The following is a 230,686-nucleotide window of genomic DNA, read 5'->3' on the forward strand; positions in this document are numbered from 1 at the left end:
AATTCCTGTTCCTTGGCGATGTTGACGCCGGCGTACAGGAACTCGTCGTACTTGGCGTCCAGCCAGGCCAGGTTGCCGGAGATCAACCAGTTCTGGTTCGGCAGCCACTGGTACTCGACTTCCAGGCCGTCGACCGTGCCCGAGCCAGCGTTGGTGAAGTCGCCGAAGAAGGCATCGTTGCTGCCGTCGCCGTTGCTGTCGTAAGCGGTGAACACCGACAGCTGGATGTCCTTGTACTTGTTATGGAAGTAGGCCAGGTTCAGGAACATGGTCTGGTCCAGGAACGACATCTTGCTGCCGATCTCGTAGCTGTCGACGACCTCGTCGTCGAACGGCTCGGCCGAGCGCGGCACCGCGGTGGCCTGGGCGCGGATGTTGTAGCCGCCGGACTTGAAGCCGCGCGTGGCCAGGCCGTAGAGCAGGATGTCGGGCGTGAGCTGGTAGTCCAGCGAGACCTTGGGCGAGGTGTTCTTGAAACCGATGCGCTTGTCGAAACTGGCTGCGACCAGGCCGTTGGGCGTGGTGAAGGTCGCATCGCGGTAGCCGCGGTTGAGCACCTTGGCGCGCTTGTCCTCGTCGGTGTAGCGCACGCCCACGTCGAGCTTGAGGCGGTCGGTCAGATCGAAGGTCCAGTCGGCGTAGGCGGCGATGCTCTTGGTGTAGACCACGCCCTGGGTGTCGCCGAAGGACAGATTGAAGAAATTGTTGAGGACCTGGCCGCCGGCCTCGCCGTCGAAGGCATAGATGCCCATCACGCCGCGCGCGCGGCCGCCGCCGTCGTAGTTGGCCTGCAGCTCGTGGCTGACCTGCTGATCGCTGTAGAACGCCTTCACGTCGGCGATCTTGTTCTGCAGGGTGTCGAAGTCGATGTTGGTCTCGGTGTCGGACTCGCGCTTGGCCAGCACGTACTTGAACGCCCAGTTTTCGTTGGCGTTCCAGTTCACCGTCGCCGAGGCGCCCTTGATGGTGGTGTCGTTGACGTTGGGCATGCCGTTGCGCACGTCGTAGCGGCTGTCCAGCGGCTGCGTGCCCGGGGCGAAGCGGTTCGCGGCCAGCATCTTGGCGCCGCGCACGCCGGACTGGTCGTCCATCCAGTCGAACGCGAACTGGATGTTGAGGTCGTCGTTGACGTAGGCGCCGAGCTGGCCGCGCAGGGCCAGGATTTCCTTGTCGCTGACTTCGGCGCCGGTCACCACGTTCTTGCCGAAGCCGTCGCGGTTGAGGCTAGCCACCGCGATGCGGCCGCGCAGGGCGTCGTCGCCGCCGATCGGGCCGCCGATCGCGGCCTTGACGTCGAGCTGGTTGTAGTTGCCCACCGTCACCGAGGCGAAGCCGTCGAACGAGGTCGGCAGGCCGCGCGAGATGTACTTGATCGCGCCGCCGATGGTGTTCTTGCCGTACAGCGTGCCCTGCGGACCGCGCAGCACTTCGATGCGGTCGACATCGAGCACATCCAGCAGAGCGCCCTGCGGCCGGGCGATGTAGACGTCGTCCATGTAGATGCCCACGCCCGGATCCACGCCCCACAGCGGATCGGACTGGCCGACGCCGCGGATGTAGGCGGTGATGGTGCTGCTGGAGCCGCGCGCGGCGTAGATGGTCAGGTTCGGCACCTGCGCGTCGAGATCGCTGAGGTCCTCGACGTTGAGGCGGTCCAGCGAATCGGCGGTGAACGCGGTGACCGCGACCGGCACCTCCTGCAGCGTCTCCTCGCGCTTGCGCGCGGTGACGGTGACCGAGCCCAGGGTCTTGGCCTGGTCGCCTTCGGCGGCGGGCGCGGCGTCCTGGGCCCAGGCCGTCGGCGCCAACAGGGCGCAGGCGATGGCCAGACTCAGACTGCGACGGCTCATGGTGGTGCGTGCGATCACGATGTTCTCCTCCCCAAGGTGACGCCGGCGGCGGTACGACCCGACAGGCGGCGGACGGGCATTCCCGTCATGCGGCACAGACTAGGAGGCGGCCGCCGCGGGCGGCAGCTGTACCTTCGGACAATGCCCCTGCGCCGCCGCGATGCGGACACTGCGCCCTTACGCGTGGGCCTCCGCCCGCGGACGGGATTGGGGCTGTTCAATGGATTTTCTGATCGTGCTGGCCGCGTTGTGCTTCCTGATGTTCGTGGCCTACCGCGGCTACAGCGTGATCCTGTTCGCGCCGGTGGCGGCCCTGGGCGCGGTGCTGCTGACCGATCCGGCCCTGGTCGCGCCGATGTTCACCGGCCTGTTCATGGACAAGATGGTCGGCTTCCTCAAACTGTACTTCCCGGTGTTCCTGCTAGGCGCGATCTTCGGCAAATTGATCGAGCTGTCCGGCTTCTCCAAGGCCATCGTGGCCGCGACCATCCGCCTGCTCGGGCGCGAGCGCGCGATGCTGTCGATCGTGGTGGTGTGCGCGCTGCTGACCTACGGCGGCGTGTCGCTGTTCGTGGTGGTGTTCGCGGTGTATCCGTTCGCGGCCGAGCTGTTCCGCCAGAGCGACATCCCCAAGCGTCTGATCCCCGGCACCATCGCCCTGGGCGCATTCACCTTCACCATGGACGCGCTGCCGGGCACGCCGCAGATCCAGAACATCATTCCGGCTTCGTTCTTCGGCACCAACGCCTGGGCCGCGCCCTGGCTGGGCACCTTGGGCGGCGTGTTCATCCTGATCCTGGGCCTGAGCTATTTGAACTGGCGCCGGCGCAGCGCGCTCAAGGCCGGCGAAGGCTACGGCGAGCAATTGCTCAACGAGCCCGCGCCCTTCGTCGGCGGCAAGCTCGCCAATCCCGCGCTGGCGATCCTGCCGCTGCTGCTGGTGGGCGTGTCCAACAAGCTGCTGACCGCATGGATCCCGGCCTACTACGGCGCCAGCCACAGCTTCGACCCGGCAGTGATCGGCAACACCGCACCGGTGGTGCAGGACGTGGCCAAGGTCGCGGCGATCTGGGCCGTCGAAGGCGCCCTGCTGATCGGCATTCTCAGCGTGCTCGCCTTCGCCTGGAAGCCGGTGATGGCCAGCTTCGCCGAGGGCACCAAGTCGGCGATCGGCGGCGCCCTGCTCGCGGCCATGAACACCGCGTCGGAGTACGGCTTCGGCGCGGTGATCGCGGCGCTGCCGGGCTTCTTGATCGTCGCCAATGCGCTGGGTTCGATCCCGAACCCGCTGGTCAACGAAGCCGTGACCGTGACCGCGCTGGCCGGCATCACCGGCTCGGCCTCGGGCGGCATGAGCATCGCCCTGGCCGCGATGTCGGAGACCTTCATCGCCAACGCCAACGCGGCCGGCATCCCGATGGAAGTGCTGCACCGGGTCGCGGCCATGGCCTCCGGCGGCATGGATACCCTGCCCCACAACGGCGCGGTGATCACCCTGCTGGCGGTGACCGGACTCAGCCATCGCCAGGCCTACAAGGACATCTTCGCGATCACCCTAGTCAAGACCCTGGCGGTGTTCGTGGTGATCGCCCTGTACTACTCGACCGGGCTGGTCTGAGGCGCTCGCGTCTGTTGTAGGCTGGCCCCATCCGTCCCGACCGCAGGCCGCCATGCCGCCCACCACCTCCGCGCCCGATCGCCGGCGCGCGCGTAACGGCCACGATCTGCGCGGCATGCAGCGCCTGACCATCGACGCGATCACCGGCGTTACCGACCTGGTCGAGGCCATGCACGCCAACATCAGCGCCTTGCCGGGCGTGCTCGGCAAGCCCGCGGCGGGCCCGGCGCCCGGCATCGCAGGCCTGGTCTACCGCAGCGTGCGCGGAGTGACCCGTTTCGTCGGCGACGGACTCGATCTGGCCTTCGCCAAGCTCGCGCCGTTGCTGGACGTGGTGCGCCCGCCGCCGCAGCGCGAGGCCGTGGTCGCCGCGCTCAACGGTGTGCTCGGCGACCATCTCGACGCCACTGGCAACCCGCTCGCGATCGAGATGCGCCTGCGCCACGACGGCCATGCGCTGACGCTGCGTCGCGACGCCCTCGCCGACGCCGTGCCGGAGGCCGGCGGCAAGCTACTGGTGCTGGTGCACGGCCTGTGCATGAACGATCTGCAGTGGCGCTACAACGGCCACGATCATGGCGTCGCACTCGCGCATGACCTGGGCTATACGCCGCTGTACCTGCACTACAACAGCGGCCGCCGCATCTCCAGCAACGGGCGCGAGTTCGCCGCGCTGATGGAGCAGTTGCTGATGCAGTGGCCGGTGCCGGTCGAACGCCTGAGCATCCTCTGCCACAGCATGGGCGGGCTGGTCGCGCGCAGCGCCTGCGTCGCCGCGCAGGAGCAGCGGCAAACCTGGCTGGCGCGCCTGGACCGGCTGGTCTTCCTGGGCACGCCGCACCAGGGCGCGCCATTGGAGCGCGCGGGCAGTTGGGTCGACGCGCTGATCGCGCTGAGCCCCTACACCGCGCCGTTCGCGCGCCTGGGCAAGGTGCGCAGCGCCGGCATCCAGGACCTGCGCCACGGCAACGTGCGCGACGAGGATTGGCGCGACCGCGATGGCGACGGGCGCGCGGACGGCCGGCTACCGTCGCCGCTGCCCAAGGGCCCGCTTTGTTATGCGATCGCTGCTAGCACCACCGCCCAGCCCAGCGACGGGGACGAACTGCCCAAGGGCGACGGCCTGGTGCCGGTCGCAAGCGCGCTGGGCTGGCACGAGGATCGCGCCTTCGATCTGCGTATTCCGAAGACGCGCCAGCGCATCGCCTACGGCGTGCATCACCTGGAGCTGCTCGGCGACGCCGGCGTCTACCCTCAGCTGCTGCGCTGGCTGGCCTGAGCGGCGCGCTCAGTCGGCGCGCGGCACCGCGTCCCAGGCCAGGCCCAGGGTGAATCCGCGGCCCGCACCGGGCTCGAAGTAGCGCGCGTTGCCCTCGTTGACGATCACCGAGCCCACGTAGTCGCGATCGAACAAATTGTCCACGCGCGCGAAGCCGCGCCAACCGCGCGCGTTGCGCGGACGCCAGTCCAGGCGCAGTCCGTAGCGCGCGTTGCCGGCGACGCTGTCGGTATTGCGGTCGTCGACCGCGATGCGGTCGCTGAAACGGCCTTCCAAGGCGGCATCGAAGACGCCGTCGCGCGAACGCCAGGCGATCTCTGCGTACCCATCCGCGCGCGGCACGCCCGGCACGCGATTGCCGGCGGCGACCGTGCGCGTGGCGCCCTGCACGCGATAGCTGTAACTCTGCTCGAAGCGCGCATCGATCCAGTTCGCGGCCAGCGCGTAACGCCACTGCGCGCCCCACGCGCCCTCCAGCCCCAGCTCGAGGCCGTCGCGACGGGTGCGCCCGGCGTTGGCGAAACTGGCGCGGCCGCCGCGGCTGTCGGCGGGCACGATCTCGTGCTCGCCCTCGACCCGATACGCGGCCACGCTGACGCGGCCGCCGGCGTAGCGCCAGCGCAGACCGAGTTCGGCGCTGTCGTAGCGCGCCGGGCGCAATTCGCGATTGAAGCCGGCACTGCCGTCGGCGCGATAGGCCAGTTCGGTCGCGGTCGGCGTCTCGAAGCCGCGACCGACGCTGGCGAAGGCCTCGCCGCGGCCGAACGCGCGCGCCACGCCCAGCGCGGCCGAGGTTTCCCGATAGTCGGCGCCACCGCTGTCGTCGCCGTTGCCCGGCGCCAGGTAGCGGTCGTTGGAACGGAATGCCAGGCGGGCATGCCGCAGCGCCGCCAGCACGGTCCAATCCTGCGCCGGCGCGTAGTCGCCGATCGCGTACAGCTCGCGGTCGGAGATGCGGTTGCGCTCGTCGCGGCGCAAGCGGCCGCGCACGCCCAGGCGGTCGCCGACGAAGTTCTCGTAGCCGCGCCGGTCTTCGTCCAGGCGCGCCCACTCGGCCCCAAACGCGAACGCGCCGCGCGCGCCGCGCCAGCGGTGCCCGGCGTCCAGGCCCAGCGACCCGCGGCCCAGATCGATCACGCCGCCGGCGCTGCCCGGCGCGGCCTGCGCCGCCACCGGCAGGGCGAGGTATTGCAGCACGTCGCGCTCGATGCGGTAGCCGCCGATCCAGACCTCACGCCCCGGCGCGTAATCGCGCTGCCAACGCAGGCCAGCCTGACGGTTCTCGATGCGCTTGCGGGTATCGAACAACGACGCGACCGCATCGGTGCCATGCGCGTCGGCGCGCAGGCCGGCGCGGTCCAGGCCCAGCGGGTCCTGGGTGTCGGGCTGCGACAGCGAGTTCAGCACCAGGCGGACGCGTTCGCCCTCGCGCGGCGCCCACTCGGCCACGGCATCGAACTGCGAGCGCTGCGCGGCCGCGTGGGCGCGCTCGCCGTCGGTCTGGAAATAACTGGCGCCGACCCGGCCGCGCCAGCGCCCGTCGTCGCTGACCGCGTCGGCGACGGCGCTCGCACGCGCGCTGCCGTGGTCGCCACCCCAGGCCTGCAGGCTGGCGCCGCGCAGGCGCTCCAAGTCGGTCGCGGCCACGATCGCGCCGCCGGCGGCGTTGCCGTACTGCAGGGCCAGGGGGCCGCGCAGCACTTCGATCCGGTCCAAGGCGTCCAGCGGAAAGTTCGCCGCCTGCCCCTGCCCGTCCGCGGCCGAGGCCGGAATGCCGTCGACAACCAGGCGGATGCCGCGGATGCCGAAGGTCGAACGCGCGCCGAAGCCGCGGCTTTGTATCTGCAGGTCCTGGGCGTAGTTCTGGCGATCCAGCACGCTGATGCCGGGCACGCGTGCCAAGGCCTCGGACAGATTCACCTGGCGCTGGCCCGCACGCAGGGTCTCGCCGTCGATCGCGGTGACCGCGCCTGGGAAGCTCGCTAAAGGACGCCGTGGCACGACCACCTCGACCGTGTCCAGCGTATGCGCGTCGGTGTCGGCCTGCTGCGCGGGAGCCGCCGCGGAGGTCGCGCTCAAGGCCAAGGCGCATGCGATGGCCAGGCGCCTCCGCTGCGGTCGCGCGTTTGGAAAGGACGAGGCCAAGGCCGATACAGGGAGCGGCATGCGATTGCGATCCGAACGGGTGCGGGCATGATGCCATCCCGCCCGGATCGCGCCTGTCGACAAAGTCACGGCCGCGTCAGCGCCCCGCGGGCTTACTCCTTATCGCCCTTCAGATCGAAGCAGTGCTTGCCCTCTGGATGCGGCCACTCGCGTCCGTACCAATTGCCGTTGCCGTCGACCGCGGTGTCCGTGTCGAAGCTGGCGCACAAGCGATAGGCATGGCCCGCGCCCGGTTCATAGAGATAGGGCGCGCCACTGACGGGATCGGCGTAATCCAGGCGTACGCCTGGCTGATCGGTCAGGGTCTTGAGATCCGCCGGCAAACGTTCGTGTTTGGCGACGTAGCCGGCGACCGCGGTGCTGATCCGGTCCAAATCCTGCACGCGACGCTGATCCAGACGGATCAGGCGCTGCGTGCCCGGCCCGCCGGTGATCCACAGCGCCGTCGTCACCGCCGCGACCATCACCGTAGCGGTCAGGAACAGCAGCCCGCGTCCCACCGCGCGCCCGCCAGGGCCCTCGGTCTCCTCACGCCGCAGATCGCGCAGGTAATAGCCGAACACCGTGCCCGCGATCGCCGCGACCACCAGCACCTTGAGCACGAAGCGCAGGCTGAGTTCGCCGTCGAGCAGGTTGTAGACCAGCGCGGTCATATCGCCGATCAGCACGGAGGCGGCGACGAATAGGGTCAGGTACGTCAGCCAACGTCGCACCGGCGACAGCCGCTTGATCGGATAGCGCACGACTTCACGCGCCAGATAAGCGCTCACGAAGGCGAACACCGGGAAGGCGATGATGACCGCCGCCACCGACCAGTGAAGCTCCGGCCCCACCCGCATCTGCATCAGTTGGCGGGCCGGATCCACGGGGTCCGCCAGCCAATGATCGATCAGATCGAACAGCAGGCTGCCCAGATTGAAGGCGACGAAGTACAGCGTCGCGAACAGCACCAGATAGAGGAAGGCCTCGCGCGCGGACAGCGAGGCGCGCGGCTTCGGCACCGGCACCACGAAGCCCACGTCGGCATAGGCGTCGAGCACGCCGCGCGTCTGCTCGGCGGTCCAACCGGCCTGGCCCAGGGCTTGCGCGATCGCTTCCTTGGATTGGCCGCGCATCAGCGCTTCGCGTACGAACAGCTCCAGTTCCTGGGTTCCCGCCGCCATGCCCCGCTCTCCCGATATGGACGAGGCGAATCTAGCAGCTTCGCCGCGGCACCCGGCGACCATCGTCGGGGTCGAGCATTACGCTACCGGCGGGCACCGACGGCGCTACGCTGCGTCGCTGGCCCCGGCCTCCACCCGATTCTGGGCGCAGGCCATCCACCGCCCTTGCCCAGAGACGAAGACAGCGCGAAATCGCGCCAACTCGGTCCGCGTTGAGTCCGTACGAATCGCAGGCCCATAATCGGGAGCGACTCGACGGTTTAAGGTTTCGCTAGCGCGCAATTCCCTGGTAGTGGAGGAAGACCGGCATGAGTCTCTCGCATATCGCCCCCCTGGCCGTCTTGCTGGCGCTGGCGAGCGGCGCCACGGCGGCGCCCGATGCCGGCGCGCGCGAGGCTCGCAAGCCGGCTTGCGAGCTCGATGCGTATTCCAAGGACACCGATCCCAAGGGTCTCAATGTCCGCTCCGGCCCCTCGATCGACGCCCCCATTCTCGCGACCTTGCCGGGCTGGAAGCCACCCGGGCCCGATGACGAGTTGGAAGGACATCTCCCGGTAGGATTCACCATCGTCGAGGCGCGCGACGGCTGGGTGCGCATCGCGAACGTGTCGATACCGGACCCCGACAGCGGTGCCCATCGGGCCTCCCCGATCAGCGGCTGGGTCAGCGGCAAGAAGGTCGGTTATGCCCTACAGACCGAGGTCGGCTTCGAACGGCCCGATCCGACCAGCCCGGTGGCGATTCGCAGCGACGACTGGATCCGCCTCGACGACGCGATCGGCATCAGCGACTGCTCGGGAGAGTGGGCGCAGATCGCTTACGGCGACCGCAAGTCGCCGCAGCGCGCCTGGTTCCGCGGCCTGTGCGGCCTGATCGAGACCACCTGCGATGGCCGCCTCGGCGACGACAGCGAGGATCATGCGTCGGCCGATGCGAACGAACCGGACGACGCTCCCAGGCCTTGAGCGAACACGACACAGCGAACGCGCAAAAGAAAAGCGGGCCGTAGCCCGCTTTTCTCTAGTCCAGCATGGTGCGCGGCGATTACTCGGCCACGACGCCCTCGCCTTCCTCGACGGCCTTCATCGACAGGCGGATGCGGCCCTGCTTGTCGACTTCCAGCACCTTGACCTTGACCACGTCGCCTTCCTTGAGCTTGTCGCTGACCTTCTCGACGCGCTCGTTGGAGATCTGCGACACGTGGACCAGACCGTCCTTGCCCGGCAGGATCGTCACGAAGGCGCCGAAGTCCATGATCTTGGCGACCTTGCCTTCGTAGATGCGGCCCGGCTCGACGTCGGACACGATCTGGTCGATGCGCGCCTTGGCGGCCTGCGCGGCGGCGGCGTTGACCGAAGCGATGACGATGGTGCCGTCGTCCTGGATGTCGATCTGGGTGCCGGTTTCCTTGGTGATCGCCTGGATGGTCGAGCCGCCCTTGCCGATCACTTCGCGGATCTTGTCCGGGTGGATCTTCATGGTCAGCAGACGCGGCGCGTACTCGGACAGCTCCGAACGCGAGGTCGTGATGGCGTTGGCCATCTCGCCCAGGATGTGCAGACGACCGGCCTTGGCCTGGCCCAGCGCGACCTGCATGATCTCTTCGGTAATGCCCTGGATCTTGATGTCCATCTGCAGGGCGGAAATGCCCGCGCTGGTACCGGCCACCTTGAAGTCCATGTCGCCGAGGTGATCCTCGTCGCCCAGGATGTCGGACAGGACGACGAAGTTGTCGCCTTCCTTGACCAGGCCCATCGCGATGCCCGCGACCGGCGCCTTGATCGGCACGCCGGCATCCATCAGCGCCAGCGAGCTGCCGCAGACCGAAGCCATCGAGGACGAGCCGTTCGACTCGGTGATTTCCGACACGATGCGAATCGTGTACGGGAACTCTTCCATGGTCGGCATCACGGCGAGCACGCCGCGCTTGGCCAGGCGGCCGTGGCCGATTTCGCGGCGCTTCGGGCCCATCATGCGGCCGGCTTCACCGACCGAGTAAGGCGGGAAGTTGTAATGGAACAGGAAGTGTTCCTTGTACTCACCGGAGACGGCGTCGATGATCTGACCGTCGCGCGCGGTGCCCAGGGTGGCGACCACGATGGCCTGGGTTTCGCCGCGGGTGAACAGCGAGGAGCCGTGGGTACGCGGCAGCACGCCGACGCGCGAGGCGATCGGACGCACGGTGTCGAGGGCGCGGCCGTCGATGCGGACCTTGGTGCTGAGCACCGAGTTGCGCATGGTCTGGTACTCGAGCTCGCCGAATTCCTTCGACAGTTCCGAGCTGCTCCAGCCGTCGGCTTCGGCGCGGCCGGCCAGACGCTGCATCACGTCCTTCTTGATCGCGCCGATGGCGTCGCGGCGCTGCAGCTTGTCGCGGACCTGGAACGCGGAAGCGAGCTGGTCGCCCACGGCTTCCTTGAGCGCGCCGATCAGGGCGTCGTTCTTCACCGGAGCTTCCCACGAGGACGGCTTGGTGCCGGCTTCGACGACGAGCTCGTTGATGACGTTGATGACCTTCTGCATCTCGCGATGACCGAACATCACCGCGCCCAGCATGACGTCCTCGGACAGCATCTTGGCTTCGGATTCGACCATCAGCACCGCGTTGGAGGTGCCGGCGACGACCAGCTCGAGCTCGGACTCGGCCAGCTCGGAAGCGGTCGGGTTGAGCAGGTACTGACCGTTCTTGTAACCGACCTTGGCGGCGCCGATCGGGCCCTGGAACGGGGTGCCGGCCAGCGCGAGCGCGGCCGAGGCACCGATCAGGGCCGGGATGTCGCCGTCGATTTCCGGATTCATCGACATGACCGTGGCGATGATCTGGACTTCGTTACGGTAGTCCTCCGGGAACAGCGGACGGATCGGACGGTCGATCAGACGCGAGATCAGCGTCTCCTTCTCGGTCGCACGGCCTTCGCGCTTGAAGAAGCCGCCCGGGATGCGACCGCCGGCGTAGAACTTCTCCTGGTAATCCACGGTGAGCGGGAAGAAGTCCTGGCCCTCGCGCGCGCTCTTGGCGGCGACGGCGGTCACCAGCAGCACGGTGTCCTCCATCTTGACGATGACGGCGCCGCCGGCCTGACGGGCGATTTCGCCGGTCTCCAGGGTCACCTGATGGTTGCCGTACTGGAAGGTCTTGGTAATTTTTGCCACGTTGGGTTCCTTCGGTTCGATACGTTCCGGTCGGGGCCCTTGCCCCACCCGGTCGGCCGGCTAACGGCCTGCGGTTTGGTGTGCATCCTGGCCAGGGCATCCGCCCCGACCGGTCACGCGGTCCGGCGGCGCCGGACCTGGGCCGAAGCGGACTGGACCGTAGCGGTCCTGGGCCGATCGGCTGGCGCTGCATCCTGCATCGCCGCGGGCGCGGTTCCGGAGATTCCGATCCCGCAAAAGAAACCGCGGCGCATTACTGCGCCGCGGTCGGTATGTTTAGCGGCGCAGACCGAGCTTCTCGATCAGGGCCTTGTAACGCTCGTTGTCTTTCCGCTTCAGGTAGTCGAGCAGGCTGCGACGGCGGTTGACCATCTGCAGCAGGCCGCGCCGGCTGTGGTGGTCTTGCTTGTGCAGCTTGAAGTGACCGGTGAGCTGTTCGATGCGAGCGGTGAGCAGGGCGACCTGGACTTCCGGCGAGCCGGTGTCGTTGGCGCCGCGCTTGTTATCTTCGATGACTTTGCTGGTGTCGATGGACATTGATGTTCTCTTCGATGCGTGGCCTGCAGAAGCGAATCGGTCGCGGACTTGCCGCTCCGACGCACCGCCTGGCTCGCCGTTTGCTATTGGATAGGGATGCCGTTCAAGCCCAAGTGCTTGGGAAGTGCTTGAAAAGCGGCGGAATTGTACCAGCCCGCGGCGGCGAATGCGACCTGAATCGCGGGCGGCCGCGCAAGGGGCCTGAGGCCCGGCAGGCGACGGCGGACCGCTCGCGCCGACGCCTCGGCCTCGGTTGCGCTTGCAGGCAGTCAGTCGCCTGCCTCGCGTTCAGCTTCGGTCTTCACCTCGGCCTCGCGCAGTAGGTCTACGGCCTGTTGCGCCGCCTCCAGGGTGGCCGCTTCCGGAGATTCCGCCTGGCCCGCCTTGAGCCGCTGCTGCCAAATATCTTCGAGCTGTACTTCGGCCGCCCGCGTGCGCCGCAGCCCTTCGACCATGGCCCGTATGTCGCCCAGTTGCAAACGCCAATGACCGTCGATGCGACGCAGGCTGGTGACGCTCACCACGGTCACGGGCGTACCGCCCAGCTTGGAGCGCATGACGGTACGGGTGACCGCGTGGTATTGGTCCTCGCCCTCGGAAATGCCGCCGATCACCTGCACGTTGTCGATACGGATCCCCCCGCTTCGCGCGTCGCGCCGGCCGTGAATGCCGAGAAGAACTCGGCATCGTTCAGGCGCTCAAGCTGCTCCGGAGTCCTGCCATTGAACGTGCCCGTCGAGCGCCGATGGGAAGTGGCGCCCACGACCATCTCGCCCATCAGGTCGCGCAGGTCCTTGAGCTCGGCGGGGTCCATCAGCCGGGCCAGACACAGCCAGTCCTGACGGCGGCTGCACTCGGCCGAGGCCGCGATCACCGCCTGCGGGTGGGTGGTGTCGACGGGCGCCTTAGCCGGCGCGGGCTCCACCGCCCAGGCGGGCAGCGCGGCGGCAAGCAGTACCGTCGTCAGCATCGGGTTCAAGCGCTTCATGATCGATCCCCTACCCCATCCCTGAACACGCCGACGCCGGCCGCGCCTCACGCGTCCGTGCCGGGCGCCTGCTCCTGGGCAACGGTAGCCGCGCCCGGGCTGCCGCTCAAGACCGCCCAGCGGAACAGCCGCTGCGGTTGCAGGCGGCCGGCGTCGCGCTGGCCCAGGCCCAGGCAGCGACCGTCCTCGCCGAACACCGCGACCAAGCCCGGCTCGCCTTCGGCGCAGTCCACCGACTGGCCGTAGCCGATCCGGCGCTGGGCCTGTGCGTCCAGCTGCACCCGCTCGAACCCGACCAGACCGGCCTCGATCGGCAGCAGGCAGGCATCGAGCGCGGCCTCGCCCTGCTCGGCCAGGGCGCGCAGTTCGTCCAGGGTGTACATGCGCGGCTGGGCGAAGGGTTCGACCCAGAGCCGGCGCAGCGTGGCCACGTGCGCGCCACAGCCCAGGGTTTCGCCGAGGTCGCGGACCAGGCTGCGCACGTAGGTGCCGGAACCGCATTCGACGTGCAGGCGCAGGCGCGCGCCGTCGCGCTCGATCACGCGCAGCGCATGCACGCTGACGTCGCGTTCGGGGGCCTCGATGGCTTCGCCACGGCGGGCCTTGGCGTACAGCGGTTCGCCGCCCTGCTTGAGCGCGGAATAAATCGGCGCGCGCTGGCGGATCTCGCCGCGCAGGGGCGCCAGCGCCGCTTCGATCGTGGCCTCGTCCAGTTCCGGCACCGGCCGCTCGAGCAGAAGCGCGCCGTCGGCGTCGTCGGTGTCGGTGACCGCGCCCAACACGGCTTCGGTTTCGTAGGCCTTGCGCGCGCCCAGCAGCAGGCCGGCGATCTTGGTGGCTTCGCCGAAGCACAGCGGCAGCAAGCCGGTCGCGAGCGGATCCAGGCTGCCGGTGTGGCCGCCCTTGTCGGCGCGGAACAGATGGCGCACCTGCTGCAGGGCCTGGTTCGAGCTCAGGCCCGGCGGCTTGTCGAGCAGCAGCAGCCCGTCTAGGGCCCGGAACACGGTGCGAGGCTTCTTGCTCATGCGGGCATTGTAGGAGCGATGGCGGCCGGCACCAGCCCGGCTGGCGGGTACCGGGGCGCGACGGAATGGGGAGGGATCGCCTACCGCCCCGCTGTGGGAGCGGCGTGAGCCGCGATCGCGAATCCGCGACCGCATAGCCAGTGGGTAACCGATTGAGCACCGATCGCGGCTCACGCCGCTCCCACGGGAAGCGGGCGCGGCGCGAGGTCGTTCGAGAGGAACTCAGTCCTGTCCGGACTCCGGCTCCTGCGGCGGCAGATCGCGCAGCAGGTTGTCGATGCGTTCGCCGCGATCGACCGAGTCGTCATAGTGGAAATGCAGCTCCGGCACATGCCGCAGCTTCATCGCCTTGCCGAGCTGGAAACGCAGCTGCGGCGAAAGCAGCTTCAGCGCCTTGACCGCTTCCTTGGAGCGCTCGGCCTGCAGAGCGGTCACGAACACCTTGGCGTGAGCCAGGTCGCGCGTGACCTCGACATCGGACACGCTGACCGACGGCAGGGCGTGCTCGCGCACGGCCTCGTGGACGATCCGGCCCAGCTCGCGACGGAGCTGGGCGGAAACGCGATCGCTGCGATAGAACGTCTTCTGCGCCATTTCGATTACAGCGTGCGCTGCACTTCGATACGCTCGAAGCACTCGATCTGGTCGCCCGGCTTGACGTCGTTGTACGCCTTCACGCCGATGCCGCACTCGGTGCCGTTACGCACTTCGTCGACGTTCTCCTTGAAGCGGCGCAGGGATTCCAGCTCGCCCTCGAAGACCACAGCGTTATCGCGCAGCACACGGATCGGCTTGGAGCGCTTGACCACGCCCTCGACCACCATGCAGCCGGCGACCGCGCCAAACTTGGAGCTGCGGAACACGTCGCGCACTTCGGCGATGCCGATGATCTCTTCGCGGATCTCGACGCCGAGGATGCCCGAAGCCACCTGCTTCACCTGGTCGATCACGTCGTAGATGATCGAGAAGTAACGCAGGTCGACGCCGTTGCCCTCGATGATGCGGCGCGCTGAGGCGTCGGCACGGACGTTGAAGCCGATCACGGTGGCCTTGGCGGTGGCCGCGGCGTTGGCGTCGGACTCGGTGATGCCGCCCACGCCGGAGCTGATCACGTTGATGCGGATCTGATCGTTGGACAGCGCCATCAGCGACTGGCGCAGCGCCTCGACCGAACCCTGCACGTCGGCCTTGATGACCAGGTTGAGGCTCAGCTGGCCCTCGCCCTTGCCCATCTGGGCCATGATGTCTTCCATGCGGTTGCCGGCGGCGGCGACCAGGCGCGATTCGCGGCGCTTGGTGTCGCGCTGCTGGGCGACGTCCTTGGCCAGGCGCTCGTCCTCGACCACCACGAAATCGTCGCCGGCGTCGGGCACGCCCGACAAGCCCAGCACCTGCACCGGAATCGACGGTCCGGCGAACTCGACCTGCTTGCCGTTCTCGTCGAACAGCGCGCGCACGCGGCCGTACTGCACGCCGCAGACCAGGTAGTCGCCCTTCTTGAGCTGGCCCTGTTGGACCAGCACGGTGGCGACCGGGCCACGGCCCTTGTCGAGCGAGGATTCGATGACCGTACCGGTGGCGCGACCGACCGGCACCGCAAGCAGCTCCAGCACTTCGGCCTGCAGCGAGATCGCATCGAGCAGATCGTCGACGCCGTCGCCGGTCTTGGCCGACAGCTCGACCATCTGGGTGTCGCCGCCGAACTCTTCGGCGACCACCTGCTCGGTCAGCAGTTCGTTCTTGACCCGCAGCGGATCCGCGCCGGACTTGTCGATCTTGTTGATCGCCACGATCAGCGGCACACCGGCCGCCCGCGCATGCTGCACGGCTTCCTTGGTCTGCGGCATGACGCCGTCGTCGGCGGCCACCACCAACACGACGATGTCTGTCAGCTTGGCGCCGCGCGCGCGCATCGAGGTGAAGGCCGAGTGGCCGGGCGTGTCGAGGAAGCTGATCACGCCGCGAGCGGTTTCGACGTGGTACGCGCCGATGTGCTGGGTGATGCCGCCGGCTTCGCCCGAGGCGACCTTGGTGCGGCGGATGTAGTCCAGCAGCGAGGTCTTGCCATGGTCGACGTGACCCATGATCGTGACCACCGGCGGACGCGCGACGCGGTCGCCCTGCACTTCCTCGGCGTGCGCGATCAGCGCGTCCTCGGCGGCATTGACGTTGGTGCGGACGACGGTGTGGCCGAGTTCTTCGGTCACCAGTGCGGCGGTGTCGTAATCGATGCCCTGATTGATGGTCGCCATGACGCCCATCTTGAACAGCGCCTTGACCACGTCGCCGCCCTTGAGGGCGAGCTTCTGGGCCAGGTCGGCGACCGTGATGGTCTCGCCGATCGCGACTTCGCGCACGATCGGCGCGGTCGGACGGGAGAAGCCGTGGGCGCCGCCGCCGGAGCGGCTCTGCTCGGCCTGACGACGCGGCTTGGACTTGCCGCGCGTGCTGCTGGTGCGGCGGGCGCGGTCGGAGGCGCTCAGGTGCAGCTGACCGGCGAAGCGGTTGGCGGCATCGTCGTCCTCGACGCCGGCGACCATCGCGTGCGAGCCGCGGGTCTTGTGGCGCGGGTTGTTGCGGTCGTCCACGCGGGCCGGTTCCGGACGCGCGGGCGCCGGCTTCGGATGGCCGTGGCCGTGGGTGGTCGGCGGCTTGCGCACCGGCGCTTCGTCGTCCTCGGCCGGCACGACCGCGCTGACGTCGGCGAGCTTGGCCTTCTGCTCTTCCTCGGCCTTGGCGCGCGCAGCCTCTTCGGCTTCGCGGCGGGCGGCATCGGCGGCTTCGGCGCGACGCTTGTCGACCTCGGCCAGCTTCTGCTGCTCGGCGAGGTTGCGCTGCTTGGACTCTTCGAGCTTGCGCAGGATCTCGGCGCGCTCGTCGGTCGGGTCGCCCTGGGCCTCGTTCGGCTTGACCAGGGTGACCTTCTTGCGCACGACCACGTCGACGGTGGTGCGGTTCTTGCCGCCACCGACGGTGAGTTCCTGCTTGCGGCTGCGGTTGAGCGTGATCTTCTTCGCCGCTTCGCTCTCTTCGGCGGGCTTGTCGACCTTGCCGTGCGAGCGCTTCAGGAAGCCGAGCAGCTTTACTTTCTCGATGCTGGTCACGACCTGGTCGGGGCCGCTGAAGCTCATGCCGGCCTCGGCCAGCTGCTCCAGCAACTTCTCGACCGGCGTGTTCACCAGTTCGGCCAGCTTGCGGATGGTGGTTTGCTGCGACATTCGGTGTCCGTTTCCTTCGTGGCGCGGGACGCATCCCGCGCGTGATGGCGCCATTCTAGCCCCGCGCAGCGCCCAACACCTCGGCGCCGCGCAGACCCGGATGGCCTGCCCGCGGACCGGGCCCATGCCCGGTCCAGCGAAGCCGGATCAGGGCGCTAGCCGCGATCCGGGGTGCCGGAAGACGCCCGCCAGGGACCTCTTCCGACCTGAAGCTAAATCCTCACTCGAACCAGTGCTTGCGCGCTTCCATGATCAGGGCCGCAGCGCGGGCTTCGTCCATACCTTCGATATCGGTCAGTTCGTCGGTCGCCAGGTCCGCCAGATCGTCGCGCGTGACCACGCCGCGGCCGGCCAGGACATAGGCGAGCTCGTCGTCCATGCCTTCCAGCGACAGCAGATCCTCGGCCGGCTGGTGCTCGTCGAGCTCTTCCTCGGCGGCCAGGGCCTCGTTCAGCAGGGCGTCGCGGGCGCGGGCGCGCAGTTCCTCGACGATGTCCTCGTCGAAGCCTTCGACCGCCAGCAGCTCGCCGACCGGCACGTAGGCGATTTCCTCGACCGTGCTGAAGCCTTCCGAGACCAGGATGCCGGCGATTTCCTCGTCGACCTCCAGCTTGTCCTGGAACAGCTGGCGGGCCGAATTCTGCTCGGCCTCCGACTTGGCGGTGACCTGGTCCTGGGTCATGACGTTGAGCTGCCAGCCCGACAGGCGGCTGGCCAGACGCACGTTCTGGCCGCCCTTGCCGATCGCCTGGGCCAGACGGTCCTCGGCCACGGCCAGGTCCATCGAATGCTTTTCCTCGTCGACGATGATCGACTGCACTTCCGCCGGCGCCATCGCGTTGATGACGAACTGGGCCGGGTTGTCCGACCACAGCACGATGTCGACGCGCTCGCCGTTGAGCTCGTTGGACACCGCCTGCACGCGCGAACCGCGCATGCCGATGCAGGCGCCGATCGGATCGGTGCGGTTATCGTGCGCGAGCACGGCGATCTTGGCGCGGTCGCCCGGATCGCGCGCGCAGGCCTTGATCGAGACCAGGCCCTGGCCGACTTCCGGCACTTCCAGCTTGAACAGCTCCATCATGAATTCCGGAGCGGCGCGGCTGATGAACAGCTGCGGGCCGCGCGGCTCGGTGCGCACGTCGAACAGGTAGCCGCGCACGCGGTCGCCGGCGCGCAGCACGTCGCGCGGGATGCCCTTGTCCTTCGGAATGATCGCCTCGGCGTTGCCGCCTAGGTCGACATAGATGTTGCCGCGCTCAACGCGCTTGACGATGCCGGTGACCAGCTCGCCGACGCGATCCTTCCACGCGTCCACGACCTGGGCGCGCTCGGCCTCGCGCACGCGCTGCACGATGACCTGCTTGGCGGCCTGGGCGGCGATGCGGCCGAAGTCCGGGTTCTCGATCTGCTCTTCGATGTAGTCGCCGACCTCGACGCCCTCGACCTCGTCGACCGCATCCATCAGGCGCACCTGGCGGTCGGGCGACTCCATCACCACGTCGTCGGCCACGACCTCCATGCGGCGGAACGTTTCGTAGCTGCCGTCCTTCTGATCGATGGAGACGCGCACCAGCACGTCCTCGTCGTGATAGCGCTTCTTGGCGGCGGACGCCAGCGCAGCCTCGATGGCTTCGAAGATGACCTCGCGCGGCACGCCCTTTTCGTTGGCGACTGCGTCAACTACCAGCAACAGTTCCTTGCTCATCTCGTCACTCCGCACGGGTCGGCTCGCGGGCCGCCGGCTCTAGGGTTGGTTAATGCTCGTTGGATAGCGGTCGTTACGAAGCTTTGGGCTTCGTCGGTTTGTTCTTGCCGTCTTTCGGCTTGGGCTTGCCCGGCTTGGTCGGCGCCAGGCCCAGCGCGGCCCAGTCCGGCACCAGCCGCGCCTTGTCGATATTCGAGAACGGCACGCTGAAACGCACGCCATCGATCGCGAACACCACCTGCGCGCCCTCCACGCCGACGATCTCGCCCTGCAGCCTGCGCCGGCCTTCGTGCGGCAGCTTCAGGCCGACCTTGGCGGTCTGACCGGCGAAGCGCGCGTAATGGTCCAGCGCGAACAGCGGGCGGTCGATGCCCGGCGACGACACTTCGAGGGTGTAGTTGCCGCTGATCGGGTCTTCGACATCGAGCTGCGCCGACACTTCGCGGCTGACCGCTTCGCAGTCTTCGATGGTGACCAGACGCGGCTCGCCGTCGGCGCCGCTGGCGTCGTCGGCGGGCACGTCGATGTACAGGCGCAGCACCGCGCTGCCGGGCGACGGCAGGTATTCGGCGCCGAGCAGCTCCACGCCCAGCGAACGAATCGTCGGGGCGAGCATCGCGGCGATTTGGACTGCTTTATCCGACACGCGCATGACTCCTGCGGCTTCGGTCGATCGACGGCGCTTGCGGGATCGACCGCTGGTTGAACGTTGTTTGCGAAATCCGAACGCGAAAAACAACAAGGGGCCCGGTGGGCCCCTTGTCCGTACAACTGGATTTCGGTGTGTTGGCGCGAGCAGAGCGCCATCACAAAGCCCGACCTGGTTCGAAAAGAAAGCCCCGGTGAAGAGGCTTCTTGCGACCGCCGTTGAACCGGCGGCTTCGAACCGAAGCTGGTAGCGGGGGCAGGATTTGAACCTGCGACCTTCGGGTTATGAGCCCGACGAGCTGCCAGACTGCTCCACCCCGCATCAGGCCGACCATCATAACGGCCGGCTAACCTTCCTGCAAGCCCGCATTCACTTTTATTTTCAACATCCAGTGATTGGGGTTTGCCGCGACACACAACATATAGGCATTCGGCCGGGTTTCAAGCGCCGAACACGAATTAATTTTTCAGCCCGCGAAAGCCTTCTGACACCAGGCCATGATCGGGTTCCAGGCCAGGCCCAACGCCAACAGCGCCAGCGCATTGACGCCGAAGACCACGTTCAAGGGACGGTCCTCGCGCAGCGGCGGCAGCTCGCCGTCGGGCTCGTCGAAGTACATCGCCTTGATCACGCGCAGGTAGTAGAAAGCGCCGACCACCGCGAACACGATGCCGACGATCGCCAGCCACATCATCCCGCCCTGCAGCGCGGCGCGCAGCACCGCCAGCTTGGCCCAGAAGCCCAGGAACGGCGGCAGGCCGGCCAGCGAGGCCATCACGCACAGGACCAGACCGGCCATCCACGGGCTGCGCGCGTTGAGACCCTTGTAGTCGTCGATCCGGTCGGCTTCGAAGCCGCGGCTGGACAGCACCACGATCGCGCCGAAGGCCGCGGCCGACATCAGCGAGTAGCTGATCGCGTAGAACATCGCCGCCGCCATGCCCTGCTCGCCGCCACCGGCGATGCCCAGGAACAGGAAGCCCACGTGCGACACCGTCGAATAAGCCAGCAGGCGCTTGAGGTTGGTCTGGACCAGCGCGCTTAGGTTGCCGATCGCCAGCGACATCACCGCCAGCCAGGCCAGGGCCAGGCGCCAGTGGTCGTCGAGCGGGCCGGCGCCCACCTCGAGCAGACGGTAGGTCATGCCGAACGCGGCCAGCTTGGGCGCGGAGCCGATGAACAGCGTGATCGGGGTCGGGGCGCCCTGGTAGACGTCCGGCAGCCACATATGGAACGGCGCGGCGCCGAACTTGAAGGCGATGCCGGCGACCACGAACACCACGCCGGTGATCAGCATCAGCGACGACGGGTTGCCGTAGGCGCTGGCGCCGATCTGGCCCAGGTCCAGCGAGCCAGTGGCGCCGTAGATCAGCGACAGGCCGTACAGCAGCAGGCCCGAGGCCAGCGCGCCCAGCACGAAGTACTTGATCGCCGCTTCCGAGGCCAACGGGCTGTCGCGGTCGATCGCGACCAGCGCGTACGAGCACAGCGCCAGCATTTCCAGACCCAGATAGACCATCACCAGGCTGCCGGCCGAGACCAGCAGCATCATGCCGGCGGTGGCGAACAGCATCAGCACCGCGACCTCGCCCTTGTAGAGCTCGCGCTCGCGCAGGTAGGACCAGGTGTAGAGCATCGACAGCACGCTGACCACGCCGATCGCGAGCTTGAGCACGTCGGCGGTGGTGTCGCGCACGAACATGCCACTGAGCACCGTGCCCTGCCCGCCCACGCCGAAGGCCACCAGCGCGGTCGCGACGATCAACACCGCGATCGCGAAGGCGTGGCTGACGATGCGATGCCGCTCGGACACGAACAGGTCGATCATCAGCAGCGCGAACGCGCCGACGATCACCACCAGCTCGGGCAGCAAGGGCATCAGGTCGGCGAGTCCTCGTACAGGCATGTTCATGTGTTACGGCCCCATCTGCAGCTTGGAGGTGGCGATCTGCGTCGCCAGGTTGGCGATCGCCGGTTCCATCAGGTCGGTGAGCGGCTTGGGCCAGATGCCCAGCAGCAGCACGCCAGCGGCGAACACGCCCAGCACCAGGGCCTCGCGCGGGTTGATGTCTTCGAGCTCGGCGACGTGGGCGTTGCCGACCTCGCCCCAGATCGTGCGCTTGACCAGCCACAGGGTGTAGGCGGCGCCGATGATGAGGGTGGTGGCGGCGGCGAAGCCGATCAGCGGGTGCTTCTGGAACGCGGCCAGGATCACCATGAATTCGCCGACGAAACCGGAGGTGCCCGGCAGGCCGGAATTGGCCATCGCGAACAGCACCACGAACGCCGCGAACCAGGGCATCACGTTGGCGACGCCGCCGTAGTCCTTGATCATGCGGCTGTGCATGCGGTCGTAGAGCACGCCGACGCAGGTGAACATCGCGCCCGACACGAAGCCATGGCTGATCATCTGCACCATCGCGCCCTGCAGGCCCAGGCGGGCGGCGTCGACGTTGCCGTAGTCGCGCACCAGGGCGAAGGAGATGAAGGTACCCAGGGTGACGAAGCCCATGTGCGAGACCGACGAGTACGCGATCAGCTTCTTCATGTCCTCCTGGACCAGGGCGACCAGGCCGACGTAGATCACCGCGATCAGACTCAGCGCGATCACCAGCCAGGCCCACTCCTGCCCCGCGTCCGGCACCACCGGCAGGGTGAAGCGCAGGAAGCCGTAGCCGCCGATCTTCAGCATGATCGCGGCCAGGATCACCGAACCGGCGGTTGGCGCCTCGACGTGCGCGTCCGGCAACCAGGTGTGGACCGGGAACATCGGCACCTTCACCGCGAACGCGATCAGGAACCCGAAGAACAACCACATCTGCTCGGTCGCGGTCAGCGACAGCGGGTACCAGTCGGCCAGCTGCCAGCTGCCGCTCTTGAGGTACAGGTAGATCAGCCCGATCAGCATGAACACCGAGCCGAGGAACGTGTACAGGAAGAACTTCACCGCGGCGTAGACGCGGCGCGGGCCGCCCCAGACGCCGATGATGATGAACATCGGGATCAGCATGCCCTCGAAGAACACGTAGAACAGCATCGCGTCCATGGCCGAGAACACACCGACCATCAGGCCTTCCAGGACCAGGAAGGCCGCGTAGTACTGGCTCACGCGCTTGTCGACCGAGCCCCAGGCGCTGATCAGCACCAGCACGGTGACCAGGGTGGTCAGGCCGATCAGGGCCACCGAGATGCCGTCCGCGCCGAGGTGGTAGCGGATGTCGTAGGCCGGGATCCAGGCCCGGTCCTCGATGAACTGCATGCCGGCGTTGGTCGGATCGAAGCCGGTGAACAACAGCACGCTCAGAACCAGAGTCACCAGGCCGATGGCCAGCGCGAACCAGCGCGCGGAACCGGCGCGCTGGTTGCCGAAGGCCAAGGTGGCCAGGCCGCCGAGGATGGGCAGCCAGATGATCGCGGAGAGCAAAGAGGTGCTCAGCAAGGGGGGCGTGCTCAGTGAAATCACGCTCAGCAAGGGCTCGGGGCTCACGTCTCGGTCCTTGTCCTGTTAGCGCCAGTAACGAATCAGCACGGCCAGCAGTGCAATCAGGCCGAGGATCATCGCGAAGGCATAGTGATAGAGATAACCGGATTGCGCGCGGCGCACGATCCCGGCGACGAAGTCGACCACGCGCGCGCTGCCTTCGACGATGCCGCCGTCGATGACGCGGCTGTCGACCTCGCGCGAGGCCTTGCCCAGGCGCACACCGCCGCCGGCGAAGCCTTCGATCCAGAGCTTGTCGAAGTAGAACTTGTCTTCGAGCACGCGCACCGGCCAGGCGAACAGCTTGCGGGCCTTGGCGGGCAGATCGGTCCAGATCAGGTACATCGCAGTCGCGAGCGCGAAACCGGTAAACGCGAACCAGAACGCAGGGGCGAAGAAGCCATGCCATGCGAATCCCGCAGGGCCATGCTCCCAGGCCTCCTTACCCACCAGCGCCACGGTGTCGCGCATGGGCTCCAGGTCGATCGCGCCCAGGAAGTACGGCAACTGCGGCACATGCCCCGTCCAGTCGGTACCGAACAGCATCGGACCGGCGGTGAAGTAGCCGATCAGCACCGACGGAATCGCCAGCAGGATCAGCGGCAGGGTCACCACCCACGGCGACTCGTGCGGCTCGTGCGCGCCATGGTGGCCGTGGTCGTCGTGCGCATGCTCGTCATGGGCGTGCGCATCGTGGTGCGCGTCGTGACCGTGCTCGGCGTGGGCGTCGCGGAAACGCTCCTTGCCGTGGAAGGTCATGTAGAGCAGACGGAAGCTGTAGAACGCGGTCACGAAGGCGCCCGCCAGTACCGCCAGATAGGCGTACTGCGAGACCCAGGTCGCATGCGCGCCGTTGGCGGCGTGGTGCGCGGCCTCGATGATGGTGTCCTTCGAGTAGAAGCCCGAGAAGAACGGCGTGCCGACCAGGGCCAGCGTGCCCAGCAGGCTGGTCCAGTAGGTGATCGGCATGTACTTGCGCAGGCCGCCCATCTTGCGCATGTCCTGCTCGTGGTGCATGCCGATGATCACCGAGCCCGCGGCCAGGAACAGCAGCGCCTTGAAGAAGGCGTGGGTCATCAGGTGGTACACCGCCGACGAGTAGGCCGACACGCCCAGCGCCACGGTCATGTAGCCCAGCTGCGACAGGGTCGAATACGCGACCACGCGCTTGATGTCGTTCTGGACGATGCCCATCAGGCCGGTCCAGAACGCGGTGGTGGCGCCGATGAACAGCACGAAGTTGAGCGCGGTGTGCGACAGCTCGAACAGCGGCGACATGCGCGCGACCATGAAGATGCCCGCGGTCACCATCGTCGCGGCGTGGATCAGCGCCGAGATCGGGGTCGGGCCTTCCATCGAGTCCGGCAGCCACACGTGCAGCGGCACCTGCGCCGACTTGCCCATGGCGCCGATGAACAGGCAGATGCAGATCGCGGTCGCGGCCGACCAGACCACCGGCGCGGCGGTGACCTGCCAGCTGTGGCCGAACAGGCCAAGGCTGCCGCCCCAGATGCCGATGGTGCGGTTGGCGATCTCGCCGGCCTTGGCGAACACCACGCCGTAGTCCAGCGAACCGGTCGCCCACAGCACACCGGCGATGCCCAGCAGGAAGCCGAAGTCGCCGACGCGGTTGACCAGGAAGGCCTTGAGGTTGGCGAACACCGCGGTCGGGCGCTTGAACCAGAAGCCGATCAGCAGGTAAGACACCAGGCCCACCGCTTCCCAGCCGAAGAACAGCTGCAGGAAGTTGTTGCTCATCACCAGCATGAGCATCGAGAAGGTGAACAGCGAGATGTAGCTGAAGAAGCGCTGGTAACCCGGGTCCTCGGCCATGTAGCCGATGGTGTAGATGTGCACCAGCAGCGAGACGAAGGTGACCACCACCATCATCATCGCGGTCAGCTTGTCGATCATGAAGCCGACGTTGGCCTCGATCCCGCCGACCTGGAACCAGGTGTAGAGGTTTTCGTTGAACGGCAGCGCGGCCTGCGCGACCAGCTGCCACAGCACGTAGCACGACAGCGCGCAGCTGACCGCGACGCCAAGGATGGTGACGGTGTGCGCACCGGCGCGGCCGACCTGGCGCCGGAACAGGCCGGCGACGATCGCGCCCAGCAGCGGCGCGAGCACGATGGCGAGCAGGACGGACTTGGAGAGTACGACGGGTTGCATGCCGGTCAGCCCTTCATCGTGTCGATTTCAGCGACGTTGATCGTGCGCCGGTTGCGGAACAGCGTGACCAGGATCGCCAGGCCGATGGCGGCCTCGGCGGCGGCGACGGTCAGGATGAAGAACACGAACACCTGACCGGCCGGGTCGGCCAGCTGGCGCGAGAACGCGACGAAGTTGATGTTGACGGCGAGCAGCATCAGCTCGATCGACATCAGCAGCACGATCACGTTCTTGCGGTTGAGGAAGATGCCGGCGACGCTGATGCAGAACAGCACCGCGCCCAGCGCGAGATAGTGGCCCAGGGCCAGACCGGCTCCGAAGAATTCGCTCACGGCTTGGCCTCCTCGACGGGCGCTTCGGGTTCGGGCGGCAGCGGCTTGACCGCGTCCATCTTGACCATGCGCAGACGGTCGCCGGCGCGCACGCGCGCCTGCTCCGACGGGTTCTGGTGCTTGGCGCCCGGACGGCGGCGCAGGGTCAACATCACCGCGGCGATCACCGCCACGGTCAGGATCACCGCGGCGACCTCGAACGGCAGCAGGAAATCGGTGAACAGCGCGCGCGCCAGCCACTTGGTGTTCTCGCCGCCGGACGGATCGGCGGTCAGCGGCGTGGCGACATTGGCCTTGACGCCGATCAGGGTCAGCATCTCGACCAGCATCACCACCGCGACCAGCAGGCCGACCGGCAGATAGCGCACATAACCTTCGCGCAGGGGCGCGACGTCGATGTCGAGCATCATCACCACGAACAGGAACAGCACCATCACCGCGCCGACGTAGACCAGGATCAGGGCCACGCCGAGGAACTCGGCGCCGGCGATGATCCACACGCAGGCGACCGAGAAGAAGGTCAGCACCAGGCTGAGCGCGGCGTGCACCGGGTTCTTGACGCTGATCACCGCCACCGCGGCTGCGGTGGCCGCGAAGGCGAAGACATAGAAAGCGATCTGGGCGAGATCCATATCAGGCACTCAGCGGAAGGCGGCGTCGGCGGCGCGGCGCTCGGCGATCTCGGGCTCGAGACGGTCGCCGATCGCCAGCAGCTGCTGTTTGGTGACGATGTTCTGTCCGCGCTGGTCGAAGTGGTATTCGTGGATGTGGGTCTCGACGATGGAGTCGACCGGGCAGGACTCCTCGCAGAATCCGCAGAAGATGCACTTGAACAGGTCGATGTCGTAACGCGTGGTGCGGCGGGTGCCGTCCTCGCGCTTGGTCGAGTCGATGGTGATCGCCAGCGCCGGGCACACGGCCTCGCACAGCTTGCAGGCGATGCAGCGCTCTTCCCCGTTGGGGTAGCGGCGCAGCGCGTGCACGCCGCGGAAGCGCGGCGATTGCGGCGTCTTCTCCATCGGGTACATCAGCGTGTACTTGGGCTTGAACAAGTACTTGAGCGTCAGCCCAAGGCCCTGCGCGAGCTCGATCAGGAGCAGGCTCTTGAAGTAGGAAACGATGCGATTCATGTCTTGAGCCTGTCCTTACACGCCCGGCAGGAACACTTTGTAGTACGCCATGACGGCGACCACGCAGATCCAGGCGATCGTGAGCGGAATGAACACCTTCCAGCCCAGACGCATGATTTGGTCGTAGCGGTAGCGCGGGAACGAAGCGCGGAACCAGATGAAGCAGCTGGCGAAGAAGAACACCTTCGCGAACAGCCACCACCAGCCATCGACCGAGAGGAACGGAATGCCCAGGCCCTGGAACGGGCTCAGCCAGCCGCCGAGGAAGAAGATCGAGGTCAGGAAGCTGATCAGGATCATGTTCGCGTATTCGGCCAGGAAGAACAGCGCGAACGCCGAACCCGAATACTCGACCATGTGGCCGGCGACGATTTCCGACTCGCCTTCGACCACGTCGAACGGCGCGCGGTTGGTCTCGGCCACGCCGGAGATGAAATACACCACGAACAGCGGCAGCATCGGCACCACGAACCATTCCAGCGCGCCGGCGTTGCCGGACTGCGCCATCACGATTTCGGTGAGGTTGAGGCTGCCGGCGCCGACCATCACGCCGACCATGGCGAAGCCCATCGCGATCTCGTAGGACACCACCTGGGCCGCGGCGCGCATCGCGCCGAGGAAGGCGTACTTCGAGTTCGAAGCCCAGCCGGCCAGGATGATGCCGTACACGCCCAGCGAGGTCATCGCCAGCAGGTACAGCAGGCCGGCGTTGGCGTTGGACAACACCAACCGGGTGTCGAACGGCACCACCGCCCAGGCCGCGAACGCGGGCGCCAGGGTCAGCAGCGGCGCGAGCTTGTACAGGAAGGGCTCGGCGCGGGCCGGCTGGATCACTTCCTTGAACAGCAGCTTGAACACGTCGGCGAAGGCCTGAAGGATGCCCATGCCGACGTACATCGGACCGCGGCGCACGTGCATCCAGCCGATCAGCTTGCGTTCCCAGACCACGTAGAACGCGACCGTGATGATCACCGGCATCGCGATCAGCAGGATCTTCAGCACGATCCAGGCCACCGCGCCGGCGTTGCCGAACGACAGGAACCATTCGCGGGTCGGGTCGACCAGTTGGCTAGTGAACATACCGTCCGTCATGGCTTATGCCCTCCCCGCCTGGACGCGACCGGCGCCGAGCGGCGCGGTGGCGCCGTGGCCGCTTTCGATCCAGACCGTGCCGCGCGCAACCTTGTCGCTGGTCGCGACCGGCAGGGTCGCGGTGCCGGCGGCGGCGGTGAACTTGCCGACCGTGCCGTCGGCCAGGCCGGCGACCTGCGCGTCGAGCGGATGCAACACGGCGCGCGGTTCAAGGTTGAGCGGATGCGACTGCAGCGCGGCAGCGCGGCGCACGGTGGCGTCGCTGCGGTAGATCGCGATGCTGGCCGCTACCTCGAAGCCCTCGCCCGCCGTGTTCGTGGCCTTGCCGGCAGCCGGCTGGACCGAGACCGGTTGGATGCCGGCGCGCAGACCGGCCAGGTCGGTGAAGTCGAAACCGGCCGCGCCGAGCTCGCCGCCCAGTGCGCGCAGCACGCGCCAACCCGCGCGCGCCTCGCCCGGCAGCTTGCCGCCGGCGCTCGCGCTCTGGTCGCGACCGTCGAGGTTGGTCAGGGTGGCGTCGATCTCGGGCAGCAAACCGATCGGCAGGATCACGTCGGCGACGGCGCGGGTCGAGCGGCAGGCGTAGTGGCTGAAGGCCACGACCTGGGCCTGGCCCAAGGCTTTCAACGCGGTGGCGGTGTCGGCGAAATCCAGACCCGGCTCGATGCCGTAGATCAGGTAGGCGCCGCGCGCGTCGGCGAGCATGCCCTGGGCGTCGCGCGCGCTGGGCAGCACGCCGTGGCGGCTCAGGCCCAGCGCATTGGCGCCCTGCGGGATGCGGCACAGCGCGGCGCCGGTGGCGGCGGCGAAATCGGCCGCCGCGGCGCGGATCGCGGCCGCATGCGGGCCGTTCTCGGCCAGCGCGCCGAGCACGATCGCGCAACGGGTGCCGGCCTTGGCGGCCTCGCGCAGGCCGGCATCGGCGAGCGTCGCGGCCAGCTGCGACGGCGCGACGATGTGCTTGCCGGCCAGGTCGAAGGTGAAGTCGAAATCGACCGGATTGACCGCGAGCACCTTGGCGCCGCGGGTCCAGGCCTTGCGCACGCGCTGGTGCGCGAGCGGCAGTTCGTGGCGCAGGTTGCTGCCCACGATCACGATCACGTCGGCCTGCGAGAGGTCGGCGACCGGCATCGCGAAGGCTTCGGCGACGGCGGCGTCGGACAAGTCGTGTTGAGCGATGCGGTGATCGAGGTTGCCGGTGCCCAAGGCGCCGGCCAGGCGCGCCAGCAGCGCGCCCTCTTCGTTCGAGGTCGCCGGATGGGCGAGCACGCCCAGCGCGTCGGCGCCGTTGTCGCGCAGGATCTTGGCGGCGCGCGAGATCGCGTCTTCCCACGTCGTCTCACGCCATTCGCCGCCGTCCTTGACCATCGGCGCGGTGGCGCGGTCTTCGGCGTACAGCCCCTGGTGCGAGTAACGGTCGCGGTCCGACAGCCAGCACTCGTTGACGGCTTCGTTGTCGCGCGGGACGCTGCGCAGCACGTCGCCGCGGCGCACGTGCAGGAACAGGTTGCTGCCCAGGGCGTCGTGGTAGCCCAGCGACTCGCGCGCGGTCAGCTCCCAGGGACGGGCCTGGAACTGGAACACCTTGTTGGTCAGCGCGCCGACCGGACAGACGTCGATCACGTTGCCGGACAGCTCGGTGGTCAGCGGCTTGCCGTCGTAGGTGCCGATCTGCAGGTTCTCGCCGCGGTACATGCCGCCGAGCTCGTAAGTACCGGCGACTTCCGCGGTGAAGCGCACGCAGCGCGTGCACTGGATGCAGCGGGTCATCTCGGTGGCGACCAGCGGGCCCATGTCTTCGTCGGGCACCACGCGCTTGCGCTCGGCGAAACGGCTGACCGAGCGGCCGTAGCCCATCGACAGGTCCTGCAACTCGCATTCGCCGCCCTGATCGCAGATCGGGCAGTCCAGCGGGTGATTGACCAGCAGGAACTCCATCACGTTGCGCTGCGACTTCAGCGCCTTCTCGCTGCGCGTGACCACCTTCATGCCGTCCATCACCGGCGTAGCGCAGGCCGGCGCGGGCTTGGGCATCTTCTCGACTTCGACCAGGCACATGCGGCAGTTGGCCGCGATGCTGAGCTTGTCGTGGTAGCAGAAACGCGGAATCGCAATGCCGGCCTTGTCGGCGGCCTGGATGATCATCGACCCCTTGGGCGCGGCCATCTCGACGCCGTCGATGAAGACGGTGACGTGATCCGGCGGCAGGTTCGGGTTTACCGGCTGGGCGCTCATGCGGCCACCTTCTCGACCGTGCCGGCGGCCTGATCGTCGACGAGGAACCGCTTGTTCACGATCGCGTACTCGAACTCGTTCCAGTAGTGGCGCAGGAAGCCCTGCACCGGCCACGCCGCGGCTTCGCCGAACGCGCAGATGGTGTGGCCTTCGATCTGGCCGGCGGCGGCGCGCAGCATCTGCAGGTCTTCCAGCGTGGCCTGCTTCTCGACGATGCGGGTCAGCATGCGGTACATCCAGCCGGTGCCTTCGCGGCAGGGCGTGCACTGGCCGCAGCTTTCCTTGAAATAGAAACGCGCGATGCGCTGGCAGGCGCGGACCATGCAGGTGGTCTCGTCCATCACGATCACGGCGCCGGACCCCAGGCCGGAACCGGCCTTCTGGATCGCGTCGTAATCCATGGTCAGACCCATCATGGTCTCGCCCGGCAACACCGGCATCGAGGAACCGCCCGGAATCACCGCCTTGAGCTTGCGGCCGTCGCGCATGCCACCGGCCATTTCCAGCAGGTCGGCGAACGGCGTGCCCAGACGGATTTCGAAGTTGCCCGGGTTGGCGACGTGGCCGGACACCGAGAAGATCTTGGGACCGCCGTTGTTGGGCTTGCCGAGGTTGAGAAACCACTCGGCGCCGTTGCGGATGATCGCCGGCACCGAGGCGTAGGTCTCGGTGTTGTTGATCGTGGTCGGCTTGCCGAACAGGCCGAAATTGGCCGGGAACGGCGGCTTGTAGCGCGGCTGGCCCTTCTTGCCCTCCAGCGACTCCATCAGCGCGGTTTCTTCGCCGCAGATGTAGGCGCCAGCGCCGAGCGCGCCGTAGATGTCGATGTCGATGCCGCTGCCCAGCACGTTCTTGCCCAGCCAGCCGTGCTCGTAGGCTTCCTTCAGCGCCTGCTCGAAATGCTCGAACGGCTCGTGATGGAATTCGCCGCGCAGGTAGTTGTAGGCCACGGTGGAACCGGTGGCGTAGCAGGCGATCGCCATGCCCTCCACCACCGCATGCGGGTTGTAGCGCAGGATGTCGCGGTCCTTGGCGGTGCCCGGCTCGGATTCGTCCGAGTTGCACAGGATGTATTTCTGGGTGCCGCTGCCCTTGGGCATGAAGCTCCACTTCAGACCGGTCGGGAAGCCCGCGCCGCCGCGGCCGCGCAGGCCCGAACCCTTGACCATGTCGACCACCGCGGCCGGATCCATCTTCTCGCTCAGGATCTTGCGCAGCGCCGCGTAGCCGCCGGTCTTGAGGTAGTTCTCGTACGACCAGGGAGTGTCGAAGTGCAGGGTCGTGTAGACGACCTGGTGCTCTTGCGGCGCCGGGCCGACCGGACCGTAGCCCTGGGAATAGTCGTGGTGATCGTGATGCGCCATCTGGCCCTGCCTCACTTCAAACCGTCGAGAATCTCGTCCACCTTGGCGGTGTCGAGCTTCTCGCGGTAATGACCGTTGACGACGACCACCGGCGCGCCGCAGCACGCGGCCAGGCACTCTTCCTCGCGCTTGAGGAAGATGCGGCCGTCGGCGGTGGACTCGCCGAGCTTGCAGCCCAGCCTCTTCTCGGCGTGACGGACCAGGTCCTCGGCGCCGTTGAGCCAGCAGCTGATGTTGGTGCAGAAGGCGACGTTGTGGCGGCCGACCTTCTCGGTCTCGAACATCGAATAGAAGCTCGCGACCTCGTAGGCCCACACCGGCGGGAGGCCCAGGTATTTGGCGACCGCGGCGATCAGCTCGTCGGTCAGCCAGCCGCCGTTCTGCTCCTGCGCGGCGTGCAGGCCCTGCAGCACGGCCGAACGCTTGCGATCCGGCGGAAACTTGCTCAGCCAGTGATCGATATGCGCGCGCGTCTTGTCCGACAGCGCCGCCATCGGATCGACATGCTGCGCGGTTTCGAAATTGCCAGTCGCTTTCATAGGGGTGAAGCCGGGAATCGGGAATAGGGAATAGGGAATCGCGAGAAGCGGAAAGACAGGGGAACGAGGCAAGCCATCCGGTTATGCCCGGCGCCGATTCCGGCAGCCAGAGCTTCGCCGATTCCCCATTCCCTATTCCCGATTCCCGGATTCATCGGTCGATCTCGCCGAACACGACGTCGTAGGTGCCGATCATGGCCACCACGTCTGCCAGCATGTGACCCTTCACGATCTCGTCCATCGAAGACAGGTGCGCGAAACCCGGCGCACGCAGCTTGCAGCGGAACGGCTTGTTGGCGCCGTCGGAGACCAGGTAGCAGCCGAACTCGCCCTTGGGCGCCTCGACCGCGGCGTAGGTTTCGCCGGCGGGCACGCAATAGCCTTCGGAGAACAGCTTGAAGTGGTGGATCAGGGCTTCCATATCGTCCTTCATTTCCTCGCGCTTGGGCGGCGCGACCTTGAAGTTGTCGACGATGACGGGGCCCGGGTTGGCCTTCAGCCACTTCACGCACTGCTTGATGATGCGGTTGGACTCGCGCATTTCCGCGATCCGGACCAGGTAGCGGTCGTAGCAGTCGCCGTTCACGCCGACCGGGATGTCGAAATCGACCTCCGCGTACTTGGCGTAGGGCCGCTTCTTGCGCAGGTCCCAGGCGATGCCGGAGCCGCGGATCATCGGCCCGGTCATGCCCAAGGCCAGCGCCTGTTCCGGCGAGACCACGCCCACGCCGACGGTGCGCTGCTTCCAGATGCGGTTGTCGGTGAGCAGGGTCTCGTACTCGTCGACGCGCTTGGGGAAGTCGTCGGTGAACGCGTCGAGGTAGTCCAGCAGCGAACCTTCGCGCCATTCGTTGAAGCGCTTGAGGCTGCCGCCCTTCTTCCACGGCGATTCGCGGTACTTGGGCATGCGGTCCGGCAGGTCGCGGTAGACGCCGCCCGGACGGTAATAGGCCGCGTGCATGCGCGCGCCGCTGACCGCTTCGTAGCAGTCCATCAGCTCTTCGCGCTCGCGGAACGCGTACAGGAACACCGCCATCGCGCCCAGGTCGAGCGCGTTCGAACCCACCCACATCAGGTGGTTCAGGATGCGGGTGATCTCGTCGAACATGGTGCGGATGTACTGCGCGCGCTCCGGCGCCTCGATCCCCAGCAGGGTCTCGATCGCGCGCACGTAAGCGTGCTCGTTGCACATCATCGACACGTAGTCCAAGCGATCCATGTAGCCGATCGACTGGTTGAAGGGCTTGGACTCGGCCAGCTTCTCGGTGCCGCGGTGGAGCAGACCGATATGCGGGTCGGCGCGCTGCACGACCTCGCCGTCCATTTCCAGGATCAGGCGCAGCACGCCGTGCGCGGCCGGATGCTGGGGACCGAAGTTGAGGGTGTAGTTGCGGATCTCGGCGTTGTTCAGGCCCGAGGTCGCGCTGGCCTTGCCCGGCAGTTGAGCGCTCACTTCTTCACCTCCGAGCGCTGCGCAGCTTCGCCGACGGCGGTCTGGTAGCGGGCGTCGTCGCGGATCACGCGCGGCACGCCGACGCGCGGCTCGATCGACACCGGTTCGTAGACCACGCGGCGCTTGTCGGGGTCGTAACGCACTTCGACGTTGCCGATCAGCGGGAAGTCCTTGCGGAACGGATGACCGACGAAACCGTAGTCGGTGAGGATGCGGCGCAGGTCCGGGTGGCCTTCGAAGATGATGCCGAACAGGTCGAAGGCTTCGCGTTCGAACCAGTTCACGCCCGGCCAGATCGAGGTCAGCGAGGCCACGGTCGGCAGATCGTCGTTGTCGGCGAACGCGCGCAGGCGCAGGCGGCGGTTGTGCTGGTACGACAGCAGGTGCGCGACCGCGGCATAGCGGCGCGCAGGCAGGGTCGGCACGCCGTTGGGCGACTCGCCCCAGACGAAACGACCGGCGCTCTTGCCTTCCACGCCGCGCGAGAAGCCTTCCGAGGACACGTCGGTGTCCCACTCGTCGCTGCCGTAGCTGAGGTAGTCGACGCCGCTGACGTCGACGCATTGTTCGAAGCCGAACTCGTCGCGCAGCGCGCGCGCGGCGTCCAGCCAATCGGCGGCGCTGGTTTCCAGCGTCACTTCGCCGCGCGGCTGGGCGACCACGACGGCGGCGCCCGGGAAACGGGCGCGCAGGCGATCGGCGAAAGCGTTCACGGTTTCGGTCATGTCAGCGCATGCCCTGCTTGTGCTCGCCGAAGTTGGTGCCGCGGCGGATCTTGCGCTGCAGTTGCAGGATGCCGTAGACCAGCGCTTCGGCGGTCGGCGGGCAGCCCGGCACGTACACGTCGACCGGCACCACGCGGTCGCAACCGCGCACCACCGCGTAGGAATAGTGGTAGTAGCCGCCGCCGTTGGCGCAGCTGCCCATCGAGATCACCCACTTGGGGTCGGGCATCTGGTCGTAGACCTTGCGCAGCGCCGGGGCCATCTTGTTGACCAGGGTGCCGGCCACGATCATCACGTCGGACTGGCGCGGCGACGGGCGGAACACCACGCCGTAGCGGTCCAGGTCCAGGCGCGAGGCGCCGGCGTGCATCATTTCGACCGCGCAGCAGGCCAGGCCGAAGGTCATCGGCCACATCGAGCCGGTGCGCGCCCAGTTCCAGAGCGTGTCCAGATTGGTGGTGACGAACCCCTGCTGCAACAGCGGGTTCTCGCCTTCCGGGCGCAGGATGTCGTCGAGGCGGCCTTCCGGGATCGGGTTGTGCATCAGACCCGAGACGGTGTCGCTGACGGTTTGGATCACTCCCATTCGAGCGCTCCCTTCTTCCAGACGTAGACGAAGCCGAGCAGGAGCATGCTGGCGAAGATGCCCATCTCGATCAGGCCGATCGGACCGAGTTCGCGGAACACGGTGGCCCAGGGCACGATGAAGATGATTTCCAGATCGAAAATGATGAACTGGATGGCGATGAGGTAGTAGCGCACGTCGAATTGCATGCGCGCGGCCTCGAAGGCCTCGAAGCCGCATTCGTAGGGAGATAGCTTCTCCACAGTCGGGCGCTTGGGCCCGAGCGTGTTGCCTACCACCAACAGGGCGACGCCAATGACGCTGGCGACGATCAGGAACAGCAGGGTCGGCAGGTATTCGGCCAGCACTCGGTGTTCTCTCGGCTACTTGGCCGCGTTTCCGCAGCCTTGGCTCGGCGGTATGGTCCTGTTCGGAATGCCGATCAGGCCAGTGGCGCGGCCCGCCGTGCGTGCCGCACCTCGGGTAGTTGGTGCGTGGTGTAGCTGATTCGGTGTGGTGCCCAAAGGGGGACTCGAACCCCCACGACTTACGTCGCTACCACCTCAAGGTAGTGCGTCTACCAATTCCGCCATCTGGGCAATCAAACCTGGCCATCCTGGCCCTGACTCCGTCAGTACCGCGCGAAGCCGTTCGGTCATCGCTGACCGCGCCCCGGTCGTCCGTTCCGGGCCGCTTGAATCACAAGCTCTATATTACCGCGCTTTGTCAGCCGCCCGAAGCCGGTTGCGACTGCGGCGGGGCCTGCTGCGGGGCCGGAGCGGCCGGGACCGTGGTCCCGCTGGCGGCCGGCGCCTGCGGCGCGGTGGTCGCCGGCGCGCTGGGCACGGTCGAAGCCGGAGCCGCCGGAGCCGTCTGCGCCGGAGCGCTCGGAACCGTGCTGCCGGGGGCCGGGGTAGCGGGCTTGGCCGGGGTGTTGGCGATGTCCGCGGCCAAGCCGACGTCCTGCGAGGCCGGAGCAGCGCCGCCAGCGGCGCCGCGCGAGGCCTGCCAGGCCATGAACAGGCTGATCGCGAAGAACGCGATGGCCAGCCACTTGGTGGCCTTGGACAGGAAGTTGGAGGAACCGCGGGCGCCGAACACGGTCGCCGAAGCGCCGCCGCCGAAGCCCGAGCCCGCCTGCGCGCCTGCGCCGCGTTGCATCAGGATCAGCGCGACCATGGCGATCGCGATCAACACATAGATGACGTTGAGGAACAACAGCATCGTCGAATTCTTTTCTTTGGCTACGTTGTGACGACCGCCGGGCGGGCCCGAAAGTTCGTCAGGGTGCCGCCGCGGCTGCGATGGCGTTGAAATCGGCGGCGACCAGGGAGGCCCCACCGATCAGGCCGCCGTCGACGTCCGGCTGGGAAAACAGCGCGGCGGCGTTGTCGGCCTTCACGCTACCGCCGTACAGAATGGGTAGCGAGCCAGCAATTCTAGCATCGTGTCCGGCGATTTCGCTACGAATGAATGCGTGCACGGCCTGCGCCTGCTCCGGGCTGGCGGTCTTGCCGGTGCCGATGGCCCAGACCGGCTCGTAGGCCAGGATCGCGCCCTCCAGCGCCGCCACGCCCAGCAGTTCCAGCACCGGGCTCAGCTGCTCCTGCAGGCGATACTCGGTCTGGCCGTCCTCGCGCTCGCTCAGGGTCTCGCCCACGCACAGGATCGGCACCAGGCCGGCGGCCTTGGCGGCGGCGAACTTGCGCGCGACCAGCTCGCTGCTCTCGGCGTGGTACTGGCGGCGCTCGGAATGGCCGACCAGGCCATAGCCCGCGCCCACGTCCTTGAGCATCGCCGCCGAGACTTCGCCGGTGTAGGCGCCCTTCTCGTTGCTGCTCACGTCCTGCGCGCCGAAGTCCAGACCGCGGCCGAGGTAGTGCTCGATCAGCTCGCCCAGGTAGGGCAGCGGCGGCAGGATGATGCGCTCGACCCCGGCCGGCGCCTGCGCGGCGACCTGATCCAGCAACCCGAAGGCGAACTCGCGGCTGCCATGCAGCTTCCAGTTTCCGGCGACGATCCTGCGGCGCATGGCCACTCCGTGGTACGAAAGGACGCAAGTTTACCGCAGCCCCGCCCGCGCACGGACCGCGCGCGGCGAGGAACCCCGACACGACCGGCAACGAAGGCCTCCATGCCCGAAACCGCAAACACCCCCTACGCCCTGATCACGGGCGCCTCGGCCGGCATCGGCGCCGCCCTCGCCCGCGAGTACGCGCGCCGCGGCGTGCCGCTGGTGCTGACCGCGCGCCGCGAGGACCGCCTGCAGGCCCTGGCCGCCGAGCTGCGCGACCGCGTCGCGGTGGAAGTGATCGCCGCCGACCTCGCCGACCCGGCCGCGCCCGCGCGGCTGCAGGCCGAAACCCGCCGCCGCGGCCTGGCGATCGGCCATCTGGTCAACAACGCCGGCTACGGCGTGCCTGGGCGCTACCTGGCCGACGACTGGAAGGTCCATGCCGACTTCCTGCAGGTGATGGTGACCGCGGTCGCCGAACTCAGCCACCGCTACCTGCCCGAGATGGAGCAGCGCGGCCACGGCCGCATCCTCAACATCGCCTCGCTGGCCGGGCTGGCGCCGCCCTCGGCCGGGCACACCCTGTACGGCGCGGCCAAGAGCTTCGTGATTCGCTTCAGCCAATCGCTGGCGCTGGAAAGCCGGCCGCGCGGCGTGCATGTGACCGCGCTATGCCCGGGTTTCACCTATACCGAGTTCCACGACGTCAACGGCATGCGCGAGCGCATCTCGCGCCTGCCGAAATGGCTGTGGCTGGACGCCGACACGGTCGCGCGCCTGGGCGTGGACGCGGTCGAGCGCGGCGACGCGCGCTGCATCACCGGCACCGCCAACAAGGTCGTCGCCGGCCTGGCCAAGTACCTGCCCGACCGCGTCGCCACCGCTCTGGTCGCGCGCCGGGCCAGCGATTTCCGCGACGCCGAATGAGCGGCGGCGCAAGGCTCAGCAGCTTCGCACCGGTGGCGACCGCCGACGCGCGCGTGCTGGTGCTGGGCAGCATGCCCGGCGAGGCCTCGCTGGCGGCCACGCGCTATTACGCGCATCCGCAGAATCGGTTCTGGCCGATCATGGGCGCGCTGGTCGGCGCCACGCCTGCCCTGCCCTACGAGCAGCGCCTGCAGCGGCTGCTCGACGCGGGGATCGCGCTGTGGGACGTACTGGCCAGCTGCGAGCGCGTCGGCAGCCTGGACACGGCGATCCGGGCGCCGCAGGCCAACGACTTCGCGGGCTTCTTCGCCGCGCATCCGCGGGTGGCGACGGTGCTGTTCAACGGGGCACAGGCGGAAACGAGCTTTCGACGCCTGGTGCTGCCGGGGCTGGCGGGGCCGGCGCCGCTGCTGCGACGGCTGCCCTCGACGAGCCCGGCGAATGCGGGGCAGCGGCCGGAAGTGAAGCTGGCGGCTTGGCGGGAGGCCTTGTCCGACGCGGGCATTGCCCTGACCCCCGCCTGACATCGTGTCGCGAGGCCCTAATCCCGCTGGCGGCGAGCGTAGGAAGGGCTGAGTAGGTGGCGCGTAGCGCCGGATAGGGCGCGCGAAATGGGAGCGGCGGCGCGGGCTTGATGCTGCGCGGGCCCTCACCCCAACCCCTCTCCCGCGAGCGGGAGAGGGGCTCATGAGCCAGGGCGTAACGAACCTTACTTCAGCTTGATTTCGCGCAAGCGCTCTTCCAGATAGCCCTGCGCGGTGATCGGCTCCGGATAGCGCTTGGGATTGTCCGCGGTGATCGTCGAGGGCAGCACGTCGATCAGGAAATCCGGATTCGGGTGCAGGAAGAACGGGGTCGAGTAGCGCGGCTGGCGCGCCTTTTCGCCCGGCGGATTGACCACGCGATGGGTGGTCGAGGGATACACGTGGTTGGTCAGGCGCTGCAGCATGTCGCCGATGTTGACCACGATGGTGTCGGCATCGGCGGTGAACGGCACCCACTCGCCCTTGCGCGACTTCACTTCCAGGCCTTCCGAACTCGCGCCGACCAGCAGGGTGATCAGGTTGATGTCCTCGTGCGCGCCGGCGCGCTCGTTGGGAATGTTGTCGGCGGTGATCGGCGGGTAGTGGATCGGGCGCAGGATCGAATTGCCCGAGTCGGTCTTGTCGGCGAAGTAGTTCTCCGGCAGGCCGATGTGCAGGGCCAGCGCGCTGAGCACGCGCGAACCCAGATGGTCGAGCGCCTGGTACAGGCCGTAGGCCTGGTCGCGGAACTCGGGGATCTCGTCCGGCCACAGGTTGGCCGGCATCGCCTCGGCGTATTGGGAGTCGCGCGGAATCTCGCGGCCGACGTGCCAGAACTCCTTGAGGTCGAAGTGCTTGGAGTCCTTGGCGGTCTCCACGCCGAACGGGGTGTAGCCGCGCGCGCCGCCGCTGCCGGGCACGTGGTACTTGCGCTTGGTTTCCTCAGGCAGGGCGAAGAACCGCTTGAACAAGTCGTAGGACTGGTCGATTTGCTCTGCCGGGATGCCGTGGCCGCGGATGCCGGCGAAGCCCCATTCGCGGTAGGCCGCGCCGAGCTCGGCCACGAAAGCGTCGCGGTCGGTGTCGTAGCGGCGGATGTCCAGGGTCGGAATCTGAGAAGTCATGTCTGGGTCTCGTGGGTTCATTGCGCCGCCGCGCGCACGGCATCGGCCAGGCGCTGCAGCGTGTCCAACATCAGTTGCCGATCATCCGCCTCGACGGTCACGCGCACCACCGGCTCGGTGCCGGACGGACGCAGGAAGGCGCGGCCGCGGCCGGCCACGGCGGTCTGCGCCTGCGCCAGCGCGGCCTGCACCGCTGGCGCTTCGGCCGGCTTGGCGCTGCCTTCGTAACGCACGTTGACGGTTTTCTGCGGCACTTTGACGAAGCCCTGCAGGGCCTGGGACAGGCTGACGCCGCGGCGGCGCAGCACCTCCAGCACCTGCAGCGCGCTGACGATGCCGTCGCCGGTGCTGGCGCGGTCCAGACACAGCAAGTGACCGGAGGCCTCGCCGCCGAGCACCGCGTCGTGGGCGATCAGCTGCTGGTGCACGTAGCGGTCGCCGACCTTGGCGCGCAGGAAGCCGATGCCGCGCTGTTGAAACGCACGTTCCAGGGCGTAGTTGGTCATCAGGGTGCCGACCACCGGGCCCCGCAGGCGGCCGCTGTCCTGCCAGTCGCAGGCCAGCACGTACAGCAGGTCGTCGCCGTCGCGCACCGTGCCGTCGCCGTCGACGAACAGCACGCGGTCGCCGTCGCCGTCGAAGGCGATGCCCAGATCGGCGCCGCTGGCCCTGACGCGTTCGGCCAGGGTCTCCGGGTGGGTCGAGCCGACGCCGTCGTTGATGTTGAGGCCGTTGGGGTCGATGCCGATCGCATCCACGCGCGCGCCCAGCTCGCGCAGCACCAGCGGGCCGAGCTGATAGGTCGCGCCGTTGGCGCAGTCCATGGCGATGCGCATGCCACCCAGGTCGAAGCCCTTGGGCACCGAGCCCTTGCAGGCCTCGATGTAACGGCCCAGCGCATCGCGCGTGCGCACCGCCTTGCCCAGCTCTTCGGAGGGCACGGTGCGGAACGGCTGTTCCAGCGCGGCCTCGATCGCCAATTCGGTGGCGTCGTCGAGCTTCTCGCCCTCGGCCGAGAAGAACTTGATGCCGTTGTCGTAATGCGGATTGTGCGAGGCCGAGATCACGATGCCGCCGTCGGCGCGCATCGAGTGGGTCAGGTGCGCGACCGCCGGGGTCGGCATCGGCCCCATCAGCTGCACGTCGACGCCAGCGGCGACCAAGCCTGCCTCGAGCGCGGCCTCGAACATGTAGTTCGAAATGCGGGTGTCCTTGCCGATGATCACCACCGGCTTGCGCCAGTCGCGGCGCGCCAGGGCGTGGCCGTAGGCGTTGCCCAGGCGGAGCACGAAATCGGCCGAGATGGCGCCCTCGCCCACCCGACCGCGGATGCCGTCGGTGCCGAAATACTTGCGGCTCAAGCGGCGGCCTCCGCGTCGTCTTCCGGCTGCGGCTGCTTCATCAGCAGGGCCAGCAGATGGGCCAAGCGTTCGCGCAGTTCGCGGCGGTCGCAGATCTGGTCGATGGCGCCGTGGGCGACCAGGAACTCGCTGCGCTGGAAGCCTTCGGGCAGCTTCTCGCGCACGGTCTGCTCGATCACGCGCGGGCCGGCGAAGCCGATCAGGGCCTCGGGTTCGGCCATATTGATGTCGCCCAGCATCGCGAACGAAGCCGAGACGCCGCCCGTGGTCGGATGGGTCATCACCGAGATGTACGGCAGACCGGCCTCGCGCAGGCGGCCGAGCGCGGCCGAGGTCTTGGCCATCTGCATCAGCGAGAACAGGCTTTCCTGCATGCGCGCGCCGCCGCTGGCGGAGAAGCACACGAAGGGGCAGCCGATCTCCAGCGCGGCCTCGGCCGCGCGCGCGAAGCGCTCGCCGACCACCGAACCCATCGAACCGCCCATATAGGCGAAGTCGAACGAGCACGCGACCAGCGGGCGCTGCTTGAGGGTGCCGCGCATCGCGATCAGGGCGTCGCGCTCGCCGGTGGCTTTCTGCGCGGCCTTGATGCGGTCGGAGTACTTCTTCTGGTCCTTGAACTTGAGCACGTCGGTCGGGCCCAGTTCGGCGCCGATCTCGGTGGTGCTGCCGGGGTCGAACAGCGCGTTCAGGCGGACCCGGCCGCGGATCGGCATGTGGAAGCTGCACTTGGGGCAGACCTCGAGGTTTTCCTCGAGCTCGGGCCGGTAGAGCACGGCGCCGCAGCGGTCGCACTTCTCCCACAGCCCCTCGGGCACGCTGCGGCGCTTGGCGCCGGCGGAGTCGGTGCGGATGCCGGTGCGGCTGCCGGGCATGAGTTTTTTGAGCCAGGACATGCGGTGCGTTTTTCCCGTTCAGGCTGCTAAGGGTGCCGGTCCACGGTCCGTGGCGGAACCCGGCCTAGCGGGTCAGTTTAGCGCAGCCAGGTTTGGGCCAGGCAGGGGCGCCTGCAACCGCCGGAACTTAGGTCGGGGCGTCCAGCGCTTGCCGCAGCGGCGTCAGGAACGCGGTGGCGGCCGCGACCGCAGCGGCGGCGTCGGTCTCGGCGCTCGCCGCGACGGCAGGCTGGGCTTGGGTCTCGGCTAGCGCCGCGACCAAGGCGCTGCCCACCACCACGCCCTCGGCCTCGCGCGCCATCGCGCTGGCGCTGGCGGCGTCCTTGATGCCGAAACCGGCCACCACCGGCACCCGGCTGCGCAGGCGGATTTCGCGCAGGCGCTCGTTGGCGGCGACCGCGTCGAGGCGGTCGGCGCCGGTCACACCGGCAAAACTCACGTAGTAGAGGTAGCCCTGGGCGTCGTCGCAGAGCAGCGCCAGACGCGCGTCGGTGGTGGTCGGCGACGCCAGCAGGATCAGCTGCAGGCCCGCGGCCGCGAAATCCGCGCGCAGTTCGGCGGCTTCCTCGGGCGGCAGGTCGACCAGCAGCACGCCGTCGACGCCGGCCGCGACCGCTTCGGCGGCGAAGCGCGCCGAGCCGCGGATCTCGATCGGATTGAGGTAGCCCATCAGCACCACCGGCGTATCGGCGTCGCGCTGCCGAAACTCCGCCACGCAGCGCAGCGCGTACGACAGGCCCGCGCCCCGCGCGATCGCGCGCTCGGAGCTGCGCTGGATGGTCGGGCCATCGGCCATCGGATCGGAGAATGGCACCCCGAGCTCGATCACGTCGGCGCCGGCGGCGGCCAGCGCATGCATCACCGGCACGGTCGCCTCCAGCGACGGATCGCCGGCGGTGATAAAGGGGACCAGGGCCTTGCGGCTGTGCGCCTTGAGCGCGGCGAAGCGGGTGTCGATGCGGTTCATGAGGGCAGGAGTGGGCTTAGAGGAGTGAGGAGTGAGTTAGAGCGAGAGCGCAAGGGTGGAGAAACAGCGGGGGAGCAGGCTGGCGGATTGATCGCGCGCTCCTCGCTCCCTTCTCGCTCCTCTGCGCTCAATCCTGTTTCAAAACACGATCCCCTCGCGCCCAGCGATCGTATGCACATCCTTATCGCCGCGCCCCGACAGATTGCACAGCACGATCTGGTCCTTGGGCATGGTGCGCGCCAACTTCACCGCCTGGGCGATGGCATGGCTGGATTCCAAGGCGGCCAGGATGCCCTCGGTGCGTGCGAGCTGATGGAAGGCGGCCAGGGCCTCGTCGTCGCTCACGCCCACGTACTCGGCGCGGCCGGCGTCCTTAAGGAAGGCGTGCTCGGGGCCGACGCCGGGGTAATCCAGGCCGGCGGAGACCGAATGGGTCTCGATGATCTGACCCTCGTCGTCGCACAGCACATAAGTGCGGTTGCCGTGCAGCACGCCGGGGCGGCCGGCGGCCAGCGAGGCGGCGTGGTGGCCGCTGGCGATGCCCTCGCCCGCCGCCTCGGCGCCGACGATGCGCACCGAAGCGTCGTTGAGAAAGGCGTGGAACAGGCCGATCGCGTTGCTGCCGCCGCCGACGCAGGCGGTGATCGCATCCGGCAGGCGGCCGTACTCGGCCAGCATCTGCGCGCGCGCCTCGCGCCCGACGATGGCGTTGAAGTCGCGCACCATGCGCGGATACGGGTCCGGGCCGGCGACGGTGCCGATGATGTAGAAGGTGTCGCGCACGTTGGTGACCCAGTCGCGCATGGCCTCGTTGAGCGCGTCCTTGAGCGTGGCCGAACCGCTGGTCACCGGCACCACGGTCGCCCCCAGCAGCTTCATGCGGTAGACGTTGATCTTCTGGCGCTCGATGTCGGTCGCGCCCATGTAGACCACGCATTCCAGGCCCAGGCGCGCGGCCACGGTGGCGCTGGCGACGCCGTGCTGGCCGGCGCCGGTCTCGGCGATGATCCGGGTCTTGCCCATGCGGCTGGCCAGCAGGGCCTGGCCGATGGTGTTGTTGATCTTGTGCGCGCCGGTGTGGTTCAGGTCCTCGCGCTTGAGCAGGATGCGCGCGCCGCCGACCTCGTCGCTCAGGCGCTGGGCGTGATAGATCGGGCTGGGCCGGCCTACGTAGTGCGCCAGGTCGCGGTCGAAAGCCTCGATGAAGGCCGGATCGACGCGCGCGGCGTCGTAAGCCGCGGCCAGTTCCTCCAGCGGGCCGATCAGGGTCTCGGCGACGAAGCGACCGCCGTAGCGACCGAAATGGCCGGAGGCGTCCGGGTAGGCGTGGTAATCGGTAATGGCGGTCACGGCGCGGCTGACGAGTAGAGTCCCGCCACTTTATCGCAAGCAAGACCCGACGATAACGCATAAAATAGGCCTGACCTGTCAGTAAAACTCACTTATCCCATGAGCCGTGCCCTGCCCCCGCTCAACGCCCTGCGCGCCTTCGAGGCGGTGGCGCGGCTGGACGGCGTCGGCCGCGCCGCGGCCGAACTGCACGTGACTCATGGCGCGGTCAGCCGCCAGCTGCGCTTGCTGGAAGAGGCACTGGGCAGCGCTTTGTTCCAGCGCGAGGGGCGCGGACTGGCGCTGACGCCGGCCGGACAGCGTCTGTACGAGGCCGCCAGCGACGGCTTCGCGCCGCTGCGCGCGGCCTGGGCCGAACTGCAGCGACGGCCGGAACAGACCCCGCTGGTGCTGGGCTGCCCCGGCAGCGTGCTGGCGCGCTGGATGATTCCGCGCCTGGACCGGCTGGCGCGCGAGCGCCCGGCGCTACGCCTGCATCTGGCCGCCAACGACACCGCACCCGACGCGGCGCTGGCCGGTCTGGACGCGGCGCTGCTGATCGCGGCGCCGCCCTGGCCGTCGGATTGGACGGTGCGCGAGCTGGCGGTGGAGCGCATCGGCCCGGTGCTGAGCCCGCGTTGGCCGGGCGCGGCCGCATTGATCGGGGCGCCGCCGGACGCGCTATGCGGGCTGGAATTGCTGCACACCGCCTCGCGCCCGCAGGCCTGGCGCGACTGGGCCGCGCGGGTCGGCTTGGACCCGGCCGCGCTGCGTCCGGGCACCGCCTTCGCTCATCTGTATTACTTGTTGGAAGCGGCCAACGCAGGGCTGGGCGTGGCGATCGCGCCGCAGCCGTTGGTGGCCGAGGATCTGGCCGCCGGCCGCCTGCTCGCGCCCTGGGGGTTCGTCGACACCGACGCGCGCTGGGTGTTGTGCGCGCCGAAGCGCCGCGAGGATGCGCGGGTGGCGGAATTGGCGACGTGGTTGCGCGAGGCCTTGGCGCGGGATTGAGCGTGGCTGTTCGCCCTTGAGAGCGCGCGTGCGCTTCGCGGTTCGATCAGAACCGGCCCCACCCGCCTTCTGTGGGAGCGACGTCAGTCGCGATCGGAGCATCCAGCTCTCCAACTCCGCCGTCCTCTGCCGCCACGCATCGCGACTCACGTCGCTCCCACAGACAGCGAACCGTAGGCTGCGGTGGCAACCGCACCGTCGCGGGCATGCGGTGTCTGGCGATGGTGCGGTTCGCCTTTGGCTCACCACACCCCACGCCTTAGGTCGTCGGCCGCAGGTCGCTTACGCCGTTCCTACCCGAAAGCAGGCCGCGCTTTGCGGCTCAATCGGCGTGGCAATCCGCGCGTCTTACTTCTTCGACGAAGCGTCGCATCAAATCGCCGTCCTTACGGCCTGGCGCGCTCTCGATACCGCTGGACACGTCCACACCCCAGGGCCGGGTGGCCTGGATGGCGTCGAACACGTTATCGGGCACCAACCCGCCGGCGAGCAGGAAGGGCTTGTGCATGGCGGCCGGTATGCGCGACCAGTCGAAGGTCTTGCCGCTGCCGCCGCTGCCGCCGGCGACGTGGCTGTCGAGCAGGAAACCGGCCGCGGCCGGGTAGCGCGCGTGCAGAGCCAGGCCCTGCGGCACCGCCGGATCGACGCCCTCGCCCATCGCCACCGCTTTCAGATACGGCACGCCGAAGGAGCGACAGAAGGTGTCGTTCTCGTCGCCATGGAATTGCAGCAGGCTGGGACGGACCTGGCGCACCACTTCGCGCACCTGTTCGGCCGGGTTGTCCATGAACAAGGCCACCGCATCCACCAGCGGCGCCAACGCCTGACGCATCGCGCGCGCCTCTTCGGCCTCGACGCGGCGCTTGCTGGATTCGGCGAACACGAAACCGATCGCATCGGCGCCGAGTTCGCAGGCCAGGCGCACGTCGCCGGGGCGGGTGAAGCCGCAGAACTTGATGCGGGTACGGAACAGGGTCTTGGGCGCGTGGGTCACAGCAATACCTCCGCCGGCAGTGGCCAGTCCGCAGGGTAGCGCGGACCGACGAACACCAGCCCGGCCGAGGGCGCGGTCGGCCCGGCTTTGGCGCGGTCGCGTCCGGCCAGCAGCTGCGCGATCCATGCTTCGGGTTGTTCGCCGCGCCCCACCGGCAGCAGGCTGCCGACGATGTTGCGGACCATGTGATGCAGGAAGGCGTTGGCCTGCACTTCCATCTCGACGATGTCGCCGTCGCGGCGCACGGCGATGTATTGCAGGTCGCGGCGCGCGTGCGGCGCCTGGCAATGCACGGTCCGGAAGGCCGAGAAGTCGTTCTCGCCCAGCAGCGCCTGGGCCGCGCGATGCATGGCGTCGGCATCGAGCGGACGCCGCTCCCAACTCAGGTACTGGCGCTGCAGGGCCGGACGCACCGGCCGGTTGAGAATGCGATAGCGGTAGCGGCGCGCGCGCGCCGAGAAACGGGCATGGAAGTCGTCGGCGACCGGCACGCACCAGCGCACGCACACCGACGGCGGCAGGCGCGAGGTGGTGCCCAGCACCCAGCCGCGCGGCTCGCGCATCGCCGGGCCGTCGAAATGCACCACCTGGCAGGACGCATGCACGCCGGCATCGGTGCGACCGGCGCAGGTCACGTCGATCTGACGGCCAGCGACGAAGGACAGCGCCGCCTCGACCGCGCCTTGCACGGTGGGTTCGCCGCGCAGGTCGGGTTCGCCCGGCCGGCTCAGACGCTGCCAGCCGGAGAACTCGCCGCCGTCGTATTCGATGCCCAGGGCGTAGCGTCGCGTCGCGGCCGACTCCGCCGCGGCGGACGCCGCCGGAACCTCAGACGCCACGCATTACTCCAGTTCGCGCAACATCCGCGCGGCCTGCTGGCGCGCGGCCAGATCGCCGTTGACCGCGACTTCGCCCAATAGCTGACGCGCGCTTTCGTGATCGCCCAGGTCCATGTAGGCGCGCGCCAGTTCCAGGCGCTCCTGGCCCGGTTGCGCGGCCAGCAAGGGCTCCTGCACCGGCTGCTCGCCGTTGCCGACCGCGGCCACGTGCCACGCCGGCACTTTGCGCTCGGTACCGGGCGCCGACTGCGGCGTGGTCCAGAACGGCGCGGCCTGCGCGGCGGCGGCGGGCGTCGCGACCGGCGCTTCGACCTCCACCGGCTCGACCGCGGGTTCGGCGAAGGCGTCGGCGATCGACGGGCCGGCGGCGCCGGCCGCGACCGGCGCGCGGAACACCGGCTTGGACGGACGCCGACGCAGGAACCACGCGCCGAACGCGGCCAGCAGCAGGACCGCGCCGGTGATCGCCCACGGCAGCATCGCGCCGCCCTGCTCGGCGGCCTGTTTCTGGTTGGACTCGGCCAGGCGCTGCTGCGCCGCGGCCAGTTCGGTGTCCTTGAGCTGGATCAGCTGTTGCTGCTGCTTCTGCAGTTGCTCCAACTCGGCGACGCGGCCCTTGAGGTCGCTGAGTTCGGCCTCGCGTGCGGCCAGCGATTCCTTGGATTCTTGCAGTTCCTGTCGCAGCATCTGGCCCTCGCCTCCGGCATTGATGCCGGACTGTGTACCCGCCCGCGCGGCGCGACTGGCGCCGGGCGGGACGATTTCCAGACGCGCGCCGGCCGAGGCCGTCGCGTCCGTCGCAGCGCCGGCGCTGTTGCCGGCCGCGCGCGGCGCCGTCGCCAGCGGCACCGGCTCCACCGCCGGCTGCGGCGCCGGGCGGCGCGCCTGGCGCCACTGTTGGATCTGCCCGCGCACCAGCGCGCTGGCTTCGCCTGCGTCGATGCTGGCCACTTCGTTGCCGCTGGGCACGCGCAGCACCGCACCCTGCTTGAGGCGATTGACGTCGCCGCCGATGAAGGCGTCGGGGTTGGCGCGCAGCAGCGCGACCATGGTCTGGTCCAGGCTGGCGCCCTCGCCCAGTTCCAGCCCGCTGGCGATGCGCGACAAGGCGTCGCCGCGTTTGACTTCGATCGCCGCGTCGCCCGGATTCACCGGCGCGGCGTTCAGCGGCGGCGCCGGAGTTGGCGCCGGCGGCGCGATCGCGATCGCGGTGGGTTGTTCGGGGAAGGCGTTGGCGGGCGCGGCCGGCACCGCGTCGACGGAGGCCGGGTCCGGCACCACTGCGGCCGGATCGGTCGGCGTGTCGCTGGCGATCACCGCGGCCGGATCGATCGGGCGTTCGATCAGATTGGACGGCGCCGACACCGGCGCCTCGATCGGCGGCTGCAGCGGCGCCGATACGGTCTTGGGGGTGTCGATCAGCGCCGAGTACTCGCGCACCAGACGGCCCTGGCCCCAGTCCACTTCCAGCAGGAAGGTCACCAGCGGCTGGTTCACCGGCTGCTCGCTGGTGACCCGGATCACCGGGTTACCGCGCGCGTCCAGGGCGACCTGGAATTGCAGATCGGAGACGATGCCCTGCGGTGGCATCAGGCCGATGCGGGCGAAGGTCTCCGGCGACGCCAGGCGTGCCTGCAGTTGTTCCAACTCGGCCGGATCGCTGGAGACGATCGGGATCTCCGCCAGCAGCGGCTGGTCGGAACGCGACTTGACCTCGATCTGACCCAGACCGAGCGCGCAGGCGCCGCCGCTGGCCAAGGCCAGCGCCAATGCCAACACGGTACGCGCGAAACGATGCTTCACTCTGGTCCCACTCCCTGTCCCCTGGCGGCGACTCTAGCCGCCGCCACGGTTAATACGCAATGCGGCCGCAATACGGTCACATTACGCCCTGCGCCGCGTTTTAGGCGGCCCAATGCGGCCCGGCCGACTTAAGCGCCGCGCTCAAGCGGCGTGCTGCGCGCGCTGCTCGGCCCAGACCAACTCGGCCAGCTGCACCGCGTTGAGCGCCGCGCCCTTGCGGATGTTGTCGGCCACCACCCACATCGACAGGCCGCGCGGATGCGAGATGTCGTCGCGGATGCGGCCGACGTAGACCGCGTCGTGGCCGGAAGCATGGGTGACCGGGGTCGGATAGCCGCCGCCGACCGCCTCGTCCACCACTTCCAGGCCCGGCGCGTCTTCCAGCAGCTTGCGCGCATCGGCTGCGCTGAGCTTCTCGCGGGTCTCGATGTGCACCGCCTCGGAGTGGGCGTAGAACACCGGCACCCGCACCACGGTGGCGTTCACACCGATCGAGTCGTCGCCGAGGATCTTGCGGGTCTCCCAGACCAGCTTCATCTCTTCGCTGGTGTAGCCGTTGTCGAGGAAGTCGCCGCCGTGCGGGATCACGTTGAACGCGATCTGCACCGGATACACCTCGGCCTTGGTCTCCTGGAAATTCAGCAGGCCCGCGGTCTGCCGACCCAATTCCTCCAGCGCGCGCCGGCCGGTGCCGGACACCGACTGGTAGGTGGCGACGTTGATGCGCTCGATGCCGACCTTGCGATGGATCGGCGCCAGCGCGACCAGCATCTGCATGGTCGAGCAGTTCGGGTTGGCGATGATGCCGCGCGGACGGTTAGCGATCTGCTCCGGATTGACCTCGCTGATCACCAGCGGGATGTCGTCGTCGTAGCGGAAGGCCGAGGAGTTGTCGATCACCACCGCGCCGGCGGCGGCGAACTTGGGCGCGTATTCCTTGGACACCGAACCGCCGGCCGAGAACAGGGCGATGTCGACGCCGGACGGGTCGAATGTGGCCAGGTCCTCGATCACCAGGGTTTTGCCTTCGAACTGAAGTTTCTCGCCCGCCGAGCGTTCGCTCGCCAACACATGCAGTTTGCCGATCGGGAATTTCCGCTCGGCGAGGACTTTCAGCATGGTTTCACCGACCGCTCCGGTAGCACCGACCACGGCGACATTGCAGGACGTCTTGGCGTTCATCAGTCTCGATTTACCTGGCTTGTTAAAAAGCGGAGATTGGGGATTCGGGATTCGGGATTCGTCAAAGCGGCCCAGACGCGGCCCCGCCTCTACCAATCCCGAATCCCCAATCTCGAATCCCGGCTCCTCGATTATCGGCTAAGCGCGGCGCCAATGCGCGAATCGGCGTTCCATTCGCGCGCAACGCGCGCGCGGGGTTCAGGCGCTGCGTTTTCCGCCGCCGGCCAGGGCCTCGGCATTGAGCGGCGACGGCGGACGCCCGGCGTCGGGGCCGCGGTCCAGCGCGGCGATCAGATTGGCCACCGCCAGCGCGACCATGGCGCGGCGCGTGGCCAGGCTGGCGCTGGCGATATGCGGGGTCAGGACCACGTTGCGCAGCGCCAGCAGGCGCGGATTGACCGCCGGCTCGCCCTCGAACACGTCCAGGCCGGCCGCGGCCAGGCGCCCGGCCGCCAGCGCATCGGCCAGCGCCGCTTCGTCGATCAGACCGCCGCGCGCGATGTTGGTGAGGGTAGCGTGCGGGCGTAGCCGCGCCAGCGCGGCCGCGTCGACCAGATGATGATTGGCCGGCGAATACGGCAGCACCAGGACCAGGTGATCGGCGCGCTCGAACAGCGCTTCGAAGCCGACGTACTCGGCGGCGTGTTCGCGTTCCACCGCGTCGGGCAGGCGGCTGCGGTTGTGGTACAGCACGCGCATGCCGAAGCCGGACGCGCGCCGGGCGATGCCGCGGCCGATCCGGCCCATGCCGAGGATGCCCAGGGTGGCGCCGTGGATGTCGCCGCCCAGCAGCGATTCGAAACTCCACTGACGCCAGTGGCCATCACGCAGCCAGCGCTCGGCCTCGGTGATTCGCCGTGCGGTCGCCATCATCAGGGCGAAACCGAAGTCGGCGGTGGTCTCGGTCAGCACGTCCGGGGTGTTGGTGGCCAGGATTCCGGCCGCGCTCAGCGCCGCCAGGTCGAGGTTGTTGTAGCCCACGCCGACATTGGCGATCGCGCGCAGGCGCGAGGCGCCGCCCACCTGGGCCGCGCCGATCGCGTCGTTGAGGGTGACCAGGGCGCCGTCGGCCTCGCGCAGGGCCGCGGCGATCGCGTCCGGGCTGTGCTGGGTGACCGCGGCGGTGCCGACCACGTCGAAGTGCTCGTCCAGCCGCCCGATGACGTCGGCGAACAGCGGTTGCGAGACCCAGACGCGTGGACGCTCAGCCATCGGCGTCGCCGGCCGGAATGCGCGGCGTCACTTCGCCCACGTCGCCGCACTGGGCGCGGTGGCGCAGGGCCTGGTCCATCAGCACCAGCGCGACCATGGCCTCGCAGATCGGGGTGGCGCGGATGCCGACGCAGGGATCGTGGCGACCGGTGGTGATCACTTCGACCTCGTTGCCGTGCACGTCCAGGCCGCGCCCGGGCAGGCGCAGACTGGAGGTCGGCTTGAACGCGGTCGAGCAATGCAGCTGCTGGCCGGTGCTGATGCCGCCGAGGATGCCGCCGGCGTGGTTGGAGGCGAAACCGGTACGCGACATCTCGTCGCGATGCTCGCTGCCGCGCGCGGCCACCGCGGCGAAACCGTCGCCGATCTCCACGCCCTTGACCGCGTTGATGCTCATCAGCGCCGCCGCCAGTTCGCCGTCGAGCTTGCCGTAGATCGGCTCGCCCCAGCCCGGCGGCACGTTGTCGGCGATCACGTCCACGCGCGCGCCGACCGAGTCGCCGGACTTGCGCAGCGCGTCCATGAAGGCCTCCAGCTCGGCGACCTGGGCCGCGTCGGGCCAGAAGAAGGGATTGTCCTCGACCACGCCGAGGTCGTAGCCGTTGGGGAAGATCTCGCCGATCTGCGACATGAAGCCGCGCACCCGCACCCCATGACGCTCGGCCAGCCACTTCTTGGCGATCACGCCCGCGGCCACGCGCATGGTGGTCTCGCGCGCCGAGGAGCGCCCGCCGCCGCGCGGATCGCGCAGGCCGTACTTCTGCCAATAGCTGTAGTCGGCGTGGCCGGGACGGAACTGCTCGGCGATCGAGCCATAGTCCTTGCTGCGCGCATCGGTGTTGCGGATCAGCAGCGCGATCGGGGTACCGGTGGTGCGGCCCTCGTACACGCCACTGAGAATCTCGATCTCGTCGGCCTCGCGCCGCGCCGAGGTGTGGCGGGTCTTGCCGGTGGCGCGGCGGTCGAGGTCGTGGCGGAACTCCTCCGGCGCGATCGCCAGCCCCGGCGGGCAGCCGTCGACCACGCAGCCGATCGCCGGGCCGTGGCTCTCGCCGAAGGTGGTGACCCGCAACAGGCGGCCGAAGGTGTTGTTCGACATGCGTCTCTCTCGTCAGCCGCGGCGCGCGCGTTTCACAGCGCGCATGCCGCCATTTCGGTTTCGGCCTCGCGCATCGGCGCCAGGCGGTCGCGGTCCGGGCCTGCGCCGTCGCGGGACAGCGCGATGTAGAACTCGTGGCCCTGGGTGGCGCTGAACGACCGCTCGCTCAACGCCACCAGGCCCAACCGGTTCAGATCGTCCAGCAGCAGGCGGAACCAGCTCGGGGTGAAGCACCAGGCGTGGATATCCAGATAGGCATCGTGCTGCGCACCGCGTCCATGCCCGTATTCGCGTCCTGGACAGTGTGCACGAACTCGACCGAACTCAGCGAGCGCCCCGCCGCCAAGGCCGCGTCCCAGGCGATCCGCCCGTCCAGCTTGACCACGTTGAGGAAGTAGTCGGCGACCTGGCCCGGGCTGTGATTGCGCCGGCCTTGCAGGTGCGCGTCGATCAGCAGCGATAGCCCGGTCAGGACGCGCAGGCGGTCGAAGCAGTAACGCTGGTCGGGCACCGCCAACGACAGCACCCCGCCCTCGCGCAACAGCGTGTCGCAGTCGTGGAGGAATCCGACCAGATCGGGCACGTGCTCGATCACATGCGAGGCGATGACCCCATCGCAGTGCGCGCTCCGCGCCGGTCAGTTCGGCATAGCGGCCGCCCGTCCAGACGAAGTCGACCTCTTCGATCGCGTCCAGGTCGACGCCGCGATCGCGGTACTGGTGCACCAACGCCGCGCGATCGGCGTGGTCCAGCACCTCGACGTCGTAGCCCTCGCGCCTGGGCGCGACCGGGTTGTGCGAGGGGCCGATCTCCAGACCACGGCCGCGCGCATCGAGCGGAGCCAGTATGCGCGCCTTCCTGTCCATGCCGGCCCGGATCAGCCGCCGCGCTGGCTCGCGAGCTCGGCGATGCGGGCGTGGTGCTCGACCAGATCGCCGCGCTCGGCGACGAAGATGCCCATCTGCCCGACCTTGAACTCGACCCAGGCCAGCGGCAGCTCGGGCAGCAACTCGACCAGGGCGCGCTCGGCCTCGCCGACTTCGCAGATCAGCAGGCCGTGCTCGCTCAGATGGTCCGGGGCGTCGCGCAGGATGCGCAGGGCCAGGTCCAGGCCGTCGTCGCCGGCGCGCAGGCCCAGCTCGGGCTCATAGGAGTATTCCTTGGGCAGCGCGTCGGTTTCGTCGTTGGTGACGTAGGGCGGATTGGTCACGATCAGGTCGTAAACCTCGCCCTGCAGGCCGTCGAACAGGTCCGACTTGCGCAGCTCGACGTTGTCGGCGTGCAGGCGGGCCTTGTTCTCGGCCGCCAACGCCAACGCGTCGTCGTTGATGTCGGCGCCGTGCACCAGCCAATCGGGGTGGTAGTGCGCGGTCGCGATCGCGATGCAGCCCGAACCGGTGCACAGGTCCAGCGCGCGCTCGACCTGACGGCCGCCCAGCCAGGGCTCGAAACCCGACTCGATCAGCTCGGCGATCGGCGAACGCGGCACCAGGGCGCGGCGGTCGCTCTTGAAGCTCAGGCCCGCGAACCAGGCCTCGCCGGTCAGATAGGCGGCCGGGATGCGCTCGCCGATGCGGCGCTCGAACAGCGCCAGCACCGCGTCCTTCTCGTCCGTGGTGACCTTGGCCGCGCCGTAGACCGGGCTCAGATCGTGCGGCAGGTGCAGCGCATGCAGGACCAACTGGGTGGCCTCGTCCAGGGCGTTGTCGTAGCTGTGACCGAAGGTCAGCCCGGCCCCATTGAAGCGACTGGCGCCGTAGCGGATCAGGTCGATGACAGTCAGTTGCTCGAAGGTGGCGGAGGGCACGGCGGATCCGGAAACGTAACAGGGCCGCGCATTATAGCGGCCCGCCGCCCGGCCACGGCTGCCGCGCTCCAGGCGCGGCGGGACTCGCGGACCGGATCACCCGGCCAGCCGCACCCCGCCGGCGGCGCTTAAAGACTCAATTCGTAGGCTGCAGCATCCGCCTGCGCGGCCACCGCCGACACCAGCGACCGGTAGACCATGGCCCCGACCGCGACCTGCGCGGCCCCCGCCAGCAACAGCAGGCCGAACACCAGCCCGGTCTCGGGCACATGCAGGGGCAGTTCCATCATCAGCGGCAGACTGACCATGGCCAGTCCCAGCAACCAGGCGATCGCGACCAGCTTCCTGGCCGCCCGCAAGGACCGCGCCCCACCCGCCGCCGCCCCCTGCCCCGAGCCATCCAGCAGGCGCCGGCCCGCCAGCGCCACCAGACAGGTCGCCAGCACGGAGGCCCGAATCTGCAGCATCCCGGCCGTGATCGCGCCCCACTTGGACAACTCGACGACGTTCAGGTTGGTCCCACTGATCCCCAGCACCGCCACCGCGACCGCCAGCAACAGGACCGCGAAGCCGGCCAACACGCCGCCTTCGACCATGCGCACGGAGGCGGACCAGTCGAAGTCCGGGTTGGTACTGCCGGCGGAGTCTTTTTCGGTCATGGCCTGCCTACTACCCTGCGTCCCTGCTAAGACACCTGACGGTTCACTTTAACTCCAGAACCGCATTCCCTTACAAGCATCCAATCTACTGAATCTGTTCGGGCAAGCTGCAGGCCTTGTAGTAGACCTGACAATCGTTGAAACCCGCTTCCTCGCACATCTTCATGCCCCGCTCGGCCGTGATTTCGACCGTGGGCCCAGCATGCGAACGCGAGTAACCGACTGCTGCGATCACGACAGCGCACTGATTGTCGTATACAAGGTTGACCTTGCAACCCTTCCCGCCTTTCGCTCGACACTCTGCCAAGGCCTCGCTCTTCGCTCTGCGCTTGCTGGTGGCAGCAACCGAAGCCCCGACCCCGACATTGCTAGCCCCATAATCAAACGAGATCGCGCCCCATCGGCTTTGCCACCTGGGACCGCTCACATCGTTTCCAGGGTCGTTCGCCGCAGGTAATGGAACGCAATTTATAACGCCTGTCATGGGGCCGGGAGCTTGCGTAAATCCGTCAGGACATTGCCCATCGCTTGCTGCGTTGAAGCTCAGAGCCAACAGAGCAACACCCAGGCATACCTGCCGTTTTGTACTCATGGCCTGATCCATCTCTCCGATGCTGCATCCGATGATCTGACTATGCCCTGACAACAGGCCTGGCAGGCCTTCCGTGCCCCATCCACCGCGCCATGCGCCCGCACTCACAGCCGCCGTTTTTTCACTGCTTGAGCGCGCTTCTCGATGCTCCCTACGCCGAGCAGATGAAGCAGAGAAGAGTCGCCAGACGGCAAAACCATGCTCAATTAACGCACACGCTCAGCATAACTACAGTCGCTGTAGAACACCCTGCAGCCTTCGCTAACCCCTTCACAGTCGCGGGCACCCAAAGCAACCGCTGCCTCCGCAGTAGCAGCGCGCGCCACGCTGAATTTCGCCTTCCCAACAACCAAAGCTGCGCATTGGTTGTAGTACGCGATATCAACTAGACACTTAACTCCCCCCTTCGCCCGACAGTCCGACAGAGCGGCCCTCTCCGCGGCCCTTTTGCTCGCGAAACCGGTCGAGAAACCCAAGCTGGGTGCGTTAGGGTCCGCCGCGATTGCTCCCCAACGCTTTGCCCAGCGTACGCTCTGTCCGCCTGCCTCATCACCGTAGTAGCCCGGCGGGATGGGTCCGCAAGAATTGGTGGAAGTTCCCGTATGCGGAATCATGCCTGCGGGGCAGCCGCCCTCTGCACGAACGGAAACACCACTCATTGATACATACAACACGACCGCGAGGCCGCGTCGTCGGTATCGGTGCATTCTTCTCTCGGCAGATTGAGCAGAACACTTCATCTGATTCGAACTGGAAGGCTACAACCGGAATAGTAGACTCGGCAGCCCGCGTCGAGCTCGCCGCACCGCTTCATTCCAACTTCTGTCGCGACCCGAACGGACTCCGCGCCTTGCGACAAATACTTTGAATCACCTGTGATCATCACTGCGCACTGATTGTAGTAGACCAGATCCACCTTGCAGGCCTTGCCACCCTGCGTCTTGCATTGAGCGAGCGCTTCCTTTTGTGCCGCCCGCTTTCTCGGTATGTCGGAAGCCGCGCCGAAAGCGGCATTGGCGCCATCGGTTGCAATCGCTCCCCAACGCGTAGCCCACTTGGGACCGGACCCACCCGACCCCGCCCCCCCATCAGGAATTGGAGCGCAGCCCAGTACGCCGGGACCGTTCTGAGGATAAAAGCCTGGCGGGCAGGTACCACCTTCCGCCCGAACCATCCCTACCGGCCCAACGACTAGCAGCAAGAGGACAATGAGTGGAATCTTCATCGGCGATTTCCTCTTGAATTGATGACTTCATCCCGTCCTGGCTGGCTGCTCGCAACACCGTAGGGAGTATTTGCTGGATTGTTGAATGCCCCGGTTTTCGCTGTCTCTATCCGCTTCAAAACGTCGAGTTGCGGCTGCGCGGGAAATTTACCGTATCTGCTGAGGCAGACTACAGGCCTTGTAATAGACTTGGCATTGACTAGTCCCAGCCTCATTACACATCTTCAAACCTCGTGCTGCTGCAATCTCTACAGTTGCTCCACCGTGTGACCTCGAGTAGCCGACGCCAGCAATGACGACGGCACATTGATTGTCGTATATCAGGCTGATCTCACACTTCTGCCCGCCTTTCCCTCGGCACTCCGCCAACGCCGCTTGTTTTGCCTTGCGCTTGCTGCTCATTGCCGCAGCCGCCCCTACGCCGACATTGCTTTTGCCCTCATCGATCGCGATAGCGCCCCATCGACTGGCCCAGCGCGGACCATTCGCCTCGGCTTCAGAGGTGTTGTCGCCGGGAACAGGGCCGCAGTTGATGACTCCCTGAGTCGGGCCCGGCAACTGATAGTAACCGGGGGGGCAGTTCCCCTCAGCCTCAACTTTGGTTGAGACGGCGCTGCAAGCAATCGCCAAAGCAAAGATCGCCTTTAACTTCATATGCATCTCCTTGAAGCTCAATCACGGCCGTGCGCCTATGGAGTTCTGGGTCCTAAACCAGGCAGGGTTTGCCCACCTGTGCGACCAGAGTCTGGATTTGACGCTGCGGGCATGGGCGGTTGATAGGCGGCCTTCGCTTGCGACGTGGCATCAGATTTAGCTTGAAAACCAGAGAAGTGATTGAACCCTCCGAGCGTTCCCTGAAAAAACATCGCAGCCGCCGGCGGCACCGTGATGATCAGCACCGTCAACAGCAGCCCTATCCCGCCTTGCTGCATCGCCTGGGTCGTCAGGCCTTCTACGTCGGTGCCGAGGATGCCGTTGATCGCTTTGGCCATCCACAGCGCCACCGCCACGCGCGAGGCCAGTTCCAAGGCGATCGCGGTCACTGCGCTGAGCATGGCCATCGAGAACAAGGTACCGAGACCGTACATCAGCCATTTCCGGAACAGGTCCTTGGTCTGATCGAAGATCAGGCACAGGATGAACAAAGGTCCCAGGCCGACGAACAGCGCCAAGGTGAACTTGTAGAGCAGCAGCATCGCGCCGGCCGTCATCGGTGGGCTGGCGGTGCCGAAGCCGGCGAACAGCAACGCGCGGGCTTTTTCGTCGTACATCTGTTGGTCGCCGTCGACGATCTGGACCGCGTCGATCGCGCTAAGGGCCACCTGCATGTAGGCCAGGTTCTCGTCGATCGCGTCGGCCGAACTACGGTCGCTATTGCCGGTGAACATCCCGTGCACTTCGCGATCCAGATCTTGGGTGAACGTTCGATGCAAATCACCGCCGAACACCGACATGGTGGTGGCCACGCCGACGATCACCGCGATCCGGGTCATGCTGGTGACCAGCGCGATCATCGGCTCGCGCGACTGGCCGGTGACGATGCGGTAGCCGGCGATCAGGATCCACAGCGTCACCAGGGTCAGGGCGATGCCGGTAGCCCAGGTCATGAAGCGTCCCATGAGTTCCAAGCCGAACTCGTCGACCTTGACGCTGAGGTAGTCGTTGACCAGTTTGAAGAAGGCGAACTCGCCGATGCCGGCCGCGCGCGGCGACCAGGCCTCCCACGCGGCCACAAAGCCGCTGCCCCATTGCAACCCTGCTGGCATCGTTAGCTTCCTGCTGGGGCCAAGCCCCGTTCGATGAAATGCGATTCGCCCGCGCTACCGGCGACTCAGGGCTTCAGAGCGGCCTTGAGCGCAGCGGCCTGGACGACCTGACCGACGATGCCACCCATGCCCTGCCCCTTCTTGCCACGCATCGCACGCTTGGCCAGCCGCGCCTGATCCCACTTCAAGGACTCGATGTAGCTGTGGTAGGCGGTCATGCGGGCCTGCCAGTAGTCGAGGTCCATCGAGGTGCGCGCCACGAATCGCTGGACCTCGTTGTCGTTGGCCGCCAACGCGCCTTGCTCATCCCCGACGTTGTCGCGCTGCCGCTGCACGTCCTGGAACTCTCGATTGCGCTTCATCAGCGTCTTGAGCATGCGCACGGACTCGTTGTATTTGGCGTTCTCCGCCTGAACCAGGCGCTCGCAGATCTTCTGCTGCTCGTCCAGTACTTTGCCGTCCATCTTCGGCTGCGCCGCCGTGAACACCCGGGTCAGCAAGCTGCTCGCGCCGCCTTCGCCGTTGCCCTTGGCGGGGCAGCTGTCCGCCATCCCGTAGTTCAGATCGCGCTCGGGAAAGGTGTCCTCCATCTCCGGATCGCCCATGTTCAGGCGCTGCAGACGTATCAACTGCTGCTGATAGTGCTTGTAAGTGTCGTTGTAGGACTTGTAGGTCTCGCCCCAGCGCTGCGCCTGGAGCGCGAACTCTTGCGAGTCGGCGAAGGTCTGCCTGATCTGCCCCATGATCAGGCTGGGATCCTGGACGATCCATTGCGCGGCCGCCGGCCCGGACGCCAAGCCGCAAACGGCCAGTAGCGCGATGGTGCAGCGGCGCTTGCGCGACAAAGACGGGAAGCTCCATTTCATCGTATTCATCCTCTCGCGATTCATTTCGCGACCGAGCTGGCACAGAAAATAATGTGGAATTAATACACAGTTATTGACCCACTAAGATCGCGACTTAAACCAACAACAACGCGACCTTGATCACATTAGCGCCAGTTTGCGACGCCAGCACAAGAGGGGTTTTCCACTAGGTCGAGGCACTATTCAGCGACCCGATGATAATCAACTGATAATTCGTGCCATATCACACAAATAATCACCAAATTCCGCCGAATAAATACCCACAACAAAACTCACAATCGAAGCAAGGGCGGACACGGCGAGTTTTGTCTTCATGGCGAACGGAACGGCGCGTACGAGCCGTTCCATCGGCGCCCAAGCGCCAACCTCCTTGCTCGCAGGCTTGCGACGACGGGCCGATCCCCCGCCCGCTGCGGCGCTATGCCGCACCCGCCCTGCGCGGCCGGCCCGGTATCATGCGGGGGATACCCCTGTCGGACCGGCCATGTTCAATCGCACCACCGTCATCGTCCTCGTCGCCGCGCTGGCCGCTGCGCTCGGCCTGTGGGCCGCGCAACGCTACTTCGGTGCGGCCGCGCCCTCGCAGTGGCCGCAGACTCAGGCCGTGCGCCTGTTCTCGCCGCCGCGCGAGCTGCCGGCCTACTCGCTGCGCCAGTCCGATGGCACCGCCTTGGTGCCAGGCGAGCTCAAGGGCCACTGGACCCTGGTGTTCCTGGGCTTCACTCATTGCCCCGACATCTGCCCGACCACCCTGGGCGAGATGGCGCAAGCGCAGAAGCAGTGGGCCTCGATCCCGGAAGCGCTGCGCCCGCGCGTGCTGTTCGTGTCGGTCGATCCGGAACGCGACACGCCCGACCGTATCGGCGAGTACGCGCATGCCTTCCACAAGGACACCCTGGCCGCGACCGCGGATCTGCCGGCGCTGGAGCGCTTCGCCAAATCGCTGAGCATGGTGTTCGCCAAGGTGCCGCCGCCGGAGGGCGTGCCGGCCAATCAGTACTCGGTCGATCACAGCGCCTCGATGGCGGTACTGGACCCGCAAGGCCGCATGGCCGGTTTGATCCAGCCGCCGCTGGATCCCAAGGCCATCGCCGCGGACATGGCCGCCCTGACCGAGGCCATGCCGTGAGCCTGCTGACCACCTTCACCTACATCCTGCCGCACCGCGCGCTGTCGTCGATCGCGCGCGCCCTGGCCTACTCCAGCCGCCCGGCGGTCAAGCAGTGGCTGATCGACACGGTCACGCGCAAGTTCGGCGTCGACCTGTCCGAGGCCGCCGAATCCGATCAGCGCGCCTACCCGACCTTCAACGCCTTTTTCACCCGCGCGCTCAAGCCGGGGGCGCGCGTGGCCGATCCCGATCCGCGCAGCCTGCTGATGCCGGCCGACGGCCGCATCAGCCAGTGCGGGCCGATCGTGCACGGCGACATTTTCCAGGCCAAGGGCCAGTCCTTCACCGCAGCCGAGCTGCTGGGCGACGAAGCGGCGGCCGAGCCGTTCGAGAACGGCGTGTACGCGACCGTGTACCTGTCGCCGAAGGACTATCACCGCGTGCACATGCCCTGGGCCGGCACCCTGCGCGAAACCGTGCACGTGCCGGGGCGTTTGTTCTCGGTCGGTCCGGACGCGGTGCGCAACGTGCCGCGCCTGTTCGCGCGCAACGAACGCCTGGTCTGCCACTTCGATACCGACTTCGGCCCGATGGCGGTGGTAATGGTAGGCGCGCTGCTGGTCTCGGGCGTGGAAACGGTGTGGAGCGGCGTCGAGATTCCGCGTTACGCCGATACCGTCACGGTCAAGGACTATCGCGGCGCCAACATCGCGCTGGACCGTTTCGCCGAGATGGCGCGCTTCAATTACGGCTCCACCGTGATCGTGTTGCTGCCGCCGGGCGTGGCCGCGCTGTCGCCGGCGCTGGCCGCGGAGACGGCGGTGCGGCTCGGGCAGGCGCTGGCCACTCTGACCGACTGAAGACGCCGGCGCGCCAACCCCTCTCCACTGCGGAGAGGGGTTGGGCAAACACCAAGTAGCTCAGTAGATCGGCGTAGCCACATAGGCCATGCCGGCGCCGGTCTGCGGATTGATCGCCTGTCCGCTGATGCGGCCGAAATCGTCGATGTCGGTCGCGGTGGTCAGGCGCGGACCGTCGGCGGGGAAATCCGCGATCAGATCGCGCAGGCGATGCACGCCGCCGTCGCGCCACAGCACCGCATCGCAGGCCGCCATGCTGGCATCCGTGCAGGAACGCCCCACCGCGTGCCGCCACAGGTTCAAGCCGTTGGCCTGCGCATTGAGGTGGCCAGCAAGCTTCGGCAGCGCGCGCATGCCGCCATGGCGCGTCCACAGGAAGGCGCCCCAGTCCGGCGCTCCCTCCTCGGTGAGCGACTGATTGCCGAAGCCGACCACGTCGCCTTGCGGGTTGATCGCCATCGGCGTATTCCAGGCCGCGCCGCCGATATCGCCCAACACCGTCGGCTTGCCGCGCTCCCACAAGACTGCGCGGATCGCGCTGAACTTGCCGACCGCGTCGTCGCAGATGCCGGAAATGCCGACTACCTGGCCGCGGTCGTTGATCGCGGTGGCGGCGCTCACCGTATCGCCGGCCGCCACCACCGGCGGCAGCTCCTGGATGCGGTTGCGGCGCGGCTCCCACAGCGCGGCGCGGAACTGGAACTTCTGCGGCAGCGTGCAGCCGACCGGGTCGCGCACCGCGGTCTCGGCCCAGCCCACGACCTGGCCGAAATTATTGGCGCCGGTGGCGAAACCGTGGGTGCCGCCGAAGGTCGGCAGGGCCTGCATGCGTCCGTCCTCCCAGACGAAGCCCAGGCACTGATAGCGCGGCGTACCGGCCGGCCGCGCGAGCAGGAACGACGAGCAGCTCCAGTCCTCGTTCTCGCTGTCGATCACATTGGTTTCGGCGATGCCGGCGACGATGCCGCGCACGTTCTTCACCGGCCAGACGACGGCGCTCTGTCGCTCCGGGCTACCCAATGTGCCCAGGTCGGTGATCTGCTGGTTGCGCCAGAGCACGGCGTGGCGATGCGACGGCGCGGGCGCGGTCAGCGTCGATCGGCCGGCGACCCAGCCCAGGTCGTTGATGCTGGTGGCGGTGCTGGAACCGCCCAGCGACGGCAGGTAATCGATGCGATAGCGCGGTGGCGCGGCCTGTGCGGCGCCGATGGCGAACAGATTAAGACTCAACAGCGAAACGGGCAGCGAGAGCTTCATGGCGGGGCTCCTTTAGGCCGAGCGCGGTCGTCGCGATGCGCGAGCGCGATCAGCGTGGATGTATCGACAGTGATGCGATTGCGCGCCGGCGGCGCAGCGTCTGTATGCGCTGGGCTAAGGCCGATTACTCGCCGTTTTCGGACGACTTCCTACCGCGTGACGCATGCGAATTTTCGCGCGCAGTCCGGAAGCGGAAAGATGTGCGCAGGCTGCGGATTGACGCTGCGTAGAACGTCGATTGGAGCGACCACATCGAATCGAATCGAATCGAATCGAATCGAATCGAATCGAATCGAATCGAATCGAATCGAATCGTTATCCAATGTAGCGACCGACCTGGCTCACGGATCGGCGCTCGCTACGATGAATCGGCCTGCGCGCACGCCAGTGCCACGGCAAAAGCCGGACACTGGCGGAAACGCCGTGAGCGCCGGCCGCGGCGCGCAGGCGATCGCGAATCGGCGGCCGATCGTTAGCGGCGATGCCGGCGACGCTCGCCGGCGGGCGCTACATCGAGCGCGCGGCCCGTTGGCTTTGCTGCTGCTCCTGCTGCTCGCTCTGCGGCGAGGGCGCGGCGCTCAGGCGCTGTTGCAGTTCTTCGCTGCGACCGCGCAACGCGTCGGCCAGGGGCATCGATGCGATCCGGCGACCGGGATCGCCCAGGTCGCCCTGCACTACCAGCACATTGGGCTCCTGCCCGGGCGGCGAGCGTCCCAGCATCACGTGGTCGATGCGGTCGAAACGGTGCTGCGCGGCCAGGCAAGCCACGTTGAGATCCAGGCATGCGCGCGCATCGCCGCTCACCGCGCCCAGCTGAGCGTCCAGGCCGCGGCCCTGATCGCGCGCCTGCCGCAACAGCGGATGGTCCGCGCGCTCGGGCGCCACCGGCGCATCCACGTCCAGGCTTGCGCGCAGTCCGGGCGCGCGCGGGTCCACGTGCAGCAGTTGGCTGACGTTGCCGTCGCGGGCCAGGTTGAGGTCGGTGGTGCCGTCGCGGTTGCGCACGCGGCTGAGGTCGTTGCGCGCGACCTCCGACCACTGCCCGTCCAGGTAGGCGCGGCCGGGTCCGTCGCGGTTCCAAAGCACGAAGTCGTCGCCCTGAGCGTACAGCCCGCCGGTGGCGCGGTTGCGGCCCTCGGCTTGCGGGCGGCCGTAGGCATAGCCCGCGCCGCGGTCCAGGGCATCGATGAACGCCGGCGCTTGCTCCTTCTGCAGGAACAGCTCCTTGATGGTGGTGTACTCGGCGCGCTGGTTGGGACGGGTGGCGTCCTGGCCCAATTGCGAAGGATTGGCCAGCGGATCGGCGAGCACGCCCTGCCACGCGGTATGCAGGGGGCTGCGCGCATCGGCATTGCGTAGTGCGACCACCACCTCGGCCCCGGCCAGAGTGGCGTCGCGGCCGGACTCCATGTAATCGCCGTTGGCGCGCAGCATGCGGCCGATGGCCTGATTGACGTCCGCGACGCTGTCGTGGGTGCCGTTGTTCATGTCGCGCAACAGGCCCGGCGCCCAGCGATCGCCGCTCTGGTTCTCGACCTTGGCGACCATGGCCGCCAGGCGGATCTGATCGTCCGGTGTGGAATTGCGGAACAGCGCGGTCTGACGTACCTGCGCCAGGGTACCGGTCATCAACTCCTCGACCTGGGCCGCATCGCGATCGTGGATGTAGGTGACGCCGGCATCGGAGCGCAGGAAGGTATTGAGGTTGCGTTCGATGCGCGCGTCCATCGGCCGGCCGTTCTGCGCGTCGATGGTGTCGCCGTTGCGAGCCAGGTCGGCGGCGGTCTGGCGACGCTCCGCCGCGCTGAGCGCGGTGCCGGCCGGCTGGGTGGCGGCCCAGGCCTGGTAGGCATTCAGCAGGGACGGAATCACTTCCGGGTGCTGCCCCAGATCGGTCTGCAGGGTGCCGATGGAATAACCGCTGTTGCCGACCGGGGACATGCGTCCGGTATCGGCGTCGCGGTTGCCGGCGAAGGACAGGCGCGTGGATACGTCGCGCCCGCCGATGCTGCCTTCGGAGCCCACGCCGATGGCGAAATACGCCACCGCGCGCAGTTCGGCATCGGTCAGCGGGCGCGGCGCGGCGGCGGCGGGCGCTACTTGGTCTGCGGGTACGTTCATCGCGTCGCCTCCTTGGCTTGGTCGCGCTCAGTCTTGCTCGGCGTCTTCTTCGCAGCCGCTGCTGTCGTCGGGCACGGCTTGGCCGGCCCCGGCCGGGTGCAGTTTCAGGTAAGGCCGGTAGCCGTCGCCGGACTTGCGGTACCAGCCCAGCACGGCGCCTTCGCGCGCCAGGTAGGCCGATGCTTCGCCGTAGTTCGGGCAGGCGGGAATTTTGCCATCGGCTTCGCCTTCGCTGCACAGGCGCAGATACAGACGTCCATCGCGCAGCTCGCCCTGCAACTGGCCGCTGTCGCCACGCGCGCGGGTGCCGTCGTCCCAACGACCGCTAACGCCACTGCCGGACTCGGCCAACTCCAGGTGGGCGCTGTGCTGCCAGCCGCAGGACTGGCGATAAGCCCATTGACCCGAGAATTCTTGCTTCGGCGCCGCCGCGACGGGTGCGACCGCGGGTGCGGGCGCTGGTGCAGCGGCGGGCGCGGGCGCGGCGGCGGTCCGATCGGGGGTCGCCGCCTCGGCCGGCTCGACGGCGGCGCTGTCGGGGCTGGGCGACTTGGCGGCGCAGGCCGGCAACGCCAACAAGGCGGCTAAGGCGAAAGCGCTGAAACAACGTCCTGTAAGCATGGGGCCACCGAGGCTCCTGTCGGTGGCTCAGTAGTAGCACGAGGCTCGGACCGACGACAAGACAGATCGGAGACGTACAAAGCATGCCCCTGACGGCCGCTCACCCGAGTGAGGCGATACCTGCGCGACTGCGTGCGTTCGGCGCCTGCGCGACCCGCGCGGCCGCCAGCATGGATCGAGCTACCGTCGTGGCGATCGTGGCGCCGGCCATGCGAGCAGGCGCAGCTATCGGCGCTGCTCCAACTCGCCTAATTCGCGCTCGAACCTCACGACCAGGGCCGGGTCGGCGTCCTTGCGGTGCTGGTCGAGAAAGCGCCGCAGTTCGCTGCGGTACTCCTCGACGAACTCGGGGTTGTCCGGGCTCGCCGCCAGTTGCGCGGCGGCTCTGTCCACCGGCCCGCGCGCCTGCGCGACCACCCAACGGCGCCCGTAGTCCGACTCGTCGCTCATGATCGCGACGTTGCGCTCGAAGCCGCGCACGTACTTGACCACGAACCGCTGGCCTTGCGGCGGCAGCAGGATCTCGTTGCGGATCGGGTAGATGCTGGCCGACATGGTGTCGAACTCGATCTTGACGTCGCGCCCGTCGGCGGTGCGCAACACCGCCCAGTAGTCGGAAATGTATTGGTCGTTGAGGGTGGAGTTGGTCAGCTCGGAGTGCACGATCACCGCCGTGCCGCGGCTGCCGTAGGCATTTAGGAACCAGGCGTTGAGAATATGACCGGTGAAGATGTTGAGCTGGCCGCCGATGAAGGCCGCCAGCAACAGCAGCATCCAGCGCGCCTTTCCGGTCCACCGCACCATCAACAGACTCGCCGCCAGCGCCAGCAGGACCAGCGCCAACCACGACCAGAACGGATGGTGCGCGAGCGCGTAGAAGAAGCCGGAAAGTACGATCATGAGGCGAGAGCGATCCGTGGCGGGTCGTACTCATATTCGCATCGTTGTACGCCCTGTTGCACCAGATCCGGAATCGGCGCTGGGCAAAGACGGCATCGCCGCAGAGAACGGCGATGCCGCTGCCTAGACGCCTGCGATCAAGGCGGATCGCAACAGGCGATGCACGAACCACCCGAGCCGATGCCGCCGTAGCCGTTGGGACAGGTCCAGCAGGTATCGCAACCCGGCGGCGCGTTCGGGGTCGATGCGGTGACCTGCATGAACGCCGACATACCCAGCAGCAGCGATGACGCAGCGATGGCGATCCATTTCGTCTTGCCTTTCCTTGATTCGAACACGGTCCTCTCCTTGTCCTCGATGGCGCCGAACTGCAGCCGAACCGGCGGCGGCGCCGAAGTCCGCCGGTCGATAGGCGGCGGCCGCTAAGGCAGCGTGGCCTGATGCGGCAGCGCGACGGCGCCGGGCGGATCCCGCGGCACGTCCTTCTCGGTGAGCACGCCGTACTTCACGTAACGGATGCGGCCGTTGCGGTCGACGCTGAGCAGCGCCGGCACGGTGCGCACGCGCATCAGGGCGCGGGTGCGCGCGTCGGTCAGGGCGACGGTCGGAATCTTGGAACCGTGCTTCTTGAGAAAGGCGTCGGTCGCCGTGGCGTCGCGCAGGGAAACGCCGTAGAACTCGCTGCCGCTCGCGGCGGCGCGACTATAGATGCGCTCGATGTGGGGCGCTGAAGCCGCGCAGAACCGGCAGTCGGGCGAAAACACGTACAGGAACTGCATGCCGGACGCCGGCGCGCCCAGGCGCACGACGCGCTCGGGATTCTGCACCAGCGGCCGCACGATCACCGGCAGGTAGTCGCCGCTTTGCGCGCGCCCGAGCTGGGTCCGGGTTTCCTGCAGCTGCTGCTGCAACTGACGCTGGCCGTATGCGGACCAGAGCGAAAAACCCGCGGCGCCGATCAGCAGCACGTACAACAACATGTCCGCGATCGATCCTTGCATGCTCCGTTTCGACATGGCGCTCCCTGCCCTGGACGACGACGCTTCGATGCAGCGGACGATTGCCGCTGTGTCGCTCGTTTATAGGGCGAGGCCGCAGGCCGTACAAGACGAATGGCCCGTGTTTGCGCCGAGTCGAATAGGCAGCGGTGCCAATCGCAAGCACTGCTTATAGACAAAAGGCACAGATTGCGTGCTGACGTGCTTCAGCGCTCGCGCACCGACAGGCCGATCCAGGTCTGCGCCAGCCAGTAGGTCGCCAGCACCACCACGCTCGCGGTCGCGAACGGCGCGGCGAAGCGGTCGATCGCCAGGCTGGCATCGGAGATCACGAAACTCAGGCCACCCAAGGCCGCCAGCGCGGTCGCGCGCGTGCGCTGCCGCCACCACACCGCCGCGGCCTGCGCAGCCATCGCCGCCAGCACCGCCACGTAGATCACGACCGGTACGCGCAGCTCGCCCGGCAGATGCGACCACAACACCGCCAGCACGGCGGCGGCGAGCGCAGCGTAGGCCAGGAACGGCCACAGCGTCGCGAATGCGCGCGCCCTGCGCGTGAACGCGATCAGATAGGCCAGATGCGCGCACAGGAAGCTGCCCAGCCCGAACACGAACCAGTCGCCGGGCAGCATCAGGAACACGTCGCCCAAGGTCGATAGCGCGAGGCCGACCAGGATCGCGGGCCGATACTTCGTGCGACCCACCGGCATGCGCCAGACCATTGCCAGCACCAGCAAGGTCGCGGTGGGTTTGGTCAGGTAGTGCAGCCAGGGCAGCGGCGCCATCGCACCGACGATCGCGAGCACCGACGCCAGCGCGATCGCGGGCAGCCAGTAGCGCGCGCCGCCGTCGCCGGAGTTCGCGCTGTCGATGTCATCGGTCCGTCCCACGCCCTGCCCCTCCATTTACGACGCGGCCCGTCGCTGTTCGATGATCGCCCGCATGTAGCCGCGCAGTCGCGCTTCGCAGCGTCGGGTTGCGACGTCTATCGAAGTTTCGGCGCCGACGCACGATCGCTCCATCGCCGCCGCCGAGCGCTCGACGTCGCCGCGCAGCCCCGAGGCCAGGGCCTGCAGACGCGGCATCAGATAGGGTACGTCGCGCCGCAGCGCGGGCGTGAGGCCGACGGCTTCGACGTGGCCGGCGTCGCCGCTGGCCATGCTCCGGCAGAACGCGATCTCGGCGCGCATCAGCAGCAGGACGCTGCTCATCGAAGCCAGCGAGGCTTCGTCCAGCGCCGCCACGCTACGGTTCAAGGCGCGCTCCACCTCGTCGACCCGTCGCCAGTCCCCGCGGTTCTGCAGCGCCTTGAGCTGGAACCATTCGTCCTGCAAGGGCAGCGCATCGGCGCGCTCGGCCAGCACGCGCATCTCGTGCTCGGGCAATTCGTCGGCGGTGACGCCGCGCAAGGAACGGCCCATCAAGCGCATCCACACCAGCCAGGGATCGGTATGCATGTCGGAAGGCCAGTGCCGCAGCCGCAGCAACTGCAATCCGTCGGTGGCCAGGGACTTGGTCTGATAAGGCAGGAGATTGCAGGCGAAGCCGGCGAAGTTGAGCAGCGCGAGCGCGATGCACAGCAACTGCCAGTGCGAGGCCTCCATCGTCGCCAGCAACGCCGCCAGCGACAGGGTGAGGACCAGATTCGCCAGCGGCCCGCCCAGCAGCATCACCGCGAAATCGCCGCGCGGCGGCCGATCGGGATCGGGGAACGCGACCACGTAGCCTCCGACTTCGCGCACATGCCGACGCTCACGTGGTCGCGGGCGCCAGCCGCCGACCACCGGGTAGAACTCGACCGGTCCGATCGCCACGGCAAGCACGATCATGCGGCGCAGGCGCGCGCCCAGGTAGTGGCCAAACTCGTGCACCGCCAGCGCCAGGTAGGTCAGCGCCATGAACAACAGGACGCCGGCCGACAGCGCCCAGAATCCGGAGAGCGGCTCGACGATGGAACTGCAGGCCAGCGCGGCTCCGAGGACGCTCAGCGCCGCCAGAGCAGCGGCCAGCGCCTCCATCACCCGGTTCAGCCGCGGCGACCAAGACCAGGGCGCCGTCGCGCCCTGGTCCGCATGCTTTTCGTCAGCGGCGTCCATGCCGACGGCGCTTACTTACAGCCGTCGACCTTCAAGGTCTGGCCCGGGCGGATCGAATAACGAGGCGCCTTCAGGCCGTTACGCTTGGCCAGCTTGCCGGTGTCGCACTGGAACTTCTGCGCGATCGAGGTCAGGGTTTCGCCGCGCTGCACGCGATAGCTCTTGGGCTTTTCTTTTTCCTTGGCCTTGGGCGGGTCCTGCGGTGCCGGCGCGATCGCGACGGTACCGTCCTCGCCCCTCTCGGTGGAGGTCACCATCGTCACCGGACCGGTGCGCACGATCGCCGTAGTCGGATCGCTGAGCATCAGAGTGCGGGCCAGATCGGCGCGCGCGCCCTGCACGCACCAGCGGTTGTACAGGCCGACGATCTTGGTGGTGGCGTTGAGACTGGTGCCGGTCGGCAGGTAGCTGTCGGCCTGGTAGCGCGGATTGAGATTGCGCAGGACGCGCATGTAGCCGTCGCGGGTGCCGCCGTTGCCCAGGCAGATGGTGAGCTGGTAGATCGAGCTGGGCTGGCTCAGGCGCAGGCTGGCCGGCTTGGGATCGACCTTGGGGAAGCTCAGGCCGTATTCCTTCGGGTGCAGGAACAGCCAGGCCGCGGCGATCACCATCGGCACGTAGTCGCGGGTTTCGGGCGGGAACTGGTTGTAGACCGACTCGTCCCAGAAATTGCGGCCGCCGCTGGCGTTGAACACGCGCTGGGCGCGGCCCTCGCCGCCGTTGTAGGCGGCCAACGACATCTCGATGCTGTTGTTGAGCGCGGCCATGCGTTCGTTGAGGTACTCGGCGCTGGCCTGGGCCGAGGCGCGCGCGTCGTAGCGGGTGTCGAAGCCGGTGCCGTCGTCGCCCAGGCCGAAACGCTTGCCGGTCGCGTACATGAACTGCATCGGGCCGGCCGCGCCGGCGCGCGAGGTCGAGTGCACGCGGCCGTTGGATTCCTTGGCCATGATGCCGAACAGCAGCGCCTCGGGCAGGCCGGCGCGCTCGTACTGCGGCCACATCATCTGGCGCATGTACTGGTAGTTCTCGTGGCTCTGGATCAGCGAGCCGCGCATGTCGGTCAGCCAGCGGCGGATGCCCGCCTGCACGGCCGGGTTGTACTGCACCATCTTCACGAAGCGCTGGCCGTCGGCGTTGAGCAGGGCGGCGGCGCGCGCGGCCTGCGGCACGTCGGCGGCCAGCGAGCCGTCGGTGTCCAGCAGGGTCTCGTCCTCGTCGTCGCCGGCGTCGGCGCGCGATTCGGCATCGGCATTGGCCTTGAGCAGGCGCTTGTAGCTGGTCAGCATGGTGGTCAGCTGGCAGCCCTTCTGCTTATTGCAGGCGGCGATCACGTCCTCCATGTCCTCCAGCGCCGAGTCGCTGAGCTTCTGGCCCTCCGGATCGGCGTTGCGGATCTGCACCAGGGCGGCGCGGTACTTGGCCTCGGCGGCCTGCATGCGCTGGTTCAGGGCGTCGACGGCGGCCTGGTCGCGCTTGGACAGGGCCGAGGCATCGAAGGACAGCGCGGCCAGCGCGAGGACGGCGACGGGCGCGAAGGCGCCGGAAAGACGGGCAAATGGGGGCATGGACGACAAGGGCAGCGAAGGGTCCTGGCAGGGTAGCCGCGGGGTCCATGCGGGGCAAGGAAGCGTGAGCGCGCGCACCTTGCCGGTTCATCTGGCGCGGGCCGACACCGACACGCCGATGCGACGCTGCCGCTAGAATCGACCGATCTTCCAACGGACGCGGACATGGACTCGACGCAGAACGCCATCCTCCTGGGCAAGGCGGTGACCACGCCCGAGAGCGGCCAGGTCTACCTGCAGGCCAAGCTGGGCAACCGCCACGGCCTGGTCGCCGGCGCCACCGGCACCGGCAAGACCGTGACCCTGATGACGATCGCGGAAGGCTTTTCGCGCCTGGGCGTGCCGGTGTTCCTGGCCGATGTGAAGGGCGATGTCGCCGGCCTGGCCGTGGCCGGTACCGCCAACGACAAGCTGCTGGCGCGCGTGGCCGAGCTGGGCGTGCCCGATTGGACGCCCGAAGCCAGCCCCACCGTGTTCTGGGACTTGTTCGGCAAGCTCGGCCATCCGGTGCGCACCACCGCCAGCGAAATGGGCCCGACCCTGTTGGCGCGCATCCTGGAGCTCAACGACACCCAGTCGGGCGTGCTCGACATCGTGTTCAAGCTCGCCGACGACCGCGGCCTGCTGCTGCTCGACCTCAAGGACCTGCGCGCGCTGCTGGCGCTGGTGGCGGAGGAGCGCAAGGACATCTCGACCTCCTACGGCCTGGTCAGCACCCAGTCGGTGGGCGCGATCCAGCGCGCCCTGCTGCGCCTGGAACAGGAAGGCGGCGACGCCTTCTTCGGCGAGCCGGCGCTGGAGCTGACCGACCTGATGCGCACCGCGCCCAACGGCCGCGGCCTGATCAACATCCTCGCCTCCGACCAGCTGATCATGAAGCCGCGCCTGTATTCGAGCTTCCTGCTGTGGCTGCTGTCGGAGCTGTTCGAGAACCTGCCCGAGGTCGGCGACCTCGACAAGCCCAAGCTGGTGTTCGTGTTCGACGAGGCGCATCTGCTGTTCGACGACGCCCCGCCGGCCCTGCAGCAGCGGGTGGAACAGGTGGTACGCATCATCCGCTCCAAGGGCGTGGGCGTGTATTTCTGCTCGCAGTTCCCCGACGACGTGCCCGACGACATCCTCGGCCAGCTCGGCAACCGCGTGCAGCACGCGCTGCGCGCGTTCACCCCGCGCGATCAGAAGGCGGTCAAGACCGCGGCCGAAACCTTCGTGCCGAACCCCGCGCTGAACGTCGCCGAGGCGATCTCCAAGCTCGGCACCGGCGAGGCACTGGTTTCGACCCTGCAGGACAAGGGCGTACCGATGCCGGTGGAGCGCACCCTGATCGCGCCGCCGCGCTGCCGCATGGGCGCGATCACCGAGGCCGAACGCGCGCAAGTGCGCGCCGGCAGCCCGGTGGGGCATAAGTACGACACCGCGATCGATCGCGAATCGGCCTCGGAAATGCTGGCCAAGCGCGCCGAAACCGCGGCCACCCAGGCCGAGGCGCCGCCGGCCAAGACCCGCGAACAGGACGAGGCCGAGCAAGGCGGTTTCGGCCAGGCGGTCAAGGACGCGGTGTTCGGCACCAAGCGTCGCCAGGGCATGGTCGAGACCATGGCCAAGCAAACCGCGCGCACCGTCGGCAACCAGATCGGCCGGCAGATCCTGCGCGGCCTGCTGGGCGGCATCTTCGGCGGGCGCAAGTAAGGCTTAGCCGGTTTCGTCCGACGCGAAGCCGGCCCCACACCGGCAGCGCCCACTTTCCACCCGTTCGCATCGCGAATATCCGTTTCGACCATCAACCAGGAGCGTGTCCGTATGAACCCGAAGTTGCTCGTGCTCGCCAGCGTCGCCCTGATCGCCCTCGCCGGCTGCGAACCGCAGAAGCCGGCCGAACCCGCCGCCGATGCGCCCAAGGCCGAAGCCGCGGCCGCCCCCGCCGCCGCGCCGGAACCGGCGCCGCCGGTCGCGCCCGCGCTGGACCCCAAGGCCTTCGCCGGCACCTTCAGCGGCACCCTGCCCTGCGCCGACTGCCCGGGCATCAACACCACGCTCGAGCTGAAGGCCGACGGCACTTACGCCGTCGCCACCAGCTACCAGGATCGTAAGAACAGCGAGACCAAGGGCGACGGCACCTGGACCGCCGAGGAAGCCGGCCAGCGCATTCGCCTGGATCCCAACAGCAAGACCGTGGAAGACAGCCTGTACCAGGTGGTGTCGGCCGACGAGATCCGCGCGCTGGACAAGGAAGGCAAGGCGATCGACAGCCAGGCCAACCTCAGCCTCAAGCGCCAGGCCGCGGCGCTGTAACGACGCATGGGCCGATGGCGACCTCCCGCGGAGCACAGCACCGCCCTGATCACGCGGGAGGGCCACGCCCGGCTCAAGCAGGAGCTGGACGAGCTATGGCGCGTCCGCCGTCCTGAAGTGGTGAAAGCCCTGGCCGCCGCGGCGGCCGAGGGCGACCGCTCGGAAAACGCCGAGTACATCTATCGCAAGAAGCAGTTGGGCGAGATCGACCGTCGCGTGCGCTATCTGAGCAAGCGCGTGCCCGCGCTGCGCGTGGTCGAAACCGCGCCCACGGACCCGGACGCGGTGTATTTCGGGGCCTGGGTCGAAGTCGAGAACGTCGCCGACGGCGAATTGCAGCGCTATCGCATTGTCGGCCCGGACGAGACCGATGCGCGCCTGGGCCACATCAGCATCGATTCGCCGCTGGCGCGGGCGATGCTGAAGAAGCGCGTCGACGACGAGTTCGAGGCGGCGCTGCCCGGCGGCGCGACGCGCTACGCGATCGTGGCGGTGGAGTACGAAGGCTAAGCCCGCAGCGCGCCGGCCCGCAGTCTCAGCTCCCCGCCTCCAGCTGCGCGTCGATCAAGGCGTCCGGGCTGGGCGTCTCGTCCATGTACACCGGCGCCGACTTGCTCGAGAGCTTGCGCTCCGGGTCGTAGCGGTAGGCCTCGTCGCCCTTGCCGCTGTCGTTGACGCGGCCGCGTTGGACGATGCGCGCGCCGGTCAGCAGGTTCCAGCTCAGCTTCAGGGTGTCGTGGCTGTTGGTGCGGCTGTAACGCTCGGCGTCCAGACCGATCAAGCGCATGCGCTTGGTCTGAGGGTCGTAGCGATAGCGGTAGGTGGTGGCGGTGGCGGTGGTGCCGCCGGTGAGGTCCTCGACGATCAGCACGCCCTTCTTGAACGACAGCGAGGCCGAGCCCAGCGGCGCTACCTCGAGCGCGGCCTCGCCTGTGGGCGTATGGCCCAGTTCGAACTCGTCCTTGTAGCCCAGCATCACTTTCAGCAGGCGCTTGTCGTCGTTGCCGCCGACGTAGGCGGTATCGGCAAGGCCGTCGCCGTTGAAATCGCCATCCAGACGGGTCTCGACGCGCGAGTCGTCGGGCAGATAGTCCACCAGCATGCTTTCGGTCATCGGCTCCAGCTTGGGCTCCTGCGCCCACGCCGTGCCGACGAACGCCAGCGCCAATCCGATCCCGACCCACATCGTCCTGCTGCGTTTCATCGTCCGTCCCCTGTGTCGATCCCTGGCGCGCATCCTACCCCCGCGCCGCTTCCCAGGTTCACGCGAAAACGCCGCCGGCCAGGACAGGCTGCCGGGATGACCGCTGCCGGCTAGCGCGCCTAAGATGGCCGCAGGCGCAGACCACGGCGGGAGACGGAATTTGGAATTCGACGCCCAACTGCGCGGCCTGCTCAGCGCGATCGCGATCGGCCTGCTGGTCGGGGTGGTGCGCGAGCGCGCCCACCTCGGCGAGCGCACCGCGGTGGCGGGCGTGCGCACCCATGCGGTGGTCGCGATCGCGGCCGCGGCGGCAGCCCTGCTCGGCACCGCCGTGCTGGCGGCGCTGGTGATCGTGGTGGGCGCGCTGTCGCTGGCCAGCTATCTGCAAACCCGCAACGACGACCCGGGCCTGACCGGCGAGGTCGCCCTGCCCGCCACCGCACTGTTGGCGGCCTTCGCCCAGCGCGAACCGGCCCTGGCCGCCGGCCTGGGGGTGATCGTCGCCGGCTTGTTGTTCGCCAAACAGCCCCTGCAGGCCTTCGCGCGGCGGGTGGTGTCCGAGCGCGAACTGCAGGACGCCCTGCTGCTGGCCGCGGCGGCCTTGATCGTGCTGCCGTTGCTGCCCGATACCGCGGTCGACCCCTGGGGCGTGCTGGTGCCCTCGGCCTTGTGGCGCCTGGTCGTGCTGGTGATGGCGGTGGGCATGCTCGGCCATATCGCCCTGCGCAGCGTGGGCGCGCGCTGGGGCCTGCCGGTGGCCGGCTTTTTCTCCGGCTTCGCCTCGTCGACCGCGGCGGTGGCCGGCTTCGGCGAACGCAGCCGCAGCGAGCCCGGCCTGACCTCGGTGTCCGCGGCCGCGGCCCTGCTCGCCAACCTGGCTTCGTTGGCCTTGTTCGCCGGCGTGATCGGCACCGCCGCCCCCAGTCTGCTGCGCGCCTGCGCCTGGCCGCTGGCGGCCGCGGCCGCGGCGCTCACGGTCGCCGCGGCGCTGGGTCTGCATCGCAGCGGCGGCAGCGACGCCTTGCCGAAGGCGCCGGCCGCGCGCGCGTTCCGCTTGAGCCAGGCCTTGGTGCTGGCGGCGGTGATCGCAGCGGTGCTGCTGTTGTCGGCGTGGATGCGTCACCTGTTCGGCGACACCGGCGCGCTGGTCACCGCGGTGCTGGTGGCCTTGGCCGAACTGCACGCGGCCGCGGCCAGCGTCGCCCAGCTCACCCAGTCCGGCGACCTGAGCCTGGAACACGCGCGTTGGGGTGTGGTCGGCCTACTCGCGGCCAGCGCGGCGGCCAAGACCGTGCTGGCCTTCGCCAGCGGCAATCGCCGCTACGCCCTGCATGTCGCGGCCGGCCTGATCGGCATGGCCGCGGCCAGCGCCGCGGCGACCTGGGCGACGTCCTGAGCTAACTCAATCCTCGAACGCGACTTCGCCGTAGAGGTCGTGTTCGTCGCTGCCCAGGATCTGCACGTCGACGAACTCGCCCGGCTGCAGGCCGGCCTCGAAGCCGTTCTGGATCTGGACCAGGCCGTCGATGTCCGGCGCGTCGCCCATGCTGCGCGCGATCGCGAGCTCGCCGTCCAGCGCGTCGACGATGCAACGCTGCACGCTGCCGACCTTGGCTTCGAGCTTGGCCGCCGAGATCTCGGCCTGGCGCTCCATGAAACGCGCCAGACGCTCCTGCTTGACCTCTTCGGGCAGCGGATCGGGCAGCGCGTTGGCCTGGGCGCCGTCGACCGGCGAATAGGCGAACGCGCCGACGCGGTCGAGCTGGGCCTCGTCGAGGAAATCCAGCAACTCCTCGAACTCGGCCTCGGTCTCGCCCGGGAAGCCGACGATGAAGGTGCTGCGGATGGTGATGTCCGGCGCGATGCCGCGCCAGCGCTGGATGCGCTCCAAGGTCTTGTCGACCGCACCGGGACGCTTCATCAGCTTGAGCACGCGCGGGCTGGCGTGCTGGAACGGAATGTCCAGGTACGGCAGCAGGATCGGCATGCCGTTGGCGCCGGTCTGCGCCATCAGCGGAATGATGTCGTCCACGTGCGGATAGGGATAGACGTAGTGCAGGCGCGTCCACAAGCCGAGCTCGCCCAGTCCTTCGCACAACGCCTTCATGCGGGTCTGGTAGGTCTTGCCGCGCCATTCGCGCTCGGCGTACTTCACGTCCACGCCGTAGGCCGAGGTGTCCTGCGAGATCACCAGCAGTTCGCGCACGCCGCCCCTGGCCAGCTTCTCGGCTTCGCGCAGCACTTGATCGACCGGGCGCGAGACCAGATCGCCGCGCATGGACGGGATGATGCAGAAGCTGCAGCGGTGATTGCAGCCTTCGGAAATCTTCAGATAGGCGTAGTGCTTGGGCGTGAGCTTGACCCCGATACCCTCCTCGGCCTCGAACGCGCGGCGCGGCACCAGGTCGATGAAGGGATCGTGCTTGGGCGGCAGCGCGGCGTGCACCGCGGTCATCACGCTGGCGTAGTCCTGCGGGCCGCTGATCGACAGCACATCGGGGTGGGTCTCGCGGATCAGCTCCGAGCGCTTGCCCAGGCAGCCGGTAACGATGACCTTGCCGTTCTCGGCGATGGCCTCGCCGATCGCATCCAGCGATTCGGTCACCGCCGAATCGATGAAGCCGCAGGTGTTGACCACCACCACGTCGGCGGCGTCGTAGCTCTGGACGATGTCGTAGCCCTCCACGCGCAGCTGGGTGAGGATGCGTTCGGAATCGACCAGGGCCTTGGGACAACCGAGGCTGACGAAACCGACTTTGGGATTGGCTAGGGACATGCGTGCGGGGGCCTGGCGGGACGCTCGGCCACGCATGCGCGCGGAACCGGGGCGTACTGGCTGAGTAAGGGGTGCGAATGCCGGTGGGCAGGCGCGGAACGGAGGCGGAGCCGGCGCGGACCGTCGCCGGGGTCGCGAATTATAGCCCCGGCGCTAAACTGGACTCGATTCCCGCAGCTGAACGGAGGCCGCCATGGGCCAGTGGACCGATCTGGACACCCCGCACGGGCCGGTTGCGGCCTGGCGCGCCGAGCCTACCGGGCCCTCGCGCGGCGCGCTGGTACTGCTGCAGGAGATCTTCGGGGTCAACGAGCACATCCGCAGCGTCGCCGACCGTTTCGGCCAGGCGGGCTACACCACTCTGGCGCCGGACCTGTTCGCCCCGGTCCAACCGCATATCGAGCTGGGCTACGGCAGCGAGGACGCCGCGCGCGGCGGCGAGCTGCGCAACGCGGTCGGCTTCGACCGCGCGGTCGAGATCGCCGGCGCCGCCGCGCACCGCCTGCAAGGCGAAGGCCTGCGCACCGGCGCGGTCGGCTACTGCTGGGGCGGTAGCCTGGCCTTCCTGTGCAATACCCGCCTGGGTCTGCCGGCGGTGAGCTATTACGGCGCACGCACCGTGCCGTTCCTGGGCGAGCCGACGCGCGCACCCATTGTGTTCCACTTCGGCGAACGCGACGCCAGCATCCCGCCCGAGGCCATCGACGCCCACCGCGCGGCCCTGCCGAACGCGCCGATCTACCTCTACAACGCCGGCCACGGCTTCAACTGCGAGTTGCGCCCGGATTACCACGCCGACAGCGCGGACTTGGCCTGGAGGCGTACCCTGGACTTCTTTGCGGACGCGCTGAAATGAACCCCTGGCACCTGCATCCGCAACTGGCGGACGACACCCACCCGGTGGCGCAGTTCAAGCTGTGCGAATTGCGCCTGATGGACGACGCCAATCATCCCTGGTTGATCCTGGTGCCGCGGATCGAGGACGCGGTCGAGCTGATCGACCTGGACGAGGCCCAGCAGACCGAACTGATGCGCGAAGTCGCGGTCGCCAGCCGGGCCCTGCAAAAGGCGTTTTCGCCGCACAAGCTCAATGTCGCCGCGCTGGGCAACCTGGTGCCGCAATTGCACGTGCACGTGATCGCGCGCTTCCGCGAGGACATCGCCTGGCCCCGTCCGGTCTGGGGCATGGCGACCGCGCAGCCGTATTCGCCCGAAGCGCTGATCGGCCGCATCCGGCGCCTGCAGGACGCGCTGGCGGCGTGAGCGCGCGCGCGCCGCAGGCGCTGGCGCTGGCCGACGACGCCTGGTTGCTGCGCTACGCCGAGGGCGATGGCGCCGGCATCGACGATGCGATCAACGCGCGCGTGCATGCCGACGCGGCGCGCCTGCGCCAGCACGCGCCGGCATGGTTGCGCGATCTGGTGCCGGCCTACGCCAGCCTGGCGGTGTTCTTCGACACCGGCGCCATCGACGCCGAGCGCGTGCGCGCATGGCTGCACGACCGTTTGGGCGCCGACGATACGACGATGCGGATCGCCGCCGCGCGCACGATCGAAATCCCGGTCGTCTACGGCGGCGAGGAAGGGCCCGACCTGGAAGCGGCCGCGGCCGAGCTGGGTCTGACGCCGCAGCGCTTGATCGAACGCCATGCCGCGGGCGAGTACGCCGTGGCGATGATCGGCTTCGCGCCCGGCTTCCCGTATCTGTCGGGCTTGGACCCCGCACTGGCGCTGCCGCGCCTGGCCACGCCGCGCACGCGCGTGGCCGCCGGCAGCGTCGCCATCGGCGGCGCCCAGACCGGCATCTACCCGCGCGACAGCCCCGGCGGCTGGCGCATCCTCGGGCGCACGCCGCTGCGCCTGTTCGACCCCGCGCGCGAGCCGCCGACCGCCCTGCTGCCGGGCGACCGCGTGCGCTTTCGCGCCATAGACGCCGCCGCCGCGGCGGCGATCCGGGACCAGCCGGCATGACGCGCGTCGTCGAGGTCGTAGCGCCCGGCTTGCTGAGCACGCTGCAGGATCTGGGCCGCGACGGCTGGCGCCATCTCGGCGTGGCGCGCGCCGGCGCGCTGGATCCGGATGCCGCGCGCCTGGGCAACCGGTTGGTCGGCAACGCGCCTGATGCGGCGGTGCTGGAACTCACTCTGCACGGCCCGACCCTGCGCTTCGACGCGCCGGTGCGGATCGCCTTGACCGGCCGCTGCGTGGTGGCGCGTTTCGACGGCATCGCCTTGCCGATGGGGCGGCCTATCGATCTGCCCGCCGGCACCTTAAGCCTGGGTGCGATACGCGATGGCGCGCGCGCCTGGCTCGCCGTCGACGGCGGCTTCGCGACAGCGCCCGTGCTCGGCAGCCGCAGCACCGACCTGCGCGGCGGCTTCGGCGGCCACGAGGGCCGCGCCTTGCGCACGGGCGACCGCCTCGCATTGGTTCCCGGCTCGATGTTCGTGACTCAAATGCCGCGCATTCCCGGCTGGTGGGCCGAGCCGGAATTCGGCGAGCATCCCGACGCGCCCGTGCGCTACTTGCCTTCCAACGATGCGGCGGCGACCGCCTTGGCCAGCCAGGCCTGGCAGGTCAGCGCTGCCAGCAATCGCCAGGGGCTGCGCCTGCACGGCAACCCGTTGACCAGCCAACGCGCGGGCGGCCTGTCCGAACCGGTCGCGCCCGGCACGCTGCAACTGCCGCCCGACGGCCAACCTATCGTCTTGCTGGCCGACGCCCAGACCGTCGGCGGTTATCCGCGCCTGGGCCACGTCATCGCCGCCGACCTGCCGCGACTGGCGCAACTGCCTCCGCATGCGACGCTGCGCTTCCAAGCCTGCACCGCCGCCCAGGCACAAGCCGCCGCGGCCGAAGCGCGGGTGCGGCTGCAGCGCTTGTATTTGGCGCTAGAACGCCCGCTGGCACGATTTCTGTCCGCCTCCACGTGACCGGCCAAGCCACGAGGCTCGCTCTGGGTGGGAGCGGCGTAAGCCGCGAATGCGTCATTTCAAGCTGCGGTGTCAATGATTCGCTTCGCGTCCATCGAGCCGCGACGCAAGCGTTGTAGCGCGGTCGCGGCTTGCGCCGCTCCTACAGTAGCTGACGTGGCGATCCAACAGCACCGCACCGCGACCACGCTCTCACCGCACACGACTTCGGGCACTGGCTGCTGCTGGCGCTACGTGCTTAGCATGCCCGTTCGACCCCGCTCCGGAGAGTTCGCATGCGTCCCGTCCGTCTGCTGTCTCTGTCCGCCTGCATCGTGCTCGCGCTGGTCGCGTGCAAAGCGCAGACGCCCGCCGCCCCCGACGCCGCTACGCCGGCCGCCGCGGCCACCGCCGCCGCCAACACCGACTGGCAGCCCGCGATCGATGCCTTCATCGAAGGCTACTTCAATCACTACCCGACCGCCGCTGCCAGCGCCGGCAAGCACGAATTCGACGGCAAGCTGCCCGATTGGTCGCCCGAAGCCCTGGCCACCACCGGCGCCTGGCTGGAGCAGCAACGCGCCAAGCTGGCCGCGTTCGGCGACGACAAGCTCGCCCCCGATCAGCGCTTCCAGCGCGAGTACGCGCTGTCGGTGATCGACGGCCAGCTGTTCTATCTGAAGGATTCCGGTTTCCCCAACAAGAACCCCGCCTTCTACGCCGGCGACCTCTCGCCGAGCATGTACCTCACCCGCCCCTACGCGCCGCTGCCGCAGCGCATGGCCGCGTTCGCCAGCTACCAGGAAGCCCTGCCCAAGGCCGCCGAACAGATCCGCGCCAACCTCAAGGGCCCGCTGCCGGCCAGCTACATCGAGTTCGGCAACATCGTGTTCGGCGGACTGGCCGAGTTCTTCAAGAACGACGCGCCCAAGGCCTTCGCCGAAGTGCCCGACGCCGCGCTGCAGGCGCGCTTCAAGGCCTCCAACGCCAAGGCCATCGAAGCCATGCAGGGCCTGTCGGACTGGCTGACGGCGCAGAAACCGCAGGCCACCCAGGACTATGCGATCGGCGCCGAGCGCTTCGCCAAGATGCTCAAGGCCACCGAGCGCGTCGACTTGCCGCTGGACCAGCTCAAGGCGATCGGCGAGGCCGACCTGGCGCGCAACCTGGCCGCGCTCAAAGCCGCCTGCGACCAATACGCCGCCGGCCAGACCATCAACGCCTGCATCGAGAAGGTCAACGCCGACAAGCCGCAGGGCGGCGCGGTCGAAGGCGCGCGCGCGCAACTGGTCGACCTGCGCAAGTTCCTGGTCGACAAGGACCTGGTGACCATCCCCGGCACCGAGGAGGCGCGCGTCGAGGAAGCGCCGCCGTTCAACCGCACCAACTTCGCCTACATCGAGATTCCGGGCCCGTACGAGAAGAACCTGCCCTCGGTCTACTACATCGCGCCGCCGGACCCGAAGTGGCCCAAGGCCGAGCAGGACGCCTACGTGCCGGGCAAGGCCGACCTGCTGTTCACGTCCGCGCACGAAGTCTGGCCGGGCCACTTCCTGCAGTTCCTGCACGCGAATCGCTCGCAGTGGAAGTTCGCCCAGTTGTTCGTGGGCTACGCCTACGCCGAGGGTTGGGCGCACTACACCGAGGAAATGATGTACGACGCCGGCGTCGGCGGCGCCACGCCGGAAATCCACATCGGCCAGCTCAGCAACGCCCTGCTGCGCGACGTGCGTTTCATCTCCGCGATCGGTCTGCACACCGGCGGCATGACCGTCGCCCAGTCCGAGCAGATGTTCAAGGACAAGGCGTTCCAGGATCCCGGCAACGCGCGCCAGCAGGCCGCGCGCGGCACCTACGACCCGGGCTATCTGAACTACACCATGGGCAAGCTGATGATCATGCAGCTGCGCGAGGACTGGACCGCCAGCCGCGGCGGCCGCAGCGCCTGGAAGGCCTTCCACGACCAGTTCCTGAGCTACGGCGGCCCGCCGGTGCCGCTGGTGCGCGCGCAGATGATGGGCGGCCCGGCCGAGGCCAAGCTGTGGCAGGCACCGGCGGCGGCATCCGCTCCTGCGGCCGCGCCGGCTGGCGCCGACAAGCCGCAGACCGCGCCCGGCACCTGAATCCACGCGCCGGGCTGCTACGGCGGCCCGGCGCAGGCGGTCGCGACACCCGACTTGGTGGCGCCCTGGGCCCTCACTCGGGGGGGCGATCCATGAGACCGAATATCGTCGCAGCGATCGTGCTGATCGCGATCGGCACCGTGTTCCTGCTCGACAATCTGGGCCTGGCCGACATCAGCCTGGGGCGCCTGATCCGGACTGGGTGGCCGGCGATCCTGATCGTGGTCGGCCTGGGCATGCTGTTCAGGCCCCATCGCAAACGCCAGGACGACTGAGGTCCGCTGCGACGCCGCTTTGAGGCAGAATCGCGGCGTGACCGTTCCGAACCGCAAACGCATCGATTTCAACTGCGACCTCGGCGAAGGTTGCGGCGACGACGCCGCGATCCTGCCCTACGTCAGCTCGGCCAACATCGCCTGCGGCGGCCATGCCGGCGACGACGCCACCATGCGCGCGACCCTGCGCCTGTGCCGCGAGCACGGCGTCGCGATCGGTGCCCACCCCGGCTACGAAGACCGCGAACATTTCGGCCGCCGCGTGCTGCCGCTGGACCGCGACGAGATCGGCATGCTGATCCTCAGCCAGCTCGCGCGCCTGGCCGCGATCGCCGACGACGAAGGCCTGCGCCTGAGCCACGTCAAACCGCATGGCGCGCTCTACAACCTGGCCGCCGACGACCGCATCGTCGCCGACGCCATCGTCGGTTCGGTCGCGGCCTTCGATCCGAAACTCGCGGTGTTCGGCCTGTCGGGCTCCGAACTCACCGCCGCCGCCGAAGCCGCCGGCCTGCGCGCCGTGCACGAAGTGTTCGCCGAGCGCGGCTACGGCCGCAACGGCCGCCTGCTGCCACGCGGCACGCCGGGCGCGGTGCTGGAGACCTTGGAGCAGGCGATCGCGCAGGTGCACAGCCTGGCCACGCGCGGCGAAGTCGTGTGCGCCGACGGCCACCGCCTGCCGTTGCGCGCCGACACCCTGTGCCTGCACGGCGATCGCGCCGACGCGCCCGAGTTCGCGCGCGCGGTACGCGCCGCGCTCGAGGCCGACGGCATCCGCATCCTCGCGATCGACGCCGCATGACCGTAGCGGCCGCCCCATCCCGCACCGTTTCCTCATCGCATCCATCGCGTCGCGACACCCAGCCCGCCTCTCCCGACACGGACGTCCCCACCGCCGGTAGCCCCGCTGCCGACAGGATCCGCTCATGAATTACTGGCCCTTGCTGGGCGTGGCCGCCGTCGTGCTCGGCTTCGCCTTGCGTCTGAATCCCGCCCTGGTCGTGGTGGTCGCCGGTTTCGTCACCGGCCTGGCCGCGAAACTCTCGCCGATGGACGTGCTCGAGGTATTGGGCAAGGCCTTCACCGACAAGCGCTTCCTGCTGCTGTTCCTGCTGACTCTGCCGGTGATCGGCCTGCTCGAACGCCACGGTCTCAAGGAACACGCCCAAGCCTGGATCGCGAAACTGCGCGGCGCGACGATGGGCCGCTTGTTGATCGCCTATTTGTTGATGCGCCAGTTGTTCTCGGCGATGGGCCTGACCAGCCTGGGCGGCCACCCGCAAACCGTGCGCCCGCTGCTGGCGCCGATGGCCGAAGGCGCGGCCCAGGTGCGCCACGGCGAGCTGCCCGAAGACGAGCGCCAGCGCATCCGCGCGATGTCCGCCGGCACCGACAACGTCGGTCTGTTCTTCGGCGAAGACATCTTCATCGCCTTCGGCGCGGTGCTGCTGATCCAGAGCTTCTACGCCGAACACGGCATCCAACTGGACGCGTTGCAGATCGCGTTCTGGGGCATCCCCACCGCGATCTGCGCATTCGCTATCCACACCGTGCGCATCCTGCGTTTCGAGCGCCGCCTGGCCAAACGCCTGTCCGCGGCCAAACCCGAGGCGCCGCCGGCATGATCACCCTCACCCACGCGTATTGGCTGCTTGGCGCCTACTTCGCCGCCCTGGCCTGGCGCGGCTGGCGCGACCGCGACAACCCGCGCCGCCACACCACCGCCCTGTTCTGGGGGCTACTGGCGTTCCTGCTGTTCGCCGCCGAGCACTTGCCGCCCAAACTGGTCGGCGTGTTTGTAGTGGTGCTGGCCGTGCTGGCCGGCTTCGGCGGCGTGCGCATGGGCGGCTACCAGCAGAGCAGCGCCGAAGAGAAACACCGCGAAGCGCAACGCCTGGGCAATCGATTGTTCTGGCCCGCGCTGCTGATTCCGGCGGTCACCCTGATCGGCGCGCTCGGCCTCAAGCGCATCCAGTTCGGCGGCACGCCATTGCTGGAAACCGCCAACGTCACCCTGGTCTCGCTAACGATCGCTTGCACGATCGCGCTGGCCGCCGCATGCCGTCTGACTCGGCAGACGCCGTGGAGCGGCGTGGAGCAATCGCGGCGCCTGGTCGATTCGATCGGCTGGGCCGCCCTGTTGCCGTTGCTGCTGGCCTCGCTGGGCAGCGTGTTCGAGGCCGGCGGCGTCGGCCAGGCCACCGCCGCGGTGGTGCGCTCGGTGATTCCGGTCGATAACCCCTTCGTGGTGGTCGTCGCCTACGCGCTGGGCATGGCTTTGTTCACCATCATCATGGGCAACGCCTTCGCCGCGTTCCCGGTGATGACCGCCGGCATCGCCCTGCCGCTGCTGGTGCAGCAGCACGGCGCCGAGGCCGCCTCGCTGGCCGCGATCGGCATGCTCTCGGGCTATTGCGGCACCCTGATGACGCCGATGGCGGCCAACTTCAATCTGGTGCCGGCGGCATTGCTGGAACTCAAGGATCCTTACGGCGTGATTCGCGCGCAGTGGCCCACCGGCGCCGTGCTGCTGGCCTGCAACGTGCTGCTGATGTACTGGATCGCGTTCCGATGAGCGCGCGCAAACCGACTGTGCTGTTGACCGGCTTCGCGCCCTTCGGCGGCGAAAGCAGCAACCCCAGTTGGGACGCGGTGCAGCGCCTGGCCGGCAAGTCCGTGCGCGGCCACCGCATCGTCGCGCGCTGCCTGCCCTGCGTATTCGGCGCCTCGCTGCGCGAGCTGCGCGCGGCCATACGCGACACCCGGCCTGCGCTGGTGCTGTGCGTCGGCCAGGCCGGCGGCCGCAGCCAGCTGTCGTTGGAGCGGATCGCGATCAACGTCGACGACGCCCGCATCCCCGACAACGATGGCGCGTGCCCCATCGACGAACCCGTGGTGGCCGAGGGCCCGGCGGCCTACTTCAGCGACCTGCCGATCAAGGCCATGCTCGCGGCCCTGCGCGCCGCCGGCATCCCCGCCGAGGTCTCGCAAAGCGCCGGCACCTATGTCTGCAACCACGTCTTCTATGGCCTGATGCACGCGCTACGGCGCAGCCCCGGCGTGCGCGGCGGCTTCGTGCATATCCCGTATTCGCCGGCCCAGGCCGCGCAGCACCCGGGCGCGCCCAGCCTGTCGATCGAGCTCGTCTCCGAAGGTCTGCGCATCGCGCTGGCCACCGCGCTCACGACCGTTGCGGACAGCAGAATCGCCGCCGGCGCCGAGCACTGACGCGTCTGTTTGCCTCCCCTTGCTTGTCCTCCCCCTTTGAAAAAGGGGGATCGAGGGGGATTTGTTCTTGATCCGCAGCTAAAAGCAAATCCCCCCTAGCCCCCCTTTTTCAAAGGGGGGAATCAGGACAGCGGCGAATTCGCCCGCATCACGACGTTCGGCTCCCATTCGCCCACCACCAGCGAAGATGCCGCATCGCGTGACACAACGCCTCACCCCGGAGAACGCCATGCACCGTCGCCTGTCCGCCGCCCTGCTCTGCACCCTGGCCGTGCTCGCCGCGCCCGTCGCCCAAGCCGGTCTGTTCGACAAGAACCCCGACCAGGTCGCGCAGGAAGCCGTCGCCAAGAACCTGCGTGCGGTCACTTTGTGGGTCGAAGCCAGTTGGGGCTTCCGAAATCAGGGCGCCGCCAACAACCTCAGCCGCGCCCACCAGTCGTTCACCACGCGCGGTTACAACGTGGTCAGCGTGGAGCCGTATATCGAGAACGGCGATTTGCAGGGCTTTTTCGTGACCTACCAGAAGCCGTAAGCCCAGTCCTGCGGCTTAACTCGACTTGATCACCCGCGTACCGGCGATCAAGTCGTGCAAGCAGCGCTTGTCGCGGCGGAAGATCATCAGCACATCGACGATGCCGAACACATTGCCGAGTATCGGCACGACGCTGGCCAGATTGATCGGCAGGTAGCGCCGCAACAACAGACGGCCCAGGCTGGGCTTGGCGCCGTCCATGTCCACGATCCTGATCTTGCAGATCCGCTTGCCCCAGGTTTGACCGTAGGCATGCAAGGGGTAGGCCTGAATCAGCGCGAACGCCGTGAAACCGATCGCCGTCCAGAAGGCCAGCGTGCCGATCGGCATGAACATCCTTCCGGCTGCGCTGTTGGCGCGTACCTGCTCGAAATAACCGCCGAAGTAGGCCATCGGGCCGGTGATCGCGAACACGATGATCGTGTCCAGCACGATCGCCACCAAACGGCTGAACCGACTCGCAAGCTCGCCATCCACAGGCGTGCTCTCGACCAGTTGCGCCCGCGGGCTGCGGTACGGGTTCTCTTCTTCCACGGTTCGTCCTTGCAGTGGTTGCCGATACGGCTCAGGTACGCGGCAGCGTCACGCCGGTCTGTCCCTGATACTTGCCGCCGCGGTCCTTGTACGAGGTCTCGCAGACTTCGTCGGACTGGAAGAACAGCATCTGCGCCACGCCTTCGTTGGCGTAGATGCGCGCGGGCAGCGGCGTGGTGTTGCTGAATTCCAGGGTCACGTGGCCTTCCCACTCCGGCTCCAGCGGGGTCACGTTGACGATGATGCCGCAGCGCGCGTAGGTGCTCTTGCCCAGGCAGACCACCAGGGTGTCGCGCGGAATGCGGAAGTACTCGACCGTGCGCGCCAGCGCGAAGGAATTCGGCGGGATGATGCAGACGTCGTTCTCGATGTCGACGAAGCTGCCCGGGTCGAAATGCTTGGGGTCGACGATGGTCGAGTTGATGTTGGTGAACACCTTGAACTCGCGCGAGCAGCGCACGTCGTAGCCGTAGCTCGAGGTGCCGTAGCTGACGATGCGCTGGCCGTCGGCGGCGTGCTTGACCTGACCGGGCTCGAACGGCTCGATCATGCCGTGCTGCTCGGACATGCGACGGATCCAACGGTCGGACTTGATGCTCATGCGGGGGTCTCGGGGGCGTGCTGGGGCGAAAGCGCCGTGACCGCCGATTGTAAGCGAGCAGGGCCGGGCGTCGCCCGGCCCTAGGCCGCCCGCCGGGCCAGCGCCGGGCTCAGCCCAGCAGCGAGGCCGAAATCGAGGGCGCGACGCGCGGCCGCAGCGCCAGCCGCACCGCCAAATTGCGCGCCGCCGCGCGGTAGGCGCGGGCCGCGGCGGAGTCCGGCGCGGCCGCCACCACCGGCACGCCGGCGTCGCCCTGCTCGCGGATCGCGATCTCCAGCGGCAGGCTGCCCAGCAAAGGCACCCCGTACTGCGCCGCCATGCGCGCGCCGCCGCCCTCGCCGAACACGTGCTCGGCATGCCCGCAGTTCGAGCACACGTGCACGGCCATGTTTTCGATCAGGCCCAGCACCGGTACATGCACCTTTTCGAACATCTTCAAGGCCTTGCGCGCGTCCAGAGTGGCCACGTCCTGCGGCGTGGTCACGATTACCGCGCCCGCCACCGGAATCTTCTGCGCCAGGGTCAGCTGGATATCGCCGGTGCCTGGCGGCAGATCGACGATCAGATAATCCAGCTCGCCCCAACGCGTCTCGTTGAGCAACTGGGTCAGCGCCGAGGTCGCCATCGGCCCGCGCCAGATCATCGGCGTGTCCTGCTCCACCAGCAGCCCGATCGACATCGCCGCGATCCCGTGCGCGTGCATGGGCTCGATGGTCTTGCCGTCCGGACTGTCCGGCTTGCCGCTCAGCCCCAACATGGTCGGCACGCTGGGCCCGTAGATGTCGGCGTCCAACACCCCCACCCGCGCCCCGTCGGCCGCCAGCGCCAGCGCCAGATTGACCGCCGTGGTCGACTTGCCCACCCCGCCCTTGCCCGACCCGACCGCGATCAGGTTTCGCACGTTTTCCAGCGGGGACAGGTTGGGTTGGACGGCATGCGAGGTGATGCGCGCGTTGAGCTCCAGACTGGCCAGGGTCTTGCCCTCGCCCGCGAGCAGGCTAGAGATCGCCTCACTCAGGGCCGCCTCGATGCCGCGCACCGGGAAACCGCAGGTCAGCGCCACCGCCACCCGGCCGTCGGCATCCACCGCGCGCACTTTGGCGCCGGCCTCGGCGAGGGTGAAGTGGGTGTCGGGCAGCAAAAGGGCCGAAATCTGGCTTTGCAATGATTCGCTCAAACGGGTCACCTGATAAAGAGTCGCTGCGCAGCGCCCGAGATCATCGCAGGGCCGCAGCAGTCACATGATACCGCGGCCGTCGCTGCGGCCCAGCGCAGCGCGGCTTGCAAACGCGCTAAACGGTGATACGGGCGAAATAATCATCGAATAACACGCGTTTCTACCCGTTGGTATATCGAACTTAATCCCCGATAGCGCGGATATTGTCGCCAAGGAATCGCCGGGGACATTTATCGGCACTGGGTGCCGCACATAAATGACGCCTAGTTCTCCCAAAAGGGCGCTTTTCTACGAGTCGATCAGTACGGTCCATTTCGAGATCGCAACGTCGACCAGCACCCACCCCCCTACCTGTCCTGCGCCGAACCGGTTCGGCGCACTTTGCATAATCTGTCCACTCGATAAGCACATGCAAAGCGCGTTAAGGGCATGTTACGGTCGGTTCGTCGGGGGATTGACGACATAGAAATTGCCACGGATAGGCACACCATCCAAAAAGTTAGGGGATAACTCATGGAAGTAACCGAGAAGCGGCTGCCGCGCAGCCGTCTGACTGCTGCACTTTTGGCGGCTTTGATCGCGCCCGCCGCCGGCGGTGCGTTCGCCCAGGACGCCGCGCCTGCTCAACCGCAGCCCGCTAGCGATACGCCGACCGACATCGACAGCGTTACCGTGGTTGGCTCACGCATCAAGCGCGCCCAGATCGAAGGCCCGGCACCGGTCACCGTCATCAGCCGCGACGACATCGACAAACAAGGCTTCCAGACGGTCTCCGACATGCTGTCGTCGCTGACCCAGAACACCACCAACTCGTTCACCGGCGATCTGGCCGTCAACGGGTTCACGCCCAACGCCCAGGTGGTCAACCTGCGCAACCTCGGCCCGGGCTACACCCTGGTCCTGGTCAACGGCCGTCGCATCGCCGACTACCCGCAGCCCTACAACAGCGACCGCTCCTCCGTGAACGTCGGCGCCATTCCGTCCTCGATCATCGAGCGCGTGGAAGTGCTGGCGGGCGGCGCGTCCGCCATTTACGGTTCGGACGCGGTCGCGGGCGTGGTCAACATCGTTACCCGCACCAACTTCGACGGCAACCTGCTGCGCGGCACGGTCGGCACGACCGGCGCGGGCGGCGGCGACAGCGTCAACCTGGAGTACTCGGGCGGCCGCGTCGGCGACAACTGGAGCCTGACCTACGCCCTGCAGTACAACTACAACGAGCCGATCTTCGCGGCGCAGCGCGACTTCATGGACGACCTCCGTGACGGTCCGCGCGGCAACCGCGTCGGCCCCAGCCTGTCGCTGGTCGCGATCGACCTGCTCAACCGCAACCGCGCCGCGTACTACCCGGGCGACGCAGTCTGCGATCGCTTCGGTTTCTCGCCCTACCTGTCCGCCACCCGCGGCCAGATCTGCGGTTCTTACGATTCCGTGGCATCGCAGTCGATCTCGAACAAGCGCGAAGCGACCTCCGGTTACGCCTACGGCACCTACGACTTCAGCAACGGCATCCAGGGCTGGGCCAGCCTGATGCTGAACAACTCCGAATCGACCTCAAGCAGCGGCACCGAGTTCTGGGGCACCGGCGGCGATCCGTTCCTGCCCGCCAGCTTCTACTTCGACGAAGGCCTGGGCACCTACGTCCAGCTGCAGCGCGTGCTGACGCCGAAGGAAGTCGGTGGCAACACCGCGGTGGTCACCAAGTACAAGGAAAAGAGCTACGACTTCGCCACCGGCCTGCGCGGCGACTTCGGCGATCGTTTCGATTGGGATCTGTCTGCCTCGTACGGCCGCTACGACTACAAGTCCGACTCACCGCGCCTGCTCGCTCAGAGCGTGCACGACTACTTCCTCGGTCCGCAGACCATCGACGACTACGGCTATGCGCACCACACCCTGAACCTGGATCGCTGGCACACGCCGCTGACCCCGGAACAGTACCGGGCCATGTCCACGCGCGTCATCAACAAGGGCTATACGTCCTCGGCGCAAGCGAACTTCGTCGTCAGCGGCGACCTGTTCGAGTTGCCGGCTGGCCCGATCGGTTTCGCGGGCACCATGGAGTTCGGCCGTCAGACCATCGACCTGAAGAGCGATCCGCGCACCGACCCCTCGCGCACGCCGGATGCAAGTACGCCGTATAACCTGGTCAGCTCGGGCAACATCAAGGGCGAGCGCGATCGTTACGCGATCGGCGCCGAGTTCCGCGTGCCCCTGCTGGACACCCTGAGCGCACAGCTGGCCGGTCGTTACGATAAGTACGACGACATCACCGAAGTGGACGGCGCCTTCACCTACGGTCTGGGTCTGGAGTTCCGTCCGATCGAGCGCCTGCTGCTGCGTGCGAACTACTCCACCAGCTTCCGCGCGCCGGACATGCCGCTGGTGTTCGCGCAGGGTGTGGCTTCGTTCGCCGGCATCGTCGACTACTACGGCTGCCGCGCCGGCGGCGACACCGTCACCGAATGCCGTGCCAACAACCACCCGAGCCAGTACCAGACCCTGAACCAGACCGTCGGCAACCCCGACCTGCAGGAAGAAAAGGGCAAGTCGCTCACCGCCGGCTTCGTGCTCGACCTGATCGAAGGTATGTCGATGTCCGTCGACTACTACAAGATCACGCTGGACGACCAGGCCACGCGTCTGAGCCTGGACTACATCCTGCAGAACGAAGCCAACTGCCGCATCGGCACGCTGCCCGACGGCTCGCCGATTCCGCAGGGCCAGAGCTCGGCGTTCTGTCAGGACATCCTGTCGCGCGTGACTCGCCAGGTCGCCCCGGGCAACCCGAACGGTCGCGTCGTCAATGTCCGCGCCGGCTACATCAATGCGTCGCGTTCCGAGAACACCGGCATCGACGCGACCTGGCGCTACCGCTTCGATACGGATCGCTGGGGCAACTTCGATTTCAATCTGGCCTACAGCCTGAGCCTGGGTGAGAAGTACAAGCAGTTCGAGGAAGACGATCTGATCGACTACCGCGACCGCCTGGACAACGACAACCAGCGCAGCCGCGTTCGCGGCAGCGTGACCTGGGAGAAGGGCGACTGGACCACGACCGTGTTCGGTCAGCGTCTGGGCTCGGCGCCGAACGAGGCCGAAGCAGCGGGTCGGGATGCGGTGACCGGTGTTTACTACGGCGCGCGTCTGCAGCCCTACATGCTCTACAACCTCTCGGTCGAGAAGAAGTTCGGCGAAAACATGGAGGCCGCGTTCATCGTCAACAACGTGCTCGACAACACCCACCGCAAGGATCCGAGCAACACGGCGTACCCATTCTTCAACCCGTTCATCGGTGCCGACCCGTACGGCCGCGCGTTCTTCCTGCGTCTGTCGTACAAGTTCTGATCCACTGCACTCCGCTACAAGAAAGGCCCGGCGCAAGCCGGGCCTTTTTCTTTGCGCGCTATCAGGAGTGCCAGATGCGGCATCACTCGGAATTGTTCGCGCAACTCGCCGACGCAAGCGCAGCACGAGACGAAGCGAGAAAGGCACAATTAAAGTGTCATAAATCGCCAATGCCGCTCCGACTGCATATCGACCAGCAGAATTAACGGGCACTTCGAGTGCCACGTACGGCCGACTACACACATCTTAGGCGCACTGCATGCGCAATATCGCGATATCAGACGCATGCATCCCATGCCACACGCGCAAGCCATGCAACCTGATTTCGCCGTCGAATCAGTCAAGTAGCACTCTCTCGCGCCCTTTAAATGCTTCGCGCCGCTAGCGCGCTCACCGCTGCCTGCGCCAGTGAGCGTGTCCACCTGGCACACAAATTCGACTGCACTTTTCGGCCGATCGCGGGGTGAATCGCTCGTTCGTTAACCAACGATGACAGCGTCGTTAATCGTGTGTACGTTCGGCCATAAGGGGACGGCATCACGCCAAGGTCGGCGTACATAACGCAATGCGAAGACTACATTTCTAGGGGACAACCAATGGCAACTCGTAACGCATACGGCCTGCAGCGCAGCAGGCTGACGGCGGCGCTGATCAGCGCCTTGATCCTTTCGGCCGCCGGCACCGCTGGCGCGCAGGACACCAGCACTCCGCCGCCTCCCGCCTCGAAGTCCGATGCGACCGACGTGCAAGGTGTCGTCGTTACCGGTTCGCGCATCAAGCGAGCGGAGATCGAGGGCCCGGCACCAGTCACCGTAATTTCGGCCGCCGACATCGAGCGCCAAGGCTTCACCACGGTCTATGAAGCGCTCAATACGCTTACGCAGTTTTCCGGCAGCGTCCAGAACGAACTGAATCAGAGCGGCTTCACGCCCAACGCCAGCGTGCTGAACTTGCGCGGCCTCGGCCCGGAGCATGTGCTCACGCTGATCAATGGACATCGCGTGGCGGATTATCCGCGCCCCTACAATAGTCAGAGCAATGTGGTGAACCTCAATGCGATCCCGGCCGCGGCCATCGAGCGCATCGAAGTGCTGACCAGCGGCGCCTCGGCGATCTATGGCTCGGACGCGATCTCCGGCGTCGTCAACGTTATTCTGAAGAGCAACTACGAAGGCAATGAAGTTCAGGTGCGCGTCGGCACCACAACCCGCGGTGGCGGCGACACCGGCGATGTGCAATGGATCGGCGGCCGAGTCGGCGACAACTGGAGCCTGACCTACGCATTCGAGTACCTCACCCGCGAGCCGATCTTCGCTTCGCAGCGCGAGTTCATGGATTCCTATCGCGACGATCCTTCGACCGACAACCCCTCCCCCGTCATCGGTTTGCGTATCCGCAACCGCAGCCGCGTCATCTCCGGCACCAGCCAGTACGTCCTGCCCGGCGGCCTGGCCGTATGCGACCAGTTCAAGGATTTTGAGCGTTATCCGGTAAACGCCGCGCTGAATCCCTCGGTCGTGGTCGGCAACTCCTGTGGCTACTGGTCCTTCCCCGCGACGCAGCAGATCCGAAATTCGCGCAGCGACCTGTCCGGCTACGTGCGCGGCACCTGGGATTTCGCCAACGGCATGCAGATGTACGGCAGCCTGACCGCCTGGTCCAGCGAGGCCAAAGCCGCGTCGTCGACGCAGTTCTGGCAGAGCCCGCTCTTCGTCGATCCGGTGTTCAATGTAGCCAACGGTCTGCCGGCCGCCAGCATCCTGGACATGCAGCGCATCATCACCCCGAGCGAGATCGGCGGCCGCGATGTCCAGCAAACCAAGTTCAAGGAAAACAGCTACAACTTCGACATCGGCCTGTCCGGCACGGCTCTCGGCGACAAGTTCGATTGGGATGTCTACTACAGCCGATCCGAATACACCAGCAAATCCGACCAGCCACGCTTGAAGGCCAAGGCGATCAACGATTGGTTCCTTGGGCCACGCATCGGCACCACGCCCGGCAATCGCGCCATCTATAACTTCAACCAAGCGCGCTACCTGCGTCCGCTGACGCCGGAAGAGTTTGCTAGCCTGAGCACGGTCGCAAAGGCCAAGGCGAAGTCGCAAGCCGATACCGTGAACCTCACGTTCGCGGGCGATCTGTTCGAACTGCCGGCCGGCCCGCTGGGATTCGCGACCGTGCTGGAAGCGGCGCGCCAGGAATACTCGCTTAACCCCGACCGGCGGACCCTCCCGGGTGCCGATCCGAACGAGGCGATCTACAACCTCACCGACACCATTGGCGGTGGCAAGCGCAGTCGTTATGCGGCGGGCGTCGAGTTCAGCGTGCCGATCGTCGATACGCTGAAGGCGCAATTGGCCGGTCGCTACGATAAGTACGACGATCGCACGGACACTGGTGGCGCATTCACCTACAACCTGGGTTTGGAATACCGGCCGGTCTCGAATCTGTTGCTGCGCGGCTCTTACGGCACGACCTTCCGTGCTCCCGACATGCATTACCTGTATGCGGGCACCAGCGGCTTCTTCACCACCTACTTCGATGAGTTCGCGTGCCGTCGTGACGGTTTTCAGGTCGCGGATTGCAACAACAACGCCACCTACAACTACTCTGCTGCGGGCGTGCGCTCGGGCAATCTCGAATTGGAAGAGGAAACCGGCAAGTCCTGGACCGCCGGCGTGGTGTGGGACATCATCGATAACCTTTCTGTCTCCGCCGACTACTACAGCGTCGAACTCGAGAACATCATCGGTGACGACGTCGAACGCCTGCTCAACGACGAAGCCAGCTGCCGCTTGGGCGTGGATCGCAGCGGCGCAACGGTTAACCCGGGGTCCGCAATCTGCGTCGACGCGCTCTCACGCATCACACGCGGTGCTCCCATCGTCGGCCCTGGCCTTGGCAACATCGCCACCCTGACGACCGCTCCGCGTAATCTGCAGCTGCTCGAAACCAACGGCATCGACGCCAGGGTCCGTTATCGCATCGACACCGATCGTTTGGGTGACTTCCGTTTCGAGCTGGGCTGGACGCACGTGCTGAGCCAGAAGCGTCAGGACTTCGCCGCCGACCCGGTCGAGGAATATCGCGACGACCGTAAGAACCACGACTTCCGCAGCCGCGCCAACTTCACCACCTCGTGGTCGAAGCAGGATTGGAGCGCGAATATCTATGGAACCCGTTGGGGCTCCTTGCCCGACTGGGAGGAATCGGGCCGTCGCATCGCGCCCTACTTCCTCTGGAACGTCAACGTCAGCAAGAAGATCACCAATAAGGCTACGCTGGGGTTCTTCGTCAACAACGTGTTCGACAAGCTGCACCCGCGCGACGACTCGCACTTCAGCTATCCATACTTCTGGAGTGCGTATAGCCCTATCGGCCGCGAAGTGTTCCTCCAGTTCGACTATAAGTTCCAGTAAGTTTCGACTGCTGCTCCCGTATCAAAGAAGCCCGGCGCAAGCCGGGCTTTTTTTGGGGCCTGGCCCGAGCGATCGCTCTTCCACAGACGCGCCCCCTCCGTTACCGAACTCCCTCTAAACCTCTCCACACGAGGTGTGGAGCGGCCGCTCTCGCACGCGCGAAGAGCCTGCCCCGGCCAGTGCTAGCTTGGCGATCGCCCGCGACGAGTCGCCATCTCACACATTCGCGCCATTTCGCATCAGTAGAAGAATTCGTGCAGGCACCCATGCACCACATCTCACTACGTAGTGACAGTACGCTTTGAGCACGCAACAGAACACTTCAAAGAGCATAAAATGGCAATTATTGGGTGTAATTAAGTCATTTTTCAAATAAAAACAATAACTTATACGGAACAAAATTACTGCCTAAAAAGTGTGATCTTGTGATGACATAGGCGTTAACACCATGTTAAGTTCGCCTTTAAGGGGACAGCAATACGCCAAGGTCGGCACACAAGAAACACATCTAGTTCATTTGGGGGACAACCAATGGCAGTTCGCAACGCATCCGGCCTGCAGCGCAGCAGGCTGACGGCGGCGCTCATCAGCGCTCTGGTCCTTTCGGTCGCCGGCACGGCGAGCGCTCAGGACACCAACACGCAACAGGCTCCTGCTTCGAACACCAAGGCGACCGACATCGACGGCGTCGTGGTCACCGGCTCGCGCATCAAGCGCACCGAGATCGAAGGTCCGTCGCCGGTCACGGTGATCACCTCGGCCCAGATCGAACGCGAAGGTTTCAACACCGTTTACGACGCGCTCAACACCCTGACCCAGGCCTCGGGCGCGACCCAGAACGAGGTCTTCCAGGGCGGCTTCACCCCGAACGCCAGCGTGATCAACCTGCGCGGTCTCGGCCCGGGTCGTACCCTGCTGCTGATCAACGGTCGTCGCGCCGCGGACTATCCGCTGCCCTACAACGGCCAGAGCAACTTCGCCAACTTCGGCAACATCCCGGCCGCCGCCGTGGACCGTATCGAAATCCTGGCCGGCGGCGCTTCGGCGATCTACGGTTCGGACGCGGTCGCGGGCGTGGTCAACGTCATCCTCAAGACCAACTTCGAAGGCGACCAGCTCAAGGTCCGCGCCAGCACCACCAGCCAGGGCGGCCGCGATATCGGCGACATCCAGTGGATCGGCGGCAAGACCGGCGACAACTGGAGCGTCACTTACGCCCTCGAATACTTCAACAGCGAGCCGCTGTACGGCTATCAGCGCGACTTCATGGATTCCGCGCTCGATAACCCGCTGCCGCCGGCCTTCGTCGGCATCCAGCCGACCGGCACCATGCGCGTGCGTCGCCGCACCGGCTCCACCGCAGGCTCGTACTTCGCGCCGCCGGCCGGCGCCTGCGAACAGCTCGGCGACGAGTGGGCGCGTTGGAACTTCCGTTCGGCAAACGCAGCCGGCGTGATCACCAACCTCGGCCAGGCCTGCGGCAGCTTCAAGGACGTCGGCTACCAGACCATCAGCAATGGCAATAGCGATCTGTCGGGCTACGCTTACGGTACCTATCAGTTCGACAACGGCATCCAAGGCTGGGCCAGCCTGCAGGCGTGGAAGTCCACGGCGAAGTACGGTGCGGGCACCCAGTTCTGGGCGGGACGCACCACTGGCGGTCTGTGGTTCGATCAGACCTTCAACAATGTCGTCGATGCCCAGCGCGTGTTCACTCCCCAGGAGGCGGGCGGCATCGAGAAGCTGCTGGCCAAGAACGACGAACGCTCCTACGACTTCGCGTTCGGCTTCCGCGGCACCTTCGGCGAGAAGTGGGACTGGGATCTGACCCTGTCGCGCGCCGAGTACAACATCAAGGTCGACCGTCCGCGCCTGCAGTCCAACTTGGTCAACGACTGGTTCCTGGGCCCGCAGTTGGGCACCCGTGTCGTCGGTGGCGTGGCCTACCCGATCTACAACCTCAATCAGTCGCGCTACTACCGCGCGCTGACGCCGGAACAGTTCGCGGCTCTGAGCACCACGGTCCGCACCGACGCCGAGTCCTACGTCAACCAGGGCAACTTCGTAGTGTCCGGCGACCTGTTCAACCTGCCGGCCGGCCCGCTGGGCTTCGCTGCGGTGTTGGAAGCCTCGCAGCAGGAATACGACCTGACCGCGGACCCGCGCATCCTGCCCGACTACACCGGCCTCGATCGTCCGTACAACCTGACCGGCACCGGCGGCGGCGGCGAGCGTAGCCGCTACGCTTTGGGCGTCGAGTTCTCGGTGCCGATTCTCGACTCGTTGAAGGCCAGCTTCGCCGGTCGCTTCGACAAGTACGACGACGTCACCTCGGTGGACGATGCCAAGACCTGGAACGCCGGCCTCGAATGGCGTCCGCTGGACAACCTGATGTTCCGCGGTTCGTACTCGACCAGCTTCCGCGCCCCCGATATGCACTTCGTGTTCGCCGAGCGCAGCGGTTCGTTCAGCACCATCTTCGATACCCGTCGCTGCTTGCAGGACGGCGGTAGCTCGAGCAGCGGCTGCACCGCGGCGGCCTACAACTACACCGCCTTCGGCGTCCGTCAGGGTACCCGCGACCTCGAAGAGGAAACCGGCAAGTCCTGGACCGCCGGCATGGTGTGGGACATCATGGAAGGCATGTCGTTCACCGCCGACTACTACAACATCGAGATCGAAAACGGCGTTTCCGACATCACCTCGGCCTACATCCTCGACGGCGAAGCCGGCTGCACCACGGGCCTGACCCGTAACCGCACGCCGTTCACCCTGGGCGCTCCGGGTTCCGCGTTCTGCAACGACATGCTCTCGCGCGTGTCGCGTCTGAGCGCGCCGGGCACCCCGAACGACGGCCAGATCACGGAAATCCGCCGTGGCCCGATCAATCGCGCGGTTCAGAGCGTGACCGGCATCGACGCCACCCTGGACTACCGCTTCGACACCGACCGCCTCGGCGACTACCGCTTCCAACTGGCCTACTCGCACACGCTGGAGCAGAAGACCGCCCAGTTCAAGGGCGACCCGGTGCTGGATTACCGCGACGACCTGACCAACTTCGACTTCCGCAGCCGCATCCGTGCGACCGCGACCTGGGAGCGCGACGATTGGCAGGCCGCGGTGTTCATGCTGCGCTACGGCAGCCTGCCGAACTGGCAGGAAACCGGCCGTATCGCGCCTTACTTCATCTGGAACACCAGCGTGGGTAAGAACATCACCGAGAACGCCAAGCTGGTCCTGTACGTGAACAACGTCTTCGACAAGACCCATCCGCGCGACGACGGCTTCAACAGCTATCCCTACTTCTGGCGTGCGTACAGCCCGATCGGCCGCGAAGTGGCCTTCGAGTTCCAGTACAGCTTCAAGTAAGCGACTGCTGCTTAGTCCCCAGAAGCCCGGCGCAAGCCGGGCTTCTTTTTTGTCCGGTCGCGGCCGTGGGGCCCCGCTTCCATACGCCGACGGATGCGGTATAAAGAAGGTCAGCCGCGGGGCTGTCGCGCGGCCAGAACCATGCCTATCCCTGGGAGGGGAACATGCGTACCAAACTGCTTGCATTGCTACTGCTGGCGCTGCCGATGGCGGCGTTCGCGCAGAACACGCCGGTCGGACACTGGGTCACGATCGACGACAAGACCCAGAAGCCCAAGTCCGTAGTCGAGATCTACGAAGCGAAGGACGGCAGCCTGGCCGGACGCGTCACCAAGGTGCTGCAGTCCGAGCGCGGCCCGAATCCGGTCTGCGACAAGTGCTCGGGCGAGCGCAAGAACAAGCCGGTCGAGGGCATGGTCATCCTGTGGAGCGTGCGCAAGCACGGCGACACTTGGGAAGACGGCAAGATCCTCGACCCGGCCAGCGGCAAGATCTATTCGGTCAAGGTCACCCCGATGGAGGGCGGCAAGAAGCTGGATGTGCGCGGCTTCATGGGCTTCTCGCTGCTGGGCCGTACCCAGACCTGGGTCCGCCAGTAAGCCTTGCACCGCCGTTGCGGCATCGACGACCCGGCCTAGGCCGGGTCGTTTCGTTTGGGGGCTGGGATTCGACCGCGAATCGGCCTGCTCGCCGGGAAGCGAGGTCCATCGCGGCTTATGACCGGAGGAAATGCCCGTGGGACGCCGCGCCCACAGAGTGCAGGAAACGGGGGCACGCCTGCGGAGGCGAGCCACACGAGCCCTGCGGCGGGCGCGTGCCATAATTCCCGCCCTCCCACCGCAACGCCGCCCATGTCCCGCGAGTTCGTCGTTACCTGCGCCCTGCCCTACGCCAACGGGCACCTGCACCTAGGCCACCTGGTCGGTTACACCCAGGCCGATATCTGGTGCCGCGCCCAACGCATGTCCGGCCATCGGGCCTGGTACGTGTGCGCCGACGACACCCACGGCACGCCGATCATGCTCGCGGCCGAAAAGGCCGGGGTCACGCCGGAATCCTTCATCGCCGGCATCCAGGCCAGCCACGAGCGCGATTTCGCCGATTTCGGGGTCGCGTTCGACCACTACGATTCGACCAACTCGCCGCGCAACCGCGCGCTGACCGAGGCCTTCTACGCCAAGCTCGACAACAACGGCCACATCTCGCGGCGCTCGGTCGCGCAACTGTACGACCCGGTCAAGGGCATGTTCCTGCCCGACCGCTACGTCAAGGGCATCTGTCCGAACTGCGGCACGCCCGACCAATACGGCGACAACTGCGAGAACTGCGGCGCGACCTATGCGCCGACCGAACTCAAGGAACCGCGCTCGGTGGTCAGCGGCGCGACGCCGGAGCTGCGCGAGTCGGAGCATTTCTTCTTCGAGGTCGGCGGTTTCGAGGCGTTCCTGCGCGAGTGGCTCAGCGGCGACGTCGCGATCCCGGGCGTCAAGGCCAAGCTGCTGGAATGGCTGGACGCCGACGGCGGCCTGCGCGCCTGGGATATCTCGCGCGACGCGCCTTACTTCGGTTTCGAGATTCCCGGCCATCCGGGCAAGTACCTGTACGTGTGGCTGGACGCGCCGATCGGCTACCTGAGCAGCTTCGAAGCCCTGTGCGAGCGCGAGGGTCTGGACTTCTTCTCCTACCTCACCCGCGACAGCCAGGCCGAGCTGCACCACTTCATCGGCAAGGACATCGTGACCTTCCACGGCCTGTTCTGGCCGGCGGTACTGCACGGCTCGGGGTTCCGCGCGCCGACCCGTCTGCACGTCAACGGCTATCTGATGGTCAACGGCGAGAAGATGTCGAAGTCGCGCGGCACCTTCATTCAAGCCCGTACCTATCTGGACGTCGGCCTGGACCCCGAAGCGCTGCGCTATTACTTCGCGACCAAGACCGGCGGCGGCGTCGACGACGTCGACCTCAACCTGGCCGATTTCGTCGCGCGCGTGAACTCGGACCTGGTCGGCAAGTTCGTCAACCTGGCCAGCCGTTGCGCCGGTTTCATCGAGAAGCGCTTCGACGGCCGACTCGCCGACACCCTGCCCGAGCACGCGACCTATGCGCGCTTCGTCGAGCAACTGCAGCCGATCGCACAGGCCTACGCACGCAACGAGGCCGCGACCGCGCTGCGCCTGACCATGGCGCTGGCCGACGAAGCCAACAAGTACATCGACGAGCACAAGCCCTGGGTGCTGGCCAAGCAGGAAGGCGCCGACGCCGAGCTGCAGGCCGTGTGTACGCAGGGCCTCAACCTGTTCCGCGTACTGGCCGCCGCGCTCAAGCCGGTGTTGCCGCGCGTAGCGGCCCAGGCCGAAGCCTTCCTGGGCGCGCCGGTCGCGCTGTGGAGCGATCTGCACGCACCGCTGCTGGCGCATCGCATCCAGGCCTACACGCCCTTGTTCACCCGTATCGACCCCAAGCATATCGAGACCATGATCGAAGCCTCCAAGGAATCGCTGAAGCCCACCGAGACCGAAGCCGTCGCCGCTCCCGCCGTCAAAGCGGCCGCGGCCGCGCCCGCCGCGACCCCGGCCAACGCCGCGGCGACCATCGGCATCGACGACTTCGCCAAACTCGACCTGCGCGTGGGCAAGGTGCTGGCCTGCGAGTTCGTCGAGGGTTCCGACAAGCTGCTGCGCTTCGAACTGGACGCCGGCGAACTCGGCACGCGCCAGATCTTCTCCGGCATCCGCGGCTCCTACGCCGAGCCGGAAAAGCTGGTTGGCCGCAGCGTGGTGTTCATCGCCAACCTGGCGCCGCGCAAGATGCGCTTCGGTCTCAGCGAGGGCATGATCCTGTCGGCCGGTTTCGACGGCGGTGGCCTGCACCTGCTCGACGCCGACGGCGGCGCGCAGCCGGGCATGCCGGTGCGGTGAAGCGAGTACAGAGTGGAGAGCAGTGAGGAACGAGTAAAAGCACTCTCTCACTCCTCACTCCTCTCAGCTCACTTCTGCCTCATGGATTTGACCGAACGCCTAGACCGCCTCCTGCCGCAGACCCAATGCGGCCAATGCGGCTACGCGGGCTGCCGCCCCTATGCCGAAGCGATGGCGCGCGGCGAGGCGGGCGTCGACCATTGCCCGCCCGGCGGCGACGCCGGCGCGCGCGCACTGGCGCGGTTGCTGGGCGTGCCCGCGCGCCCCTACGACCGCGCGCGCGGCACCCACAAGCCGGCGCCGGTGGCGGTGATCGTCGAAGCCGACTGCATCGGCTGCACCAAGTGCATCCAGGCCTGTCCGGTCGACGCCATCATCGGCGCGGCCAAGCACATGCATACCGTGATCGAACCGCTGTGCACCGGCTGCGAGCTGTGCGTGCCGGCCTGCCCGGTGGATTGCATCGTGTTGGAGCCGGCGCGGCCGGCGGCTTAGCGCTAGGCCCACCGTAGGATGCGGTGAGCGCAAGCGAACCGCATCGTCCGCGAACCATCCTTCACATCGAAATTGCGCCGACGCGGCGCGGTGCGATTCGCTTGCGCTCACCGCACCCTAGGAATGCGCTTTGGCGTCAGCGCTTACCGGCCGCTTCCTTGACCGGAGCTGCCGCGCCAGTGGCCGGCGGCGCCAGGTCGGCGGTGCCGGCCGCGCAAGCCGAGCACACGCGTTCGATCTTGTAGCCCTTGGCGCGCAGCTTCTCGACCACGCCGTCCTCGCCCAGCAGATGCAGCGCGCCCACCACCACCAGCGCGTCGTCCTTCTTGGACTCGTCCAGCATCTTCTGGATCTGCGGCACCCAGGCGTCGTTGCGCTCGATGTTGACGACGCGATAGGTCTGCGGCGTCTTTTCCTTCATCTCGGTGCGGGTGAGGTCGTCGAGCTTGGCCAAGTCGCCGGCGCGCCAGGCGTCGTGCATGTCGGCGAGCATGCCCGGCATTTCGGTTGGGCGATCGAGGAAATCGCGCAGGCCTTCGATCTGCTCGGGCATCGGCGAGGAGTCCATCACCTTCAATTGATCCTCCATCGACTCCAGGCCGCCAGTGGGCTTCTTGGCCGTGCTCGCCTGCTTCATCAGGTGCATATCCAACCCGAGCTGGGGGCTGAAGCCCATGGCCTGCGATACGCCCAGCAACAGCGACAGATTCACGAACCAGGGTTCGTAACCGTCGAGCGCCGCCACCGGCACGCCCTGCTTGCCCATCAAGCGGGTCAGCTTCTCGTGCAAGTCGGCGGGCAGCACCTGGCTCAGGGTGCGACCATCGGTGTAGCCGGCGGCGACCATGAACTTGGCGGCCGCGCCCGGGTCGGTCATCTGCTCCGGCGGGATCTCGAACAGCACCTTGTCGGCGGCCGCGAACGCCGCATCGACGTCGGGCGACAGCGGATAGTCGTCGCTCTTGAGCAGGTGGAACGAGCCCAGCAGGTAGACCGCGTTGTCGGCGTCGGACACCTTCCACAGCAGCGGCACCGGCGGCGCCTTGGCCGGCGCGGCGGCGACCGGCGCCTTGGCCGTCGCTGCCGGCGCGGCGTCTTGCGCGGAGGCGATCGCCGAACTCAGCGCGGCGAGGATCAGGGCGCAGGGCAGCAGGCGCTTGAGGTGCGGATTACGGAGCATGGGTTATCGTCCTTGGAGTCGGTCAGTGCGCGCCGGCATAAGCCTTCTCGCCGGCGGTGATCGCCAGGTCGAGACGGTTTTCCTGCGGCGGCAGCGGGCAGGTCGCGAACGCGGTGAACGCGCACGGCGGGTTGTAGCTCTTGTTGAAGTCCAGCATCACGCGGCCGCCGATGCCCGGCTTGGGCGCGTCGAGGAAGCGTCCGGCGCCGTAGCTGCCGTGGCCGTTGGTGCGGTCGGCGAACACCAGGAACAGCTCGTCGCCGCCCTCGTCCAGGGCTTCGATGCGGTAGCTCTTGCCGTCGCGCTCGAATTCGACGTAACCCGGGTTGGGCACTTGCTCGGTGGTGCCGACGATGTTGGCGATCGCGATGGTCTTGCCCGGCGGATGAGCGACGAACTTGCTGTCCACCACCCAGCCGGCGTCGGCCTGCCAGTACGGAATGTCCTTGAAACCGCTGCGCGTGGGCGCGTCGGCGTGTTTGACGCGCAAGGCGTAGCGATCGCCGCGCTTGATCACGGTCAGGATGCCCTTGCCTTCGTCGAAGCCGAGCTTGCTGGGGCCGGCCGGGTCGGTGTCGATGCGCAAGGCGGTCGCGCCCTTGAGCGGCTGATCGTCCAGGGTGAACGCGGTACCGCGTTCGGGAACGAAGCGCACGCTGCCGTCCTTCTTCAGATCGATCATGCCGAAGTGGCCGGGGCCCATCGCCAGGCGGATGCCGTTGTCGGGCTCGCTGCCGAAGTAATGCGGGCCCGGGTCCAACCAATGCAGGCCGACCAGGCTGGTCCAACCGTCGGGCTTGGTCAGGTTGGTTTTGCGCTCTTCGCGCCAGACCTGTTGCTCGCCGACGAAGGCGGCGCTGGTGGGCTTGGAGGGCGCTTGCGGCTCGGCGGCGGCGCCGGTCGCGGCGGCGGCGGCGCCCGGCGCGTCGAGGTCGCTCTCGGAACGTTCGCCGCCGCCGCACGCGGCCAGGGCAAGGCAGAACACGATCGGGGACAGCACCATCGGGAGCAGCCGCAGTGGCGGCATAGTCGGCAATCGCATTCTCAACGTCCTCGCAGGAACCAGCGGTCGATTTCGGACAGGCTGAAACGGGCCCAGGTCGGCCGGCCGTGATTGCATTGGCCGGAACGCTCGGTCGCTTCCATTTCGCGCAGCAGCGCGTTCATTTCGGGCAGGCTCAGGCGCCGGTTGGCGCGCACCGCGCCATGGCAGGCCATGGTCGCCAACAATTCGTCGCGCGCCGCGGCCACGCGCCGCGATTCGCCGTGCTCGCGCAGGTCGGCCAGCACGTCGCGCAACAGCGCTTCGACGTCGCCGTGCGCCAGCAGGGCCGGCACGCTGCGCAAGGTCAGCGATTGCGGGCCGCTGCGGGTCACGTCGAAGCCCAGCGCTGCCAGGGTGTCGGTTTCGCGCTCGGCGACTTCGGCCTCGCGCTCGGACACGGCCAGCGAGGCCGGCACCAGCAAGGGCTGGGTGCGCAGGCCTTCGCCGTCGTGGGCGTGCTTGAGTTTTTCGTAGCCGATGCGCTCATGAGCGGCATGCATGTCGACCACGATCAGGCCTTCGGCGCTCTCGGCCAGCACGTAGATGCCGTGCAACTGGGCGATGGCGTAGCCCAGCGGCGGCAGGCTGGCGTCGTCGCTGTGCGGCAGAGCCGGGCGCGGCGCGGCGGGATCGAAGGCCGGCGGCGATGGATAGGTCGGATGGGCCTGCGTCGCCGCCGCATCGCCCGGCGCGCCGTAGAGCGCGGCGTAGCCGTTGCGGGTTTCCTCGACCTGGAAGCCGAGCGGGCGCGTGGGCGCGCTCCAGTTGTAGCTGGGTTGCGCGCTCTGCATCGGCGCGCCGGCGCCCGGCGCTTGCGCATAAGGCTCGTGCGCGCCCGGCTGCGGGGCGATGCCGGCGCGGGTCTCGGCCAACGCGTCGTGCAGGGTGCGGTAAACGAAATCGTGGATCAGACGCGAATCGCGGAAGCGCACCTCGTGCTTGGCCGGATGCACGTTGACATCGACCCGGCGCGGGTCCAGCTCCAGGAACAGCACATACGCCGGCTGGCGGCCGTGGAACAGCACATCGGCATAGGCCTGCTTGACCGCGTGGGCGACGCTGCGATCGCGCACCGCGCGGCCGTTGACGTAGAGGTACTGCTGGTCGGCGCTGGCGCGGTTGTAGGCCGGTTGGGCGATCCAGCCGTGCAGGCGCAGGCCGGCGCCGGCGTGGTCGACGCGCAGCGCGTTGCGCGCGAATTCCTCGCCCAGGGTTTCGTTGATGCGCACATCCGAAAGCAGATCGCCCTCGCCCTTCCAGCGTCGCGAGGGCTTGCCGTTGTGCGACACGCGCAGTTCCACGTCCGGTCGCGCCAGAGCGAGCTGACGCAGCCATTCCTCGATGTGGCCCAACTCGGTGCGCTCGGCCTTGAGGAATTTGCGCCGCGCCGGGACGTTGAAGAACAGGTCGCGCACTTCGACCGTGGTGCCCTGCGGATGCGGCTTGGGCGTGACCTGCCCGACCCGGCCGCCGTCGACTTCGAGGGTGGCGCCGTGCTCGGCTTCGATCCGGCGCGAGACCATCGCGAACCGGCTGACCGAGGCGATCGAGGGCAAGGCCTCGCCGCGGAAACCGAGCGTGGCCACCCCTTCCAGATCGTCCAGGGACGCGATCTTGCTGGTGGCGTGGCGCGAGATCGCCAGCGGCAGTTCCTCGGCGGCGATGCCGGCGCCGTCGTCGCGGATCCGGATCAGGCGCACACCGCCCTCTTCCAGGTCGATGTCGATGCGGGTCGCGCCGGCGTCGAGCGCGTTTTCGACCAGCTCCTTGACCACCGAAGCCGGACGTTCCACGACCTCGCCGGCCGCGATCTGATTGATGAGGGTATCGGGGAGTTGACGAATAGCCACTGAGCGACCGGGCGCCGCGGCGGCGCCGTGAGAATACGGCTTCGATGATAGCCGCTCACCGCCGGCTTCCGCGATCCGTTTAGCGCTTTCGCGACGCAAGCCCGTTCCAGCGCGCAACCGCGCAGGCCTTGCAGGGGTCGGATCGGATCAGGCGGCGCGCATGCCGCCCCAGCGGCTCAGGGGCTGCCGCCGCCCCCGCCCATCGCCACCGGCTGAGCGTCGGCGCGCGCGGCGTAGAGCGTGCCCGGCGGCGGCTGACGGGTGAAGTAGGTATTGACGCCATCGAGCACGGCGCGCGCGAGCGCGCGCTGGTGCGCGGGATCGGTCAGGCGGCGCTCTTCGTCCGGGTTGGAGATGAAGGCGGTCTCGACCAGCATCGCCGGCATGTCCGAGGTCCGCAGCACGGCGAAGTTGGCGCGCTCGATATGCGGCTTGTGGTTATTGCCGACGCGCTTGAGCCCGTCGAGCACATGCGCGGCCGCGTCCTCGGACGCCTTCATGTGACCGCTCTGGGTGAGGTCCAGCAACACCGAGGTCAGGGTGTTGTCGGCTTCCTGCAGGCGCACGCCGCCGACCAGGTCGGCCGAGTTTTCCTTGTCCGCCAGCCAGCGCGCGCGCTGCGAGGACGCGCCCTTCAGCGACAGCACGTAGACCGAGGAGCCTTTGGCGGCGCGGTTCTCGGCGGCGTCGGCGTGGATCGACACGAACATGTCGGCCTTGGCCTGGCGCGCGAGCTGCGCGCGCCGCGGCAGCGGGATGAACACGTCGCTGTCGCGGGTGAGGTAGGCCTTGAGCCCGGGCGTGGCGTTGATCTGGCGCGCGAGTTCGCGCGCGATCGCCAGGGTCACGTCTTTCTCGCGCTTGCCGGCTTGGCCGACCGCGCCGGGGTCCTGGCCGCCATGGCCGGGGTCGATGGCGATGATGAGCGGGCGCATGCCGCGGCCGCGCATCACATCCTTCATGGTCTTGACCGCGCCGGGCGTGGCCAGGTCGTCGGCCGGCGGCGCGCTCACGGCGGCGCCCGGCATCGGCGTGGGCACGCCCGAGGCGATGCGGGTGGGCACGCCGGTGGCGATGGTGGTCTGCACCGGCGGCGGTGCGACGGTCGCGACCGGCGTGGCGGCCACCGGCGCTGCGGTAGCCGGCGCGCTGGAGGCGTTGCGCGCAGCCAGCTCGGAGATCAGGCGCGTGGTCGCGGCCGCGGACGAGGCGGCCTGGTCGACGCCGCGATGCTCGGACACGACCGCGGTCGCGGCCGGCGGCGGCGCCGATTGCGGCACGGTCGCGGACGGCACGGCTGAGGTGTGCGCGGCGGCGACGGAAGCGGCCGGCGGCGTGGCGACGGGCTGCGGCTCGACGCCATCGCCCGGCCACTCCAGCACCAGGCGCGCGCCGTTGGCGGCCGGCTCGATGCGCGGCTTGAGCGCGGCGACCGGCTGGGCCAGATCGAACACGATGCGCACGGTGCCCGGCGCGGGCTGACCGGTGCGCACGGATTTGACGATGCCCGCGCCGGTCGGCAGGCGCAGGCCCTTGGCCAGCGAGGAGGCCGGCAGGTCGACCGCGAGGCGGTCGGGGCCCTTGAGCGAGATCAGCTTGAATTCGGTGCCGCGGTCCAGGGCGATCTCGGCACGGGTGCCGGTGGCGCCGCTGCCGACGTCCAAGCCCTTGATTTCACTGGCGTGCGCAAGATTCCAGGCCAGCGCCGCGAGCAGCGCCATGCCGAGCAGGAATTTCTGAACGGTGGCCCCTTTTACGCGCATGGGTGCTAGTCAAGCACCAGCGCCTTGGAAATGCAAGCATTTTTCCCTTACGAATCCGGCACCTGCCACCACTTCCTGTGGAAACGTTCAGGAGTCGGCCGCAAGCTCCGGGGTGGCGGCCAGGGCCTGGACCCAGCCCCTGCCGGTCTCGGACTCCGGGATCAGGCGGGCCGAACGCCCCACCCCCTCGACCGCCAGTTCGACCCGCAGGTCGGCCGGGGGTAGCCCGCCGCGACCGCGGTCGGGCCATTCGATCAACCACAGCGTGGCCTCGTCGCCGTCCAAGCCGAGAAACTCGAGCTCGCCGACATCGCCGATGCGATACAGATCCAAATGCCAGGCTTCGCCGCCGCTGGCGAGCGGATAGCGTTCGACCAAGGTGTAGGTGGGACTGCGAATCGCGCCTTGCACGCCCAGCGCGCGCAGCAAGGCGCGTGCGAGCGTGGATTTGCCGGCGCCGAGATCGCCGCTGAGATGCACCACCGCGCGCTGCGGACGCGTACGCGCTAGTGCGGCACCCAAGGCATCGGTGGCGTCGGCATCGCGCAACGACAATGCGATCGCTGCTGGTTCGTGCGCGGATGCGCTGGAGTGAGACGAGATCAACGCGAACTCTCCGGATTGGCCAAGCGCCGCAACCACGGCATCAAGTCGGTAGGCAGCAAACCGCGCTCGCCACCGTCGCGCGCCGCGGCGTCCGCAGCAGCCGAATGGAGCAGCGCGCCGCACACGGCGGCATCGAACGCGTTCAAACCCTGCGCGCGCAGCGCGGCGATGGTACCGCTGAGCACGTCGCCCATGCCGCCGACGGACATGCCAGGATTGCCCGCCGCGATCACGCGAGGTTCCGCATCCGGCGCGGTCACGATGGTGCCCGCGCCTTTCAACACGATGGCGCAGGCGTAGCGATCGCGCAACGCGCGCGCGGCGCTCAAGCGATCGGCTTGCACCTGCGCGGTATCGATGCCGAGCAAACGCGCCGCTTCGCCCGGATGGGGCGTGAGCACGCAATCCGCATGCAAGGTGCGCGGCCGCTCCGCCAACAGATTCAAGGCATCCGCATCCAGCAGCAAGGGGCGCTGGCTCTCAAGCACGCAAGCCTGCAAATCGCGCGCCCAGGCGCCCTGCCCCAGGCCCGGTCCCAAGGCGATCACGCTCGCGCGTTCGAGTGCATCACGCAGTTGCGCTGCATCGCGGACCTCGCGCGGCATCGCTTCCGGTATGCGCGCCAAAACGGCTTGTACATGCTCGCCGCGCGTGGCGATCTCGACCAGGCCGGCGCCGCTGCGCAAGGCCGCTTGCGCGCACAACACGATCGCGCCGCCGCTGCCGTGGTCGCCGCCCACGCACAGCACCCGGCCGTTGCGTCCCTTGTGGCTATCGCGGTTGCGCGGCGACAACCAGCGCCGCAGATCCTCCGCGCGCACCGAACGCGCGACCGGCGCACGATCGAAAGCTTCGACGGAGATCTGCAGATCGGACCACGCCAACGAGCCCACGCAGTCCAAGGCCGAACCGGTACTCAAACCGAACTTGTGCGCGATGAACTCGATCGTGGCATCGGCGATCACGGCGGGCGCATAGGCGACGCCGCGCTCGGCGTCGACGCCGCTGGGCACGTCCAGCGCGAATACGGGCGCGGATTGGGCGTTGATGGTCTCGATCAACGCCGACGCCTCCGCATCCGGTGCGCGCGACAAGCCGATGCCGAACAAGGCATCGACGATCAGATCCGCATCCAGCGCGCCGCCCGCATATACCTCGCTGCGGCCTCCCGCCTCCGTGTATGCGTCCGCGGCGCGCCGGGCCAGCTCGCCGCGCGGCGCGTGCGTGGCCAGGTGCGACACCCGCACCTCGCGCCCGCTGGCATGCGCGTGCGTCGCCAGCACATAGCCGTCGCCGCCGTTGTTGCCCGGCCCGCACACCACCACGATGCGCTGCGCCGCGGGCCAGCGCCGCAGCAGTTCGCGCCAGCCCGCCGCGCCCGCACGGCGCATCAGCTCGTAGGCGTCGCCCAGGTGCGCGCTCGCGCGCGCCTCGACGGCACGCAACGCGGCGGTGTCGTAAAGCCCGGAATCGAAGGAGAAATCGGCCGTAGGCATCGCACGATTCTATACTTGCCGCATCGTGAGCCCGCACCATGCCAGCCCCGACCCGACGCCCGCCGCGCCCGACTACGCGGCGCTGACCCTGCGCATCCGCGAATTGGCGCGCGAACTGGGTTTCCAGCGTTGCGGCATTGCCGGCATCGAGCTGGGCCCCGACGAGGACTATCTGCGCGACTGGCTGGCGCAGGGCCTGTACGGGTCGATGGACTGGATGGCGCGCCACGGCGAGCTGCGTTCGCGGCCGCAGGCGCTGATCCCGGGGACTCTGCGGGTGATCTCGGTCGGGCTGGACTACGGCCGCAACGACGACGAGGACGCCTGGGCCACCCTGGCCGACCGCGAGCGCGCCTACGTCGCCCGCTATGCCCTGGGGCGCGACTACCACAAGCTGATGCGCCAGCGCCTGCAGCGCCTGGCCGACCGCATCGGCGAAACAGTAGGACCGTTCGGGCACCGGGTGTTCGTGGATTCGGCGCCGGTACTGGAACGGGCGCTTGCGCGCAACGCCGGCCTGGGCTGGATCGGCAAGCACACCTGTCTGATCGACAAGGACGGCGGCTCCTGGTTTTTCCTGGGCGAGATCTACGTCGATCTGCCGCTACCGATCGACGCGCCGGCGAGCGCGCACTGCGGCACCTGCGTGCGCTGCATCGAGGTCTGCCCTACCCAGGCCATCGTCGCCCCGCATCGCCTGGATGCGCGCCGCTGCATCGCCTACCTGACCATCGAACACGAAGGCGCCATCCCGGAGGAGCTGCGCCCCGCGATCGGCAACCGCATCTTCGGCTGCGACGACTGTCAGTTGGTCTGTCCCTGGAACAAGTTCGCCAAGCGCACCGACGAGCCGGATTTCCGCGCTCGCAACGACCTGGATCGCGCCAGCCTGACGCAACTGTTCGCCTGGAGCGAAGCCGAATTCCTGCAGCGCACCGAGGGCTCGGCGATCCGTCGCAGCGGCCATGAACGTTGGCTGCGCAATATCGCGGTCGCGCTGGGCAATGCGCCGAGCACGCCCGAGGTGATCGCCGCATTGAACTCGCGCCGCGAGGCCGACAGCGCGGTGGTGCGAGAGCATGTGGAGTGGGCCCTGGCGCGCCACGGCGCGGCCTGAGGTCGCCTTACGCGTCGCCTTGGGGTAGGAGCGGCGTAAGCCGCGACCGCGACACTCACAAGGCATCGAAACCGCCGGCAACGCGAAACGGTGCGGTGCGCCTACGGCTCACCGCACCCGACGAAGTCGAATCAGCCTCGCAGTTGCGCGATCAGCTCCCGCGTCACCGGATCCTCGGCTTCGGCCTCGCCGGCCAGCGCGGGTAGCAAACGGCTGGCGACCTGCTTGCCCAGTTCGACGCCGAACTGGTCGAAGGCGTTGATGTCCCAGAACACCGACTGCAGATAGACGCTGTGCTCGTACAGCGCGAGCAGTGCGCCCAGCGAGCGCGGGGTCAGCGCGTCCAGCAGGATTGTGGTGCTGGGCCGGCTGCCGGCGTAGGCGCGATGCGGGTCCTCGTTGGCCTGGCCGTTGGCGAAGGCCTCGGTCTGGGCGAGCAGATTGGCGTGCAGCGCGCGGTGATTCTCGGCGTAGGGCGTGTCGGCGCGGATCACGCCGATGAAATCGCCGGGCACGATCGAACTGCCCTGGTGCAGGGCCTGGAAGAAGCTGTGCTGGGTATCGGTGCCCACCCCGCCCCACCACACCGGCACGGTGTCGCCGACGATGGCGCGGCCGTCCAGGCGGGTCGACTTGCCCAGGCTCTCCATCACCAACTGCTGCAGATAGTTCGACAGCAGCTTGAGGCGGTCGTCGTAGGCCAGCACCGCCTGCGTCGCATAACCCAGGCCGTTGCGGTTCCAGATCGCGGTCAGGGCATGCCAGGCGGCCAGATTGCGCGGCGCCGGCGTCTCCAGCACGTGCGCGTCCATCTCGGCGGCGCCGTCCAGGAACGCCTCGAACGCGTCCATGCCGATCGCCAACGCGATCGGCAGACCGACCGCGGACCACAGCGAATAGCGCCCGCCGACCCAGTCCCACATCGGCAGGATGCGCTCGGGCGGGATTCCGAACGCGGCCGCCGGGCGTTCGACGTTGGCGCTGATCGCGTACAGGCGCTCGCCCGCGTGCGCGCCCAGCCAGTCGCGTACCAGCGCGCCGTTGAGCAGGGTTTCCTGGGTGCCGAAGGTCTTGGAGATCAGCAGCGCGGCGGTGCGCGCCGGGTCCAGCCCGGCCAGGGTGCGTTGGGCGGCATGGCCATCGACGTTGGACAGGAAATGCACGCGGAAACGACCGGGCGCGGCGCCGCTGAGGGCGTCGGCGGCCAGACGCGGACCGAGGTCGGAACCGCCGATGCCGATGCTGACGATGTCGGTGACGTCGCTGGCGGCCAACGCGTCGACGATCGCGCGCATGCGTCGCCGCGCCTGCAACGCCTGGGCGTGCGCATCGCGCGCGACCTGGGCTTGCGAGAAGTCGCCGCGCAGCGCGGTATGCAGGGCCGGGCGGCGTTCGGTGATGTTGACCGTCTCGCCGTCGAACAGCGCGCGCAGGCGCGCAGCGAAACCGGCCTGTTCGGCCGCCGCGAACAGCGCGGCCAGGGCCTCGCGGTCGTAATGCTGGCGGGCGAAGCTGGCGTAGATCGGGCCGACCCGCAGCGCGAAATCCTGCGCGCGTGCCGGGTCGGCGGCGATCAGCTGCGGCAGCGTGGTGTTTGCGACGCGCCCCGCCTGGGCGCTCAGTAGGCTCAGTCGGGATGCGTCGCTCATGCGTTCTCTCAGGCCGCCTGGGCCGGCATCGAAGTGTTGGTATGGGTCAGCTGGTTGTGGCGGTCCACGTAGACCAGGGTCGGCTTGAACTTCGCCGCCTCGGCCTCGTCGCACACGCCATAGGCGCAGATGATCACCAGGTCGCCCGGCTGGGCCTTGTGCGCGGCCGCGCCGTTGACCGAGATCACGCCGCTGCCCTCTTCGCCGCGGATCGCGTAGGTAACGAAGCGCTGGCCGTTGTTGACGTTGTAGATGTGGACCTGTTCGTACTCACGGATGCCGGAGATGTCGAGCAGGCGGCCGTCGATCGCGCAGGACCCTTCGTAGTGGAGCTCGGCATGGGTGACGGTGGCGCGGTGGATCTTGGCCTTGAGCAGATTGAGTTGCATGTTCTCACTCCGTCCGCGGACGCGCGGGCGCGAAAAACCGAAGTCTAGCAGCGCATGGCGCAGTGCAACATACTCGCCCCACCCCGCCCCTGGAACGGTGCATGTGCGTTCAGGCGGCGAATTCGAGGTTGTCGATCAGGCGGGTCTTGCCCAGTCGGGCCGCGATCAGGGCGACCCGCGCGGCGTCGCCGGGACCGGTGTCCGGCAGGCCAAGGTCGGGCCGGCGGATCGCGGCATAGTCGACGACGAAGCCGGCGGTTTGCAGGCGTTGGCTGGCTTCGGCCTCGACCGCCTCGCGCGTGCTGCCGGCCTGCACGGCCTGGCGCATCCACTGCAGGCAGCGGTGGATCTCGGCCGCGCGCGGGCGCTCCTGCTCGGACAGGTACTGGTTGCGCGAACTCATCGCCAGGCCGTCGGCCTCGCGCAGGGTGTCGGCGGCGACGATCTCGATCGGGAAAGCCAGGTCGCGCACCAGGTAACGGATCACCGCCAGCTGCTGGTAGTCCTTGCGCCCGAACACTGCCAGGTCCGGCCGGACCTGGTTGAACAGACGCGCGACCACGGTGGCGACGCCGTCGAAATGGCCGGGACGGTGCGCGCCCTCCAGGCCCTCGGTCACGTGCGGCACGCGCACCTCGACCGTGGCCTGCGGACCGTAGGGGTACATGGTCTCGACCGTGGGCAGCCACATCAGGTCGGCGCCCGCGGCCGACAAGCCGGCGGCGTCGGCCTCCGGCGTGCGCGGGTAGCGCCCGAAGTCCTCGTTCGGCCCGAACTGGGTCGGGTTCACGAACACGCTGACCACGACCCGGTCGGCGCGCGCGCGCGCCAGTTCGACCAGCGAATGGTGGCCGGCATGCAGATTGCCCATGGTCGGCACGAACGCGACGCGCAAACCGTCGCGACGCCAGGCGTCGATGGTGGAACGCAGTACGGCCAGATCGTCGACGGTCAGCATGCCTTGCTCGGTGGAGTGTCGAAGGAAACGTGCGGCGCCGACGGCGCCGACGCCATAGGCTGCGAATTACACGCGCTAACGCCGCCGATCACAACGTCTGCGCCGCAACGCTGGGTTCAACCGGCGTAGGAATGCGCCTCGTCGGGGAAGCGGCGTTCGCGCACGGCATCGGCGTAGGCGCGGAACGCGCCCTCGATCGAACCGCCCTCGGCCAGGAAATCCTTGACGAACTTAGGCCGGCGATGGCCGGAGTTCACGCCCAGCAGATCGTGCAGCACCAGCACCTGACCGTCGCATTGCACGCCCGCGCCGATGCCGATGGTCGGAATGGCGAGGTCGGCGGTGATGGCGGCGGCGACCGGGTTGGGCACGCACTCCAGCACCAGCAGCGAGGCGCCGGCGTCCTGGACCGCGCGCGCGTCCTCGCGCAGGCGCGCGGCGGCGGCCTCGTCGCGGCCCTGGACCTTGTAGCCGCCCAGGCGCAGCACCGATTGCGGGGTCAGGCCCAGGTGCGCGCAGACCGGGATCTCGCGCTCGACCAGGAAGCGGATCACGTCCAGCTTGTGGCCCGCGCCTTCCAGCTTGACCATCGCCGCGCCCGCCTGCAGCAAGGCGGTCGAGGCCTCGAGCGCGCGCTCGGGGGTGGCGTCGGACTGGAACGGCAGGTCGGCGATCAGCAGCGCCTTGGACAGGCCGCGCGCGACGCAGGCGGTGTGGTAGGCGATGTCGTCCACGCGCACCGGCAAAGTGCTGTTGTGCCCCTGCACCACCATGCCCAGCGAATCGCCGATCAACACCAGATCGATCCCGACCGCGTCCATGGTGCGCGCGAAGCCGGCGTCGTAGCAGGTCAGCATGACCAGCGGCCGGCCGTCGCGCTTGGCGTCGGCGAGCATGGGCACGGTCCAGGCGGTCTTGCGCGGGGTGTCGGTGGGGGCCGAGGTGTACATGGGGTCTGGGTCTCGCCCGGCCGATCGCCGGACGCTCGCGGGGGTAGCCCTATAACTTACCGCCTAAGCCAGGGTTTGTATGTCGCCGATCTCGAGCTGGGCCAAGGCGTCGCGCGCCGGCCCTATTCCCGGAATCTGCGCATCGGGCGCGATTTCCAGCAGCGGCAGCAGCGCGAACGCGCGCTGGTGCAGGTGCGGATGCGGCAGACGCAGGCCGGGGTCGTCGAGGCAGTGCTGGCCGTACAACAGCAGATCCAGGTCCAGCGTGCGCGGGCCCCAGCGGTCGCTGCCGTCCTCGCGGCGATCGCGACCGGCCTCGCGCTCGATCGCCAGCATCGCGCGCAACAGCGCCTGCGGCGCCAGCGTGGTTTCCAGCATGGCCGCGGCGTTGACGAAGTCCGGTTGCGCGGTCACACCCCAGGCCGGGGTGCGATACAGCGACGACGCGCGCAGCAGGCGTGTGCCCGGCAGCGCGGCCAGGGCTTCGAAGGCGCCGCGCAGGATCGCGGCGCTGTCGCCCAGGTTGCTGCCCAGGCCGACGAACGCGACCTCGGCCACGCTCATTCGCCGTCGTGGTGGTTCGTATCGATAGCGGCAGCGCCGGCCTCGGCTCCGCCGCCGTTACGGCGACGGCGGCGACGCTTGCGCGGCGCGCTGCCGGCCTCGGCGTCGGACGCCGGCTGCGCGTCCAACTGCGCGGCCAGCTCGTCGCCGGGTTTGCCCTGGGCTTCGCTCCAGAACGCGACATCGGCCGCGTGCTCGTTGGAGGCGGCCAGGCGTAGGTTGAGGAAGTCGTAGGCGGCACGGAAACGCGGATGCGACAGCAAACGGAACACGCGCTTGCGCTGGCGCTGCGAGAAGCGCGTCTGCAGCAGCCAGATCTCCTGCATCGGCAGCGAGAACCGGCGCGGCAGCGCGATCATCTCCAGCTGATGCACGGTGACCCGGTCGGCGGCGCGGCGCTGGGCCTCGACCGCATGCATGCCCTGCGCCTGCAGCGCCATCAGCGCGCGGCAATAGGCCGGCCACAGCAGCATCGCGAACAGGAACGCCGGCGACACCGGTTCGTCGTTGGCGACGCGGGTATCGGTGCCCTGCAGGCCTTCCAGCAGCATGCGGCGGAGCGCGCCGCTGCGATTGGATTTGAGCGCGGCCGCGGTCTCCGGCAGCAGCGCCGGCAGCAGACCGTAGCGCTCCAGGCCGAGGAAGCTCTGCACCGCGTGGCCGGACAGGAACAGCTTCAGGCATTCCTCGAACAGGCGCGCCGGCGCGGCGTCGCTGAGCAGCGAGGCCAGGGCCGGAATCGGCGCGGCGGTCGCGGCCTCGATCTCGAAGCCGAGCTTGGCCGCCAGACGCACCGCGCGCAGCATGCGCACCGGGTCTTCGCGATAGCGCGTTTCCGGATCGCCGATCAGCCGCATCAGGCGGTTCTGGACGTCCTCGAAACCGCCGGTGTAGTCGCGCACCGAGAAGTCCTCGACCGCGTAATACAGCGCGTTAGCGGTGAAGTCGCGGCGCACCGCGTCGTCCTCGATGCTGCCGTAGACGTTGTCGCGGACCAGGCGGCCGCCGTTGTCGGTTTCGCGGTCGCCGCTGCCGTCGTCGCTGTTGGCGCGGAAGGTCGCGACCTCGATGATCTCGCGGCCGTAGACCACGTGCGCCAGGCGAAAGCGGCGGCCGATCAGGCGGCAGTTGCGGAACAGGCCCTTGACCTGCTCCGGCGTGGCGTCGGTGGCGACGTCGAAGTCTTTGGGGTGGCCGCCGACGAGGATGTCGCGCACCGCGCCGCCCACCAGGTAGCCGCCGAAGCCGGCATCGCGCAGCCGATACAGCACGCGCAGCGCGTTCGGGCTGATTTCCTTGCGCGAGACGTTGTGCTGCTCGCGCGGGATCACCCGCAACATGGGATGGACGTAGTCGTGACCGGTAGGATTTTCGGGCTGCATCGAGCGGTCGTCGCCGCGTTTGGGATCGCTGCTGCGGGGCAGTGGATCGCTGTGGGAAGGTGAACGGCAACCGGTCGAGACCGGTTGCCGAGCGCTATTCAGCCCCCTATACTAGCAGGCCGCATACGATTGAGAGTCGGATGCGGGTTTAACCTGCTCCCTTCGTCTAGAGGCCTAGGACGTGGCCCTCTCAAGGCTAAAACACGAGTTCGAATCTCGTAGGGAGCGCCAAATTCGGAATGCGAGCCGCTCGCGGCCTTCCACCGTCGCCGGTGAGAACGTTCCTACAGACCGAGCCCGCGCAGCGATGCGCGGGCTTTTTCTTTGCCCGAGCGGTCAACCAGCGCGCCTCGATGAGAGTCGCTCGCAACAACCCGCCAGGCGGCGCGATCGGCTAGGTTTGCGCCCCCGCCTGTCGCTAAACTAGTCGCGACCGCTCACCCACGGAAGACCGTTCCATGCCCTTCGTCGTCACCGAGAACTGCATCAAGTGCAAGTACACCGACTGCGTCGAGGTGTGCCCGGTCGACTGTTTCCACGAAGGCCCGAACTTCCTGGTGATCGATCCGGACGAGTGCATCGACTGCACCCTGTGCGAGCCGGAATGCCCGATCAACGCGATCTATCCGGAAGACGACGTGCCGGCCGGACAGGAAGCGTTCGTGGCGCTCAACGCCGAACTCGCCAAGGCCTGGCCGGTGATCACCACCCGCAAGGACGCGCTGGCCGACGCCAAGGATTGGGAAGGCAAGACCGACAAGCTCGGCTTGCTGGAGCGCTGAGGGATTCGGGATTCGGGATTCGGGATTCGGGATTCGGGATTCGGGATTCGGGATTCGGGATTCGGGATTCGGGATTCGGGATTCGGGATTCGGGCAGAGCTTAAGCCGCGACGTAACTCCCGATTCGTCATACCCGCGAAGGCGGGTATCCAGTGACTTAAGCGCCTTGCAGCGACATAGGCACGCGTCCATTCAAGCGACGCAAGTCCGCCGCCCCTGCTTTGTCTAGCGCACACGCACAACCCGGCAAGAACACGCCCACGAATCGCGGCATCCGGCTACCTCCATAGCCAACAAGCCCGAGTCTCCCCACCCCATCCAAACAAAAACGGGCGCCTCTCGGCGCCCGTTCTGGTCGTGCCGCTTAGGCCGCGATCACTTGCTGCCCAGCGCTTCCTTCAGCGCCGCGATCAGCTTGATCGGCGGCTGGCCGGTGGCCGGCAGGCCGCGCGGATCGACCGCGGACACGTAAGCGCCGGCCTCGACCGCGCTCACGCGGACCAGGAAGTTGGCGCCTTCGTAGTTGACGTCGTAAGCGCCCAGCAACTGGGCGCGGCTGGCGACGGTCAGACCTTCGACCTTGGCCAACGCCTCGCCGACCTTGGCGTAAGCCTCGTCGCGGCTGCCGGCGGTGGTGAAGCCGATCGGCGAGGCGGCGCTGGCGACCGTGGTGGGCGCGCGCTCGGAGGCGGACACCGAACCGTTCGGGATCGCCATGGCGCCGTCGGTGCGCGGACGGTCGAGGTCCGGCGGCACTTCCAGCGGACGCTGCTCGGCGTTCTCGGCGTACAGCGGATTGCTGCCCTTGCGGAACCAGCTGCAACCGGCGGTGGCGACCAGGCCGATCAGCAGTGCGCCGACTGCGACGCGGGACAGGGAAACATTGGAACGCATGGGCAAATCTCCTGCGGGGTTCAGGCTGCGAGCGTAGCGCGGCAGTCGTGTTCTAGTTCGCGTACCAGCGCATGGGCGCTGGCGGCGGCGTCTTGGTGGGCGGCCGACAAGGCCGTCAGCGGCAGGCGCAGGCCGTGGCCGACGCCCTGGCGGGCGAGCACGGCCTTGACCGGGATCGGATTGGATTCGACGCCGAGGAAGTCGTAGAGCGGCGCCAGGCGCGCGTCCCAGGCCAGGGCCTCGTCGCGGCGGCCGGCGCGGGCCAGATCGGCCAGACGGCGAAACGAGGCCGGCACCAGGTTGGACGCGACCGAGACGATGCCGTCGGCGCCGGCCAGCATGGCCCGGCAGGCGGTCGGGTCGTCGCCGCTGAGCACGGCGAAGCCGGCGTCCTGCAAGGCCAGCAGCGCGCTCATGCGCTCGGGCTCGCTGCGCGCTTCCTTGATGCCGACGATGCGCGGATGCCCGGCGAGCTGGGCCACCGTTTCCGGCAGCAGATCGCAGCCGGTGCGGCCGGGCACGTTGTACAGCACCAACGGCAGGGCGCCGTCGTCGGCGATCGCGCGGTAATGCGCGACCAGGCCGGCCTGGGTCGGGCGCACGTAGGGCGGCGTCACCACCAGGGCGGCGTCGGCGCCCAGCGCGGCCACGCGGCGGGTCAGTTCGATGGTTTTGGCGGTGTTGGACAGGCCGGTGCCGGCCAACACCGGGACGCGCCCGGCGATCTGCTCCACCGCGGTGCGCAGCAGGGTGTCGTACTCGGGATCGTGCAGGGCCGCGGCCTCGCCGGTGGAACCGGCGACCACGACGGCCTGGGTACCGCCGTCGAGCTGCGCCGCCAGCAAGGCGCGCCAGGCATCGAGGTCGAGTTCGCCGGCCGCGTCGAACGGCGTGGCCAGCGCGGTGATGCTGCCGGAGAGTCGCAAGTGAGGGCCTTCGCGCGGAGCGCTGTGTGAGCGGCGGCACGGAATGCCGCCAAGTGCCGATGTTACTGCCTTGCGATGTTACTTGCGGGCCGAAAGCGCGGGCAAGTATGCTGGCTTCAGGCCGCAGCCCGTGCGCGGGCCGCCGTTCAGTATCCGAGCCACTCGCTCCCCTTGCAGGCGCCGCCTTGACCGATTCCGCTGCCCGGCCGTCGCCGAACGAAAATCACCTCCTGATCAACGCCTATACGACGCATCCGGAGTCGCCGCTGTTGTCGGTGACGCGCCGGATCGCCGATTCCGGCTGCAACCTGGTGGACGCGCGCCTGTCCACAGTGGGCCGGGACGTCTCCGTCACCGCGCTCGCGGTCGGCTCCTGGGACGCGGTCGCCAAGCTCGAAGCCATGCTCACGCGCCTGGAACGCGAGGAAGGCCTGAAGCTGGTCTGGTACCGGACCGGGCCCAAGCAGGTGCAATCCAATCTGTTGCCCTACATCGTCGAAGTGGTGGCCGCCGACAAGCCGGGGATCCTGTTCCAGCTCGCCGACTTCTTCGATCGCCAGGGCATCACCATCGAGAGCCTGCACTGTTCGCGCTACCGCGCCATGCAGACCGGCGCCGACATGTTCTCGGCCCAGGTGACCATCGGCGTGCCCTCCAGCATGCACATCGCCGCCCTGCGCGACGATTTCCTGGAGTTCTGCGATCACTTGAATCTCGATGCCATCATGGACCCGATGAAGTTCTGAGGATCTGACAGCACGCATGCTCGACACCGGTAACCGCCTCGACAAGACCGTTTCCTCCCTGCTCCTGGTGCTGTCCAGCGGCGAGACCGCGCAGCTGAAGGACTACGCCGGCCACTGGCTGGTGCTGTACTTCTATCCCAAGGACAGCACGCCGGGCTGCACCACCGAAGGCCTGGACTTCAACGCCCTGCTGCCCAAGTTCAAGAAGCTGGGCGCGACGGTGCTGGGCGTGTCGCGCGACTCGCTCAAGTCGCACCAGAACTTCTGCGCCAAGCAGGGCTTCAAGTTCGATCTGATCAGCGACAAGGACGAGGCCCTGTGCCAGGCCTTCGGCGTGATCAAGGAGAAAAGCCTGTACGGCCGCAAGTACATCGGCATCGAGCGCAGCACCTTCCTGATCGACCCCAAGGGCGTCATCGCCCAGTCATGGCGCCCGGTGAAAGTCTCCGGCCATGCCCAGGCCGTCCTGGACGCACTAAAGGCTGCGCAGACCCAGTGACCGCCCCTTTGTTCTCCGCTATCCGCCGTCCCGCCCCGCGGGCCACGGCGGCGCTGCCGTGCGCGCACGGCAGCGCCATCGCGTTCCACCCGTCGTATCCGCACCGCGCCGTACCCACCTGCCATGAGGCATCGGAATGACCCGAAGCAAGCGCATCTACGTCCTCGACACCAACGTGCTGATGCACGACCCGACCGCGCTATTCAAGTTCCAGGAACACGACGTGTACCTGCCGATGCAGGTCATCGAAGAGCTCGACAACGGCAAGAAAGGCACCTCCGAAGCCAGTCGCAACGCGCGTCAGGTCAGCCGCTTCCTCAACGAGCTGATCGAAGTCGAGGGCACCGACAAGATCGCCGTCGGCATCACCCTCAAGCGCCCGCAGGGCCTGCAGCTGCGCGGACAGGAGAGCATCGGCAAGCTGCGCTTCCAGACCGACTCCTTCGACAGCGGCAAGCGCTTCGGCGCGGTCATCCCGGACAACCACATCCTGGGCGCCATCCTCGCCCTCAAGGAGAGCGAGCCCGGCGTACCGGTGGTGTTCGTGTCCAAGGACATCAACCTGCGGATCAAGGCGGCGATCGCCGGAATCGCGTCGGAAGACTACGAGAACGACCGCGCGCTGGACGATTTCAGCCTGCTCTACACCGGCGCCACCGCACTGCCGGAGGATTTCTGGCAGCGCCACGGCAAGGACCTCAAGTCCTGGACCGAGAAGGGCCGCACCTATTACGAAATCGCGCGCACCCAGGACGACGACTGGTATCCGAACCAGTTCCTGTTCCTGCCCGGCGACGAGGAGTCCGAGCTCAAGGTCAGCAAGGTCGGCGACGATCGCGTGACCCTGCAGATCGTCGACGACTACCGCCATAACCAGCATGCGGTGTGGGGCATCATCGCGCGCAACCGCGAACAGAACTTCGCGCTCAACGCGCTGATGGATCCGGAGATCGACTTCGTCACCCTGCTGGGCACCGCCGGCACCGGCAAGACCCTGCTGGCCTTGGCCGCGGGCCTGGCCCAGACCATGGACCAGCAGCGCTATCGCGAGATCATCATGACCCGCGCCACGGTCAGCGTCGGCGAGGACATCGGCTTCCTGCCCGGCACCGAAGAGGAAAAGATGACGCCGTGGATGGGCGCGCTGACCGACAACCTGGAAGTGCTGACCCACAACCAGGAAGGCGGCGCCTGGGGCCGCGCGGCCACCAACGATCTGCTCGCCTCGCGCATCAAGATCCGCTCGATGAACTTCATGCGCGGGCGCACCTTCCTCAGCCGCTGGTTGATCCTGGACGAGGCCCAGAACCTCACGCCGAAGCAGATGAAGACCCTGATCACGCGTGCCGGCCCCGGCACCAAGATCGTCTGCCTGGGCAATGTCGAACAGATCGACACGCCCTACCTCACCGAGACCACCTCCGGCCTGACCTATGCGGTCGACCGCTTCAAGGGCTGGGCGCACAGCGCGCACGTGACCCTGCGCCGCGGCGAGCGTTCGCGCCTGGCGGACTACGCCTCGGAAGTGCTGTAAGCCATGCGCAAAAAGGGAAGCCGGCCTCGCGGCCGGCTTCCCGATACTCGTACCCTTGCGTTCGCCGGTACCGTCAGCGTCCGGGCACGCGACAACAAGTTGCGTTGATCTGGTAGCCGAGCACGCTCAACAGCGAACCGACCAGATCGCACTTCCAGCCCACCGGCTGGCCTCCGACCACGTTGGGTTCGGAGTTGCTGATCGCGATGCCGAGCACGCCGCCGCAACCGCCGCCGGTGACCGTATAGCCGGCCGGGCACGCGATGGTCTTGGTCTGCAGGCCGCTCAACAGCGCCAGCGAGCCGCTGGCTTGCGCCACGGTGCAGTCCAGCGCGGTGGCTTCCGGTTCCATGAAGTAGCCGGTCACGTCGATCACCAGCTCCGACTGCGCGTAGCTGTAGACGTTGAACTGGCTGGTGCAAGCCGGTCGGCACAAGGTGATCGACGACTCGTTCGACATGATGAAGCCGTTGGTGTAGTTCAACGACGATGCCAACGGCTTGGCTTCGTTGAACGGATACGCGGTGAAGTAGCCGTTGCCGCCCGGATACACCGACGTGATCTTGACCTGCAGCGAGGCTGCATTGGTCGGAATGCCGCAGTTCGACGGCGCGCCGCCCTGACTGGTGAAGTCGCTCGCGGTGTAGCCCTTGAAGCTGCGTTCGCCGTCGGCCAGGATCGGGCCGCCGACCACGCGGGTGTCGACAATCCGGCAGGGACTCAGCGGCGTGAAGACCAGATCGCTGCCGCTCGAGCCCAGCGCGGTGGGTTGCAGGTTGGGCTGGCCTTGCGCGGCCACGGCGGCGCTGGCGCCCGCGCCGCCCAGCAAAGCGGCGTTCATCTGCTCGAAGCTGCCCGCGCTGGCGGCCAGTTCGAGGTTGCCGAGGTCCGCCGTTTGCAGGGTGCCCTCCATCCGCTCGCTCCAGCCGGCCCCCATCGCCCCGTAATTGCGTTCCACATAAGGCGACCATCGCGCCACGATGTCCTGTGCCAGTTCTCCCCGCATCCCTTCCGGCGCCAAACCGGTCGTGTTGGTGCCGAACAGACCGACACCCACGGCCGCCGCCGGCAGTACCACAGCCAGCAGGGCGATCAGTATTTTGCCTTTCTTACGCATATAACCCCCGTATCCGTAATTTTGAGAGGGCGCCAGATTGCGTTTGACCAGCAGGAAATAATCACCAGAAACACCGGATGCGGGCGCATGCATCGGTGACGATAATGCTTATCCGCCGTCTGATAATGCTGCAACGTCTGATTTCACTAACGTGAATAGCTGCGGAGGTGACGAAATAGGGCATATCCCGCCGATACGCGGTTCCGCGTGTGACGCGTTACTCAATCCACACCAATCGTGCCTCGTAGCGCTATCGCGTTAGCGAAATACTGAGGCATGATCCCGGACAGTCTTAGGGGAGATCACCCATGGCGGCTTTACCGGAGCGCATACGGCGCGCCCGTAGTTTGTCCCGGATTTCCCAACTCGCCCTAGCCAACATGGTCGGCGTACAACGCAGCGCGGTCGCGCAGTGGGAGCGCAAGGACGGCAGCCATCCCTCGATGCATCATTTGATCGCGATAGCCTTGGCCACCGGGGTTTGTCTGGAATGGCTGGGCACCGGACGCGGCCCGGTCAAACCCGGCGAGGACGCCTGGACCCCGGCCATGCGCACCGACGATTACGCCCAGGACGATATTGAATCGGAGTGCTTGGATGCTCTGAGGAAAATCCCTTTCCAGATTAGAAAGCAAATCGTCGGATTGATTTCGTTGGTATCGCGAAATTATTAATCCCCCGATCTGGGTATAAACCACCACGAGCGCGCCGAAAATGTAGGCCGCGAAAACGGCGCATTATCGACCGTCCCCGCGAGGGGGCCGCGGTGTCCGCAATTCCCGGTTTTGCGCGAACGACCGTGACGGCTGCGCGGCCGGGGGATGCGATATCGTCTGCGGACCCCACCCCACGCCGCGCCAGCCCTAGATGACCCCTGCCCCGATTTCCGCCCTCACCATCGCCGGGTCCGACTCCGGCGGCGGCGCCGGCATCCAGGCCGACCTCAAGACCTTCGCCGCCCACCGGGTGCACGGGCTCAGCGCGATCGCCGCCCTGACCGCCCAGCACACCCGTGGGGTAAGCGCGGTGCATGTCCCGGACCTGGGCTTCCTGCGCGCCCAGATCGACGCCTGCTTCGAAGACTTCGACATCCGCGCGGTCAAGCTGGGCATGCTCGCCAATGCCGCGGTCATCGAAACCGTGGCGGCGGCGCTGGAACGTTATAGGCCGCCGCGGCTGGTGCTGGACCCGGTCATGGTCGCGACCTCGGGCGCGCGCCTGCTCGAACCCGAAGCCCTGGCCGCGCTGCGCACCCGCCTGCTGCCGCTGGCAACCGTGATCACCCCCAACCTGCCCGAAGCCGAGCTGCTGCTGGGCACGACGATTGCCGACCAAGCCGCGATGCGCGCCGCGATCGGCGCGCTGCGCGCGCTGGGCGCGAACGCGGTGCTGCTCAAGGGCGGCCATCTGGCCGGAGACGGCGACGTGGTCGACTACCTGGGCGACGAACACGGCCTGCATGCGATCGCGCACCCGCGCTTGCGCCTGCAAGCGCACGGCACCGGCTGCACGCTGGCCTCAGCCGTTGCGGCGCAGCTGGCCCTGGGCCGCGACCTGCGCGCGGCCTGCGACGCCGGCGCCGACTACGTGCACGCCGCGTTGCGCGGCGGCTATCGCCCCGGTCGCAGCGATATCGTGGTGCTGGACCACTACGGCGCCGCCGCATGAGCGATCCGATCCAAGCCCTGGAATTGCCGCTGCAATCGGACGACGGCCATCGCTGGCAAGTGCTCGCGCGCGTGCCGCGCGCGCCGCAGGCGAGCCTGTTGTGGCTGCCCGCGCTGGGCGTGGCCGCCAAGCACTACCTGCCCTACGCGCAGGCCCTGGCCGAGCGCGGCGTCGCCGTGTTCGTGCACGAATGGCGCGGCAACGGCGGCAGCAGCTTGCGCGCCGATCGCGCCCACGACTGGGGCTACCGCGAATTGCTGTTGCACGATCTGCCGCGCAGCGAAACGGCGGTGGCGACGCAACTGCCGGACCTGCCGCGCATCCTCGGCGGCCACAGCCTGGGCGGGCAGCTTGCCTGCTGCCGGCTGGGCCTGCTTGCGCGCGACGCCGCGGCCGAGCGCCCCACGCGCTTGTGGCTGGTCGCCAGTGGCGCGCCGTACTGGCGCGCGTTTCCGCCGCGCTCGCGCTGGTGGCTGCCGTTCGCCTATCGCTTCCTGTCCTGGCTGGCGGACCGCCGTGGCGCCCTGCCAGGCCGCAAGGTCGGCTTCGGCGGCGACGAGGCGCGCGGGCTGATCCGCGACTGGTCGCGCAGCGCGCTCAGCGGGCGCTACGCCGCGGCCGGCGTCGATATCGACCTGGAGGCGGCGATGGCTCAAGTCGAGGTCGACACCCACGCGCTGGTGCTGGACAGCGACTGGCTGGCACCGGAATCCTCGCTGCGCTTCCTGTTGTCCAAGCTGCCGCGCACGCAGGCGCGGGTCGAGACCCTGGACGGCCGCACGCTGGGTACGCGCGCCGACCATTTCGCCTGGATGAAGCAGCCCGGCGCGATCGCCGCGCTGCTCGCGCGCTGAACGCCACGCTTGCGCTAAGCGCTTGCAGGCGGGTTTTACGCTGAATTTACGCCCGCCGCCGCGGGCGGAATGGAGGTTTTACGGCTCGGGTTTCGAGAATGGCGATGTGGCCGATCCGGCTTCGTTCGCAACTCGGAACCCGAAATGTCGATGCAACCGCTGCGCCTGCGCGAGGCGTCCACTCCCCTGATTTTCGCCGTCTGCAGCGGCATCGGCCTGCTCGCCCTGGGCGCACGCGCCGATGCCGGCACGCTGACCGGCAATGCCGCGCTGACCACCGACTACGTCTGGCGCGGTACCACCCAGACCCAAGGCGACCCGGCCGCGCAGGCCGGTTTCAAGTTCGCCGGCGACTCCGGCTTCTACGGGTCGGTGTGGGGATCGAACGTCGAGTTCGCGCCCAGCACCCACGCCAGCAGCGAGTTGGACTTCACCCTCGGTTGGGCCGGCAAGCTTTCCAAGGACTGGGCGCTGGACGTCAACGTCCTGCACTACCGCTACCCCTCGACCACGGTCGACCTCAACTGGACCGAGCTCAACGGTACTTTGACCTACGCCGACAACTACTGGCTGTCGCTGGGCTATTCGAACGAAGCGCTGGGCAGCCGCGACAGCGGCGTCTACACCCAACTCGGCGCCAAGTTTCCGATCAACGACAAGTTCCGCCTCGAAGCCGCCGCCGGCTACTACTACCTCGACGACGTCTACAACGAGAGCTATGCGCACGGCCAGCTGAGCGCGGTGTGGGCGATCAAGGCCCCGCTGGAGCTGCGCCTGACCGCGCACGCCACCGATTCCGGCGCCAAGAAGATCTTCGGCGACGACTACGCAGGCGACCGCATCGAAGCGGCGCTGCAAGCATCCTTCTAAGGGAGTCACCTCATGCCTGCCTGGCTCGCTCTGGTTTGCGCGGTATCGGCGCTCGTCGCCGGCGCCTACCTGCTCTACGTCGTCCTGCGCCCGGAAGACTTCTAAGCGCGCTGGACGGCACGCGGCGCCTGGATGGCGACGCGGCGACATCGATGACGCGGGCCCGGCGATGCCAGGCCCGCGCGCCATCCGCGGCAGCCCTGGAGGGTTCGTCGCGGATCACTTTCTGTCTGGTTGACGACGATGATCGACATTCTTCTAGTATTCGCGCTCGCGATCGCCCTGGGCTGGCCCTTGGGCCTGTACCTCGCTCGCGTGATGCGCGGCGCGCCCTCCAAGCTGGACCGTGTGTTCGGACCGTTCGAGCGCGCGATCTATCGCGCACTCGGCACCGACCCGACGCGCGGTATGAGCTGGCGCGGTTACGCCAAGGCCTTCGCGCTGAGCAATCTGGTCTTGGCCGTGTTGGTGTGGCTGCAGTTCATGACCCAGGCCTGGCTGCCGTTGAATCCCGACGACATCCCGAACCTGCGTTGGGACACCGCGCTGCACACGATGGTGTCGTTCCTGACCAACACCAATCAGCAGCACTACTCCGGCCAGGCGCAGCTGAGCTACCTCTCGCAGATGGTCGGCATCGTCGGCCTGCAGGTGGTGACGCCGATGATGGGCCTGGCGATGGTGGTAGCGACCTTGCGCGGCTTGTTTGGCGGCCGTCAGGCGATGGAGGCGCGCCAGGATGCCTGCGAAAACGCCGACGCTAGCGCCACGCAGCGCGAATCGACCTCGGGACCGGTGTACGGCGCGCGTCAGCCGGTCAAGGCCGCTGCGCCCGCGGAAGGCGAGGCCCGCGACCTGGGCAACTACTGGGCCGACGTGACCCGCGCCACCCTGCGCTTCATGCTGCCGCTGTGCCTGTTGTGGGCGCTGATGCTGACCGCGCAGGGCGTGCCCTCGACGCTGAGCGCCGGCCCCAGCGTGCGGCCGATCGACGCCTCGGTGGAGATGAAGGAGCAGAAGATCCCGCTGGGCCCGGTCGCGCCCATGGTCGCGGCCAAGCAACTGGGCACCAACGGCGGCGGCTGGTACGGCCCCAACAGCGCGGTGCCGCTGGAGAATCCGACGCCGTTCTCCAACCTGCTCGAAATCCTCGCGATCGTGCTGATCCCGATCTCGGTGACCTTCATGATCGGTCCCTTCACCGGTCGCCGCCGGCTCACCGCGATGGTGTTCGGCAGCATGCTGCTGATGTCGGCCGTCTCCACCGGCGCCACGGTGTGGTCGGAGGCGTACTCGCCGACCAGCACCGACAGTGCGCTGATGGAAGGCAAGGAAGTGCGTTTCGGCGCCACCACCTCGGCGCTGTGGACGGCGGTCACCACCCAGACCAGCAACGGCTCGGTCAACGCAATGCACGATTCGCTGGCGCCGCTGACCGGCGGCGTGGCCCTGGTCAACATGCTGGTGAACGCCATCTGGGGCGGCATCGGCTGCGGCCTGCAGCAGTTCCTGGTCTATCTGCTGCTGGCGGTGTTCCTGGCCGGGCTGATGACCGGGCGCACGCCCGAGCTGTTCGGACGCAAGATCGAAGCGCCCGAGGTGCGCCTGCTGGCGCTGCTGATCCTGTTGCAGCCGCTGGTGGTGCTGGGCTTCACCGCGCTGACGCTGGCGCTGCCCTCGATCACCGGCAACTCCAATCCGGGTTTCCACGGCATCAGCCAGGTGTTCTACGAGTACACCTCGGCCTTCGCCAACAACGGTTCGGGTTTCGAAGGCCTGGGCGACGCGACCTACTGGTGGAACCTGAGCTGTTCGGCGGTGCTGGCGCTGGGCCGCTATCCGGCCCTGATCGTGCCCCTGGCCGTGGCCGGCCTGCTCGCGCGCAAACGCGTCGCCCCGGAAGGCAGCGGCACCCTGCACGTCGAAACGCCGACCTTCGCCCTGACCCTGATCGCGGTGATCGCGATCCTGACCGTCCTGCAATTCATGCCTGCGCTGGTGCTGGGCCCGGTGGCCGATCACCTGTCGCTGGCCGCCGCGTCGACCGCCAACTCGCCGTCGCCGGCTCTCTGAGGTAATGACCGTGAGCGAACAAACACATTTGGGTACCCAACGCCGCCACGCCGCGGCCGGGCTGGACGGCGCGGCCTTGCGCATCGCCCTGCTCGAATCCTTCCGCAAACTGTCGCCGCGCCAGGCCCTGCGCAGCCCGGTGATGGCGATCGTGCTGCTGGGCACGATCTTGTCGGCGCTGATCACCTTCACCACGCCCGGCCGCCTCGGCTTCGGTATCGCGGTCACGCTGGTGCTGTTCGTCACCGTGCTGTTCGCGAACTTCGCCGAGGCCGTGGCCGAAGCGCGCGGGCGCGGCCAGGCCGCGTCCCTGCGCGCCGCGCGCCGCGACCTGGTCGCGCGCCGGCTCGACGACCGCCGCGCCGAGACGCGCGTGGCCGCCACCCAGCTCAAACCCGGCGATCTGGTGATCGTGTCGGAGAACGAGTTGGTTCCGGCCGACGGCGAGATCGTCGAAGGCGTGGCCAGCATCAACGAGTCGGCGGTCACCGGCGAATCCGCGCCGGTGCTGCGCGAGGCCGGCACCGACCGCTCCGGCGTGATCGGCGGCACCAAGGTGCTGTCGGACTGGATCGTGGTGCGGGTCAGCGCCGAGCCGGGCGGCAGCTTCCTCGACCGCATGATCGCGCTGGTCGAAGGCGCCAACCGCCAGAAGACCCCGAACGAGATCGCCCTGACCATGCTGTTGGCGGCGATGACGCTGACCTTCCTGATCGTGGTCGCGACCCTGCCGCTGCTGGCCGGCTTCGTCGGCGCCAAGCTCGATCCGCTGCTGCTGATCGCGCTGCTGGTGTGCCTGATCCCGACCACCATCGGCGGCCTGCTGCCCGCGATCGGCATCGCCGGCATGAACCGCGCGCTGTCGGCCAACGTGCTGGCGAAATCCGGCAAGGCGGTGGAAGTGGCCGGCGACGTCGACGTACTGCTGCTGGACAAGACCGGCACCATCACCCACGGCGACCGCCAGGCCACCGCCTTCCATCCGCTGGCCGGCGTCGACCGCAGCCAACTGCGCGATGCCGCCCTGCTGTCGTCGCTGGCCGACCCGACCCCGGAAGGCAAGTCGATCGTGCGCCTGGCGCGCGAGCAGCACAGCGCCGTGGCCGAGCCCGAGCGCGCGCACTACCTGCAGTTCACCGCGCAGACGCGCATGTCCGGCGTCGATCTGGAAGACGGCCGCGCGATCCGCAAGGGCGCCGGCGATGCGATCGGCCAGTACGTGCGCTCGCTGGGCGGCCAGGTCGTGCCCGAACTCGCCGCGCGCATCGAACAGGTCGCGCGCGGCGGCGCCACCCCGCTGGTGGTGTCCGAAGGCCGCCACGTCCTGGGCGTGGTCGAACTGTCCGACGTGGTCAAGCACGGCGTCAAGGAACGCTTCGCCCGGCTGCGCGCGATGGGCGTGCGCACGGTGATGATCACCGGCGACAACCCGCTGACCGCCGCCGCGATCGCCGCCGAGGCCGGTGTCGACGACTACATCGCCGAGGCGCGGCCGGAGGATAAGCTCGCGCGCATCCGCGCCGAGCAGGCCGGCGGCCGTCTGGTCGCGATGGTCGGCGACGGCACCAACGACGCTCCGGCGCTGGCCCAGGCCGACGTCGGCCTGGCCATGAACTCGGGCACCCAGGCCGCCAAGGAGGCCGGCAACATGGTCGATCTGGACTCGGACCCGGCCAAGCTGCTGGCGGTGGTCGAGGTCGGCAAACAACAGCTGATCACGCGCGGCGCGCTGACCACGTTCTCGCTCGCCAACGACGTCTCCAAGTACTTCGCGATCCTGCCGGCGCTGTTCGCCGCGGCGATCCCGCAGATGGCGGCCTTGAACGTGATGCGGCTGTCGAGCCCGAGCAACGCCGTGCTGGCCGCGCTGATCTTCAACGCGATCATCATCCCGGCGCTGATTCCGCTGGCCCTGGCCGGCGTGCGCTTCAAGCCCGCCAGCGCGGTCGTGCTGCTGCGCCGGAACATGCTGATCTACGGCGTCGGCGGCGTGCTGCTGCCGTTCGTGGGCATCAAGCTGATCGACATGGCCTTGGCCGCGCTCTCCTGACGCCGGCGCCCTCCTCCATAGGACTTCCGATGAACACCGCTACCCACAACCCTCAGGCCGTCGCGATCGACGATCGCATCGGCGCGCGCGCGCCGCTGCTGTTCGCCTTGGTCGCCCTGCTCGGCTTCGGCCTGCTGTACTCCCTGGTCGGCGCCGCCTTGGGCCGACTGGCCTTTCCCTGGCAGGCCACCGGCAGCCTGGCGATGCTGGACGGCCAGGCGCGCGGCTCGATCCTGGTGGCGCAGCCGTTCGACGACGCGCGCTACTTCCAGCCGCGTCCTTCGGCCGCCAACTACGACCCGATGGCCGCCGCCGGCAGCAACCTGGCGCGCACCAATCCGGACCTGCGCAAGCGCATGGCCGAGACCGCGCTGGCGGTCGCCGAACGCGACGGCATCGCGTTGTCCGACGTACCGGCCGAGCTGACTACCCAGTCCGGCGGCGGCCTGGACCCGCATTTGTCGCCGCGGGCGGCGCAGGTGCAGGTCGCGCGCGTCGCCAAGGCGCGCGGCCTGTCGGCCGCCGAGGTCGATGCGCTGGTGGTCGCGCACACGCAGCCGCGCCAGTTCGGCGTGCTGGGCGAACCGCGCGTCAACGTGCTGGAACTCAATCTGGCGCTGGACGCGCGGCGCTAGCCCGGCGCGCGCGTTGCGCCCTTCGCGGCGGCGAGGGCGCAACGCGACGCAAGCCGTCCCCGCGTCGCAAGCACCAACGAGGCGCCGCCCACGTCTTCACTACGCCGCCGATAATTCGGAGCGCACAATGCCGCCCATGACCGATGCCCGCAGCGCCCAGGCCGACGCCCTGATCGGCGAACTCCAACGCCAGGGCGCCGGCCGCCTGACCGTTTTCCTCGGCGCCGCGCCCGGCGTGGGCAAGACCTACGCCATGCTCAGCCGCGCGCGCGAGTTGCAGCGCCGCGGCAGCGAGGTCGTGGTCGGCATCGTCGAGACCCACGGCCGCGCCGAGACCGGCGCCCTGGTCGAGGGCCTGGAACTGCTGCCGCGCAAGCGCATCGACTACCAGGGCCGCACGATCGAGGAAATGGACCTCGATGCCCTGCTCGCACGCCGACCCAAACTGGCCCTGGTCGATGAGCTCGCGCACCGCAATGCGCCCGGCAGCCGCCACGAACGACGCTGGCAGGACGTGGTGGAACTGCTGGACGCCGGCATCGACGTCTACAGCACCGTCAACATCCAACACCTGGAAAGCCTCAACGATGTCGTCCACCGCATCACCGGCGTGCGCGTGGCCGAGACCGTGCCCGATGCGCTGTTCGACCGCCTGCGCGACATTGTCCTGGTCGATCTGCCGCCGCGCGAACTGATCGAGCGCCTGCAGCAGGGCAAGGTCTACGTGCCCGAGCAGGCCGCGCATGCGCTGCAGGCCTTCTTCTCGCCCAGCAACCTCACCGCCTTGCGCGAGCTGGCGATGCAGACCGCCGCCGATCGCGTCGACAGCGACCTGCGCGAGGCCCAGACCGCGCGCGGCCTGCCCGGCGTGCCGCTGCGGCGCGGCGTGCTGGTCGCGATCGACGGCCGCGGCCAATCCGAATACCTGGTGCGGATCGCGCGCCGCCTGGCCGAACGCCGCGACGCCCCCTGGACGGTGGTGACGGTGCAGACCGGCGCCGCGCCGCAGGACGCCCAGCAACTCGAACTCGACCGCGCCTTCGCCCTCGCGCGCCGCCTCGGCGGCGATGCGGTGGTGCTGCACGGCCCCAGCATCGTCGACGCCCTGCTCGACCACGCCGCGCGCGCCGGCGTCAGCGCGATCGTGCTCGGGCGCACGCGCGAGCGCCCGTTCGCGCGCATGTTCAATCGCACGCTCACCCAGCAGTTGATCCAGCGCGGCGCCCATTACGAACTGACCATCGTCAGCACGCCGGAAGCGCGCGCCAAGGCGCGCCGCGCGCTGCGCCCGCTGCGCGGCCTGCTGACCCGCTCCGACGCCGGCCTGGCAGTGATCGCGGCGGCCATGGCCACCGCGCTGGCGTGGATCGCCGAACGCTGGATCGGCCTGGACGATCTGTCGCTGATCTTCATCGTCGCGGTGGTGGTGGTGGCCGCGCGCACGCGCATGACCGCGGCGGTGATCGCGGCGGTGCTGTGCTTCTTCGCCTACAACTTCTTCTTCATCGATCCGCGCTACACCCTGCTGATCGGCGCCAGCCAGGGCGTGACCACGGTGGTGCTGTTCCTGGTCGCGGCCCTGGTCGCCGGGCGCCTGGCCTCGAAACTGCGCACCCAGGTGCTGGCGCTGCGCGCGGCCAACGCGCACGCGATCGCGCTGCAGGCCCTGGGCCGCCAGCTCGCCGCGGCCGCCGATCTGGGCCAGGTGACCCAGGCCGGCCGCGATGCGCTGCGGCGCTCGCTGGGCGCGGACGCGATCGTGCGCGTCGGCGATGCGAGCGCGCACGGCGCCGACTTGCCCGAGCTGAGCGACAAGGACCGCGCGGCCGCCGACTGGAGCCTGCGCCACCGCCAGCCGGCCGGACGCTACACCGACACCCTGGCCGGCTCGGACTGGTGGTTCCTGCCGCTGGCCAGCGGCGGCGACGGCGGCGTGATCGGCCTGCGCTTTGCGCAAGGCATGGGCCGGCTTGGGCCGGAGCAGCAGCGCCTGGCCGAGGCCATGGCCGAGGACATCGCCCAGGCGGCGGTGCGCACGCGCCTGGTCGCCGACCTGGAGAACGCGCGCGTCAGCGGCGAAACCGAGCGCCTGCGCTCGGCGCTGCTGTCGTCGGTGTCGCACGACCTGCGCTCGCCGCTGGCGGCGATCATCGGCGCGGCCAGCAGCCTGGACAACTACGCCGAGGCGATGAGCCGCGAGGACCGCCACAGCCTGCTGGAGACGGTGCGCATCGAAGGCGAGCGCCTGGACCGCTACATCCAGAACCTGCTGGACATGACCCGGCTCGGCCACGGCGGGCTCACCCTCAATCGCGATTGGATCGGCGTCGACGAGCTGATCGGCTCGGCGGTCACGCGTTTGCAACGCTACGAGCCGAACGCACGCTTCGAACTGCGCCTGGAACCCGGGCTGGGACCGATCTGGGTGCACCCGGCCCTGGTCGAGCAGGCCTTGTTCAACGTGCTGGAGAACGCGGCCAAATTCTCCCCGCCGGGCGAGGTGGTCACGGTCGAGGCGCGCCGTGTCGACGAGCAACTGCGCATCGACGTGCGCGACCGCGGCCCCGGCATTCCCGAGGACGAGCGCAAGCGCATCTTCGACATGTTCTATAGCGTCGAGCGCGGCGATCGCGGCCGCCAGGGCACCGGCCTGGGCCTGGCGATCTGCCAGGGCATGATCGGCGCCCACGGCGGCAGCGTCGAAGCCCTGCCCGGTGCGGATGGCCGCGGCACCACGATCCGCATTACCCTGCCCCCCATCGAACCCGCCGCGCCCGCCACCGCATGACCGAGGACTCCGCCGCCAGTGCCGCCACCCAGACCGCACGCGTGCTGGTGGTCGACGACGAGCCGCAGATCCGCAAGTTCCTCGACATCAGCCTGCGCGCGCAGGGTTACGCGGTGGAAACCGCCGACACCGGCGCCGGCGGCCTGGAGGCGCTTGCCACCCACGGCGCCGACCTGGTGATCCTCGACCTGGGCCTGCCCGATCGCGACGGCCATGAGGTGTTGCGCGAGCTGCGCCAGTGGTCCTCGGTGCCGGTGATCCTGCTCACCGTGCGCGCCGGCGAAGCCGAGAAGGTCGCCGCGCTCGATGCCGGCGCCAACGACTACGTGACCAAGCCCTTCGGCGTACAGGAACTGATGGCGCGCGTGCGCGCCCTGCTGCGCTCGCACGCGACCCAGGGCGAAGCGCTGCCGGTGTTCGACGACGGCCGCCTGCGCGTCGATCTGGCGCGGCGCGAGGTCCGCCTGGACGGTGAGAGCGTCGCCTTGGCGCGCAAGGAGTACGCCTTGCTCGCCCTGCTGGTCCAGCACGCCGGCCGCGTGGTCACCCAGCCGCAGCTGCTGCGCGAGCTGTGGGGGCCGACCCATCAGCACGACACCCACTACCTGCGCATCCTGGTCGGCAAACTGCGCCACAAGCTGGGCGACGACGCGGCGGCGCCGCGCTACATCGTTACCGAGCCGGGCGTGGGTTTGCGCTTTATCGAGCGGCGCTAGCGAGGGGCTATACGGCGCGGGACGATGCCGCGAATTCGTGCGTGTCGCTTTATGCGGGAGCGGCGCAAGCCGCGATCTGCGCGGCAACCGGAAGGTCGCGATCGCGGCTTACGCCGCTCTCACAGGGGCGGTAGGTCCATGCGCGAAGCCAGGCTGCATGGTGACTGGGAGGCGTGGGAGGTGCTGTTCGCTTGGACGCATGCCTTCCAACGCGGCACGCGCGCAAAGCAAAAAGGCCGACAAGGTTCGCTTGTCGGCCTTTTGCTTTTTATATGGTGCGCCCGGAGAGATTCGAACTCCCGACCCCCAAGTTCGTAGCCTGGTGCTCTATCCAGCTGAGCTACGGGCGCGCAGTCGAAGAATTATGACGGAACCGCTCTAAATCGTCAAACATTTCGATGCTTTTTCTACGTCCGATTTCGTTCGCATTTAACGCTTACGAACGAAACCTTCCGCAGACAAAAGCCGCCCCAAGGCGGCCTTCGTGACAACTGGCGGAGACTGAGGGATTCGAACCCTCGATGGAGCTTTTGACCCCATACTCCCTTAGCAGGGGAGCCCCTTCGGCCTCTCGGGCAAGTCTCCGCGGAAACACGTACAGCGTTTGCGGGCGGGAAGCATAACGGCTCATCCCGCGCGCGGCAAACTTTTTTATCAGCCTGCCGCGTTTTTGCCGGAGTCGTCGGCCGGTTCTTCGCCGCGCTGGATGCGCTGGTAGATCTCTTCGCGATGCACAGCGACATCTTTCGGTGCGGTAATACCGATACGCACCTGGTTGCCCTTGACGCCGAGCACGGTGACGGTCACCGAGTCGCCGATCATCAGGGTCTCACCGACGCGACGCGTCAGGATCAGCATTGGAAAACCTCCTCGTGCCGGCAATTCGTTTGCCGGCGTTGGCGACATTCCGCATAGCAGCATCACGGAAAGCGCTTACAGTTTTGTACACAAACGTGAACCATCTTAGCCAGCGGCCAAAATCGGCCGCAAGCGATAGAAGTCACTGTTCGCCGTTCAGATTAACCTACTCTCGACCCAGCCTGCGACACCAGCCAGGGCCTGAGACAAGGCCGGACCGTCATCTCCGCCGCCCTGCGCCATGTCGGCGCGGCCGCCGCCCTTGCCGTTGATCTGACCGGCAACGTGGGCGAGCAGTTCCCCCGCCTTGACCTTGCCGGTCGCGCTTCCATTCACTCCTGCGACCAAAGCCGCCTTCCCCTCGCTGGCGCCCGCCAGCAGGATCACCGCGTCGCCCAGCTGCTGCTTGAGGCGGTCGACCGCCTCGCGCAGGGCCTTGGCGTCGAAGCCCTCCAGGCGGGTCGCGATGATCTTGACCCCCTGGATGTCGGCCGCCGAGGCGGCCAGGTCGGAGGTGGCCCCGGAGGCCGCCTTCGCCTTGATGGCTTCGAGTTCGCGTTCGAGTTTCTTCTGCCGGTCCAACAGCGACCGCAGTTTGTCGGACAAGTCCGACGGGTTGCCGCCGAGCAGGCGAGCGGCCTCTTCCAGGCGCTGCTCCTCCTCGGTGACGTGGTCCAGAGCGCCCTGCCCGGTCACCGCCTCGATCCGGCGCACGCCGGCCGACACGCCGCCCTCGGCGAGGATCTTGAACAGACCGATGTCGCCGGTACGCGACACGTGGGTGCCGCCGCACAGCTCGGTCGAGGTCTCGCCCATGCGAAGCACGCGCACACGGTCGCCGTACTTCTCGCCGAACAGCGCCAGGGCGCCGAAATCCAGGGCTTCCTGCATGCCCATCTGGTGGACTTCAGCGGCATGGTTGCCGCGCACTTCCGCATTGACGCGGCGCTCGATCTGCGCCAGTTCGGCGTCGGTGAGCGGCTGGAAGTGGGCGAAGTCGAAACGCAGGCGGTCGGGCGCGACCAGCGAACCCTTCTGCACCACGTGGTCGCCCAGCACCTGGCGCAGCGCGGCGTGCAGCAGGTGGGTGGCGGAATGGTTGAGCACGGTGGCGGCGCGGCGCGGGGCGTCGACGGCGCCGAGCACGCGGTCGCCGCGGCGCAGGGTGCCGGCGCTCATGCGGCCGAGGTGGCCGTGGAACTGGCCGGCGAACTTCTGGGTGTCGCGGACCAGGAAACGGGTGCCGGCCTCGTCCAGCTCGCCGGCGTCGCCGACCTGGCCGCCGCTTTCGGCATAGAACGGGGTGCGGTCGAGGATGACCACGGCCTCGTCGCCGGCCTCGATCAGGTCGACCGGGCGGCCGTCCTTGAGCAGGGCCACGACTTCCAGGCCGCCTTCGGTCAGGCGCTCGTAGCCCAGGAACTGGGTCGGCGCCAGCTGCGCGGCCAGCTCGGCCGGCATGGTGGTGGCGTTGCCGAACTTGCCGGCCTCGCGCGCACGGCGCTTCTGTTCTTCCATGGCGGCGTCGAAGCCGGCCATGTCCACCGACAGGCCGCGCTCGCGCGCGATGTCGGCGGTCAGGTCGACCGGGAAGCCGTAGGTGTCGTACAGGCGGAACGCGTCGGCGCCCGGGATCGCGTCCTGGGAGCGTGCGGCGACCTCGTCGAAGATGCGCATGCCCGAGTCCAGGGTCTCGGCGAAGCGCTCTTCCTCGGCCTGCAGGGCGCGCTCGACCAGCTCGCGCTTGGCCGGCAGCTCCGGGTAGGCCTCGCCCATGACTTCGACCAGGGCGGCGACCATGCGGTAGAAGAACGGCTGCTTCTGGCCCAGCATCCAGCCGTGGCGCAGGGCGCGACGGATGATGCGGCGCAGGACGTAGCCGCGGCCTTCGTTGGAGGGCAGCACGCCGTCGACGATCAGGAACGAACAGGCGCGGATGTGATCGGCGATCACCCGCAGCGACTTGTTGTCGAGGTCGGCGGTGGAGGTGAATTCCGCGGCGGCCTGGATCAGGCGGCGGAACAGGTCGATTTCGTAGTTGCTGTGGGCGTGCTGAAGCACCGCGGCCAGACGCTCCAGGCCCATGCCGGTGTCGACGCAGGGCGCCGGCAGCGGCATCAGGCTACCGTCGGGCTGGCGGTCGAACTGCATGAACACCAGGTTCCAGATCTCGATGTAGCGGTCGCCGTCCTCGTCGGGCGAACCCGGCGGGCCGCCGGCGATGTGCTCGCCGTGGTCGTAGAAGATCTCGGTGCAGGGACCGCAGGGGCCGGTGTCGGCCATCTGCCAGAAATTATCCGAAGCGTACGGCGCGCCCTTGTTGTCGCCGATGCGCACGATGCGATCGGCCGGCACGCCGATCTGCTTGTTCCAGATATCGAAGGCTTCGTCGTCGGTGTGGTAGACCGTGACCAGCAGGCGCTCAGGCGCCAGGCCCCACACGCCGGTCAGCAGCTCCCAGGCCCAGGCGATCGCGTCTTCCTTGAAGTAGTCGCCGAACGACCAGTTGCCCAGCATTTCGAAGAAGGTGTGGTGGCGCGCGGTGTAGCCGACCTGGTCGAGGTCGTTGTGCTTGCCGCCGGCGCGCAGGCAGCGCTGAACGTCGGCCGCACGTACGTAGCCGAGCTTCTCGCTACCGAGAAACACGTTCTTGAACTGGACCATGCCCGAGTTGGTGAACAGCAGGGTCGGGTCGTTGGCCGGCACCAGGGGCGCAGACGGAACGATGGTGTGACCCTTGCCACGGAAGAACTCGAGGAAATCGCTACGGATTTCGTTGGTGGTTTTCATGCCTGACGCGCGAACTCGATAGGACCGGGCCGGACTGGCGGTCCAGGGCCTCTGCCCTCACGATGGGGGCGTCGACTGGAACAGGCAACCCAAAACCCGAAAGCCGCGTAGCCTAACAGGCTCCGGGCCCCGTTGCGCGGAGTCCGCAAGCGTTTTCGGCTTGCGTTCAGTCGTCGGGATCGAAACGAGTCGCTTTACGCACCCGTTCGCCGTCGAAACCTCGGCGTATCAGGAAGTCGGCGGCCTTGCGGCGCAGGGCCAGATCCTCCCCGGCAGACCCGTCGGACGGCCCGCCGAAGCGGCGTCGGACCAGGTCGCGGGCGTTCTCCAGCCAATCGCCCTCGTAGCTGTCCAGCGCGCGGGCGATGGCCTCGCTGTCCAGCCCGTGGGTGGCCAGCTCGGCGCGGACTCGGACCGGGCCGTACCCGCTGCTGGCGCGGCTGCGCACCAGACTTTCGGCGAAGCGGGCGTCGTCCTGCCACCCCAGGCCGGACAAGGCCTCGATGGCGGTCTCGACCTCGCCGGCGTCCATGCCGCGCGAGGTGAGCTTGCGTTGCAACTCCTTCCTGGAGTGCTCGCGCCGGGTCAGCAGACCCAGGGCGCGTTGGGTCGGGCTCTGCTCGCGACCGCCGCGGCGACGTCCGCTGCGGCCGCCCTCGGGGCGGTCGTCACCGGTGGAGCCGGGACTGGGCTCCGAGTCGTGCAGCGGTTCGTCTTCGTGCATATCCGATCGGGCTCAAGCCAAGGGTGCCGGCGTCGGCCGCCGGCATCGGCTGCCTCAGTCGTCCTGGCCTTCGGCGTCGACTTCGTCGCGCTTGACGTCGGTCGGGACGAACTTCTCGCGCAGAGCGGCCTCGAGGCGGTTGGCGACCTCGGGATTCTCCTTGAGGTACTGGCGGGCGTTTTCCTTGCCCTGACCGATACGCTCGTCGCCGCAGCTGTACCAGGCACCGGACTTTTCGACCAGCTTGGCTTCCACGCCCATGTCGATCAGTTCGCCCTCGCGCGAGATGCCCTCGCCGTAGAGGATTTCGGTGACGACCTGCTTGAACGGGGGCGCCAGCTTGTTCTTGACCACCTTGATCTTGGTCTGGTTGCCGATGATCTCGTCGCCCTTCTTGATCGCGCCGATGCGGCGGATGTCCAGGCGGATCGAGGCGTAGAACTTGAGCGCGTTGCCGCCGGTGGTGGTTTCCGGGCTCTGGCCGGGCATCATCACGCCGATCTTCATGCGCAGCTGGTTGATGAACACCACCAGGGTGCCCGAGCGCTTGATGTTGCCGGTCAGCTTGCGCAGTGCCTGGCTCATCAGACGCGCCTGCAGGCCCGGCAGCTGGTCGCCCATCTCGCCTTCGATTTCGGCCTTGGGGGTCAGCGCGGCGACCGAGTCGATCACCACGATGTCCACCGCCGCCGAGCGCACCAGCATGTCGGCGATTTCCAGCGCCTGTTCGCCGGTGTCGGGCTGCGACAGCAGCAGGTCGTCGACGTTGACGCCGAGCTTGGCGGCGTAGATCGGGTCCAGCGCATGCTCGGCGTCGATGAAGGCGGCGGTGCCGCCCTTCTTCTGGCATTCGGCGATGGCTTGCAGGGTCAGGGTGGTCTTGCCCGAGGATTCCGGACCGTAGATCTCGACCACGCGGCCCTTGGGCAGGCCGCCGATGCCCAGCGCGATGTCGAGCATCAGCGAACCGGTGCCGATGACCTCGGCCACTTCGACCGCGCGGTCGCCCATGCGCATCACCGAGCCCTTGCCGAACTGCTTCTCGATCTGGCCCAGGGCGGCCGACAGGGCGCGCTTCTTGTTCTCGTCCATCGTGGTGTCCTTAAAGAGTCGGTGTCGTGTTGGAAGGCAATGTAGAGGACGCGGATCGCACGGACTGAGACCGTCGCGCCTTCGATGAAAATTTATTCCGCGGGCCGGGCCGGCGCAGTTGGGCAATCACCCGAGCGCTTGTCGGATTTCTCCCCATCGGGCCGGAGGAAATCCCGACGCCGCGATCTGGGGCAAGTCCGAAGCGAATGCAAGCGCTCATCGCCGCGCTCAACGGTTGGGCCGGACCAGACCGCAGTACAAACCCTCGATCGCGAAATCCTGATCGGGCTGGACCTCGATCGGCGCGTAATCGGGATTGCGCGGCAGCAGGCGGATGCGGTCCTTGCCGATCTTCAGCAGCTTGACCGTGATCTCGTCGTCGATGCGCGCGACCACGATCTGGCCCGAGCGCGCGTCGCCGGTGCGGTGCACGCCGATCAGGTCGCCGTCGAAAATGCCCTCGTCGCGCATCGAATCGCCCTTGACCTTGAGCAGGTAGTCGGGCGACGGGAAGAACATGTTGCGATCCAGCAGCACGTAGTTGTCGGCGTCGAGCTGGGCGCCGGAGCCGATCGGCCGCCCGGCCGCGACCTGCCCCAGCACCGGCAGGCGCAGGGCTTCGTCGTTGGCGGCCAGCAGCGCCAACCGGCCCTGCTGCGCCGGCGGCGGCTGCAGCACGCGGATGCCACGCGCGCGGCCCGGGGTGCGTTCGATCGCACCGGCGGCCTCGAGCGCCTCCAGGTGGTACTGCGCGGCCCGCACGCCCTTGAAACCGAAGGCCTTGGCGATCTCGGTCTGCGACGGCGGGAATCCCTCGGCTTCGATCCGTTCCGCGATCAGCGCGAGCATGGCTTGCTGGGTATCGGTCAGGTCCATGGTTAGCAGTATTACTACTAACAACCCCTACGGGCAAGACCGCTCATCCGGATTTTATTTGACTGAGTCAAACATATTGGCCAGATTACAGACTCGCCCCCACCCCGCGCACCCGCCATGGCCACCGAAGTCGAAACCGCCCAAGTCGACGCCGTCCGCGCCTTCAACCGCTTCTACACGCGCCAGATCGACGTGCTGCGCGAGGACCTGCTGGACAGCCCCTATACGCTGACCCAGGCGCGCGTGCTGTTCGAACTCGCCCAGCGCGAACCGGTCGCCGCGCGCGCGATCGGCGAGGAACTGGGCCTGGACCCGGGTTACCTGAGCCGGATCCTGCAGGGCTTCGCCGAGGCCGGGCTGGTCGAGAAGACGCGCTCGCGGCAGGACGCGCGCAGCTACGAGCTCACCTTGTCGGCGCGGGGTCGCGAGACCTTCGCCCTGCTCGATCGTAATTCCCACCAAGCCACCGCGGACATGCTGGCGGCGCTGCCGCCGCTGCAGCGCGAGCGCCTGCTGCGGGCGACCGGCGAGATCCAGCGCGCGCTGACCCCGCAGGCGCTGCCGCCCGCGCAGCGCGTCCTGGTCCGCGAGCATGGCATTGGCGACATCGGCTGGGCGATCGAACGCCACGCCCGCCTGTACGCCGACGAGTATGGCTGGAACGGCGAGTTCGAGGCCCTGGTGGCCAAGCTGTTCGCAGCCTTCGCCGGCGAGCACGATCCCCGCTACGAGCGCTGCTGGGTCGCCGAACTCGACGGCGAGCGCATCGGCTGCGTGTTCGTGGTCCGCAACCAGGACCAAGCCGACACCGCGCAGCTGCGCTGCCTGCTGGTCGATCCGCGCGCGCGCGGGCTGGGCGTCGGCCAGCGCCTGGTGGATACCTGTCTGGAGTTCGCGCGTGCGGCCGGCTATGCGCGCATGCGCCTGTGGACCAACGACCTGCTGAGCGCGGCGCGCCGGATCTACGAAGCCCGCGGCTTCCAATTGATCGAGCAGTACCCGCACCACAGTTTCGGCCACGACCTGATCGGGCAGGTGTGGGAGCGCGATCTGGATTGAGCGCGACAACGGGCGACGGCGCCCGGCCGCGGGCCGGACGCCGGTGAGAAATCAGGTCGCCAGAGCCAACATGCCCTGCAGCGACGCGGCCACGGTCTGGCGACGCACCGCCTCGCGGTCGCCGGCGAAATGGAAGACCTCGGCCTTGGGGTAGCCGCCGCGGCGCTTCCAGGCGATCCAGACCGTGCCGACCGGCTTGTCCTCGGTGCCGCCGCCGGGGCCGGCGATGCCGGTGACCGCGACCGCCAGGGTGGCGCCGGTATTGGCCAGGGCGCCGGAGACCATCTCGATCACGGTCTCGCGGCTGACCGCGCCGAACTGCTCCAGGGTCTGCGGGCGCACGCTCAGCAGCGACTGCTTGGCTTCGTAGCTGTAGGCGGCCATGCCGCATTCGAACCAGCCGGAGGAACCGGCGATGTCGGTCAGGGTCTTGGCGATCCAGCCGCCGGTGCAACTTTCGGCGGTGACCAGCATGTGGTGGTGGCTGCGGGCGGCCTCGCCTACCTGTTCGGCGAGGTCTTGCAGGGCGGCATCGGAGACGTCGGTCATGCGCGCACTATAACGGCCCGCCGCGCCGACGCTTTGCGGGATCTGGCAACGCTGGGGTGGCGCGAGTGGAACGCCGGGTCCGGGCCATCGCCACGCCGAGGACCGTCGCTTCCTGTGGGAGCGGCGTAAACCGCGATCGCGCGACTTCGGCCATCGCGAAATCGCGGCTCACGCCGCTCCCACAGAAGGCCCTGCTTTGGGGTAGGAGCGACGTGAGTCGCGACCGGGAGGCGACAGCGAAAGCGCCAGTTGAAGCCGTCGCTTCCTGTGGGAGCGGCGCAAGCCGCGATCGCGCAACTCAGTCCACCGCGAAATCGCGGCTCACGCCGCTCCCACAGAAAGCCCTGCTTTGGGTAGGAGCGACGTGAGTCGCGACCGGGAGGCCACGAAGCAAAAGCGCCAATCGAAGCCGTCGCGGCCTGTGGGAGCGACGCAAACCGCGATCGCGCAACTCAGGCCACCGCGAAATCGCGGCTCACGCCGCTCCCACAGAAGGCCCTGCTTTGGGGTAGGAGCGACGTAAGTCGCGACCGGGAGGCCACGAAGCAAAAGCGCCAATCGAAGCCGTCGCGGCCTGTGGGAGCGGCGTAAGCCGCGATCGCGCAACTTCGGCCACCGCGAAATCGCGGCTTACGCCGCTCCCACAGAAAGCCCTGCTTTGGGGTAGGAGCGACGTAAGTCGCGACCGGGAGGCCACGGAGCGAAAGCGCCACTCGAAGCCATCGCTGCCTGTGGGAGCTGCGTAAATCGCGATCGCGCGACTCCGGCCACCGCGAAATCGCGGCTCACGCCGCCCCCACAGAAGGCCCTGCTTTGGGGTAGGAGCGGCATCGAAGGCCATTGGAAACGACGACGCGCGGGCCTTGCGGCCCGCGCGTCGCGGTGTGCGCCCTGCTTCCGGCCGGCGTTGCGCCGGTCCGCAAGCGCGATGAACTCAGTACGAGACCCGGAAGGTCACGCCGTAGGTACGCGGCGCGCCCAGGAAGGCGTTGAACGAGTTGAAAGCGTTGTTCGGCAGCGGCGACACGTTCTGCAGCGGGGCGTCGAAACCGACCTGGGCGTATTCCTCGTCGAACAGGTTCTGGCCCCACAACTCGACCATCCAGCGGCGGTCGCGGCGGCCGATGGCGATGCGCGCGTTGACCACGGTGAAGGCGCCCTGGTCCTTCTCCGGATCCAGATCGGAGCCGGTGTTGTAGTCGGACATGTACTTGGCGCCGACGTTGAAGCGCGCCACCAGGTCGCTGGCGAAGTTCCAGTCGTAGGTGATCGAAGCCGAGCCCGACCAGTACGGCGCGAAGCTGACCTGGCTGCCCGGCAGCTTGTACAGCGCACCGGCCGGGGCCGTGCCGCCCGGAGCGACGAAGTCGCCGCCCGGACGTTCGTCGCCGTAGCGGGTGTCGGCGTAGGTCAGGCCGCCCTGGATCATCAGGCCCTTCTGCGGCTGCCACAGGATCTCGGTGTCGATGCCCTGCGAGATCACTTCCGGAATCGAGCGCACCACGAAGCTGGTGCCGAGGAAGCTGTTGAGCTGGAAGTCCGAATAGGTCTGGTGGAACAAGGTGGCGTTGAGCAGCAGGTTGCCGTCGGCCCAGGTGGTCTTGGCGCCCAGCTCGAAGCTGTTGACGAACTCGCCCGGGAACGAGGTGTCGTCGACCGGACGGATGCCCTGCCCCGCGCTGGACAGGCCGTTGGCCGACTGCACGCGATCGAGGTTGAAACCGCCGGCCTTGTAACCGCGCGCGCCCGACACATAGGTCATGACGTGGTCGTTCCAGCGGTAGGCCAGCTTGAGCGTGCCCGACCATTCCTTCTCGTCGCTCTCCTGATGGGTCGCGCGGCCGTTGTGCAGCGGATTGGCCCAGGGCAAGCAGCTGTAACCGATGATGTTGCTGATAATCGCGGCCTGCTGGGCCGGCGGCAGCGAGGCGAACGGCAATCCGCGCCCGGTCAGCGCCGCGGCGATGCGACCCTGCGCGGCCGGGCTGACCTGGCCGTTGGGACCGAAGTACGACGCGCAGCCGGGGCTGCCGTTGGGGTTGCTGTAGCGCGAATCCAGTTCCTTGTTCTCCTGGGTGTAGCGCACGCCCAGGGTGACGTCGAGCGCGTCGGTCGCATGCCAGGTGTTGTTGGTGAAGAAGGCCTTGGTCTTGGCGTTCTGGCGGTACTTGTCGTCGGCGCCGAAGCCGGCGAAGGCGGTGCCGAACGGGCGCCCGGTGGTCTGCGACAGGAAGGTCGCGGCGGTCGGCGACTGCGCCAGGGCCGGGTTGATCAGCGCCAGCAACGCGGTCGACAGGTAAGGCTCGTAGGCGTTGCCGATGCGGTAGGTCTCGTTGCGGTTCAAGTCTTCGTCGGAGAAGAACAGGCCGAACATCCAGTCGATCTTGTCGGTCGAACCGGTCAGGCGGAACTCCTGGCTAAAGGTCTTGAACTCGGTCAGCGACTCGTCTTCGTCGGCGTTGCGGTACAGCAGGTCGGCGCTGCTGAAGTCGAAGTCCAGGCCGTTGATCGCGCGCCATTCGCGCTTGGCGGTGATCGAGGTCAGGGTGGCGTTGTTGAACCAGGGCGTGATCCAGTTGACCTCGGCCGAGACGCCCTTGTCCTTCATGTCCTGCTCGGTGCTGCGGTTGCTGTAGGCGATGCGTGCATACGGGTCAGCGACCGGGGCCACGCCGGAATCCGGCGACAGCGCGTCGATGATGGCGCCGGTGCCGCCTCGCACCGTGGTCACGCCCACGCAGCAGTTCTCTTCGCGGCTGGTGAAATCGCCGATCAGGTTGATGTCGAGGTTTTCGGTCGGCTCCAGCAGCAACTGCGCGCGCAGGGTGTGGAAGTTCTGGTCGAAGTCTTCCTTTTCCTGGCGCGGGCCGGCGCCGGTGCGCACGTCGACGAAACCGTCGCGCTCGCGCTTGGCACCATAGATGCGGAACGCGGCGTTGTCGCCGATCGGCGTGTTGAAGGCGCCGGCCAGGCCGAGCGCGCCGTAGTTGCCGATGGTGAACTCGCCCTCGACGCTGGTGTTGTAGTCGGGGCGGCGGGTGATGACGTTGATGACGCCGGCCGAGGTGTTCTTGCCGAACACCGTGCCCTGCGGGCCCTTGAGCACTTCGATGCGCTCGATCTCGCCCAGGTCGCCGAAGCCGACGCCGTTGCGCGGGCGGTAGACGCCGTCGATCACGATGCCCACCGACGACTCCAGGCCGGCGTTGTCGCCGACGGTGCCGATGCCGCGGATGCGCGCGGTGGTCTGGGCCTCGCTCTGGGTGCTGGTCACGGTCAGGCCGGGCACCAGCACCTGCAAGTCCTTGACGTCGCGCACGCCGGTGTCCTGCAGCAGTTGCTGCGGCAGCGCGGTGATCGCGATCGGCACGTCCTGCAGCGCTTCCTCGCGCTTCTGCGCGGTCACGGTGAGGCCGGAGAGCGTGGTCGCCTCTTCCTCGTCCTTCGCGCTCGCGTCCGGCGGCGCCTGCTGCGCGTACAACGGCGCGGCGGTCATCGCCGCAAGCGCCGCGGCTACCGCAAAAGCGAGACGCCGACGTCCATGGTTCCGTGTTCCCTGGCTAGCCGACTTGCGTGCACTCATCGCGACCTCCCCTGACATTGTTAAACCGCCGGCACCTGCCGGCGGAGATCTGGCCCTGCGAATTGACGACCCTGACTACTGCGCGAACCGCGCAGGCACGCCCCCTAGACGCGCCCCCCGTGCGAACTACCACGTCAACGGCGTCGCGATTACGACATACGCCGGATCATTGACGCTGCGCACAAAAGCAAAGATAGCGGAAGCTAGCACGCCCGTCGCCTGCGTCATGCCGCGCAGCAGCAATCGCACGACCGTTCGTCCGAGTCGTGTGGCAGGGGGCGTAACCGTCGCCATGACGCGGGCGGTCGAACGCACGCGCGGCCAGTCGAGCGCGGCGCCGGCTCGCCGATCGGTCCCCGGATCGGTACCGACGAGGTCCCTGGCTGATCGGGCGCTGGCGCCGACGCCGGGGACCGCTCCCGAGCGCAGGCCCGGTCGCGACCGCGCGGCCTAGGTCATCGTCTTGCGCGACGCCAGCGGCGAGGACTTCGTCTTTGCCGTCGGACGCTGGTAGCCGTCGGGATTCATCGACTGCCACCGCCACGCGTCGCGGCACATGGCGTGCAGGTCCAGCCGCGTCCGCCATCCGAGCAGGCGCCGCGCGAGCGAGGGATCCGCATAGACCTCGGCGACGTCGCCACGGCGCCGCGCCACGATCTCATAAGGAATGCTGCAGCCGGACGCGCGTTCGAAGGCATGCACCAGCTCCAGCACGCTGATCCCGCGACCGGTTCCCAGATTGACGGTCAGGTTGCCGTCTCCGCGCACCAGGTAGTCCAGCGCGACCACATGCGCCCGCGCCAGGTCCATGACGTGTATGTAGTCGCGGACTCCGGTGCCGTCCGGGGTCGGATAGTCGTCGCCGAAGATGCTCAGCTTGCCGCGCCGCCCCGCCGCGACCTGGCAGATGTAGGGCATCACGTTGTTGGGGATGCCCGCGGGGTCCTCGCCGATCAAGCCCGAAGGATGCGCGCCCACCGGGTTGAAGTAGCGCAGGTTGGCGGCGCGGAAGCAGCCGTCCGCGTGGCACAGGTCCTCGATCAGCTGCTCCATCACCAGTTTGGTGCGGCCATAGGGGTTGGTCACGCCCAGCCGCGCCTGCTCGTTGATCGGAACGCTCTCCGGATCGCCATACACGGTGGCCGACGAGCTGAACACCAACCGCATCACCCCCGCATCGTGCATGGAGCCGAGCAGGTTGATGGTGCCGCTGATGTTGTTGTCGAAGTAGGCCAGCGGCCGCTCGAACGACTCGCCGACGGCCTTGAGCGCGGCGAAGTGGATTACCGCGTCGAAGCGATGTCGCTTGAACAACCGGGTCACGGCCGACTTGCTGCGCAAATCCAGGCGCTCGCACTCCACCGGCGCGCCGACGATGCGCTGCAGGCGCAGCAGTACGCGCGGCGAGCTGTTGGCGAAATTGTCGGCGATGACGATGCGATGCCCCCGCTCCGCCAACGCGGTACAGGTGTGGCTGCCGATGTAGCCGGCCCCACCGCATACCAAGACGCACTTCGTAGTCTGGCCGGCCATCTGGGTACGCCGCTGCTGCCGTGGTTTCCTGGACAACGCGGAACGCGGCTGCGAGCGTCCAATCCCGCGTCCGTTCGCCCGCTTCACCGCTCCGCTCGTCGCCGGCTGTCCGCGATCGCGCCCGACTGGCGTTAACCCTTAGACCGGATACCGCACCACGGGCTCGAAAGTCGACCGTCAGGGGAGGTCTGCTTGGCAAGTAATGCCACATTGGCCTCGTTGGACGAGGCCCGTATCGCAATCCTAGGCTTGGGCTATGTGGGCCTGCCGCTCGCCGCGGCATTCGGAAAGCGCTTCCCGACCGTCGGATTCGACATCGACGCCGCGCGCGTGGCCGAACTCCAAGCGCATCGGGACCATACCCGCGAGGTCTCGGCGCAGGAGCTGCGCGAGGCGGCGCAGCTGGAGTTCAGCAGCGATCCGTCGTCGCTGGCCGGCTGCAACGTGTTCATCGTGACCGTGCCGACCCCCATCGACGAGTACAAGCGTCCCGACCTGCGCCCGCTCGAGTCGGCCAGCCGCACGGTGGGCCGGGCGATCGGGCGCGGCGGCATCGTGATCTACGAGTCGACGGTGTATCCCGGCGCGACCCAGGAGATCTGCGTGCCGATCGTCGAACGCGAATCGGGCCTGACGTTCAACCAGGACTTCCATGCGGGCTACAGCCCCGAGCGCATCAACCCGGGCGACCCCAACCACCGCCTGGAAGCCATCATGAAGGTCACCTCCGGCTCGACCCCGGAGGCCGCCGATCTGGTCGACGCACTGTACGGGCGGATCATCAAGGCCGGCACCCACAAGGCTTCCAGCATCCGCGTGGCCGAGGCGGCCAAGGTCATCGAGAACATCCAGCGCGACGTCAACATCGCCCTGATCAACGAACTGGCCCTGATCTTCCATCGCCTCGACATCGACACCCACGAGGTGCTCGAAGCCGCCGGCACCAAGTGGAATTTCCTGCCGTTCCGTCCGGGCCTGGTCGGCGGCCATTGCATCGGCGTGGATCCCTACTACCTCACCCACAAGGCCCAGCAGATCGGCTACCACCCGGACATGATCCTGGCCGGGCGCCGCATCAACGACGGCATGGGCAGCCATGTCGCGCGCCGGGTGGTGAAGCTGATGCGTCAGCGCAACCAGGACATGACCCAGGCGCGGGTGCTGGTGCTGGGACTGGCGTTCAAGGAGAACTGCCCGGACCTGCGCAACACCAAGGTGGTCGACATCATTCGCGAACTCCACTGCTACAACGCCCGGGTCGACGTGCACGACCCCTGGGTCGACGCCGGGCACGCGCACGAAGAGTACGGCGTGACGCTCGTCGCCGAGCCCGAACCCGGCCGCTACGACGCCGTCGTGCTGGCGGTGGCGCATGCCGAGTTCGTCGCCATGGGCGCGGAGCGGATCCGCGGCCTGGGCGTGCCCGGGGCCGTGCTCTTCGACGTCAAGCGCGCCTTGCCGCGCGCCAGCATCGACGGCTGCCTGTGAGCGCCATGCGCGTACTGGTCACCGGCGCGGCGGGCTTCATCGGCGCGAAGCTGAGCGAGGTGCTGCTCGCGCGCGGCGACGAAGTGCTCGGCTTCGACGACCTCAACGCCTATTACGACCCTAGCCTGAAACAGGCGCGCCTGGCGCGCCTGCTGCCGCAGCGCAACTTCCGCTTCGTACTCGGTTCGCTCGAGGACCGCGCGGCCGTGGACGACGCCTTCGCCTCGTTCGGGCCGCAGCGGGTCGTGAATCTGGCCGCGCAGGCCGGCGTGCGCTACTCGCTGGAGAACCCGCGCGCCTACGTCGATAGCAATGTGATCGGGTTCCTGAACATCCTGGAAGCCTGCCGCCACCGCGCCATCGAGCACCTCGTATACGCCTCGTCCAGTTCGGTGTACGGCGCCAATCGCAAGCTTCCGTTTTCGGTCGAGGACAACGTCGACCATCCGGTCAGCATGTACGCCGCGACCAAGAAGGCCAACGAGTTGATGGCGCATACCTACAGCCACCTGTTCGGGCTGCCGACGACGGGGCTGCGCTTCTTCACGGTCTACGGCCCCTGGGGCCGGCCGGACATGGCGCTGTTCGTCTTCACCCGCAAGATTCTCGCCGGCGAACCCATCGAGTTGTTCAATCACGGTCGCCACAGCCGCGACTTCACCTACATCGACGACATCGTCGAGGGCATCGTCCGCACGCTGGACCGCATTCCAACCGCCGATCCGGACTACGCCGCGGCGGCGCCCACGCCCGCCACGTCCGGCGCGCCCTACCGGCTTTACAACATCGGCAACCACCAGCCCGTCGAACTGCTGCGCTACATCGAGGTGCTCGAGGGCTGCCTGGGACGAACGTCAGAACGCCGCCTGCTGCCCCTGCAGCCGGGCGACGTGCCCGACACCTGCGCCGACGTGACGGCGCTGCGCCGGGACGTCGGCTACTCGCCGTCGACCCCGGTGGAAGTCGGGGTTGCGCGCTTCGTCGACTGGTACCGCGACTACTACGGGGCTTGAAGGAACGGGCTTCCGATACCGCTGGATCTGGCCGGGCGCATCAGTGCTCGGCGTTGTTCAAGAGGGGTCAATCGGAGAATCGCCATGCGCGTTGCAGCCGCCCTTTGGGCCTTGTGTCTGCCCCTAATGCTTGCCGGTTGCGTCAGTTCCGGCGACCTCGCGTCGGGCGCCCCGCCGGCCGCCGCCCCGGTCGCGGACGAATACCAGATCGGCGTCGACGATCGCGTCCAGGTTTCGGTGTGGCGCAATCCCGAGCTGAGCATCGTGACGCCGGTCCGCCCCGACGGCATGATCTCGGTTCCGCTGGTCGGCGATGTCATGGCCGGCGGCCGAACGCCGGACGCCGTGGCCAAGGAGCTGCAAGGCAAGCTCGCGACCTATGTGATCGAGCCTCAGGTGACGGTAATCATCACCGAACTGCGCAGCCACGAGTATCTGTCGCGGGTTCGGGTCACCGGCGCGGTGCGCACGCCGATTTCGATTCCCTTTCGCCAGGGCATGACCGTGCTGGACGCGGTCCTCGCCGCCGGCGGCGTCACCGAGTTCGCCGCGGCCGACCGCTCCAGCCTGCACCGCAAGAGCGGCGACGGCGCGCAGGCCTATGGGGTGCAGCTCGACCACATCCTCAACGCCGGCGATCTGAGCACCAACTATAAGGTCGCCCCCGGCGACGTGATCACGGTACCGGAGCGCGTTCTGTGAACAATCCGTACGGGCAACCGCTGTTGCCGGGCTCCTCGTCGGAACGCCTGCCGACGCTGACCATGCTGTCGGTCGCGCGCAGGGAATTCCGGCGCTACCTGCTGCCGCTGGCCACCATCTTCGCCGCCATAGCGCTGCTGTTCCTGGCCTGGGGCCTGGTCAATCCGTCCACGTACAAGTCGTCGGCGATGGTGCTGGTCCAGGACAACACGCCGATCGCGCCGCTGATGCAGGGGCGCACCACCGCCCCCAACGAGGTCGCCCGCGCCGTGATCTCGCGCGAGGTGCTGTTCGGCAGCCGGGTCATGGCGGACGTGCTCAAGGCAGGCGGCTGGCTGGAGTCGAATCCCAGCCCCTTGCGTAAGCAGGAGCTGATCAACTCCATCATCAACAGCACCGACATCGCGGTCACCGACCGCGCCCAGACGCGCTCGACGGATCCCAAGCTCAGCCTGGTGAAGATCACCTATTCGGACTCCGATCCCAAGCGCGCCTATGCCGTGACCAAGCGATTCTCGGAGGCGCTGATCGAACAGGTGCTGGACTCTCGGGCGCGCGCGAGCCGCTCCGCGTATCAGTTCATCGACGCGCAAGTGGACAACTACCAGCGCGCGTTCTCCGAGGCCGACCGCAAACTGCGCGAGTACCGCAGCGCGAACCCGGACGCGATGCCTGGCGTCGACACCGACGTTTCCGCACGCATCGCCGAGTTGCGCCGCGCCGCCGACAACGCCGCCATGGACCTGGCCGACGTCGGTGCGCAGGAGCGCCAAGTGATAGGCCAGCTCTCGCGCGAAAGCCAGCTCAACACCATCTCCCGCTCCACCCGGACCAACGTCCAGCTCGCCACCCTGCAGGCGGAGCAGGACCGTCTGATGCTGAGCTATACCGCCCAGCACCCGGACGTGGTGCGGGTCCGCAACCAGATCCGCGAGCTGCAGAGCAACCCCTCGGCGAACTCCGGCGGCGCCGCGGTGCTGCCCGGCGATACCGGCTCGATGAACCCGGTCTATCAGCAGCTGCGCGCCCAGCTGGCGGAAGTCCGTCGACAGGGCGCGGCCTCGGCCTCGCGGCTGGCCACCGCGCAAGCGCTGTTGCGCGAGGAGCTGGAACGCAGCCGCAGGATCATCGGCGACGAAGGCACCGTCACCGCCCTGACCCGTGTGCACGACATCAATAAGGAAATGTTCGACGACCTGCTCAAGCGACGCGAGAACGCGCGCGTTTCCATGAGCCTGGACGCCGACGGCCGCAGCCTGGGTTTCCAGATCCTCGAACCCGCCTCGATTCCGCTGCAGTCCACTGGCTTGCGCCTGATGCATTTCGCCGTGGCCGGCCTGCTGCTGGCGATCGTGATCCCGCTGGTGATGCTGTCGATGCTGGTCAAGCACGACCCGCGCGTACGCACGCCGCTGCAGATCGAACGCGATGCGGGCCTGCCGGTGCTCGGGGTCATTCCGCTGCACCTGACTTACGACCAGACCGCACAGCACGCCAAACGGATGAAGATCGGATCGATCCTGTTCGCGCTCGTGCCCCTGATCTACGGTGTCGTGTTCGTCCTGAAAATGACGGATGTCCTATGAACGACTTCAATCGCCACGCGGTGGACGCATCGGCCCATATGACCGACATCGGACCTGGAAAAAGAAGTGTCGTGCGCCGCGACGGCGGCACGGCGCTGACGCCCGAGCAGTTGGTCGAGCGCTCGATCATCCCCTTCGCCGACGGCGCCAACCGGCAACTGGTCAACGCCTTCCGCGAGCTGCGCACGCGCCTGCTGGCGACGGCGACGGACAACTTCATCACCCTGGTCGCGCCGGTCGGCCCGGCCTGCGGCGGTAGCTTCGTGGCCCGCAACCTCGCGCTCACCATCACTCTCGACCAGGAGCGCAGCGCTCTGCTGGTCGACTGCAACCTGCTGCATCCGGTCCAGCACGCCGTGATGAAGATCAACGACAACCGCGGCAGCCTCATCAAGTATCTGGAGGACCTGGACGCCGACGTGGACGACATGATCTACAGCACCGTCATCCCGCGCCTGAAGCTGATTCCGGCGGGGCGCTCGGCCCATAGCGAAATGGAGACCGAATACTTCTCCTCGTTCCGCATGCGCCTGTTGCTGGATTCGCTGCGCAGCAGCTACTCCGATCGCTACATCGTCCTGGACAGCCCGCCGACGCTGGGAGCGCCCGATGCGCGCATCCTGTCGGAACTGGCCGACGTGGTAGTGCTGGTCGCGGGATACGGCCGCAACACCGCCGCCGAGATCGCCGCGGCCGCCGCCAACTTCGACCCGGCCAAGTTCGCCGGCGTGATCTTCAATGAGAGCGCCTGACCACCGCGCTGCGTGCCTCGCCCGGCCGCGGACGCGCGCGCGACGGACCCGGCTGCATCTGGCGATATTGGCGGCAGCGGCGTTGGCCGGCAGCGCGCACGCCGCGCGGCTCAACTACCGTATAGAAGTCGAAGCGCTGCACAGCGACAACATCAACCAAAGCGAGGACAACCAGGCCGAGGACACGGTCCTGGTCCCGCGCATCAAGTTCGACCTCAAGGAGGAAGGCGCCACGGTCGAGCTGCAGGCGCGCGGCGAGTTCGAGCGCCGCCGCTACTTCGGCAACCAGTTCGACGACGAGAGCCGCAGCGAATTCGCCGGTCAGCTCAACTGGTCGCTGCTGCCGCAGCGGATGAACCTGGTGGTCGAGGACTACCTGAGCGAGGAGCCGATCAATTTCCGCGGCGGACGCTATCCGGGCAACCTGCAGCGGGTGAACATCCTGCTCGGCGGGCCCAGCTTCTTCGCCCGGATGGGCGATGCGACCCGCTTCCAGTTGGACCTGCGAGGGGTCAGCACGCATGCCGAAGTGGCGCCCGATTTCGACGGCGAGCGCTATAGCGCGGCCGCCTCCCTGCAACGAGACCTGAGCCCCACATCGAAGGGCTCGCTCAACCTGACCTCCATGAAAGCGAGATTCGACGATGCCCCGACCGCCGTCGACTACACGCGCACCGACGCTTTCGTCCGCTATGAGGGCAGGCTGCGCAAGGTCGAGTACGAGCTGGATCTGGGCCATTCGCGCCTCAATCGCGACAGCGGCGACGACCCCACCACGACGATCGCGCGGGCGACGGTGCAGTGGCAACCCGACTCGCGCAACCGCTTCCGTCTACGCGCCCGTCATCAGTTCGCCGACCAGGTCCAGGACCTGGTGGTGCGGCTGCGCGACCCCGACGAAAGCCTGGTGCCGGATCTGGTGGATTCGTCCTCCTCGCTGGTGTCGTCCGGCGTGTACCGGCAGCGCGACGTCGAGCTCGACTACCGCCATCGGGGCGAACGCGTCGGCTTGCGCGTGCGCCCGCTGTACCGGGAACTGCGCTACATCGACCGCGGCGATGCCGATCGCCGCGAGCGCGGCGCGTTCTTCGAAGTCGACTACCGGCTGCGCCCCTTGGTCAGCCTGTTCTTCACCGGCTCGGTGCGCAACCGCGAGTTCCTGAGCCGCAACGAGGAAGATCGCGATCGCGTGTACAGCCTGGGCGTCAACTATCAGCTGACGCGGCACTGGGGTTGGCGCGCCGAGGCGGTCCGGAACCAGCGCAAATCCAACGTCGCCGATCAGGAGTACACGGAGAACGCCGTGTTCCTGACGCTGTGGTGGCAGCGCTGACGGAGGGCTTCGGAGCATGCTCGAGCTTCTGTTCTGGGCTTCGGTCGGGTTGCTGGCCTACGTCTACGCGGGCTACCCGGTCCTGGCGATCGCGATCGCGCGCGTCCGGCCGCGCGCGACGCGCAAGCAGCCCATTACCCCGTCCGTCACCGTGATCATCACGGCCTACAACGAAGAGAAGGACATCGCGCTCAAGGTCCGCAACGTGCTGGCCCTGGATTACCCGCAAGGGCGGATCGACGTCATCGTGGCCTCGGATGCCTCCAGCGACGGCACCGACGACATCGTGCGCGGCCTCGGCATCGCCGGGGTCCGCCTGCTGCGCGTGGAGGGGCGCCAGGGCAAGACGGCCTGCCAGAACGCGGCGGCGGCCGCCGCTTCCGGCGATATCCTGCTGTTCACCGACGCCACCACCCGGATCGCAACGGACGCCCTGCGCGCGATGACGCGCAACTTCCATGACCCCGCGGTGGGCTGCGTCGCCGGCCGCCTCAGCTATGTCGCGCAAGGCGACGATGCCACCGGTCGCGGCGGCACCTCCTACTGGAACTACGAAATCATGCTGCGCATGGCCGAGAGCGACATCGGTTCGCTGATCGGCGTCTCCGGTTGCCTGTATGCGGTCCGCCACAGCGCCTATCGCGACATCGCCCCGGAGCTGATCAGCGACTTCGTGGTCGCGATGCTGGTGCGCGAGCAAGGCTTGCGCACCGTGCTCGAACCCGACGCGATGTGCTACGAAACCGCCCTGGACCACCCCGATCGCGAGCTGACCATGCGCGTGCGCGTCGGCATGCGCAGCCTCTCGGCCTTGGCGAGCCAGAAGCGCTTTCTCAACCCGTTCAGGTTCGGCGCGTTTGCCTGGCAGCTGTGGTCGCACAAGCTGCTCCGGTACCTGTCGCCGGTGTTCTGGATGCTCGCCCTGCTCGCCAACGCGGCGCTCGCGCTGCAGGGACGCTACGCATGGCTGTTGGCCTTGCAGCTCGCGTTGCTGTCGGCGGGCCTGCTCGGATTCGCGTCGCCGCGCCTGCCCGGCAAATCGCGCCTGCTCGCCAAACCCTACTACTTCCTGCTGACCAACCTGGCCTCCGCCGTCAGCCTGTTCCGGTTCCTGCGCGGCGAACGCATCGTGACCTGGACGCCGCAACGCTGAGCGCACGCGTCGCGCCCCTCGGCCGTCGCCCCGCTACTGGCCGTCGACGGCGCCACGCGACGTTGTTTTTCATGAACCGGAGCCAGGTAAATCGACCATGCAGTCGCAGGCAAGCCATGTCTATGCCAGCTCCGAAGACGCCACGGCGGCGATCGCGCGCGACGCAGCCTATGCGGAGCTTGCGGCGACCACGCAACAGCCATTGCAACGGGTCGTGTATGTGGTCTCGCAGTTTCCGAGCTGGTCGGAGACCTTCATCGTTCGCGAAATCGCCACCCTGATCGAGGTTGGGGTCGACGTACGCATCCTTTCCCTGAAACGTTCCGGCGAAACCATGGTTCAGGCCGACGCCGCGACCTTGCTGGATCGCGTGCGCCAGCCGCTCGGTCCGCTGCCGACCCTGTGGAACAGCCTGCGCGCGCTGTTCACGCACCCCGTGCGTATCGGCGGCGCCGTCGCCACCGTGGTCGCGGACACCTGGCGCACGCCCGCGGTCCTGGCCAAATCGCTGGCGACCCTGGTCAGGAGCCTGAGCCAGATTCCGTGGCTGCAGGCCTTCGACCCGCAATTCATCCACGCCCATTGGTCCACCTATCCGACCACCGCGGCCTGGGCGCTGGCGCGCGCCATGCGGCGTCCATTCGGCTTCACCTGCCATGCGCACGACGTCTTCAGGAACCATCATCTGCTTCCGCGCAAGATCGCCGATGCAGCGCTCGCGGTCACGATTTCGCGCCACAACGTCGGCTGGCTCGATCGCAACATCTCCGCGCTGGCGCCGCGCAAACTGAAGGTCGTGCATTGCGGCGTCGATCTGCGGCAGATCTCCGCGAGGACCCGCGAGCCGTCCGGCAACAGAATCCTGGGCGTCGGCCGCCTGTCTCCGGAGAAGGGCTTCCACACGCTGATCGAGGCCCTGGCGATCCTGCGCGACGCAGGCACGCCGTTCCTGTGCACCCTGGTCGGCGAAGGTCCGGCGCGTCAGGAACTGCGGCGCCTGATCGATCGCCACGAGCTGCGGCGGTATGTGGAGTTGGCCGGAGCGCAGCCGCAGGAATATGTGCGCGCGGCATTGGAACAGTCCACGGTATTCGCCCTGCCCTGCCAGATCGCCGCCAACGGCAGCCGCGACGGCATTCCGGTGGCTCTGATGGAAGCGATGGCCGCGGGCTGTCCGGTCGTCAGCTGCCCGGTATCCGGCGTGCCGGAGCTGATCGGCAACGAAGTGCATGGGCTGCTGGCGGCCGAGCGCAACGCCGTTTCGCTGGCGCAGGCGCTGCAGCGCTTGCTGGACGACGCGCCGCTGCGCAAACGACTGGCGATCGCCGCACGTCAGCGTATCGAGTTGGAATTCGATGCCCGCAAAGAAGCGCTCAAGCTGCATGATCTGATGACGAGGGCCGTCAACCATGCGGCGTGAACGGCTCCTGGTGGTGATCGACGGCATGGAAGTGGGCGGCAGCCAGCGCCAGGTTCAGCATCTGCTGATGGGCCTGGACCGGCGCCGATGGGCGCCTGAGCTGGCCTTCTTCCGCTGTGATTCCTTCCTGGCCGACGCGATCCGTCGCGACGGCGTGCCGGTGCACTACCTGCCCAAGCGTCGCCGGATCGACCCGGCGTTCCTGCTGGCTTACGCGCGCCTGCTGCGCGAGCGCGACTACGCCATCGTGCACGCTTTTTCCCTGACCGCCGAATGGGCGACGGTCCTGGCCCGTGCGCTGTCGCGGCGCCGGCCGGCGCTGGTCGCCTCCGAGCGCAGTTTCGCGCTCGACCGGCCGGCCTGGTTCTGGTGGCTCAAGCGCTACGTCCTGGGCCGCAGCGCCGCCGTCATCGCCAACTCGAACGCGGGCGCGCGCGCCACCGCCCAGCGCACCCGCGCGCCCGCGGCGAAATTCGTGACCGTCGCCAATGGCGTCGGCGTGCCGGCAGGCCTCTGCGACGAGGAGCGCAGTCGGATCCGACGCGCGCTAGGGGTACCGGACGGGCGCGCGTTCGGCTTGTTCGTCGGCCGGTTGGTATCGGTCAAAAACCTGCCCTGCCTGATCCGCGCGCTGGCGACGATGCCGCCCGGCGCGCGCCCCTGGATCGCGCTGGCCGGCGACGGGCCGCTGCGAACCGTCATCGAACGGCTCGCGACGGACCAGGGCGTGGCGGCGGATCTGGGCTTCCTGGGCGAGCGCTCGGATGCGACGGAACTGATGCAGGCCGCCGATTTCCTGGTGCTGCCTTCCCACTTCGAAGGCCTCTCGAACGCGCTGCTGGAGAGCATGGCCGCCGGCTGCGCGGTGATCGCCTCCGCCGTGGGCGGCAACCTCGAACTGATCGACGACCAGCGCAACGGCCTGCTGTTCCGTCCCGACGACGCCGACGCCTTGGCCGCCGCGATGTCGCGCATGGCCGACCCGCTGCTGCGCTCACGGCTCGCGCAGGCGGCCTTGCGACACGTGATCGAGCACCACAGCCAGCAAGCGCTGGGCGCCGCGACCTCGGCCGTTTACGAACGCTGCCTGCCACCGCAGGATGTCAAAGCCAGCGGCGCGCCAACGCGTCCCGCGCGCGGAGAGGCGAAATGAATACCGAATCCGCATGCGCGGCAGCCGGGGCCGACAGCGTCGGCGGGACGGGTTGAGCCGATGCGCCTGCTCTATGCCATTCCCATCGTGCTGCTGCCGAACACGGCGCACCTGCCGCCGGATGTCAGCGTCGGCACGTCGGTCGCCCTGCTGGTGATCGCGATGCTGATGGGCGGGCGCGAGCCGGCCTATCTGATGCGTCCGGCCTATCTGGTTCCGCCCTTGCTGGCCCTGTTCCTGGCCATGCTGATCGGTTTCATCGCCGCCCACTGGCACGACCTGGCCAATGCGGAAAAGGACCTGCGCGAAGCCAAGGTCGCCGTCCTGTACCCCTTGCTGTACCTCGCCTACCGCAAGTGCGGCCTGGACATGCGACAGACCCGGCAGTTGATCCTGCTGGTGCTGCTGGTCGCGGTGGGCGCGGGACTGGAAGCGGTGCTGCAGGGGCTGTCGTTCAACCTGGGCGAGTTTTCCGAAACCCAGCGCGCCACCGGCCCCTTCGGCCAGATCAAGATGGCCAACCGCGCCGGCGTGTTCTTCGCCATGTTTCTGCCGATGCTGTTCGCGCCGGTCCTGCAGTATCGGCAGCGCCGGTGGGTGCGCTGGGCGGCGTTCGCGGGCGCCGCCATCCTGGCCATGGCGATCTTGCTGACGTATTCGCGCCAGTCCTACCTGATCGGCCTGTTCTCGATCATGATCCTGCTGGTATCGCGCAGCATCCCCGCCGCGATGCTCGCCGGCCTGCTGATCGTGGCGACCTCGGCGACCTTGCTGCCCAGGAGCGTCGTCGACCGCGTCCAGCAAACCCAGCAGGTCTCCGGCACCGGCTCGGTGACGCTCGATGTCAGCACCACCAGCCGCTTCTCGATCTGGAACGGCACCATCGACATGTTGCGCGACCATCCCGCCGGTGTGGGCCTGGGGCGCTTCAGCGAGCATATCGGCGACTACACCAACTACGCCGGCAAGGATGCGCACAACGGTTTTCTGCTGACGCTGGCCGAGTGCGGTCCGCTCGGCCTGTTGGCGCTGCTGTGGGTGTTCTGGCGGCTATGGCGGCTGGCGGCTTCGTTGCGCCGTTCCGCCGCGGCCGTGGCGCCGTCGCAACCACGCACGCTGGAGCTGGGATTCACGTTCGCGGTGATCTCGATGGCGCTGGGCAACCTGTACGGTAGCCCCTTCTTCGACAGCGTCGTCATGGCCAACTTCTGGATCCTGTGCGGCCTGATGGAACGCTACGGAATCATGAAGGCGCAGGCCGGCCAGATCCCCGCGGCCACTGGCGGGCCCGAGCCGGCGCCCATTCCCGCCGGCCAACGCTTCCCGCTCGCGGCGCGGGCGCTGCCGCGACTGGCTGCAACGGCGAGGTCCCGGCGTTCGTTCCGTTGAAGTTCGGACGCGGACCAGGGGAACAGCATCAGCATCTGCCGCCGCCAACTCTGCCGCACCCGCACGCATCGGCGAACGCCGCGACTGGCATTGGCGGCGTTTGCGCTCGCCTCCCTGACCGCATGCGCGGACGAAACCGAACCCGTATCGGAACTGTGTCCCTCGGGCCGCCGCGACGGTTCCGATATCCCGATCGCGACGACGTCGGCGGGCGGAACGACCTACTACGTCCGCACCGATGGCGGCGATGCGGCCCAGTGCAACGGTCGCGCCGATGCCGCCTATTCCGGCGCCGCCAACGCCGACTGCGCCTGGAACAATCCGGCCATCGCCCTGCCGGCCTCCGGCCCCGCGCGCATCGCCGGCGGCGACACCCTGCTGATCGGCGCCGGCAGCTACCGGATCGGCGACGGCGGACCTATGCAGCCCATCCCCAGCGGGCCCAGCCGCGCCCAGCCGACACGTGTGCTGGGCCGGTCCGGCGCGACGCCGACACTGGTCGGCGTCGCGGGCACGCATCGCGTGCTCAACCTGGACGCCAGTTCCAATCTGGAAGTCGGCCACCTCGAAATCACCGACGGCAGCGATTGCGTGTATCGCCACTCCGCCCCCGCCGCAGCCTGCACCGACGCCATGCCCTGGGCGCGCGTCGGGCTGTACGCGCGCGCCTCTCACAACGTCTGGCTGCACGACCTCGATATCCACGGACTGGCGGCGCGCGGCATCAATGCCGGCGGCCTGCGCGACTGGACGCTCGAACGCGTCAAGCTCAACCGCAACGGCAGCGCGGGCTGGGACGGCAACATCGGCGAGGGCGGCTCCAACGCCGGCAGGATCGTCCTGCGCGACGTCGAGATCGCCTGGAACGGCTGCGGCGAACGCATGGCCAGCGGCGCGCCCTGGGCCTGCTGGGCGCAGCGGGGCGGCGGCTACGGCGACGGCCTGGGCACCACCGACACCGGCGGGCAATGGCTGATCGAAGACGCCTACGTCCACCACAACACCTCCGACGGACTCGATCTGCGCTACATGGACGGCGCCGACGCGACGCGGGTGACCCTGCGTCGCATCCATGCCATGGCCAATGCGGGCAATCAGGTCAAGGTGAAGGGCAACGCCCTGATCGAGAACTCGGTGCTGGTCGGCCATTGCAGCTACTTCAAGCACAAGTTCTTCATGACCGAGCAGGACCTGTGCCGCGCCGATGGCAGCACCCTGCAACTGGTGACGACCGGTCACGACACCGTCGTCGTGCGCCACAACACCCTGATCGGCGAAGGCGCGGTGCAGATCGGCCGCAGCGAGGGCAATCCGACGGACCGCATCGCGATCACGAACAATCTGGCGATCGGAGCGCCCTACTACCTGCAGCCCGACCAATTGAGCGGGTTCAGCGGCGGCAGGAGCTGGTCCATCACCCGCTACACCGGCAACCTCGGCTGGCACCTGCGCGATTGCCCCGGCGACACGATCTGCGACCTCAACCCCCGCCTCACCAATATGAGCCTGAGCGCCTTCGATGCCGTGCCGCTGGCCGGCAGCCCCGCGCGCGGCCAGGCCGGCGCGGTGACCTGCGCCCAGGCGCCGACCCATTAGCGCGACGGAATCCAGCATGGGCCTGACCGACAAGATCTACGCTCGTCTCCCGGCACGCGGCCAGGACATCGCCGCATCGGCGTTCGGCCTGTATCGCCATTGGTTGCGCGCGGGCCCCGGCTACGCCGAATTGCTGCGCGGATACCGCGATCGCGACGCCTGGCCGCTGGACAGGTTCGCCGCCTACCAGGCGGAGCAACTGAAGACCCTGCTGGGCCATGCCGCCGACCACATTCCCTACTACCGACGGACCTGGAGCGAGCAGGAAAAGGCGGCGGCGCGCGCGGGCCGCCTGGCGGAGCTGCCGCTGCTGGCCAAGGATCCGATCCGCCGCGATCCGCAGGACTTCGCCCGCGACGATACTCGCCCGCTGCTGCGCTACCGCTTTCTCACCAGCGGCTCGACGGGCACGCCGGTGCAGACGCTGTGGACGGCCAGGGAAGCACGCGACGCCAGGGCGCTGCGCGAGGCGCGATCCGCGAACTGGGCCGGCGCGTCCTTCAACGAGGGCCGCGCGACCTTCTCCGGACGCATCGTGGTGCCCGACGCGAACAGCGAGGGACCTTTCCATCGCTACAACCGGGTGGAGAACCAGATTTACTTCTCGGCCTTCCATTTGAACCGCGCGAATGCCGACCAATACGTGGCGGCGCTGTGGCGCCACAAGACCCAGTGGCTCACCGGCTACGCCGTGTCCTACTACCTGCTCGCGCGCCACATCCTGGACCGAAAGCTCAGCGTCCCCGCGTTGAAAGCCGTGATTACGACCAGCGAAAAGCTCACGCCGGACATGCGCGCGGTCATGGAGCGGGCCTACCGATGCCGGGTGTTCGAGGAGTACGGCACCGTCGAGAACGCCGTGTTCGCCAGCGAATGCGCGCACCAGCGCCTGCACCTGAGCCCGGATGCGGGCGTGCTCGAGATCCTGCGCACCGACGGCAGCGCCTGCGATCCGGGCGAGGCCGGAGAAGTCGTGGCCACCGGCTTCGTGCGCCGCTACCAGCCCTTCATCCGCTATCGCGTCGGCGATGTCGCGGCCTGGGACCCGGACCCCTGCGCCTGCGGACGCCAGATGCCGGTGCTGAGGGAAGTGCTGGGACGGATAGAGGACGTGGTGGTCGGCCCGGACGGGCGCCAGCTGGTCCGCTTCCACGGCATCTTCGTCGGCCAGGACCACGTCGTCGAAGGACAGGTCATCCAGGAAGCGCTGGACCGCATCCGCGTGAAGGTCGTCCCGGCCGCAGGCTTCGACCAAGCCGACGCCGACGACATAGGGCGGCGCGTGCGCCAGCGCCTGGGGGACGTCAGCGTGATCGTCGAACCCGTCGAATCGATACCGCGATCGGCGAACGGCAAGTTCAAGGCCGTGGTTTCGCAGCTCAAGGCGAACGAGCGATGAGCGACAGCGCGCCCCCATCCAAGCAGGCGACGGGGACGGACGACGCGCCCCCGCAACGCGCGCAGCCGGCAGCGCGCATCAGCTACGCGCAGTACCGATTCCTGGTGCTGTCCGATCTGTACCGGATCACCGGCCACGCCAAGCCGAGCGCGTTGCTGCGCTACGTCTTCCACGGCGAGTCGTACCGATACAATTTCTGGATGCGCACCTGCGCGTACGCGAAGGGCCATCCCTGGCTCAGGTACACGCTGTATCCGTTCGCGCGCCTCGTGCTCGGGCACCTGGTCTACAAGCTGGGAATTTCCATCCCATCGGGCACCGCCATCGGCAGCGGCTTCTACATCGGTCACTTCGGCGGCATCGTCGTGAGCCAGAAGGCCACGATCGGCCGCAATTGCAACATCTCCCAAGGCGTGACCATCGGACGCGCGAACCGCGGCCGCCATCGCGGCTATCCGGTCCTGGGCGACAACATCTACATCGGTCCCGGCGCGGTGATCGCCGGCAGCGTGCGCATCGGCAACAACGTGGCGATCGGCGCCAACTGCGTGGTCACGATGGATATCCCCGACGACTCGGTCGTGGTCGGCGTACCTGGCCGGATCATTTCCCGGGAAGGCTCGGCCGGCTACGTCAATCGGACCGATTACGACGGCAAGCTCGGCTAAGCGCCACCCCTTTCCGCCGCCCAAGACCGCCCTCGCCGACCTCGGCCGCGCCCGCATCGGCGCCGCGTCATTCGAGCCGTCCCACGCGCCCGCATGGGTCCTCGCTTAGAGCACGAACGTTCGTCGAGACGTCGCATTCAGTCTGCTGTCTCACCGAAAAATGCGACGCAACCGCTTTCAACGCAGTCAGATTAGTCGCTGCGGGGTGAAGACGCGTCGGGACCTTGGCACGCTCTATTCCGGGTCTATCGGTACCGGCATCTCGGCAACCCCGCCATCACGCGCTTAAGTCCGCGCCAGCCGGACACAGCCGTGAGTGGCCGCGGATTGGGCCTCAAACACCCTGTTCAGCATTTATATCCCCGAACCCCAGCTGAATATGACCAGCTGCGTCAGGTTCTGCGTCACAAAAGACACTCTTGGTCGACTTGTGACGCGTGACGATCATGTGAACTGTGACGGACAGCACAAAACATGTCCTCCCCCATCCCTAGAGTCCGCCCCCGGCCACAAAGGAGGTGCCACCACATCGCCATCCCGAACCCTACGGAGTAGCAAGTCTAAATGTCCCTATCGACCCTTCGCAGCCGCAAGCTGCCCAGAGCCCTACTTTCTTCGCTCCTGCTTCCGTCCCTTGGCCTCGCCGCTTTCGGCACCGCCCAAGCCGCAACCTTCTACGTCCGCACCGATGGTGGCGATGCCGCCCAGTGCACCGGCCGCGCCGACGCGGCTTATCCCGGCAGCGGAACCGGCCAGGCCTGCGCCTGGAAGAACCCCAACATCGCCATGCCCTCCTCCGGTAGCGCGCGCATCGCAGGTGGCGACACCCTGCTGATCGGCGCCGGCACCTTCCAGATCGGCAGCGGCGGCTACATGCAGAAGATCCCGAGCGGCCCGAACGCGTCCACGCGCACGCGCATCCTCGGCAAGCCCGGCACCAAGCTGGTCGGCGTCGCCGGCACCCATCGCGTGCTCAACCTCGACGGCAGCTCCAACGTCGAAGTCGGCAATCTCGAAATCACCGACAACAGCGACTGCGTCTACAACCACTCCAACGCCGCGGCCGCCTGCACCAGCGCGATGGCCTGGGCCCGCGTGGGCGTGTACGCCACCGCTTCCAACAACGTGTGGATGCACGACGTGAACGTGCACGGCATGGCGGCGCGCGGCTTCAACGCCGGCGGCCTGTCCAACTGGACGCTCGAACGCGTCAAGATGAACAAGAACGGCAGCGCCGGCTGGGACGGCAACGTCGGCACCGGTTCGAATTCGGGCCAGATGATCCTGCGCGACATCGAGATCGGCTGGAACGGCTGCGGCGAGCGCGTCGCGACCGGCGAACCCTGGGCCTGCTGGGCGCAGACCACCGGCGGTTACGGCGACGGTTTCGGCACCGTCGACACCGGCGGCCAGTGGCTGATCGAAGACGCCTTCATCCATCACAACACCTCCGACGGCCTCGACCTGCGTTACATGGACGGCGCCGACGCGACCACCGTGACCCTGCGCCGCATCTACTCGGTCGCCAACGCCGGCAACCAGGTCAAGATCAAGGGCAACTCGCTGATCGAGAACTCGGTCCTGGTGGGCAACTGCACCTACTTCCGCGGCAAGGACTTCATGGCCTCGGGCGACCTGTGCCGCGCCTACGGCAGCACCCTGCTGCTGATCCTGACCGGCAACGACACCGCGACCGTGCGCCACAACACCATCGCCGGCGAAGGCGATGCGCAGATCGCCTACGGCGAAGGCGCGTCCAGCGACAAGGTCAACATCCAGAACAACCTGGTGATCGGCTTCCCGTACTACGCCAACACCGCCACCGCGACGCTGTTCAGCGGCGGCAGCGCCCCCGCCGCCAAATCCTTCTCAGGCAACATGGCCTGGAAGGTGCGCAGTTGCCAGACCGGAACCACCTGCACCCAGGACCCGAAGCTGACCAATATGACCCTGGCCGCCTTCGATGCCGAACCGCTCGCCGGCAGCCCGGTGACCGACAAGGCCCCGATGGTCAGCGGCGTGTCCACCGACTTCCTGCTGCAGCCGCGTCCCTCGGGCGCCGCCAACGACGTGGGCGCCTACGAGGTCCAGGCCGGTGGCACTCCGCCGCCGCAGCCGCCGACTCCGACCTGCACCCGCGCAGCGCCGACCGTGACCCTGAGCGGTCCGACCGCCGCCGTCGCCGCCGGCACGGAGAACAAGTACACGCTGAGCCTGAAGAACAACGACAGCAGCGCCTGCGCCAACACGTCGTTCGCCATCGCCCGCACCGTTCCGAGCGGCTGGACCGGCGAGTTGTCGTCGACCGCGATCACGCTGGCTCCGGGCGCCAGCGGCGCGGCAACCCTGAGCGTGATGTCTAACCTCACCGCCAGCGCCGGCAGCTACGGCATCGGCGCGGGCGTCAGCAGCAACGTCGGCGCCACCCACACCGGCAACGCCTCGATCACCTACAGCGTGGCCGCGGCCGTCGTCGGCCTGACCGAAACCGTGAGCACGAGCAAGGCCAGCTACAAAGCCGGTGAAGTCGTGTCCATCACCGCCCGTGTCCTCAAGAACGGCGTGGCGGTCTCGGGTGCCAACGTCGCGTTCGATGCGCTGAAGCCTAACGGCGTCAACCACGTGCTGCTGAGCGCCACCACCGACGCCAGCGGCTATGCGCGCGTGTCCTTCACCTCCGGCACGGGGCCCAGCTCGATCGGCACCTACAAGCTGTCGGCGGTGGCCACCTCCGGCGGCCTGAGCAAGACGGCGACCACGACCTTCGCGGTCGCCAAGTAAGCCTACGCAGCGTCGTAAGCAAGAGCCCCGGACGTCCTCCGGGGCTCTTTTTTTGCGAGACGGCAAGAACGTCGCGGGGACGCTCGCAGCCCAAGCGGGTGCTGACCTCAACGAGACGCGGGCGCCTCGCGATGATCGCGCCAGCGGTAGTACGCCAAGCCCACCCACTCGTGCAGGGCCAGCTCGGTGTTGGCGAGCGCGCTGGTTCGCGGCACCAGCGCCCACGGCAGGCGCGACGGCAGCCGGCGCGCGTCCGTGCCCAGCGGACACACCTCGAAGCCGGCACCGGCGAATGCCGCGCGCGCGCGCGGCATGTGGATCAGCGAGGTCACCAGCACGATACGCGCAGGCAGCGGCGGCGACATCCGCGCGGCGTGGCGCGCGTTGCTCCAGGTGTCGTCGGATTGGGCTTCCAAGCGCAGGGCCGCCGCCGGCACGCCCTGCATACGCGCGTACGCCGCCATCAGCTCCGCCACGGCCACCCCTCCGCGCCCGCCGCCCACCAGCACCAGTTGCCGTCCTTCGCGCGCGCGCCACCAGGCCACCGCGCGGTCCATGCGTCGCCGGGACGCCAGGTTGAGTACCGCGAAGTCGGTATCGCTGCGCGGGCGCCCGTCGCTGCCACCGCCGAGCACGACGGCGATCGCCGGCGGCGCATCGCGGCAGGCGATCGGCTCGGCGAGCGTTCGCTGCAGCGGCTTTCCGAGCAAATTGGCCGCCAGCGGCGTCATCGCCGCGAGCGCGACGGCCGCCAGCGCGACGCTCGCGACCAGGGGCCAGCGCAGACGCTGGCGACACAACCAGGCCCAGGGCAGCGCCGCCCCCGCCAGCAACAGCCATGCGAGCGGGGATAGCAGCCAGGCCGCCACGTCAACGCGACCGCGACCGCGACATCAAGGCCATCGTCATTCCACGCAGCTTCCGATCCAAGGCCAGAACCGGAATGGCATACAGCAGCACGAACAGCAGGGCGGCCACGGACAGTCGCGCCCAGATGGCATGCAGCCCGAACAAGTCGGTGCCGCGCGCCACCGCCACCAGCACGGTCAGGCAGCCGAGCGACAGCGCGACCGCATGCAGGTCCGGCAGGCGCGCCAATCCCTTCGGGCAGATCGCGAACTGGGCGAAGGCCAGCGCGCCGTAGGCGATCGCGGTGGACCACACCGCCCCCATGTAGCCCAGGCGCGGAATCAGGATCAGGTTCATGACCACGTTCAACGCCGCCGCGCCCAGGGTGATGATCAGCACCTGCACGGTCTTCTTCTTCAACTGCAAGCCGTAGTTCGAGATGGCGAGCACGGCGTACAGCGACACGGTGATGCCGATCACGATGAACACGATGCCCGACGCGGCCTTGTCTCGACCGCTCAGCGCCACCAGCAGGTCCTGCCCCGACACCAGCAGAAACGCGATGATCGCCACTACCGCGTAGGTCATCGGCAGCAGCACCTTCTCCTTGAGCGCGCGCACGGCCTCGTTGCCGCCGGTTTCGTAGGCGCGCATGACCACCGGTGTGAACGCCTCGGACAGGGTCGCGTCTATGAACACGTTCAACTGCATCGCCAGCGAATAGCCGATGGCGTAGATGCCGACCGCGGCGAAATCGCCGGTGATCTGCTTGAGCAGCACGCGATCGACATTGGCCAGGATGCTGAACGCCAACTCGTGTGCCATCAGCGGCAAGCCGTAGATCAGACCGCTGCGCACGGCCTGCCAGTCGAGCGCGTCGCGCGCCACACTGACGTTGCGGTACATCCAATGCGCGAGCCAGGCCAGCACCAGCACGGTGGCGACGATCTTACCGCCGTAGACCGCCAGCGCGCTTCTTTGCACCAGGATCACGGCGCCCAGAACCAACACCAGTTCGAGCATGCGCCCAATCACGCGCATGGCCATGACGATGTCCGAACGCTCGCTGGCGCGTATCACCATCTGCACGATGTTGACCGCCGCCAGCATCGGCATCATCAGCACGGCGCACCAGACCAGCGGCGAGAACGCGCCCTGCCCCAGCCAGGACCAGAGCGCGATCGCGCACAACCCAAGTAACCATAGCGTTGCGGACAGGATCAGCGGCAGCAGCACCATGTTGGTGCCGAACTCCTGCATCCGCCGCGCGCTCCCGTCGTAGGGATAAAAGCGCACGATCGCGTGCGGCGTGCCGAGCTTGATGATCGCCACGCCCAGCAGCATCAGGGTGTCGTAGTACCTCAGGATGCCGAACTGGGTATTGTCGAGAAACCGGGTCAGGATCGGGAACGAGATGAAGCCCGCCAGCATCACTAGACCGTTCGAGATCGAATAACGCAGGTAATGCGTGACGATGCCTGGTCGCTCCCGCGGCGGGGCACGCAGGCCTTCGTCCGCGCCCGTCGCGCTCTCCGTCGAACTATTCATCGCGAGCGACCGCGATCGTCATGGACGCTCATTTCGCATCACCTCGGAGGAGAGCCCGGATGGGCCGGGCCGCAGACTGGAGGCGGACCGGGCGAAGCCGCCGGATCCACCGCACCCGGGACCGGCGCGCGAGCACGCGTGTCCGTCGCGGACCGCTCATCGAGCACGCCCACGTAGGCAGTCCTGTTCGGCGGACGTCCGAGCACGTCCAGGACTTCGACGCCGCCCGCCACGTTGTAGGTATGGCAGCCATCGACGCTGCGCGTCAGATAGGGGGCCAGCCGCGACAGTTGCCGCTCGCGATAGGTCGTGGGCCCCAGTTCCAGCACTTCGTTGAACACGACGGCATTGCCGTAGCCGGGCCCGCAGTCTTGAGCCGGCCGGATCAGGCTGCCGTTGCGCTGGAACAGCCGCCCGGCCATGCGGGCGCGGCGCACATCGCAGACGATGGGCGAGGCCGGATGCGGCGTGTACGGCCCCTCCAGCCGGTCGGCGACGAACAGGAACAACTCGTCGCAGGTGTTGTTCTGATTCTCTGCAACGTTGGCGAACAGGTACCAGTGGCCCTGATGATGGTGCAGGCTCGGATCCACACAGACGCGCCCGACCACAAGGTCGTGCACCCGCTCCCATCGCAAGGGGAAGTCGCTGGCGCGGTACAGGCTGACGCGGCGGTCGTAGCCGGACTCGACCGTCATGTACCACTGCCCCTCCCAGGCGAACACTTGCGGGAAGGACAGATGGCCGGGCTCGTCCAGCGCGACGCCGAGCGAGCGCGCGCCTCCCGCGCCCAGTTCCACGCAAGCTATGGTCGCCTTCTTGAGCCGCGGCTCCAGCATTTCCTCCACGAACAGCAGCCTGCGTTCCTGCGCCATCACCACGAAGGGATCGCCCCACCAGCCCTTCGGCGCTTTCAGCAGGGCATGCGATCCGATCGTCGGCGAGTGCGGATCCAGCGGCGCTCCGCCCAGGCGCAGCACCAGCGTCCAGCCGACGCGGGCGTTCCTGAACCAACCGGTCATCCAGCGCGGAGAAGCGCGCAGCATCGACGCGAAGGCATGCAGCCCGGCGGCCGGTGCCAGCGGCGCCAACGGCTGCAGCTCCAGGCTCGCCATCGCAGGCGCGCCCGCGCCGAGATCTCCCTGCGCCAGCCGACGCAAGGCGCGCAACAGCAAGGCCGGCAGCTTGCGGAATGCATCCTCGCGCTGCTTGAGAAACGAAGTCGCCCGGGTCCTGCCCCAACTGGCCGCGAGGTCGACGGGCGTCTGGTTCGGCGCGTGCAGGACCAGGACCATCCGCGTCGCCGTTTCACGGCGCAGCATCGGACCGAGCAACTGCAAGCCCGCATGGCGATCGTCGAGCAGGCTGGCGTCGACCAGCCAGCATGCGCATTTCGTCTGGGCGGCCAGCGCCGACGCCCAGGATTTCGTGCCCAGCACGATCAGCAGATCCGGGCGCGCGCCAGCGATGCGCTCGACCAGGGTGGCCTCGTCTCCCGGACCGGCCGTCGCGAGAACGGCGTCCCCGTGGGGACCCGACGGCATCGGCATCGCGGTCAGGCTGCGGGTGGGGCCTAGCAAGGCGCGCTCGAACGCGATCAGGGCGCGCACGCTCGCGGGCACGCCAGCGACCTTCGGCAAGCTCGCCCCGGCCGAGCTCAGCGTGGTCAGTTCGATCCAGTCGTACCCGGCCACCAGGCCATGGAACGCGCGTACCCATCCGGGGACCTGCGGCGGCCCCACCAGCGTTACGCGCAAGGGCCGTGTGGCGCCGACCGGCGGAGCGTACAGCGGGGTTCGTTCGCGCGCGCCGACGGCTTTCATCCGGCGGGGCTCCGCGGCAAGCGGCTCATCCAGATTGCGATCGCCTCGATCAGGCGCTCGCGCTGCTCCCGTCCGAAGTAGGTATGGTCGCAGTCGGGCCAGTAGTGCAGGTTCACGCGCGGATCGCGCGCCGCCGCGCCGAACGCCCATTCGAACTGGCGCGGATGCAGGAACCGATCGGCATAGCCGCCGCTGAAGATGCACAGCAGGCGGACGTCGCGCGCCAGCATCGCCGCGAACTGCTCGCGCGCTTGCGCATGGCTGGGCCAGCTGCGGAAATCGGAGGAGTCCAGACCGGCGTTCCCGCGCATGCGCCCTCGCAGCTTGCGGGCGAAATGCCGCCATTCCCTGGGCAGGCGGCGCAGGAGTTCGAGCGCGCGCGCGTAGTAATACCAGGGGCCGGTGTAGCACAGGCCATCCAGCAGCAACACCGCCGACACCCGCGTATCGACGTTGGCGACATCCCAGCCAGTGTCGGCGGCGCTGCAGATTCCGCCCACCGCGAACACGCGACAGCCGTGCAGCGCTTCGAGCTGATCCAAGGCGGCGATCGTCGCCTGGGTGGCGTCGCACTCCGGCAGGCGCGGCGCCTCTCCGACACCGGGAATGTCGTAACGGAAGGTTCGTATCCCCAGCGCCGCGAGACGATGGGCCAGCAGCGCGTGCAAACGAAACGGTCCGGATCGCGGCTGCAAACCCGCGCTGGGCAATAGCAGCGTCGGCCCGGCGCCGGGCGCGCCGCTGAGTACGCCATGCAATCGCCCATCTGGGCCGAAGCGCACGAACACCTCGTCGGCCGCGACGGCCGCAACGGGCTTGGCATCCAACACGGCATTCATGCCCATGCTTCCTCGCGCACCGCCAGCCCCAGTTTTCCGACCACCTCGCGCACCTGGGGCGTAAGAAAGAACGCCGCGTCCATCGCCGCGCCCACGCTGAAGCTGGGGGCGCTGGCAGGCAGCGACAGGGTCCTGGCGATGCCGGTCGGCAGCGCCTCCGGATCCTTGCGAACGACCGCCCACACGGGCACCGCGCGCCCCAGGCCCTGGTCGATGCGCGCTTCTCCGAGCTCTACGCGCAGGCGCGACGGCGCGGGAAAGCCCATCAGCTGGCCGTCCGCGGGATCGGTGCTGCGGGCGACGCCGGCACGCGGCGGCGGACGCAGCGCGCGTTCGCGCGCATCGCTCTCCACCAGCTCCCGCAGCCAGGCCGCACCGTCGATTATCGGCTCCCAAAGCACGACCAGATCGGCGCCACCGCCCCGCTCCAGCCAGCCGCGCACGGCCAGCGCACCACCGCGCCATGCGACCAGCGCCAGTCGCTTGATCGAGGTGCGCTGACGCAGCGCGGCCACCGCCGCTTCGAGATCCCGATGCATCGAGCTCAGATCCAGATCCTCGCCGGTACCCGCGGAATCGCCGGTGCCATGGAAGTCGAAACGCAGGGTCGGCAGGCCCAGCCCCGCGAGTTCGCTGGCGACCTCGGTGATGAAACGACGGCTGCGCGGCAGTTCGTGCAGCAACGGCGGCACCAGCACGGCGCCGGTCGCGGGCGCGCCCGGCACGCCATGCAGCGCCGCGTACAAGCGCCGCGACGGCGCGCCCAGCCAGAACGGCTCCCAACCACCCAGGCTCATCGCGATCGCCTCCGTGGAATCTCGAGACTGCGGGTGCGTGCGGCGCGGTTCATAGGCCAGACCCTTCTTTCAAACCGAACAGGCGTCGCAAGCCGCTGCTGATGCGTCCGCCCATACCGCTGGCGGGCGCGGCGTTCTGGGTGGCAACGGGCAGGCCCGCCGCGACCTGGGCCAAAGTCTCCGCGCCCAGGCGGATCAGCTTGATGCGCTTGCCGGTATCGCGCTCGACGCGATTGGCCATCTGCACCGCGAGCATCGAATGTCCGCCCAGTTCGAAGAAGTTGTCGTCCGGACCCGCGGGCAGGCCCAGCAGTTCGGACCAGATCTGCGACAGGTAACGGACGCGAGGGTCGGCTGCCGCCCCAGTCGCGCTCGGAGCAGGCACGACGGCCTGTTCCTTATCGACTGGCAGCAGCAGCGCGTTGCGGTCGATCTTGCCGTTGGGCAAGAGCGGAATCTCTTCAAGCACGACGAAGTGCTGCGGCAACATGTAGGCCGGAAGCAGTTCCCGTAGGTGCGCGCGCAACGCCGCCTCCTCGATGGTCGCGCCCGGCGCGGCCACCAGATAGGCGACCAGACGCTGGTCGTTGGCGCGATCCTCGCGCACGATCACGAGCGCGCGCGCGACTTCCTCGCGCGCGGCCAGATTGGCCTCGATCTCGCCCAGTTCGATGCGATAGCCGCGCACCTTGACCTGGTGATCCAGACGCCCCAGATGCTCGAGATTGCCGTCCGCGCGCCAGCGGCCGCGATCGCCCGTGCGGTACAACAGGGCCGCGCCGTCCGCCTGCGCTGCATCGGCGAACGCCGCCGTGTAGCGATCGACCACGAAGCGTTCGGCGGTCAGCTCGGGGCGTTCCAGATAGCCCTTGGTGACGCCTTCGCCGCCTATGCAGATCTCGCCCGGCACGCCGTAGGGGCACAGCTCGCCATGCGCGTCCACGATCCACACGCTGGTGTTGCCTATCGGCCGCCCGATATGGATGTCGGGCGCTTGCCCGGCGGGGGCCGGGACGATGCGCGCGCAGGTGGACCACACGGTGGTCTCGGTGGGCCCGTAGACGTTCCACAAGGATCCGCAGCGCGCCAACAGCGACGTGGCCAGATCCAGGCCCATCGGTTCGCCACCGCACAGCGCCTTGAACCCCGGCGCGCCGCGCCAGCCCGCATCGATCAGCAGGCGCCAGCTCGACGGCGTGCCCTGCATCACCGTCGCGGCGCTGCGTTCCAACAGCGCGCGCAAGGCGACGCCGTCGCCGGCGGTTTCGCGATCCGCCAGCACGATCTGCGCGCCCACCGCCAACGGCAGCAGCAATTCCAGCACCGCGATGTCGAACGACAGCGTGGTCACCGCCAACAGCCGGTCCTGCGCGTCCAGTCCGGGCTCGCGACGCATGCTGTCGAGGAAGTTGGACACGGCCCGATGCGGCACGATGACGCCCTTCGGACGGCCGGTGGATCCCGAGGTGTAGATCACGTAGGCCGGATCCTCGGGCTGCGCGGCGTGCTCGTCGCGACCCGGCCGCGTCGCCTCCGCCGTCGCGAACAGGGACGCATGCTCGTCGAACAGCAGCACCGGCCTGCCGCGCAAATCGAAGCGGGCGGCGTGCTCGCGCGTGGTCAGGAGCAGCGCCAGTCCGGCGTCGGCGGCCATGTAGGCCAGGCGCTCTGCGGGGAACTGCGGATCCAGGGGCACATAGCCCGCGCCGGCCTTGAGGATGCCCAGCAACGCCGCCAGCATGTCCGGGCCGCGATCCAGGGCCAGACCCACCAGCGCGCCGCGACGGACGCCATGCCCGCGCAGCACCTGGGCGATGCGATTCGAGCGCGCCTCCAACTCGGCATAGCGCAACGACACCGGACCTGCGCGCAACGCGACCCGGTCCGGCGTGCGCTCGCATTGGGCCTCGAAGTATTCGTGCATCCTGCAGGCGCGGTCGTAGGCGATCGCCGTTGGCTGCAACGAGGCCAACTCCGTACGCGCCTGCGCGTCGACCAGCGGCAGGCTCGCCAGATCCGCCGTCTCCCGCTCCACCGCGGCGCGCAGCAGGGTTTCGTAGGCGCTTAGCCAGCGCTGGATGGTTGTCGCGTCGAACAGGTCGCGGTTGTATTGGCATTCGAGCCGCAAGCGACCGTGGACCTGCACGGCGTTCACGAACAGCTCGAAGGTTTCGAAGCTGCGCGGATTGCTGTCGAACTCCATGGACACGCCGTGAAACGCGGCGCATTCCTGGTCCATGGCCTGGTCGAGGTTGAACAGCACGCTGACCAGCGGTATCCGTGCCGGATCCCGCCGCAGCCGCAGCTTCCTGAGCAGCGTGCCGAAGGTGTAGCGCTGGTGCTCCAAGGCATCGAGCAACATGGCCTGCGCGTCGTCGATCGCCTGCGCGAACGACTGGGCGGATTCGAGCTCGAAGCGCAGCGGCAGCAGATTGACGCAATGCCCCACCAGGTGGTCGGCGCCGCAGACCGCCTGCCCCGCGGCGGGAATCCCGACCACCACTTCCGATTGCGACGACAGGCGCGACAGCAGCGCGGAAAAACCCGCAAGCAGCGTGGCGAACATGCCGACGCCACGGGCCGCGCCGGTCTGCCGCAGCGCATCGAGCAAATCGGCATCGAGCACGTGATCCAGTCGGGCCGAGGCGAAGCTGCGGTTCGGCGGCCGCGGCCGATCGGTGGGCAGCTCCAGCACCGGCGCACCCTTGGCGTAGCGCGAGAGCCAGTAGGCCTCGTCGGCGAGCTGCGCCGCGTCGCCCTGATGCTCGGCTTCCGCCAATGCGTAAGCGACGAACGAGGAGGCTTCGGGCAGGCTCGACGCCGGCGTTCCGAAACGCTTTCCGTACAGGGCGCCCAGCTCGCGCACGATCGCCCACCACGACCATCCGTCGCAGACGATGTGATGGGCGGTCAGCAGCAGCAGATGCTCGTCCGCCGCGAGGCGCAGCAGCTGCGCGCGAAACAGCGGCCCCTGGTCCAGCACGAACGGCGTTTCCACCGCGAGCCGGATGCGCTCGTCGACGGCCGTCCGTCGCGCGATCGGGTTCAGCGACGCCAGGTCTTCGACCGGTAACGGCAAGGCATGGCGCTCCAGCACCCGGAAGCTTGCGCCGTCCGGCCCGATGCTTGCGCGCAGGGATTCGTGCCGGTCCACCAGTTCCTGCAGCGCCTCGCGCATGAATTCCAGATTCAGCGCGCCGCGGAACTGCAGCGATACCGAAAGATTGAAGGCCAGCGACGCTTCCCGCCCGAGCTGGTCGGCCAGCCAGATCTCGCGCTGCGGCTCCGTGGTCGGCGCCACGCGCGCGCGGATGCCGCCGCCGAACGGCTCGTAGCCGGCTCGCGACGCCTGCGCGACTTCGTCGCCGGGCACCACGGATGCGGGCAGGTCCCTCACAGCGGCAAGCTCGGCAAGCCGCGATGGCGGCGAAGGCATCGGCGCCTTCGCGGTTTCCGCCTCGGAGGCCGCGGCCGGCGGCACCGGCGTGCCCGCCGGCTCCGCCGGCAACTGCGCGTCCAGCATCGTCGCCAGGCGACCCAGGCTGCTGCATTCGCTCATCAGCTGCCGGAACGTCAGTTTGACCGCGTAGGCCTTCTGCAGACGCAGCGCGACCTGGGTCAGCATCAGGCTGTCCAGGCCAAGCTCCATGAAATTGGCTTCGTCGTCGGCCTCGGACAGGTCGAATCCGACCACGTCCTCGAACAGGGCCGAGAGCTGCGCGACCAGCCGCGCATGGCGATCCGGTAGGGCCGCGGTGGCCCGCACGGTCGCGTCCTCGGCGGCGGGTACGGGCGCAAGCGCCTGCGCGAGATTCGCGCCTGGGAGCGCGACGACATTCGAGGCCGCCGCGGCCTCGACCCAGTAGCGCTGCCGTTCGAACGGATAAGTGGGCAGCAATACGCGCCGGCGCGTAGGCCGACGGTCGAACGCCGCCAGGTCGATCGCGATACCGCGGCACCACAACTGGCCCGCCGCGGCGAGGATGCTGGCGACCTCGGTCGCGGGGTCGTCGGCCAGCGACGGCACCGCCGTGGCCTGCTGCTTCGACATGGCCGGATGTTGACGCGACAAGGCGCACAGGGTGGCGCGCGGGCCGGCTTCCAGCAGCACCCGCGACGGCGTGTCCAGCACCCTGCCCACCGCCGCGGCGAAGCGAACCGGCTCGCGCAGGTGCGAGGCCCAGTAATCGGGGGACGTGGCGGATGCGGCGTCCAGCCAATCGCCGGTCGCGGTCGAGACGATCGGGATCAGCGGCGCCGACAGCGTCAGGGCGGCGACTTCGGCGCGGAACGGCGCCACCACCGGCTCCATCATCCGCGAATGGAAGGCGTGCGAGGTGCGCAGAGCACGGCAGGCCACGCCCTGCGCTTCGAGTTCGAGCTGGAAGCGCGCGATCGCGTCGAGGGCGCCCGATACCACCACGCTGCCCGGCGCGTTCTCGGCGGCCAGCGACAGATCGGCGGGCAGCCTGGCCAGCAATGCGTCCAAGGGCAGCCGGACCGACAGCATGGCGCCTGGCGGCTGCGCCTGCATCAGCGCGCCGCGCCGCGCGACCAGGTTCAACGCATCGGCCAAGCCGAACACGTCGGCCAGCGTCGCGGCGACGAATTCTCCGACGCTGTGTCCGATCATCGCCGTCGGCACGATGCCGTGGCTCATCCACCACTGCGCGATCGAGTACTCGATCGCGAACGTCGCCGGCTGCATGATCGCGGTCGGCAGCAGCGCCTCGGGGTCGTTCGAGAACACGCGCTCGCGCAGGTCGAAGCCGAGCTGCGCGAGCAAGGCGTCCGCGCAGGCGTCGAATGCCGCCTGGAACGCCGGCTGGGTGTCGTACAGGCCGCGCCCCATGCCTGGATAGGTCGCGCCCTGTCCAGGGAACAGGAACACGACCTCGCCCTGCCGCGCCGGCTTGGCGCGCGCGGCGGCGACGGCGATGTCGGTGCTGCGCAGTTGCGCCACCGCGGCGGCGGCGTCCTCGGCGACCACCACGATGCGATGCGCGAAGGCTTTGCGGCCCAGCGCGAGCGTCCACGCCGCGTCGGCCAGGTTCAGGCCAGGCGCGCCGTCGAGATGGTCGGCCAGGCGCGTCGTCGCGCGCGCCAGCGCCGTCGGCGTGCGTGCGGACAGCGCCAGCAGTTGCGGCCCTCGCGCCGGGTCCGACGGCGGCCGGCTCGGCGCCTCCTCCAGCACGACGTGCGCATTGGTGCCGCCGACGCCGAACGAACTCACGCCTGCGCGACGCGGCGTGGCGCCGGCCGGCCAGTCCGTCAGGGCGTCGTTGACGACGAAGGGCGAACCGGCGAAATCGATGACTGGATTAGGCGACTTGAAATGCGCGGTCGCCGGTATGCGCTGCTCGGCCAATGCCAGCGCGGTCTTGATCACGCCGGCCGCTCCCGCGGCGATAACCAGATGGCCGACGTTGCTCTTCACCGATCCGATCCGACAGAAGCCGCGCTCGTCGGTGCCCCGGCGGAATGCGCGGGTCAAGCCCTCGATTTCGATCGGGTCGCCCACCGGCGTGGCGGTGCCATGGGTTTCGACATAGCCGATGCTGCGCGGATCCACCCGCGCCCGATCGTGGGCCATGGCGATGACCGCCGCCTGGCCTTCGCTGCTCGGCGCGGTGAAGCTGGCCTTGCCTGCGCCGTCGTTGTTGACCGCGCCGGCGCGGATCATCGCGACTATGGGGTTGCCGTCCGCCAGGGCATCGGACAGTCGCTTGAGCAGCACGATCGCCGCGCCATCGCTGAACACGGTGCCCTGTGCGCTCGCATCGAACGGCCGGGTGTGGCCGTCGGGCGAGAGCATCGATCCTTCCTGATAGAAGTAGCCGCTGCGCGGCGGGCAGGTGACGCTGATGCCGCCGGCCAGGGCCATGTCGCAATGGCCTAGCGTCAGACTGTCGACGGCCTGGCAGATCGCCACCAGCGAAGTCGAACAGGCGGTGTGCACGCTGACCGCCGGGCCGGTCAGGTTGAGCTTGTGCGCGACCCGGGTGGCGATGAAATCCTTTTCGTTGTTCAGCATCACCTGGAAGGCGCCGACCTTGTCGACCAGTTCAGGGTGCGCGGACACGTGCCGCTGGAAGTAACTGGCATTGAACATGCCGCCGAACACGCCGACCGGCGCCGCGGTCGCGTCGGGCACGTGGCCGGCGCGTTCCAGACATTCCCAGGCCAGCTCGAGGAAGATCCGCTGCTGCGGGTCCATCAACTCGGCTTCCTTGGGGCCGATACCGAAGAACGCCGCGTCGAACTGCTCGACGCCGTCGATCACGCCGCGCGCCGGCACGTACGCCGGATCGTCGCGATCCTGCGCGCTGACGGCGGGATCCAGTTCCTCCGGGGCGAAGACGGTGATCGAATCGCGCCCCTCGCAGAGGTTGCGCCAGAACGCCTCGACGTCCGCGGCGCCGGGGAAGCGTCCGGCCATGGCCACGATCGCGATGGGCTCGGCGGCGTCCCCATGCGCCTGCATGCGACGGGCCGACGCATAGCGCGCCGGAGCGATGTCCGTCGCGTCGCCGCCTGCAAGCGACGCGGCCAGCAGGGCCGGCGTCGGATAGCGGAACAGTTGCGCGGTCGGGATGGCGACGGCCGGCGTGCCGGCCTGCTTGAGCCGCTGCAACAGCCTGGCCGCCGACAGCGAATCGCCGCCCAGCTCGAAGAAGTTGTCGTGGCGCCCGACCTGATCGACGGCGAGAGTGTCGCCGAATGCGGCGCACAGCGCAGCCTCGAGCGCGCCGATCGCGGGCTCGAACGCATGCGCGAGCTCGGGGCGCTGCCGAGCCGGCGCCGGCAGCGCGCGACGATCGAGCTTGCCGTTCTCGGTCAAGGGCAACGCCGCGAGTTCGACGAATACGCTGGGAACCATGTAGTCCGGCAAGGCCGTCGCGAGATGGGCGCGCAGGGATGCCTGGCTAGCGCGCGCCTCGGCGGGCACGACATAGGCCACCAGCCGCGCCTCGCCGCCGGCGCGATCGTCGGCTGCGATCACGGCGCAGGCGTGGACGCACTCGTGCCTCGCCAGCACGCTCTCGATTTCGCCGGTCTCGATGCGAAAACCGCGGATTTTGACTTGATGGTCGCTGCGACCCAGGTACTCCAGATCGCCGTCGGCGAGCGGACGGGCCAGATCGCCGGTCTTGTACAGGCGTACGCGCTCGCCTTCGGGCGAGGTCCAGTCGAAAAACCGCTCGGCGGTCAACGCCGGGCGATTGAGATAGCCGCGGCTCACGCCGGCGCCCGCGACATGGATCTCGCCGACTTCGCCGACGGCGACCTGTGCGAGTGCGGGATCGAGCACATACAGATGCAGGTCGGGGATGGGCTCACCGATCACGCTGCCTGCGCTGCGCTCCAGATCCGCGCGGGTTATCGGCCGGTAGGTGACGTGCACCGTGGTTTCGGTGATGCCGTACATGTTGATCAGGCGTGGCGACCGGTCGCCGTGACGCTCGAACCACGGCCGCAGCATCTGCAGTTCCAAGGCTTCGCCGCCGAACACCACATAGCGCAGCGCCAAGCCGGAAGGCTCGGTCGCCGACGCGAGATCGGCATGGATGAGGCCGCGGAACGCCGACGGCGTCTGGTTGAGCACGGTCACGCGCTCGCGCAGCATCAGCGCATGGAACGCCTCCGGCGATCGGCTGGTCAGGAACGGCACGACCACGACGCGGCCGCCGTGGATCAGCGCGCCCCATATCTCCCACACCGAGAAGTCGAAGGCGTGGGAATGGAAGAAGGTCCACACATCGTCGGGGCCGAACTCGAACCTGGGCCGGGTCGCCAGGAACAGGCGCGCGACGTTGGCATGGGTGACCTGACAGCCCTTGGGCAGGCCGGTCGAGCCGGACGTGTAGATGACGTAGGCCAGATGCTCGGGCCGCGCCAACGGCTCGGGATCGTGCACGGGTTCGGCGGCGAATTCGGACCAGTCGCCGTCCAGCATCAAGGTCGTCGCGTCGGTCGCGGGCAAGGTCAGTCTCTGTGCCGACGAGCTCAGCAGCACGGCGGGACGCGCGTCCTCGAACATGAACTGCACGCGATCGCGCGGATAGGAGGCATCGATCGGCAGATAGGCCCCACCCGACTTCAGGATGGCGAGCAGCCCCACCACCATCTCCAGCGAACGTTCCAAGCCGATCGCCACCAGGGTCTCCGGCCCCACCCCGAGGGAGCGCAGGCGATGGGCGAGTTGGTTGGCGCGATGGTTCAGTTCGCGATAGCTCAGGCTGGCGCCGTCGCAGCTGACCGCGATGGCGTCCGGGCGCGCGGCGGCCTGCTGTTCGATCAGTTGCGGTATGCAGACGAGCGGGCGGGAGGGCGCAGAACCATCGGATAGCTTGTTCATACCCATGTTTTCCCTGCCCGCGCTCGCGGCACCTGGCGATCCCACCGTGATGACATCCCAGTCGTATCCCCTGGCCTCCGCACCCGGCAGGGCAAGGATCGCGCGTCGATGTCATGACAAACGCCGTGAGGGTGGTCATGCGGCCATGCGCGAATCGCAGGCAAATCGCTACCCACGCCCGCTGCGCGCGTTACGATAGGAAGATGGGAGGTCTCCGATGAAAGCCGACCTGACGCTGCTGTACTCCGAGTTGGGGCTGAGGCCCAACTGCAGTCTGGAGGAGCTCCAGCTCGCCTATCGCAGGCGGATTTCCGAGCTGCACCCCAGGCGTCCGGGCGCCAAGCCGCCATTGCAGGATTCGGCTTACCTGTGCGACCTGATCGGTCTGTACACCACGGCCACGCGCTTCCATCGCCGCTACGGACGTCTGCCGGGAGAAGCCCCGCATCGGATCGGCGGCGGCCCGGCGCATGGCGGCTTGTCGCGGGCCCATGCCGCCGGCAGCCCGCGCCCTTTCGAACATCGGCCTTCCGAGTTCCGTCGTTCCGAGCACCATTATTCCGAGCAGGGTCCGCCCGCGCCGGCGCGGTTCGCCCTGGTGCTGGCCATCGCCTTGCTGATTCTCCTGTTCGCCGTGTTGGCGCTCGCCTCGGGAGAATGGCTGAGGTAGCGGGCCCGGCCGCGCGTCCGCGCCCGCTCGCGTCGATGCGCACCAAACGCGGTGGCGGCCGTGCTGTCCGCAGGCACCGCCCGGGCCCGTTTTCCAGGAGGTGGGCGCACCGGCACCCGTCACGCACAGGCGACTGATCAGACGATGGACGCCAGCAAGATCCCGCTCACCCCCAGTGCCATCGCCTGGCCGCTGGCCGCCGCCACGGCTCTGCTCGTGGCCGCCAATCTGGGCCTGCAGGCCTATCGGCTGATCGCGCACCAGGAACATGTCGTCGGCCTGGCGATGCTCAGCATGGACGGAGAAAACAATCTTCCGGCCTTGTTCTCGACCCTGCTGCTGTTCGGCGCCGCGCTGATCCTGACGCTGATCGCCGTGCTGGAACGACGCCACCAGAGCGCCGATGTGTCGAAATGGGCCCTCCTCGCCGCCGGCTTCGCGCTGATGTCCCTGGACGAGGCCCTGTCCTTCCACGAAAGAACGATCGCGCCCTTGCGCGCGCTGCTGGGCGGCCAGCACCTGGGCATCTTCTTCTTCGCCTGGGTGATACCCGGCATCGCCCTGGTCTGCGTGCTCGGCGCCTACTTCCTGCGCTTCCTGCTGCGCCTGCCGCGCAGGACGGCGATCGCCTTCGTGATCTCCGCCGCGATCTATCTGGGCGGCGCCCTGGGCGTCGAACTGGTCGAGGGATGGTGGCGCGAGGGACACGGGCACAGGAACCTCGTCTATCACGCACTGGTCAGCCTGGAGGAAGGCATGGAGATGGCGGGCGTCATCGCTTTCATCCACGCGCTGCTGAGCTATATCTCGCAACGCTACGGCGAGGTGCGGTTCGTTTTCGCCGGTGCGCGCCACCACGCGGCCGCATCCGGGCCTGCGAGCCGATCACGGTAATCTGCGCCGGCACAGGCCGCAGGCGTCAGCGCGAGCCGCGGCGGAACAGCACCACCTCGACCGTCTGCAGCAGGATCAGCAGGTCGAATACCAATCCGTGGTTCTTCACGTAGAACAGATCGAAGGTCAGCTTCTCCTCGGCGTCCCGTACCGATGCGCCGTAGGGATAACGCAGCTGCGCCCAGCCGGTCAGGCCCGGTTTCACGCAGTGGCGCACGTTGTAGTAGCGCACTTCCTGGTTGAGCATGTCGACGAACTGCGGCCGCTCGGGCCGAGGGCCGACGAAGCTCATTTCCCCGAGCAGGATGTTGAACAGTTGCGGAAGCTCGTCCAGGCGCGACAGGCGGATGATCCGACCGACCCGGGTGGTGCGATCGTCGTTCTGGGTCGCCCATTTCGCCACGCCGTCGGCCTCGGCGTCCACGCGCATGCTGCGGAACTTGATCAGCTCGAAGCTGCGACCGTTCTCGCCGATGCGCGTCTGCCGGTACAGCACCGGACCGCGCGACTCCAGGCTGACGCACGCCGCCACCAGCAGCATGAAGGGCCAGGCCACCAGCAACAGGGCGCATGCGGCGGCTAGGTCGAAGAAGCGCTTGTTGAGGCGGCGCGGCATGGAATGATCGAAACCGCCCGAAAACGCCAGCCACGACGGGTCGGCCACGTTCAGCTTGACCATGCCGGCCTCGCGCTCGAAGAACGTCGACAGATCGGTCACGGTGACTCCGCGCTGCGCGCAGGTCAGCATTTCCTCCATCGGCAGCGCGCCGCGCCGCTCGTCGGGCGCGACCACGATCTCGTAGACGTGCAGCCACTCGGCGATCTCGGACAGTGCGAAATCCGTGCTGAGCAGCAACTTCTCGGGCACCAGCACGGGCTGCCCCGGCACCGGCACGAAACCCACCACCACGAAGGATCTGCGGTCGGCTCCCCGCCGCATGCGACTGTTGATGAGATCGGCGTTCTTGCCCGCGCCGAACACCAGTACCCGCCGCCGGAACACATCGGTCTTGAACACCCGTTCGACGATCAGGCGCAGCGCGATCACCGCGACCAGGCCGATCGCCAGCGCCATCGCCAGCACGCCGCGGCCGATGTAGGCGGCGGGCATCAAGTAGTACAGCACCAGCAGGGCGATGCCGCCGAACGCGAAGGACAACACCAGCCGGAGCAGGAACTCCATCCGGTTGTGGCGCACGTGCACCTGGTACAGGCCGAAGGCCACCATCGACACCGTGATGAAGGCGGCGAACACGAACGCGCGTACCGGCGCCCATTGGAAGGAACTGATCAGACCCTGCGATCCCATGAAGCGCAGCCACGCCGCGATCGTCACCGACAGGATCAGCAGCCAGGTCTCGCCCAGCCATAGCAGCAGCAGTGCGCGGCTTTTGCGACTGGCCAATGCGATGCTCATGGCGCCACCCGCCTTCCGTGCGGCGCACGCGACGACGAATGCCCCCTGTCTGGTTCTCGCGCTGGACTAGGATCGAAGCGAGGAAACGCTACCGGGTGATCCTTCATTACGCTGTACCTGCCGATGCGTAGCCCCCACTCCTGGCTACCCCGTTTCCGGGCAAAGGACGCTCGCTCTCCAAACGGGCTGGCTTGACCGAGACAACGAAGGAATCGCGGCGTTCCGGCCGTCGCGGGCGCGCAGCGCTTCGATTCGACGCGAGCGCCGCGAGCCTCGGCGCATCAACGCGCCGACGTTCGCCGGTCCTGGGAGCCGCTTGCGGCATCGTCGCCCGGGCGGTACTCGAGCCGCAGCCAGACATGGCTGGGACGATCGTAGAGCGCGGTGACGGCCAAGGGCATGCCGGGGCCATAGGGGTCGGGGTAGACCGTGCCCAGCGCATCGATCCGCAGCCGCTGGCCGTCGTCTTCGACGCTGGAAACCCGGTCGAGCCGGAGCTGGGCCGACGGCTTGCGCAGCGCCTGGGCCAGATCCGCGCTCAGCATGGCCTCGAGTTGCCGCACCAGACGCGGGTCGTTGGGAACATCGCGCTCTCCCGCCGCGACCGGGTCGATGCCGATATCGGGGCGTCCCAACCTGCGCAGGCGGGCGTCGTAACGCACGCCGAACCGAAAGCCGATCCAATCCTGTCGCCCGACGATCTGGGCGGCGCCGCTGCCGCGAATGGCACGCTGATCGACGTCGATCGCCCGGACCTCGACGAGGTCCAAACGCAGTTCGACGGCGCGCCCGCCCAACCGCAGCGAGATCGCGTCGATCAAGGGACCGGCGATCGCGTCGCGGATGCCCTCGGTCGCGGCCGTCGTAGCGGAACCGCCCAGCGCAGGCGTCGACGGGTCCGGTCGGCCCGCCGCTTGCGATGCCGGCTGCGCAGCCAGACTGCCGCCGGCCCAGGAGCAGGCCAGGAGCGCGGCGGCAGCGAATTTCTGATGCATGACTTCAACCACAACGCGATCCCGCGGCGCTTACGGCCCCCGGAATGCCGCGGAATGCGGCGAGCGTCGGCAGCGCGAGGCTTGCACCCCAGGCCTGCGAAGTTGGGTCGCGCGGCCGCTGCAGGGCTGCGCGCCCGTGGTTTGCGGCACTGCCCGCAAGCGCAGTGTCGCCGCGCTTACTTCACCCCGGCCGCCGACCATGCGCGCGCGACCGCGCGCGCTTCGGCCGATTTGACGCCATACAGCGCCTCGGCGGCGCGGATCGTGGCCGCACGCGCCTGCGGATAGGTCAGCTGCGAGGTTTTCTCGGTGGTGGCCAGCCGATACCAGATCGCGCCGGCCTTCGCGCGGCCGATGCCCACGATCGCGGTGTCGCCGTTGCAGACCAACTGATCCGCACTGAGGCCGGAGCCGGCCGGCGCCGTGGCACCCTCGGCCAGCAGGTAGAACGCCCGATTGCCGATGCCCGAGGTGTACTCGCCCGAGTAGGCCGGGGACTCGTCGTTCGGATCGAAACCGCGCGCCGGGTAGCAGACGAAGGATTTCCCGTCCAGATTCTGGCGGTACATGTGGCGCAGGCCGCCCGGATAAGCCAGCTCGCCGATCACGTAATCGCCCGGATCGTTGGGGTGAGCGGCATGGAATTCGATCAGGGTGCCGAAGACGTCGGCGATCGAGCTGCGCACGCCTTGGCTGTCGCCCCTGCCGGGATCGGGATCGGTGTTGTAGACGATATTGGCCGCGTACATGCTGCCAACGATGTCCAGGGTCGCCAACGGTTCGATGCCGGCGGCCGCATCGCCGATGCCGAGCAGCACGGTGGTGCCCGACCAGTACGAGTAGCCGGTCGTCTTGCGCCCCGGTGCCAGGTCGACGACATGGCTGTACACGGTGGCTCTGCGGTTGCGCGCGTCCAGGCCGTTGCGTGCGTGGACGAGCTTGAAGTAATCCCAGCTGCGCTGCATCGCGTAGTAGGCGTCGACGCCCATGCTGGACAGGCTGGCCGCGCTGCCGTCGCCGAAGCTGGTGGTGGGGCTGACGAACTGCTGCGGCCCGCGATAGGTCGCGTAGTACCGGTTGAAGCCGCCGCCGTCGGAGCTGCTGATGCCGTTGCGGGTGTTGTCGATGAGCTCGTAGCCGAAGCCGGCGGTGTACTGCACGGGAATGGGCAGCGTGCCGTAATGGACACCGTGACCGGTGCCGGACACCACCGAGCCGTTCGGCTGACTGGCGTTCGATGTCGCCGGCATCAGCGCGGCGAGGGAGAGCGAAACAGCGATCGCGACAAAGCTAGGGCGCATGACCGTTATCCTCGAAATGGTGGGAAGAAGTGCCTTCCGCGTGCCGCCGTGCAAGCCCGGCGGAGCCATCTGCCGGCAGTTAGATACGGCGGTTCGAAAGCGACGCCACCCTAGGTGTCGATCCCGCGCCGGGCCGCGCGCACTGCGCACATTCGAGCGGTCGCGCGTCACAGATGAGCGAGCCGCGTCGAAGCGGCGTCACAGTTCGCGATGCGCGTATCCGGACAATCGATCGACGACGCGTCGCTGCGCCCTCCACGGCAATCAGTGTTTTTTGTGACGCGAAACGCGACGACCCTGCAGGCTGGACTGCGCGTGGACGGTTGTGGCGTGCGCGGCGCTTTCGATCGGTCAATGGGCGCGCAGCGCGCGCACTCACCCTGCCTTCGGCAGGCCGCGGCGCGCGCCTAAACGGGCCGAGCCCGGGGTCGCTCGCATCGCAGCAACGCCGTGCCGCCGATCCGCCCCAGGCCCATGCGGCGCAAGGCCGGCGCTGCGCGGCCGGTCCCGCCCGCGGGGTCCGGATTCGCAGCCGATTCGCGCCAGAGGCCCCCACCACGCCCCCATTCGGCGATCATGTCGCTTTGGGCCGCCCGCCGCGACGCCACGCGCCGCCGCGCCGGCCAGAATAAAACCCCAGGATTTTCAATGCGTTCCAGCGACAAAGCCGTCGATAGCAAGGCCGTGGACGGCCACACCCCGTTGATGAAGCAGTTCTTCGCCGCCAAGGCCGAGCACCCGGATGTGCTGCTGTTCTTCCGCATGGGCGACTTCTATGAGCTGTTCTACGACGACGCCCGCAAGGCCGCGCGCCTGCTCGACATCACCCTGACCCAGCGCGGCAACTCGGCCGGCCAGCCGATCCCGATGGCGGGCGTGCCGCACCACTCGGCCGAGGGCTATCTGGCGCGCCTGGTCGCGCTGGGCGAGTCGGTGGCGATCTGCGAGCAGATCGGCGACCCGGCCCTGGCCAAGGGCATCGTCGAGCGCAAGGTGGTGCGCATCGTCACCCCGGGCACGGTCACCGACGAGGCCCTGCTGCACGAACGCCGCGACACCCTGCTGCTGACCATCGCGCGCGGCAAGCACGGCTACGGCATCGCCTGGGCCGATCTGGCCGGCGGCCGCTTCCTGGTCAACGAAGTGGCCAGCGAGGATGCGCTGGAAGCCGAGCTAGCGCGCCTGGAACCGGCCGAGACCCTGATCGCCGACGAAGACGGCTGGGCGCCGTTCGTGTCCGAGCGCAGCGGCCTGCGCCGGCGAGCGCCCTGGCTGTTCGACGTCGACAGCGGCCGCCGCCAGCTGCTGCGTTTCTTCGGTCTGCACGATCTCAGCGGCTTCGGCCTGGAAGACCGCCCGCTGGCGATCGCCGCGGCGGCCGCGTTGTTGGGCTATGTCGAGGAAACCCAGAAGCAGCGCCTGCCGCACCTGACCTCGATCGCGGTCGAATCCGGCGACGGCGCGATCGCGATGAACGCCGCGACCCGCCGCCACCTCGAACTCGACAGCCGCATCGACGGCGACAGCCGCACCACCCTGCTGGGCGTGCTCGACAGCACGGTCACGCCGATGGGCGGGCGCTTGCTGCGGCGCTGGCTGCACCGCCCGCTGCGCGACCGCCCCACCCTGCGCCTGCGCCACCAGGCGGTGGCGACCCTGATCGATTCGCGCGCCGGCGACGGCGTGCGCGAGCGTTTCCGCGCCCTCGGCGACCTCGAGCGCATCCTCTCGCGCATCGCCCTGCGCAGCGCGCGCCCGCGCGATCTGTCGACCCTGCGCGACGGCCTGGCCCTGCTGCCCGACGTGCGCGCCCTGCTGGCGCCGCTGGACGCGCCGCTGCTGGCCGAACTGGCCGCCGAACTGGGCGAGCACGCCGAGCACGCGCATCTGCTGGCCGCAGCGATCGTGCCGCAGCCGCCGGTGCTGGCGCGCGACGGCGGCGTGTTCGCCACCGGCTACGACGCCGAGCTCGACGAACTGCGCACGCTGTCGACCAACGCCGACCAGTTCCTGGTCGACCTGGAAGCGCGCGAGCGCATCGCCAGCGGCATCCCCACCCTCAAGGTCGGCTATAACCGCGTCCACGGCTACTACCTGGAGGTCAGCAAGGCCCAGGCCGAAAAGGCGCCGACCCACTACACCCGCCGCCAGACCCTGAGCAACGCCGAGCGCTACATCACCGAGGAACTCAAGCAATTCGAGGACAAGGTGCTGTCGGCGCGCGAACGCTCGCTCAGCCGCGAGCGCCTGCTCTACGAACACCTGCTGGATGCGCTCAACGAGCGCCTGGCCCCGCTCAAGCGCTGCGCGGCCGCGTTGGCCGAACTCGACGTGCTGTGCGGCTTCGCCGAACGCGCGCAGGCGCTGGACTGGTCGCCGCCGGAACTGCGCGACGAACCCGGCCTGCGCATCGAGCGCGGCCGCCACCCGGTGGTCGAGGCCGTGCGCAGCGAGCCCTTCGAGCCCAACGACCTGATCCTGGACGAGGCCAACGGCCGCCGCATGCTGGTCATCACCGGCCCCAACATGGGCGGCAAATCGACCTACATGCGCCAGAACGCGCTGATCGTGCTGCTGGCCCACATCGGCAGCTTCGTGCCCGCCGCGCGCGCGGTGCTCGGCCCGATCGACCGCATCCTGACCCGCATCGGCGCCGGCGACGACCTCGCGCGCGGGCAGTCGACCTTCATGGTCGAGATGAGCGAGACCAGCTACATCCTGCATCACGCCAGCGACCAATCGCTGGTGCTGATGGACGAGATCGGCCGCGGCACCTCGACCTACGACGGCCTGGCCCTGGCCGAAGCCTGCGCGCGCCATCTGGCCGAGCGCAACCGCGCCTACACCCTGTTCGCCACCCACTACTTCGAACTCACCGCCCTGGCCGAACCCGGCAGCGGCATCGCCAACGTGCACCTGGACGCCGTCGAGCACGGCGAGCAACTGGTGTTCATGCACGCGGTCAAGGACGGCCCGGCCGACCGCAGCTTCGGCCTGCAGGTGGCGGCGCTCGCGGGCCTGCCCAAGTCGGTGGTCAAGCAGGCGCGCGGGCGCCTGATCGAACTCGAACAGCAGGGCCGCGACACGCCCACGCCGTCCTTCGCCCAGGCCGCGCTGGATCAGCCGCAGCAGTTCGGCCTGTTCGCGCCGTCCTCGGCCGCGCTGGATGCCTTGGCCGCGGTCGACCCGGACGAACTGACGCCGAAGCAGGCGCTGGAGGCGCTGTACCGGATCAAGGCGCTGACCTGATCGCGCGCGCGCCGCAGAAGCGCGCACGCGACCGGCTAGACTTGCGGCCGGAACGGACACCGGAGCGAGCGTGGAAACCCTGCTATTCGTGGCCGGCCTGGTCGCCGGCCTGATCCTGGCGCGACTCTATCGCCCCGGCGCCGCGCCGGCGTCGGCGCCGCCCGTCGCCGCCACGGCGGACGCCGATGGCGCGACCGACCAAGCCGCCGCGCCACCGGCGTCCGAAGAGACACCCGATGGCACCCAGGAAACGCCGCAAGACCGGCTCGCGCGTCTGCTGCGCGAGGTCATGGTCCACGACGACCGCATCCAGCGCCCGCAGGACCTGATGGCGCAGGCCGAGTTCCAACAGGGCACCGACCTGCTCGCCAGCGCCGCCTTCGACGCGGCCGAACTGCTGCGCCAGGTGCCGGGCAACGGCTATGTGCTGCAGTCGATGGCGATACGCGCCGCCGGGCGTCGCGACGATGTCGCGCTCGAACCGCTGCTGGAACAGGCCGGCCAGCTGGGCGCCTATCCGCTGTACTTCCTGGTCGAGTTGCTGCGCGCGCGGCCCGACGCCGGCGAGCGCTTGTTGGCGCTGATGCGCCACGCCCAGCCCTGGTGGTGGGAGTTCGTGCCGCTGCGCCAGCAGTTGCGCGATTACCTGCAAGCGGCCGAAGGCGCCGCGCCGCCGGCCGCGCTGCCGGCGCTGGACGATCTCGACGAGGACGCGGTCGGGCACCTGCGCGACACTCTCAAGCGCTTCCAGTCGCCGCTGCTGGCGCCCCTGCAGGAGCAGGTCGAACGCGCCGTCGGCGCGCGTCGCGAGTCGCGCGTGCTGGGCGCTTTCGGACGCGTGAATCCGGCGCTCAAGCCGCGTACCCGCATCGTCCACGACGAGCTGGCCGCGCAGCTGCAACGCCTGCACGAACTCTACGCCGGCGACGAAGCCGCCTCGGTGCTGGTGTCGGGCGAGCACGGCGTCGGCAAGAGCGTGTTGATCGACCTGCTGAGCGAGCGCCTGCGCGACGAGGGCTGGCTGGTGTTCGAGGCCTCGGCGGCCGAAGTGCTGGCCGGCCAGAGCTACATCGGCGAACTGGAAGAGCGCGTGCGCGAGATGCTCGCCGTGCTCAATCGCAAGCGCGCCCTGTGGCGGGTGTCCGAATTCGTCGACCTGCTCGCCAAGGGCGCGCATTCGCGCGACCCGCGCGGCCTGCTCGATCTGGTGCTGCCGGCGATCGAACGCGGCGAGCTGCGCCTGATCGGCGAAGTCACGCCGCGCCAGCTCGCGCAACTGCTGGTCGCGCGGCCGGTCATCAAGCACCACTTTCAGATCCTCGGTCTGGCGCCGCTGGACCCGGCCGCGATGGAGCCGGTGGCTCAGCGCTGGGCGCAGGCCGAGCGCGAACGCCAAGGCCGCGAGGTCGCCGACGCGCGCACCCTGACCGAGGCCGCGCGCATGGCCGCGCAGTACTTTCCCGAGCAGCAGGAACCCGGCCGCCTGTTGCGCCTGCTCGACGACGCCCTGCAGGCCGCGACCGCGGCCGATCCGCCGACGCTGCCGCTGGATGCCGAACAGGTGCTGGCGACGATCGCGCGCCGCAGCGGCCTGCCGCTGGATGTGATCGACGACCGCCAGAGCCTGGACCTGGAGCGCCTGCGCGCGTTCTTCCGCACCCGCGTGATCGGCCAGGACGAGGCGGTGGACGCCCTGCTCGACCGCATCGCCATGCTCAAGGCCGGCCTGACCGACAACGGCCGCCCGATCGGCGTGTTCCTGTTCGCCGGGCCCACCGGCACCGGCAAGACCGAACTGGCCAAGGCGCTCAGCGAACTGCTGTTCGGCAGCGACGAGCGCCTGCTGCGCCTGGACATGAGCGAGTTCCAATCCGAGGACGCGGCCTGGCGCCTGACCGCCGACGAGGACGCCAACGGCGGCGTGCGCTCGCTCACCGCGCGCATCCGCGAGCAGCCGTTCTCGGTGCTGCTGCTGGACGAGTTCGAGAAGTCCCACCCCAAGGTCTGGGACTTGTTCCTGCAGGTGTTCGACGATGCCCGTCTCAGCGACCGCAGCGGCAACACCGTCGACTTCCGCCACAGCATCATCATCCTGACCAGCAACATCGGCTCGACCATCTCGCGCAACGCCGGGCCGGGCTTCACCTCGGCGCGCGGCGGCTATTCCAGGCTCGCCGTCGAAAAGGCGCTGTTCGAGACCTTCCGCCGCGAGTTCATCAACCGCATCGACCGGGTGGTGCTGTTCAACCCGCTCGATCGCAACCTGATGCGCGAAATCCTGCACAAGGAGCTGGACCGGGTACTGACCCGGCGCGGCCTGCGCAATCGCGACTGGGCGGTGGAATGGGAGCCGTCGGCGATCGAGTTCCTGCTCGACAAGGGCTTCACCCCGGACCTGGGCGCGCGGCCGCTGCGGCGCGCGATCGAGCACTACCTGCTGGCCCCATTGGCGCGCAGCATCGTCGAACACCGCGCCCCGCAGGGCGACCAGTTCCTGTTCGTGCGCAGCGCGGGCGACCGGCTCGACGTCGAATTCATCGATCCCGCGCCCGCGCTGACGACGCCGCCTGGCGCGGACGCATCGGCGCAGTCGCACGACGCCGGCGACCTGCGCGACCTGGTGTACGCGCCGCCCACCGACGCGGACGCGGTCGCGCGCCTGGACGCGCGCCTGGCCGAGCTGGAAGAGATCGTGCTGGGCCCGTCATGGCGCGGCGAGCGCGAGGCCGACTACGCGCGCATGGCCGCGGCCGACTTTTGGAACTCGCCCGAGCGCCATGGCGTGCTGGACCGGATCGAGCGCCGCGACCGCATCGAAAGCGCGCTGGACACCGCGCTGCGCATGCATCAGCGCCTCGGCCGCGACGGCGGCAACGCCAGCTTCGCCCAGTCGCTGGCGCAGCTGCTGTTCCTGCTCGGGCTGGCGGTGGACGCGCTGCGCGCGCAGCGCCCGCAGGACGCGCTGATCGAGATCGACGTCAGCGAATCCGCGCAGCAGCGCCACGGCGAGGAACTGCGCCTGTGGTGGCAGCGCATGGTCGGCATGTACCAGGCCTGGGCGCAGCGCCGCAATATGCGCGTGCAGGTGCTGCGCGAAGATCCCGAACGCTGCAGCGCCTGGCTGGCGGTGAGCGGCTTCGGCGCGTTCGACCTGCTGGAGCCCGAGTCCGGCCTGCATGTTTACGAAGACAAGAGCGACGACAACACCCAGCGGCTGTCGGTACTGGTGCAGGTCGCGCCGGACCTGCCCGGCCGCGCGCGCCAGTCGCAGGGCGCGCCCGAGGGCGAACGCCGCATTTGCCGCCGCTATCGTCAGGCGCCCTCGCCGCTGGTGCGCGACAGCGTGCGCGGCTGGCGCAGCGGCCGCCTGGACCGGGTGCTGGACGGCGAGTTCGATGTGATCCAGGGCAGCTGAGCGCGACCCGCGAGCCGACGGCGCCACGCCGTCGGCTCCATCGGGATCAGGGGTTGCCGCCGCCGGGGCATACCCTTCGATAGGTGTGGGTCTTGGCAACCTGCTGCCCATCGGAGGACGTCACCGTTACCGTGGCGGTGTCCTGCCAATACATGCGCACGCTCCTGGTGGTGCCCGCCACCGGCACGAAGGTACCGGACCAGCTGTACTGATAGGGCGGCGACCCGCCGGCCGCCGTGGCGGTGAACATGACGTACTCCCTGCACGCGGATTCGGCCGTGGTGATCGCCACGCTCAGCGGCAGCGCGAACTCATAAGCCACGCGATCGTCGAACAGCTGCGCCCAGCGCCCGTCGAAGCCGCCGTTGGCTGGGGTGTACCAGGCCCCGGTCAGCCAGGTCCCGGCTTCGTAGAGCTCGCGCGTATCGACCGCGCCGCCGTGGACGAAGAAATCGTGCTGGCGCCAGTAATTGTTCAAGGAGCCGAGGTCGCCGCTGGCATCGGCGCGGTTGCGGCCGTCGCCGCCGCGCCCCGCCCCCTCGTAACCTTTGAACTTGTCGGAGCCGGACACGATGTCGGCGTTGGTCTCCGCCGAATACGCGCCCATGAACCAATCCTTGCCCAGCACGCCATTGCGTCCATCGGTCTGGCTGGAGGCGCTGCTGTCGCGCGAGCCCAGGTAGAAGCGCTGCAACCCGGCCGGCACTTCGACCTGTCCGGCCTCGTCCAGCAGCGCGGTCTCGAGCAGCACGTCCTCGGTGGAATCGGCCGTCCAACTGATCGGCCACGTCGCTGCATCCCACTGGCCGCGGAAGACGTCGGCGATATCCTGCAGTTCGTAGGTGATGCGCTTCACCGCATACCAGGGCGTCTCGCCGTCCTGCCGGGAGGCCAGCGAGCTGGCGTTTCCGTAGTGGATCGGCTGCGCGCCCCAAGCGCTTACCGCGGCGGCGGAGGCTTCCGGCACCCAGACGTAGTGCACCTTCTTGTCGCCGTCGTTGGTGACGTCCACCTTCGCATTGCCCGCCGTCTGCGCCCAGGATTGGATCTGCGCGTAGCTGTGCTGGACGAAATGCAATTCGTGGGCGGTGGCGCCGCCCGGATCCAGACCGCCGTCCTCGTCGGCCTGCCAAAGCAACACGTGCTTGCCGCTGGCGACGCTCATGAAATTCAAGTCGGGGCTGCCGGCGGCGCGCATGACATGGTCGTGATGGCTGGTCACGGTGACATGGCCGACGGACTCGCCTAAGGCACCCGGCGTGCCGCCCACCCCGCGCACGCCGATCTCCACGCGCTCCCAATCGTGGATTTCGTTACCTTTCTTATCCACCGGGTGGTAGACGTGGTACAGCAGGATCAGGCCTTTTCCGCCACCGTCCGTGTATTCCACCAACGACGTATACAGGGTCGGGCGAATACGCCAATGCTTGTAGTCGCCGCTTGCCGCAGCCGAGCCCGCGACGTACTGCGGCAGCAGGTTCACCCAGGTGTAACGATTGTTGGCGAAGTTGCCGTCGCGATCGAAGTCGTAGTTGCTGATCCAATCCCGCCCGGGTTTGCCGCCGTTCTCCTCCGAGCGCTGCAGGATCAACGGCGCGTAGTACTGCAGGTAGCTCTGCCGTTGCAGCGGACTCAAGCTCCAGACCTGCGCGGACGCGGGGCCGGCCGACAGCAGAACGCAGGCTATGGCCATCATCAGGGCATAACCGTATCGACGCGCCCGTTCGATCCAGTTCCCGGTTCGCGCTCCGGGCGCCTCCGCCGCATCGCCCCTGGCGGTGCGCATCGGCCGAGTCCAGGCCGACGCGGCCGACCAGTGCCAGCGAATCTTGCCGCTCTTCATCTTCAATCCTCCGTTGATCGAATGGGGTGGCGCCGCGCGCACGCGCTGCCAGGACGATGCTAGAGACCTCGCACGCCGAGCGGCGCGCCCGCGCGCACAAACAAACCGAAAGCTGCGCTTCGGACACAGTTCGCTGGCACCTGCGAGCCGTCCGGAGCGGGCCGCGATCCCATGGCCGGCCCCACTCATAGTCAAAAGCTATCGAATACGTCGAAAGGATCGATTTCACACGGAGTAGCGGGCCGCCGTACTGTCCAAGGGCGCCTGCGACTACCCTCCCCCATAAAGGCGAGCAAACGATCGAAACGCCGACACATTCCTAAGCGAAGTTCGAACGGAGCCATCGACGATTCCGTTCGCGCATCGGCATCGCGCTTCCACCCTACCCAATCGTTGCGTCCGCACCGTCAACAGCGAAGAGGCAAAGCACCCATGTCAAACGAAGCGAAGTGCCCGTTCAATCACACCGCTGGCGGCGGTACCTCGAACCGGGATTGGTGGCCGCATCAGGTCAGCCTCAAGGTCCTGCACCAGCAAACGCCGGCCTCCGATCCCATGGATCCGGACTTCGATTACGCCAAGGCGTTCAAGACCCTCGACCTGGCGGCGCTCAAGCGCGATCTCACCGCGCTGATGACCGACTCGCAGGAATGGTGGCCGGCCGACTTCGGCCATTACGGCCCCTTGTTCATCCGCATGGCCTGGCATAGCGCGGGCACCTACCGCACCATCGACGGCCGCGGCGGCGGCGGCGCCGGCCAACAGCGCTTCGCCCCGCTCAACAGCTGGCCGGACAACGGCAATCTCGACAAGGCGCGCCGCCTGCTGTGGCCGATTAAGCAAAAGTACGGCAACAAGATTTCCTGGGCCGACCTGATGATCCTCACCGGCAACGTCGCGCTGGAATCGATGGGCTTCAAGACCTTCGGTTTCGCCGGCGGCCGCGCCGACGTGTGGGAACCCGAGGAAGTGTATTGGGGCGCCGAAACCACCTGGCTGGGCGACCAACGCTATAGCGGCGACCGCAATCTGGAGAATCCGCTGGGCGCCGTGCAGATGGGCCTGATCTACGTCAATCCGCAGGGCCCGAACGGCAATCCCGATCCGGTCGCGGCCGCGCGCGACATCCGCGACACCTTCGCGCGCATGGCGATGGACGACGAAGAAACCGTCGCGCTGATCGCCGGCGGCCACACCTTCGGCAAGACCCACGGCGCCGGCCCGGAATCGCATGTCGGTCGCGAGCCTGAGGGCGGCGACATCGAGCAGCAGGGCCTGGGCTGGGCCAGCAGCTTCAACAGCGGCATCGCCGGCGACGCGATCACCAGCGGCCTGGACGTGACCTGGACCAGCAAGCCGACCCAGTGGAGCAACGAGTTCTTCGCCAACCTGTTCGGTTTCGAATGGGAGCTCAGCAAGAGCCCGGCCGGCGCGCACCAATGGATCGCGAAGGACGGCGCGGGCGCGGGCACGATTCCGGACGCGTTCGATGCCAACAAGCGCCGCGCCCCGACCATGCTGACCACCGACTTGTCGCTGCGCATGGACCCCGCCTACGAAAAGATCTCGCGGCGCTTCTTCGAAAACCCGGACCAGTTCGCCGATGCGTTCGCGCGCGCCTGGTTCAAACTCACCCACCGCGACATGGGCCCGCGCGCGCGCTACCTCGGCCCGGAAGTGCCGGCCGAAGAACTGATCTGGCAGGACCCGGTGCCGCCGGTCGACCATGCTTTGATCGACGATCGGGACGTGGCGACGCTCAAGGCCAAGATCCTGGCCAGCGGCGTGCCGATCTCGCAGTGGGTGTCCACCGCCTGGGCCGCGGCGTCCAGCTTCCGCGGCTCCGATAAGCGCGGTGGCGCCAACGGCGCGCGCATCCGCCTGGCGCCGCAAAAGGATTGGGAAGCCAATCAGCCCGCGCAACTCGCGCAGGTGCTGCAGACGCTGGAAGGCATCCAGCGCGACTTCAATGCCGCCCAGTCCGGCGGCAAGAAGGTGTCGCTGGCCGATCTGATCGTGCTGGCCGGTAACGCCGGCGTCGAGCAGGCCGCGAAGAACGCCGGCTATCCGGTCCAGGTGCCTTTCAGCGCGGGCCGCACCGATGCCACCCAGGAGCAGACCGACGCGCATTCCTTCGCCGTGCTGGAACCGATCGCCGACGGCTTCCGCAACTATCTCCAAGGCAAGCCCAACGTGTCCAGCGAGGCCCTGCTGGTCGACAAGGCCCAGTTGCTGACGCTGACCGCGCCGGAGATGACGGCGTTGATCGGCGGTCTGCGCGTGCTCAACACCAACGTCGGCCAGACCCGGCACGGCGTGTTCACCCAGCGCGCCGACACCCTGAGCAACGACTTCTTCGTCAACCTGCTCGACATGGGCACGCAGTGGAAGGCGACCTCGGACGCCAAGGACGTGTTCGAAGGACGCGACCGCAAGACCGGCGAACTCAAGTGGACGGCGACCCGCGCCGACCTGATCTTCGGTTCGCATTCGCAGCTGCGCGCCCTGGCCGAGGTCTACGCCAGCTCGGACGCGCAGGAGAAGTTGGTCCACGACTTCGTGGCGGCCTGGACCAAGGTGATGAACCTGGACCGTTTCGATCTCGCGTAAGACCGGAGGCCGGACCGTCGGGCGCAGGCCCGACAGTTCGGCGCCGATGGCCGATCCGGCCCGCGCGCGTAGCCGTCAGTCCTGCGCGCGCGGTTCCGGCATCGGCGTCGCCCTGCAATCCCTGTGCACCTCACTGGCCCGGCGAGCGATCGTCGGGTCTTTTTTCGCGTTTAGCCCGCGTAGCCGTCGGCACCCAGCGCCAATGCCGCCGCGAGCACCGACAGGGGCAGTTGCGCCTGCTCGGGCTCGTCGTCCTCCAGGTGCCAGGCCGCCGACACGCCCTGTTGCGCCGCGATCCAGGCCAACAGCCGCGCGGGCGCCAGGCCGCTGGCCTCGGCGACCACCTGCAGGCGGCGTTCCAGGCGGCGCGGCAGCTCGCGCCCCAGTTGCAGGGGGTCGCCGAACATGGTCGCGTGGTCGTAGCCGCGATCGCCGATCACGCGCTTGGGATCGATCGCCAACCAGCCGCGTCGCGGGCCGAAATCCAGCACGTTCTCGTGGTGCAGATCGCCGTGCAGCGGGACCGGATCGACCGTCGCTTGCAGCAGGCCTTCGGCGATCCGCCACGCGCGCGCGTACAGCCCGCCGTGATCGCGCGCGACCTGGGCCAGGGACTCGAAATACATCGACAGCGGTTGCAAGCCGTCCGGCGGCACGGCGGGGTGCGCGTGCAGTCGCCGCGCCACCTCGCACAGGATGCGGCAGGCCCGATCGTCGCGACCGTCCGAGGCCATCGCCAGCAGGGAGTCGCGACCGGTCGCGCGCTCGATCAACAGCACGTGACCCTCGCTGGCGAGCACGCGCGCGGCGCCATCGCCATCCCACCAGCGCATCAGCACGCCGCCCCAGCGCTCCTCCGGGTCGTAGGCCAGCTTCAGCATGGCCGGCGCCCCTGCGTGCAGCACTGGTTGCAACGCGCTGGACGGAGTATCGAAGGCCGCGCCGTCGGCTTGCAGGCCCCAATGCCGGCGCCAAGGACGCAAGGCGGTGTCCGGATCCGGGCGGAGTTCGTCGTCGTGCAGAACTGCGGGCGATTCGCTCATCGGGCTCGTACTCATCCTGGGTGCGGGGCGGCGTCGCCTTGCCGGCATTCGGCCCGGCCTGGGTTTGGCCGACACGCCGCGGGGGCTAGCGGATCCTGAGGCTTGCGGACACCTCGCCGCCATGCCGGATCCGGCGGCATCGCCGCGCGCGCCCCAGGGACTATGCACAGAGTTCGTGCCGGTTCGCGCAGACCTTGCGGCAGGCCCGCTCGCGGCAGCGGACCGGCGACGGGCGGTCGTCACCACGCTGGCGCGAAACGGCGCTAGGATCGGTTTCCAATTGCCAAAAGGACGCGCCCCCATGAGCTTGACCGACGACCTCCTCCGCCAACTTCAGGGCCAGCCGCTGGAGCAGATGAGCAGCCAGCTCGGCCTGTCGCAGTCGCAGACCGCGGGCGCGGTGTCGGCGGCGCTGCCGCTGCTGCTGGGCGCGCTGGGTCGCAACACCAGTCAGCCCCAAGGCGCCGAGGCTCTGTTCGGTGCGCTCCAGCGCGACCACGCCGGCGCCGCCAGCGGCCTGGACATCGGCAGCGTGCTGGGCGCGGTGCTCGGCGGCGGCGCTCCCAGCCGCCAGACCGACGGCGCCGGCATCCTCGGCCACATCTTCGGCGGCCGCGAGGACACCGCGGCCCAGGGCCTGGGCCAGGCCACCGGCCTCGGCGGCAGCCAGGCCAACACCCTGCTCAAGATCCTCGCCCCGATCGTGCTGTCGTACCTGGCCCAGCGCATGTTCTCCGGCGGCGGCCAGGCCGCGGCCTCGCCGCAGGCCCTGGGCAACGTGCTCGGCCAGGAACGCGAACGCATCCAGCAGGACAGCGGCGCCGGCGGCCTGCTCGGCGCGGTGCTGGACCAGGACGGCGACGGCCAGCTCGGTTTGGGCGACCTGCTCAAGATCGGCGGCGGCCTGCTGGGCGGCGGCGGCAATCGCTGAAGCCTGGATCATCCAGCACTCCCTCTGCGGCCGCGTTTCGACGCGGCCGCAGTCGTTTTGGGGTCGACTGGGATCGCATCGCGGCTGACGCCGCTCCCACACGAAGCGATCGTGCTGCTTCGGGGTAGGAGCGGCGCAAGCCGCGACCGCGCAAGGCGGCGACGGCGATAGTCGGCATGTGCGCGTCGCCGGCTCCGGCGGCGGTGCGCACCTATGCCAGCGACGACTCGACATCCATAAGGCGCTAGCGCTGCTTACTGTGGGAGCGGCGTGAGCCGCGATCGCGCCATTTCAGCGGCGGCGCTGCTCACGCAATGCGCCCCGTCCCTCAGCGCGGGCTAGGCGCGCCCCTACAACGCGTCGATATCGCCCAGCGCGCGGATCAGCCGTCGCGCGCGTTTGTCGGGCTTGGTCTCGGGGGCCTGGTAGCCGTTGCGTTCGGCCACGCGCAAGGCGCGGGCCGCTTCGCGCGCGGCGCGCGAGGCCTCGGTTTCGGCGTACAGGGCCTGGGCGACGCTGGCGGGGCCGCGGGTGTCGCTGAGCGCGAGCACGTTGACCTCGAACAGTTCCTCGCCACGCGCGATGCGCAGCGCATCGCCCGCGCGCAGCGCGCGCGAGGCCTTGGCGCGTTGGCCGCCGACTTCGATCTTGCCGGTCTCGATGGCGCTGCGCGCGAGGCTGCGGGTCTTGTAGAAACGCGCCGCCCACAGCCACAGGTCCAGGCGCACGCTGGCGGTCGCGGGCGCCGCTTCGACGGTGGACGGTTTTTTCTCGGAATTCGTTTTCATCGGTATCACGAATGCGGCGCGCCCAGGATCACGCTAGGCATTGAAATTGCGGTGCTTCCAGGCTTTGCGTACTCGCCTCGCGTTGACCGAGCGCAGCGCGATCGCAGCGGGACGACTACGCGCGGGTGCAGATTCCGCGGAGGCTCAGATCTCTTCCAAGGCCAAGGTGAACACACCGGCTTCGCCCGCGTCGTAGGCCTCGCGCCAGATCCGGTAACCCTCCAGATCCTCATCGGTCACCGGCATCGAGCCGATCACCCGCGGCGCCGCTTCGGCCACGCGGCTGTCGACGATGGGAAAGTGGCCGAGCAGCGGCAGGCCCTTGAGTTCGGCGACATCGTCCACGTGCTCGGCCAGGACTTCGTCGGCGGCGTTCACGTCGAACTTGCGCAGCGACATCGCCGCGCCGCCGTCGGGCAACGCGTCGATGCGCTGCACCCAGAAGAAACCCCAGAGGCTATCGCTGCGCTGGTAGGTGCAGATATCGCCTACGGACAAGTTCGATTGCATGCATGCGCTCCTGCGCGGACCCTTCGGGTACGGCATCGGCGATGCCTTGCGACCAATCTAGCGCATGGCGCCCGTTGGATAAAAGCTTGCGCCCGCATCGCGCGTCGCGGCGCTGGCGGGCGCGATACGCGGCGCACCGGGCGCCCGGCGGAAATGCGACATCGCACACGCGGCATCGCAGTTGGACGCCGTAAACCACGCTTCGAAACGAGATGCTCAAACGAAAACGGCCGCCTCGCGGCGGCCGTTTTCCACGCTGCGCGCGAGGCGCGCGACGCGAAATTACTCGGCGGCGTTCTTGGCGCGCGCGTAAGCGGCCAGGTCTTCCTTGATGCGCGCCTTCTTGCCTTCCAGGCCACGCAGGTAGTACAGCTTGCCCGAGCGGACCTTACCGCGGCGCTTGACGTCGACCGAGTCGATGATCGCGCTGTGGGTCTGGAACACGCGCTCGACGCCGAAGCCGTGCGAGATCTTGCGCACCGTGAACGAGGAGTTCAGGCCGCCGTTCTTCTTCGCGATGACCACGCCTTCGTAGGCCTGGACGCGCTCACGGTTGCCTTCCTTGACCTTCACGTTGACGACGATGGTGTCGCCGGGGCCGAAGTCCGGCAGCTGGCGCTGGACCTGTTCGGCTTCGAAATTCTGCAGCAGGGTGTGGAGCGAGGGCTTGTTCATGGCACGGCCTGTTGGATTAGTTGTTGCGCGAGTGCACGTGGACCCGCGTCATGGCATGGATGGAGCAATGAAGCCGTGCATTATAACGGCCTTTTTCGTTGCGTGACTAGGGCTTAGCCGATTCGGCCTGCGCCGCCGGGTCCGCCCCGGCCTCCTCGCCCCGGGCCCGAGCCGGCCCGGATACCTCCGCGGCGGCCTGTTCGGCCCGATAAGCGGCCAACAGGGCGCGATCGTCCTTGGACAGGCCGGCTTCGTCCAGTAAATCGGGGCGCCGCTCGGCGGTCCGGCCCAGCGCCTGCTGGCGCCGCCAGCGCGCGATCCGGGCGTGGTTGCCGGACATCAGCACCTCCGGAACCGGGCCCAACTCGTGCTCGACCGGGCGGGTGTAGTGCGGGCAGTCCAGCAGGCCGTCGTCCTCGAAGCTGTCCTGGACCGCGGATTCGGCGTCGTTGAGCACGCCCTCGCGCAGGCGCGCGACCGCGTCCACCACCACCGCCGCGGCCAGCTCGCCGCCGGACAGGACGTAGTCGCCGATCGACAGCTCCTCGTCGACCTCGGCCCGGATCAGGCGCTCATCCACGCCCTCGTAGCGGCCGCACAGCAGGATCAGACGTTCGCTGGCGGCGAGTTCGCGGACCTTGGCCTGGGTCAGGCGCGCGCCCTGCGGGCTGAGATAGATCACCCGCGCCGGCGCCGGATCGGCCGCGCGCGCCGCGCGCAGGCTGGCGCGCAGCGGATCGATCAGCATCACCATGCCGGGACCGCCGCCGAACGGACGGTCGTCGACCCGGCGGTAATTGCCCTCGGCGTAGTCGCGCGGGTTCCAGCCCTGCAGCGACAGCAGCCCGCGCTCGGCCGCGCGCCCGACCACGCCGAAAGCCGCGCACTGGGCGACGAATTCGGGGAACAGGCTGACGACATCGATACGCATAGGGCCAGGAACGAGCGGGTAGGAGTGAGGAACGAGAGTCAAAGCCTAAGTGGATCGGCGGGTCGGTAACGAGACCGGGAAAGAAAGCGCTCTCGCTCCTTTTTACTCTGCGCTCGTTCCTAGAACTCGGGATCCCAGTCCACCGTGACCACGCCGGCCTCGAAATCCACCGAGGTCACGTACTGCGGGATCACGAACGGAATCATGCGCTCGCGCTCGTCGTCGCGCGCGACCAGCACGTCGTTGGCGCCGGTGGCGAACAGATGCGACACGGTGCCCAGCTGGACACCGTCGACGGTGACCACGCGCAGGCCTTCCAGGTCGACCCAGTAGTACTCGCCCTCGCTGGGGGGCGGCAGGGCCGAACGCGGGACATAGATTTCGGTGCCGCGCAGGGCTTCGACGGCGTCGCGGTCGGCGACGTCGGGGAAACTGGCGACCAGATATTTGCCGCTTTCGCGGCCACGCACGCCCGACAGCTCGCGCTCGCGTCCTTGCGGGTCGCGCACGATCCAGGGCTGGTAGCGGAAGATGGCGCTGCGAGGCTCGGTCCAGGACTCGAGCTTGACCTCGCCGCGCACGCCGAAAGCGCTCAGCACCCTGCCCAGCAGGATGCGACGCGTGGATTCGGTCATTGCGATGCGGCCGTGAGGCGGTCGCCGCGCGCGCGAGGCGCGCGGCGAAGCGGCTTAGGCGGCCGGAGCGGCCTTGCCGGCCTGCTTGTAGAGGCCAGCGACCTTCTCGGTCAGCTGAGCGCCCTTGCTCACCCAATGCTCGACACGAGCGATGTCGAGTTCGACGCGCTTCTCGTTGCCGGTGGCGACCGGGTTGTAGAAACCGACGCGCTCGATGTTGCGGCCGTCGCGGGCGCTGCGGCTGTCGGTGACGATGATGTGGTAGAACGGACGCTTCTTGGCGCCGCCACGAGTCAGGCGAATCTTGACCATCTTTACAGTTCCTGTGTTGCCCAGTCGCCGGATTGGCGAGGTAAGCCGGAAATTGTAGCCGATTCGTGGGCTTAGGCAAACTCGCCCCCGGCCTCCCCACGCCCGGGCGGCCCCGCCCGGCCCTGGCGCGGCGGCGGGCCCTCCCTGGCCACGCCGCCTGCCCCTGCCTGAATGGCCGTCCCTGGCCGGCCCCGCCTTCCGTAGCGGGGCCCGATAAGGCTTACAGCCCGTAGCGGATGCTGCCGCGCAGGGGCTTGTCGGCGCCGTCGCAGAACTGCTCGAAGTCCACGTGGATCCCGATCAGGCGCCCATTGAGGGGGTCGTAACGCACGCCCTTGACCTCGACCTGGCCGCCGCTGATCCAGCTGCAGCGCCCCTGGCTCGGACGATCGAACACGAACAGGGCACTGGTGTCGGTGCCGATGGGCCAGGTGCCCGGCTGCAGCACGCCGCCGACCGGCGGCCTGAGCTTGGCGCGCCAGACGTCGCGCTGGCCGCTCACGGTGAAATCCATGTAGTTCGACTCTCCCAGCAAATGGAAGGTGCTGGTGTCGCCGAAGTAGCTCTTCTGCAGGCCCTGGCCGACCGGGTCGTCGCCGCCGCTGTCGAGCTTCACCGAGTACGGGGCCACGTTGTGCCGGATCACCGCCGCCAGCACCGGTGCGCTCGCGCTGCCGCAGCGTTGCAGCACCGTGGCCTCCAATGCCGCCACCCGCCCCTGCCGATCCAGTTCCAGCTGCTGGATATGGATCTCGCCCCATAGATCGTCGCAACGGCGACCGCCATTGGCCATGTATACGTAGGGCGCGCGGCCGGTACGCAAGGTGGGGTGCTCGGCGTCGTAGTACCGGCCCAGTTCGAACTTGCGCTGCGTCGGCGCCCCCACGGAGACGTACCAGTGGTCGTCGCCGCGCGCGACGGTCAGACGGATGGAGTGCGCGTCGGCCTCCATCGTCATCGTCGAGTCGGCATCGGTGTACACGGCGGACTGGCCCGCACCGACCGGATCGCCGGCCTGGCTGTGGACGGCAAACACCGTGTCCGCATGCGCGGAAGCGGCGAACAGGCCCGCGAACGCGAGCGCGGCGGTGGTGCAACGGCGGAACATCTTCGTCATATGCGCTTCACTCCTTGATGATGGCCGCGCCGCCCTTACCCCGGAGCGACGCGGCCTGTGGCGAACCCGCCGGCCCTGGCGAGCCGGCGGCCAGTCGGTGGCGACTGCGCGGCGCGTTGCGGTCCTGCATCGCGCTGCAGGGATATGATCGCGTTCGCACGTCTCCGCCATTAAGACGGCGCGGCGCCGCCGGTCGGGCGACGCGCGGCGAACGCAATCGCAGCGGGCGATACGCGGGTGGTGTACCTATGCGGACACGGCGATCGCGAATGCCGCGATGTCGCAGCGGCGACGCAGTCGCGGCTCTCCATGTATCGATCGCGGCTTACGCCGCTCCCACAGAAGGCCGGGGTTGCGCTGCTTTGGGGTAGGAGCGGCGTAAGCCGCGACCGCGCGATGGCGATGGCGATGGCGTCGAAAGCCTCGCTGGCTGCGCGCCTGATTCGTCGCTACTTCACAGGGCGCTCGACGCAAGGCCCCGACCCGGCTTGCCCAGCGCACCGGATGCCGGCGCTCGGCCTGAATCTGATCGCGGCTCACGCCGCTCCTACCCCAAGGCCGCGCAACCGCTTTCTGTGGGAGCGGCGTGAGCCGCGATTGCGCGACTTCGTGCGGCGACGCGGTCGCCGCTCGCGCCGTTCCTACAGGAGGCAGCGGCTGCCCTTGGGAGGGCGAGCGGTGGCGATACGTTGCGTTCGCGCAAACGAAAACGGCGGCCAGTGGCCGCCGTTTCGATGCTGTCGCGCCCGCGCCGGACGATCAGCGGAACGGCATGCCGCCGCGGCCGCCCATCATGCCCTTCATGCCGCGCATCAGGCCCTTCATGCCGCCGCCGGAGAGCTTGCTCATCATCTTTTCCATCTGCTGGAACTGCTTCATGAGCTTGTTGACATCGGCCGGGGTCATGCCCGAGCCCTTGGCGATGCGCGCGCGGCGCGAACCGTTCAGCAGCGCCGGATTGCGACGCTCCTTCTTGGTCATCGAGTTGATGATCGCGACCATCCGCGGCACTTCCTTGCCGGTGACTTGGTTCTTGACCGCCTCGGGGATCTGGCCCATGCCCGGCAGCTTGTCCATGAGCCCGTGCAGGCCGCCCATGTTCTGCATCTGCTCGAGCTGGTCCTTCATGTCGTTGAGGTCGAACTTCTTGCCCTTGGCGACCTTCTCGGCGAGCTTCTGCGCCTTGTCCTTGTCGACCTGCTGCTCGACCTGCTCGACCAGCGACAGCACGTCGCCCATGTCGAGGATGCGGCTGGCGACGCGGTCGGGATGGAACACGTCCAGGCCGTCGGGCTTCTCGCCGACGCCGATGAACTTGATCGGACGGCCGGTGATGTAGCGCACCGACAGCGCGGCGCCGCCGCGCGCGTCGCCGTCGGTCTTGGTCAGGACCACGCCGGTCAGCGGCAGCGCTTCGCTGAAGTGCTTGGCGGTGACCGCGGCGTCCTGGCCGGTCATCGAGTCGACCACGAACAGGGTTTCGACCGGCGACACCGCGGCGTGCAGGGCCTTGATCTCGGCCATCATCGCTTCGTCGATGCTGGTGCGGCCGGCGGTGTCGACGATCAGCACGTCCACATAGGACTTGCGCGCGTCGTCGATCGCGGCGCGCACGATCGCTTCGGGCTTCTGGTCCGCGCTGGAGGCGAAGAACAGCACGTCGACCTGTTCGGCCAGGGTCTTGAGCTGCTCGATCGCGGCCGGACGGTAGACGTCGGCCGAAACCACCATGACCTTCTTCTTGCGGCGTTCCTTGAGGTGCTTGGCGAGCTTGGCGACGGTGGTGGTCTTGCCCGCGCCCTGCAGGCCGGCCATCAGGATCACCGCCGGCGCCGGCACGTTGAGGTTGAGGTCGGCGGCCTGCGAGCCCATGACCGCGGTGAGCTCGTCGCGCACCACCTTGATCAGGGCCTGGCCCGGGGTCAGCGACTTCAGCACTTCCTGGCCGACCGCGCGCACCTTGATGCGCTCGATCAGGGCCTGCACCACCGGCAGCGCGACGTCGGCCTCGAGCAGGGCGATGCGGACCTCGCGGGTGGCCTCGCGGATGTTCTCCTCGGTCAGCCGGCCGCGGCCGCGCAGGCGCTCGATGGTGCCGGACAGGCGTTGGGTCAGGGATTCGAACATGGGGCGTCGGGGGCGTTAGGCGGAATCGCGAAGTATAGCGTCCGAGAGGCGGGAGGCCGTGCGGGGATAGAGAGGTCGGGGCTTGCGAAAGGGCTATCGCCCTGGCTCGAAGCGCAAATCCCCCTCGCTCCCCTTTTCCAAAGGGGGAGGAAAAGCGACGCCGCGGATTTGCACGGGGCGGTGCCGGAACACACGACAGCCACGCAGCGCCGTACGACCTGCTCCCTGGCTCTTGCGAATCCCCAATCTCCAATCCCCAATCCCGGCTCTTATGCCACACTGCCGCGATGACAATCGTTCTCATCGCCGTGGTCCTCTATCTGGTCGCCGCCGCGCTGCTGGTCGCGGCCGTGCGCAAGGACGGCGGGCGCAAGGCCCGGTTGTGGCTGCTGCCGGCCGATCTGGCGGTGTTGCTGCACGGCGCCGCCCACCTAATGGCCTGGAAACTCGCCGGCGGCGCCGATCTGCATTTCTTCGCCGCCCTGTCCCTGGTCGGACTGGGCATGGCGGCGCTGACCGCGGTGGTCGGCGCGTCCGGGCGCATGGCCGCGCTGGGCGTGGTGGTGTTCCCGCTGGCGGCGCTGACCCTGATCGGCTACCACGCCTACGGCCACGTGCTGGCCGAGCCGCTGGACTGGCGCCTGCAGCTGCACGCCTGGTTCGCCCTGCTCGCCTACGCCACCCTCGCGATCGCGGCCCTGTTGGCGACGATGCTGTGGCTGCAGGAACGCGCGCTGCGCCGGCGCGAGTTCCACGGCTGGCTGCGCGGCCTGCCGCCGCTGGTGGAGCTGGAGACCCTGCTGTTCCGCACCATCGCGGTCGGCTTCGCGCTGCTCACCGCGACCCTGCTGACCGGCCTGCTGTTCGTCGAGAACCTGCTGGCCCAGCACCTGGTGCACAAGACCGCGCTGAGCGTGCTGTCCTGGCTGGCATTCGGCGGCCTGCTGCTGGGCCGCTGGCGCTACGGCTGGCGCGGCGGCACCGCGGTGCGCTGGACCCTGGCGGCGATGGCGCTGCTGGTGCTGGCGTTCTTCGGCAGCAAGTTCGTGCTGGAGCTGGTCCTGCAACGGACCTGAGTCCACCGCCCTCTCGTACCACCCGCAATCGGAATCGCGCATGCAGGACTGGATCCGCTCGCTGTCGCCGCGCAGCGAGTTCGTGGTGGTGATCGGGCTGGCGTTCGGCTGGGCCTTGCTGTCCAGCCTGCAGAGCGTGCTGTCCGGCGCGCCCGCGCAGACCGACGCGGCCTACACTTTCAGCGCCGCCGACCTGTGGAGCGTGCTCATCGTCGAACTGACGGTGATCGCGATGCTCGGCTACTTCCTGCGCCTGCGCGGCTGGACGATGGCGCATTTCGGGCCGCCGGCGCAGGCCGGCGATGCGGTGCCCGCGCTGGTCCTGGTGGCGGCGTCGATACTGTCGTACCAGTTGCTGGCGACGCTGGCGCTGTCCAGCGGCACCGCGCTCAAGCCCGCGCAGACGACGCCGGACGTGGGCTGGACGGCGATCCTGGCGACTTCGGCGGTGAACGGCTTCTACGAGGAGATCTTCGTCTGCGGCTACGTGCTGGTGGCCCTGCGCGAACGCTGGGGCCTGTGGCCGGCGATCCATGTCAGCACCGCGATCCGGGTCGCCTACCACCTCTATCAGGGCTCGGCCGGGGTGCTGGGCATCGTGCCGCTGGGCCTGCTGTTCGCCGGCTGGTACGCCCGTACCGGACGGCTGTGGCCGGTGATCCTAGCCCATGTGTTGCTGGACGTGATCGCCTTGGCGGCGTTGGCCTGAGCGAAGACTACGTCGCATCCAACTGATTTAAATGAATAATTTCCGTCTAAAACCTTGACGAGAGGTCCTGGGCGGGCGCGGGCGCGCTCGCCCGCGCGCCGCGACACGGCGTTCCATTGACGTAACAATATTTGCATTGACAACTATTGCAGAGGGTAGCAATATGCCGCCCCATGAAGACCGCCCCTCCCCCGATCGCCTGCAGCGGCTCCACCCTGGGCCTGCTGTTCCGCCAAGTCCGCGACGCCATGTGGGCGCAGATGGAGCGCGAGCTGGCCGCCGCCGGCCATGAACTCACGTTCAGCCAGTACATCACCCTGAAGAAGCTCGCCGACGGCACCGCCGGCGTGACCGACCTGGCGCGCGCCGCCGAACTCAATCCCGGCGCCATGACCCGCCTGCTCGACCGGCTGGAAGCGCGCGGCCTGGTCGCGCGGGTCGCCGATCCGTCGGATCGCCGGGCTTTGAACATTCATCTCACCGACGCCGGTGTGACCATCTGGCAGGACATCAACAAATGCGGCCAGCGCGTGCGCGAGCAGGCGTTGAGCGGCATGAGCGACGTAGAACGCGAAACCCTCACGCGCCTGCTCGAACAGGTGCGCGACAACCTCACTCCCTCCGGTTCCTGAGCCATGAACATGCCTGTCTCGACCGCCCGCACCGCGCTACCGCGACGCGCGCTGCGCCCCCTGCTCACCGCGCTGGCCGCGGCGTTGATCCTGGCCGGCTGCGCCAGCACCCACGGCCTGACCCCCGAAGGCCGAGCGCTCGACGCCGACGCGTTGGAGAGCCAGCGCAGCCTGGGCGCCTACGCGGTGTCCGACGCCGCGTTCCCGAAGCAGGATTGGTGGACCGCGCTGGGCGATGCCCAGCTCGACAGCCTGATCGCCGAAGCCCTGGCCGGCACGCCCAGCCTGGACGCCGCCGACGCGCGCGTGCGCCAGGCGATCGCGCAGGCCGGCCTGGCCGACGCCGCGCGCAAGGCCACCGTCGGCGCCGGCGCCCAGTACGCGGGCGTGCGCATTCCCGAAACCGTGGCCCCGGAACCGCTGGGCGGCCACTACAGCGGCGTCGAACTGCTGTCGCTGAGCTTCAAGTACAGCCCCGACCTGTGGGGCGGCCATCGCGCGCGCTGGGAGTCGTCCCTGGGCCAGGCCCGCGCCGCCGAAGTCGAAGCCCAGGCCGCGCGCCTGACCCTGTCGTCCAACATCGCGCGCGCCTACGTGACCCTGGCGCAGGCGCATGCGGCGCAGGACGTCGCAGTCGCCGAAAAGGAACGCGCCAGCCGCCTGCTCGGCCTCGGCCGTCAGCGCGTCAAGGCAGGTCTGGACAACCAGTTGCAGATCCGTAACGCCGAAAGCACGGTCGCCTCCGCGCAGCAGCAGGCGCAGGCGGCGCAGCAGCAGATCGACGCCAGTCGCAACGCGATCGCCGCGCTGCTGGGCAAGGGCCCCGACCGCGGCCAGAGCATCGCCAAGCCGGGCCTGCTGAGCGCGTCCGCGCCGGCGATCCCGGCGGTCGCATCGAGCGAACTGTTGGGCCACCGCCCCGACGTGGTCGCCGCGCGCTGGCGCGTGGAAGCGGCCGCGCACGGCATCGATGCCAGCAAGGCCGACTTCTATCCGACCGTGAACCTCAGCGCCATGATCGGCCTGGCTTCGGGCGGCCTGTCCGACCTGTTCTCCAGCGACGCCCTGCTGCTGCAAGGCGGCCCGGCGATCAGCATGCCGATCTTCGACGGCGGCCGTCTGCGCAACCAACTGGCCAAGAGCGACGCCGATTACGACCTCGCCGTCGCCACCTACAACCAGAGCCTGGTCGGTGCGCTGCGTGAAGTCGCCGACGCCCTGCAGGCCGCGCGCTCGCTGGACGCGCAGTTGGTCTCGGCGCAACAGGCGCGCGACGCCGCGCAGTCGGCCTGGCAACTGGCCACGGCGCGCTACCGCGGCGGCCTGGGCACCCAGCTCGACGTGCTGGCCGCGCAGCGCCCGCTGCTGCAGCTGGATCAGCAGATCGTGACCCTGCGCGCGCAGCGCCTGAGCGCTTCGATCGAACTCGACCGCGCGCTCGGCGGCGGACTCCAGCTCACCGCTCCCACCACCGCCATCTCCAATTCCGACATCGCCAAGGCCTCCACGCCATGACCACCGAAATCAATCCGCAAGCCGCGGCCCCGGCCGCGCCCACCAACGGCAAGCGCCGCAAGTTCCTGCTCCTCCTGCTGGCCGTGGTGGTGATCGCCGCGATCGGCTGGACGGCCTGGTACCTGCTGGTCGCGCGCTGGCACCAGGACACCGACGACGCCTACGTGCAGGGCAACATCGTCAGCATCACCCCGCAGTCGATCGGCACCGTGGTCAGCATCGGCGCCGACGACGGCATGAAGGTGACGGCCGGCCAGGTGCTGGTCCAGCTCGATCCCAACGACGCCCAGGTCGCCTACGAACAGGCGGTCGCCAACCTCGCCAACACGGTGCGCCAGGTGCGCGGCCTGTACAGCGCGGTCGATGCCGGCCAAGCCGATCTGAGCGCACGCGAAGTCGCGGTGCAGAAGGCGCGCGCCGACGTGAAGCGTCGCGAGGGTCTGGTCGCCAGCGGCGCGGTCTCGGCCGAGGAGCTGGCCCACGCGCGCGACGAACTGGCCGCCGCCGAAGCCAGCCTGTCGTCCTCGCGCGGCACCCTGTCGCGCAACCGCGCGCTGGTCGACGCCACCACCCTGGGCAAGCAGCCGCAGGTCGCCGCCGCCGCCGCGCAGCTGCGCCAGGCCTACCTCAACCTGCAGCGCGCCGCCATCGTCGCGCCGGTCTCCGGCTACGTCGCCAAGCGCAACGTGCAGCTGGGCCAGCGCGTGCAGCCCGGCGCCACGCTGATGACCATCGTGCCGCTGGAGCAGGTCTGGGTGGACGCGAACTTCAAGGAAACCCAGCTCAACAACATGCGCATCGGCCAGCCGGTCGAGCTGCATTCGGACCTCTACGGCAGCGATGTGGCCTTCGAAGGCAAGGTCGCCGCGATCGGCATGGGCACCGGCAGCGCGTTCGCCCTGCTGCCGGCGCAGAACGCCAGCGGCAACTGGATCAAGATTGTGCAGCGCGTGCCGGTGCGCATCGAGGTCGATCGCAAGCAGGTGCTCGAACACCCGCTGCGCCTGGGCCTGAGCATGCACGTCGACGTCAACATCCGCGGCCAGGACGGCGCGATGCTGGCCGGCTCGACCCCGGCCAAGCCGGTGCTGACCACCGACGCCTACACCAAGCAGCTCGCCGACGCCGACGCGCTGATCGAGAAGATCGTCAACGACAACCTGCCCAACCGCCACGGCTGAGCGCAGGCGGCGCGGGCCGGTCCCGCGCGCGCATCCGACGCCCGGCGCAATGAGCCGGGCGCCCTCGCCCAACCGCACTGCGATGCCGCAGCCGATCGCGACCTCGCCCCGTTAGCGACGAACGCCGCGCCACTCCTTCTCAAGGCCGTTCCATGTCCGCCACCGCCACCGCAGCCGCGCCCGCCCCGCAAGCCGGCTTCCGGCCACCGAACATCCCGCTGACCACGCTCGGCCTCGCGCTGGCGTCGTTCATGCAGGTGCTCGACCTGACCATCGCCAACGTCTCGCTGCCGACCATCTCCGGCAACCTGGGCGGCAGCGCCAACCAGGCGACCTGGGTGATCACCTCGTTCGCGGTCAGCAACGCCATCGCGTTGCCGCTGACCGGCTGGCTGACCCGCCACTTCGGCGAGCGCAAGCTGTTCGTGTGGGCGACCTTTTTGTTCGTGATCGCCTCCCTGCTGTGCGGCCTGGCCAACAGCATGGGCCTGCTGGTGGCCGCGCGCGCGCTGCAGGGCTTCGTCGCCGGCCCGATGTACCCGATCACCCAGGCCCTGCTGATCTCGATCTATCCACCGCACAAACGCGGACAGGCGATCGCGTTGCTGGCGATGGTCACCGTGGTCGCGCCGATCGCCGGCCCCATCCTCGGCGGCTGGATCACCGACAACTACAGCTGGGAATGGATCTTCTTCATCAACGTGCCGATCGGCATCTTCGCCAGCCTGGTCGTCGGCAGCCAGCTGCGCGGCCGCCCGGAGAAGCTGGAAAAGCCGAAGATGGATTACGTCGGCCTGATCACCCTGGTGATCGGCGTCGGCGCCCTGCAGATCCTGCTCGACCTGGGCAACGACGAGGACTGGTTCCGTTCCAACCTGATCGTGATCCTGGCGATCGTGTCGGCGATCGCGCTGGCGGTGTTCGTGATCTGGGAGCTCACCGACAAGGACCCGATCGTCAACCTGCGCCTGTTCCGGCACCGCAATTTCGCCGCCGGCACCGCCGCCATGGTGATCGCCTACGCGGCCTTCTTCGCGGTCGGCATCCTGGTGCCGCTGTGGCTGCAGCGCAACCTGGGGTTCACCGCGATCTGGGCCGGTTTCGCGACCGCGCCGATCGGCATATTGCCGGTATTGCTGACGCCGTTTGTGGGCCGCTACGCGCATAAGTTCGACCTGCGCTGGCTGGCTACCTTCGCCTTCATCGCGATGTCGCTGACCAGCTTCGCGCGTTCGGGCTTCAACCTCGACGTCGACTTCAACCACATCGCGATGGTGCAACTGTTCCAGGGCTTCGGCGTGGCGCTGTTCTTCATGCCGGTGCTGCAGATCCTGTTGTCGGATCTGCAGCCGCACGAGATCGCCGCCGGCTCCGGCCTGGCGACCTTCATGCGCACCCTGGGCGGCAGCTTCGCCGCCTCGCTGACCACCTACGCCTGGACCGAGCGCGGCGCGGTCCACCACGCCCACCTCACCGAGAAGCTGTCGGCCTACGATCCCAACCTGATCGAGACCGCCACCCGCATGGGCGGCGGCAACCTGCAGACCGGCGCGGCGATGCTGGAGCGGATGATCTCCAACCAGGCCGCGCAGATCGGCTTCAACGAGATCTTCCACCTGCTCGGCCTGATCTTCCTGGCGGTGATCGTGTTCGTCTGGTTCGCCAAGCCGCCGTTCCAAGCCAAAGCTGGCGCGGCCGCGGCCGGCGGCCACTAGGCCTCCGACACAAGCGCCAGCGAAGGGCCGGGTCTTCCCGGCCCTTCGCATTTGCGCCTAGCGCCGCATCAAGCCGACGAGGCGGCTTCGCGCGAATCGTGGGTGTCGCGCGCGGGCTCGCTCGCCGGCGCCGGCGCGCCCTTGCGCACGAAGCGTTGGCGGGCCTCGTGGTAGGCCGGATCGGGGCCGAAGAAGTTGCGGTACATATGGCTGAGCTCCTCGGCGGCGTAGCTCTCCAGCGGCTTGCGGCGCTCGTCGCTGCTGCGGCGCCGGCGCTTGAGGCCGATCGCCTTGCGCCAGGCCGCGGGCTCGACCAGGGCTTGCGCACGCGCTTCCACCTCCGCGCGGAAACCGGCGCCGTCCTCGCCGAACGCGGCGTCGATCAGACCGATGCGGGCGGCGTGTTCGCTGGTCAGCGGACGCAGGCTCTCGGTAAGCTCCTGCGCGCGCGCCAAGCCGACCCGGCGCGGCATCAGATAGGTCCAGTACTCCGAGCCGTACAGGCCGCCCATGCCACGGTAATGCGGGTTCAGCACCAGCCCAGCGCGCGCCCACACCTGATCCGCGGCCAGGGCCAGCACCACGCCGCCGGCGCCGGCGTTGCCCTGCATGGCCGCGATCACGCGATGGCTGTCGGTGAGCACGATCTCGCGCACCAGCGCGTTCATGGCCAGGATGTTGTGCCAGGACTCCAGCGCCGGATCCTTCGCCGCCTCGATCTGGTTGAGGTGGATGCCATTGCTCCACACGTCCCGGCCGCCCATCAAGGCGATCGCCTTCGTCGGCCGCTGGCGCGCGTGCAGGAAGGCGGCGCGCAGGCGCTCGCATTGCCGGGTCGACATGGCGCCGTTGTAGAAATCGAAATGCAGGTAGCCGACCTCGCCGTCCTCGCGGTAGCGAATGTCGCGCCAGGTGTCGGGCCCTTCCGGCGCGTCGAACGCCAACGGCCGCTCCGGTACCTTGGCCATGCGGCGCCGGCCCAACACCTGCGCCGCCGGCAGCTTGATCCCGTCCTTGACGCGCAGATGGCCCAGCCATAGCGCGCCGTCGCCGCTGCCCACGCAGACCGCGCCTTCGCGCTGCGCCAGCAACTCGCCCGGGCGTCCGCGCAGGGTCGCTTCCGGCCAGGCGTCGTAGAGCTGACAGGGCAAGCCGGCCAGCAAGGCGCGCGCGCCCGGCGCGCTGTCGCCGCAGCGCACGCGGCGCAGGATCGTCGCGCTGGGCAGGTCCCAATCCACCGCACGATCGGCCGCGCGCATGGCCGGACGCAGGCGCCCGCGCACATCCGCGTCGCGATAGTCGAGCGCGCGCGGCGTATGCAGCCCGGACGCAAAACGCTCGATCGCCTGCAGCAAGGCGCGCAACGCCGCCTGCGCGACTTCGTGGCGATAGAGTTCGCTCTTGCCGACCTCGCGCATGGGGAAGGTCGCGCTGGCCCAGATGTCGCCGGCGTCCATCTCCGCCGCCGCCTGCAGCACCGTCACGCCCCACTCGCGCTCGCCTTCCAGGATCGCCCAATCCAACGAGGAAGGACCGCGATCGCCGACGATGCCGGGATGCACGATCAGGCAAGTGCTGCGATTCCAGATCGCCTCGGGGATCGCCGATTTCAGCATCGGCGCCACTATCAGATCGGGGCGCTCGCGCTGCGCCGCCTGCTGCATGGTTTCGGGGTCGCTCGCGACCTGGATGACGACGTCGTGGCCCAGTTCCGACAACCGGCACGAGACCAGTTGGGTCAGCCCATTGCACGCCGTGCACAGAAGCAGAATGCGCAGTGCCATCGAACATTCCTTGTTCGTCCGTGTGAACTCACTGTCGGCCAAGGCCGACAGGCAAACTCGCTCCCTAGTCACAATTCCTACGAGTTATTTATGCCGAACCGGTCAAAACCGGACGGCGGTCGAATTCGGGTCGCAGCCAGGCTTGGGAATGAACGGCGGATGGCGTTCGCATGCAGGTCCGCCAAGGCACAGACGCCCGCCACCGCGCTTGCCGTGCCTCTACGCCGCCCCCCGTGTCCGGGCGCATACGATCCGTCCGGCCGACAAGGCCGACCTGGTCGATCTACGTCCGGGCGCCGTAACGGCGCCCGGACGCGACCCACTAAGGCGTCAAACGACGATTCAATGCGGCGTCGCCAGGGCCAGCGCGTACACGCTCTGCCAGCTGTGCCCGCCGCCCAGATCGGCGTCGGAAGCCCCCCCGGCCTGCGGCGCGAAGCTCGCCATCGCCGAGATCAGGGCGGCGACGTTGCGGTCGCGCTCGGCCGCGCCGGCCGCGGCATCGGGACGAATGCCGTGGCCGCCACCGGCGCGGACTTCGGCCAAGCCGGCATCGTCGAGCCGCAGGTATCCAGCCGACGGCGTCTCCACCCGTTCCAAGGCAGGCAGGCGTCCACCCAGCGCGATCGCCGACGCCGTACGTTGCGCGATCGGATCCACTTCCTGCGCATAACGGCCGTTCTCCGCCCACGGCGCATCGGCCACCACGCCATCGACGCCGCAGTCACTGGCGGTCGGTCCGCCGCGGAATTGCGCCGCCGATGCCAGCGGCGCCGGCGCCAGACCCGCGACCACGTCGTCCTGGGTCCACACCGTGCCGTCGGCGAAGCGGATCCGCTCGACCGCATTGGGTCGTCCCCCGCCCGCCGCCGTGGCGAAGTAAGCCGCCACGGTCACCGCATCGGCGCTGCCGATGCGCTCGATCAGCAGATCGTCGCCCACACGCGACACATGCAGATCGCTGGCCGCGATGCCGACGCCGAATGCGATCTCGTCGAGGTCGCCTGGCGCCGCGTCGTGGACGTAGTCGGAGATGCGGTCGCGGCCGAAGCCGAGCTCGAAGGCGTAGACGTCGCTGCCTGCGCCGCCGAACAAGCTGTCGCTGCCGGCCCCGCCGACCAGGATGTCGTTGCCGCCGTCGCCGGCCAGCAGATCGTCGCCATCGCCGCCTTCGATGCGGTCATGGCCGTCCTGCCCCGACAGCCGATCGTTACCGGCGCCGCCGGTCATCAGATCGTCGCCCGCGAAGCCGCGCAAGGTATCGTCGCCAGCCCCGCCGGTAGTCAGGTAGGCGGCGATTTGCGCGTAGCTCCACTCGCTGCCGTCCTGGAAGCGGAACGCATCGATCGACAGCGCATCGCGATTGCCGTCGGCATCGAAGTAGTCGGTCACGGTCAAGCGGTCGTCCGTGCCGGCGATGGCGATCACCAGATCGCGGTCCTGGCGCTGCCAGCGCAAATCGCCGGCCGCGATGCCGACCCCGAAGGTCACCACGTCCCAGGTCGCATCCCCGTTGCGCGGCGACGGGCCGACGGTCCTCGATTCGGCCAGGATGCGATCGCGTCCCCAACCACGGCCGAAGTGGAAGCTGTCGCTGCCGCTGCCGCCAAGCAAGGTGTCGTCGCCTTGCTCGCCATTGAGCATATCGTTGCCGGCGCCGCCATCGAGCGCATCGTTACCCTGTCCGCCGAACAAGGTGTCGCTGCCTTCGCCGCCACTCAGGGTGTCGTCGCCAAAGCCCGCATTGAGCACGTCGTGACCGTCACCGCCGCTGAGGTCATCGTCGCCGCTGGCCGCGTCGAGGAAGTCATTGCCCGAACCGCCGAGCATGAAGTCCTCGCCGACGCCGCCGAACAGGCGATCCCAGCCCGAGCCGCCGTGCAGAGAGCTGCCGTAGATGCTCGCCATGAGAAAATCGTCGCCGGCGCCGCCAAACAAGCCGTCGCGATGACCCCTTCCGTAGAGGCGGTCGTTACCGCCGCCGCCGGACACTGCGGTTCTAAGGCCTGTCCTCGTACTCATTTCGTCGTCGTCGACACTGCCCAGGCGCACCGGGTAGTACTGGTACCAGTACTCGCTCGCGAAGGTGAAGCCTGCACCGTCTTCCTCGGGCTCCAGCGGCGGCGCCTCCGTGGCGGTCGCCAGCCGGTTGGCGATCTGCGCGGTGGTCCACACCGTGCCGTCGGCGAAACGAATCCGATCCAGCGCACCCACGGTTTCCCCGTCGGCTTCGAAGTGGCCCTGGATGGTGATGCTGTCGCTACTCCCTTCGATATGCACGATCAGGTCAACCCCGGACCGATGCAGGCTGACGTCGGAGACGGCGACGCCGTCCTTCAGTTCCAGCACATCCACGTCGCTGAGCAAGGCGTCGCCGTAGACGACCGTATCTCGGCCGTCGCCGCGGCCGAACCGCACCACGTCGTTGCCCAAGCCACCGTCCAGCCGGTCGTCGCCGACGCCGCCGTCGAGACGGTCGTCGCCGTGGCCGCCGGACAGTACATCGTCGCCCGCGTCGCCGCTCAGATCATCGTCGCCGTCGCGGCCGTTCAAGCTGTCGTCGCCGTCTCCGCCCGAGATGAGGTCGCCGGAGGCGAGACCGTCGATGACGTCGCTGTCGTCGCTGCCGGCGAGCAAGCGTGCGCGCACGTCGGCCGCCGTCCAACGCGTGCCGTCGGCGAATACGATGGCATACGCGGCGCCATCGCCACCGTCGACCAATGCGTAATCTTCGATCTGCAGGCTATCCTCGCTGCCGTCGATACTCAGCACCAACCCGGAACCGAAGGTCCCCAGCCGCACCGAAACGTCGGTGACCGCGATTCCCGCGCCCAGTTCGATCGTGCTGGTCTCCCCAGGCTCGACACCGGCATAGCCGTTGCGCACGTAGTCCTCGCCGGAACCGCGACCGAAACGATAGGTGTCGTTGCCGCTGCCGCCTTCCAGGAAATCGCTACCGGCGCCGCCTTCGAGCACATCGTCACCGGCGCCGCCGTAGAGGCGATCGTCGCCAGCCCCACCCTGGATCGTGTCGCCGTCCGAGGATCCCAGCACCCGGTCGTCGCCGTCCCCGCTAGCGAGCAGGCGCGCGCGAATCTGAGCAGCGTCCCACACCGTGCCGTCGTCGAAGCGGATCTGGGCGAGACGGCCCGCATCCAGGCGCAGCTGGTCCTCGCTACCGATCAGGCGCAACACATGCCCCTGATCGCTGCTGCCATACGCCTGCAGCACCACGTCGTCCACCGAGATACCCGCGCCGAGGCGCAGCACCGAATCGGCATCGTCGTCGATCAGCGTGTCGCTGCCGGCGCCGCGGCCGAATACGTAGCTGTCGGCTCCGGCGCCGCCATCCAACTCGTCCGATCCCGCGCCGCCGTCGAGCACATCGTCGCCGCCCTGACCGTAGAGTACGTCGTCGCCGGCATCGCCCGACAACGCATCGTCGCCCCCGCCGCCGACGAGCACGTCATTGCCTTCGGTCGCGGACGCGAGCATCAGCGCGCGAATCGCCGCCGCGTCGTAGCTGCTGCCGTCGGCGAAACGGAGCTGCGCCAGATTGCCGTTCAACACGAACACGTCTTCGCTGCCGCGGATACGTAGCGTCGCACCCGGCTCGTTACCACGGCCCTGCACGATCAAATCCGCGAGCGTCAGCCCGCTCTTGAGCTCGATCACGGCACCGCCGCCGCTGTCGTAAGCATAGTCGTAGCCGTCGCCGCTGCCGAAGCGGTAAACGTTCTCGCCGCTGCCGCCGTCCAAGGTGTCGTTGCCGGCACCGCCATCGAGGATGTCGTTGCCCAAGCCGCCGTACACGCTATCGTTGCCATCGCCGCCGATCAGGCGGTCGTTGCCGGCCTTGCCGATCAAGGTGTCGTCGCCATCGCCGCCGTCCAGGGTATCGGCGCCGCCGCGCCCGATCAGGGTATCGCCGTAGATGCCGCCCTGTATCAGCCCGGCTCCGGTGACCTGGTCGAGAATGTCCGCCTGCAGCCAGGCACTACCGTCGGCGAAGCGGATCTCCGAAATCGCCTGATCCGGACGCGTGAAGTAGTCGCGGATGGTCAGCGTCGAGTCCTGCTCGTGGTCGCGCTGACGCAGGAGCAGGTCGTTACCAACGCGCTCCAACGACACGTCATCGGCATAGGCGTCGATCTCGACCACGTCGTAGCCGGCCGTTTCGCCGGCACCGACGCTGTTATCGATCACGTCGTTGCCCCAGTCGTAGCGGTAGGTGTCGTCACCCGTGCCGCCCTTCATCAGGTCGTTACCGTAAGGCGCGCCGAAATCGACCCGGAACAGACCGCCATCGAGGATGTCGTTGCCCGCGCCGCCGTCGATCACGTCGTCGCCCTGATTGCCGCGAATGAGATCGTTGCCGCCGCGGCCGGACAGTACGCTCGTATCGGCGTCGCCGTCGTCGCCGACGATCACGTCGTCGCCCTCGCCGCTGCGGCGCTGCCCATCGATCAGGGCCTGCACGCGCTCGCGGTCCCAAGTGGTGCCATCGGCGAAGCGGAAGAACTCGGCCGCACGGCCGACATCCTCCGGGCCGGTATAGGCGCCGTCGCCACCGGCATCCGAGAACCGGGCGAACGCCAGTCCAGAACCGGGGTCCCCGCCATCATCGACGGACGCCGCCCAGCCGAAGTAGTGAGGCACGCGCAACACGTCCTGGGTGTCGCGGATCGACAGCACCAGGTCATTGCCTTCGCGCCGCAGCACTACGTCGCCCTCGGCGATGCCGTCCCCGAACTCGACCGTGTCGATCCCTTCGGACGCGGCGCGGAACAGGGCCACGTAGTGAGCGTTGTCCCACTCGCCTTGCGGATCCTTCGGGATCTCGACCAGCGTATCGCTTCCGGAACCCCGACCGAAACGATAGACGTCGTGACCGGCGCCGCCGTCCAGCAGATCGTCGCCCGCGCCGCCGTCGATCACATCGTTGCCGCGACCTCCGTGCAGATCGTCGCCGCCCAGACCGCCGGACAAGCTGTCGTCGCTGTCGTAACCGAACAGGCTGTCGTCGCCGTCGGTGCCCTGCAAAGCCATGGCCATCACGGTTGCGACGTTCCACACCGTGCCGTCGGCGAAGCGGATGTTATCGACCGCATAGCCCGATCGGCCGTCGTCGCGGAAGTAGTTCAGGATCACCAGTTGGTCGTCCGAACCTGCGAAACTCAGCACCAGATCCTGGCCGTTGCGATTTTTCGCGGACACGTCGGCCGGCAAAATGCCCGCGCCGAACTCGACGTCGTCGGTATAGCCGCCTCGGTCGCCATATCGCACGTTCTCGATGGTGTCGTGCCCGAAGCCGCGATCGAAGCGATAGCGATCGTAACCGGAGTCGCCGATCAGATAGTCGTCGCCCGTACCGCCGACCAGCAGGTCGTCGCCGCTGCCGCCATCCAGGCTGTCGTCTCCATCCCCGCCGAGCAGAATGTCGTTATCTTGAGCGCCGCCGATCACGTCGTTGTCGGCGCCGCCGTCCAGCGTGTCGCTGCCATAGTGGCCGTAGAGCTTGTCGTCGCCAGCGCCGCCGGAGAAGTGCTCGCTGGTCACGTTGCCGTAGAACTCGTCCGCACCGCCGCCACCTTGATAGGAATAGACCAGCTGCGAATCTGTCGCGGTGATGCGCACGCCGTCGCTGAACTCGATGCTGTGATTGCTGCCCGGGGCGAAGAAGCCGTCGATGCCCAGGCTGCTGATCGTCCCCGATTGGTTGAACACCAGGACCAAATCGTCGCTACCCTCCTCCGTCGGACCGAAACTCATGTCCGCCGCATTGAAGGCGAAGTTGAAGCGGATCGTGTCCCGACCCGCGCCGGAATCGCCAAGGCCGACCACCGTATCCATTCCGAAGTAGGCGTCGAAGTTGTAGACATCGTCGCCTTCGTCGCCTTGCAACAGGTCGTTGCCGCTGCCGCCGGCCAATACGTCGTTGCCTTTACCGCCGCTGATCTGGTCGTCGCCACCGGCGCCGTCCAGCCGATCGTTGCCGTCTTCGCCGAACAGGGTGTCGTTGCCTCCGGTCCCACCGATTACGTCGTCGCCGCTCGAACCGACCACCGGCACCAGCGCACCCAGCAGTTGTTCCAGTTGTGCGCGGTCCAGCGTGGTGCCATCGGCGAAACTCAGACCGATCTGAGTGTCGGGATTGAAGTAATCCTCCACCAGGACGGCGTCGCCGCCGCTTCCGACCTTGATCAGCAGGTTGCGGCCGATCACTTGATAACTAAGGTCGCCTGGCGCGATGCCGGCACCGAACTCCAGAGTATCGATGCCAACCTCGCCTTCCTCATCGGCGAGGATGCGGTCCTGACCGAAACCGGTCTCGAAGCGATAGCGGTCGTTGCCGCTGCCGCCGGCGAGCATGTCGTTGCCGGCACCGCCCTCCAGGAGGTCGTCGCCCTCCTCGCCCGCCAGCACGTCGTCCCCGGCATCGCCTTTGAGGCTGTCGTTGCCCTCACCACCCCACGCCTGGTCGGCGCCCTCGCCGCCAAGCAGCTGATCGACACCCGCGGCGCCGTTGAGCAGATCGTCGCCGCTGTCGCCGCGCAGCACATCGTCGCCGTCGCCACCGAACAGGCTGTCGTTGCCGGCATTGCCGTTCAGCACGTCGGCATCGGCACCGCCGTCGAGCTGGTCGTTGCCATTGCCACCCGACAAGCGATCGGCGCCGGAATCGCCGTAAAGTTCGTCGCTGCCTTCGCCGCCGTCCAGCGAGTCGTTGCCGGTACCGCCCCAGAGCCGATCGTTGCCGATACCGCCATCGATGCGATCGTTTCCAGCCTCGCCGACGAGTTGATCCGCGCCGGCACCGCCGTTGAGGCGGTCGTCGCCGTCTTCGCCGAACAGCTTGTCGTCGTCTTCGTTTCCGTCGAGATAGTCGTTGCCGCTACCACCCTGCAACTCGTCATTGCCGATACCGCCGGAGATGACATCGTCGCCGTCGCCGCCACGCAACAGATCGACGCCAGCCTCGCCGAGCAGCGCATCGTCGCCGTCGCCGCCGAGCAGGACGTCGTCGCCGTCGCCGCCAACCAGACCGTCGTTGCCGCCCTCGCCGAACAGACGATCATTGCCCGCACCGCCGGACAGCGTGTCCCGGCCTTCGCCGCCGACCAGGTCGTCCACGCCCTGCCCACCCGACAGGTAGTCGTCGCCCCCGCCGCCATAGAGCTTATCGTCGCCGTCTCCGCCCTCAAGGTGGTCGTTGCCGTAGCGGGTGCCGGCATGTTCGTCGTCGCCGAACAGGATGTCGTTGCCGCCGCCGCCCAGCAACACGTCGTCGCCGTCCTGGCCGGCGAGCTGATCCGCGCCCTCGCCGCCGTCGAGATAATCCGCGTCGGTGTCGCCGGCGTCGGCCGCACCGCTGGGCTGGCCGTTGCGTCCGTACAGTTTGTCGTCGCCGTCGCCGCCATACAGCGTGTCGTTTCCGCCCATGCCGATGAGCGTGTCGTTGCCATTGCCGCCGTCGAGTATGTCGTCGCCGTTCTTGTTGGCGGCGCTCGAAACCAGCGCCGTCAAGGTCACGTAGGGCGAGGCGCCATCCGACAGATCGCCGACCAGCGTGTCGTCGCCCTCGCCTCCCGACAGCGTGTCGTCGTCATGACCACCGTTCAGGGAGTCGTTACCTAGTCCGCCGATGACGATATCGTCGCCTTCGCCGGCGAACACCCGATCGGAGCCGGCGCCCGCGTCGATGAAGTCGTCGCCGCTGCCGTGCGTCTCCGGATCTAGGTACGTAGACCCGTCCGGAGTGCGAATGATGTAGACGCCATCCTGCGTCGCGTCTCCGACCGAAGGCGCGCCATCTTCGCGATAGACGTACCAATTCTTGCCGCGCGCGATGACCGAAGCGCCGCGCTGCGCGACCTCCTCATCGAAACGTTGTTGTTCGCTCTTCCCGCCCGCGTCGATCTCGGTCCGCAGGGCGCGCATGTTCTGCAGCTCCGAGCCGTCAAGGATGATGTCGTTGCCATCTCCGCCCAGAATTCGGTCGTCGCCGCTGCCGCCGAAGATCAGGTCCGCGCCTGCCCCGCCATCCAGGACGTCGTCGCTGGCGCCGCCCTCGATACCGTCGCTGCCGCCCTTGGCCGCGATGGAGTCGACCCCATCGTTGCTGCCCGATTCGCCGAACAGATCGTCGCCCTCGCCCAAACCCAGCGCGGCGCCGACCTCGTCGTAACCCGGCAACGAAATCCCCAGGTCGCCGTTGCGCCAGTTCTTGACCAGAATCTGCCCGCCAGCGCGGCCGTCGGCCAGCGAACGCACGATCAACAAGGATTGAGTAGGCGTGCCATCCCCCAAGACGAACAGCCTAAACTCCCCATTCGCGGTTTCCCAGGAGTTGAGGGTGTCGCCGCGAATATTGTCGAATCCGATGCCGGTGCCCGACAGATCGACGCCATTGAAAGTGATGCGGCCCGATCCATCGCTGTCTGTGATCGTGTCGCGGGTACCGGCATTCTTCAGGTCATCGGTCGAGAAGCTGTAGGTATCGAAACCCACACCGCCCTCTAGCCGATCGGTGGCCATGCCACCGTCGAGCAGGTCATCACCACTACCGCCCAACAGGATGTCGGCACCGTAGCCTCCGCGTAGCGTGTCGTTGTCGGCACCGCCGCTGAGGCGGTCGTCCCAGGAGCCGCCGAGCAGGATGTCGTTGCCGCCGTCACCGATTAGCACGCTGCCGGGGTTCAAGGCGCTCGCCGGGTAGTTGGGGGTAAGGATGTCGGCTGCGTTCGTCCCGAACGCCACGTAGTCGCCCAGCGTCGGTAACTCGGAGCCGCCACCGAGCCCTACCAGGCTTGAAATCAATCGATGGGCGCGACTGCGAACATCGCCCGGCTCTTGATCGAACTCAAGCAACTCCTCGACGAAGGAATCGATGCCGCTGCTTCCAACGAACATCGCGGCGACCCCAACCACCACTGTCACGGCCGCCGTCAGCGGCCCGCCCGTAATTCCGAGCCCTACAACGATCGCGTCCGCCAGCACAGCCACCGCCGTACCAATAAGCGCGCCGCCGAGAACGCCAATGAAAGCGGATACGTCGCCATGCAATGCCTTCTCAGTCAGCTCGAAGATCAACAACCCCTTGGCAATTGGCTTGATTATCTTCTCGGCTGTAGCACCGAACGCGATATGGTGCGCTTGAGTCTCCAGCATATGGAAGGTATTCGAGGTCAACGTCAGGATGATCTCCGATGCAGGAGGCCCTCCCTCGACCACACGGAACACCGAGGATTGCTCCTCGAAGCGACGCTGCATATCGCGGCAGATTGTCGCCAGCTTGGTTTCGCCCCGGGCTTCGAAGCGGTCCGCATAGGCGGCCGCGAGCTCGGCGTTTTGCCGGAATGCATCCCCGGCCACCGAAACCAGCAATTCCAGGGGAACATTCTCCGCGTTGATATCGATCCCTGCGTTCGCCAGACCTCGCGATACGTTCCCTTGAAACGCGGCGGAGAGCTCCGTCATCATCATCGCAAACTGCTGTTCTTCCGCATTGGCCTCTGACATACACCACTCCTTTAAATTATCGGCCGTTATGGCCATCGCGTTCTGGCCTGCGCGTCCGGCAGACGGGGAATGGCGAACGGGAACAAGACGCCATGCGCGTCGCCGGGTTGGTCGTACGAAAAGCGGAGCGCAGCCGGCCGCCGCGGTGCTCACGCAGTCCGCGTTCGATCCCGAAAACATTCCCCTTTTCGCGGGTCAGGCGCGCCCCTGATCCGATCCCAGCGATCTCGCCGCCCTGTTCCGTCCGACGCAACATGCGCCGTGCCATATGATCATTGTCTGCGCGATGACGCGCCATGTGTCGTCGCTTCGGCGCACTACCGCCACGATTCGGCGCACTGCATTTTGATGAATTCGCAGCGCATCTTTCGCGCTCTTCGACGGCGGAAATGTGCGTCAGATAAGTTATCTGTAACGCCGATTTATCACGCGCAATCACATCGATCTGGCGTCGCAGCATCGGCGATGAATCCCGATGAACTAGTCGCTTGTCACGATGACATCGCGCTGCCGTCCCCCACCCGTTGAGCGGATCGCCGGCCGCAACCACCGTGGAGACCTTGCGCTGGAACTCACGGCGCAAGTCAGTCTCGGCGGAGCCCCGCCATTTTACGACCCGCGCTATACGCTACCGCTCTCGCATCGCCTCGTCGCCGTGCTGCTTCAGCGGACTCAGTAAGTAGTCGATCACGCGTCGCTTTCCGGTCTTGATCTCGACGCTCAACGACATGCCGGGCGTCAGGGCGACCTTCACCCCGTCCACGATCAAGTACGCGTCGCGCAAACGCACGCGTGCGGGAAACACCAGGCCCAGCTTCTCGTCCTGTGCTGCGTCGTGGGAGACGCTTTCCACCGTGCCTTCGAGATAGCCGTAGCGGGTATAAGGGAAGCTTTCGACTTTCACAGTCGCGCGTTGCCCCGCGCGCACGAAACCGATGTCCTTGTTCAGTACCGTGGCTTCCACTTCAAGCGCTTCCTCGCTGGGCACCACCGCCAACAACGGCTGGGCGGGCGTCACCACGCCGCCCACGGTATGCACCGCAAGCTGCTGCACGGTGCCCGCTACCGGCGCTCGCAACTGCATCAAGCGGTCGCGTTGCCCTGCCTTGGCACGGTCCGGCGTCGACTGACGTACCTGTTCGCGCGCCTGGCGCAGGCCGTCCAGGGTCTGTTCGCGGGTATCGGCCACCAGAACGCGCAGCTCTTCCTCCGCGCCGTCCAGCGAAGCGGATATCTCGCGCAAGCGATTGCGCTGCGCGGCCAGATCGCGTTCGGCGGCGATATGCTCCTGTTTGCGCAACAGGTATTCATGACGAGCGACGTACTTGGCGTCCACCAGCTCGGCGTAGTCGTCCACACGGCTCTTGGCGATGGCGGCGGCTTCTTGCATCGGACCGACCATGGCCGAGCCGGTACGCAGCTCCGCACGTCGCTGCGCGGCGGCGGCGCGCAGGTTGTCGCGGCGTGCGCGGAAAGCCTGGAACTGGCTGCTGGCGAGCAATTGCTCGGCGTCGCGGCGCGCTTCGGGCACGCCGGGATCGACCGCCAGGCGCGGCGGCACATCGCGATCCAGGGCTTCGATCATCGCGCCCAGGCGCAGCTCCGCCAGACGCGCGTTGAGCAGCGCCTCGTCGGCCTTGGCGTAGTCGGCGCCGGTGCTGGTGGCATCGAGCTCGATCAGAAGCTGCCCCTTGCGCACGGTCTGGCCGTCGCGCACCAGGATACGGCGCACCACCGCGGTCTCGGCGGGTTGAACCACCTTGGTGCGCGACCCGGCCACGGTTTTGCCGTTGGCTACCGCAACGATATCGAGCTGGCCCAGGACGGCCCACAGCAAGGCCACGCAGAACAGCGCGACGATGATGCGCATCGCCCAACGCGCGGTCGGCGAGACCGGCGTATCGGTCAGCTCCAGATGCGCGGGCAGGAATGCCAGCTCGTCGGCATCGCGCCGAGGCGGCTCAAGACGGCTACGTTCCGCCCAGGAGGCCTTGAAGGCTTGCGCGTAGCGCGAGACGAACTTCGATAACGCCGACGCCAGATGTTTCATGCGTCCCCCTGTTGCAACTGCAGCAGACGCGCGTAGTGACCGTCGGGGCGTTGCGACAGCTCGTCATGCCGGCCGCTTTCGACGATACGCCCCTTCTCCATCACGATGATCCGATCCGCCGTTCGCACCGTCGACAAGCGGTGGGCGATGATCAGCACGGTACGGTTGCGGCAGATCGCGCGCATGTTGCGCATTACGGCATGCTCGGACTCGTAATCGAGGGCGCTGGTCGCCTCGTCGAAGATCAGGATGCGCGGGTCGGCGATCAAGGCGCGCGCGATCGCCAGGCGCTGGCGCTGGCCTCCCGACAACGACGCGCCTTGCTCGCCGACCACGGTGTCGTAACCCTGCGGCAACTCGAGGATGAAATCGTGCGCGCCGGCCAGCTGCGCGACCTCGATCACCCGCTGCAGCGGCGCGCCCGGATCGCTAAGCGCGATGTTCTCGCGCACGCTGCGGTTGAACAGGAAGTTCTCCTGAAGCACCACGCCCAACTGGCGTCGCAGCCAGGCCGGGTCCGCCAGCGCCAGATCATGGCCGTCGACCAGAACGCGGCCACGCTCGGGCACATACAGGCGCTGCACCAACTTGGTCAGCGTGCTCTTGCCGGACCCGGAGCGGCCGACGATGCCGATGACCTCGCCAGGGGCGATATCCAGATCGATGCCGCCGAGGATCTCGGCGCTGTCGGGGCGATAGCGGAACACCACTTTGTCGAAGCCGATCCGGCCCTGGATCGGCGGCAAGGCCATGCGGCTGCCGGGCAGCTCGGTGCGGGTATTGAGGATGTCGCCCAGGCGCTCGACCGAGATGCCGACTTGCTGAAACTCCTGCCACAGCTGGGCCAGCCGCACGATAGGCGCGGAGACTTGTCCGGACAACATGTTGAACGCGATCAGCTGCCCAAGCGACAGCTCGCCCGCGATGACCAGCTTGGCGCCGAAAAACAGGATGCAGATCGCCACCAGCTTCTGCACCAACTGAATGCCCTGTTGGCCGATATTCGCCAGCCGCGACACCTTGAACGACGCCTCGACGTATCCGGCCAGTTGGTTGTCCCAGGTTCGGGTGACGCGCGGATCCACCGCGGTGGCCTTGACCGTTCCTATGCCATTGACGGTTTCCACCAGGAACGATTGGTTGTCGGCGCCGCGCGCGAACTTGTCGTTCAGACGCTTGCGCAGCACCGGCGTGATCGAAGCCGACCACAACGCGTACACCGGCAACGAGATCACCACGACCAGGGTGAGCCAGCCGCTGTAGTAGAACATCACTGCCAGGAACACCACCGTGAACAGCAGATCCAGCACCGAGGTCAGCGCCTGTCCGGTCAGGAAATTGCGAATGTTCTCCAGCTCGCGCACGCGCGCGATGGTGTCGCCCACGCGCCGCGACTCGAAATAGCTCAAGGGCAAGGCCAGGATGTGCCGGAACAGCCTCGCCCCCAACTCGACGTCGATCTTGCTGGTGGTGTGGGAGAAGGTATAGGCGCGCAATCCGGTCAGCACTACGTCGAACACCGCGATCGCGATCAATCCGACCACCACGACCTCAAGCGTGGTCAGGCTTCGGTGCACCAGCACCTTGTCCATCACGACTTGAAAGAACAGCGGCGTCACCAGTGCGAACAGTTGCAGGAACAGCGACACCACCAGCACTTCGACCAATAAGCGGCGATACTTGACCACCGCCGGCACGAACCAGCGGAAATCGAACTTGGCCAACTGGCCCAGCACCGAAGCTCGGGAAGTCACCTGCAGCAGGCGGCCGTGGTAGCGCTGCTCGAAGGCGTCGCGCGTCATCACCTTGGCGCGGCCTTCGCCGAGTTCGTGCACCAGCAAGGAGTCGTCGCCGGCCTTGGCGACCACGAAATGCCGCCCGTCTTGAGCCAAGGCCAAGGCCGGCAACGCGGCCATGGCGACACGCTCGGACGAGGTACGCGTGATGCGGGCCTTGAGCCCCAACTGCTTGGCGGCCAACAACAGGGACGCGTCGTCGAACGGCTCGCCACCGCGGCCGAACTGGTGCGTCAGTTGCGCTGGATCGGCAGCGATGCCATGGAATTGCGCCAGCATCGCCAGACCCAGCAGGGCAAGATCGTGCTGGGGCGCGACGGCTTCAGCAGGCAGCCTGCTGGGCGTAAGGGAATCCGGAGCCATCGTTCATTCACATCCAAGCGTACGTCGCGGCAATCGATTTCAGGCCTCCGCCACGCACCCACGAGCGTGCACAGACGCGAGCGGCTGCATGCCGTTCTGCCGTCCGTATCCGTTAGCGAAATTCGTGCACGCGCCCCACGGCGCGTAGCGAAAGCGCAGGCACTGTGCCTACGCGTCCATTGTCGGCGCAAAGCCGCCCCATGCGGGCTCGGCTCGCCGCAGTGCGAACACGACTGGGCGCAGTGCGAGACGAAGCCTGTGCGCACGCAGGCCGCTGCGGCGGCCAGAGTCGTAGGGTTTCCGCCGAGGCCGCTTAACAGCCCCGGCGCCGACCGAGCGGGCTCAAGCCCGACGCGCGGCGCGTTCGGCGGTCTGCGGATCCTGGCTTGGGTCCTGGGCCTGGGCCTGGACCTGATTCGGCGCGCGTGCGGCTTCGATCTCCGCCGCGCGCTGGCTGCTCTCGCGCAAAGGCGTGTCCATGCCGCGCGCGGTTTCGACGCTGGCGTTGAGACGCGCGGGATCGTCCAGCCGGCCCTGCACCGCGAACACGCGGCTGGCGTCGCGGCTGAGCTCGACGTGGTTGATCTCCTGCATGCCGCTGCGCATCGCCGCGACCGCGAGCGAGCCGGCAAGCTGGTCGCTGCGCGGATCGGGGGTGCGGTCGAAGCGCGCGTCCAAGGCGTACACGCCCTCGGCCGCGCCGCGGTACAGCGGGTACTGCGAATGACGCGGATCGTTGAGCAGCACGCCGTCGCCGGGCGGGTTCGCGTTGGCGCCGCGCGTGCCCGGAGTCGCCTGCGGCACGATCGGGCTGTCCTGCGCCGGCGGAGCGATCGTCTGCGGCAGGCGTTGCGCTGCCGCACGCTCCATTTCGCGGGTGCGGAAATCCAGGCTGGGCAGCACGGTGTCGACCATGCCGTGGCGCTGCACCGCTTCGCCCGCGGCCTGGCCGATGTTGTCGAACAACACCTTGGTCTGGACGATGTTGCCGATGCCGCCCGGACGGGTCGGATCGAAGGTGACCGCGGCGCCGCCGACGCCGGCCACGGTCGCGCCGGTCAGGGCGAAACCCAGCGGCGCGTAGCTGGTGGTGCGACGGATCTGGTAGCCGGTGGCATCGAGCGTGGCATCGATGGAATGCCCCGCGCCATCGGCGCCGCGACGCACGTGGGCGCCGACCGCGTCGGCGGTCTGCTCGATCGCGCGCGCGCCCTGATTGGCGCCCGCACGCGTGTTGTTGGCCGCCTGCTGCGAACCGGTCAGGGCCGCGCGCGCTTCGCCGCGCTGGGCCTCGCAGTACTGCGCGGTGGCGCGGTCGCGCTGATCGGCGATGTCGTTGAGCATCGGCACCCAGCGCCCGGCGCCGCGCAGGAAGGTATTGGTGGCGCTGTTGGTCCACTTGGCGCCTTCGCACTGGACCATGTCTACCGCGGCCGCGGCACGGCCCGACACCAATTGCACCTGGGCCACAGCTTCGCCGCCGGTGCGCACCTGCCAGCCTGCGATCTGGCCGACGGTGTGGGTGCCGGCCTGGGCGGCACGCCCGCTCATCTGCAGTCCAACGCGCGCGCCGTCGCCGGCCAGGTCCAGCCCGCGGTCGGCGACACGGCCGCCACCGGCAACGACTTCACCGGCCTGGCGCCCGACCTGGGCGCCGGCCAGCGATACCGTAGCCACGCGCAGCAGCGGCCCGGCGAACTCGCCAGCCTGCCCCAGCGACATCGCCTGCGGTCGATCGATCAGGCTGCCCTGGGCGTCGCGCGTTTTCGGCGTCAGCAAGGGCTGCACCTGGCCCGCCGCGAGCGGCATGTCGCGCAGCGCGCGGTTGCCCGACTGGGTCGCCAAGGCATCGACCAGACCGCGCGCGTCGGCCTGGGCCTCGCGGCTGTAAGGCAGGTGCTGCGCGAGCTGCTGGCCCAGCAGTTCCTTCGCGCCCGGCAGGCGCATCAGTTCCGAAGCCTGGTTGGCGACGCGACCGAGTTCGGCCCTGCGCTGACCGTTCATGCGGTCGATGCTGGTCTGCACGTCGGTGAGCACTTCGCCGGTGACCTGGTAGGCCACGACGGTCTGATTGGGGTTGTGGACGGTCAGGCCGTTTTGATCCGCATAGCGCTGCGCCGTGGCCTGATGCAGGCCGGCGGCGTTGAAGGTGGTGGCGGGCACGCCGGTGATGGCCGAGCCGGCGGAGGCCATGCCGCCGCCCAGGGAGTGGCCGACGATTTCGAAGTTGCCGCCCACCTTGGAGTTTCTGAACTCGACCGCGACTTCCATCGCCCGGTCGTAATAGTCGCTGCGCAGTCCCAGCCCCTGACGACCGTTGTTCATCCAGTCTTCGGGGGCGGATTCGCGCGTAACCTGCTTGCCGCTCTCGTCGAACACCACCGGGCCGTTGGAGCCCTTGTAACTGAGGACCGGTTTGACCTCGGGACCGTAGACGCGCGGATCGGGCAGATAGATTTCCGCACGGAAGGCCGAATCGTCGGGCTGCAGCAGTTGGTCGACGCGATCGTTGCTCCAACCCACACCGGCCTTACGCAATAGGTCCGGATGTTCGCTGCCGCGCAGCCAACCGGGCGGCGGTTGGCCAGTGTGTTCGGCAGAGCGGTAAACGTCGGCCGCCAGCCCGGCCATTTCTCGGGCGTGGTATTGGCGTTGCAGGGCATCGGCCTGGCTGCCCAGCTCGCGGTCGCCGCT

At 68.1% G+C, this 230,686-nt stretch carries 177 protein-coding genes, 5 tRNA genes and 1 pseudogene (2 of these 183 running past the window's edge); 72 read left to right on the top strand and 111 right to left on the bottom strand.

The window, feature by feature from the left end; genetic code table 11:
• Positions 1-1,850, bottom strand: the 5' portion of a protein-coding gene (locus ASE43_RS03710) for a TonB-dependent receptor (protein ID WP_056175369.1). 352 nt of this gene lie to the left of the window's left edge; the window shows 1,850 of its 2,202 coding nt (coding positions 1-1,850); it begins with the start codon at positions 1,848-1,850; the stop codon falls past the left edge of the window.
• Between the two features lie 220 nt (positions 1,851-2,070).
• Between ASE43_RS03710 and ASE43_RS03715 the strand changes: the two genes are divergently transcribed.
• Both ASE43_RS03715 and ASE43_RS03720 read left to right on the top strand, forming a co-directional pair.
• Positions 2,071-3,468: a GntP family permease gene (locus ASE43_RS03715; protein ID WP_056175372.1), complete on the top strand. Its 1,398-nt coding sequence runs from the start codon at positions 2,071-2,073 to the stop codon at positions 3,466-3,468.
• 52 nt (positions 3,469-3,520) lie between these two features.
• Positions 3,521-4,747, top strand: a complete 1,227-nt coding sequence (locus ASE43_RS03720) for a hypothetical protein (RefSeq protein WP_057159497.1) — start codon at positions 3,521-3,523, stop codon at positions 4,745-4,747.
• Between the two features lie 9 nt (positions 4,748-4,756).
• Here ASE43_RS03720 and ASE43_RS03725 read toward each other — a convergent pair whose 3' ends face one another.
• Both ASE43_RS03725 and ASE43_RS22220 read right to left on the bottom strand, forming a co-directional pair.
• Positions 4,757-6,826: a TonB-dependent receptor gene (locus ASE43_RS03725; protein WP_162258744.1), complete on the bottom strand. Its 2,070-nt coding sequence runs from the start codon at positions 6,824-6,826 to the stop codon at positions 4,757-4,759.
• A gap of 179 nt (positions 6,827-7,005) precedes the next feature.
• Complete coding sequence (locus ASE43_RS22220) at positions 7,006-8,076, bottom strand: DUF5671 domain-containing protein (protein ID WP_200956205.1); 1,071 nt, start codon at positions 8,074-8,076, stop codon at positions 7,006-7,008.
• A gap of 308 nt (positions 8,077-8,384) precedes the next feature.
• Between ASE43_RS22220 and ASE43_RS03735 the strand changes: the two genes are divergently transcribed.
• On the top strand, positions 8,385-9,041 hold the full coding sequence (locus ASE43_RS03735) for an SH3 domain-containing protein (protein WP_057159499.1): 657 nt from the start codon (positions 8,385-8,387) through the stop codon (positions 9,039-9,041).
• Between the two features lie 79 nt (positions 9,042-9,120).
• Here the strand turns inward: ASE43_RS03735 and pnp are convergent, their stop codons facing one another.
• The 27 genes from pnp to tpiA form a co-directional block, all read right to left on the bottom strand.
• A complete protein-coding gene (gene pnp / locus ASE43_RS03740; RefSeq protein WP_057159500.1) occupies positions 9,121-11,229 on the bottom strand; it encodes a polyribonucleotide nucleotidyltransferase in 2,109 nt (702 codons plus the stop codon).
• A 276-nt stretch (positions 11,230-11,505) separates the two neighbouring features.
• A complete protein-coding gene (gene rpsO, locus ASE43_RS03745) occupies positions 11,506-11,766 on the bottom strand; it encodes a 30S ribosomal protein S15 (RefSeq protein WP_055899718.1) in 261 nt (86 codons plus the stop codon).
• Positions 11,767-12,035: 269 nt separating this feature from the next.
• The gene (locus tag ASE43_RS03750; protein ID WP_057159501.1) at positions 12,036-12,386 is read right to left on the bottom strand and encodes a hypothetical protein; all 351 of its coding nucleotides are present in this window, start codon (positions 12,384-12,386) and stop codon (positions 12,036-12,038) included.
• The gene (locus ASE43_RS03755; protein ID WP_057159502.1) at positions 12,377-12,754 is read right to left on the bottom strand and encodes a hypothetical protein; all 378 of its coding nucleotides are present in this window, start codon (positions 12,752-12,754) and stop codon (positions 12,377-12,379) included. Before ASE43_RS03755 ends, ASE43_RS03750 begins: the two co-directional genes overlap by 10 nt.
• A gap of 47 nt (positions 12,755-12,801) precedes the next feature.
• Complete coding sequence (gene truB, locus ASE43_RS03760) at positions 12,802-13,779, bottom strand: tRNA pseudouridine(55) synthase TruB (RefSeq protein ID WP_082607081.1); 978 nt, start codon at positions 13,777-13,779, stop codon at positions 12,802-12,804.
• Positions 13,780-14,001: 222 nt separating this feature from the next.
• Positions 14,002-14,373, bottom strand: coding sequence for a 30S ribosome-binding factor RbfA (gene rbfA, locus ASE43_RS03765; RefSeq protein WP_056175386.1), 372 nt, complete (start codon positions 14,371-14,373; stop codon positions 14,002-14,004).
• Between the two features lie 5 nt (positions 14,374-14,378).
• Positions 14,379-16,997: a translation initiation factor IF-2 gene (infB, locus tag ASE43_RS03770; RefSeq protein ID WP_056175389.1), complete on the bottom strand. Its 2,619-nt coding sequence runs from the start codon at positions 16,995-16,997 to the stop codon at positions 14,379-14,381.
• Between the two features lie 220 nt (positions 16,998-17,217).
• Positions 17,218-18,705: a transcription termination factor NusA gene (gene nusA, locus ASE43_RS03775; RefSeq protein WP_056175393.1), complete on the bottom strand. Its 1,488-nt coding sequence runs from the start codon at positions 18,703-18,705 to the stop codon at positions 17,218-17,220.
• A 73-nt stretch (positions 18,706-18,778) separates the two neighbouring features.
• Positions 18,779-19,351, bottom strand: coding sequence for a ribosome maturation factor RimP (locus ASE43_RS03780; RefSeq protein ID WP_057159862.1), 573 nt, complete (start codon positions 19,349-19,351; stop codon positions 18,779-18,781).
• 247 nt (positions 19,352-19,598) lie between these two features.
• Positions 19,599-19,675: transfer RNA gene (locus ASE43_RS03785), tRNA-Met, on the bottom strand.
• Positions 19,676-19,820: 145 nt separating this feature from the next.
• Positions 19,821-21,266, bottom strand: a complete 1,446-nt coding sequence (gene nuoN / locus ASE43_RS03790) for an NADH-quinone oxidoreductase subunit NuoN (protein WP_056175397.1) — start codon at positions 21,264-21,266, stop codon at positions 19,821-19,823.
• A 3-nt stretch (positions 21,267-21,269) separates the two neighbouring features.
• Entirely contained in the window at positions 21,270-22,793 is a 1,524-nt protein-coding gene (locus tag ASE43_RS03795; protein ID WP_056175399.1) for an NADH-quinone oxidoreductase subunit M, read from the bottom strand.
• 66 nt (positions 22,794-22,859) lie between these two features.
• A complete protein-coding gene (nuoL, locus tag ASE43_RS03800; RefSeq protein WP_057159503.1) occupies positions 22,860-25,007 on the bottom strand; it encodes an NADH-quinone oxidoreductase subunit L in 2,148 nt (715 codons plus the stop codon).
• A 5-nt stretch (positions 25,008-25,012) separates the two neighbouring features.
• The gene (gene nuoK / locus ASE43_RS03805; protein WP_148649187.1) at positions 25,013-25,309 is read right to left on the bottom strand and encodes an NADH-quinone oxidoreductase subunit NuoK; all 297 of its coding nucleotides are present in this window, start codon (positions 25,307-25,309) and stop codon (positions 25,013-25,015) included.
• A gap of 26 nt (positions 25,310-25,335) precedes the next feature.
• Positions 25,336-25,971 carry an NADH-quinone oxidoreductase subunit J gene (locus ASE43_RS03810; RefSeq protein WP_057159504.1) on the bottom strand — a complete coding sequence of 212 codons (636 nt, stop codon included), beginning with the start codon at positions 25,969-25,971 and terminating at the stop codon, positions 25,336-25,338.
• Between the two features lie 9 nt (positions 25,972-25,980).
• The gene (gene nuoI, locus ASE43_RS03815) at positions 25,981-26,469 is read right to left on the bottom strand and encodes an NADH-quinone oxidoreductase subunit NuoI (RefSeq protein WP_056175410.1); all 489 of its coding nucleotides are present in this window, start codon (positions 26,467-26,469) and stop codon (positions 25,981-25,983) included.
• A 15-nt stretch (positions 26,470-26,484) separates the two neighbouring features.
• A complete protein-coding gene (gene nuoH / locus ASE43_RS03820; RefSeq protein WP_057159505.1) occupies positions 26,485-27,561 on the bottom strand; it encodes an NADH-quinone oxidoreductase subunit NuoH in 1,077 nt (358 codons plus the stop codon).
• 3 nt (positions 27,562-27,564) lie between these two features.
• Positions 27,565-29,796: an NADH-quinone oxidoreductase subunit NuoG gene (gene nuoG / locus ASE43_RS03825; protein ID WP_057159506.1), complete on the bottom strand. Its 2,232-nt coding sequence runs from the start codon at positions 29,794-29,796 to the stop codon at positions 27,565-27,567.
• Complete coding sequence (gene nuoF / locus ASE43_RS03830; RefSeq protein WP_057159507.1) at positions 29,793-31,160, bottom strand: NADH-quinone oxidoreductase subunit NuoF; 1,368 nt, start codon at positions 31,158-31,160, stop codon at positions 29,793-29,795. Before nuoF ends, nuoG begins: the two co-directional genes overlap by 4 nt.
• Positions 31,161-31,171: 11 nt before the next feature.
• Positions 31,172-31,699, bottom strand: coding sequence for an NADH-quinone oxidoreductase subunit NuoE (gene nuoE / locus ASE43_RS03835; RefSeq protein WP_056175422.1), 528 nt, complete (start codon positions 31,697-31,699; stop codon positions 31,172-31,174).
• A gap of 151 nt (positions 31,700-31,850) precedes the next feature.
• Positions 31,851-33,152, bottom strand: coding sequence for an NADH-quinone oxidoreductase subunit D (locus tag ASE43_RS03840; RefSeq protein ID WP_057159508.1), 1,302 nt, complete (start codon positions 33,150-33,152; stop codon positions 31,851-31,853).
• Positions 33,149-33,877: an NADH-quinone oxidoreductase subunit C gene (locus ASE43_RS03845; RefSeq protein ID WP_056175428.1), complete on the bottom strand. Its 729-nt coding sequence runs from the start codon at positions 33,875-33,877 to the stop codon at positions 33,149-33,151. Before ASE43_RS03845 ends, ASE43_RS03840 begins: the two co-directional genes overlap by 4 nt.
• 1 nt (position 33,878) lies before the next feature.
• Positions 33,879-34,463, bottom strand: coding sequence for an NADH-quinone oxidoreductase subunit B (locus ASE43_RS03850; RefSeq protein ID WP_055899751.1), 585 nt, complete (start codon positions 34,461-34,463; stop codon positions 33,879-33,881).
• Complete coding sequence (locus tag ASE43_RS03855) at positions 34,454-34,810, bottom strand: NADH-quinone oxidoreductase subunit A (RefSeq protein ID WP_056175431.1); 357 nt, start codon at positions 34,808-34,810, stop codon at positions 34,454-34,456. The genes ASE43_RS03850 and ASE43_RS03855 overlap by 10 nt, the downstream gene beginning before the upstream one ends.
• A gap of 146 nt (positions 34,811-34,956) precedes the next feature.
• Positions 34,957-35,041 (bottom strand) — tRNA-Leu (locus ASE43_RS03860).
• Positions 35,042-35,168: 127 nt separating this feature from the next.
• A complete protein-coding gene (gene secG, locus ASE43_RS03865) occupies positions 35,169-35,666 on the bottom strand; it encodes a preprotein translocase subunit SecG (RefSeq protein ID WP_056175434.1) in 498 nt (165 codons plus the stop codon).
• A gap of 58 nt (positions 35,667-35,724) precedes the next feature.
• Positions 35,725-36,474: a triose-phosphate isomerase gene (gene tpiA / locus ASE43_RS03870; RefSeq protein ID WP_056175437.1), complete on the bottom strand. Its 750-nt coding sequence runs from the start codon at positions 36,472-36,474 to the stop codon at positions 35,725-35,727.
• A gap of 102 nt (positions 36,475-36,576) precedes the next feature.
• Here tpiA and ASE43_RS03875 point away from each other — a divergent pair, with 102 nt between their 5' ends.
• Complete coding sequence (locus ASE43_RS03875; protein ID WP_057159509.1) at positions 36,577-37,383, top strand: SDR family oxidoreductase; 807 nt, start codon at positions 36,577-36,579, stop codon at positions 37,381-37,383.
• Positions 37,380-37,907 carry a DNA-deoxyinosine glycosylase gene (locus ASE43_RS03880; RefSeq protein ID WP_057159510.1) on the top strand — a complete coding sequence of 176 codons (528 nt, stop codon included), beginning with the start codon at positions 37,380-37,382 and terminating at the stop codon, positions 37,905-37,907. Before ASE43_RS03875 ends, ASE43_RS03880 begins: the two co-directional genes overlap by 4 nt.
• 185 nt (positions 37,908-38,092) lie before the next feature.
• Here the strand turns inward: ASE43_RS03880 and ASE43_RS03885 are convergent, their stop codons facing one another.
• The 5 genes from ASE43_RS03885 to trpB all read right to left on the bottom strand — a co-directional run bounded on the left by ASE43_RS03885 (position 38,093) and on the right by trpB (position 43,605).
• On the bottom strand, positions 38,093-39,031 hold the full coding sequence (locus ASE43_RS03885; protein ID WP_057159511.1) for a 2-oxoglutarate and iron-dependent oxygenase domain-containing protein: 939 nt from the start codon (positions 39,029-39,031) through the stop codon (positions 38,093-38,095).
• A gap of 17 nt (positions 39,032-39,048) precedes the next feature.
• On the bottom strand, positions 39,049-40,392 hold the full coding sequence (gene glmM / locus ASE43_RS03890; RefSeq protein WP_057159512.1) for a phosphoglucosamine mutase: 1,344 nt from the start codon (positions 40,390-40,392) through the stop codon (positions 39,049-39,051).
• On the bottom strand, positions 40,389-41,288 hold the full coding sequence (accD, locus tag ASE43_RS03895) for an acetyl-CoA carboxylase, carboxyltransferase subunit beta (RefSeq protein WP_057159513.1): 900 nt from the start codon (positions 41,286-41,288) through the stop codon (positions 40,389-40,391). The genes glmM and accD overlap by 4 nt, the downstream gene beginning before the upstream one ends.
• Positions 41,289-41,415: 127 nt before the next feature.
• Complete coding sequence (gene trpA / locus ASE43_RS03900) at positions 41,416-42,255, bottom strand: tryptophan synthase subunit alpha (protein ID WP_057159514.1); 840 nt, start codon at positions 42,253-42,255, stop codon at positions 41,416-41,418.
• Between the two features lie 138 nt (positions 42,256-42,393).
• Positions 42,394-43,605, bottom strand: a complete 1,212-nt coding sequence (trpB, locus tag ASE43_RS03905; protein WP_057159515.1) for a tryptophan synthase subunit beta — start codon at positions 43,603-43,605, stop codon at positions 42,394-42,396.
• 99 nt (positions 43,606-43,704) lie between these two features.
• On the opposite strand from trpB, the gene ASE43_RS03910 reads away from it, so the two are divergent.
• Positions 43,705-44,595: a LysR family transcriptional regulator gene (locus ASE43_RS03910; protein WP_057159516.1), complete on the top strand. Its 891-nt coding sequence runs from the start codon at positions 43,705-43,707 to the stop codon at positions 44,593-44,595.
• A gap of 322 nt (positions 44,596-44,917) precedes the next feature.
• Here ASE43_RS03910 and ASE43_RS03915 read toward each other — a convergent pair whose 3' ends face one another.
• The 13 genes and pseudogenes from ASE43_RS03915 to ASE43_RS03965 form a co-directional block, all read right to left on the bottom strand.
• Positions 44,918-45,589, bottom strand: coding sequence for a phosphoribosylanthranilate isomerase (locus ASE43_RS03915; protein WP_057159517.1), 672 nt, complete (start codon positions 45,587-45,589; stop codon positions 44,918-44,920).
• The gene (gene truA, locus ASE43_RS03920; RefSeq protein WP_057159518.1) at positions 45,586-46,428 is read right to left on the bottom strand and encodes a tRNA pseudouridine(38-40) synthase TruA; all 843 of its coding nucleotides are present in this window, start codon (positions 46,426-46,428) and stop codon (positions 45,586-45,588) included. The genes ASE43_RS03915 and truA overlap by 4 nt, the downstream gene beginning before the upstream one ends.
• 3 nt (positions 46,429-46,431) lie before the next feature.
• Positions 46,432-48,231 (bottom strand): FimV/HubP family polar landmark protein, encoded by a 1,800-nt coding sequence (locus ASE43_RS03925; RefSeq protein ID WP_235568641.1) that lies wholly within the window; start codon positions 48,229-48,231, stop codon positions 46,432-46,434.
• 141 nt (positions 48,232-48,372) lie between these two features.
• Positions 48,373-49,413, bottom strand: coding sequence for an aspartate-semialdehyde dehydrogenase (locus ASE43_RS03930; protein ID WP_056175472.1), 1,041 nt, complete (start codon positions 49,411-49,413; stop codon positions 48,373-48,375).
• A 198-nt stretch (positions 49,414-49,611) separates the two neighbouring features.
• Entirely contained in the window at positions 49,612-50,625 is a 1,014-nt protein-coding gene (locus ASE43_RS03935; protein WP_057159520.1) for a D-glycerate dehydrogenase, read from the bottom strand.
• Entirely contained in the window at positions 50,618-51,724 is a 1,107-nt protein-coding gene (gene aroC / locus ASE43_RS03940; protein ID WP_056175478.1) for a chorismate synthase, read from the bottom strand. The genes ASE43_RS03935 and aroC overlap by 8 nt, the downstream gene beginning before the upstream one ends.
• A 32-nt stretch (positions 51,725-51,756) precedes the next feature.
• Entirely contained in the window at positions 51,757-51,909 is a 153-nt protein-coding gene (locus ASE43_RS21575) for a hypothetical protein (RefSeq protein WP_157499650.1), read from the bottom strand.
• A gap of 5 nt (positions 51,910-51,914) precedes the next feature.
• Positions 51,915-52,346: pseudogene (locus ASE43_RS03945) on the bottom strand (methyltransferase domain-containing protein); the annotation flags it as partial.
• Positions 52,347-52,601: 255 nt separating this feature from the next.
• Positions 52,602-53,531, bottom strand: a complete 930-nt coding sequence (gene prmB / locus ASE43_RS03950; RefSeq protein WP_057159522.1) for a 50S ribosomal protein L3 N(5)-glutamine methyltransferase — start codon at positions 53,529-53,531, stop codon at positions 52,602-52,604.
• Positions 53,532-53,659: 128 nt separating this feature from the next.
• Positions 53,660-54,190: a hypothetical protein gene (locus ASE43_RS03955; RefSeq protein WP_057159523.1), complete on the bottom strand. Its 531-nt coding sequence runs from the start codon at positions 54,188-54,190 to the stop codon at positions 53,660-53,662.
• Positions 54,191-56,154: 1,964 nt separating this feature from the next.
• The gene (locus tag ASE43_RS21080) at positions 56,155-56,661 is read right to left on the bottom strand and encodes a DUF4189 domain-containing protein (RefSeq protein WP_162258746.1); all 507 of its coding nucleotides are present in this window, start codon (positions 56,659-56,661) and stop codon (positions 56,155-56,157) included.
• A gap of 35 nt (positions 56,662-56,696) precedes the next feature.
• Positions 56,697-57,773 carry a type IV secretion system protein gene (locus tag ASE43_RS03960; protein WP_235568642.1) on the bottom strand — a complete coding sequence of 359 codons (1,077 nt, stop codon included), beginning with the start codon at positions 57,771-57,773 and terminating at the stop codon, positions 56,697-56,699.
• A 65-nt stretch (positions 57,774-57,838) separates the two neighbouring features.
• On the bottom strand, positions 57,839-58,639 hold the full coding sequence (locus ASE43_RS03965) for a DUF4141 domain-containing protein (RefSeq protein WP_235568643.1): 801 nt from the start codon (positions 58,637-58,639) through the stop codon (positions 57,839-57,841).
• Between the two features lie 484 nt (positions 58,640-59,123).
• Here ASE43_RS03965 and ASE43_RS03970 point away from each other — a divergent pair, with 484 nt between their 5' ends.
• The gene (locus ASE43_RS03970; RefSeq protein WP_056175493.1) at positions 59,124-59,768 is read left to right on the top strand and encodes an SCO family protein; all 645 of its coding nucleotides are present in this window, start codon (positions 59,124-59,126) and stop codon (positions 59,766-59,768) included.
• Entirely contained in the window at positions 59,765-60,610 is an 846-nt protein-coding gene (gene asd / locus ASE43_RS03975; RefSeq protein WP_057159525.1) for an archaetidylserine decarboxylase, read from the top strand. The genes ASE43_RS03970 and asd overlap by 4 nt, the downstream gene beginning before the upstream one ends.
• Positions 60,611-60,670: 60 nt before the next feature.
• Here the strand turns inward: asd and ASE43_RS03980 are convergent, their stop codons facing one another.
• From ASE43_RS03980 to ASE43_RS04020, 9 genes are all read right to left on the bottom strand, one after another.
• Entirely contained in the window at positions 60,671-61,867 is a 1,197-nt protein-coding gene (locus ASE43_RS03980; protein WP_057159526.1) for a hypothetical protein, read from the bottom strand.
• A gap of 507 nt (positions 61,868-62,374) precedes the next feature.
• Positions 62,375-63,988, bottom strand: a complete 1,614-nt coding sequence (locus tag ASE43_RS03985) for an XVIPCD domain-containing protein (protein ID WP_056175501.1) — start codon at positions 63,986-63,988, stop codon at positions 62,375-62,377.
• Positions 63,989-64,015: 27 nt separating this feature from the next.
• Positions 64,016-64,609: a hypothetical protein gene (locus tag ASE43_RS03990; protein WP_157499652.1), complete on the bottom strand. Its 594-nt coding sequence runs from the start codon at positions 64,607-64,609 to the stop codon at positions 64,016-64,018.
• Positions 64,610-64,834: 225 nt separating this feature from the next.
• Positions 64,835-65,509 (bottom strand): hypothetical protein, encoded by a 675-nt coding sequence (locus ASE43_RS03995; protein WP_057159528.1) that lies wholly within the window; start codon positions 65,507-65,509, stop codon positions 64,835-64,837.
• Between the two features lie 137 nt (positions 65,510-65,646).
• A complete protein-coding gene (locus ASE43_RS21580; protein WP_157499653.1) occupies positions 65,647-65,847 on the bottom strand; it encodes a hypothetical protein in 201 nt (66 codons plus the stop codon).
• Between the two features lie 84 nt (positions 65,848-65,931).
• Positions 65,932-66,510 carry a TlpA disulfide reductase family protein gene (locus ASE43_RS04005; protein WP_056175510.1) on the bottom strand — a complete coding sequence of 193 codons (579 nt, stop codon included), beginning with the start codon at positions 66,508-66,510 and terminating at the stop codon, positions 65,932-65,934.
• A 203-nt stretch (positions 66,511-66,713) separates the two neighbouring features.
• The gene (locus ASE43_RS04010) at positions 66,714-67,397 is read right to left on the bottom strand and encodes a lysoplasmalogenase (RefSeq protein ID WP_235568644.1); all 684 of its coding nucleotides are present in this window, start codon (positions 67,395-67,397) and stop codon (positions 66,714-66,716) included.
• A gap of 15 nt (positions 67,398-67,412) precedes the next feature.
• Entirely contained in the window at positions 67,413-68,603 is a 1,191-nt protein-coding gene (locus ASE43_RS04015; protein WP_057159531.1) for a M50 family metallopeptidase, read from the bottom strand.
• An 11-nt stretch (positions 68,604-68,614) separates the two neighbouring features.
• A complete protein-coding gene (locus ASE43_RS04020; RefSeq protein WP_057159532.1) occupies positions 68,615-70,168 on the bottom strand; it encodes a transglycosylase SLT domain-containing protein in 1,554 nt (517 codons plus the stop codon).
• A gap of 165 nt (positions 70,169-70,333) precedes the next feature.
• Between ASE43_RS04020 and ASE43_RS04025 the strand changes: the two genes are divergently transcribed.
• The 3 genes from ASE43_RS04025 (at position 70,334) to greB (ending at position 72,970) form a co-directional block, all read left to right on the top strand.
• Positions 70,334-71,857, top strand: a complete 1,524-nt coding sequence (locus ASE43_RS04025) for a helicase HerA-like domain-containing protein (RefSeq protein ID WP_056175523.1) — start codon at positions 70,334-70,336, stop codon at positions 71,855-71,857.
• Between the two features lie 111 nt (positions 71,858-71,968).
• Positions 71,969-72,460, top strand: coding sequence for a copper resistance protein NlpE (locus tag ASE43_RS04030; RefSeq protein ID WP_056175526.1), 492 nt, complete (start codon positions 71,969-71,971; stop codon positions 72,458-72,460).
• A gap of 6 nt (positions 72,461-72,466) precedes the next feature.
• Positions 72,467-72,970, top strand: coding sequence for a transcription elongation factor GreB (greB, locus tag ASE43_RS04035; RefSeq protein WP_056175529.1), 504 nt, complete (start codon positions 72,467-72,469; stop codon positions 72,968-72,970).
• Between the two features lie 25 nt (positions 72,971-72,995).
• Here the strand turns inward: greB and ASE43_RS04040 are convergent, their stop codons facing one another.
• Complete coding sequence (locus ASE43_RS04040) at positions 72,996-73,664, bottom strand: hypothetical protein (RefSeq protein WP_157499654.1); 669 nt, start codon at positions 73,662-73,664, stop codon at positions 72,996-72,998.
• 160 nt (positions 73,665-73,824) lie between these two features.
• Between ASE43_RS04040 and ASE43_RS04045 the strand changes: the two genes are divergently transcribed.
• Positions 73,825-75,060: a DUF4010 domain-containing protein gene (locus tag ASE43_RS04045; RefSeq protein ID WP_082607086.1), complete on the top strand. Its 1,236-nt coding sequence runs from the start codon at positions 73,825-73,827 to the stop codon at positions 75,058-75,060.
• Between the two features lie 6 nt (positions 75,061-75,066).
• On the opposite strand, the gene rimO is transcribed toward ASE43_RS04045, so the two are convergent.
• Positions 75,067-76,440 (bottom strand): 30S ribosomal protein S12 methylthiotransferase RimO, encoded by a 1,374-nt coding sequence (gene rimO / locus ASE43_RS04050; RefSeq protein WP_057159535.1) that lies wholly within the window; start codon positions 76,438-76,440, stop codon positions 75,067-75,069.
• Positions 76,441-76,633: 193 nt separating this feature from the next.
• Here rimO and ASE43_RS04055 point away from each other — a divergent pair, with 193 nt between their 5' ends.
• The 11 genes from ASE43_RS04055 (at position 76,634) to ASE43_RS04105 (ending at position 85,509) form a co-directional block, all read left to right on the top strand.
• Positions 76,634-77,296, top strand: a complete 663-nt coding sequence (locus tag ASE43_RS04055) for a dienelactone hydrolase family protein (protein WP_057159536.1) — start codon at positions 76,634-76,636, stop codon at positions 77,294-77,296.
• Positions 77,293-77,703, top strand: a complete 411-nt coding sequence (locus ASE43_RS04060) for an HIT family protein (protein WP_057159537.1) — start codon at positions 77,293-77,295, stop codon at positions 77,701-77,703. Before ASE43_RS04055 ends, ASE43_RS04060 begins: the two co-directional genes overlap by 4 nt.
• The gene (gene pxpB / locus ASE43_RS04065) at positions 77,700-78,410 is read left to right on the top strand and encodes a 5-oxoprolinase subunit PxpB (RefSeq protein WP_057159538.1); all 711 of its coding nucleotides are present in this window, start codon (positions 77,700-77,702) and stop codon (positions 78,408-78,410) included. Before ASE43_RS04060 ends, pxpB begins: the two co-directional genes overlap by 4 nt.
• On the top strand, positions 78,407-79,372 hold the full coding sequence (locus ASE43_RS04070; protein WP_057159539.1) for a biotin-dependent carboxyltransferase family protein: 966 nt from the start codon (positions 78,407-78,409) through the stop codon (positions 79,370-79,372). Before pxpB ends, ASE43_RS04070 begins: the two co-directional genes overlap by 4 nt.
• 275 nt (positions 79,373-79,647) lie before the next feature.
• Positions 79,648-81,474, top strand: coding sequence for a DUF885 domain-containing protein (locus ASE43_RS04075; RefSeq protein ID WP_057159540.1), 1,827 nt, complete (start codon positions 79,648-79,650; stop codon positions 81,472-81,474).
• Between the two features lie 92 nt (positions 81,475-81,566).
• Positions 81,567-81,749, top strand: coding sequence for a DUF5668 domain-containing protein (locus tag ASE43_RS04080; protein WP_056175562.1), 183 nt, complete (start codon positions 81,567-81,569; stop codon positions 81,747-81,749).
• Between the two features lie 37 nt (positions 81,750-81,786).
• On the top strand, positions 81,787-82,551 hold the full coding sequence (locus ASE43_RS04085) for a 5-oxoprolinase subunit PxpA (RefSeq protein WP_200956207.1): 765 nt from the start codon (positions 81,787-81,789) through the stop codon (positions 82,549-82,551).
• A gap of 124 nt (positions 82,552-82,675) precedes the next feature.
• On the top strand, positions 82,676-83,374 hold the full coding sequence (locus ASE43_RS04090) for a DUF969 domain-containing protein (protein WP_057159541.1): 699 nt from the start codon (positions 82,676-82,678) through the stop codon (positions 83,372-83,374).
• Positions 83,371-84,324, top strand: a complete 954-nt coding sequence (locus ASE43_RS04095; protein ID WP_057159542.1) for a DUF979 domain-containing protein — start codon at positions 83,371-83,373, stop codon at positions 84,322-84,324. The genes ASE43_RS04090 and ASE43_RS04095 overlap by 4 nt, the downstream gene beginning before the upstream one ends.
• A complete protein-coding gene (gene pcp / locus ASE43_RS04100) occupies positions 84,321-84,977 on the top strand; it encodes a pyroglutamyl-peptidase I (protein WP_057159543.1) in 657 nt (218 codons plus the stop codon). The genes ASE43_RS04095 and pcp overlap by 4 nt, the downstream gene beginning before the upstream one ends.
• Before the next feature lie 229 nt (positions 84,978-85,206).
• The gene (locus tag ASE43_RS04105; protein ID WP_057159544.1) at positions 85,207-85,509 is read left to right on the top strand and encodes a hypothetical protein; all 303 of its coding nucleotides are present in this window, start codon (positions 85,207-85,209) and stop codon (positions 85,507-85,509) included.
• A 15-nt stretch (positions 85,510-85,524) separates the two neighbouring features.
• Here the strand turns inward: ASE43_RS04105 and ASE43_RS04110 are convergent, their stop codons facing one another.
• The 3 genes from ASE43_RS04110 to apbC all read right to left on the bottom strand — a co-directional run bounded on the left by ASE43_RS04110 (position 85,525) and on the right by apbC (position 87,830).
• Positions 85,525-86,043, bottom strand: a complete 519-nt coding sequence (locus ASE43_RS04110; RefSeq protein WP_057159545.1) for an RDD family protein — start codon at positions 86,041-86,043, stop codon at positions 85,525-85,527.
• 31 nt (positions 86,044-86,074) lie between these two features.
• Positions 86,075-86,644, bottom strand: coding sequence for a dCTP deaminase (gene dcd / locus ASE43_RS04115; RefSeq protein WP_055899878.1), 570 nt, complete (start codon positions 86,642-86,644; stop codon positions 86,075-86,077).
• Between the two features lie 109 nt (positions 86,645-86,753).
• Complete coding sequence (gene apbC / locus ASE43_RS04120) at positions 86,754-87,830, bottom strand: iron-sulfur cluster carrier protein ApbC (RefSeq protein WP_082607088.1); 1,077 nt, start codon at positions 87,828-87,830, stop codon at positions 86,754-86,756.
• Positions 87,831-88,334: 504 nt separating this feature from the next.
• On the opposite strand from apbC, the gene ASE43_RS04125 reads away from it, so the two are divergent.
• The 6 genes from ASE43_RS04125 (at position 88,335) to rnfB (ending at position 101,373) form a co-directional block, all read left to right on the top strand.
• On the top strand, positions 88,335-91,169 hold the full coding sequence (locus ASE43_RS04125; RefSeq protein ID WP_057159546.1) for a TonB-dependent receptor: 2,835 nt from the start codon (positions 88,335-88,337) through the stop codon (positions 91,167-91,169).
• A 596-nt stretch (positions 91,170-91,765) separates the two neighbouring features.
• Complete coding sequence (locus ASE43_RS04130; RefSeq protein WP_235568645.1) at positions 91,766-94,591, top strand: TonB-dependent receptor; 2,826 nt, start codon at positions 91,766-91,768, stop codon at positions 94,589-94,591.
• 531 nt (positions 94,592-95,122) lie between these two features.
• Positions 95,123-97,960: a TonB-dependent receptor gene (locus tag ASE43_RS04135; RefSeq protein WP_057159547.1), complete on the top strand. Its 2,838-nt coding sequence runs from the start codon at positions 95,123-95,125 to the stop codon at positions 97,958-97,960.
• A gap of 164 nt (positions 97,961-98,124) precedes the next feature.
• Positions 98,125-98,559, top strand: a complete 435-nt coding sequence (locus ASE43_RS04140) for a DUF2147 domain-containing protein (protein WP_056175596.1) — start codon at positions 98,125-98,127, stop codon at positions 98,557-98,559.
• A gap of 252 nt (positions 98,560-98,811) precedes the next feature.
• Positions 98,812-100,878 (top strand): methionine--tRNA ligase, encoded by a 2,067-nt coding sequence (gene metG / locus ASE43_RS04145; protein ID WP_057159548.1) that lies wholly within the window; start codon positions 98,812-98,814, stop codon positions 100,876-100,878.
• 81 nt (positions 100,879-100,959) lie between these two features.
• Positions 100,960-101,373 (top strand): Rnf electron transport complex subunit RnfB, encoded by a 414-nt coding sequence (rnfB, locus tag ASE43_RS04150; protein WP_082576314.1) that lies wholly within the window; start codon positions 100,960-100,962, stop codon positions 101,371-101,373.
• Positions 101,374-101,509: 136 nt separating this feature from the next.
• Here the strand turns inward: rnfB and ASE43_RS04155 are convergent, their stop codons facing one another.
• The 6 genes from ASE43_RS04155 to ASE43_RS04180 form a co-directional block, all read right to left on the bottom strand.
• Positions 101,510-102,553 (bottom strand): TraB/GumN family protein, encoded by a 1,044-nt coding sequence (locus tag ASE43_RS04155; protein ID WP_057159549.1) that lies wholly within the window; start codon positions 102,551-102,553, stop codon positions 101,510-101,512.
• A 22-nt stretch (positions 102,554-102,575) separates the two neighbouring features.
• On the bottom strand, positions 102,576-103,595 hold the full coding sequence (locus ASE43_RS04160) for a DUF1684 domain-containing protein (RefSeq protein ID WP_082576315.1): 1,020 nt from the start codon (positions 103,593-103,595) through the stop codon (positions 102,576-102,578).
• A 2-nt stretch (positions 103,596-103,597) separates the two neighbouring features.
• Positions 103,598-105,448, bottom strand: coding sequence for a DNA mismatch repair endonuclease MutL (gene mutL / locus ASE43_RS04165; protein WP_057159550.1), 1,851 nt, complete (start codon positions 105,446-105,448; stop codon positions 103,598-103,600).
• Between the two features lie 176 nt (positions 105,449-105,624).
• Complete coding sequence (locus ASE43_RS04170; protein ID WP_082607089.1) at positions 105,625-107,169, bottom strand: N-acetylmuramoyl-L-alanine amidase; 1,545 nt, start codon at positions 107,167-107,169, stop codon at positions 105,625-105,627.
• 129 nt (positions 107,170-107,298) lie between these two features.
• Positions 107,299-107,772, bottom strand: coding sequence for a tRNA (adenosine(37)-N6)-threonylcarbamoyltransferase complex ATPase subunit type 1 TsaE (gene tsaE / locus ASE43_RS04175; protein ID WP_057159867.1), 474 nt, complete (start codon positions 107,770-107,772; stop codon positions 107,299-107,301).
• 41 nt (positions 107,773-107,813) lie between these two features.
• The gene (locus tag ASE43_RS04180; RefSeq protein ID WP_057159552.1) at positions 107,814-109,313 is read right to left on the bottom strand and encodes a bifunctional ADP-dependent NAD(P)H-hydrate dehydratase/NAD(P)H-hydrate epimerase; all 1,500 of its coding nucleotides are present in this window, start codon (positions 109,311-109,313) and stop codon (positions 107,814-107,816) included.
• 82 nt (positions 109,314-109,395) lie between these two features.
• Here ASE43_RS04180 and queG point away from each other — a divergent pair, with 82 nt between their 5' ends.
• Positions 109,396-110,430 carry a tRNA epoxyqueuosine(34) reductase QueG gene (queG, locus tag ASE43_RS04185; protein ID WP_057159868.1) on the top strand — a complete coding sequence of 345 codons (1,035 nt, stop codon included), beginning with the start codon at positions 109,396-109,398 and terminating at the stop codon, positions 110,428-110,430.
• 131 nt (positions 110,431-110,561) lie between these two features.
• Here the strand turns inward: queG and pgi are convergent, their stop codons facing one another.
• From pgi to pcnB, 6 genes are all read right to left on the bottom strand, one after another.
• The gene (gene pgi, locus ASE43_RS04190; protein WP_057159553.1) at positions 110,562-112,079 is read right to left on the bottom strand and encodes a glucose-6-phosphate isomerase; all 1,518 of its coding nucleotides are present in this window, start codon (positions 112,077-112,079) and stop codon (positions 110,562-110,564) included.
• Between the two features lie 8 nt (positions 112,080-112,087).
• Positions 112,088-112,468, bottom strand: a complete 381-nt coding sequence (gene panD / locus ASE43_RS04195) for an aspartate 1-decarboxylase (protein WP_056175616.1) — start codon at positions 112,466-112,468, stop codon at positions 112,088-112,090.
• A 109-nt stretch (positions 112,469-112,577) separates the two neighbouring features.
• On the bottom strand, positions 112,578-113,426 hold the full coding sequence (gene panC, locus ASE43_RS04200) for a pantoate--beta-alanine ligase (RefSeq protein WP_057159554.1): 849 nt from the start codon (positions 113,424-113,426) through the stop codon (positions 112,578-112,580).
• A gap of 116 nt (positions 113,427-113,542) precedes the next feature.
• The gene (gene panB, locus ASE43_RS04205) at positions 113,543-114,376 is read right to left on the bottom strand and encodes a 3-methyl-2-oxobutanoate hydroxymethyltransferase (RefSeq protein ID WP_057159555.1); all 834 of its coding nucleotides are present in this window, start codon (positions 114,374-114,376) and stop codon (positions 113,543-113,545) included.
• 63 nt (positions 114,377-114,439) lie between these two features.
• Positions 114,440-114,940 (bottom strand): 2-amino-4-hydroxy-6-hydroxymethyldihydropteridine diphosphokinase, encoded by a 501-nt coding sequence (gene folK / locus ASE43_RS04210; protein ID WP_056175625.1) that lies wholly within the window; start codon positions 114,938-114,940, stop codon positions 114,440-114,442.
• Positions 114,937-116,322, bottom strand: coding sequence for a polynucleotide adenylyltransferase PcnB (pcnB, locus tag ASE43_RS04215; RefSeq protein WP_056175628.1), 1,386 nt, complete (start codon positions 116,320-116,322; stop codon positions 114,937-114,939). Before pcnB ends, folK begins: the two co-directional genes overlap by 4 nt.
• A gap of 155 nt (positions 116,323-116,477) precedes the next feature.
• Between pcnB and ASE43_RS04220 the strand changes: the two genes are divergently transcribed.
• Both ASE43_RS04220 and fdxA read left to right on the top strand, forming a co-directional pair.
• A tRNA-Glu gene (locus ASE43_RS04220) sits at positions 116,478-116,553 on the top strand.
• Positions 116,554-116,780: 227 nt separating this feature from the next.
• On the top strand, positions 116,781-117,104 hold the full coding sequence (gene fdxA, locus ASE43_RS04225; protein WP_056175631.1) for a ferredoxin FdxA: 324 nt from the start codon (positions 116,781-116,783) through the stop codon (positions 117,102-117,104).
• Between the two features lie 375 nt (positions 117,105-117,479).
• Here fdxA and ASE43_RS04230 read toward each other — a convergent pair whose 3' ends face one another.
• Positions 117,480-117,998, bottom strand: coding sequence for a hypothetical protein (locus ASE43_RS04230; protein WP_056175634.1), 519 nt, complete (start codon positions 117,996-117,998; stop codon positions 117,480-117,482).
• Between the two features lie 20 nt (positions 117,999-118,018).
• Positions 118,019-118,924 (bottom strand): 4-hydroxy-tetrahydrodipicolinate synthase, encoded by a 906-nt coding sequence (gene dapA, locus ASE43_RS04235; protein WP_057159556.1) that lies wholly within the window; start codon positions 118,922-118,924, stop codon positions 118,019-118,021.
• 107 nt (positions 118,925-119,031) lie between these two features.
• On the opposite strand from dapA, the gene ASE43_RS04240 reads away from it, so the two are divergent.
• From ASE43_RS04240 to ASE43_RS04250, 3 genes are all read left to right on the top strand, one after another.
• Positions 119,032-119,670 (top strand): glycine cleavage system protein R, encoded by a 639-nt coding sequence (locus ASE43_RS04240; protein WP_157489304.1) that lies wholly within the window; start codon positions 119,032-119,034, stop codon positions 119,668-119,670.
• A gap of 16 nt (positions 119,671-119,686) precedes the next feature.
• Positions 119,687-120,169, top strand: coding sequence for a peroxiredoxin (locus ASE43_RS04245; protein ID WP_057159557.1), 483 nt, complete (start codon positions 119,687-119,689; stop codon positions 120,167-120,169).
• A 136-nt stretch (positions 120,170-120,305) separates the two neighbouring features.
• Positions 120,306-121,703, top strand: a complete 1,398-nt coding sequence (locus ASE43_RS04250; protein ID WP_057159558.1) for a PhoH family protein — start codon at positions 120,306-120,308, stop codon at positions 121,701-121,703.
• Positions 121,704-121,776: 73 nt separating this feature from the next.
• Here the strand turns inward: ASE43_RS04250 and ASE43_RS04255 are convergent, their stop codons facing one another.
• Entirely contained in the window at positions 121,777-122,820 is a 1,044-nt protein-coding gene (locus ASE43_RS04255) for a hypothetical protein (protein WP_056175650.1), read from the bottom strand.
• 308 nt (positions 122,821-123,128) lie between these two features.
• On the opposite strand from ASE43_RS04255, the gene ASE43_RS04260 reads away from it, so the two are divergent.
• From ASE43_RS04260 to ASE43_RS04305, 10 genes are all read left to right on the top strand, one after another.
• A complete protein-coding gene (locus ASE43_RS04260; RefSeq protein WP_056175654.1) occupies positions 123,129-123,494 on the top strand; it encodes a helix-turn-helix transcriptional regulator in 366 nt (121 codons plus the stop codon).
• A 193-nt stretch (positions 123,495-123,687) separates the two neighbouring features.
• Positions 123,688-124,488, top strand: coding sequence for a bifunctional hydroxymethylpyrimidine kinase/phosphomethylpyrimidine kinase (thiD, locus tag ASE43_RS04265; protein ID WP_057159559.1), 801 nt, complete (start codon positions 123,688-123,690; stop codon positions 124,486-124,488).
• Positions 124,485-125,342, top strand: a complete 858-nt coding sequence (locus ASE43_RS04270; protein WP_057159560.1) for an alpha/beta hydrolase — start codon at positions 124,485-124,487, stop codon at positions 125,340-125,342. The genes thiD and ASE43_RS04270 overlap by 4 nt, the downstream gene beginning before the upstream one ends.
• Before the next feature lie 144 nt (positions 125,343-125,486).
• Positions 125,487-126,212, top strand: a complete 726-nt coding sequence (locus ASE43_RS04275) for a TorF family putative porin (protein WP_235567161.1) — start codon at positions 125,487-125,489, stop codon at positions 126,210-126,212.
• Positions 126,213-126,224: 12 nt separating this feature from the next.
• Positions 126,225-126,317: a potassium-transporting ATPase subunit F gene (locus tag ASE43_RS04280; RefSeq protein ID WP_056175663.1), complete on the top strand. Its 93-nt coding sequence runs from the start codon at positions 126,225-126,227 to the stop codon at positions 126,315-126,317.
• Positions 126,318-126,455: 138 nt separating this feature from the next.
• Positions 126,456-128,285 carry a potassium-transporting ATPase subunit KdpA gene (gene kdpA, locus ASE43_RS04285; protein WP_057159561.1) on the top strand — a complete coding sequence of 610 codons (1,830 nt, stop codon included), beginning with the start codon at positions 126,456-126,458 and terminating at the stop codon, positions 128,283-128,285.
• 28 nt (positions 128,286-128,313) lie between these two features.
• Positions 128,314-130,335 carry a potassium-transporting ATPase subunit KdpB gene (gene kdpB / locus ASE43_RS04290; RefSeq protein ID WP_235567181.1) on the top strand — a complete coding sequence of 674 codons (2,022 nt, stop codon included), beginning with the start codon at positions 128,314-128,316 and terminating at the stop codon, positions 130,333-130,335.
• 29 nt (positions 130,336-130,364) lie between these two features.
• A complete protein-coding gene (kdpC, locus tag ASE43_RS04295; RefSeq protein ID WP_056175672.1) occupies positions 130,365-130,970 on the top strand; it encodes a potassium-transporting ATPase subunit KdpC in 606 nt (201 codons plus the stop codon).
• Positions 130,971-131,106: 136 nt separating this feature from the next.
• The gene (locus tag ASE43_RS04300; protein ID WP_057159562.1) at positions 131,107-133,758 is read left to right on the top strand and encodes a sensor histidine kinase KdpD; all 2,652 of its coding nucleotides are present in this window, start codon (positions 131,107-131,109) and stop codon (positions 133,756-133,758) included.
• The gene (locus tag ASE43_RS04305; RefSeq protein WP_057159563.1) at positions 133,755-134,474 is read left to right on the top strand and encodes a response regulator; all 720 of its coding nucleotides are present in this window, start codon (positions 133,755-133,757) and stop codon (positions 134,472-134,474) included. Before ASE43_RS04300 ends, ASE43_RS04305 begins: the two co-directional genes overlap by 4 nt.
• A 273-nt stretch (positions 134,475-134,747) precedes the next feature.
• On the opposite strand, the gene ASE43_RS04310 is transcribed toward ASE43_RS04305, so the two are convergent.
• The 7 genes from ASE43_RS04310 to lexA all read right to left on the bottom strand — a co-directional run bounded on the left by ASE43_RS04310 (position 134,748) and on the right by lexA (position 140,814).
• Positions 134,748-134,824, bottom strand: a tRNA-Arg gene (locus tag ASE43_RS04310).
• A gap of 142 nt (positions 134,825-134,966) precedes the next feature.
• Positions 134,967-135,059 (bottom strand) — tRNA-Ser (locus ASE43_RS04315).
• Positions 135,060-135,128: 69 nt separating this feature from the next.
• Positions 135,129-135,332, bottom strand: coding sequence for a carbon storage regulator CsrA (gene csrA / locus ASE43_RS04320; protein ID WP_055899964.1), 204 nt, complete (start codon positions 135,330-135,332; stop codon positions 135,129-135,131).
• 156 nt (positions 135,333-135,488) lie between these two features.
• Positions 135,489-138,122 (bottom strand): alanine--tRNA ligase, encoded by a 2,634-nt coding sequence (gene alaS / locus ASE43_RS04325; protein ID WP_057159564.1) that lies wholly within the window; start codon positions 138,120-138,122, stop codon positions 135,489-135,491.
• 166 nt (positions 138,123-138,288) lie between these two features.
• A complete protein-coding gene (recX, locus tag ASE43_RS04330) occupies positions 138,289-138,846 on the bottom strand; it encodes a recombination regulator RecX (RefSeq protein WP_057159565.1) in 558 nt (185 codons plus the stop codon).
• 54 nt (positions 138,847-138,900) lie between these two features.
• Entirely contained in the window at positions 138,901-139,938 is a 1,038-nt protein-coding gene (gene recA / locus ASE43_RS04335) for a recombinase RecA (protein ID WP_056175687.1), read from the bottom strand.
• A gap of 228 nt (positions 139,939-140,166) precedes the next feature.
• Complete coding sequence (gene lexA / locus ASE43_RS04340) at positions 140,167-140,814, bottom strand: transcriptional repressor LexA (protein WP_056175690.1); 648 nt, start codon at positions 140,812-140,814, stop codon at positions 140,167-140,169.
• A gap of 117 nt (positions 140,815-140,931) precedes the next feature.
• Here lexA and ASE43_RS04345 point away from each other — a divergent pair, with 117 nt between their 5' ends.
• The gene (locus ASE43_RS04345) at positions 140,932-141,873 is read left to right on the top strand and encodes a helix-turn-helix domain-containing GNAT family N-acetyltransferase (protein ID WP_057159566.1); all 942 of its coding nucleotides are present in this window, start codon (positions 140,932-140,934) and stop codon (positions 141,871-141,873) included.
• A gap of 51 nt (positions 141,874-141,924) precedes the next feature.
• Here ASE43_RS04345 and ASE43_RS04350 read toward each other — a convergent pair whose 3' ends face one another.
• From ASE43_RS04350 to galE, 3 genes are all read right to left on the bottom strand, one after another.
• Positions 141,925-142,422, bottom strand: coding sequence for a CinA family protein (locus tag ASE43_RS04350; protein WP_056175695.1), 498 nt, complete (start codon positions 142,420-142,422; stop codon positions 141,925-141,927).
• A gap of 934 nt (positions 142,423-143,356) precedes the next feature.
• Positions 143,357-145,918, bottom strand: coding sequence for a TonB-dependent receptor (locus ASE43_RS04355; RefSeq protein WP_057159567.1), 2,562 nt, complete (start codon positions 145,916-145,918; stop codon positions 143,357-143,359).
• A 537-nt stretch (positions 145,919-146,455) separates the two neighbouring features.
• A complete protein-coding gene (gene galE / locus ASE43_RS04360; protein WP_057159568.1) occupies positions 146,456-147,538 on the bottom strand; it encodes a UDP-glucose 4-epimerase GalE in 1,083 nt (360 codons plus the stop codon).
• A gap of 210 nt (positions 147,539-147,748) precedes the next feature.
• On the opposite strand from galE, the gene ASE43_RS04365 reads away from it, so the two are divergent.
• The 14 genes from ASE43_RS04365 (at position 147,749) to ASE43_RS04430 (ending at position 165,971) form a co-directional block, all read left to right on the top strand.
• Positions 147,749-149,026: a nucleotide sugar dehydrogenase gene (locus ASE43_RS04365; RefSeq protein WP_057159569.1), complete on the top strand. Its 1,278-nt coding sequence runs from the start codon at positions 147,749-147,751 to the stop codon at positions 149,024-149,026.
• Positions 149,027-149,031: 5 nt separating this feature from the next.
• Positions 149,032-150,039 carry an NAD-dependent epimerase gene (locus tag ASE43_RS04370; protein ID WP_057159570.1) on the top strand — a complete coding sequence of 336 codons (1,008 nt, stop codon included), beginning with the start codon at positions 149,032-149,034 and terminating at the stop codon, positions 150,037-150,039.
• Positions 150,040-150,123: 84 nt separating this feature from the next.
• Positions 150,124-150,741, top strand: a complete 618-nt coding sequence (locus tag ASE43_RS04375; RefSeq protein WP_057159571.1) for an XrtA/PEP-CTERM system exopolysaccharide export protein — start codon at positions 150,124-150,126, stop codon at positions 150,739-150,741.
• Positions 150,738-152,327, top strand: a complete 1,590-nt coding sequence (locus ASE43_RS04380) for a hypothetical protein (protein ID WP_057159572.1) — start codon at positions 150,738-150,740, stop codon at positions 152,325-152,327. Before ASE43_RS04375 ends, ASE43_RS04380 begins: the two co-directional genes overlap by 4 nt.
• Positions 152,324-153,079 carry a CpsD/CapB family tyrosine-protein kinase gene (locus ASE43_RS04385; protein ID WP_082607092.1) on the top strand — a complete coding sequence of 252 codons (756 nt, stop codon included), beginning with the start codon at positions 152,324-152,326 and terminating at the stop codon, positions 153,077-153,079. Before ASE43_RS04380 ends, ASE43_RS04385 begins: the two co-directional genes overlap by 4 nt.
• 82 nt (positions 153,080-153,161) lie before the next feature.
• A complete protein-coding gene (locus ASE43_RS04390; RefSeq protein ID WP_056175720.1) occupies positions 153,162-154,412 on the top strand; it encodes an outer membrane beta-barrel protein in 1,251 nt (416 codons plus the stop codon).
• Between the two features lie 16 nt (positions 154,413-154,428).
• The gene (locus ASE43_RS04395) at positions 154,429-155,565 is read left to right on the top strand and encodes a glycosyltransferase family 2 protein (protein ID WP_057159574.1); all 1,137 of its coding nucleotides are present in this window, start codon (positions 154,429-154,431) and stop codon (positions 155,563-155,565) included.
• A 97-nt stretch (positions 155,566-155,662) separates the two neighbouring features.
• Positions 155,663-156,985, top strand: a complete 1,323-nt coding sequence (locus ASE43_RS04400) for a glycosyltransferase family 4 protein (protein ID WP_057159575.1) — start codon at positions 155,663-155,665, stop codon at positions 156,983-156,985.
• Positions 156,975-158,138 carry a glycosyltransferase gene (locus tag ASE43_RS04405; protein ID WP_057159576.1) on the top strand — a complete coding sequence of 388 codons (1,164 nt, stop codon included), beginning with the start codon at positions 156,975-156,977 and terminating at the stop codon, positions 158,136-158,138. Before ASE43_RS04400 ends, ASE43_RS04405 begins: the two co-directional genes overlap by 11 nt.
• A gap of 60 nt (positions 158,139-158,198) precedes the next feature.
• A complete protein-coding gene (locus ASE43_RS04410; RefSeq protein WP_056175733.1) occupies positions 158,199-159,527 on the top strand; it encodes an O-antigen ligase family protein in 1,329 nt (442 codons plus the stop codon).
• A gap of 90 nt (positions 159,528-159,617) precedes the next feature.
• On the top strand, positions 159,618-161,123 hold the full coding sequence (locus ASE43_RS04415) for a hypothetical protein (protein ID WP_057159577.1): 1,506 nt from the start codon (positions 159,618-159,620) through the stop codon (positions 161,121-161,123).
• A gap of 16 nt (positions 161,124-161,139) precedes the next feature.
• Positions 161,140-162,522 (top strand): phenylacetate--CoA ligase family protein, encoded by a 1,383-nt coding sequence (locus ASE43_RS04420; protein ID WP_057159578.1) that lies wholly within the window; start codon positions 161,140-161,142, stop codon positions 162,520-162,522.
• Positions 162,519-163,190 carry a serine acetyltransferase gene (locus ASE43_RS04425; RefSeq protein WP_082607093.1) on the top strand — a complete coding sequence of 224 codons (672 nt, stop codon included), beginning with the start codon at positions 162,519-162,521 and terminating at the stop codon, positions 163,188-163,190. Before ASE43_RS04420 ends, ASE43_RS04425 begins: the two co-directional genes overlap by 4 nt.
• A 786-nt stretch (positions 163,191-163,976) precedes the next feature.
• On the top strand, positions 163,977-165,971 hold the full coding sequence (locus ASE43_RS04430; RefSeq protein ID WP_162258747.1) for a choice-of-anchor Q domain-containing protein: 1,995 nt from the start codon (positions 163,977-163,979) through the stop codon (positions 165,969-165,971).
• Between the two features lie 107 nt (positions 165,972-166,078).
• On the opposite strand, the gene ASE43_RS04435 is transcribed toward ASE43_RS04430, so the two are convergent.
• Genes ASE43_RS04435 through ASE43_RS04460 form a run of 6 tightly spaced genes read right to left on the bottom strand, consistent with a single transcriptional unit; the run spans position 166,079 to position 180,186 of the window.
• On the bottom strand, positions 166,079-166,840 hold the full coding sequence (locus ASE43_RS04435) for a YdcF family protein (RefSeq protein ID WP_056175744.1): 762 nt from the start codon (positions 166,838-166,840) through the stop codon (positions 166,079-166,081).
• A 1-nt stretch (position 166,841) separates the two neighbouring features.
• A complete protein-coding gene (locus ASE43_RS04440; RefSeq protein WP_057159580.1) occupies positions 166,842-168,368 on the bottom strand; it encodes an oligosaccharide flippase family protein in 1,527 nt (508 codons plus the stop codon).
• Between the two features lie 38 nt (positions 168,369-168,406).
• Complete coding sequence (locus ASE43_RS04445; protein ID WP_057159581.1) at positions 168,407-170,191, bottom strand: hypothetical protein; 1,785 nt, start codon at positions 170,189-170,191, stop codon at positions 168,407-168,409.
• On the bottom strand, positions 170,188-171,030 hold the full coding sequence (locus ASE43_RS04450) for a hypothetical protein (RefSeq protein WP_057159582.1): 843 nt from the start codon (positions 171,028-171,030) through the stop codon (positions 170,188-170,190). Before ASE43_RS04450 ends, ASE43_RS04445 begins: the two co-directional genes overlap by 4 nt.
• Positions 171,027-171,827: a hypothetical protein gene (locus tag ASE43_RS04455; protein ID WP_057159583.1), complete on the bottom strand. Its 801-nt coding sequence runs from the start codon at positions 171,825-171,827 to the stop codon at positions 171,027-171,029. Before ASE43_RS04455 ends, ASE43_RS04450 begins: the two co-directional genes overlap by 4 nt.
• A gap of 49 nt (positions 171,828-171,876) precedes the next feature.
• Entirely contained in the window at positions 171,877-180,186 is an 8,310-nt protein-coding gene (locus tag ASE43_RS04460; RefSeq protein ID WP_162258748.1) for a non-ribosomal peptide synthetase/type I polyketide synthase, read from the bottom strand.
• 217 nt (positions 180,187-180,403) lie between these two features.
• On the opposite strand from ASE43_RS04460, the gene ASE43_RS04465 reads away from it, so the two are divergent.
• Both ASE43_RS04465 and ASE43_RS04470 read left to right on the top strand, forming a co-directional pair.
• The gene (locus ASE43_RS04465; protein WP_056175764.1) at positions 180,404-180,856 is read left to right on the top strand and encodes a J domain-containing protein; all 453 of its coding nucleotides are present in this window, start codon (positions 180,404-180,406) and stop codon (positions 180,854-180,856) included.
• A gap of 51 nt (positions 180,857-180,907) precedes the next feature.
• On the top strand, positions 180,908-181,750 hold the full coding sequence (locus ASE43_RS04470; RefSeq protein ID WP_162258749.1) for a hypothetical protein: 843 nt from the start codon (positions 180,908-180,910) through the stop codon (positions 181,748-181,750).
• Between the two features lie 25 nt (positions 181,751-181,775).
• On the opposite strand, the gene ASE43_RS04475 is transcribed toward ASE43_RS04470, so the two are convergent.
• The 3 genes from ASE43_RS04475 to ASE43_RS04485 form a co-directional block, all read right to left on the bottom strand.
• Entirely contained in the window at positions 181,776-183,167 is a 1,392-nt protein-coding gene (locus ASE43_RS04475; protein ID WP_057159586.1) for a TIGR03013 family XrtA/PEP-CTERM system glycosyltransferase, read from the bottom strand.
• Positions 183,168-183,448: 281 nt separating this feature from the next.
• A complete protein-coding gene (locus tag ASE43_RS04480) occupies positions 183,449-184,162 on the bottom strand; it encodes a hypothetical protein (protein ID WP_057159587.1) in 714 nt (237 codons plus the stop codon).
• A gap of 176 nt (positions 184,163-184,338) precedes the next feature.
• Positions 184,339-185,463: a M4 family metallopeptidase gene (locus ASE43_RS04485; protein WP_162258750.1), complete on the bottom strand. Its 1,125-nt coding sequence runs from the start codon at positions 185,461-185,463 to the stop codon at positions 184,339-184,341.
• A 648-nt stretch (positions 185,464-186,111) separates the two neighbouring features.
• On the opposite strand from ASE43_RS04485, the gene mutS reads away from it, so the two are divergent.
• Together mutS and ASE43_RS04495 are read left to right on the top strand one after the other, a co-directional pair.
• Entirely contained in the window at positions 186,112-188,712 is a 2,601-nt protein-coding gene (mutS, locus tag ASE43_RS04490; protein WP_056175779.1) for a DNA mismatch repair protein MutS, read from the top strand.
• Positions 188,713-188,782: 70 nt separating this feature from the next.
• Positions 188,783-192,127: an AAA family ATPase gene (locus ASE43_RS04495; RefSeq protein ID WP_057159589.1), complete on the top strand. Its 3,345-nt coding sequence runs from the start codon at positions 188,783-188,785 to the stop codon at positions 192,125-192,127.
• A gap of 46 nt (positions 192,128-192,173) precedes the next feature.
• Here ASE43_RS04495 and ASE43_RS04500 read toward each other — a convergent pair whose 3' ends face one another.
• Entirely contained in the window at positions 192,174-193,823 is a 1,650-nt protein-coding gene (locus ASE43_RS04500) for a SprB repeat-containing protein (RefSeq protein ID WP_200956209.1), read from the bottom strand.
• A gap of 579 nt (positions 193,824-194,402) precedes the next feature.
• Between ASE43_RS04500 and katG the strand changes: the two genes are divergently transcribed.
• The gene (gene katG, locus ASE43_RS04505; RefSeq protein WP_057159590.1) at positions 194,403-196,580 is read left to right on the top strand and encodes a catalase/peroxidase HPI; all 2,178 of its coding nucleotides are present in this window, start codon (positions 194,403-194,405) and stop codon (positions 196,578-196,580) included.
• A 170-nt stretch (positions 196,581-196,750) separates the two neighbouring features.
• Here the strand turns inward: katG and ASE43_RS04510 are convergent, their stop codons facing one another.
• Positions 196,751-197,623: an aminoglycoside phosphotransferase family protein gene (locus tag ASE43_RS04510; RefSeq protein WP_082607095.1), complete on the bottom strand. Its 873-nt coding sequence runs from the start codon at positions 197,621-197,623 to the stop codon at positions 196,751-196,753.
• Positions 197,624-197,924: 301 nt separating this feature from the next.
• Here ASE43_RS04510 and ASE43_RS04515 point away from each other — a divergent pair, with 301 nt between their 5' ends.
• Entirely contained in the window at positions 197,925-198,554 is a 630-nt protein-coding gene (locus ASE43_RS04515; RefSeq protein WP_056175790.1) for a DUF937 domain-containing protein, read from the top strand.
• Between the two features lie 350 nt (positions 198,555-198,904).
• On the opposite strand, the gene ASE43_RS04520 is transcribed toward ASE43_RS04515, so the two are convergent.
• The 8 genes from ASE43_RS04520 to ffh all read right to left on the bottom strand — a co-directional run bounded on the left by ASE43_RS04520 (position 198,905) and on the right by ffh (position 205,649).
• Positions 198,905-199,342, bottom strand: a complete 438-nt coding sequence (locus ASE43_RS04520; protein ID WP_056175793.1) for an RNA-binding S4 domain-containing protein — start codon at positions 199,340-199,342, stop codon at positions 198,905-198,907.
• A gap of 144 nt (positions 199,343-199,486) precedes the next feature.
• Positions 199,487-199,852 carry a hypothetical protein gene (locus ASE43_RS04525; protein WP_057159591.1) on the bottom strand — a complete coding sequence of 122 codons (366 nt, stop codon included), beginning with the start codon at positions 199,850-199,852 and terminating at the stop codon, positions 199,487-199,489.
• Between the two features lie 282 nt (positions 199,853-200,134).
• The gene (rplS, locus tag ASE43_RS04530; protein WP_056175799.1) at positions 200,135-200,527 is read right to left on the bottom strand and encodes a 50S ribosomal protein L19; all 393 of its coding nucleotides are present in this window, start codon (positions 200,525-200,527) and stop codon (positions 200,135-200,137) included.
• Between the two features lie 106 nt (positions 200,528-200,633).
• Positions 200,634-201,458, bottom strand: coding sequence for a tRNA (guanosine(37)-N1)-methyltransferase TrmD (gene trmD / locus ASE43_RS04535; RefSeq protein ID WP_057159592.1), 825 nt, complete (start codon positions 201,456-201,458; stop codon positions 200,634-200,636).
• Between the two features lie 119 nt (positions 201,459-201,577).
• Positions 201,578-202,093: a ribosome maturation factor RimM gene (gene rimM / locus ASE43_RS04540; RefSeq protein WP_056175806.1), complete on the bottom strand. Its 516-nt coding sequence runs from the start codon at positions 202,091-202,093 to the stop codon at positions 201,578-201,580.
• Positions 202,094-202,147: 54 nt separating this feature from the next.
• A complete protein-coding gene (gene rpsP, locus ASE43_RS04545; protein ID WP_056175808.1) occupies positions 202,148-202,405 on the bottom strand; it encodes a 30S ribosomal protein S16 in 258 nt (85 codons plus the stop codon).
• A gap of 220 nt (positions 202,406-202,625) precedes the next feature.
• Complete coding sequence (locus ASE43_RS04550) at positions 202,626-203,522, bottom strand: hypothetical protein (RefSeq protein ID WP_057159593.1); 897 nt, start codon at positions 203,520-203,522, stop codon at positions 202,626-202,628.
• Positions 203,523-204,281: 759 nt separating this feature from the next.
• Positions 204,282-205,649, bottom strand: a complete 1,368-nt coding sequence (ffh, locus tag ASE43_RS04555; RefSeq protein WP_056175819.1) for a signal recognition particle protein — start codon at positions 205,647-205,649, stop codon at positions 204,282-204,284.
• 287 nt (positions 205,650-205,936) lie between these two features.
• Here ffh and ccsA point away from each other — a divergent pair, with 287 nt between their 5' ends.
• The 6 genes from ccsA to ASE43_RS04585 all read left to right on the top strand — a co-directional run bounded on the left by ccsA (position 205,937) and on the right by ASE43_RS04585 (position 212,477).
• A complete protein-coding gene (gene ccsA / locus ASE43_RS04560) occupies positions 205,937-206,725 on the top strand; it encodes a cytochrome c biogenesis protein CcsA (protein ID WP_057159594.1) in 789 nt (262 codons plus the stop codon).
• Between the two features lie 40 nt (positions 206,726-206,765).
• On the top strand, positions 206,766-207,434 hold the full coding sequence (locus ASE43_RS04565; RefSeq protein ID WP_056175825.1) for a type II CAAX endopeptidase family protein: 669 nt from the start codon (positions 206,766-206,768) through the stop codon (positions 207,432-207,434).
• A 173-nt stretch (positions 207,435-207,607) separates the two neighbouring features.
• Positions 207,608-208,066: a MarR family transcriptional regulator gene (locus tag ASE43_RS04570; protein ID WP_056175828.1), complete on the top strand. Its 459-nt coding sequence runs from the start codon at positions 207,608-207,610 to the stop codon at positions 208,064-208,066.
• A gap of 3 nt (positions 208,067-208,069) precedes the next feature.
• Positions 208,070-209,581, top strand: coding sequence for an efflux transporter outer membrane subunit (locus tag ASE43_RS04575; protein WP_057159595.1), 1,512 nt, complete (start codon positions 208,070-208,072; stop codon positions 209,579-209,581).
• The gene (locus tag ASE43_RS04580) at positions 209,578-210,762 is read left to right on the top strand and encodes an efflux RND transporter periplasmic adaptor subunit (RefSeq protein ID WP_057159596.1); all 1,185 of its coding nucleotides are present in this window, start codon (positions 209,578-209,580) and stop codon (positions 210,760-210,762) included. Before ASE43_RS04575 ends, ASE43_RS04580 begins: the two co-directional genes overlap by 4 nt.
• A 152-nt stretch (positions 210,763-210,914) precedes the next feature.
• Complete coding sequence (locus tag ASE43_RS04585; protein ID WP_056175836.1) at positions 210,915-212,477, top strand: DHA2 family efflux MFS transporter permease subunit; 1,563 nt, start codon at positions 210,915-210,917, stop codon at positions 212,475-212,477.
• 68 nt (positions 212,478-212,545) lie between these two features.
• On the opposite strand, the gene ASE43_RS04590 is transcribed toward ASE43_RS04585, so the two are convergent.
• The 5 genes from ASE43_RS04590 to ASE43_RS04610 all read right to left on the bottom strand — a co-directional run.
• Positions 212,546-214,261, bottom strand: coding sequence for an enoyl-CoA hydratase-related protein (locus tag ASE43_RS04590; protein ID WP_200956211.1), 1,716 nt, complete (start codon positions 214,259-214,261; stop codon positions 212,546-212,548).
• A 342-nt stretch (positions 214,262-214,603) separates the two neighbouring features.
• A complete protein-coding gene (locus ASE43_RS22855) occupies positions 214,604-223,783 on the bottom strand; it encodes a calcium-binding protein (protein WP_304438405.1) in 9,180 nt (3,059 codons plus the stop codon).
• 628 nt (positions 223,784-224,411) lie between these two features.
• Positions 224,412-225,833: an HlyD family type I secretion periplasmic adaptor subunit gene (locus ASE43_RS04600; RefSeq protein WP_057159598.1), complete on the bottom strand. Its 1,422-nt coding sequence runs from the start codon at positions 225,831-225,833 to the stop codon at positions 224,412-224,414.
• On the bottom strand, positions 225,830-227,992 hold the full coding sequence (locus tag ASE43_RS04605; protein WP_057159599.1) for a type I secretion system permease/ATPase: 2,163 nt from the start codon (positions 227,990-227,992) through the stop codon (positions 225,830-225,832). The genes ASE43_RS04600 and ASE43_RS04605 overlap by 4 nt, the downstream gene beginning before the upstream one ends.
• Before the next feature lie 342 nt (positions 227,993-228,334).
• On the bottom strand, positions 228,335-230,686 hold the 3' portion of the coding sequence (locus ASE43_RS04610; protein ID WP_157499658.1) for an XVIPCD domain-containing protein. Its footprint extends 117 nt past the window's final position; 2,352 of the gene's 2,469 nt are visible here — the last part of the coding sequence; the start codon falls outside the window, past its right edge; the stop codon is at positions 228,335-228,337.

It is taken from the genome of Lysobacter sp. Root983 (genome assembly GCF_001429345.1).
GTDB lineage: Bacteria > Pseudomonadota > Gammaproteobacteria > Xanthomonadales > Xanthomonadaceae > Lysobacter.

Excerpts from the sequence above, each read along its gene's own strand:
- ASE43_RS03715 (WP_056175372.1), top strand. The coding sequence starts at position 2,071 with ATGGATTTTCTGATCGTGCTGGCCGCGTTGTGCTTCCTGATGTTCGTG.
- ASE43_RS03720 (WP_057159497.1), top strand. The coding sequence starts at position 3,521 with ATGCCGCCCACCACCTCCGCGCCCGATCGCCGGCGCGCGCGTAACGGC.
- ASE43_RS22220 (WP_200956205.1), bottom strand. The coding sequence starts at position 8,076 with ATGGCGGCGGGAACCCAGGAACTGGAGCTGTTCGTACGCGAAGCGCTG.
- ASE43_RS03735 (WP_057159499.1), top strand. The coding sequence starts at position 8,385 with ATGAGTCTCTCGCATATCGCCCCCCTGGCCGTCTTGCTGGCGCTGGCG.
- rpsO (WP_055899718.1), bottom strand. The coding sequence starts at position 11,766 with ATGTCCATCGACACCAGCAAAGTCATCGAAGATAACAAGCGCGGCGCC.
- ASE43_RS03755 (WP_057159502.1), bottom strand. The coding sequence starts at position 12,754 with ATGAAGCGCTTGAACCCGATGCTGACGACGGTACTGCTTGCCGCCGCG.
- truB (WP_082607081.1), bottom strand. The coding sequence starts at position 13,779 with ATGAGCAAGAAGCCTCGCACCGTGTTCCGGGCCCTAGACGGGCTGCTG.
- rbfA (WP_056175386.1), bottom strand. The coding sequence starts at position 14,373 with ATGGCGCAGAAGACGTTCTATCGCAGCGATCGCGTTTCCGCCCAGCTC.
- infB (WP_056175389.1), bottom strand. The coding sequence starts at position 16,997 with ATGTCGCAGCAAACCACCATCCGCAAGCTGGCCGAACTGGTGAACACG.
- nusA (WP_056175393.1), bottom strand. The coding sequence starts at position 18,705 with ATGAGCAAGGAACTGTTGCTGGTAGTTGACGCAGTCGCCAACGAAAAG.
- nuoN (WP_056175397.1), bottom strand. The coding sequence starts at position 21,266 with ATGAACATGCCTGTACGAGGACTCGCCGACCTGATGCCCTTGCTGCCC.
- nuoL (WP_057159503.1), bottom strand. The coding sequence starts at position 25,007 with ATGCAACCCGTCGTACTCTCCAAGTCCGTCCTGCTCGCCATCGTGCTC.
- ASE43_RS03810 (WP_057159504.1), bottom strand. The coding sequence starts at position 25,971 with ATGGATCTCGCCCAGATCGCTTTCTATGTCTTCGCCTTCGCGGCCACC.
- nuoI (WP_056175410.1), bottom strand. The coding sequence starts at position 26,469 with ATGAATCGCATCGTTTCCTACTTCAAGAGCCTGCTCCTGATCGAGCTC.
- nuoH (WP_057159505.1), bottom strand. The coding sequence starts at position 27,561 with ATGACGGACGGTATGTTCACTAGCCAACTGGTCGACCCGACCCGCGAA.
- nuoG (WP_057159506.1), bottom strand. The coding sequence starts at position 29,796 with ATGAGCGCCCAGCCGGTAAACCCGAACCTGCCGCCGGATCACGTCACC.
- nuoF (WP_057159507.1), bottom strand. The coding sequence starts at position 31,160 with ATGGCGCATCACGATCACCACGACTATTCCCAGGGCTACGGTCCGGTC.
- nuoE (WP_056175422.1), bottom strand. The coding sequence starts at position 31,699 with ATGAAAGCGACTGGCAATTTCGAAACCGCGCAGCATGTCGATCCGATG.
- ASE43_RS03845 (WP_056175428.1), bottom strand. The coding sequence starts at position 33,877 with ATGACCGAAACCGTGAACGCTTTCGCCGATCGCCTGCGCGCCCGTTTC.
- ASE43_RS03850 (WP_055899751.1), bottom strand. The coding sequence starts at position 34,463 with ATGGGAGTGATCCAAACCGTCAGCGACACCGTCTCGGGTCTGATGCAC.
- secG (WP_056175434.1), bottom strand. The coding sequence starts at position 35,666 with ATGCTGTTGTTCCTCAACGTCATCTATGTGTTGATCGCGATCGCCATG.
- tpiA (WP_056175437.1), bottom strand. The coding sequence starts at position 36,474 with ATGCGCCGCAGGATCGTCGCCGGAAACTGGAAGCTGCATGGCAGCCGC.
- ASE43_RS03875 (WP_057159509.1), top strand. The coding sequence starts at position 36,577 with ATGCCCGAAACCGCAAACACCCCCTACGCCCTGATCACGGGCGCCTCG.
- ASE43_RS03880 (WP_057159510.1), top strand. The coding sequence starts at position 37,380 with ATGAGCGGCGGCGCAAGGCTCAGCAGCTTCGCACCGGTGGCGACCGCC.
- ASE43_RS03885 (WP_057159511.1), bottom strand. The coding sequence starts at position 39,031 with ATGACTTCTCAGATTCCGACCCTGGACATCCGCCGCTACGACACCGAC.
- accD (WP_057159513.1), bottom strand. The coding sequence starts at position 41,288 with ATGTCCTGGCTCAAAAAACTCATGCCCGGCAGCCGCACCGGCATCCGC.
- trpA (WP_057159514.1), bottom strand. The coding sequence starts at position 42,255 with ATGAACCGCATCGACACCCGCTTCGCCGCGCTCAAGGCGCACAGCCGC.
- ASE43_RS03910 (WP_057159516.1), top strand. The coding sequence starts at position 43,705 with ATGAGCCGTGCCCTGCCCCCGCTCAACGCCCTGCGCGCCTTCGAGGCG.
- ASE43_RS03930 (WP_056175472.1), bottom strand. The coding sequence starts at position 49,413 with ATGAACGCCAAGACGTCCTGCAATGTCGCCGTGGTCGGTGCTACCGGA.
- ASE43_RS03935 (WP_057159520.1), bottom strand. The coding sequence starts at position 50,625 with ATGGCTGAGCGTCCACGCGTCTGGGTCTCGCAACCGCTGTTCGCCGAC.
- aroC (WP_056175478.1), bottom strand. The coding sequence starts at position 51,724 with ATGTCGAACAACACCTTCGGCCGCCTGTTGCGGGTCACCACCTTCGGC.
- ASE43_RS03955 (WP_057159523.1), bottom strand. The coding sequence starts at position 54,190 with ATGACCGAAAAAGACTCCGCCGGCAGTACCAACCCGGACTTCGACTGG.
- ASE43_RS21080 (WP_162258746.1), bottom strand. The coding sequence starts at position 56,661 with ATGAAGTTAAAGGCGATCTTTGCTTTGGCGATTGCTTGCAGCGCCGTC.
- ASE43_RS03960 (WP_235568642.1), bottom strand. The coding sequence starts at position 57,773 with ATGCCAGCAGGGTTGCAATGGGGCAGCGGCTTTGTGGCCGCGTGGGAG.
- ASE43_RS03965 (WP_235568643.1), bottom strand. The coding sequence starts at position 58,639 with ATGAAATGGAGCTTCCCGTCTTTGTCGCGCAAGCGCCGCTGCACCATC.
- ASE43_RS03970 (WP_056175493.1), top strand. The coding sequence starts at position 59,124 with ATGTTCAATCGCACCACCGTCATCGTCCTCGTCGCCGCGCTGGCCGCT.
- ASE43_RS03980 (WP_057159526.1), bottom strand. The coding sequence starts at position 61,867 with ATGAAGCTCTCGCTGCCCGTTTCGCTGTTGAGTCTTAATCTGTTCGCC.
- ASE43_RS03985 (WP_056175501.1), bottom strand. The coding sequence starts at position 63,988 with ATGAACGTACCCGCAGACCAAGTAGCGCCCGCCGCCGCCGCGCCGCGC.
- ASE43_RS03990 (WP_157499652.1), bottom strand. The coding sequence starts at position 64,609 with ATGCTTACAGGACGTTGTTTCAGCGCTTTCGCCTTAGCCGCCTTGTTG.
- ASE43_RS03995 (WP_057159528.1), bottom strand. The coding sequence starts at position 65,509 with ATGATCGTACTTTCCGGCTTCTTCTACGCGCTCGCGCACCATCCGTTC.
- ASE43_RS04005 (WP_056175510.1), bottom strand. The coding sequence starts at position 66,510 with ATGCAAGGATCGATCGCGGACATGTTGTTGTACGTGCTGCTGATCGGC.
- ASE43_RS04015 (WP_057159531.1), bottom strand. The coding sequence starts at position 68,603 with ATGGACGCCGCTGACGAAAAGCATGCGGACCAGGGCGCGACGGCGCCC.
- ASE43_RS04020 (WP_057159532.1), bottom strand. The coding sequence starts at position 70,168 with ATGCCCCCATTTGCCCGTCTTTCCGGCGCCTTCGCGCCCGTCGCCGTC.
- ASE43_RS04025 (WP_056175523.1), top strand. The coding sequence starts at position 70,334 with ATGGACTCGACGCAGAACGCCATCCTCCTGGGCAAGGCGGTGACCACG.
- ASE43_RS04030 (WP_056175526.1), top strand. The coding sequence starts at position 71,969 with ATGAACCCGAAGTTGCTCGTGCTCGCCAGCGTCGCCCTGATCGCCCTC.
- greB (WP_056175529.1), top strand. The coding sequence starts at position 72,467 with ATGGGCCGATGGCGACCTCCCGCGGAGCACAGCACCGCCCTGATCACG.
- ASE43_RS04040 (WP_157499654.1), bottom strand. The coding sequence starts at position 73,664 with ATGAAACGCAGCAGGACGATGTGGGTCGGGATCGGATTGGCGCTGGCG.
- rimO (WP_057159535.1), bottom strand. The coding sequence starts at position 76,440 with ATGTCCCTAGCCAATCCCAAAGTCGGTTTCGTCAGCCTCGGTTGTCCC.
- ASE43_RS04055 (WP_057159536.1), top strand. The coding sequence starts at position 76,634 with ATGGGCCAGTGGACCGATCTGGACACCCCGCACGGGCCGGTTGCGGCC.
- ASE43_RS04060 (WP_057159537.1), top strand. The coding sequence starts at position 77,293 with ATGAACCCCTGGCACCTGCATCCGCAACTGGCGGACGACACCCACCCG.
- ASE43_RS04070 (WP_057159539.1), top strand. The coding sequence starts at position 78,407 with ATGACGCGCGTCGTCGAGGTCGTAGCGCCCGGCTTGCTGAGCACGCTG.
- ASE43_RS04075 (WP_057159540.1), top strand. The coding sequence starts at position 79,648 with ATGCGTCCCGTCCGTCTGCTGTCTCTGTCCGCCTGCATCGTGCTCGCG.
- ASE43_RS04080 (WP_056175562.1), top strand. The coding sequence starts at position 81,567 with ATGAGACCGAATATCGTCGCAGCGATCGTGCTGATCGCGATCGGCACC.
- ASE43_RS04090 (WP_057159541.1), top strand. The coding sequence starts at position 82,676 with ATGAATTACTGGCCCTTGCTGGGCGTGGCCGCCGTCGTGCTCGGCTTC.
- ASE43_RS04095 (WP_057159542.1), top strand. The coding sequence starts at position 83,371 with ATGATCACCCTCACCCACGCGTATTGGCTGCTTGGCGCCTACTTCGCC.
- pcp (WP_057159543.1), top strand. The coding sequence starts at position 84,321 with ATGAGCGCGCGCAAACCGACTGTGCTGTTGACCGGCTTCGCGCCCTTC.
- ASE43_RS04105 (WP_057159544.1), top strand. The coding sequence starts at position 85,207 with ATGCACCGTCGCCTGTCCGCCGCCCTGCTCTGCACCCTGGCCGTGCTC.
- dcd (WP_055899878.1), bottom strand. The coding sequence starts at position 86,644 with ATGAGCATCAAGTCCGACCGTTGGATCCGTCGCATGTCCGAGCAGCAC.
- ASE43_RS04125 (WP_057159546.1), top strand. The coding sequence starts at position 88,335 with ATGGAAGTAACCGAGAAGCGGCTGCCGCGCAGCCGTCTGACTGCTGCA.
- ASE43_RS04130 (WP_235568645.1), top strand. The coding sequence starts at position 91,766 with ATGGCAACTCGTAACGCATACGGCCTGCAGCGCAGCAGGCTGACGGCG.
- ASE43_RS04135 (WP_057159547.1), top strand. The coding sequence starts at position 95,123 with ATGGCAGTTCGCAACGCATCCGGCCTGCAGCGCAGCAGGCTGACGGCG.
- ASE43_RS04140 (WP_056175596.1), top strand. The coding sequence starts at position 98,125 with ATGCGTACCAAACTGCTTGCATTGCTACTGCTGGCGCTGCCGATGGCG.
- metG (WP_057159548.1), top strand. The coding sequence starts at position 98,812 with ATGTCCCGCGAGTTCGTCGTTACCTGCGCCCTGCCCTACGCCAACGGG.
- rnfB (WP_082576314.1), top strand. The coding sequence starts at position 100,960 with ATGGATTTGACCGAACGCCTAGACCGCCTCCTGCCGCAGACCCAATGC.
- ASE43_RS04155 (WP_057159549.1), bottom strand. The coding sequence starts at position 102,553 with ATGCTCCGTAATCCGCACCTCAAGCGCCTGCTGCCCTGCGCCCTGATC.
- ASE43_RS04160 (WP_082576315.1), bottom strand. The coding sequence starts at position 103,595 with ATGCGATTGCCGACTATGCCGCCACTGCGGCTGCTCCCGATGGTGCTG.
- ASE43_RS04170 (WP_082607089.1), bottom strand. The coding sequence starts at position 107,169 with ATGGCGCTGCTCGCGGCGCTGGCCTGGAATCTTGCGCACGCCAGTGAA.
- ASE43_RS04180 (WP_057159552.1), bottom strand. The coding sequence starts at position 109,313 with ATGCCTACGGCCGATTTCTCCTTCGATTCCGGGCTTTACGACACCGCC.
- pgi (WP_057159553.1), bottom strand. The coding sequence starts at position 112,079 with ATGAGCGACGCATCCCGACTGAGCCTACTGAGCGCCCAGGCGGGGCGC.
- panD (WP_056175616.1), bottom strand. The coding sequence starts at position 112,468 with ATGCAACTCAATCTGCTCAAGGCCAAGATCCACCGCGCCACCGTCACC.
- panC (WP_057159554.1), bottom strand. The coding sequence starts at position 113,426 with ATGCTGACCGTCGACGATCTGGCCGTACTGCGTTCCACCATCGACGCC.
- panB (WP_057159555.1), bottom strand. The coding sequence starts at position 114,376 with ATGTACACCTCGGCCCCCACCGACACCCCGCGCAAGACCGCCTGGACC.
- folK (WP_056175625.1), bottom strand. The coding sequence starts at position 114,940 with ATGAGCGTGGCCGAGGTCGCGTTCGTCGGCCTGGGCAGCAACCTGGGC.
- pcnB (WP_056175628.1), bottom strand. The coding sequence starts at position 116,322 with ATGCAGCCCGAAAATCCTACCGGTCACGACTACGTCCATCCCATGTTG.
- fdxA (WP_056175631.1), top strand. The coding sequence starts at position 116,781 with ATGCCCTTCGTCGTCACCGAGAACTGCATCAAGTGCAAGTACACCGAC.
- ASE43_RS04230 (WP_056175634.1), bottom strand. The coding sequence starts at position 117,998 with ATGCGTTCCAATGTTTCCCTGTCCCGCGTCGCAGTCGGCGCACTGCTG.
- ASE43_RS04240 (WP_157489304.1), top strand. The coding sequence starts at position 119,032 with ATGCTGGCTTCAGGCCGCAGCCCGTGCGCGGGCCGCCGTTCAGTATCC.
- ASE43_RS04245 (WP_057159557.1), top strand. The coding sequence starts at position 119,687 with ATGCTCGACACCGGTAACCGCCTCGACAAGACCGTTTCCTCCCTGCTC.
- ASE43_RS04250 (WP_057159558.1), top strand. The coding sequence starts at position 120,306 with ATGACCCGAAGCAAGCGCATCTACGTCCTCGACACCAACGTGCTGATG.
- ASE43_RS04255 (WP_056175650.1), bottom strand. The coding sequence starts at position 122,820 with ATGCGTAAGAAAGGCAAAATACTGATCGCCCTGCTGGCTGTGGTACTG.
- ASE43_RS04260 (WP_056175654.1), top strand. The coding sequence starts at position 123,129 with ATGGCGGCTTTACCGGAGCGCATACGGCGCGCCCGTAGTTTGTCCCGG.
- thiD (WP_057159559.1), top strand. The coding sequence starts at position 123,688 with ATGACCCCTGCCCCGATTTCCGCCCTCACCATCGCCGGGTCCGACTCC.
- ASE43_RS04270 (WP_057159560.1), top strand. The coding sequence starts at position 124,485 with ATGAGCGATCCGATCCAAGCCCTGGAATTGCCGCTGCAATCGGACGAC.
- ASE43_RS04275 (WP_235567161.1), top strand. The coding sequence starts at position 125,487 with ATGTCGATGCAACCGCTGCGCCTGCGCGAGGCGTCCACTCCCCTGATT.
- ASE43_RS04280 (WP_056175663.1), top strand. The coding sequence starts at position 126,225 with ATGCCTGCCTGGCTCGCTCTGGTTTGCGCGGTATCGGCGCTCGTCGCC.
- kdpA (WP_057159561.1), top strand. The coding sequence starts at position 126,456 with ATGATCGACATTCTTCTAGTATTCGCGCTCGCGATCGCCCTGGGCTGG.
- kdpC (WP_056175672.1), top strand. The coding sequence starts at position 130,365 with ATGAACACCGCTACCCACAACCCTCAGGCCGTCGCGATCGACGATCGC.
- ASE43_RS04300 (WP_057159562.1), top strand. The coding sequence starts at position 131,107 with ATGACCGATGCCCGCAGCGCCCAGGCCGACGCCCTGATCGGCGAACTC.
- ASE43_RS04305 (WP_057159563.1), top strand. The coding sequence starts at position 133,755 with ATGACCGAGGACTCCGCCGCCAGTGCCGCCACCCAGACCGCACGCGTG.
- csrA (WP_055899964.1), bottom strand. The coding sequence starts at position 135,332 with ATGCTGATCCTGACGCGTCGCGTCGGTGAGACCCTGATGATCGGCGAC.
- alaS (WP_057159564.1), bottom strand. The coding sequence starts at position 138,122 with ATGAAAACCACCAACGAAATCCGTAGCGATTTCCTCGAGTTCTTCCGT.
- recX (WP_057159565.1), bottom strand. The coding sequence starts at position 138,846 with ATGCACGAAGACGAACCGCTGCACGACTCGGAGCCCAGTCCCGGCTCC.
- recA (WP_056175687.1), bottom strand. The coding sequence starts at position 139,938 with ATGGACGAGAACAAGAAGCGCGCCCTGTCGGCCGCCCTGGGCCAGATC.
- lexA (WP_056175690.1), bottom strand. The coding sequence starts at position 140,814 with ATGGACCTGACCGATACCCAGCAAGCCATGCTCGCGCTGATCGCGGAA.
- ASE43_RS04345 (WP_057159566.1), top strand. The coding sequence starts at position 140,932 with ATGGCCACCGAAGTCGAAACCGCCCAAGTCGACGCCGTCCGCGCCTTC.
- ASE43_RS04350 (WP_056175695.1), bottom strand. The coding sequence starts at position 142,422 with ATGACCGACGTCTCCGATGCCGCCCTGCAAGACCTCGCCGAACAGGTA.
- ASE43_RS04355 (WP_057159567.1), bottom strand. The coding sequence starts at position 145,918 with ATGACCGCCGCGCCGTTGTACGCGCAGCAGGCGCCGCCGGACGCGAGC.
- galE (WP_057159568.1), bottom strand. The coding sequence starts at position 147,538 with ATGGCCGGCCAGACTACGAAGTGCGTCTTGGTATGCGGTGGGGCCGGC.
- ASE43_RS04370 (WP_057159570.1), top strand. The coding sequence starts at position 149,032 with ATGCGCGTACTGGTCACCGGCGCGGCGGGCTTCATCGGCGCGAAGCTG.
- ASE43_RS04375 (WP_057159571.1), top strand. The coding sequence starts at position 150,124 with ATGCGCGTTGCAGCCGCCCTTTGGGCCTTGTGTCTGCCCCTAATGCTT.
- ASE43_RS04385 (WP_082607092.1), top strand. The coding sequence starts at position 152,324 with ATGAACGACTTCAATCGCCACGCGGTGGACGCATCGGCCCATATGACC.
- ASE43_RS04395 (WP_057159574.1), top strand. The coding sequence starts at position 154,429 with ATGCTCGAGCTTCTGTTCTGGGCTTCGGTCGGGTTGCTGGCCTACGTC.
- ASE43_RS04400 (WP_057159575.1), top strand. The coding sequence starts at position 155,663 with ATGCAGTCGCAGGCAAGCCATGTCTATGCCAGCTCCGAAGACGCCACG.
- ASE43_RS04405 (WP_057159576.1), top strand. The coding sequence starts at position 156,975 with ATGCGGCGTGAACGGCTCCTGGTGGTGATCGACGGCATGGAAGTGGGC.
- ASE43_RS04410 (WP_056175733.1), top strand. The coding sequence starts at position 158,199 with ATGCGCCTGCTCTATGCCATTCCCATCGTGCTGCTGCCGAACACGGCG.
- ASE43_RS04420 (WP_057159578.1), top strand. The coding sequence starts at position 161,140 with ATGGGCCTGACCGACAAGATCTACGCTCGTCTCCCGGCACGCGGCCAG.
- ASE43_RS04425 (WP_082607093.1), top strand. The coding sequence starts at position 162,519 with ATGAGCGACAGCGCGCCCCCATCCAAGCAGGCGACGGGGACGGACGAC.
- ASE43_RS04430 (WP_162258747.1), top strand. The coding sequence starts at position 163,977 with ATGCCCTCCTCCGGTAGCGCGCGCATCGCAGGTGGCGACACCCTGCTG.
- ASE43_RS04440 (WP_057159580.1), bottom strand. The coding sequence starts at position 168,368 with ATGAATAGTTCGACGGAGAGCGCGACGGGCGCGGACGAAGGCCTGCGT.
- ASE43_RS04445 (WP_057159581.1), bottom strand. The coding sequence starts at position 170,191 with ATGAAAGCCGTCGGCGCGCGCGAACGAACCCCGCTGTACGCTCCGCCG.
- ASE43_RS04450 (WP_057159582.1), bottom strand. The coding sequence starts at position 171,030 with ATGAATGCCGTGTTGGATGCCAAGCCCGTTGCGGCCGTCGCGGCCGAC.
- ASE43_RS04455 (WP_057159583.1), bottom strand. The coding sequence starts at position 171,827 with ATGAGCCTGGGTGGTTGGGAGCCGTTCTGGCTGGGCGCGCCGTCGCGG.
- ASE43_RS04460 (WP_162258748.1), bottom strand. The coding sequence starts at position 180,186 with ATGAACAAGCTATCCGATGGTTCTGCGCCCTCCCGCCCGCTCGTCTGC.
- ASE43_RS04465 (WP_056175764.1), top strand. The coding sequence starts at position 180,404 with ATGAAAGCCGACCTGACGCTGCTGTACTCCGAGTTGGGGCTGAGGCCC.
- ASE43_RS04475 (WP_057159586.1), bottom strand. The coding sequence starts at position 183,167 with ATGAGCATCGCATTGGCCAGTCGCAAAAGCCGCGCACTGCTGCTGCTA.
- ASE43_RS04480 (WP_057159587.1), bottom strand. The coding sequence starts at position 184,162 with ATGCATCAGAAATTCGCTGCCGCCGCGCTCCTGGCCTGCTCCTGGGCC.
- ASE43_RS04485 (WP_162258750.1), bottom strand. The coding sequence starts at position 185,463 with ATGCGCCCTAGCTTTGTCGCGATCGCTGTTTCGCTCTCCCTCGCCGCG.
- mutS (WP_056175779.1), top strand. The coding sequence starts at position 186,112 with ATGCGTTCCAGCGACAAAGCCGTCGATAGCAAGGCCGTGGACGGCCAC.
- ASE43_RS04500 (WP_200956209.1), bottom strand. The coding sequence starts at position 193,823 with ATGATGGCCATAGCCTGCGTTCTGCTGTCGGCCGGCCCCGCGTCCGCG.
- katG (WP_057159590.1), top strand. The coding sequence starts at position 194,403 with ATGTCAAACGAAGCGAAGTGCCCGTTCAATCACACCGCTGGCGGCGGT.
- ASE43_RS04510 (WP_082607095.1), bottom strand. The coding sequence starts at position 197,623 with ATGAGCGAATCGCCCGCAGTTCTGCACGACGACGAACTCCGCCCGGAT.
- ASE43_RS04515 (WP_056175790.1), top strand. The coding sequence starts at position 197,925 with ATGAGCTTGACCGACGACCTCCTCCGCCAACTTCAGGGCCAGCCGCTG.
- ASE43_RS04520 (WP_056175793.1), bottom strand. The coding sequence starts at position 199,342 with ATGAAAACGAATTCCGAGAAAAAACCGTCCACCGTCGAAGCGGCGCCC.
- ASE43_RS04525 (WP_057159591.1), bottom strand. The coding sequence starts at position 199,852 with ATGCAATCGAACTTGTCCGTAGGCGATATCTGCACCTACCAGCGCAGC.
- rplS (WP_056175799.1), bottom strand. The coding sequence starts at position 200,527 with ATGAACAAGCCCTCGCTCCACACCCTGCTGCAGAATTTCGAAGCCGAA.
- trmD (WP_057159592.1), bottom strand. The coding sequence starts at position 201,458 with ATGCGTATCGATGTCGTCAGCCTGTTCCCCGAATTCGTCGCCCAGTGC.
- rimM (WP_056175806.1), bottom strand. The coding sequence starts at position 202,093 with ATGACCGAATCCACGCGTCGCATCCTGCTGGGCAGGGTGCTGAGCGCT.
- rpsP (WP_056175808.1), bottom strand. The coding sequence starts at position 202,405 with ATGGTCAAGATTCGCCTGACTCGTGGCGGCGCCAAGAAGCGTCCGTTC.
- ASE43_RS04550 (WP_057159593.1), bottom strand. The coding sequence starts at position 203,522 with ATGACGAAGATGTTCCGCCGTTGCACCACCGCCGCGCTCGCGTTCGCG.
- ffh (WP_056175819.1), bottom strand. The coding sequence starts at position 205,649 with ATGTTCGAATCCCTGACCCAACGCCTGTCCGGCACCATCGAGCGCCTG.
- ccsA (WP_057159594.1), top strand. The coding sequence starts at position 205,937 with ATGACAATCGTTCTCATCGCCGTGGTCCTCTATCTGGTCGCCGCCGCG.
- ASE43_RS04565 (WP_056175825.1), top strand. The coding sequence starts at position 206,766 with ATGCAGGACTGGATCCGCTCGCTGTCGCCGCGCAGCGAGTTCGTGGTG.
- ASE43_RS04570 (WP_056175828.1), top strand. The coding sequence starts at position 207,608 with ATGAAGACCGCCCCTCCCCCGATCGCCTGCAGCGGCTCCACCCTGGGC.
- ASE43_RS04575 (WP_057159595.1), top strand. The coding sequence starts at position 208,070 with ATGAACATGCCTGTCTCGACCGCCCGCACCGCGCTACCGCGACGCGCG.
- ASE43_RS04580 (WP_057159596.1), top strand. The coding sequence starts at position 209,578 with ATGACCACCGAAATCAATCCGCAAGCCGCGGCCCCGGCCGCGCCCACC.
- ASE43_RS04585 (WP_056175836.1), top strand. The coding sequence starts at position 210,915 with ATGTCCGCCACCGCCACCGCAGCCGCGCCCGCCCCGCAAGCCGGCTTC.
- ASE43_RS04590 (WP_200956211.1), bottom strand. The coding sequence starts at position 214,261 with ATGGCACTGCGCATTCTGCTTCTGTGCACGGCGTGCAATGGGCTGACC.
- ASE43_RS22855 (WP_304438405.1), bottom strand. The coding sequence starts at position 223,783 with ATGTCAGAGGCCAATGCGGAAGAACAGCAGTTTGCGATGATGATGACG.
- ASE43_RS04600 (WP_057159598.1), bottom strand. The coding sequence starts at position 225,833 with ATGAAACATCTGGCGTCGGCGTTATCGAAGTTCGTCTCGCGCTACGCG.
- ASE43_RS04605 (WP_057159599.1), bottom strand. The coding sequence starts at position 227,992 with ATGGCTCCGGATTCCCTTACGCCCAGCAGGCTGCCTGCTGAAGCCGTC.